At 44.8% G+C, this 230,686-nt stretch carries 212 protein-coding genes, 3 tRNA genes and 2 other RNA genes (1 of these 217 running past the window's edge); 122 read left to right on the forward strand and 95 right to left on the reverse strand.

What is annotated here, in order from left to right; translation table 11 throughout:
* Together EWM62_RS01435 and EWM62_RS01440 are read right to left on the reverse strand one after the other, a co-directional pair.
* Nucleotides 1–1,111, reverse strand: the beginning of a protein-coding gene (locus EWM62_RS01435) for a glycoside hydrolase family 95 protein (protein WP_129874862.1). Its footprint begins 1,367 nt before the window's first position; only the first 1,111 of its 2,478 coding nucleotides appear in the window; it begins with the start codon at nucleotides 1,109–1,111; the stop codon falls past the left edge of the window.
* A gap of 1 nt (nucleotide 1,112) precedes the next feature.
* Nucleotides 1,113–2,324, reverse strand: coding sequence for a glycoside hydrolase family 172 protein (locus EWM62_RS01440; protein ID WP_129874863.1), 1,212 nt, complete (start codon nucleotides 2,322–2,324; stop codon nucleotides 1,113–1,115).
* Nucleotides 2,325–2,530: 206 nt separating this feature from the next.
* On the opposite strand from EWM62_RS01440, the gene EWM62_RS01445 reads away from it, so the two are divergent.
* Entirely contained in the window at nucleotides 2,531–3,730 is a 1,200-nt protein-coding gene (locus tag EWM62_RS01445; RefSeq protein ID WP_238989253.1) for a hypothetical protein, read from the forward strand.
* A gap of 158 nt (nucleotides 3,731–3,888) precedes the next feature.
* Here the strand turns inward: EWM62_RS01445 and EWM62_RS01450 are convergent, their stop codons facing one another.
* Both EWM62_RS01450 and EWM62_RS01455 read right to left on the reverse strand, forming a co-directional pair.
* On the reverse strand, nucleotides 3,889–4,821 hold the full coding sequence (locus EWM62_RS01450) for a hydroxypyruvate isomerase family protein (protein WP_129874864.1): 933 nt from the start codon (nucleotides 4,819–4,821) through the stop codon (nucleotides 3,889–3,891).
* Between the two features lie 105 nt (nucleotides 4,822–4,926).
* Entirely contained in the window at nucleotides 4,927–6,468 is a 1,542-nt protein-coding gene (locus tag EWM62_RS01455; RefSeq protein ID WP_129874865.1) for an MFS transporter, read from the reverse strand.
* 170 nt (nucleotides 6,469–6,638) lie between these two features.
* Between EWM62_RS01455 and EWM62_RS01460 the strand changes: the two genes are divergently transcribed.
* The 11 genes from EWM62_RS01460 to EWM62_RS01510 all read left to right on the forward strand — a co-directional run bounded on the left by EWM62_RS01460 (nucleotide 6,639) and on the right by EWM62_RS01510 (nucleotide 21,759).
* Nucleotides 6,639–7,229: an RNA polymerase sigma-70 factor gene (locus EWM62_RS01460; protein WP_129874866.1), complete on the forward strand. Its 591-nt coding sequence runs from the start codon at nucleotides 6,639–6,641 to the stop codon at nucleotides 7,227–7,229.
* A 176-nt stretch (nucleotides 7,230–7,405) separates the two neighbouring features.
* Nucleotides 7,406–8,356 carry a FecR family protein gene (locus tag EWM62_RS01465; protein WP_129874867.1) on the forward strand — a complete coding sequence of 317 codons (951 nt, stop codon included), beginning with the start codon at nucleotides 7,406–7,408 and terminating at the stop codon, nucleotides 8,354–8,356.
* 263 nt (nucleotides 8,357–8,619) lie between these two features.
* Nucleotides 8,620–11,967 (forward strand): TonB-dependent receptor, encoded by a 3,348-nt coding sequence (locus tag EWM62_RS01470; protein ID WP_162499762.1) that lies wholly within the window; start codon nucleotides 8,620–8,622, stop codon nucleotides 11,965–11,967.
* A 12-nt stretch (nucleotides 11,968–11,979) separates the two neighbouring features.
* Nucleotides 11,980–13,623, forward strand: coding sequence for a RagB/SusD family nutrient uptake outer membrane protein (locus tag EWM62_RS01475; protein ID WP_129874869.1), 1,644 nt, complete (start codon nucleotides 11,980–11,982; stop codon nucleotides 13,621–13,623).
* Nucleotides 13,624–13,663: 40 nt separating this feature from the next.
* Entirely contained in the window at nucleotides 13,664–14,803 is a 1,140-nt protein-coding gene (locus EWM62_RS01480) for a SusE domain-containing protein (protein ID WP_129874870.1), read from the forward strand.
* Nucleotides 14,804–14,870: 67 nt separating this feature from the next.
* A complete protein-coding gene (locus EWM62_RS01485; protein WP_129874871.1) occupies nucleotides 14,871–16,031 on the forward strand; it encodes a glycoside hydrolase family 76 protein in 1,161 nt (386 codons plus the stop codon).
* Between the two features lie 67 nt (nucleotides 16,032–16,098).
* On the forward strand, nucleotides 16,099–17,514 hold the full coding sequence (locus EWM62_RS01490; RefSeq protein WP_129874872.1) for a glycoside hydrolase family 125 protein: 1,416 nt from the start codon (nucleotides 16,099–16,101) through the stop codon (nucleotides 17,512–17,514).
* Between the two features lie 57 nt (nucleotides 17,515–17,571).
* The gene (locus tag EWM62_RS01495) at nucleotides 17,572–20,046 is read left to right on the forward strand and encodes a glutaminase family protein (protein ID WP_129874873.1); all 2,475 of its coding nucleotides are present in this window, start codon (nucleotides 17,572–17,574) and stop codon (nucleotides 20,044–20,046) included.
* A gap of 209 nt (nucleotides 20,047–20,255) precedes the next feature.
* A complete protein-coding gene (locus tag EWM62_RS01500; protein WP_129874874.1) occupies nucleotides 20,256–21,035 on the forward strand; it encodes a phosphatase PAP2 family protein in 780 nt (259 codons plus the stop codon).
* Between the two features lie 177 nt (nucleotides 21,036–21,212).
* Nucleotides 21,213–21,470, forward strand: a complete 258-nt coding sequence (locus tag EWM62_RS01505) for a type II toxin-antitoxin system ParD family antitoxin (RefSeq protein ID WP_129874875.1) — start codon at nucleotides 21,213–21,215, stop codon at nucleotides 21,468–21,470.
* The gene (locus tag EWM62_RS01510; RefSeq protein WP_129874876.1) at nucleotides 21,460–21,759 is read left to right on the forward strand and encodes a type II toxin-antitoxin system RelE/ParE family toxin; all 300 of its coding nucleotides are present in this window, start codon (nucleotides 21,460–21,462) and stop codon (nucleotides 21,757–21,759) included. Before EWM62_RS01505 ends, EWM62_RS01510 begins: the two co-directional genes overlap by 11 nt.
* Nucleotides 21,760–21,868: 109 nt before the next feature.
* On the opposite strand, the gene EWM62_RS01515 is transcribed toward EWM62_RS01510, so the two are convergent.
* Nucleotides 21,869–21,948, reverse strand: a tRNA-Leu gene (locus EWM62_RS01515).
* Between the two features lie 79 nt (nucleotides 21,949–22,027).
* Nucleotides 22,028–22,552, reverse strand: a complete 525-nt coding sequence (gene hscB / locus EWM62_RS01520) for a Fe-S protein assembly co-chaperone HscB (protein WP_129874877.1) — start codon at nucleotides 22,550–22,552, stop codon at nucleotides 22,028–22,030.
* Between the two features lie 72 nt (nucleotides 22,553–22,624).
* Here hscB and EWM62_RS01525 point away from each other — a divergent pair, with 72 nt between their 5' ends.
* From EWM62_RS01525 to katG, 3 genes are all read left to right on the forward strand, one after another.
* On the forward strand, nucleotides 22,625–23,413 hold the full coding sequence (locus EWM62_RS01525) for a helical backbone metal receptor (protein ID WP_129874878.1): 789 nt from the start codon (nucleotides 22,625–22,627) through the stop codon (nucleotides 23,411–23,413).
* Nucleotides 23,414–23,494: 81 nt separating this feature from the next.
* Nucleotides 23,495–23,576 (forward strand) — tRNA-Leu (locus EWM62_RS01530).
* Nucleotides 23,577–23,772: 196 nt separating this feature from the next.
* On the forward strand, nucleotides 23,773–26,052 hold the full coding sequence (gene katG / locus EWM62_RS01535) for a catalase/peroxidase HPI (RefSeq protein ID WP_129874879.1): 2,280 nt from the start codon (nucleotides 23,773–23,775) through the stop codon (nucleotides 26,050–26,052).
* Nucleotides 26,053–26,098: 46 nt separating this feature from the next.
* On the opposite strand, the gene EWM62_RS01540 is transcribed toward katG, so the two are convergent.
* The gene (locus EWM62_RS01540; protein ID WP_129874880.1) at nucleotides 26,099–26,785 is read right to left on the reverse strand and encodes a hypothetical protein; all 687 of its coding nucleotides are present in this window, start codon (nucleotides 26,783–26,785) and stop codon (nucleotides 26,099–26,101) included.
* A gap of 58 nt (nucleotides 26,786–26,843) precedes the next feature.
* Here EWM62_RS01540 and EWM62_RS01545 point away from each other — a divergent pair, with 58 nt between their 5' ends.
* On the forward strand, nucleotides 26,844–28,091 hold the full coding sequence (locus EWM62_RS01545) for a Na+/H+ antiporter (RefSeq protein WP_129874881.1): 1,248 nt from the start codon (nucleotides 26,844–26,846) through the stop codon (nucleotides 28,089–28,091).
* A 50-nt stretch (nucleotides 28,092–28,141) separates the two neighbouring features.
* On the opposite strand, the gene EWM62_RS01550 is transcribed toward EWM62_RS01545, so the two are convergent.
* From EWM62_RS01550 to pbpC, 7 genes are all read right to left on the reverse strand, one after another.
* Nucleotides 28,142–29,062, reverse strand: a complete 921-nt coding sequence (locus tag EWM62_RS01550) for a DUF4397 domain-containing protein (RefSeq protein ID WP_129874882.1) — start codon at nucleotides 29,060–29,062, stop codon at nucleotides 28,142–28,144.
* Between the two features lie 12 nt (nucleotides 29,063–29,074).
* On the reverse strand, nucleotides 29,075–30,649 hold the full coding sequence (locus EWM62_RS01555) for a SusD/RagB family nutrient-binding outer membrane lipoprotein (RefSeq protein WP_129874883.1): 1,575 nt from the start codon (nucleotides 30,647–30,649) through the stop codon (nucleotides 29,075–29,077).
* An 11-nt stretch (nucleotides 30,650–30,660) separates the two neighbouring features.
* Nucleotides 30,661–33,786 carry a SusC/RagA family TonB-linked outer membrane protein gene (locus EWM62_RS01560; protein ID WP_129874884.1) on the reverse strand — a complete coding sequence of 1,042 codons (3,126 nt, stop codon included), beginning with the start codon at nucleotides 33,784–33,786 and terminating at the stop codon, nucleotides 30,661–30,663.
* A 474-nt stretch (nucleotides 33,787–34,260) separates the two neighbouring features.
* Complete coding sequence (locus EWM62_RS01565) at nucleotides 34,261–34,626, reverse strand: VOC family protein (protein ID WP_129874885.1); 366 nt, start codon at nucleotides 34,624–34,626, stop codon at nucleotides 34,261–34,263.
* A 1-nt stretch (nucleotide 34,627) separates the two neighbouring features.
* On the reverse strand, nucleotides 34,628–35,074 hold the full coding sequence (locus EWM62_RS01570) for a hypothetical protein (protein ID WP_129874886.1): 447 nt from the start codon (nucleotides 35,072–35,074) through the stop codon (nucleotides 34,628–34,630).
* 51 nt (nucleotides 35,075–35,125) lie between these two features.
* Complete coding sequence (locus EWM62_RS01575; RefSeq protein WP_129874887.1) at nucleotides 35,126–35,830, reverse strand: 3'-5' exonuclease; 705 nt, start codon at nucleotides 35,828–35,830, stop codon at nucleotides 35,126–35,128.
* Nucleotides 35,831–35,839: 9 nt separating this feature from the next.
* Complete coding sequence (pbpC, locus tag EWM62_RS01580) at nucleotides 35,840–38,236, reverse strand: penicillin-binding protein 1C (RefSeq protein ID WP_238989254.1); 2,397 nt, start codon at nucleotides 38,234–38,236, stop codon at nucleotides 35,840–35,842.
* Nucleotides 38,237–38,247: 11 nt separating this feature from the next.
* Here pbpC and EWM62_RS01585 point away from each other — a divergent pair, with 11 nt between their 5' ends.
* The 4 genes from EWM62_RS01585 to fbp are packed head-to-tail and all read left to right on the forward strand — an operon-like array spanning nucleotide 38,248 to nucleotide 41,285.
* Nucleotides 38,248–38,976, forward strand: a complete 729-nt coding sequence (locus EWM62_RS01585) for a glycosyltransferase family 2 protein (protein ID WP_238989255.1) — start codon at nucleotides 38,248–38,250, stop codon at nucleotides 38,974–38,976.
* Nucleotides 38,976–39,680 carry a tRNA1(Val) (adenine(37)-N6)-methyltransferase gene (locus EWM62_RS01590; protein WP_129874888.1) on the forward strand — a complete coding sequence of 235 codons (705 nt, stop codon included), beginning with the start codon at nucleotides 38,976–38,978 and terminating at the stop codon, nucleotides 39,678–39,680. The genes EWM62_RS01585 and EWM62_RS01590 overlap by 1 nt, the downstream gene beginning before the upstream one ends.
* A gap of 39 nt (nucleotides 39,681–39,719) precedes the next feature.
* On the forward strand, nucleotides 39,720–40,211 hold the full coding sequence (locus tag EWM62_RS01595) for a metallophosphoesterase family protein (protein ID WP_129874889.1): 492 nt from the start codon (nucleotides 39,720–39,722) through the stop codon (nucleotides 40,209–40,211).
* Nucleotides 40,212–40,235: 24 nt separating this feature from the next.
* Entirely contained in the window at nucleotides 40,236–41,285 is a 1,050-nt protein-coding gene (gene fbp, locus EWM62_RS01600; protein WP_129874890.1) for a class 1 fructose-bisphosphatase, read from the forward strand.
* Nucleotides 41,286–41,352: 67 nt separating this feature from the next.
* On the opposite strand, the gene rnhA is transcribed toward fbp, so the two are convergent.
* Entirely contained in the window at nucleotides 41,353–41,826 is a 474-nt protein-coding gene (gene rnhA / locus EWM62_RS01605; protein ID WP_129874891.1) for a ribonuclease HI, read from the reverse strand.
* A gap of 82 nt (nucleotides 41,827–41,908) precedes the next feature.
* On the reverse strand, nucleotides 41,909–44,002 hold the full coding sequence (locus EWM62_RS01610) for a heavy metal translocating P-type ATPase (protein WP_238989256.1): 2,094 nt from the start codon (nucleotides 44,000–44,002) through the stop codon (nucleotides 41,909–41,911).
* Nucleotides 44,003–44,109: 107 nt separating this feature from the next.
* Here EWM62_RS01610 and EWM62_RS01615 point away from each other — a divergent pair.
* A tRNA-His gene (locus EWM62_RS01615) sits at nucleotides 44,110–44,183 on the forward strand.
* Between the two features lie 239 nt (nucleotides 44,184–44,422).
* On the opposite strand, the gene EWM62_RS01620 is transcribed toward EWM62_RS01615, so the two are convergent.
* Nucleotides 44,423–44,806, reverse strand: a complete 384-nt coding sequence (locus EWM62_RS01620) for a winged helix-turn-helix transcriptional regulator (protein WP_129874892.1) — start codon at nucleotides 44,804–44,806, stop codon at nucleotides 44,423–44,425.
* A gap of 152 nt (nucleotides 44,807–44,958) precedes the next feature.
* Here EWM62_RS01620 and EWM62_RS01625 point away from each other — a divergent pair, with 152 nt between their 5' ends.
* From EWM62_RS01625 to EWM62_RS01670, 10 genes are all read left to right on the forward strand, one after another.
* Nucleotides 44,959–45,486, forward strand: coding sequence for a dihydrofolate reductase family protein (locus EWM62_RS01625; protein ID WP_129874893.1), 528 nt, complete (start codon nucleotides 44,959–44,961; stop codon nucleotides 45,484–45,486).
* Nucleotides 45,487–45,491: 5 nt separating this feature from the next.
* Nucleotides 45,492–45,812 (forward strand): putative quinol monooxygenase, encoded by a 321-nt coding sequence (locus EWM62_RS01630; RefSeq protein ID WP_129874894.1) that lies wholly within the window; start codon nucleotides 45,492–45,494, stop codon nucleotides 45,810–45,812.
* A gap of 273 nt (nucleotides 45,813–46,085) precedes the next feature.
* On the forward strand, nucleotides 46,086–46,682 hold the full coding sequence (locus EWM62_RS01635; protein WP_129874895.1) for an RNA polymerase sigma factor: 597 nt from the start codon (nucleotides 46,086–46,088) through the stop codon (nucleotides 46,680–46,682).
* 75 nt (nucleotides 46,683–46,757) lie between these two features.
* Complete coding sequence (locus EWM62_RS01640) at nucleotides 46,758–47,879, forward strand: FecR family protein (RefSeq protein WP_129874896.1); 1,122 nt, start codon at nucleotides 46,758–46,760, stop codon at nucleotides 47,877–47,879.
* 311 nt (nucleotides 47,880–48,190) lie between these two features.
* Complete coding sequence (locus EWM62_RS01645; protein WP_238989257.1) at nucleotides 48,191–51,379, forward strand: TonB-dependent receptor; 3,189 nt, start codon at nucleotides 48,191–48,193, stop codon at nucleotides 51,377–51,379.
* 19 nt (nucleotides 51,380–51,398) lie between these two features.
* A complete protein-coding gene (locus tag EWM62_RS01650; RefSeq protein WP_238989258.1) occupies nucleotides 51,399–52,892 on the forward strand; it encodes a RagB/SusD family nutrient uptake outer membrane protein in 1,494 nt (497 codons plus the stop codon).
* Nucleotides 52,893–52,934: 42 nt separating this feature from the next.
* A complete protein-coding gene (locus tag EWM62_RS01655; RefSeq protein ID WP_203234956.1) occupies nucleotides 52,935–53,939 on the forward strand; it encodes a TolB family protein in 1,005 nt (334 codons plus the stop codon).
* Nucleotides 53,940–54,051: 112 nt separating this feature from the next.
* Nucleotides 54,052–55,056 carry a TolB family protein gene (locus EWM62_RS01660; RefSeq protein ID WP_129874898.1) on the forward strand — a complete coding sequence of 335 codons (1,005 nt, stop codon included), beginning with the start codon at nucleotides 54,052–54,054 and terminating at the stop codon, nucleotides 55,054–55,056.
* Nucleotides 55,057–55,331: 275 nt separating this feature from the next.
* Nucleotides 55,332–56,444, forward strand: coding sequence for a DUF2911 domain-containing protein (locus EWM62_RS01665; RefSeq protein ID WP_129874899.1), 1,113 nt, complete (start codon nucleotides 55,332–55,334; stop codon nucleotides 56,442–56,444).
* A 158-nt stretch (nucleotides 56,445–56,602) separates the two neighbouring features.
* Nucleotides 56,603–57,832, forward strand: coding sequence for an MFS transporter (locus EWM62_RS01670; protein ID WP_129874900.1), 1,230 nt, complete (start codon nucleotides 56,603–56,605; stop codon nucleotides 57,830–57,832).
* 51 nt (nucleotides 57,833–57,883) lie between these two features.
* Here EWM62_RS01670 and EWM62_RS01675 read toward each other — a convergent pair whose 3' ends face one another.
* From EWM62_RS01675 to EWM62_RS01695, 5 genes are all read right to left on the reverse strand, one after another.
* A complete protein-coding gene (locus EWM62_RS01675; RefSeq protein WP_129874901.1) occupies nucleotides 57,884–59,533 on the reverse strand; it encodes a serine hydrolase domain-containing protein in 1,650 nt (549 codons plus the stop codon).
* A 140-nt stretch (nucleotides 59,534–59,673) separates the two neighbouring features.
* Nucleotides 59,674–60,033 (reverse strand): DUF2200 domain-containing protein, encoded by a 360-nt coding sequence (locus tag EWM62_RS01680; protein ID WP_129874902.1) that lies wholly within the window; start codon nucleotides 60,031–60,033, stop codon nucleotides 59,674–59,676.
* Between the two features lie 79 nt (nucleotides 60,034–60,112).
* Nucleotides 60,113–60,499 carry a hypothetical protein gene (locus EWM62_RS01685; RefSeq protein WP_129874903.1) on the reverse strand — a complete coding sequence of 129 codons (387 nt, stop codon included), beginning with the start codon at nucleotides 60,497–60,499 and terminating at the stop codon, nucleotides 60,113–60,115.
* A gap of 57 nt (nucleotides 60,500–60,556) precedes the next feature.
* On the reverse strand, nucleotides 60,557–61,165 hold the full coding sequence (locus tag EWM62_RS01690) for a hypothetical protein (protein WP_129874904.1): 609 nt from the start codon (nucleotides 61,163–61,165) through the stop codon (nucleotides 60,557–60,559).
* Between the two features lie 52 nt (nucleotides 61,166–61,217).
* The gene (locus tag EWM62_RS01695; RefSeq protein WP_129874905.1) at nucleotides 61,218–62,069 is read right to left on the reverse strand and encodes a methylated-DNA--[protein]-cysteine S-methyltransferase; all 852 of its coding nucleotides are present in this window, start codon (nucleotides 62,067–62,069) and stop codon (nucleotides 61,218–61,220) included.
* A 219-nt stretch (nucleotides 62,070–62,288) separates the two neighbouring features.
* Here EWM62_RS01695 and EWM62_RS01700 point away from each other — a divergent pair, with 219 nt between their 5' ends.
* The 4 genes from EWM62_RS01700 (at nucleotide 62,289) to EWM62_RS01715 (ending at nucleotide 63,804) form a co-directional block, all read left to right on the forward strand.
* Entirely contained in the window at nucleotides 62,289–62,726 is a 438-nt protein-coding gene (locus EWM62_RS01700) for an RrF2 family transcriptional regulator (RefSeq protein WP_203234957.1), read from the forward strand.
* Nucleotides 62,727–62,808: 82 nt separating this feature from the next.
* Nucleotides 62,809–63,189, forward strand: coding sequence for a group III truncated hemoglobin (locus tag EWM62_RS01705; protein ID WP_129874906.1), 381 nt, complete (start codon nucleotides 62,809–62,811; stop codon nucleotides 63,187–63,189).
* A gap of 10 nt (nucleotides 63,190–63,199) precedes the next feature.
* Nucleotides 63,200–63,490, forward strand: coding sequence for a cupin domain-containing protein (locus EWM62_RS01710; protein ID WP_129874907.1), 291 nt, complete (start codon nucleotides 63,200–63,202; stop codon nucleotides 63,488–63,490).
* 17 nt (nucleotides 63,491–63,507) lie between these two features.
* Nucleotides 63,508–63,804 carry a cupin domain-containing protein gene (locus EWM62_RS01715; protein WP_129874908.1) on the forward strand — a complete coding sequence of 99 codons (297 nt, stop codon included), beginning with the start codon at nucleotides 63,508–63,510 and terminating at the stop codon, nucleotides 63,802–63,804.
* 22 nt (nucleotides 63,805–63,826) lie between these two features.
* On the opposite strand, the gene treY is transcribed toward EWM62_RS01715, so the two are convergent.
* From treY to glgX, 3 genes are read right to left on the reverse strand one after another with little or no spacing between them, the layout of a single operon-like run.
* Nucleotides 63,827–67,894: a malto-oligosyltrehalose synthase gene (treY, locus tag EWM62_RS01720; RefSeq protein ID WP_129874909.1), complete on the reverse strand. Its 4,068-nt coding sequence runs from the start codon at nucleotides 67,892–67,894 to the stop codon at nucleotides 63,827–63,829.
* Between the two features lies 1 nt (nucleotide 67,895).
* Entirely contained in the window at nucleotides 67,896–69,719 is a 1,824-nt protein-coding gene (gene treZ / locus EWM62_RS01725) for a malto-oligosyltrehalose trehalohydrolase (protein WP_238989259.1), read from the reverse strand.
* A gap of 1 nt (nucleotide 69,720) precedes the next feature.
* A complete protein-coding gene (glgX, locus tag EWM62_RS01730; protein WP_129874910.1) occupies nucleotides 69,721–71,841 on the reverse strand; it encodes a glycogen debranching protein GlgX in 2,121 nt (706 codons plus the stop codon).
* Nucleotides 71,842–72,060: 219 nt separating this feature from the next.
* Between glgX and EWM62_RS01735 the strand changes: the two genes are divergently transcribed.
* The 4 genes from EWM62_RS01735 (at nucleotide 72,061) to EWM62_RS01750 (ending at nucleotide 77,136) form a co-directional block, all read left to right on the forward strand.
* Nucleotides 72,061–73,848: a glycoside hydrolase family 15 protein gene (locus tag EWM62_RS01735; protein WP_129874911.1), complete on the forward strand. Its 1,788-nt coding sequence runs from the start codon at nucleotides 72,061–72,063 to the stop codon at nucleotides 73,846–73,848.
* 2 nt (nucleotides 73,849–73,850) lie between these two features.
* Nucleotides 73,851–74,951, forward strand: a complete 1,101-nt coding sequence (locus tag EWM62_RS01740; RefSeq protein ID WP_129874912.1) for a mechanosensitive ion channel family protein — start codon at nucleotides 73,851–73,853, stop codon at nucleotides 74,949–74,951.
* Nucleotides 74,952–75,088: 137 nt separating this feature from the next.
* Entirely contained in the window at nucleotides 75,089–76,078 is a 990-nt protein-coding gene (locus EWM62_RS01745) for an SH3 domain-containing protein (protein ID WP_129874913.1), read from the forward strand.
* A gap of 11 nt (nucleotides 76,079–76,089) precedes the next feature.
* The gene (locus EWM62_RS01750) at nucleotides 76,090–77,136 is read left to right on the forward strand and encodes a DUF2235 domain-containing protein (RefSeq protein ID WP_129874914.1); all 1,047 of its coding nucleotides are present in this window, start codon (nucleotides 76,090–76,092) and stop codon (nucleotides 77,134–77,136) included.
* Here the strand turns inward: EWM62_RS01750 and EWM62_RS01755 are convergent.
* Entirely contained in the window at nucleotides 77,133–77,606 is a 474-nt protein-coding gene (locus tag EWM62_RS01755; protein ID WP_129874915.1) for a DUF4112 domain-containing protein, read from the reverse strand. The two genes, EWM62_RS01750 and EWM62_RS01755, sit on opposite strands and share 4 nt — an antisense overlap.
* 206 nt (nucleotides 77,607–77,812) lie before the next feature.
* Here EWM62_RS01755 and EWM62_RS19430 point away from each other — a divergent pair, with 206 nt between their 5' ends.
* Nucleotides 77,813–77,989, forward strand: a complete 177-nt coding sequence (locus tag EWM62_RS19430; RefSeq protein ID WP_203234958.1) for a hypothetical protein — start codon at nucleotides 77,813–77,815, stop codon at nucleotides 77,987–77,989.
* Nucleotides 77,990–78,242: 253 nt separating this feature from the next.
* Nucleotides 78,243–78,950: a DUF92 domain-containing protein gene (locus EWM62_RS01760; protein WP_129874916.1), complete on the forward strand. Its 708-nt coding sequence runs from the start codon at nucleotides 78,243–78,245 to the stop codon at nucleotides 78,948–78,950.
* Nucleotides 78,951–79,100: 150 nt separating this feature from the next.
* On the opposite strand, the gene EWM62_RS01765 is transcribed toward EWM62_RS01760, so the two are convergent.
* The 4 genes from EWM62_RS01765 to EWM62_RS01780 are packed head-to-tail and all read right to left on the reverse strand — an operon-like array spanning nucleotide 79,101 to nucleotide 82,428.
* Entirely contained in the window at nucleotides 79,101–80,357 is a 1,257-nt protein-coding gene (locus tag EWM62_RS01765; protein WP_129874917.1) for an aspartate kinase, read from the reverse strand.
* Nucleotides 80,344–81,165: a DUF3298 and DUF4163 domain-containing protein gene (locus EWM62_RS01770; protein ID WP_129874918.1), complete on the reverse strand. Its 822-nt coding sequence runs from the start codon at nucleotides 81,163–81,165 to the stop codon at nucleotides 80,344–80,346. The genes EWM62_RS01765 and EWM62_RS01770 overlap by 14 nt, the downstream gene beginning before the upstream one ends.
* 3 nt (nucleotides 81,166–81,168) lie before the next feature.
* Nucleotides 81,169–81,693 (reverse strand): GNAT family N-acetyltransferase, encoded by a 525-nt coding sequence (locus tag EWM62_RS01775; protein ID WP_129874919.1) that lies wholly within the window; start codon nucleotides 81,691–81,693, stop codon nucleotides 81,169–81,171.
* A 45-nt stretch (nucleotides 81,694–81,738) separates the two neighbouring features.
* Nucleotides 81,739–82,428, reverse strand: coding sequence for a YggS family pyridoxal phosphate-dependent enzyme (locus EWM62_RS01780; RefSeq protein ID WP_129874920.1), 690 nt, complete (start codon nucleotides 82,426–82,428; stop codon nucleotides 81,739–81,741).
* Nucleotides 82,429–82,469: 41 nt separating this feature from the next.
* Here EWM62_RS01780 and EWM62_RS01785 point away from each other — a divergent pair, with 41 nt between their 5' ends.
* The 3 genes from EWM62_RS01785 to EWM62_RS01795 all read left to right on the forward strand — a co-directional run bounded on the left by EWM62_RS01785 (nucleotide 82,470) and on the right by EWM62_RS01795 (nucleotide 86,524).
* On the forward strand, nucleotides 82,470–82,928 hold the full coding sequence (locus tag EWM62_RS01785) for a DUF4296 domain-containing protein (protein WP_129874921.1): 459 nt from the start codon (nucleotides 82,470–82,472) through the stop codon (nucleotides 82,926–82,928).
* Nucleotides 82,928–85,291: an endonuclease MutS2 gene (locus EWM62_RS01790; RefSeq protein ID WP_129874922.1), complete on the forward strand. Its 2,364-nt coding sequence runs from the start codon at nucleotides 82,928–82,930 to the stop codon at nucleotides 85,289–85,291. The genes EWM62_RS01785 and EWM62_RS01790 overlap by 1 nt, the downstream gene beginning before the upstream one ends.
* 171 nt (nucleotides 85,292–85,462) lie before the next feature.
* Nucleotides 85,463–86,524, forward strand: coding sequence for an SGNH/GDSL hydrolase family protein (locus tag EWM62_RS01795; protein ID WP_129874923.1), 1,062 nt, complete (start codon nucleotides 85,463–85,465; stop codon nucleotides 86,522–86,524).
* A gap of 342 nt (nucleotides 86,525–86,866) precedes the next feature.
* Here the strand turns inward: EWM62_RS01795 and EWM62_RS01800 are convergent, their stop codons facing one another.
* On the reverse strand, nucleotides 86,867–87,406 hold the full coding sequence (locus EWM62_RS01800; RefSeq protein ID WP_129874924.1) for a hypothetical protein: 540 nt from the start codon (nucleotides 87,404–87,406) through the stop codon (nucleotides 86,867–86,869).
* 442 nt (nucleotides 87,407–87,848) lie between these two features.
* Between EWM62_RS01800 and EWM62_RS01805 the strand changes: the two genes are divergently transcribed.
* The 10 genes from EWM62_RS01805 (at nucleotide 87,849) to rplT (ending at nucleotide 96,853) form a co-directional block, all read left to right on the forward strand.
* Nucleotides 87,849–88,553, forward strand: coding sequence for a CoA transferase subunit A (locus tag EWM62_RS01805; protein WP_129874925.1), 705 nt, complete (start codon nucleotides 87,849–87,851; stop codon nucleotides 88,551–88,553).
* Between the two features lie 107 nt (nucleotides 88,554–88,660).
* Nucleotides 88,661–89,317 (forward strand): 3-oxoacid CoA-transferase subunit B, encoded by a 657-nt coding sequence (locus EWM62_RS01810; RefSeq protein WP_129874926.1) that lies wholly within the window; start codon nucleotides 88,661–88,663, stop codon nucleotides 89,315–89,317.
* Between the two features lie 161 nt (nucleotides 89,318–89,478).
* Nucleotides 89,479–90,129, forward strand: coding sequence for a ribulose-phosphate 3-epimerase (gene rpe / locus EWM62_RS01815; RefSeq protein ID WP_129874927.1), 651 nt, complete (start codon nucleotides 89,479–89,481; stop codon nucleotides 90,127–90,129).
* A gap of 198 nt (nucleotides 90,130–90,327) precedes the next feature.
* Nucleotides 90,328–91,395, forward strand: a complete 1,068-nt coding sequence (gene serC / locus EWM62_RS01820; RefSeq protein WP_129874928.1) for a 3-phosphoserine/phosphohydroxythreonine transaminase — start codon at nucleotides 90,328–90,330, stop codon at nucleotides 91,393–91,395.
* Between the two features lie 92 nt (nucleotides 91,396–91,487).
* A complete protein-coding gene (locus tag EWM62_RS01825) occupies nucleotides 91,488–92,441 on the forward strand; it encodes a D-2-hydroxyacid dehydrogenase (protein WP_203234959.1) in 954 nt (317 codons plus the stop codon).
* Nucleotides 92,442–92,825: 384 nt separating this feature from the next.
* The gene (locus EWM62_RS01830; RefSeq protein ID WP_129874929.1) at nucleotides 92,826–93,359 is read left to right on the forward strand and encodes a DinB family protein; all 534 of its coding nucleotides are present in this window, start codon (nucleotides 92,826–92,828) and stop codon (nucleotides 93,357–93,359) included.
* A 284-nt stretch (nucleotides 93,360–93,643) separates the two neighbouring features.
* Nucleotides 93,644–95,569 (forward strand): threonine--tRNA ligase, encoded by a 1,926-nt coding sequence (gene thrS, locus EWM62_RS01835; RefSeq protein ID WP_129874930.1) that lies wholly within the window; start codon nucleotides 93,644–93,646, stop codon nucleotides 95,567–95,569.
* A 1-nt stretch (nucleotide 95,570) separates the two neighbouring features.
* Complete coding sequence (gene infC / locus EWM62_RS01840) at nucleotides 95,571–96,137, forward strand: translation initiation factor IF-3 (protein WP_067059793.1); 567 nt, start codon at nucleotides 95,571–95,573, stop codon at nucleotides 96,135–96,137.
* Between the two features lie 94 nt (nucleotides 96,138–96,231).
* Nucleotides 96,232–96,432 (forward strand): 50S ribosomal protein L35, encoded by a 201-nt coding sequence (rpmI, locus tag EWM62_RS01845; protein WP_067193247.1) that lies wholly within the window; start codon nucleotides 96,232–96,234, stop codon nucleotides 96,430–96,432.
* 76 nt (nucleotides 96,433–96,508) lie between these two features.
* On the forward strand, nucleotides 96,509–96,853 hold the full coding sequence (gene rplT, locus EWM62_RS01850) for a 50S ribosomal protein L20 (protein ID WP_067059791.1): 345 nt from the start codon (nucleotides 96,509–96,511) through the stop codon (nucleotides 96,851–96,853).
* Nucleotides 96,854–96,942: 89 nt separating this feature from the next.
* Here rplT and EWM62_RS01855 read toward each other — a convergent pair whose 3' ends face one another.
* Together EWM62_RS01855 and EWM62_RS01860 are read right to left on the reverse strand one after the other, a co-directional pair.
* A complete protein-coding gene (locus EWM62_RS01855; protein WP_129874931.1) occupies nucleotides 96,943–98,847 on the reverse strand; it encodes an OmpA family protein in 1,905 nt (634 codons plus the stop codon).
* A 39-nt stretch (nucleotides 98,848–98,886) separates the two neighbouring features.
* On the reverse strand, nucleotides 98,887–99,510 hold the full coding sequence (locus EWM62_RS01860) for a 7-carboxy-7-deazaguanine synthase QueE (RefSeq protein WP_129874932.1): 624 nt from the start codon (nucleotides 99,508–99,510) through the stop codon (nucleotides 98,887–98,889).
* Nucleotides 99,511–99,700: 190 nt separating this feature from the next.
* Between EWM62_RS01860 and EWM62_RS01865 the strand changes: the two genes are divergently transcribed.
* The gene (locus tag EWM62_RS01865; RefSeq protein ID WP_129874933.1) at nucleotides 99,701–100,462 is read left to right on the forward strand and encodes a Rho GTPase-activating protein; all 762 of its coding nucleotides are present in this window, start codon (nucleotides 99,701–99,703) and stop codon (nucleotides 100,460–100,462) included.
* 6 nt (nucleotides 100,463–100,468) lie between these two features.
* On the forward strand, nucleotides 100,469–100,804 hold the full coding sequence (locus EWM62_RS01870; RefSeq protein ID WP_129874934.1) for a Rieske (2Fe-2S) protein: 336 nt from the start codon (nucleotides 100,469–100,471) through the stop codon (nucleotides 100,802–100,804).
* 129 nt (nucleotides 100,805–100,933) lie between these two features.
* On the opposite strand, the gene EWM62_RS01875 is transcribed toward EWM62_RS01870, so the two are convergent.
* Together EWM62_RS01875 and lepA are read right to left on the reverse strand one after the other, a co-directional pair.
* Nucleotides 100,934–101,815 (reverse strand): bifunctional 5,10-methylenetetrahydrofolate dehydrogenase/5,10-methenyltetrahydrofolate cyclohydrolase, encoded by an 882-nt coding sequence (locus tag EWM62_RS01875; protein WP_129874935.1) that lies wholly within the window; start codon nucleotides 101,813–101,815, stop codon nucleotides 100,934–100,936.
* Nucleotides 101,816–101,926: 111 nt separating this feature from the next.
* Nucleotides 101,927–103,714 (reverse strand): translation elongation factor 4, encoded by a 1,788-nt coding sequence (gene lepA, locus EWM62_RS01880; RefSeq protein WP_129874936.1) that lies wholly within the window; start codon nucleotides 103,712–103,714, stop codon nucleotides 101,927–101,929.
* 525 nt (nucleotides 103,715–104,239) lie between these two features.
* On the opposite strand from lepA, the gene EWM62_RS01885 reads away from it, so the two are divergent.
* Nucleotides 104,240–105,646, forward strand: coding sequence for a hypothetical protein (locus EWM62_RS01885; RefSeq protein WP_129874937.1), 1,407 nt, complete (start codon nucleotides 104,240–104,242; stop codon nucleotides 105,644–105,646).
* Nucleotides 105,647–105,660: 14 nt separating this feature from the next.
* Here the strand turns inward: EWM62_RS01885 and EWM62_RS01890 are convergent, their stop codons facing one another.
* On the reverse strand, nucleotides 105,661–107,310 hold the full coding sequence (locus EWM62_RS01890) for a hypothetical protein (protein ID WP_129874938.1): 1,650 nt from the start codon (nucleotides 107,308–107,310) through the stop codon (nucleotides 105,661–105,663).
* A gap of 137 nt (nucleotides 107,311–107,447) precedes the next feature.
* On the opposite strand from EWM62_RS01890, the gene EWM62_RS01895 reads away from it, so the two are divergent.
* The gene (locus EWM62_RS01895) at nucleotides 107,448–107,972 is read left to right on the forward strand and encodes a DinB family protein (protein ID WP_129874939.1); all 525 of its coding nucleotides are present in this window, start codon (nucleotides 107,448–107,450) and stop codon (nucleotides 107,970–107,972) included.
* 132 nt (nucleotides 107,973–108,104) lie between these two features.
* The gene (locus EWM62_RS01900; protein ID WP_203234960.1) at nucleotides 108,105–109,385 is read left to right on the forward strand and encodes a DNA polymerase Y family protein; all 1,281 of its coding nucleotides are present in this window, start codon (nucleotides 108,105–108,107) and stop codon (nucleotides 109,383–109,385) included.
* A 153-nt stretch (nucleotides 109,386–109,538) separates the two neighbouring features.
* Here EWM62_RS01900 and EWM62_RS01905 read toward each other — a convergent pair whose 3' ends face one another.
* The 5 genes from EWM62_RS01905 to EWM62_RS01925 are packed head-to-tail and all read right to left on the reverse strand — an operon-like array spanning nucleotide 109,539 to nucleotide 113,907.
* The gene (locus EWM62_RS01905) at nucleotides 109,539–110,840 is read right to left on the reverse strand and encodes a DEAD/DEAH box helicase (RefSeq protein WP_129874940.1); all 1,302 of its coding nucleotides are present in this window, start codon (nucleotides 110,838–110,840) and stop codon (nucleotides 109,539–109,541) included.
* 59 nt (nucleotides 110,841–110,899) lie between these two features.
* Complete coding sequence (locus tag EWM62_RS01910; protein ID WP_129874941.1) at nucleotides 110,900–111,379, reverse strand: nucleotidyltransferase; 480 nt, start codon at nucleotides 111,377–111,379, stop codon at nucleotides 110,900–110,902.
* 54 nt (nucleotides 111,380–111,433) lie between these two features.
* Nucleotides 111,434–111,853 carry an L-rhamnose mutarotase gene (locus EWM62_RS01915; protein ID WP_129874942.1) on the reverse strand — a complete coding sequence of 140 codons (420 nt, stop codon included), beginning with the start codon at nucleotides 111,851–111,853 and terminating at the stop codon, nucleotides 111,434–111,436.
* 15 nt (nucleotides 111,854–111,868) lie between these two features.
* A complete protein-coding gene (locus tag EWM62_RS01920) occupies nucleotides 111,869–112,591 on the reverse strand; it encodes an EcsC family protein (RefSeq protein WP_129874943.1) in 723 nt (240 codons plus the stop codon).
* A gap of 47 nt (nucleotides 112,592–112,638) precedes the next feature.
* Complete coding sequence (locus EWM62_RS01925; RefSeq protein WP_129874944.1) at nucleotides 112,639–113,907, reverse strand: DUF5690 family protein; 1,269 nt, start codon at nucleotides 113,905–113,907, stop codon at nucleotides 112,639–112,641.
* Nucleotides 113,908–114,055: 148 nt separating this feature from the next.
* Here EWM62_RS01925 and EWM62_RS01930 point away from each other — a divergent pair, with 148 nt between their 5' ends.
* From EWM62_RS01930 to EWM62_RS01940, 3 genes are all read left to right on the forward strand, one after another.
* A complete protein-coding gene (locus tag EWM62_RS01930) occupies nucleotides 114,056–114,865 on the forward strand; it encodes a hypothetical protein (RefSeq protein WP_129874945.1) in 810 nt (269 codons plus the stop codon).
* 141 nt (nucleotides 114,866–115,006) lie between these two features.
* Nucleotides 115,007–115,426 (forward strand): BLUF domain-containing protein, encoded by a 420-nt coding sequence (locus EWM62_RS01935; protein WP_129874946.1) that lies wholly within the window; start codon nucleotides 115,007–115,009, stop codon nucleotides 115,424–115,426.
* Between the two features lie 42 nt (nucleotides 115,427–115,468).
* On the forward strand, nucleotides 115,469–116,614 hold the full coding sequence (locus EWM62_RS01940) for a DUF3095 family protein (RefSeq protein ID WP_129874947.1): 1,146 nt from the start codon (nucleotides 115,469–115,471) through the stop codon (nucleotides 116,612–116,614).
* 160 nt (nucleotides 116,615–116,774) lie between these two features.
* Here EWM62_RS01940 and EWM62_RS01945 read toward each other — a convergent pair whose 3' ends face one another.
* The 6 genes from EWM62_RS01945 to EWM62_RS01970 all read right to left on the reverse strand — a co-directional run bounded on the left by EWM62_RS01945 (nucleotide 116,775) and on the right by EWM62_RS01970 (nucleotide 120,963).
* On the reverse strand, nucleotides 116,775–118,151 hold the full coding sequence (locus EWM62_RS01945; RefSeq protein ID WP_129874948.1) for a sigma-54-dependent transcriptional regulator: 1,377 nt from the start codon (nucleotides 118,149–118,151) through the stop codon (nucleotides 116,775–116,777).
* A gap of 226 nt (nucleotides 118,152–118,377) precedes the next feature.
* Nucleotides 118,378–118,774, reverse strand: an RNA gene (gene rnpB / locus EWM62_RS01950) — RNase P RNA component class A.
* Nucleotides 118,775–118,991: 217 nt separating this feature from the next.
* On the reverse strand, nucleotides 118,992–119,414 hold the full coding sequence (locus tag EWM62_RS01955) for a c-type cytochrome (protein ID WP_129874949.1): 423 nt from the start codon (nucleotides 119,412–119,414) through the stop codon (nucleotides 118,992–118,994).
* Nucleotides 119,414–120,067, reverse strand: a complete 654-nt coding sequence (locus EWM62_RS01960) for an SCO family protein (RefSeq protein ID WP_129874950.1) — start codon at nucleotides 120,065–120,067, stop codon at nucleotides 119,414–119,416. Before EWM62_RS01960 ends, EWM62_RS01955 begins: the two co-directional genes overlap by 1 nt.
* Nucleotides 120,064–120,474 carry a hypothetical protein gene (locus EWM62_RS01965; RefSeq protein ID WP_129874951.1) on the reverse strand — a complete coding sequence of 137 codons (411 nt, stop codon included), beginning with the start codon at nucleotides 120,472–120,474 and terminating at the stop codon, nucleotides 120,064–120,066. The genes EWM62_RS01960 and EWM62_RS01965 overlap by 4 nt, the downstream gene beginning before the upstream one ends.
* 18 nt (nucleotides 120,475–120,492) lie before the next feature.
* On the reverse strand, nucleotides 120,493–120,963 hold the full coding sequence (locus EWM62_RS01970; RefSeq protein ID WP_129874952.1) for a DinB family protein: 471 nt from the start codon (nucleotides 120,961–120,963) through the stop codon (nucleotides 120,493–120,495).
* Nucleotides 120,964–121,322: 359 nt separating this feature from the next.
* Between EWM62_RS01970 and EWM62_RS01975 the strand changes: the two genes are divergently transcribed.
* Nucleotides 121,323–122,678, forward strand: coding sequence for a GH1 family beta-glucosidase (locus EWM62_RS01975; protein WP_129874953.1), 1,356 nt, complete (start codon nucleotides 121,323–121,325; stop codon nucleotides 122,676–122,678).
* Here EWM62_RS01975 and EWM62_RS01980 read toward each other — a convergent pair.
* Nucleotides 122,646–124,778: a tetratricopeptide repeat-containing sensor histidine kinase gene (locus EWM62_RS01980; protein ID WP_129874954.1), complete on the reverse strand. Its 2,133-nt coding sequence runs from the start codon at nucleotides 124,776–124,778 to the stop codon at nucleotides 122,646–122,648. The genes EWM62_RS01975 and EWM62_RS01980 overlap by 33 nt on opposite strands.
* Before the next feature lie 85 nt (nucleotides 124,779–124,863).
* Entirely contained in the window at nucleotides 124,864–126,045 is a 1,182-nt protein-coding gene (locus EWM62_RS01985) for an acyl-CoA dehydrogenase family protein (RefSeq protein ID WP_129874955.1), read from the reverse strand.
* A 264-nt stretch (nucleotides 126,046–126,309) separates the two neighbouring features.
* Here EWM62_RS01985 and folB point away from each other — a divergent pair, with 264 nt between their 5' ends.
* Both folB and EWM62_RS01995 read left to right on the forward strand, forming a co-directional pair.
* The gene (gene folB / locus EWM62_RS01990; protein WP_129874956.1) at nucleotides 126,310–126,666 is read left to right on the forward strand and encodes a dihydroneopterin aldolase; all 357 of its coding nucleotides are present in this window, start codon (nucleotides 126,310–126,312) and stop codon (nucleotides 126,664–126,666) included.
* A gap of 8 nt (nucleotides 126,667–126,674) precedes the next feature.
* Nucleotides 126,675–128,072: an FAD-binding oxidoreductase gene (locus EWM62_RS01995; protein ID WP_129874957.1), complete on the forward strand. Its 1,398-nt coding sequence runs from the start codon at nucleotides 126,675–126,677 to the stop codon at nucleotides 128,070–128,072.
* 224 nt (nucleotides 128,073–128,296) lie between these two features.
* Here the strand turns inward: EWM62_RS01995 and EWM62_RS02000 are convergent, their stop codons facing one another.
* A complete protein-coding gene (locus tag EWM62_RS02000) occupies nucleotides 128,297–128,653 on the reverse strand; it encodes an acyl-CoA thioesterase (protein ID WP_238989260.1) in 357 nt (118 codons plus the stop codon).
* 225 nt (nucleotides 128,654–128,878) lie between these two features.
* Between EWM62_RS02000 and EWM62_RS02005 the strand changes: the two genes are divergently transcribed.
* Nucleotides 128,879–129,316: an Hsp20/alpha crystallin family protein gene (locus EWM62_RS02005; protein ID WP_129874959.1), complete on the forward strand. Its 438-nt coding sequence runs from the start codon at nucleotides 128,879–128,881 to the stop codon at nucleotides 129,314–129,316.
* A 223-nt stretch (nucleotides 129,317–129,539) separates the two neighbouring features.
* On the opposite strand, the gene EWM62_RS02010 is transcribed toward EWM62_RS02005, so the two are convergent.
* Nucleotides 129,540–130,031: a YajQ family cyclic di-GMP-binding protein gene (locus EWM62_RS02010; protein WP_129874960.1), complete on the reverse strand. Its 492-nt coding sequence runs from the start codon at nucleotides 130,029–130,031 to the stop codon at nucleotides 129,540–129,542.
* Nucleotides 130,032–130,186: 155 nt separating this feature from the next.
* On the opposite strand from EWM62_RS02010, the gene ppk1 reads away from it, so the two are divergent.
* The 4 genes from ppk1 (at nucleotide 130,187) to EWM62_RS02030 (ending at nucleotide 134,809) form a co-directional block, all read left to right on the forward strand.
* Nucleotides 130,187–132,238, forward strand: coding sequence for a polyphosphate kinase 1 (ppk1, locus tag EWM62_RS02015; RefSeq protein WP_129874961.1), 2,052 nt, complete (start codon nucleotides 130,187–130,189; stop codon nucleotides 132,236–132,238).
* Nucleotides 132,235–133,122, forward strand: coding sequence for a Ppx/GppA phosphatase family protein (locus EWM62_RS02020; protein WP_129874962.1), 888 nt, complete (start codon nucleotides 132,235–132,237; stop codon nucleotides 133,120–133,122). The genes ppk1 and EWM62_RS02020 overlap by 4 nt, the downstream gene beginning before the upstream one ends.
* Nucleotides 133,123–133,283: 161 nt before the next feature.
* Nucleotides 133,284–133,850: a UbiX family flavin prenyltransferase gene (locus EWM62_RS02025; RefSeq protein WP_129874963.1), complete on the forward strand. Its 567-nt coding sequence runs from the start codon at nucleotides 133,284–133,286 to the stop codon at nucleotides 133,848–133,850.
* 644 nt (nucleotides 133,851–134,494) lie between these two features.
* Nucleotides 134,495–134,809: a hypothetical protein gene (locus EWM62_RS02030; protein ID WP_129874964.1), complete on the forward strand. Its 315-nt coding sequence runs from the start codon at nucleotides 134,495–134,497 to the stop codon at nucleotides 134,807–134,809.
* Here the strand turns inward: EWM62_RS02030 and EWM62_RS02035 are convergent.
* From EWM62_RS02035 to EWM62_RS02045, 3 genes are read right to left on the reverse strand one after another with little or no spacing between them, the layout of a single operon-like run.
* Nucleotides 134,774–135,061 (reverse strand): hypothetical protein, encoded by a 288-nt coding sequence (locus EWM62_RS02035; protein ID WP_129874965.1) that lies wholly within the window; start codon nucleotides 135,059–135,061, stop codon nucleotides 134,774–134,776. The two genes, EWM62_RS02030 and EWM62_RS02035, sit on opposite strands and share 36 nt — an antisense overlap.
* Before the next feature lie 4 nt (nucleotides 135,062–135,065).
* Entirely contained in the window at nucleotides 135,066–135,269 is a 204-nt protein-coding gene (locus tag EWM62_RS02040) for a hypothetical protein (RefSeq protein ID WP_129874966.1), read from the reverse strand.
* Entirely contained in the window at nucleotides 135,266–136,198 is a 933-nt protein-coding gene (locus tag EWM62_RS02045; protein ID WP_129874967.1) for an IS1595 family transposase, read from the reverse strand. Before EWM62_RS02045 ends, EWM62_RS02040 begins: the two co-directional genes overlap by 4 nt.
* 160 nt (nucleotides 136,199–136,358) lie before the next feature.
* On the opposite strand from EWM62_RS02045, the gene EWM62_RS02050 reads away from it, so the two are divergent.
* From EWM62_RS02050 to EWM62_RS02070, 5 genes are all read left to right on the forward strand, one after another.
* Entirely contained in the window at nucleotides 136,359–136,850 is a 492-nt protein-coding gene (locus EWM62_RS02050; protein WP_129874968.1) for a DUF6265 family protein, read from the forward strand.
* Between the two features lie 136 nt (nucleotides 136,851–136,986).
* On the forward strand, nucleotides 136,987–138,306 hold the full coding sequence (mtaB, locus tag EWM62_RS02055) for a tRNA (N(6)-L-threonylcarbamoyladenosine(37)-C(2))-methylthiotransferase MtaB (RefSeq protein WP_129874969.1): 1,320 nt from the start codon (nucleotides 136,987–136,989) through the stop codon (nucleotides 138,304–138,306).
* A 143-nt stretch (nucleotides 138,307–138,449) separates the two neighbouring features.
* Entirely contained in the window at nucleotides 138,450–139,628 is a 1,179-nt protein-coding gene (locus tag EWM62_RS02060) for a prolipoprotein diacylglyceryl transferase (protein WP_129874970.1), read from the forward strand.
* A 115-nt stretch (nucleotides 139,629–139,743) separates the two neighbouring features.
* On the forward strand, nucleotides 139,744–140,550 hold the full coding sequence (locus EWM62_RS02065) for an inositol monophosphatase family protein (protein ID WP_129874971.1): 807 nt from the start codon (nucleotides 139,744–139,746) through the stop codon (nucleotides 140,548–140,550).
* A gap of 129 nt (nucleotides 140,551–140,679) precedes the next feature.
* On the forward strand, nucleotides 140,680–141,216 hold the full coding sequence (locus tag EWM62_RS02070; RefSeq protein WP_203234961.1) for a hypothetical protein: 537 nt from the start codon (nucleotides 140,680–140,682) through the stop codon (nucleotides 141,214–141,216).
* Nucleotides 141,217–141,283: 67 nt separating this feature from the next.
* On the opposite strand, the gene EWM62_RS02075 is transcribed toward EWM62_RS02070, so the two are convergent.
* The 4 genes from EWM62_RS02075 to EWM62_RS02090 all read right to left on the reverse strand — a co-directional run bounded on the left by EWM62_RS02075 (nucleotide 141,284) and on the right by EWM62_RS02090 (nucleotide 147,956).
* Nucleotides 141,284–144,718: an efflux RND transporter permease subunit gene (locus EWM62_RS02075; protein ID WP_129874972.1), complete on the reverse strand. Its 3,435-nt coding sequence runs from the start codon at nucleotides 144,716–144,718 to the stop codon at nucleotides 141,284–141,286.
* Between the two features lie 37 nt (nucleotides 144,719–144,755).
* Nucleotides 144,756–145,847, reverse strand: a complete 1,092-nt coding sequence (locus tag EWM62_RS02080; RefSeq protein ID WP_129874973.1) for an efflux RND transporter periplasmic adaptor subunit — start codon at nucleotides 145,845–145,847, stop codon at nucleotides 144,756–144,758.
* A gap of 31 nt (nucleotides 145,848–145,878) precedes the next feature.
* Nucleotides 145,879–147,225, reverse strand: a complete 1,347-nt coding sequence (locus tag EWM62_RS02085) for a TolC family protein (protein WP_129874974.1) — start codon at nucleotides 147,223–147,225, stop codon at nucleotides 145,879–145,881.
* A 104-nt stretch (nucleotides 147,226–147,329) separates the two neighbouring features.
* Entirely contained in the window at nucleotides 147,330–147,956 is a 627-nt protein-coding gene (locus EWM62_RS02090; RefSeq protein ID WP_129874975.1) for a TetR/AcrR family transcriptional regulator, read from the reverse strand.
* 106 nt (nucleotides 147,957–148,062) lie between these two features.
* On the opposite strand from EWM62_RS02090, the gene purB reads away from it, so the two are divergent.
* The 4 genes from purB to EWM62_RS02110 all read left to right on the forward strand — a co-directional run bounded on the left by purB (nucleotide 148,063) and on the right by EWM62_RS02110 (nucleotide 151,767).
* On the forward strand, nucleotides 148,063–149,406 hold the full coding sequence (purB, locus tag EWM62_RS02095; RefSeq protein WP_129874976.1) for an adenylosuccinate lyase: 1,344 nt from the start codon (nucleotides 148,063–148,065) through the stop codon (nucleotides 149,404–149,406).
* Between the two features lie 118 nt (nucleotides 149,407–149,524).
* Nucleotides 149,525–150,076, forward strand: a complete 552-nt coding sequence (locus tag EWM62_RS02100) for a NifU family protein (protein ID WP_129874977.1) — start codon at nucleotides 149,525–149,527, stop codon at nucleotides 150,074–150,076.
* 483 nt (nucleotides 150,077–150,559) lie between these two features.
* Entirely contained in the window at nucleotides 150,560–151,045 is a 486-nt protein-coding gene (locus EWM62_RS02105; protein WP_129874978.1) for a DUF4126 family protein, read from the forward strand.
* A gap of 104 nt (nucleotides 151,046–151,149) precedes the next feature.
* The gene (locus EWM62_RS02110; protein ID WP_129874979.1) at nucleotides 151,150–151,767 is read left to right on the forward strand and encodes a TetR/AcrR family transcriptional regulator; all 618 of its coding nucleotides are present in this window, start codon (nucleotides 151,150–151,152) and stop codon (nucleotides 151,765–151,767) included.
* Between the two features lie 3 nt (nucleotides 151,768–151,770).
* Here EWM62_RS02110 and EWM62_RS02115 read toward each other — a convergent pair whose 3' ends face one another.
* From EWM62_RS02115 to EWM62_RS02135, 5 genes are all read right to left on the reverse strand, one after another.
* The gene (locus EWM62_RS02115) at nucleotides 151,771–152,184 is read right to left on the reverse strand and encodes an OsmC family protein (RefSeq protein ID WP_129874980.1); all 414 of its coding nucleotides are present in this window, start codon (nucleotides 152,182–152,184) and stop codon (nucleotides 151,771–151,773) included.
* Between the two features lie 21 nt (nucleotides 152,185–152,205).
* Nucleotides 152,206–152,613: a hypothetical protein gene (locus EWM62_RS02120; RefSeq protein WP_129874981.1), complete on the reverse strand. Its 408-nt coding sequence runs from the start codon at nucleotides 152,611–152,613 to the stop codon at nucleotides 152,206–152,208.
* A gap of 33 nt (nucleotides 152,614–152,646) precedes the next feature.
* Nucleotides 152,647–153,681 carry a PorP/SprF family type IX secretion system membrane protein gene (locus EWM62_RS02125; RefSeq protein ID WP_129874982.1) on the reverse strand — a complete coding sequence of 345 codons (1,035 nt, stop codon included), beginning with the start codon at nucleotides 153,679–153,681 and terminating at the stop codon, nucleotides 152,647–152,649.
* 4 nt (nucleotides 153,682–153,685) lie between these two features.
* Entirely contained in the window at nucleotides 153,686–157,825 is a 4,140-nt protein-coding gene (locus EWM62_RS02130) for a PKD domain-containing protein (RefSeq protein ID WP_129874983.1), read from the reverse strand.
* A gap of 177 nt (nucleotides 157,826–158,002) precedes the next feature.
* Nucleotides 158,003–159,241, reverse strand: a complete 1,239-nt coding sequence (locus EWM62_RS02135; protein WP_129874984.1) for a nucleoside recognition domain-containing protein — start codon at nucleotides 159,239–159,241, stop codon at nucleotides 158,003–158,005.
* 85 nt (nucleotides 159,242–159,326) lie between these two features.
* Here EWM62_RS02135 and EWM62_RS02140 point away from each other — a divergent pair, with 85 nt between their 5' ends.
* On the forward strand, nucleotides 159,327–159,770 hold the full coding sequence (locus tag EWM62_RS02140) for a DinB family protein (RefSeq protein ID WP_129874985.1): 444 nt from the start codon (nucleotides 159,327–159,329) through the stop codon (nucleotides 159,768–159,770).
* Here EWM62_RS02140 and EWM62_RS02145 read toward each other — a convergent pair.
* A complete protein-coding gene (locus EWM62_RS02145) occupies nucleotides 159,754–160,230 on the reverse strand; it encodes a hypothetical protein (RefSeq protein ID WP_129874986.1) in 477 nt (158 codons plus the stop codon). The two genes, EWM62_RS02140 and EWM62_RS02145, sit on opposite strands and share 17 nt — an antisense overlap.
* Nucleotides 160,231–160,336: 106 nt before the next feature.
* On the opposite strand from EWM62_RS02145, the gene EWM62_RS02150 reads away from it, so the two are divergent.
* Both EWM62_RS02150 and EWM62_RS02155 read left to right on the forward strand, forming a co-directional pair.
* A complete protein-coding gene (locus tag EWM62_RS02150; RefSeq protein ID WP_129874987.1) occupies nucleotides 160,337–160,765 on the forward strand; it encodes an OsmC family protein in 429 nt (142 codons plus the stop codon).
* Nucleotides 160,766–161,072: 307 nt separating this feature from the next.
* Complete coding sequence (locus tag EWM62_RS02155) at nucleotides 161,073–162,434, forward strand: OmpA family protein (RefSeq protein ID WP_129874988.1); 1,362 nt, start codon at nucleotides 161,073–161,075, stop codon at nucleotides 162,432–162,434.
* 149 nt (nucleotides 162,435–162,583) lie between these two features.
* Here EWM62_RS02155 and EWM62_RS02160 read toward each other — a convergent pair whose 3' ends face one another.
* Together EWM62_RS02160 and EWM62_RS02165 are read right to left on the reverse strand one after the other, a co-directional pair.
* Nucleotides 162,584–162,967, reverse strand: a complete 384-nt coding sequence (locus EWM62_RS02160; protein ID WP_129874989.1) for an SRPBCC domain-containing protein — start codon at nucleotides 162,965–162,967, stop codon at nucleotides 162,584–162,586.
* 162 nt (nucleotides 162,968–163,129) lie between these two features.
* Nucleotides 163,130–163,723 (reverse strand): acetate uptake transporter, encoded by a 594-nt coding sequence (locus EWM62_RS02165; protein ID WP_129874990.1) that lies wholly within the window; start codon nucleotides 163,721–163,723, stop codon nucleotides 163,130–163,132.
* Nucleotides 163,724–163,825: 102 nt separating this feature from the next.
* Between EWM62_RS02165 and gpmA the strand changes: the two genes are divergently transcribed.
* Entirely contained in the window at nucleotides 163,826–164,515 is a 690-nt protein-coding gene (gene gpmA, locus EWM62_RS02170; RefSeq protein ID WP_129874991.1) for a 2,3-diphosphoglycerate-dependent phosphoglycerate mutase, read from the forward strand.
* A 98-nt stretch (nucleotides 164,516–164,613) separates the two neighbouring features.
* Here the strand turns inward: gpmA and EWM62_RS02175 are convergent, their stop codons facing one another.
* The 3 genes from EWM62_RS02175 to lepB all read right to left on the reverse strand — a co-directional run bounded on the left by EWM62_RS02175 (nucleotide 164,614) and on the right by lepB (nucleotide 169,091).
* Entirely contained in the window at nucleotides 164,614–167,427 is a 2,814-nt protein-coding gene (locus tag EWM62_RS02175; protein WP_129874992.1) for a S9 family peptidase, read from the reverse strand.
* Nucleotides 167,428–167,509: 82 nt separating this feature from the next.
* On the reverse strand, nucleotides 167,510–167,839 hold the full coding sequence (locus EWM62_RS02180) for a hypothetical protein (protein ID WP_129874993.1): 330 nt from the start codon (nucleotides 167,837–167,839) through the stop codon (nucleotides 167,510–167,512).
* Between the two features lie 151 nt (nucleotides 167,840–167,990).
* Complete coding sequence (lepB, locus tag EWM62_RS02185; protein ID WP_129874994.1) at nucleotides 167,991–169,091, reverse strand: signal peptidase I; 1,101 nt, start codon at nucleotides 169,089–169,091, stop codon at nucleotides 167,991–167,993.
* A 233-nt stretch (nucleotides 169,092–169,324) separates the two neighbouring features.
* Between lepB and EWM62_RS02190 the strand changes: the two genes are divergently transcribed.
* The 8 genes from EWM62_RS02190 (at nucleotide 169,325) to EWM62_RS02225 (ending at nucleotide 178,874) form a co-directional block, all read left to right on the forward strand.
* Complete coding sequence (locus EWM62_RS02190) at nucleotides 169,325–170,572, forward strand: efflux RND transporter periplasmic adaptor subunit (RefSeq protein WP_129874995.1); 1,248 nt, start codon at nucleotides 169,325–169,327, stop codon at nucleotides 170,570–170,572.
* Nucleotides 170,573–170,576: 4 nt separating this feature from the next.
* On the forward strand, nucleotides 170,577–172,034 hold the full coding sequence (locus EWM62_RS02195; RefSeq protein WP_129874996.1) for a TolC family protein: 1,458 nt from the start codon (nucleotides 170,577–170,579) through the stop codon (nucleotides 172,032–172,034).
* A gap of 117 nt (nucleotides 172,035–172,151) precedes the next feature.
* The gene (locus EWM62_RS02200; RefSeq protein WP_129874997.1) at nucleotides 172,152–172,817 is read left to right on the forward strand and encodes an ABC transporter ATP-binding protein; all 666 of its coding nucleotides are present in this window, start codon (nucleotides 172,152–172,154) and stop codon (nucleotides 172,815–172,817) included.
* 25 nt (nucleotides 172,818–172,842) lie between these two features.
* Nucleotides 172,843–174,072 carry an ABC transporter permease gene (locus EWM62_RS02205; protein WP_129874998.1) on the forward strand — a complete coding sequence of 410 codons (1,230 nt, stop codon included), beginning with the start codon at nucleotides 172,843–172,845 and terminating at the stop codon, nucleotides 174,070–174,072.
* A 27-nt stretch (nucleotides 174,073–174,099) separates the two neighbouring features.
* Nucleotides 174,100–175,284 carry an ABC transporter permease gene (locus EWM62_RS02210; RefSeq protein ID WP_129874999.1) on the forward strand — a complete coding sequence of 395 codons (1,185 nt, stop codon included), beginning with the start codon at nucleotides 174,100–174,102 and terminating at the stop codon, nucleotides 175,282–175,284.
* A gap of 17 nt (nucleotides 175,285–175,301) precedes the next feature.
* Nucleotides 175,302–176,675: a sigma-54-dependent transcriptional regulator gene (locus EWM62_RS02215; protein ID WP_129875000.1), complete on the forward strand. Its 1,374-nt coding sequence runs from the start codon at nucleotides 175,302–175,304 to the stop codon at nucleotides 176,673–176,675.
* Nucleotides 176,659–177,957, forward strand: coding sequence for a sensor histidine kinase (locus EWM62_RS02220; RefSeq protein WP_129875001.1), 1,299 nt, complete (start codon nucleotides 176,659–176,661; stop codon nucleotides 177,955–177,957). Before EWM62_RS02215 ends, EWM62_RS02220 begins: the two co-directional genes overlap by 17 nt.
* A gap of 74 nt (nucleotides 177,958–178,031) precedes the next feature.
* Nucleotides 178,032–178,874: a phytanoyl-CoA dioxygenase family protein gene (locus EWM62_RS02225; protein WP_129875002.1), complete on the forward strand. Its 843-nt coding sequence runs from the start codon at nucleotides 178,032–178,034 to the stop codon at nucleotides 178,872–178,874.
* A gap of 177 nt (nucleotides 178,875–179,051) precedes the next feature.
* On the opposite strand, the gene EWM62_RS02230 is transcribed toward EWM62_RS02225, so the two are convergent.
* The 4 genes from EWM62_RS02230 to EWM62_RS02245 form a co-directional block, all read right to left on the reverse strand.
* On the reverse strand, nucleotides 179,052–179,396 hold the full coding sequence (locus EWM62_RS02230) for a TfoX/Sxy family protein (RefSeq protein ID WP_129875003.1): 345 nt from the start codon (nucleotides 179,394–179,396) through the stop codon (nucleotides 179,052–179,054).
* A gap of 2 nt (nucleotides 179,397–179,398) precedes the next feature.
* On the reverse strand, nucleotides 179,399–182,434 hold the full coding sequence (locus EWM62_RS02235; protein WP_129875004.1) for a GH92 family glycosyl hydrolase: 3,036 nt from the start codon (nucleotides 182,432–182,434) through the stop codon (nucleotides 179,399–179,401).
* Nucleotides 182,435–182,621: 187 nt separating this feature from the next.
* A complete protein-coding gene (locus tag EWM62_RS02240; RefSeq protein WP_129875005.1) occupies nucleotides 182,622–183,401 on the reverse strand; it encodes an amidohydrolase in 780 nt (259 codons plus the stop codon).
* A gap of 60 nt (nucleotides 183,402–183,461) precedes the next feature.
* Nucleotides 183,462–184,607: a methionine aminotransferase gene (locus EWM62_RS02245; RefSeq protein WP_129875006.1), complete on the reverse strand. Its 1,146-nt coding sequence runs from the start codon at nucleotides 184,605–184,607 to the stop codon at nucleotides 183,462–183,464.
* A 161-nt stretch (nucleotides 184,608–184,768) separates the two neighbouring features.
* On the opposite strand from EWM62_RS02245, the gene EWM62_RS02250 reads away from it, so the two are divergent.
* From EWM62_RS02250 to EWM62_RS02270, 5 genes are all read left to right on the forward strand, one after another.
* Nucleotides 184,769–185,740, forward strand: a complete 972-nt coding sequence (locus tag EWM62_RS02250) for an ABC transporter substrate-binding protein (RefSeq protein WP_129875007.1) — start codon at nucleotides 184,769–184,771, stop codon at nucleotides 185,738–185,740.
* A complete protein-coding gene (locus EWM62_RS02255) occupies nucleotides 185,740–186,606 on the forward strand; it encodes an ABC transporter permease (RefSeq protein WP_129875008.1) in 867 nt (288 codons plus the stop codon). Before EWM62_RS02250 ends, EWM62_RS02255 begins: the two co-directional genes overlap by 1 nt.
* A complete protein-coding gene (locus tag EWM62_RS02260; RefSeq protein ID WP_129875009.1) occupies nucleotides 186,603–187,352 on the forward strand; it encodes an ABC transporter ATP-binding protein in 750 nt (249 codons plus the stop codon). Before EWM62_RS02255 ends, EWM62_RS02260 begins: the two co-directional genes overlap by 4 nt.
* Nucleotides 187,353–187,386: 34 nt before the next feature.
* Nucleotides 187,387–187,635, forward strand: coding sequence for a hypothetical protein (locus EWM62_RS02265; RefSeq protein WP_129875010.1), 249 nt, complete (start codon nucleotides 187,387–187,389; stop codon nucleotides 187,633–187,635).
* A gap of 379 nt (nucleotides 187,636–188,014) precedes the next feature.
* Nucleotides 188,015–188,536: a tetratricopeptide repeat protein gene (locus tag EWM62_RS02270; RefSeq protein ID WP_129875011.1), complete on the forward strand. Its 522-nt coding sequence runs from the start codon at nucleotides 188,015–188,017 to the stop codon at nucleotides 188,534–188,536.
* A 52-nt stretch (nucleotides 188,537–188,588) separates the two neighbouring features.
* Here the strand turns inward: EWM62_RS02270 and EWM62_RS02275 are convergent, their stop codons facing one another.
* Entirely contained in the window at nucleotides 188,589–189,902 is a 1,314-nt protein-coding gene (locus EWM62_RS02275) for a PQQ-dependent sugar dehydrogenase (protein ID WP_129875012.1), read from the reverse strand.
* A 200-nt stretch (nucleotides 189,903–190,102) separates the two neighbouring features.
* On the opposite strand from EWM62_RS02275, the gene EWM62_RS02280 reads away from it, so the two are divergent.
* On the forward strand, nucleotides 190,103–190,882 hold the full coding sequence (locus EWM62_RS02280; RefSeq protein ID WP_129875013.1) for a hypothetical protein: 780 nt from the start codon (nucleotides 190,103–190,105) through the stop codon (nucleotides 190,880–190,882).
* A gap of 77 nt (nucleotides 190,883–190,959) precedes the next feature.
* On the opposite strand, the gene EWM62_RS02285 is transcribed toward EWM62_RS02280, so the two are convergent.
* Together EWM62_RS02285 and EWM62_RS02290 are read right to left on the reverse strand one after the other, a co-directional pair.
* Nucleotides 190,960–191,910: an aldo/keto reductase gene (locus EWM62_RS02285; RefSeq protein WP_129875014.1), complete on the reverse strand. Its 951-nt coding sequence runs from the start codon at nucleotides 191,908–191,910 to the stop codon at nucleotides 190,960–190,962.
* Between the two features lie 11 nt (nucleotides 191,911–191,921).
* A complete protein-coding gene (locus EWM62_RS02290; protein ID WP_129875015.1) occupies nucleotides 191,922–192,146 on the reverse strand; it encodes a hypothetical protein in 225 nt (74 codons plus the stop codon).
* A gap of 272 nt (nucleotides 192,147–192,418) precedes the next feature.
* On the opposite strand from EWM62_RS02290, the gene EWM62_RS02295 reads away from it, so the two are divergent.
* From EWM62_RS02295 to EWM62_RS02310, 4 genes are all read left to right on the forward strand, one after another.
* Nucleotides 192,419–193,351: an MBL fold metallo-hydrolase gene (locus tag EWM62_RS02295; RefSeq protein WP_129875016.1), complete on the forward strand. Its 933-nt coding sequence runs from the start codon at nucleotides 192,419–192,421 to the stop codon at nucleotides 193,349–193,351.
* A gap of 24 nt (nucleotides 193,352–193,375) precedes the next feature.
* Complete coding sequence (locus tag EWM62_RS02300; protein WP_238989261.1) at nucleotides 193,376–193,618, forward strand: DUF3820 family protein; 243 nt, start codon at nucleotides 193,376–193,378, stop codon at nucleotides 193,616–193,618.
* A 140-nt stretch (nucleotides 193,619–193,758) separates the two neighbouring features.
* Nucleotides 193,759–194,415, forward strand: a complete 657-nt coding sequence (gene msrA, locus EWM62_RS02305; protein WP_129875017.1) for a peptide-methionine (S)-S-oxide reductase MsrA — start codon at nucleotides 193,759–193,761, stop codon at nucleotides 194,413–194,415.
* Nucleotides 194,416–194,814: 399 nt separating this feature from the next.
* A complete protein-coding gene (locus EWM62_RS02310) occupies nucleotides 194,815–195,912 on the forward strand; it encodes an AAA family ATPase (RefSeq protein WP_129875018.1) in 1,098 nt (365 codons plus the stop codon).
* Nucleotides 195,913–196,156: 244 nt separating this feature from the next.
* On the opposite strand, the gene EWM62_RS02315 is transcribed toward EWM62_RS02310, so the two are convergent.
* Nucleotides 196,157–197,941 carry a tetratricopeptide repeat protein gene (locus tag EWM62_RS02315; RefSeq protein WP_129875019.1) on the reverse strand — a complete coding sequence of 595 codons (1,785 nt, stop codon included), beginning with the start codon at nucleotides 197,939–197,941 and terminating at the stop codon, nucleotides 196,157–196,159.
* A 40-nt stretch (nucleotides 197,942–197,981) separates the two neighbouring features.
* Here EWM62_RS02315 and EWM62_RS02320 point away from each other — a divergent pair, with 40 nt between their 5' ends.
* Both EWM62_RS02320 and EWM62_RS02325 read left to right on the forward strand, forming a co-directional pair.
* Nucleotides 197,982–198,194 carry a hypothetical protein gene (locus EWM62_RS02320; RefSeq protein WP_129875020.1) on the forward strand — a complete coding sequence of 71 codons (213 nt, stop codon included), beginning with the start codon at nucleotides 197,982–197,984 and terminating at the stop codon, nucleotides 198,192–198,194.
* A gap of 493 nt (nucleotides 198,195–198,687) precedes the next feature.
* Entirely contained in the window at nucleotides 198,688–199,119 is a 432-nt protein-coding gene (locus EWM62_RS02325) for a DUF1801 domain-containing protein (protein ID WP_129875021.1), read from the forward strand.
* Nucleotides 199,120–199,195: 76 nt separating this feature from the next.
* Here EWM62_RS02325 and EWM62_RS02330 read toward each other — a convergent pair whose 3' ends face one another.
* The 3 genes from EWM62_RS02330 to prmC all read right to left on the reverse strand — a co-directional run bounded on the left by EWM62_RS02330 (nucleotide 199,196) and on the right by prmC (nucleotide 201,390).
* Nucleotides 199,196–200,152 carry a YpdA family putative bacillithiol disulfide reductase gene (locus EWM62_RS02330; protein WP_129875022.1) on the reverse strand — a complete coding sequence of 319 codons (957 nt, stop codon included), beginning with the start codon at nucleotides 200,150–200,152 and terminating at the stop codon, nucleotides 199,196–199,198.
* Between the two features lie 104 nt (nucleotides 200,153–200,256).
* Nucleotides 200,257–200,355, reverse strand: an RNA gene (gene ffs / locus EWM62_RS02335) — signal recognition particle sRNA small type.
* Between the two features lie 168 nt (nucleotides 200,356–200,523).
* Nucleotides 200,524–201,390, reverse strand: a complete 867-nt coding sequence (gene prmC, locus EWM62_RS02340) for a peptide chain release factor N(5)-glutamine methyltransferase (protein ID WP_129875023.1) — start codon at nucleotides 201,388–201,390, stop codon at nucleotides 200,524–200,526.
* A 33-nt stretch (nucleotides 201,391–201,423) separates the two neighbouring features.
* On the opposite strand from prmC, the gene ribD reads away from it, so the two are divergent.
* The 10 genes from ribD (at nucleotide 201,424) to EWM62_RS02390 (ending at nucleotide 209,544) form a co-directional block, all read left to right on the forward strand.
* A complete protein-coding gene (gene ribD / locus EWM62_RS02345) occupies nucleotides 201,424–202,476 on the forward strand; it encodes a bifunctional diaminohydroxyphosphoribosylaminopyrimidine deaminase/5-amino-6-(5-phosphoribosylamino)uracil reductase RibD (RefSeq protein ID WP_129875024.1) in 1,053 nt (350 codons plus the stop codon).
* An 11-nt stretch (nucleotides 202,477–202,487) separates the two neighbouring features.
* A complete protein-coding gene (locus EWM62_RS02350; RefSeq protein WP_129875025.1) occupies nucleotides 202,488–203,351 on the forward strand; it encodes an EamA/RhaT family transporter in 864 nt (287 codons plus the stop codon).
* A gap of 7 nt (nucleotides 203,352–203,358) precedes the next feature.
* On the forward strand, nucleotides 203,359–203,973 hold the full coding sequence (locus EWM62_RS02355; RefSeq protein ID WP_203234962.1) for an IMPACT family protein: 615 nt from the start codon (nucleotides 203,359–203,361) through the stop codon (nucleotides 203,971–203,973).
* Between the two features lie 238 nt (nucleotides 203,974–204,211).
* Nucleotides 204,212–205,561 carry a magnesium transporter gene (mgtE, locus tag EWM62_RS02360; RefSeq protein WP_129875027.1) on the forward strand — a complete coding sequence of 450 codons (1,350 nt, stop codon included), beginning with the start codon at nucleotides 204,212–204,214 and terminating at the stop codon, nucleotides 205,559–205,561.
* A 22-nt stretch (nucleotides 205,562–205,583) separates the two neighbouring features.
* The gene (locus tag EWM62_RS02365; RefSeq protein ID WP_129875028.1) at nucleotides 205,584–205,895 is read left to right on the forward strand and encodes a nucleotidyltransferase family protein; all 312 of its coding nucleotides are present in this window, start codon (nucleotides 205,584–205,586) and stop codon (nucleotides 205,893–205,895) included.
* Nucleotides 205,885–206,217 (forward strand): HepT-like ribonuclease domain-containing protein, encoded by a 333-nt coding sequence (locus EWM62_RS02370; protein WP_129875029.1) that lies wholly within the window; start codon nucleotides 205,885–205,887, stop codon nucleotides 206,215–206,217. Before EWM62_RS02365 ends, EWM62_RS02370 begins: the two co-directional genes overlap by 11 nt.
* 81 nt (nucleotides 206,218–206,298) lie before the next feature.
* Nucleotides 206,299–207,315, forward strand: coding sequence for a biotin synthase BioB (gene bioB / locus EWM62_RS02375; protein ID WP_129875030.1), 1,017 nt, complete (start codon nucleotides 206,299–206,301; stop codon nucleotides 207,313–207,315).
* Nucleotides 207,316–207,322: 7 nt separating this feature from the next.
* A complete protein-coding gene (locus tag EWM62_RS02380; protein WP_129875031.1) occupies nucleotides 207,323–208,213 on the forward strand; it encodes a restriction endonuclease in 891 nt (296 codons plus the stop codon).
* A gap of 54 nt (nucleotides 208,214–208,267) precedes the next feature.
* On the forward strand, nucleotides 208,268–208,582 hold the full coding sequence (locus EWM62_RS02385) for a ferritin family protein (RefSeq protein ID WP_129875032.1): 315 nt from the start codon (nucleotides 208,268–208,270) through the stop codon (nucleotides 208,580–208,582).
* 53 nt (nucleotides 208,583–208,635) lie between these two features.
* Nucleotides 208,636–209,544: an SAM hydrolase/SAM-dependent halogenase family protein gene (locus tag EWM62_RS02390; protein WP_203234963.1), complete on the forward strand. Its 909-nt coding sequence runs from the start codon at nucleotides 208,636–208,638 to the stop codon at nucleotides 209,542–209,544.
* A 307-nt stretch (nucleotides 209,545–209,851) separates the two neighbouring features.
* Here the strand turns inward: EWM62_RS02390 and EWM62_RS02395 are convergent, their stop codons facing one another.
* Both EWM62_RS02395 and EWM62_RS02400 read right to left on the reverse strand, forming a co-directional pair.
* A complete protein-coding gene (locus EWM62_RS02395) occupies nucleotides 209,852–210,100 on the reverse strand; it encodes a hypothetical protein (RefSeq protein ID WP_129875034.1) in 249 nt (82 codons plus the stop codon).
* Entirely contained in the window at nucleotides 210,097–210,810 is a 714-nt protein-coding gene (locus EWM62_RS02400) for a DUF3291 domain-containing protein (protein WP_129875035.1), read from the reverse strand. Before EWM62_RS02400 ends, EWM62_RS02395 begins: the two co-directional genes overlap by 4 nt.
* A gap of 74 nt (nucleotides 210,811–210,884) precedes the next feature.
* On the opposite strand from EWM62_RS02400, the gene EWM62_RS02405 reads away from it, so the two are divergent.
* Genes EWM62_RS02405 through EWM62_RS02435 form a run of 7 tightly spaced genes read left to right on the forward strand, consistent with a single transcriptional unit; the run spans nucleotide 210,885 to nucleotide 216,253 of the window.
* On the forward strand, nucleotides 210,885–211,367 hold the full coding sequence (locus tag EWM62_RS02405) for a GAF domain-containing protein (RefSeq protein ID WP_129875036.1): 483 nt from the start codon (nucleotides 210,885–210,887) through the stop codon (nucleotides 211,365–211,367).
* Nucleotides 211,360–212,010 (forward strand): alpha/beta hydrolase, encoded by a 651-nt coding sequence (locus tag EWM62_RS02410; protein ID WP_129875037.1) that lies wholly within the window; start codon nucleotides 211,360–211,362, stop codon nucleotides 212,008–212,010. The genes EWM62_RS02405 and EWM62_RS02410 overlap by 8 nt, the downstream gene beginning before the upstream one ends.
* Nucleotides 212,011–212,613 carry a DNA-3-methyladenine glycosylase gene (locus EWM62_RS02415; protein WP_129875038.1) on the forward strand — a complete coding sequence of 201 codons (603 nt, stop codon included), beginning with the start codon at nucleotides 212,011–212,013 and terminating at the stop codon, nucleotides 212,611–212,613.
* 42 nt (nucleotides 212,614–212,655) lie between these two features.
* Entirely contained in the window at nucleotides 212,656–213,153 is a 498-nt protein-coding gene (locus EWM62_RS02420; RefSeq protein ID WP_129875039.1) for a pyridoxamine 5'-phosphate oxidase family protein, read from the forward strand.
* Nucleotides 213,154–213,197: 44 nt separating this feature from the next.
* Nucleotides 213,198–214,484, forward strand: coding sequence for a kynureninase (gene kynU / locus EWM62_RS02425; protein ID WP_129875040.1), 1,287 nt, complete (start codon nucleotides 213,198–213,200; stop codon nucleotides 214,482–214,484).
* Nucleotides 214,485–214,489: 5 nt separating this feature from the next.
* Entirely contained in the window at nucleotides 214,490–215,347 is an 858-nt protein-coding gene (locus EWM62_RS02430) for a bestrophin family protein (protein ID WP_129875041.1), read from the forward strand.
* A gap of 3 nt (nucleotides 215,348–215,350) precedes the next feature.
* On the forward strand, nucleotides 215,351–216,253 hold the full coding sequence (locus EWM62_RS02435) for a histone deacetylase family protein (RefSeq protein ID WP_129875042.1): 903 nt from the start codon (nucleotides 215,351–215,353) through the stop codon (nucleotides 216,251–216,253).
* 144 nt (nucleotides 216,254–216,397) lie between these two features.
* Here the strand turns inward: EWM62_RS02435 and EWM62_RS02440 are convergent, their stop codons facing one another.
* The 4 genes from EWM62_RS02440 to EWM62_RS02455 are packed head-to-tail and all read right to left on the reverse strand — an operon-like array spanning nucleotide 216,398 to nucleotide 219,381.
* On the reverse strand, nucleotides 216,398–217,771 hold the full coding sequence (locus EWM62_RS02440) for an MATE family efflux transporter (protein WP_129875043.1): 1,374 nt from the start codon (nucleotides 217,769–217,771) through the stop codon (nucleotides 216,398–216,400).
* 37 nt (nucleotides 217,772–217,808) lie between these two features.
* The gene (locus EWM62_RS02445; protein WP_129875044.1) at nucleotides 217,809–218,432 is read right to left on the reverse strand and encodes an AlbA family DNA-binding domain-containing protein; all 624 of its coding nucleotides are present in this window, start codon (nucleotides 218,430–218,432) and stop codon (nucleotides 217,809–217,811) included.
* Nucleotides 218,433–218,444: 12 nt separating this feature from the next.
* Nucleotides 218,445–218,900, reverse strand: a complete 456-nt coding sequence (locus tag EWM62_RS02450) for a GNAT family N-acetyltransferase (RefSeq protein WP_203234964.1) — start codon at nucleotides 218,898–218,900, stop codon at nucleotides 218,445–218,447.
* 4 nt (nucleotides 218,901–218,904) lie between these two features.
* Entirely contained in the window at nucleotides 218,905–219,381 is a 477-nt protein-coding gene (locus EWM62_RS02455; protein WP_129875045.1) for a DUF4442 domain-containing protein, read from the reverse strand.
* A 128-nt stretch (nucleotides 219,382–219,509) separates the two neighbouring features.
* On the opposite strand from EWM62_RS02455, the gene EWM62_RS02460 reads away from it, so the two are divergent.
* The gene (locus EWM62_RS02460) at nucleotides 219,510–219,722 is read left to right on the forward strand and encodes a hypothetical protein (RefSeq protein WP_129875046.1); all 213 of its coding nucleotides are present in this window, start codon (nucleotides 219,510–219,512) and stop codon (nucleotides 219,720–219,722) included.
* 40 nt (nucleotides 219,723–219,762) lie between these two features.
* On the opposite strand, the gene EWM62_RS02465 is transcribed toward EWM62_RS02460, so the two are convergent.
* Nucleotides 219,763–220,557, reverse strand: coding sequence for an SDR family NAD(P)-dependent oxidoreductase (locus EWM62_RS02465; protein WP_129875047.1), 795 nt, complete (start codon nucleotides 220,555–220,557; stop codon nucleotides 219,763–219,765).
* A gap of 178 nt (nucleotides 220,558–220,735) precedes the next feature.
* Between EWM62_RS02465 and EWM62_RS02470 the strand changes: the two genes are divergently transcribed.
* Nucleotides 220,736–221,518, forward strand: a complete 783-nt coding sequence (locus tag EWM62_RS02470; RefSeq protein WP_129875048.1) for an NIPSNAP family protein — start codon at nucleotides 220,736–220,738, stop codon at nucleotides 221,516–221,518.
* Between the two features lie 139 nt (nucleotides 221,519–221,657).
* Here the strand turns inward: EWM62_RS02470 and EWM62_RS02475 are convergent, their stop codons facing one another.
* From EWM62_RS02475 to EWM62_RS02510, 8 genes are all read right to left on the reverse strand, one after another.
* Entirely contained in the window at nucleotides 221,658–222,902 is a 1,245-nt protein-coding gene (locus EWM62_RS02475) for a tetratricopeptide repeat protein (RefSeq protein ID WP_129875049.1), read from the reverse strand.
* A 66-nt stretch (nucleotides 222,903–222,968) separates the two neighbouring features.
* Entirely contained in the window at nucleotides 222,969–224,039 is a 1,071-nt protein-coding gene (locus EWM62_RS02480; protein WP_162499763.1) for a tetratricopeptide repeat protein, read from the reverse strand.
* A gap of 42 nt (nucleotides 224,040–224,081) precedes the next feature.
* A complete protein-coding gene (gene gyrA, locus EWM62_RS02485) occupies nucleotides 224,082–226,682 on the reverse strand; it encodes a DNA gyrase subunit A (protein WP_129875051.1) in 2,601 nt (866 codons plus the stop codon).
* Between the two features lie 178 nt (nucleotides 226,683–226,860).
* A complete protein-coding gene (locus tag EWM62_RS02490) occupies nucleotides 226,861–227,256 on the reverse strand; it encodes a hypothetical protein (protein ID WP_129875052.1) in 396 nt (131 codons plus the stop codon).
* A 5-nt stretch (nucleotides 227,257–227,261) separates the two neighbouring features.
* Nucleotides 227,262–228,176 carry an oxygen-dependent coproporphyrinogen oxidase gene (gene hemF, locus EWM62_RS02495; RefSeq protein ID WP_129875053.1) on the reverse strand — a complete coding sequence of 305 codons (915 nt, stop codon included), beginning with the start codon at nucleotides 228,174–228,176 and terminating at the stop codon, nucleotides 227,262–227,264.
* Nucleotides 228,177–228,303: 127 nt separating this feature from the next.
* A complete protein-coding gene (locus EWM62_RS02500) occupies nucleotides 228,304–229,551 on the reverse strand; it encodes an MFS transporter (RefSeq protein ID WP_129875054.1) in 1,248 nt (415 codons plus the stop codon).
* 118 nt (nucleotides 229,552–229,669) lie between these two features.
* The gene (locus EWM62_RS02505; protein WP_067061679.1) at nucleotides 229,670–229,867 is read right to left on the reverse strand and encodes a cold-shock protein; all 198 of its coding nucleotides are present in this window, start codon (nucleotides 229,865–229,867) and stop codon (nucleotides 229,670–229,672) included.
* 231 nt (nucleotides 229,868–230,098) lie between these two features.
* Nucleotides 230,099–230,572 carry a hypothetical protein gene (locus tag EWM62_RS02510; RefSeq protein ID WP_129875055.1) on the reverse strand — a complete coding sequence of 158 codons (474 nt, stop codon included), beginning with the start codon at nucleotides 230,570–230,572 and terminating at the stop codon, nucleotides 230,099–230,101.
* Nucleotides 230,573–230,686 lie beyond the last annotated feature (114 nt).

Raw genomic sequence — 230,686 nt, forward strand, 5'->3', positions numbered from 1 at the left:
GCACATAGCGCCCAAATTGAGCTATAGAAGCTACTATCTCGGGATCGGTGTATTCTTTCATCAACTTCAGCCGTTCAACGGTTGGACGCTGCTTATTCCTGCTTTCGCCGAGGTTTAAACTGATGCGGCGATAAATGGGCTGATAATCGTTGATATGCCTTTGCTTTAATTGGGCATAAGTTAGCTTGTTTGCCGCGGCTAAATACCTGCCTGCATCAATAGCCGGATCTTTCCCCTGCAGGCCCGGCGATTTATCAAAGCCGTTATAGCTGGTAGCCGCCGACAGGATGAAGGTAACCGCATCGGCGTTTTCTACAGTAACGCCATTTTCATCGATCTTAATTGTACCGCCTTCGTTTTTGATCAATAGGTCAAGCTGAAAATTCATGCCTTCGCCTTTTTCATCTTTGGCGTATTGTATGGCCTCTTTATCCTTTATTTTCCACAGGTAAACCGGCTCCACGTGCTGCGGGCATTTCCCTATAAGCATAATATGGTTGCTGCTGATAACCTTGATCTTAAAATGAAGCTTGCTGCTTAAACCGGCGGCAAATGATATGGAACCCGGTTTGTTTGCAGCGTGCCGCATTACCATAACCCTGTCGGGGAAGCTGGCGAAGGCTGTGCGGGTGTAGGTAATGTTATTGCTGGTGTATTGTACCTTACTTAACGCGCTATCCAAATCCAAACTGCGGGTATAATTAGCCGAGTCTTTTATGTTTTTGTAGCTGATGAACAGGTCGGCCATGGGGAGGTAAGATTCCGTGTAAGGCCCCTGCATTTTGCGGGCAATGCTATCGGCTTGCTTGTACCGGCCACTCAGCGCGGCTTTGCGGATTTGCGGCAGGTATTTTTTTGCATCGGGATTATTCCAGTTGCGCGGCGCACCCGACCATAGCGTTTGCTCGTTCAACTGGATATGTTCTATTTGTACCCTGCCATAAACCATGGCACCCATGCGGCCGTTACCAATTGGCAACGCCTCGTTCCAGTTTATGGCGGGCTGCCTGTACCACATCACGCTGGCGTAACGGTGATCTACCGCTACGTTTTGCGCGAAGCTGCCAATGGATAACACAATCCCCCAAAACAACAAAACAAGCCTTTTCATATTACTTTGCAGCTTTTAAGTTAGAAGTACGTATAGCCAAAGGTTGCAGTGCGGGCAGGTTATTTGAAGGCTTGTCCAGGTAAAAATAAGCTGTAGACGACCAATCATCACTGCGGTAATATAGTGCGAAGTTTTCGGTTACGCTTTTGTCATCGAACCCAACACCGGTTTTATAAAGGTTGCGTGTTTGCCCCCGGCCGCTGTCAACAGATGTAGGTATCATGGGCGCGCCGTTCTTTTGCAGATCCATCACCTCCTTGCGGAACGAAGAGCCCATTTGCTGGATGGTCATGCGGCAATCGGTAGTAAAGTAAATAGGGTCGGGCACGTGGTAACGGTAAAAGCTCCATTGCTTGTTCTTGTCGTCGGCAATAAGGCATCCCGTAAAATTGTTCACAAACGTACTTTGCGACCAGGCATCACCAATGTAATCTTCAGTACCCGTGCCGGCAAGGGTAGGGTATTGTTTGTCGCCATCCAGGTACACTTTCACCTCGCCTTCGCCCCACCAGGTGGTGCCATATTTGGGGTTGGCGTTAATACCCGCGTTAACACCAAGCAAGCGCCCTTTGCCGGCAACCTTGGGCAGTAGCTCGTAATCTTTAGCTAAAACTGTAGCCGTATCGCGATGCCAGTAGGCATGGAAGTACAGGTTGTTTGGGTTCCAAACTTTGGTCAGTTGGTAATTTACATCGAAGAAGATGTTGCTCAATTCGCGCGTGCCATCATTCTTTATCCTGATGTGCGCGCCTTTTCTGAAAGGCATTGGTATTACACAATTAAAAGAACGCCCTTCGGGACTGGCAAAAAAGGTATTTTGAAATGTAGACATTTTGCCCAGGCCCATCCCAAAAAAATCGGCGAGAGGAACTGAAACGGCGGGTTTTGCCGCATTATCCCAATACATCTCTATCACCAGCGAGCGCAGCATTTGCGGCGAGCGGTCGTTGATGGTGATCCAAATGCGGTTGATGATGCCTTGTCCTTTGATATTTAGCAGGTCGACAGATTTACCTGCCGGCAGGTTAAGGTAAGGGCGGCCTTTGGCACCAAAGTTTTCCTTTGCGCCTCCGCCTTTTACGCCGTTGATATTTTCGGGGCTGCTCCAGCGCGAAACACTGTTGCTGTCAAACTCAAATAAGGCTTTGTTGCTTACCTGCGCCCGGCAGGTATTGCCTGCGGCTATAAGCAGTATGAGGTATAAAAAACGCATGGCAGTAAATTATTATTGGTAGGGCAAACTATGCAAGTTAAACACTATGTGTATACTGCACCGTGCTGACCAATTGTATTAAAAACGAGAAATAACAAATGCCGCATAAGGTAATGCCGCTTTCAATTATAGCGTAAATAATATATTTTTTATGTTAATTGAACGTTAATAATACGTACATTTAATGTAACCAAATTGTTAAGCCCATGCGCGCGCTTTCCTGCTTTTTGCTTACACTGTGTTTTGCAGTGTTTTTTACTGCCGTAAAAGGGCAGGGGCAACAGGTACGCGTTGATTTTTATAAAGACCCGTTTATAGTTACAGCCGATAGATCTGTTTCGGTAGATATTCCGCAGCAGTTTACCGCTGCCGATTTAAAAAAAGGGTACGCGGCTATCAATGCCTCTAATTACCAGCCCATCATCGATTCGCTTTTGGGTTATAAACAGGAACACCAACTGAACGATTGGCTGTATTATCAGCTTATCCGCAGGGTGGCGCAGCAACTAAGCCCAAAAGAAACCAACTACGCCAGGTACACTTTTTATAAGTGGTTTATGCTGAACAAATCGGGGTACGACGCGCGACTGGCGCTTACCAACAATAAGGTGATATTTTATGTTTACAACAACGAGGATATAAGGGATATACCTTATTTTATGATTGATGGCAAACAGTTTGTTTGCCTGAATATCCACGATTATGCCAATACCAACCTTAACGATGACCCGCCAATACCGGTAAATATCCCCATCGCGGCAGCCACAAAAGCATTTTCGTATAAGGTTACCCTGATGCCCGATTTTATGCCCGGGCACGATATAGAAAAGCAAATGTCGTTTGAGTACGACCATAAAACATATTCCTTTAAGGTAAAGCTGAACACCGACCAGCAGCAGGCGTTTAACAATTACCCCGGTGTTAGTTTTGAAACGTATTTTAATATCCCGCTAAGCAAGGAAACTTACGGTTCGCTTATCCCGCTGTTAAAAAAGAACATGAAAGGGATGGATGAAAAAAAAGGAGTGGATTACCTGATGCGCTTTACCCGCTATGCCTTCCTGTACGAGAATGATAATGACAATTTCGGCAAGGAGAAACGCCTTTCACCGGGCGAAACATTAGCCTCAAACTACAGCGATTGCGATGACCGTGCCGCCCTTTTCTTTTATCTTGTTAAAGAGATCTATAACCTGCCCATGATAGCCATGCTATATCCAACTCACATTACCATGGCAGTTGAGTTTAGCAAGCCAGTGGGCGACCCTATTGTGTATAAAGGGAAAACCTATTCGGTATGCGAGCCAACCCCGCAGCTGGAAAACTTGCCTATCGGGCAAATGTCGGCCAAACTAAAAAGTACGCCTTACCATGTGGTGTATGCATATGAGCCGATGAGTAAATAACTCCATATCGAACAAGAATCATTGCCGTTGACTTTAGTCAACGGTAGAAGTAGCAAGAAGAATGGCTTTAGCCTAAATATAAACTTTAGCTTTGGCTAAAGCCCTTGAGTTTTTATTATTAATCCGTTGACTAAAGTCAACGGCAATGAGTAAGTGATCTACATAAAATTATCACTTTCCCTGTAAGCCTCAATAACACGTAACTCGCCTTCTTTGCCGGGGCGCGAATTACCATGCTCCATACCTAAAACGCCTTTGTAGCCCTTCTCGTGCAAAAATTTGAAGATGTTTTTATAGTTTACTTCGCCGGTTGTAGGCTCGTTACGGCCGGGGTTATCACCTATCTGGAAGTAAGCGATCTCGTCCCAGGTAAGTTTAATGTTGTTGATCATGTTGCCTTCGTTTTTCTGCATATGATACATATCGTACAGGATCTTACAGCTTGGGCTGTTTACACCCTTACATATCAAATACGTTTGTGCCGATGTGCGCAGGTATAGGTCGGGTGTGTCGCTAAGGGGCTCCAGCACCATTACAATGCCATGCGGCTCAAGTATCTCGGCACCCTTGCGCAGGGCGGTTATTACATTAGCGTTTTGAATATCCAGCGGAAGGTTTCGTGCAAAATCGCCGGGCACTACAGTGGCCAGCTTACCGCCGCAGCGTTTTGAAACCTCGACCGCCTGGCGGCAGCCTTTTAAAAATATATCAATGTATTCCTGTTTTCCTGCTGCCAGGGTATTGGCCCCATTACCGCCCTTATCAAGCACAAACACGCCCATAGCCATACCCAGCTTAGCCAGCAGGTTGCCAATTTTTTCCTGCTCGGCAGGGCTGCGGCTGCTCATACCATTATCTTCAATACTGCGAAAGCCCTGATCGTACATAAACCTGATCTGGTCCAGAAAATCAGCCCCTGCCGAATTTTTGAACATGCCATCGTGCGGGGCGTAGTTCATGGTAAAAGGTTTGCCGGGGGCAACTGCCGTGTTGGTATTACAGCTTGTGGTTGCGCTTGCTAAAACCGCGTTACCGGCTAAAATTGAACCCGCCGCTAAGGCGCTGTTTTTTAAAAAATTGCTTCTGTTCATGGTAAAGGGCTTACAATTGATAATTGGGTAATGCGCCTGTAATATCACATTTTTTATGATAATTACTATGCCGTACTGTTATTTATTGAAAGAGAATGTTATTCGTCAACCCTTTTTCACGGCGCTGTTCCTGATAAACATTACAGACATTATTGCACCTAAAAAGGCCAAACCTGCCGATATACGCATGATATTGGCATAGGCAGCTATAAAGCTTTCCTTATATGCTTTTGCTATCGTGGCCTTATCCTGTTCATTAAATACTTCCGGCGCTTTCGCGTTACCTAAATTAACAGCTTGTTTAATTACCAGCTGTTTTTGTTTATCATTCAGTTTCACGTTTTTGATCTCGCCCTGTAGCGCACCCGAAAAGAACAATACCGCTAAAGCGCCTAATATCGCGTTAGCAAAAACATTGGCTATACGGGTAAGCGCATTGTTTACGCCCGATGCCGTGCCCGAAAAGTGGTCGCTTACTGAACTCATCACCGCCGCCGTAAGCGGGGCAACCGTAAACGACATACCCAAACCAAACACCAGTATCCCCGGGAAAAAGGTTGTCCAGTACGCCGCAGGCCCGGCGGTTTGTTTTACAAAGGATAATATCAGCAGGCCTGCGCCAGCACAAGCCGGCCCGACTATGAGGAATAGCCTCGGCCCGTGTTTATCGGCCAATGCGCCTGCAAAACGCGCGATAACGATCATCAAAACCGTAAATGGCAAAAATGTTAAACCCGATTGCAGCTGGCTATAACCCTGTACCTGTACCATGTTTAACCCTAAGAACAGCATGCCCGCACCTAAGCCGGCATACAGGAAAAAGGTAAGCAGGTTAGCCCCGCTAAAGGTTATGTTTGTAAAAAGCTGCAAGGGCATCATAGGGTGCCTGCCCTTTTTTTCGATAATTATAAACGCCAGCAGTAATAATAACCCACCGCCCAGCGATGCATACACCTGCCAGTTATTTAAACCAACGGCAGGGATGCGCAAAAAGCCGAAAGTAACAGCCGCTAAGCCAAGGGCAATGGCAACTGCGCCCGCAATATCAAGCCCTTGCTTGCTATTTTCATCACGAATTTCTTTTACCTGTTTGGCAAGTATGATAAGGGCCACAATACCGATGGGGATATTGATAAAAAAGATATACCTCCAAAGCCCCGCATCACCAAAAGCGCCACCCAACACAGGGCCACCCATGGTAACTACCGTGGTAAATGCGCTCCAGGTGCCAATAGCCTTGCCGCGTTCGTTTGGGTTGATAGACGAGGAGATAAGCGATAAACTACCCGGTATCATCAAGGCACCGCCAATGCCCTGCAACATCCGGAATACAATAAGCAGGGTAACACCCGGCGCAAAACCACAAGCTGCCGAACCCAGGATGAAAAGAAAAATACCGGCCATAAAAACCTTTTTACGGCCAAGCTTATCGCCAAGCGAGCCGCCGATAAGTATCAGCGCGGTCAGCATCAGCAGATAAGCGTTTAATATCCAAAAAAGATCTGTGCCGCTGGCGTTAAGGCTTTTCTGCAGCGATGGTAGTACAACATTTAGGGCTGTGGCATCGATAAAAGCCATAGCCGATGCCATGATGGTTGATACCATAATCCATTTGCCGGCTTTACTGCCCAATGCAACTGTTGCCATAATAAAGGGTTTTAAGTAAACCTACTAAAAACGACCGTCTAAAACTATTGTTGGCACGCTGCATGATAAATTTTACCACTTAGTGTATCGAAATTTAAGCAGCTATTTGTTATTTGAAAAATACTTTGTAATTATGCCTTACCAATACACAATTATCTACCGTCCATTTTATGCTTCCAGAAAAGGAATATCAAATGTGGCCCGATGCAGAGCTTTTAGCAATGTTACGGGGTGACGACCGTAAGGCGTTTGAGATGTTGTATCAAAAATATTCGGCCAGGGTTTACCAGGCAGCCTATAACCTGTTTAGGGATAAAGTTATTTGTGAAGACCTTGTGCAGGAGTTATTTATAGACCTGTGGACTAAGCGTAATAAGCTTAACATATCATCACTGGAGTGGTACCTTAAAGTTGCCATTAAAAATCGTGTGCTGATGTACCTGCGCACCCAGCGGGCCACGCTCGATCTTTCGGCCATTGCCACACTTACCGAAAAGTATACAACCGATAGCAGGCTGATTCAAAATGATATTAGTACTATACTGGAAAATAATGTAGAGCGCCTGCCCGAAAAATGCCGCCAGATCTTCACACTTAGCCGTAAAGAGTATCTTTCCAACAAAGAGATCGCCTCGCGTTTAAATATCTCCACAAAAACGGTAGAGAACCAAATTACCATTGCATTGCGCCACCTGCGCACCGGCCTTACCGATTACCTGCCTGTGGTTGTTGCCGCTTTAGTTATTTTGACTGAAAGCTAATTAAAGCTGAAAGCAGAAAAACCAAAGAAGTAGGCAGTAGATCAACCAGGCAGTAGTTATAAAAGCAATCATAATAAAAGCTTTTCGCTTTGGCCTTTCAGCTTTCAGCTTCTAAAAAAATATTTTCATTCTTCTTAGGGGGTAGGTATGCAAACTGCATCTTACATATATAAACCATGAGAAAGTTTACTTTTCTGAGAAAAAAAATCCAGGCCAAAGACCGCTCTTTGCAGGAAAACCTTGTGACCAAATATTTTGACGACCTGCAGCTGAATAACCAGCCTGTAGTTGATAGCAACGCAAGTTTTGACAGTGACAGCGTTTATAACCGCATTACCGAAAGTATTGACGCAATGCCGGGCAAATCTGCCGGTGCGGGTAAAAAATGGATGGTTGCAGCATCGTTGATCGCGGTGGCATCATTGTCGGTATTATTATATCAATACCGTTTGCAGGTGCTTGATGTGGTATCGCCAATAGCGCAAAAACAAATTGTGGCCATTAACGGGCAGGTTGCAAACTTAACCCTTGCCGATGGTACCAAAATATGGCTTAATGGTGGTAGTAAATTAAGCTACCCCGAAGCTTTTCGTGGAGATAAAAGAGAGATAACCTTAACAGGAGAGGCTTTTCTGGAGGTGGCGCACGATACCCGGAAAGCATTTATCGTACACACAGGCAACATCAAAACCCAGGTATTAGGTACCAGTTTCAATGTAAAAGCTTATCCCGAAGACAAGTTTGTTAAGGTTGACGTGGCTACCGGTAAGGTTGGCGTGGTTGCACCATTAGCCAAAACGGTTTTCCTGTTACCGGCCGAAGAAGTTTTGGTGAACAGGAAAGATAACAGCGCCACAACCAGCAAAGGTGTTGATGTAAGCGCCCTTACCGGTTGGAAGAACGGCGATTTTATTGTTAAGAACATGCCGCTGCCAGACGTGTTGAACGCGATATACCACCGATTCAATATCGAAGTAAAGGCCGATCCTAACCTGGTAAAATGCTCTATATCTGCCAATTTCACAAATGTGTCCCTTCAAAACATCATCAGGATAATTTCAAAGCTGGTGAGGGGTAAGGCTGTAGCAGATGGCGCGGGATACCATTTAAAGGGCAAAGGCTGCTAATAAAACAAGAAGAACCAATTATAATAGATAGATAACCAATTATCAATTAACCTAAATTAAAACAGATGATGACATAAATACATAAAAAAACCCTGTTCAATGGGATTTGAAACAGGGTGATTAAAATGCCGGGTTATTATTAAGTGTACGTTTCAGAGGTCGAATTCAGAACGCCGCACTTGAATTTCAAACACTTTAATTTATTCAAATCTATGAATATATCTCTATTTTCAAATGGAGTAGTTCGTTATGTATTAATATTAATGAAATTTACCTCGCTTGCCTGCTTTGTTGTTTGCCTGATGTGCTTTACAGCTGTCGCAAACAATTCGTACGGCCAGAAATTTTTAGAGCAACAGGTAACGCTTAAGTTTAAAAAACAAAAGCTAACCGATGCGCTCGACAAAATATCGGCCAATAATCAAGTAAAATTTGCTTACGCGGATAATTTACTAAAGCCGTCATTCAGGGTCGACTTAAATGTAACTAACAAAAGCATCAAAGAGGTGCTTGACGAGGTTTTAACCCCATTTAACCTTGGTTATAAAATTATCGACGATGTTATAGTAATAGGCGAAAGGCCTTCAGATGCAACATCCCTAAACGGTACCCGCGAAGATGTAAAAGCGGTAAAAGTATCGGGTAAGGTGATAGACGATACCAATTTACCCTTACCGGGTGTAAGCGTAAAGCTTAAAGGCACTACATTGGGCACGGTTACCGATGTTAACGGTAATTTTGTTTTAGACCTGCCCACTGCCGATGGTACACTGGTATTCAGTTTTATTGGCTTCGCAACAAAAGAAGTACCGCTTAACGGGCAAACTACAGGTGTAAACGTGCAGTTGATACCCGAGCAAAACGCCCTTAGCGAAGTAGTGGTAGTAGGCTACGGCACGCAAAGGCGTGTAAACCTGATTGGCGCTGTAGACCAGGTTACTTCAAAATCAATTGAAGGCAAACCTGCTGTAAACCTTACACAAGCCTTGCAGGGTACATCTCCAAACTTAATTATCCAGCAAAGCAGCAACGAACCGGGCGCTTACCAAACCATAAATATCCGTGGTGTTGGTACTTTTAACGAGACCAAGCCGCTGTTGGTAATTGACGGTATCACAAGCGACGATGTTGGCGCCTTAAATCTCCTTAACCCTAACGATATTGAAAGCGTTTCGATATTAAAGGATGCAGGCAGCGCCGCTATTTATGGTTCGCGTTCATCAAACGGGGTAATATTGGTTACCACAAAAAAGGGGAGCAAAAACTCGGCAGCAACGTTAAGCTATAATGGCCAGGCGGGCATACAAGTGCCCCATGTTGGTTACAAGCCCGTACACTCGTACGAGAATGCCATTTTGCGTAACGAAGCGGTTGTAAATGCAGGTTTAACACCAATTTATTCTCCTGCGCAGATCCGTCAGTTTCAGCAGGAAGGCGACCATAAATGGTTCCTTGACGAAATACTGCAAAACGCCGTACAGCAAAACCACAACCTAAGTTTATCTGGTGGCAACGCTACATCATCATACCTGGTTTCGGCAGGTGTACTCGATCAGCGGAACAACCTGGTTGGCCCCAATTATGGCTTGCGCAGGTATAATTACCGCATGAACCTTAGCTCCGAGTTCGGGAAGGTGAAAGTGAACAGCATCCTGGCGTATTCGCGTACCGAAATTAAAGAGCACTCTTTTAACACCGGTACGTTGATAGTTGATGCCGGGCGTACGCCTACTTATTACCCTATTAAGGATGACCAGGGCAACTATCTTACAAACGATGTGTTAGCAGAGTTTAACCCCCTTGGTATCCTTGAAAAAGGTGGATACCGCAAACGCGACAACGATAATGTGTTTGGTAATTTAAATGCCGAGTTGAATATTACCAAAGACTTTAAGATTAAAGGTGTGTTTGGCGGAACCTTAACCGCGAACCATCTGTTTGGAAGGGTAATGCAGGTAAATTATCTCCCTAAAGGAAGTTACGGTTCAGACCGCAACACTACTGACGACAATGAGAAAACCCTGTTCACCAATACGCAGTTCTTGGCTCAATACACCAAGACAATTGCAAAAAAACACAATGTAGATATATTGGTGGGTGTTGCAAACGAATCTACAACTTTCCAGGGTAACTACTTAAGGTTGAAATTTACCGACCCTGAGTTAGGTACGCCTATTACCGGCACTGTGATAGAAACGTCATCAACCGGCACAAACAGCCATACTATTGAAAGGAGCTTAAACTCTGTGTTTGGAAGGGCATCTTACAATTACAAAAATAAATACTACGGCGAGGCCGATTTCAGGATCGATGCATCATCAAAATTCGCCAAAAACAACCGCAACGCATTCTTCCCATCGTTAACTGCAGGTTACCGCCTAACCGAAGAAAGCTTTATGCAGAGCTACCGCGATAAATTTGGCGATGTTAAGCTGCGTGCCTCTTATGGTATATTGGGTAACCAAAGCGTACCCGAGTACCAGTTCTTAGACAATTACCGCGTTTCGGGCGATTATTATTCCTTCAACGGGCAGCAGGTTAGTATCATCGATATCAAGTTTGCCAACCCCGATATCAGGTGGGAGCGTGCTTCTACGTTTAATATTGGTGCCGACCTGTCATTCTTTAAAAACAGCTTGACCGTAAGCGCAGATTACTTTAACAAAATAACACGCGACATTTTGCTGCCACCGGTAGTACCGGGCGTGTGGGGTGCAACAGCAAGCGATTACAACGCGGGCGAGGTGCAAAACCGTGGTTGGGAAGTTAATATCAATTATCGCTTAACAACCGGTGCCTTTAACCACAGCTTTGCATTTAACGTAGGCGATAACAACAACAAAGTGTTAAAGCTTGAAGGTGGCGACCAATTAAGGTCGTACGACGAAATGCAGCTTTTAAATAAAGTCGGCTTACCTATAGGTTCGTACGTTGCCTTAAAGCGCGATGGCTATTTCCAAAACCTTGATGATATTACCAATGGCGCTAAACCGGCCGGCCTGAACGTTCAGCCCGGCGATAACCGCTATGTGGATGTAAACGGCGATGGTATCATTGATGAGAACGACAAATTTGTTTTCAGTAACGGTTTCCCTCGTTTAACATTTGGTTTTACCTATACCCTGAACGTTAAAAACTTTGATTTTAACTTGTTTTTACAAGGTGTTGGTAAACGTAACATGTTTGTAAGGGGCGAGCAGGTGGAGCCTTTTCACGTAAACTACTCGCAGGTTATTTATCAGCACCAGTTAGATTACTGGACACCGCAAAACCCCGATGCGCGCTTTCCGCGCCTGGCAGCAAGCGGCAGCCAGTCGAACGAAAATAACTTCCGCCGAGGGTCTGACATGTACCTTTTTGATGGTAAATACCTGAGGGTTAAAAACGTACAGGTAGGTTACACATTGCCGGTAAGCGTATCTAAAAAGGTAGGCATGCGTAAAGCCCGGGTTTATGTTACAGGGCAAAACGTGCTCACCTTCTCGCCAATGAAGTTTATCGATCCCGAATCGACCGAATTGGCCGGTAACGTCAGGGCTAACGGCGCTAACAGCGCCCGGTCTTACCCGCTCCCGGTTTATTATGGTTTTGGTATCGATTTAACCCTTTAATCCGCAACTGAAATGAAAAAATATATTATCTATAAAATAGGATTTGCAGTAATGCTGTTACTTTCAGTTTCGGCATGTAAAAAGTTGGATCTTTCGCCAACCGATGCATTCACAAATGAAACCTACTGGACAACTCCCGAGAAAGCCAGCGTAGTACTAAGCCGGGCGTACCAGCAAATATCAAGCAGCGGATACTTCTTCTCGCAGGAAGCCTTATCGGATAACGCTTATATGGGGCGTGGTGATGCCTTTAATGCGGCATCGCTGGCAGCAGGTACTTACGATCAATCTTTAGGCCGGTTTAAAAGCGAGTGGTTCGATCATTACGCGGGTATAAAAACCTGTAATATTTTCCTGGAAAACGTTGATAAGGTAACCTCGATGGATGCCAACCTTAAAGCCCGCATGAAAGCCGAGGCAAGGTTTATCCGCGCCTGGCATTATTTCCTGCTCGAAACATGGTGGGGCGATGTGCCTTTGGTTGAAAAAGACCTTACAATAAATGAAGCTAAGGTTGTAACCCGCACACCAAAAGCGCAGATCATTGATTTTGTATTAAAGGAACTTGATGCCGCCGCTACCGACCTGCCAGTAAATACGGGTTTAGCCGAAGCCGATCGTGGCAGGGTCACTAAAGGTACCGCTGTAGCGCTTAAAGCCAGGGTACTGCTTTACGATAGCCGTTGGGCTGATGTAGTTACCGAGTGCGAGAAGCTGATCGGTAAGACAGATTTTGGTACTTATGGGTTGTTTTCATCCTATGAGGGCTTATTCCTGCCGCAAAACGAGTATAACAACGAGGTGATGTTTGACCTTGAATTTGTACCGCCGACTGTGGGCACAAGAAGTTATACCGAATTCAGGGACCTGGCACCGTTATCAGTAGGCGGAAGGCTTAATGCCGTTGCCCCAACGCAGGAACTGGTTGACAGCTACCTGATGCTCAATGGTAAAAAACCGGGCGAATCTGGTTCTGGGTACGACGAGAATAATCCGTATGTTGGCCGCGACCCGCGCCTTACAAATACGGTTGTTTATCACCAGTACCAGTGGAAAAAGCCTGATAACAGCATACAAACCATTTATACCAAACCAGGATCAGACCCTGATCAGGAACATCATTTTGATGAGTATGCACCGGGGGCAATTACATCGCCAACAGGTTACTATACCCGTAAATATTACGACCCAACATCAACCCCGGCCGATTTTGGCTCGGGCCTTAACCTCATCCTGATCCGTTATGCCGATGTGCTGCTGATGTATGCCGAGGCTAAAATGGAACTTGGCCAGTTGGATGCAAGCGTTTGGGACAAAACTATAAAACCTATACGTGCACGTGCCGGATTCAGCGATGCCGCCGCGCTTAACTTCCCCGCTTCCGGCGCAGCCGAGTTGAAAGAGATAGTACGTAACGAACGCCGTACCGAGTTTGCAATGGAAGGCCTGCGCATATTTGATATCCGCCGCTGGAAAATTGCAGAAGATGTTTTGAACGGCTGGGCACACGGAGCCAAGTTTGGCGCCGCCGGGATAGACGATGGGTACATCCGCGCTAACCTGCGCACTTTTGACCCGGGCAAAAACTATTTATGGCCGGTACCGCGGGACGAAAGGGCCATAAACCCTAACCTTACACAAAACCCGGGTTGGTAATTCATTAATATTTATAAAAAAAATATAAAAAATTAAGATCATGAAAAATATTTATTACTGCTTTTTGGCAGGTATAGTAGCACTGATTTTTGTATCGGGCTGCAAAAAGGATAAAACAATTGGTAGCACAAAGGTATCGGCGGTTAGCAACTTGTTTTTACCTGAAGAAGGAAAGTATATTAAGATAGCATCAGGTGCATCAGGCTCTGTTTCGTTTGAATGGGAGCAGGCACGCGCAGAAGATAATGGGTTGGTTTTATATGAAGTGGTATTTGATAAAGAGGGCGGCGATTTTTCAAAGCCTCTTTATTCGGTACCGTCGGACGGTAACGGTTTGTATAATAAATACACCGCGTCGTTCAGCGACCTTAATAAAATTGCCACACTTGCCGGTGTAAAACCACAGGAATCGGGCAAGGTTATCTGGACAGTGTCATCATCTAAAGGTATCAATGTGGTAGCTTCGGCGCAAAAACGTGTGGTAGAGATCGAGCGCCCTGCGGGCTTTACCGAGATCCCAACCGAGTTGTTTGTAACGGGTACAGCTACCGAAGGTGGCGATGACCTAACCAAAGCAATTAAAATGAAACAAACCGCGCCAGGCAAGTTCGAGGCCTTTACATCATTAAAAGCTGGTAGCTTCCATTTTGCTGATCGTATTACCGGCACACCTTCAACCTTCTCGTATGATGGCGCTAAATTAACCGAAGGTGGCAACACCGATGTTACCGGCGCTGCCAAAGTGCAAAGGATAGAGGTTGATATGAACGTAGCATCGTACAAAACTACCGAGGTTACCAACGTTGGCTTATGGTTCTCTGCCGATAACAAGATCTGGTTTGATCTTAACTACGCAGGTAATGGTACCTGGGAAGCTAATGATAAATCTATCGTATTTCACCAGGAAAGCTGGGGCCGCGATGAGCGCTACAAATTCAGGTTTACCTTTAAAAATGCAGATAATTCAACTACCACCCAGTATTATGGCAGTGCCAATGCCGATAACAGCGCGGCAAATGCCGGTACCCCGGCAACTTATTATTACATGTTACCGGTAAACAATTCGCAGTACGATTATACTTTTAAGTTCAACCACGATTTTGACAACAAAACCGCCGACATTAAAGTAATGTTTAATGCAACTGTACCTGCCTATACCCATACCGTAACAGGTAACTAATTACATAACTGAATTTGTTTGCAGGGCCTTTTCGGTCCTGCAAACTTAAATCGTCAAACTTTAGTTTATGAACATCATAACTCAACATATAAAAAAAGTGGTACTGGCGGGGCTTATCCCTGTCATACTCACTTCCTGCTTAAAGGATAAACCCTTTCCGCTTTATGGTAACAAGCCAACAACCCCGGTAGATTATACGTTTGCTGCCACAGCCGATTCGCTGCAGGAAAAAACGTACACCACATTCCTGTCTGCCAATGGTAATTACTTTGTGCAGAACAATGCCGGTAATACCAACTATAATTACTGGCCGCAGGCGCATACGCTTGATGTGTTTACCGATGCTTACCTGCGCACCAAAAATGATATATACAAGCAGCGGATGAAATCGTTACTGGATGGTACACGCATTACCAATGGCAACAAATATCAGAACGAGTACTACGATGATATGGAATGGCTGGCACTTGCAAGCCTGCGCGCATTTGAAGCAACCGGCGATAACGATTACATGAATGCCGCCAATATTTTATGGACAGATATTAAAACAGGTAAAAACGATAGCCAGGGTGGTGGTATTGCCTGGCGCAAATCGCAGCTCGATTATAAGAACACACCGGCCAACGCGCCTGCTATTATTTTTGCCGCGCGCCTTTACCGCTTAGAGCATAACGCGGATGACCTTGCCATTGCTAAAGAACTGTACACCTGGTTAAAAGCCACACTGGTTGACCCGGGTACCGGCATTATTTACGACGGTATAAACGGTGATCACGACGGGCAGGTAAGCAAAAATAAATTCACGTATAACCAGGGTACGTTTATTGGCGCCGCACTGGAGCTGTATAACGTTACCGGCGAGGCAGGTTATTTAGCCGATGCCGTGCGTAATGCAACTGCAACTACAAAAGACCTGGATATATCGCCGGGCGGCTTGCTTAAAAGCGAAGGCCAGGGCGATGGGGGTTTGTTTAAAGGTATTTTGGTAAGGTATTTAACCCTGCTTACATTGAAGGATGATGTACCGGCTGCCAACCGCGACGCATACGCCAAATTTTTAAAATATAATGCCGAAACCTTGTTTACAAAAGGGATAAGCAGGCCCGATTTGATGGTTAGCCCCGATTGGAAGGCGAAACCATCGGGTACAACAGACTTAACCACGCAAATAAGCGGGGTTACGATGATGGAAGCCGCAGCCACGTTAAAAGCAGCCGGCAAATTTTAAACAGAGAGAGTTGGATCTTCCGGGTTATATTTGCCCGGAAGATTTTTTTATTTACCTATTTTAGATCATGAAGAGAAGGCAATTTATTGGGAGTACCACTTTATTGGGTGCCGGGGTTTTAATGAACAAATTTTTGCTTGCGGCTAAGCCCGCTTTTCCGGTTGTAAGGGTACCTGTAGCCCAGCGTAAATTTAAAAGCGTATCGGTTGAAAAAGCTATAACCGAATTTAAATCGAAAGTAAAGAACCCCGAACTGGGGTGGCTTTTCGAAAATTGTTTCCCCAACACGCTGGATACTACCGTAACCTATAAACTAACCAATAATAAGCCCGACACCTACGTAATTACCGGCGATATTGATGCCATGTGGCTGCGCGATAGCAGCGCACAGGTTTGGCCGTACATTGCCTTCATAAATAAAGACGCCGACTTGAAAAAACTGGTGGCCGGTGTAATAAACCGCCAGGTAACCTGTATCCTGCGTGACCCATATGCCAACGCTTTTTATGATGACCCAAACAAAGTTGGCGAGTGGAAAGACGACGTTACCGACATGAAACCCGGCCTTCACGAGCGTAAATGGGAGATAGATTCGCTTTGTTACCCTATACGCCTGGCCCATAAATACTGGAAACTTACCGGCGATACATCTCCGTTTGACGCCCAATGGAAAACCGCTGTACAAAGCATCCTGAAAACCTTTAAAGAGCAGCAGCGCAAGGATAACGACGGGCCTTACTCGTTTCAGCGTAAAACCGCCTGGGCTACAGATGGTGTACCCATGAACGGGTACGGTTACCCGGTTAAAGCCAATGGGCTCATCTGCTCTGCCTTTCGCCCAAGCGATGATGCAACCATATACTCGTATCTTATACCTTCAAACTTCTTCGCGGTAACCAGCTTAAAACAAGCTGCCGAAATGGTAAAAAGCATTTCAAAGGACGATACTTTAGCTGCCGAATTGCTTGCACTGGCAACCGAGGTTGATGCGGCTTTGCAAAAAAACGCGGTGATAGACCATCCCGAATACGGGAAGATCTACGCTTACGAGGTAAATGGCTTTGGCAGTTACAACTTAATGGACGACGCCAATGTGCCAAGCCTGTTGGGTATGCCATACCTTGATGCCGTTAAAAATACCGACCCGGTTTATATCAATACCCGCAAAATGTTACTATCGCTAAACAACCCTTTCTTTTTTAAAGGCACAGCCGGCGAGGGTATCGGCGGCCCACATGTGGGTAAAGATATGATCTGGCCGATAAGCATTATCATCCGTGCCATAACCAGTAACGATGATGCCGAGATAAAAGAATGTATCGAAATGTTACGCAAAACACATGGCGGCACAGGCTTTATGCACGAGTCGTTTCATAAAAACGATCCTGCAAAGTTCACCCGTAAATGGTTTGCCTGGGCCAACACGCTGTTTGGCGAATTGCTTTGGGAAACATATACGCAAAAGCCACAATTGTTAGGCTAAATTGGTTTAGTTTGTATATTTACCAAAAGTTTATAACTGTACCTATAACATCTATTCATGAAAAACATTTTAACAGCAGTTTGCCTGATGGCGGGGGTGTTTGCCAATAGTTATGCCAGTGCACAGGCTACCAAGGCACCCGCTTACCCGTTAATTACGCATAACACATACTTCAGCGTATGGTCGTTTACAGATGAGCTGAACGAATCTACCACCCGGCACTGGACGGGCAAGAACCAATCGTTGTTGGGTTTGATAAAGGTTGATGGTATAACATACCGTTTTATGGGCCAGAAACCTGTAAGCTACAGAACTATACTGGCCGATGGTGACACCAAACCGTATGCCGTAAAATATACCGAAAATAAGCCCGGCGACGGCTGGGAGAACCCTGGCTTTAATGATAAAAATTGGAAAGCCGGCACCGCGCCGTTCAGCGACGACCCCAAGATGGCCAAAACCCTTTGGAAAACCCGCGACCTTTGGGTTCGCCGCACTTTCATATATAAAAAATCAATGCCGGTAAATAAACTGATATTAAAGCTTCATCACGATGATGATGCCGAAGTTTACCTTAACGGCGAGAAAATAAATGTTAGCCCCGGTGCCAACGGCGATTTGTTACCCGTTAAAGTAAAAGGCGATCTTGCGGATAAGCTGAAAGACGGCGAGAACGTACTGGCCATGCATTGTGTAAATACAGGCGGCGGCGCGTGGCTTGATGCAGGAATAGCCGATGAGGTGAAACCACCGGCAGATGATAACCTTAAAACCGCCAGGCAAACCGGCGTGTTGATCAATGCCACCCAAACCATTTATACGTTTACCTGCGGTGATGCCGATCTGAAGTTAACCTTTACATCGCCATTGCTTATGGATAATCTTAATCTACTATCAAGGCCGGTTACCTATGTTACCTACAGCGTAAAATCAAACGATGGCAAAACGCATGATATAAAAGTTTACTTTGGTGCATCGGCCGATCTGGCCCGCAACAAACCCAACCAGCCGGTAATAGCCCAGCGGTTTATCCAAAACCAGCTATCTGTACTTAAAGCCGGTACTAAAGAACAGCCCGTATTACAAAAGAAAGGTGACGACCTGCGCATAGATTGGGGTTACCTGTATATTGCTGCGCCTGTATCTGCAAAAGCAACACAGTTTATTAGTAATACCAGCCAGGCAATGGGTTCGTTTACCGGCGCTCCAACAACATCAACTACCGCCGGCGGCGAAGCCGCATTTTTGAATACGGTAATACCTTTTGGCAAAGTAGGTAGTGCCGCAGTCGAAAAATATATTGAAATAGGTTACGATGATCTGTACCCGGTGCAATATTTCGGCAAAAACCTTAGGCCGTGGTGGAACAAGGACGGTAATAAAACGATGATCGGCGAACTAAAGCAAGCGGCTATCGATTATAAAACCGTTATGGCTAAATGTAAAGCGTTTGACGATGCCATGAATGTAAGGACGTCGGCAGCCGGTGGTTTGGAGTATGCTAAGCTTTGTGCCATTGCTTATCGCCAGGCCATAGCGGCGCATATGCTTGCACGCAGCCCTAAAGGCGAGATCCTGTGGTTATCGAAAGAGAATTTTAGCGGCGGTTTCATCAATACGGTTGATGTTACTTATCCATCGGCCCCGTTGTTTTTAATATACAACCCAAAACTGGCCGAAGGGATGCTGAACGGGATCTTCGAATTTAGCGAAACAGGCAAGTTTAAACACCCGTTTGCAGCGCATGACCTGGGTACATATCCGTTTGCCAATGGCCAAACTTATGGCGAAGGCATGCCGGTAGAAGAATCGGGCAATATGCTGTTGCTTACCGCGGCTATTGCCAAAGCGGAGGGTAACGCGCTGTTTGCCAAAAAACACTGGGCCACTTTAACCACCTGGACAAATTACCTGATAAAAGAAGGGCTTGACCCCGCAAACCAGCTTTGTACCGATGACTTTGCCGGCCACCTGGCGCGTAATGCCAATTTATCGTTAAAAGCCATAAACGGAATAGGCGCATATGCAATGCTGGCAGATATGCTGGGCGATAAAGCCACTGCGGCTAAATACCACACCATCGCAAAAGATTTTGTTGCCAAATGGATGAAAATGGCCGATGCGGGCGACCACTACTCGTTGGTATTTGAAAAGCCCGATACCTGGAGCCAGAAATATAACCTGGTTTGGGATAAGCTGTTAGGCCTTAACCTGTTCCCAAAATCGGTTTACGAGAAGGAGATAAAATACTACCTCACCAAACAAAACGAATTTGGCCTACCGCTTGATAGCCGAAAAACGTACACAAAATCCGACTGGATAGTATGGACAGCAACGTTAGCAGATAATGCGAATGATTTTAAAGCCCTTACAGATCCTATTTATAAGTATGCCACCGAAACGTCCTCGCGTGTGCCTATCAGCGACTGGCACGAAACCACCAATGGTAAACAGGTGGGTTTCCAGGCACGCAGCGTGGTAGGCGGATACTTTATGAAGGTGCTTGAGCAGCAATGGTTAAAAAATAAATAAGCCAAAAACTCACAACAAACAATAACAAGCCCGGCGCACATAACCTGCGACCGGGCTTTGTGCTTTATGCGCAAATCCCGGTTTGCAAAAACCAGGCACAATAAAGTTTGTTGAATTTACCAAAAGCGAAAATTTACTATTCACTTACGGCCTTACAATCGAAAAATGGTTTTAAATTTGATGTCCTGCATAAAATTATCAAACATTAATTGAAGAAAATAATCGTCCTGTTACTAAGCATTACCTGGTTTAATGTTTATGCGCAAACCACCGATACCGCTAAAATCGACTCGGCCAATATATTAGCCCTGCCCGATACTGTTCGGCACCTGGAAAGCAAGGCAGCATCCTATATCGCCCCGGCTGTATTTATAACCTATGGTGTATTATCTTTGCATGTAAAACCCATCAGGGATGTTGATATCAGCGTATATAACGACCTGATAGAAGACCATCCCAATTTCCATTATCATATCGAAAATTATTTTCAGTACGCCCCGGCGGTTTTGGTTTATGGCTTAAACCTGGCTGGTGTGCAGGGTAAAAACACTTTTATCGACAGGACGATATTGTACGGCATGTCTGAGGGGATAATGGCATTAACGACATTTACACTCAAAAACGTAACACATCGCATGCGCCCCAATGGTTCCAATAACTTTTCTTTCCCATCAGGGCATACGGGTAATGCCTTTGCCGCCGCCGAATTTATGGCGCAGGAGTATGGCGAAAAATCGCCCTGGTATGGCATTGTAGGATACTCGTTTGCTACGGCAACAGCCATACTGCGCGTATACAACCGCGACCATTGGTTCAGCGATATTGTAGCGGGGGCAGGTTTCGGCATCCTGTCGACAAAGGCTGCCTATTTGATCTACCCATTATTCCGAAACAAACTGTTTTACGACAAAAAATCAGCTAAATCAAGCCTAATCATGCCCACATACTCAAATGGTGTAGCAGGGTTTGCTTTTGTGAAGCAGTTGTAGGCGGATAATGGCTTTTAATAAACAAGACTTACACCTCCCACTAACCAATTTAAACATTTAACCTATCTCGTATACTCCTATTTGCTAATAATAAGTTGGGAATAGACACAGAAGTAATAGTTTGCAACTTGTATAAAATACCAATAATTGGTATATTTGTGATAAAGTTAAAAGGTTATGGCTAAAAATACATCAATATTATTAGGAGATTATTTTGATAGCTTTATAAATAAACAAATCAAAACTGGAAAATTTTCGTCTGCAAGTGAGGTGGTTCGAACCGCGTTGAGAATGCTTGAACACTCAGAAATTAAAAAAACAGAACTTATAAACGAATTGAAAAAAGGTGAAAAATCTGGTTTTACAGAGCATTTTGACAGACAAGGTTTTTTAGACAAGTTGCATAAGCAACATGCAGCTAATAATGAAGTATAAAATCAGTAAAGAGGCGCTTAAAGACCTTGAAAATATTTGGATTTATACTTTTGAGAATTGGTCTGTTGAACAGGCAGATAGATATTATGGGTTGCTTATCGACGAAATTGAATATGTTTCTGAGAATCCACAATCAGGAAAAGATTATGGACATATTCGAGAGGGATATTTCCGAACTCGTGTAAAATCGCATTTTATATTCTATAGAGCGAACCTTAAAGCTAATGTAATTGAAATCATTCGGGTTTTACATCAACAGATGGATATTGACGAAAGACTTAACGACTAAAGTTAGCGTGTTATGCTGGTGTCTATTGTTCGTCATCATAAAATTGCAAGTAACAGAAGCCATTATCAAAAATAAAAAAAGCTCCGATATTTCTATCGAAGCTTTTAAGTACCCAGCGCCGGAGTCGAACCGGCACGGTTTCCCACAGGTGTTTGAGACCAGCGCGTCTACCAATTCCGCCAGCTGGGCATACTTCAAATTTAGCGCGTCTACCACCCCGATAGCTATCGGGGCCACAAGCCGGCATACTTATTAAGCAGTGTTTTGCTTAGAAGCGGGCTGCAAATGTATCTAAACTCTCTTTAATTCGCAACAGGTATTTTTGCCTGTAGTAAATATTTGCAATGTCGTTCAGTCTGTCTTCTTTAGCGGTACCGTTCAGGGTTTCGTAATCGTTTGTCAGGCTGTTTAACTCTTCGGTAATATCTCCCTCAATGGCAGCCACTTCCGCGCTGATATCGCCAAACTGCGCGGCGGTTTCAATTTCCATCAAGCGTTCGTTAATATCCATCATCTCCATCAAAAAATCTCCGGGCAGTTGCGGTTTAGCGCCTTCGTTAACCAGTCCGTGCTCCTTTAAAATATATTCCAGCAGCTTATTGGGGTCGCCAAGGGTTTGGTAAGCTTTATTGTTTAGGGTTGATAACTCTAAAATTTCCTGCTGTTTGGCATCGTCCTCGTTAGCAAAAAAATCGGGATGGTACTGCTTGCTTAATGTGTAGAACTGCTTTTTCAGCTGTGCGGTATCGGGCTTAAAGCTTTCTGGTATGCCGTAAAATTCAAAATAGTTCATCGGTACAAAACTACAAATTTTTGATGGCTGAAAATTAAATTACCTTAGCACAAACGAATGTAACTTAACAACATGCCGGTATTTTACGATCAGATGAACAAGGCTGTTCATATACAGCAGGTACCAAAGCGGATAATTTCCATTGTACCTTCGCAAACCGAGCTTTTGTTCGATCTGGGGTTGGATGAACGCATTGCAGGTATAACCAAATTCTGCATCCACCCTGCAAATAAAGTGGGCGGTGTTGCCAAAATAGGGGGCACCAAGCAATTAAATATGCAGGCCATACATAGCCTTCGGCCCGATCTGATCATCGCCAACAAGGAAGAGAACGAGCAAGCCCAGGTAGAGGAGCTAATGAAGCATTATCCCGTGTGGATAAGTGATATAACCAACCTGCACAGCGCGCTTAACATGATCACTAAAGTAGGGGAGATCACCGGCGCACAAACCGGGGCGGTTAAAATAGCTAACGATATATTCCTGCAGTTTCAAAATCTAAAACCACAGGGCAAAAAGCTTCGCGTAGCGTACCTGATATGGCGCAAACCATACATGGCGGCAGGCAACGGTACTTTTATAGATAGCATGATGCAACTGTGCGGGTTTGAGAATGCGATTAACACGGGCAGGTACCCCGGGGTTAAAACAGACGAACTCATTGCAGCAAAGCCTGATATGCTGCTGTTGTCATCCGAGCCATATCCATTTGCTCAAAAACATATAGATGAGTTTCAGAATACACTCCCCAATGCTAAAATATTATTGGTTGATGGCGAAATGTTTTCGTGGTACGGCAGCCGTTTATTGCAGGCCCCCGCTTACTTTAATAGCCTTATTGGTAAATTAACAGCAATGTAATGAGGCAGATAAAGAAAAATATGAAATTCAGTTTTAAAGTATAGCATTTTACGCTATCTTTGCCAACTCTAAAACCAAAACGCGGAAGTGGCGTAATTGGTAGCCGCACCAGACTTAGGATCTGGCGCCGCGAGGCGTGGGGGTTCGAGTCCCTTCTTCCGCACTAAGTTTAAAAGCCGTTAACTGTATAAGTTAGCGGCTTTTTTTGTTTACGCTATTCACGCGCCTTTTACTCACTAATATAGCTTTTACCTATTTATCCATAGAAATTATTGATTATGATTATAAATATCAATACCATATTTTTATGTTCTTCTGAAACATCAGTTATAAACAGGACTATACAAAAACCTATATCAATGGAAAACGACTCAAACGACATTAGTAAATGCCCTTTTCACAATGGCAGCATGAGCATGAAAAATAACGTTGGCGGCGGCGGCACACGCAACCGCGACTGGTGGCCAAACCAGTTAAAGCTCAACATCCTGCGCCAAAATTCATCATTATCAAACCCAATGGGCGATGATTTTAATTACGCGGAAGCCTTTAACAGCCTTGACCTTGAAGCTGTAAAAACAGACCTGCATGTGCTGATGACCGACTCGCAGGACTGGTGGCCTGCAGATTTTGGCCACTATGGCGGTCTGTTCATCCGTATGGCATGGCACAGTGCGGGCACTTATCGTGTAACCGATGGCCGTGGTGGCGGCGGTGCAGGTTTACAGCGTTTTGCCCCGCTAAACAGCTGGCCCGATAATGTGAGCCTTGATAAAGCCCGCAGGCTTTTATGGCCTGTTAAACAAAAATACGGGCGCAATATTTCATGGGCGGACCTGATGATCCTTGCCGGTAACATCGCGCTGGAATCGATGGGTTTTAAAACCTTTGGCTTTGCAGGTGGCCGCCAGGATGTATGGGAAGCAGATGAATCGGTTTACTGGGGATCCGAAACCACCTGGCTTGGTAACGATAAGCGTTACCCCGATGGTTCGCCGGGTGTAGTTGAGGGGCATGGCGTACTGGTATCTGATGAGGATGCCGACGGCGATACCCATTCACGCAACCTCGAAAAACCGCTTGCTGCCGCGCATATGGGCTTAATATATGTTAACCCCGAAGGGCCTGACGGTAACCCCGACCCCATAGCCGCTGCTAAAGATATCCGTGAAACTTTTGGCCGCATGGCCATGAATGACGAGGAAACCGTTGCGCTGATAGCCGGCGGGCATAGTTTTGGCAAAACCCACGGCGCGGCATCGTCAGACCACGTAGGGAAAGAACCCGAGGCTGTTGATGTAGAATTACAGGGCTTTGGCTGGGCCAATCAATACAGAACGGGTAAAGGCCCGGATACCATAACCAGCGGGCTGGAAGTAACGTGGTCGGCAACACCTACGCAGTGGAGCAATAGCTTTTTCGAAAACCTGTTTGGCTTTGAGTGGGAATTGACCAAAAGCCCCGGTGGCGCGCACCAATGGGTAGCAAAAAACGCGGAAGAAATTATCCCCGACGCTTATGACAGCGCCAAAAAGCATAAGCCAACCATGCTTACCACCGATCTGGCTTTAAGGTTCGATCCGGCTTATGAAAAGGTATCAAGGCGGTTCCTGGAAAACGTAGATGCTTTTGCTGATGCTTTTGCGCGTGCATGGTACAAATTAACCCATCGTGATATGGGCCCTAAGGAACGCTACCTTGGGCCTGATGTGCCGCAGGAAGAATTGCTTTGGCAAGACCCCATCCCGGCAGTAGATCATCAACTGATCGATGTAAATGATGTTGCAGCGCTTAAAGCAAAAGTATTGGATTCTGGTTTAAGCGTATCGCAACTGGTTTCTACAGCCTGGGCTTCGGCCTCAACCTTCCGCGGGTCTGATAAGCGCGGCGGCGCTAATGGCGCCCGTATCCGTTTGGCCCCGCAAAGATACTGGCAGGTAAATAACCCTGCAAAGCTGCAAGAGGTGTTAAGCGTATTAGAAAACATTCAATATGAATTTAACGGCGCGCAGGCAGGGAAAAAAGTTTCGCTGGCAGACCTCATCGTACTGGCCGGTAACGTAGGCATCGAGGAAGCAGCTAAGGATGCCGGGCATGGTATTACTGTTCCGTTTACACCGGGCCGTATGGATGCCTCTCAGGAGCAAACCGATGTAGAATCATTTGGTTACCTGGAGCCGGCTGCCGATGGTTTCCGTAATTACCGCAAAGCAAGGGTGCCGGTATCTACCGAAGAACTGCTGATAGATAAGGCCCAGCTGCTTACACTTACAGCGCCCGAATTAACCGTGTTAATGGGAGGCTTAAAAGTAGTAAATATTAACTTTGATGGTGCTAACCACGGGGTTCTTACATCAAGCCCCGGCAAGTTAACTAATGACTTTTTTGTAAACCTGCTGGATATGGGTACCGCATGGAAAGCGGCATCAGGCAGCAGGGAAGTTTACGAAGGCCGCGACCGTGCCACCGGCGAGATTAAGTGGACAGCCACCCGTGCCGACCTGGTGTTTGGTTCTAATTCCGAATTGCGGGCTGTTGCCGAAGTGTACGCCAGCACGGATGCCGGTAGCAAATTTGTAAACGATTTTGTAGCTACATGGACTAAAGTAATGAACCTGGACAGGTTTGATCTGAAATAGTCATATGATCTCCAGTCAAAAAAAAGGCACCATTACGGTGCCTTTTTTATTGATCCGCAGAAGCCTTTTCTATTAAATATTTCATCAGCTCTGCGGCCGATGATAAGGCAGGGCCTGCCATTGGGTCGGCAAACAAAACGTCTATAGGCCCTTCGCCAAAGTACAGTCCGTCCGAAACAAGAAAGGTTATCCTCACCATGTTCTTTTTTGGAGGTAGTAACCTTGGCTTATCCCACGGGCCTATCTGGTTTACAATAGCTAAACTATCATTAAATAATCTGTTTGTTAATTCATTTGAAGCAGTATCACTTGTTTCCCAAATGATCATTTTACCGGTTTGATTAATGTACCGTGCCGTGCCATCCCTAAAAGAAGCCAGTACATCAAGTCCACCATCCAGCCCTATCTCCAAAATTACACCAAGTAGCTCCTTTTTATTACTTGCTTGCCCGTTGTTTGTTAATTTATTATAAGCCAATATTTTGACCCTTGATGGCGTGATGATATCGGCGATGATCTTTTCAAGGTCAGCTTTGTTAGCAGTTTCCGCATATAATATATCCCAAGGATAGATGTCGGCCTGCTGGTTGTTGTTTCTGTAAAGATCGGGGTTGTCGCCGAATAGTAATTCGTATACTAAATTGGTGGAGGGGTCTTTATAAGGTTTGGTTTGTGTTTTAAAAATGTCAAATATTCCCATATCAGCTTTATTGTTATGTTTAGTAACGTTCATAAAACTATTTAAAAAAAACTAACAATTATAAGCGCAATGATAACTTTGTGAAACCCTGATGGAAAATTACACCATTATATTAGTGATCATGGCCCTGATGATAGGGGTATGCGGTATTGCCGATAAATTGAAGGTACCGATACCTGTATTATTATTATTGGCGGGGATAGGTGTCGGCTTTATGCCGGCGATGCCGGGAATATTGTTGAACCCCGAGATCATCATGCTGCTTTTTTTGCCCCCTTTATTATATGATGCCGCGTTCAATATCTCGTTTAAGGATTTTAAAACCAACAGTAACACAATAGGCGCGCTGGCTATTGGGCTGGTATTTATGACAACGGCCGGTATTGCGGTTATCGCCCATTACCTTATAGCCGGGATGACGTGGCCGCTGGCTTTTGTATTAGGCGCTATACTTTCTGCTACCGATGCTGTGGCCGCAGTGGGTATTACCAAAGGCCTGGGCTTGCCACATAAAACAGTAACTATACTGGAAGGCGAAAGCCTGGTTAATGATGCATCTGCATTGGTAGCGTATCGTTTTGCGGTAGCCGCGGTTACGGGCGTTGTATTTGTATTCTGGCAGGCATCGTTACAGTTCGCAGCAGTTTTAGGCGGAGGTTTCCTGGTTGGGCTTATAATGTCTGCACTACTGGCTTATACGCTTCGGTATTTCCGTACTAACCCTATGGTTGTGGCCAGCCTGTTGCTGTTGATGCCTTTTGTAACTTATCTTATCGCCGAAAATTACCATGTATCGGGGGTGATAGCAGTTGTTGTATTGGGCCTGGGGATGTCGCGCTTAAGCCGCGAGAAATTTCCTGAAAAATTCAAAGAACGATCGCGGCATTTTTGGGAGGTGATCACTTTTTTGATAAACGGATTAATATTTCTGTTGATAGGCCTGCAGTTCCCTTTAGTATTAAAACGTATGGCTACCACACAGATCTGGCCTTTTATAGGTTATGCGGCTGTTATTACTATTGTAACGATAGCTATCCGGATGGTAAGGGTGTACCTGCAACAGTTTAATCTGCAAAAAGCCTTCCGGGGAAAGCGTAAGGTTAGTGAAGAGGCTTTGTTTGATTCGAGGACGAGTTTTATCATCAGTTGGTCGGGTATGCGGGGCATAGTTTCTTTGGCAATTGCCATTGGCTTACCGGTTACCATGGAGAACGGAACGCCTTTCCCGATGCGTAACGAGATCGTTTTCCTTTCCATAGCTGTAGTGCTGCTATCATTACTGGGGCAGGGCCTGACACTGCCATGGATAGTTAAAAAACTGGGACGTGAAACCGCCTGACAAGCAAAAAGCCACCCCTAAGGGTGGCTTTGAAAATTATTAACCGCTGTTTACTTATTGGTATAAAAGGTAATACCCGGTGCATTAAAATATATTTCGGGCAGGCGGGTGGCAGGGTCGGTAGTAGGCAGTTTTGGCCTGGCCGATGCCTTTAACAGGATGGAAGTGCCGGGTACCGCATAGTCAGCAGCAAGGCCCCTGCCTACAATGGTATAATATCTGCCGGGGGCCAATGGTATATCCGGAGTAATGGTTCCAAAAGTAATAGCAGTGCCGTTTAAGGTCATCTGGAATTTATAATTTGTTGTGCTGGTAGGGTTAACATCTACCGGTACAAAATCTGTTACCGTGCCATAATTAGTATTGGTGATAACGGTTTGCTGTGTAACCACGGTACCGTTGGCTAAGGTGTAAGTAGCAGTAAGGTCTACCGCGCCGCCGTTGGGCACCATATGCGCAAAGCGTACAAAGGCCTTATTGGCTATAGGGGCCGGAAACTTATCTTCAACAACCTTAACGGTTAAGCCATCGGCTGCATTGCCGCCCGGCAGGCCCATTAAAAATGCCGAATAAGCCGAGCCATCTGCAGTGCTCTGTGTTGCTTCGCCAATAACGGTTTCGGGTGCAACAGTTTGCGGGCTTTTTAATACCGGTGCCGATGTTGCTGCCGTAAATTTAATGGCGGTACTACCGGCCGGTACAGATAGATAATTAAGCCCCGGGAAAACCGATAAATAGCTAAAACCGGTTGTTATAGCGGTTACGATTTCGTTATCGGTTACAGAATACACCGTTGTTGCCGATACCTTGGTGCCGTTAATAAAGCCGTTAACCGCGGGCACACCCGGTGCCGCATGTATCAGTTTAATTTTTGCGCCGTTTACGATATCGCCCTGTTGGGTGATATTGGTTTTTGTACAGCCCGCCATAATTAAAAGCAGGCCGCATGCCGTATATATAATTTTTTTCATGTCTGTTTTTGCTTATGGTAATACAAACCATGGTTTTTTAGTATGATAATCAGGGTCGAGCGCGCCAATGAGCTTAAGCGCCGGGATATTCCAGATATATTCTGAATTATATCGTGGCCTTAACAGGTACACTTGTTTGCCCCCGTTATCAGGGTAAATAGTAGTTGGCTTAACATACCCCTGAAATATATTCTGATCGTATTCGTATCTCCGCATATCTGACCATGCCTCGGGCGCGCCCCATACAAACAGGGAGATGTATTTTTGCTGTAAAATATCGCTCAACTGTAACGAAGCGGCATCCTGGCGCACGGCAGGGCCTGTTAAGTACGCAGTTTTGGCACTTTCTGAAATGTAGTTTTGTGTGCCCGTTAACGAACTGCCGATAGGCGGGTTACTTGCAAAATCAAGCGCGCCTTTGATACCGTTCAGGTAAGCAGTGTGTGCACCATCCTTATCGCCTTTTTTAAACAAGGCCTCGGCTACAAAAAACTGCACTTCCGGATAGGTCATTAATACACCTCTGGAGTTATCGTTAAAAATATATTTTGCTGATGGCGTGCCCGAGTTGGCTGTGGTAGCGCCTGCCATGGCAGGGATAGCCGTATTGGCATCGGCGGTGTTAGGGTCGCCCAGCGGAGCAACAACGCCGCGATAGGTGCCATCTTTACTTGCTGTAAGCAACAGGGGCAGGCGCGGATCAAGTGTTTTGTCCTGCGTTGGCGAGCCTGCCAGTATGCGACCATCAAGCAAACGTACGATATAATCAGACTGCCGGAAACTTGGGATGTTGGCACGTGTTGGCCCCCAGAAGTTAGCGTCGCCAGATTGCGAACCGGTGCATTGCACGCTGGCGTTATCAGCATTGCTTACAAAAGAACTGTCGGCATATTTCTTAACCAGGTCGGCATCAAAGGTGGTTTTGTTGCTTTGGTGCAGCATGTTCTGGGCCAGTATAGCATAAACAAATTTCACCCATTTGGTCCTGTCGCCATAATACATATAATCGCCTTTGGCCAGGTCGGCAGAGGTGTTGCCATCTGTTTTAATGGCCAGGTTAAGATAATTTAACGCCAATTGGCAATCTTTAACTACTTCGGCGTAAACATATTCGGGGCTATCATAATTAAAAGTAAGCTTTGTAGGGTCAAAAGCTTCTTTAACTATCATGTTATTGTATTCGTCGCCGCCGTTTTGCCAGCCCCAGGCACGTAATGCCCAGACTACTCCAATGTAATCGTATTTACTTTTGGCCTTAGCGTCCTCCCACATCAGCGTAACGTTTTGGCCAAGGCTGAAATAAACCGTGCGCCACATTTCGCCGCCCGAGTCGCTGCCGGGTACATAGCCTTCCTGGTCCCAAACGTTGTTGGCGCTGGCCGATCCCCATATCTGCGCGTACTGGCCTATGTAGCGGCTATCGTACCAGTTACCGCGGGCCATGCCGGCCAGCATTGGAGGTAGCAGCGTGCTGGCTTCTACACTGGTTGGCGCATTGGGGTTATCATTTATATCGATAAATTTTTTGCAACTGCTTGCTATACTAATGGTAAGTAAAGCAGTAAGCGTGTATATAATTTTTTTCATGGGTTATCTGCTTATAATTTTACTCTTAAACCTAAAGAAATGGTGCGCGGGGTAGCCACCGTTCCATAATCAAAACCGGCTGACCCGGAACCCCTTGTTGATGAGTTGTTACCGTTAACATCCGGATCGGCACCCGAATAGTTGGTGAGCATGAACACATCTGTAGCAGTAACAAATATGCTTGCGGTTTTAAATACCTTTGATCGCGCCAGCAAACTTTGCGGCAATGCATAATTCAGTGTAACATCGCGTAACCGCAGCCAGTTGATATCATGCTCCACAAAGTCGGACTCTACAGCGCCCGAATAGTAGGTGTTTTGATAGTAGGGCGTAACCTGTATGGTATTTACCGTTGGGTTGTCCGAGTTTTCGTTACCATCTTTCAACACACCCTGTATAACGCGGGGCTGCATCCTGTCCAGCGTGCGGGTACTTAAACCATAACGGGTGAGGAATAATTCGTTGGTGTTGAATACGTCGCCGCCCTTACGTATATCAAACAGGAACGAAAGGTTTAACGATTTGTAAGTAAACGTATTGCCAAAACCAATTGTAAAATCGGGCTGCCTGTCGCCAACGGTGATAAAGGTATTGTTTGATACCGGCAACCCGCTCGATGGATCGACCAGTAACTGGCCTTTATTATTGCGTGCGTAGCTGTAGGCTGCAATATTGGTTAAGCTGCTGCCGGGGAATATGCTGGCACGCGCGTTGGCATAAACCCAGGTATCGGAGTTGTAGTATTCGGGCAAATCGCCAAGGTTAATAACCTTGCCCCGGTTTAGGGTAAAGTTTACAAAAGTGTTCCAGGTAAAGTTTGGCGTTCTGACGGGTACCCCGGTAAGCTGTGCCTCGATACCACGGTTCCTTATTTCCCCGCCGTTAACAAACTCCAGGATATACCCCGAGCCGTAGCTTATGCGCGGGTCAAAGATCTGGTCGGTAGCGCGGTACTGGTAAAAGCTGATATCGGCGCCTAAACGGCCTTCAAAAAATTGAAGTTCGGCACCAAAATCAAGCTGGTAGTCTTTCTCAGGCCTCAGGTTGGGGTTATTACCGGTAACATCGTAAGCAAAACCGCCGCCTGTGGTAGCCTGTTGTATAACGCTCGATTTAATTTTATAAGGCGCAAAAGGATCCTTGCCCACCCCCGCATACGAGAACCTTAGTTTACCATAGGATAACACCTTGCTGCCTTTTAGCCCCGGCAATTCGGTAAAGATAAAACCTGCTCCAAAAGAAGGATAAAAGAAGCTGTTGTTTTGTGTTCCTGATAAACGTGACGAATAATCCTGCCTGCCGGTAGCGTTTATGGTAAGCATTTCCTTGTAAACAATACCTAACCGGGCAATTTCGCCAATACGGCGGGTCTCAAAAAAATTGCTTGAGTTACGTTGTGTAGTTGGTGTGGTGTTGTTGATGGTGTTAAAATCGGGCTGTAAAAACTTTTCACCATAAAAACCATTGATCTGGTCGCGGTTATCGTAGATCTCGGCACCAACAGCCAGCGTAGAACGGAAATCGCCAAAGGTTTTTTTAAACGTAGCGAATAACGACCCGTTGGTGAGCAGGTTGTTATCATTATAGTTATCAATAATACCGCCTGTAGCAATACCATTTGTGGCGGCAAAGCTGTTTAAAGGTGAGTTTTGGTATGATGAACTGTACTGGCTTAACAGGTTATTGCCGTTGGTAGTATAAAAATCGACACCAACCAGGGCGCGTAAGTTTAACCAGCTTGCTGCATCAAAGGACAGGTCTACGTTACCTATCATACGGTTGGTTTTATCGCGGCTGATATTTTTGTGGGCATCCCACAAAGGGTTGTCATAATCGATAGAGCCTTCTGCCGTAACATTTTTTATGCTTGGCGGCAGCAGGGTGCGGCGGCTTCCATCGGGGTTAAGGTAGTTGCGCACATCATCGTTTGTTGGCCATGCCAGCGCGTTGATGTATGTGCCCGAGTTACCTTTGTTAAGCTTACGGTTATCAATATTAAAATAATTGAAGCTTGCACTGCTGCTGAGTTTTGAACTAAGCTTAGCCGACCCTGCGAGGCGCAGCGAGATCTTATCATTATAAGCTACAGGCAGCACGCCGCCGGTATGCCGGTACTCGGTCGAGATACGATAGGTAGCAGTTTCGCTGCCGCCCTCAAGCGCCAGATCGTGCTGTTGTGTAAAGCCAGTTTGAAATATATTCTTCAGGTTATCATACGTTTGCGTACCGGGGGCATAAGCCGGGCCAAAGGCAGTCCTTACCAATGGGTCGAGGTTGCCCGACGAGCCCGGGCCAAAAGTGTTTTGCACCTGGGGGAAACGGTAAGCCGTAGCAAAGCTGAAGTTGTTATCGTAGGTTAGGGCACCCGCACCGCTTTTACCTTTTTTAGTGGTTATTATAATAGCGCCGCCTGCTGCGTCTGACCCGTAAACCGCGGCCGCGTCGGCACCTTTCAGCACGGTAATGTTTTCTATGTCGTCGGGGTTTATGTCGGCAATACGGTTGGTGAAATCCTGCCGGCGGTTATCGCCGTTTGATGCCAGCGAGCTTTGGCTCAAAGCTTCGTTATTCACCCTGATGCCATCAACCACAAACAGTGGCTGATTGCTGGCGCCTATAGAGGTGATACCACGCAGCACAATAGATGCCGAAGCGCCCGGCTGACCGCTTGTGCTGGTAATGTTGGCCCCAGCCACGCGGCCTGCCAACGCAGTTACAAAGTTTTCGCGCTGGGTAGATTGCACTGCCGAGCCTTTTATTACCTGCACGGATGAGGTAAGGTCGCGTTTTTCCTGCCGCACACCAAAGCCTGTGGTAATGGTAACCTCCTGCAGGCTTTTTGTATCAGGCTGCAGTTGTACGTTCATAATACTTTCGGCGCCTATGGTACGCTCAACTGCTGTACTGCCTACAAAAGTATAAACCAGTACCTGGCCGGTGGCGGCATTGATAGAATAATGGCCGTTTATATCGGTACTTACTGCAGTGGTAGTACCTTTAATTTTTACTGTTACACCCGGCATCGATAGGTTATCTGCGCTTGAGGTGACTGTTCCGGTTATTGTTTTGGTTTGTGCTATTACCTGCAAGGCACAACAATTAACCAACAGAAGAAAGAGGAGTAGATGTTTCTTCATAAAAGGAGTATTTAAGGTAAATTGGATGAAAAAATGAATGTCAGGAAATATTTATTAATTAACAAATAAAATAACTCTCAAATATTTCTACAAAGCGGTATTTAACCCTATTTTGAATTAATTGTATCTGCTTTGTTACTTTATAGTAAACTGATAGACTATATGGAGAAAATGGTGGGTTGTAGATAACGAGGGGATTCGAAAATTCCTTTGGAAAACTATACGGTTGTATAGAAGCATCGCAGGGTTTGGGACATAAATCCGGGCAGTGTACCTTCGGCATTTAATGGAGTGATATGCCCTCGCAGGATCCACAATGTGAGACTCTGCGAGGATAAGAGGAGATTTTAATGTGCTGCGCAGTCGCCCGGCTCCTGCCGGGTGACTATTATTATAAGGCCTCTGGCCGCACAGTTTGAGTTAAGATGGCAAGATAGATGCCGCCGATAGCCGTCACCCGGCAGGGCAAGGGCCCTATTTATTAAACTCCCCAAAGTGCCAAAGGATGCCCGATGGGTCGTGCACAAAGCATTCTTTACCCCATGATTCGGCCCTTACGGGAGTAAGGCGCGCATATTTGTATTTGTCGGTAATATTTAGCGCTACAAGTTCACGCCAAAACCTTTCTACGTCGTCAACTTCCATAAAAAGCATGGTATTATCTATCCAGTCTTTTACGTAAGCATCCTGCAGGTAAAAACTTAGCGCACCGCTTTTAAATACGCACATATCGTGTGATAATACGGTTTCTTCAAAACCCAGGTCACGGTAAAAACTGCGCGATAAGTTGTAATCTTTTGCGCCTATAAACGGGCGAAGGGATATGCCTTTGTGTTCCATGCTATTTGTTATTTTTCTTTGCCTCGGCAAATTTTCTATTAAGTATCGCCTTTAACTGCCTGGTTTTATCAGATAATTGGCTCCAATCGCAAACCGAAGAATACCGGCCGGATAATTCGTATTGCCCGTAATTGATCTTCAAGTTTAACGAACCGACAAAATCTGTACAGAATTTTTCTGTTTTAACAGGATGTACTATAAGGTCTTTCATTATGTACGCAAGCGTGTCATTTTCAGCGTTGGTGAAATTTACACGCAAAGTATCTTGTTTAAACGTTTTCTTTTGCGGGGCGAAAAAAGAGCCCCGGTGATACACAATTACATAGCCCGGATCTGTGTTGTTTTGAATGAAATATCCAACGTCCTTTTCGTCTACAATAGTTAATCTTTGCCATGGTACACTGTCCTTTAAATCAATGGTTGTTGGTTTTGATTTGCATCCAAACATACAGCATAAAATTAAAGGAAGTATAAAAGGGCTCTTTTTCATAATGGTGAATTACACTATTGTCACACAATCATCCTCGATTAACGCCTCGCCGCGGTATCGCCTAATGAGCTGCGCGGTGGCTACCACATCCTTTTGGCAATAGGTGCAAATACGTTCCAGGGCGTTATCAACCCAGTAAACGTGGCCAACCTGGCTGCCGTCGATATCATCTTTTGATGTCGGGATATCAAATATGGCGGTAAGCAGGCTTAAGGATGTGTAATTTTTGTAATCGCCGAAGCGCCAAAGCTCCATCGTGTCCAGGTGGGGGATCTCCCAGGGCTTTTTACCCTGGATCTGTAAATGCGGCGGGAAGGTTACACCATTAACCAGCATGCGGCGGCAAATATAAGGCAGGTCAAATTCCTTGCCGTTATGCGCGCATAGGATGACGCTCAGGGGCTGGCTGCTCAGCATGCGGCTAAAATCACTCAGCAGCTCTTTTTCATCGTGCCCGGCAAATGATTTTACCCGCAGGCCCGCGCGTTTGCCGTTGGTAAATATCCCAACCGAGATGCAAACTATCTTGCCAAACTCGGCCCAGATACCGGCGCGTTCATAAAAATCTTCGGGCGTTTCGTCCTTTCGCTGGTATTGGGTTTTGCTTGCCCAAAGTTCCTGCATATGTTCGGGCAACTGGTTGTGGCTGCTGTATTGGGGTACGGTTTCAATATCCAGTACCATCAGGTTGCTCAGGTCATATTGTTCAAGCATAGCACTAAGTTATTTATTCTTATCCAGCACCTCAAAATTTATTTGCATGGTGTTTCCATTCGCATCAACCAGGGTAAGCTTATGCCTGCCCGGCGATGGGTTTAGCGCCATTTGGTGGTAGGCGCTGCTTTCGCCCACGTATTTATCATCCAGATGCCAGTAGATCTTGATGCCGCTTTGCCGGTGCGCCGCATTGCAAATAAACCGCCCGCGTTTGCCGTCGGCTTCCAAAGGCACGTAAACCTTTGCGCCGTCTTTGGGGTATATCAATTCCATGGGGCTGGCTTCCGCCTGTTCACAACCAGGCGCAAAGGGCGGCAGGGTGTGGTACTGGTAATTTTTGGTCTTGTAATAATACTCCATAGATGGCGGCAGCACAAACCAGCTTTTGTTAATAATGTTATCCGGTGATGTACAATTTCCCGTCACCTGGAATTTTTGATCTGCCGACAGGTGCACAAGCTTATGCCACATACAAACAGGCGCTTTCAGTCCGCTCCTGGGTACCAACTGCTCAACAGCATGCTCGCAGTTTGGCCCGGCACGGTATCCACTTTCTTTACATACGTTTATCTTCACCATTTCGCCGGTAGGTACGTTAAACCAATCGCGCGCGGCGGGCAGTAGCCGGAATATATCAAACAAAACAGGTGCAGCCGTATAGATACCCGTTAAGCCGGGCCTGCCTTCACCATCGGTATTGCCCACCCAAACGCCTACCACATATTTGGGGGTTATGCCAATAGCCCAGCCATCCCTAAAGCCAAAGCTGGTGCCCGTTTTCCAGGCAATGCGCTGGGTGGAACTAAACTGCTGCCAAAGCATCTCCTCGCCGGGGCGCATCACTTCTTCCATGGCCTGCAGTGTGTAATATATCGAACCGGCATCTAAAAGTCCGTTTTTTTCTAAGGATGGCTTTTGCGGGGGAGATAAAGCATACACCGGTGCATGATAATCATCGGGGTTGTATTTGCCGCCGTTACTGTTGTAATGGTTAAGTACCCTGGCCATATCCGCGTAAGCGCCGGTAAGTTCCCAAAGGGTGTTTTCGCCACCACCCAGTATCAGCGACAGGCCGTAATGGTCGGCAGGCTGTTTAAGGGTGGTAATGCCGGTTTTTTTGAGCATATCATAAAAACGTTCGTACTTGTATTGCTGCAGCATTTTTACCGCGGGTATGTTCAGCGACCTTGAAAGAGCATTTGATGCAGGTACAGCCCCATCATACCCCAGGTCGAAGTTTTCGGGATGGTAGCCTGCTATCTGCGTGGGCACATCTGCTATCAGGCTGTTGGGCAGTATCAGGCCATCGTGCAGCATGCTGGCATAAAGCAGGGGCTTCAGTGTACTCCCGGGGCTACGCGGCGCGTTCACTACATCTACATCGCTTTCCATTTCGGGGTCTTCGCGGTGGGCTATGTTGCCGGCATAGGCAAGAGTTGCCCCGGTCTCTACATCAAGCACAATGGCGGCTATGTTGTTGATATCATTGGCCTTTAAAACCTGGTGGTGCTTTTCCAATATATCGGTAACCTGCTGCTGTAAATTGCTTTTAATGGTAGTGGTAATGCGGGTTAAAGATTGCCTGTTACCTTTAAAATCGGCCTTAAAGCGCTGCAGCAGGTGAGGGGCTGTTTGCGGCAGTGGCACGGGCTTATCAGGTACGGGTTCAAATTTGGCAAGCGCTGCTGTAGTACTGTCAATTGTTCCCTGTTTGTAAAGCTTATCCAGTAATAAATTCCGTTTTTTTAACAATATCAGCCGGTTTTTGCCGGGATGAACTAAGGATGGGGAATTGGGCAATACGGCCAGCGCAGCCATTTCTCCCCACGATAGTTTATCCGGCGCGCGGCCAAAGTACCGCCACGCTGCAGCATCAAGGCCAATAACGTTGCTGCCAAAAGGGGCGTTACTGGCGTACAGTGCCATTATTTCTTTTTTGCTGTAACTCATTTCCAGCCGCAGCGCCATAAATATCTCGCCAAGCTTGGTCCATACGGTACGTTTATGGAGGGTAGCCAGGCGTATTACCTGCATAGTTAAGGTGCTGCCGCCGCTGGTTATCCTTTTGGCTTTGATATTTTGCCTGATGGCGCGGCCAAAGGCCAACGGATCGAACCCCGGGTGGTGCTCAAAACGCTTATCTTCAAAGGCGATGATGCATTTTGCAAACTTTTGGGGCGCTTCGGTATTGTATGGAAAGCGCCATTGCCCGTCGGTGGCTATAGATGCGCCTAACAGTTGGCCCGAATCATCGTCAATTACAAACGAGGTAGGGCTGCTGAATAATGGCCGGGGCAAGCAAAGGGCAAACCACAGGCTTAAAGCAAATAAAATAGCCAGTAATATCATTACTTTTGGCTTTTTCAGGTTTTGCTTTATTCGCGGCAGCATTAATGTGGGCATTTTTATAATCCATGATGAAAATAGGTAAATTATCAATAATTATCCCGGCTTATAACGAGGGCGGCACCATTCACCTCATTTTGAACAAGATAAAAGCTGTGGAACTGATGGATAATATTCAAAAGGAAATTATTATTGTTGATGATTGCTCAGACGATGGTACCGAACAGGCTGTTGCTGCCTATCGTGCGCAGCACCCTCAACTGGATATCAAATACTTTAAACACCTGCGTAATATTGGCAAAGGGGCATCGCTGCATACCGGGATAGCGCAGGCCACGGGCGAATACCTGATCATCCAGGATGCCGACCTGGAATATGACCCCGCCGAATATAACGACCTGCTGAAACCCGTTTGCAACGGCTTTGCCGATGTGGTTTATGGTTCGCGGTTTATGGGCAGCAACCCACATCGCATCCTTTTCTTTTGGCATACCATAGGTAACCGCTGGCTTACTTTTTTGAGTAATATGCTGAGCAACCTAAACCTTACCGATATGGAAACCTGTTATAAATTATTTGATACCAAACTGCTGCAGTCTATCAAATTAAAAGAAAAACGCTTTGGGTTTGAACCCGAAGTGACCATGAAGGTTGCCCGTATCCCGCGCATCCGTATTTATGAAGTGGGGATCTCTTATTATGGCCGTACTTACGAGGATGGTAAGAAAATAGGGTGGAAGGATGGTGTACGCGCTATTTACTGCATCCTTAAGTACGGTTTGTTTAGCGGTAAATAATGGCTGATATATTTAAATTTAAACAGTTTGAGGTTGACCAAACCGGTTGCGCCATGAAGGTGAATACCGATGGGGTTTTACTTGGTGCGCTGGCTGCGGCAAACAACCCGCAAAGTATTGTAGATATTGGTACGGGCACCGGTGTAATTGCCCTGATGCTGGCCCAAAGGTTTGCAGGGGCAAACATTGATGCTGTAGAAATTGATGAACACACCGCCGAAACCGCCGGAAAAAATTTTAAGGGTTCTGTTTTTGCGGATAGATTAAATATGATTTACGGCGATTTTGCTGAGGTTAATTCTGCCAGAAAATACGACCTGATCGTTTCAAATCCACCTTTCTTCCTGGATTCGCTTGCATCTGCCAACGAAAAAAAGAACCTGGCAAGGCATACAGATGGTTTGTTTTTTTTGCGATTGGTTAAATATGCTGCCGAACATCTGACCAATGAAGGTACTTGCCAGTTGATAGTGCCCTTACCGACATCAATGCTGATAAAGCAATTGATGCCAAAAAATGAATTGTATGTGCAGCATTTTATATCTATAAAGTCCTTTGGCAATGACGAACCGCACCGCGAGATATTAACCTTTGGCAAGGAACAAAAAGAGATTATTGAAGAAGAGTTTGTAATTTATGATGCCCCGAAGGTTTACTCGAAAGAGTACCGGGCGGCATTGCACAATTTTTTAACGATATTTTAAAATGAATCCGAAATTGAACATCCGAAATCCGAAATAAAAATGGTTCGTATAGGCCTCATATCAGATACTCACGGCTATCTTGACGATGCTGTTTTTAAACATTTTGAGAACTGCGACGAGATCTGGCATGCCGGCGATTTTGGAAATATAGAGCTTGCCGACAAATTAGCCGCTTTTAAACCGCTTAAAGGCGTATATGGAAATATCGACGGCCAGGATGTACGAAAAGTTTACCCCGAGCACCTGCGTTTTATGTGCGAAAATGTGGACGTTTGGATGACGCATATCGGCGGTTATCCCGACAGGTACGCGCCAAATGTAAAGCGTGAAATATACACTAAGCCACCCGGTTTATTTATCAGCGGGCACTCGCATATCCTGAAAGTAATTTACGATAAAAAAATAAATTGCTTGCATTTAAACCCCGGTGCAGCCGGGAAACAGGGTTGGCACAAGGTGCAAACTTTATTAAGATTTTCTATAACTGACGAAAAAATTCATACCTTAGACGTTATTGAACTGCATAAATAATATGTAGTTTTTACACTAAGCCACATGAAAGCAGTTAAAACTTTAGGACAATTTATTATAGAAAAACAGGCCGATTTTCCGTACGCCAAAGGGGAGTTATCGAGGCTGTTGCGCGACATAGGCATCGCGGCAAAAATTGTGAACCGTGAAGTGAACAAAGCGGGGCTTGCCGATATTTTGGGCGATGCCGGCACCATGAATATCCAGGGCGAGGGGCAAAAGAAACTGGATGTATATGCCAACGAGCAATTTATATCCGCCCTGCAATGTGGCGGCGAATGCTGCATGGTGGCATCCGAAGAGAACGACGAGTGCATTCACATCGAATCGGAGATCTCCAAAAACGCTAAATATGTTGTCGCTATCGACCCACTGGATGGTTCCTCAAATATTGATGTTAATGTTGGCGTGGGTACTATATTTTCCATCTACCGCCGTATTTCTCCTGATGGCAAAGCCGGACTGCCCGACGTATTGCAACGGGGTACCGAGCAGGTGGCCGCGGGTTATGTAATTTACGGCTCGTCCACCATGATGGTTTATACCACCGGGAAGGGTGTTAATGGCTTTACGCTCGATCCTTCTATAGGCGAATTTTGCCTTTCACACCCCAATATGTCCATCCCCGATGATGGGGTTATCTATTCCATCAACGAGGGTTATTACTCGCATTTCCCGGATGGGGTGAAAAAATATATAAAATATTGCCAGGTGGAAGACACCAAAACCAACAGGCCTTACACATCGCGCTACATCGGCTCGATGGTGGCCGATCTGCACCGTAATTTGATAAAAGGCGGTATATTTATTTACCCACTAACGGCTGCCGCGCCTAATGGCAAGCTGCGTTTGGTATACGAATGTAACCCGATGGCCTTTATCATTGAACAGGCGGGGGGCAAGGCCAGTAATGGTCATAATCGCATCCTGGAACTGGACGTGACTGAACTGCACCAGCGCTCGGCCATATTCATCGGCTCCAAAAACATGGTAGCCAAAGCCGAAGAAATGATGGCCTGCTTTTCGCCGCAGCGTATTAAAAAGAATTTTGAAGGAGAAGTGTGTTTGCAGTGAATTAGTTCATAGTTGATGGTTCATAGTTCATGGTTGATGGTAGCTACTATGAACTATTAACCATTATCTATAAGCCGGGCAAAGCCTTAGCAGATTCCGCTTCAAAAACAGCATCTATCAGCAGGTCTTTTTGTTTACCGGCGGCTACTGCAAGCTGGTCGCAACGTTCGTTCTCGGGGTGGCCGTTGTGGCCGCGCACCCATACAAATTTAATGTTGTGCACCTTAGCGATACTTAGATAGCGCAGCCATAGGTCTTTGTTTTTTTTATCCTTAAACCCCTTGGCAACCCAGCCATGTACCCAGCGTTTTTCAATAGCATCGATAACGTACTTTGAATCGGAGAAGATGGTGACAGATTGATTTGGGGATTTGATAGCTTCCAGCCCGGTGATTACGGCCAGCAGTTCCATACGGTTATTGGTAGTTTTACGGAACCCGGCACTCAGCTCTTTATAATGCTGCCCCGACCGCAATATCACCCCGTAACCGCCCGGCCCCGGGTTCCCGCTTGATGAACCGTCTGTGTAAATTTCTATCATTTGCCCCCCAGCCCCCTAAAGGGGGAGCTGAAACCGACCAAAAATAACGATAATACCAATTAGTTGTTCCCCCTTCAGGGGGTTAGGGGGCTATCCGCTTGCTTTTCAATCTGATTGAGTTTCCAATTACAATAACATCAGAAAATGCCATCGCGAATGCGCCAACCATGGGGTTCAGAAAACCTAATGCGGCTACAGGGATAGCCACAATATTGTAGGCAAACGCCCAAAACAGGTTTTGCTTAATGGTAAGCAGCGTGTGCCTGCTTATCTGCAAAAATTTTACTACCGATTTCAGGTCGGTGTTTAGCAATATCACTTTGGCCGATTGTATGGCTATATGGCTGGCATCGTTCATGGATACGCCTACATCTGCCTGGGTGAGGGCCGGGGCATCGTTTATGCCGTCGCCTATCATAATGGTTTTGCCTTTTTTACGGTACATATCAACAACCTTCAGCTTATCGTCGGGCAGCATTTCGGCATGTACTTCTTTAATACCTAAGGTGGCGGCCAGCACCTTGCAGCGCAGCGCTTTATCACCGCTTACCAAAACAGGCGTAATACCGGTTTTTTTCAGTTGTGCTATCAGGCTTGCAGCATCCGGTTTAATGGTATCATCAACCGCTATTTGTGCCATGCGCACCTGGTTTCGGTATAGGGTAAGGTTAAAATGGTCGGGGGTTTTATGCTTGGCCATCCCCAAAAAGTAGTTATTGCCATCTACATCTTCGGCGCGCATACCAAGGCCTTTTTCTTCGGTAGCGGTGCGTAATATTATTTTTTGCTGCGGATATGCCTGCAACCCGCCCACAAGCGATCTGGCAATAGGGTGGTTAGAGCGTTCTTCAACAGCGGTTATCACCCCGCGGATCTGCTCCATCGTAAAACCTTCTTCGGGCTTTATCTCTATAATGCCGAATTTACCTGTAGTAAGTGTGCCTGTTTTATCAAATAACACATATTTGGTGTTGGCAACAGCTTCGATGGTATCGCCACCTTTTATTAAAATGCCATTTTTTGCGGCGCGACCCAAACCAACCATAACCGCGGTAGGCGTAGCCAAGCCCATAGCGCAGGGACAGGAGATCACCATAACGGCAATCGCGTTCATCATAGAACGTTGCAGGCCGGCATCGGTTGCGAAATAAGTTATTACAAAGGTCAGCAGCGCTATCAGTATCACCACGGGTACAAATATCGCCGCTACTTTATCGCCGAGCTTTTGAACAGGTGGTTTGGCAGCCTGTGCTTTTTTCATCAGATCGATAATTTGCGAAAGCGTACTGTTAGAGCCTACTTTGGTAGCCATAATGCGGATATTGCCCTGCTGTACTATAGTGCCGCCAATAACTTTATCGTACTTTGTTTTACTAACCGGGATGCCTTCGCCGGTTATCATAGCTTCATTTATCAATGAATCGCCCGATAGCACATCACCATCAACCGGTACCTGGTCGCCCTCGTTAACCAGCAGGATATCGCCTGATAGTATTTCTTTGGCGCTAACCACTTCCACTCCATCTTTGATAACCCGGTTAGCTGTTACCTGTTGAAATTTCATCAGGTCTTTAACCGCCGATGTGGTTTGATTTACAGAACGTTTTTCTAACACATTACCCAGCAATACCAGGGTAATAATGGTGGCGCAGGTTTCATAAAAAAGGTAATGCTCTCCCAAATTCTGAACTGTGCCTACGAGGCTGTATATAAATGCCGATGTAGAGCCGATAAAGATCAGCACATCCATATTAGGTACGCCATTTTTTAACGAGCTAAAGGCGCTTTTGCCAAAATGCAGGCAGCCCATCAAAAATACAGGCAAGCATAATATCAGCTGAACAATTTGATTATGCAAAAAATGCCATGGCAAAACCATGTGCAGCAACAGGGGGGCGGTAAACAGGGCGCAGAAGATAAATTTGTTCTCTACCTTATCGTAAAACGGTGTGGGCTGCAGATTTGCTTCGTCTACCACTTTAAAGCCAAGGCTTTCGATATCCTTTATAATTTGCGGCAAAGTTTGCCGATCGCCGGTGCTGAATTTTACCTCTTCGGATGCAAAACTTACCAGTACATCCTGCAAGCCTTTCTTCTCCAATAACTTATGGATACTCATTGCGCAGTTGTTGCAATGCATACCGGTAACATTCAACTCCACTAATTGCTCTGCCATAATTACAAATTTAATCAGCATAAGAACTAAACAGGTAAGCTTAGTGTAATTTTAAAAAATGCTTTGCATATTGGGTTAAGATTTCTATTTTTGCAACCTCCAATACGGTAGATGTAGCTCAGTTGGTTAGAGCATCGGTTTGTGGTACCGAGGGTCGTGGGTTCGAGCCCCATCATTTACCCTTTAAAGGGGCAAGGTCTTAAAATGAGATTTCTGCCCCTTTTTTTTGCCCGGAACTATTTGTTTCCAAGGCATACAACAAACGTAGCCTCGTACATTTTTTTGTTTCGATTTCTTCCTCAGGATTGTTACTTTTTACTTGTCTGAGTTGTTATTACGCAGTTAATAAACAAAAAGTGGTAGATTAATGATACTGCAATTAGTTTAGCGGACAAAATCACTTTCGTTGCTACCCGCTGCCTAAAATTGCTGATCCGCAGCCAAAGTGATCTTTTTTCCATCTGCGTACATTTTCCCCCAGTTACATAAGCTGTCCAAAATTGGAACCAAATCAATACCCTTATTGGTTAAAATGTACTTTATACCTGTTGGAACAGTATTCGGTATTTCCCTTTTTATCAAAATTGCGTGGCTTTCCAATTCTTTTAGTTGTCTTGCTAATACCGTTTCAGAGATATTGGGCAATTTTTGTTGCAAGAGATGAAAACGATCATAGCCCTGGGAGATATAGTAAACAATTTGTCCTTTCCAACGCCCGCTAATCATACTTATAGCTGAATTGCGCTCACAAAGTTGGAACAAAGATTGTTCATTGGCATAGTCGGTCGATTCTTTTTTTCTCATCATTGCAAATTTTCTACTAACAATTTTGTCAGGTATTGTGCACCGGGCAAAACGTTCACAATTTTACCACAGATTTAATTGCGTTTTAATTAGTATTTGTTTTAATACGCATTAACAAACACCAATTTACTAAACTATTAATAATAGAAGCAATGAAAATTAGCATTTACATAGCAACCGCTGCAAACGGACTTATTTCAAATTCAAGAAATGTACCTGATTGGCTTTCTCCTGAGTATGGCCAGGGCATGTATGCTATAAGTCAGAAATTTAAAGCGGTGATTATGGGTAAAACTACCTATAATATTATTGCACCCGATTATTTACCGCTTAAAGATGAAGGGACAACAGTTGTATTAACTACAGACGAAACTGCAAAGTCTGATAATCCAACTATAACATTTACAAATGACAGCCCAGCTGAAATTAAGCAAATATTAGAATATAAAGGTCATACCGAAGCGGTAATAATTGGAGGAACAATGACCATCAGTCAATTCATGAATGCCGGATTAGTTGATGAAATTTACTTTATTGTAGAGCCTGTATTGTTTGATAATGGATTGCCACTATTAAAAGATGTAGTTGGCGAATTCAAACTTAAGTTGTTAGACGTATCGAAATTAAACAACAATACCGTTCAGCTTCATTACCTGATACAAAAAACAAATAACCTTTAGCTTGCATGTGTGCCAATTTAAAACCGGTAACAGTTGTTATAACATGCGCAATAAGGCCTGGTAAGATGGCATTTGCGAAAAAAGCACTTAATGCGGTAATTAAAACGGTAATTAAAAAAGAAAAGGATTGCCGGGGAATTCAGGTTTACGATGATCCCAAAAACACCCTTCGCCTTTTAATTATCGAAAAATGGGCCTCTGAAGAAATTTTCCTCGGCCCACACATGCAAACGCCGCACATGATAGCATTTATGAAGGTGGCCGAGTCATTTGTGGATGGTAAGGCGGAGTTTACTTTCTGGAATGAAATTGGAAATAAGGCCTAACGTTGCCCTGTTTAATCACCGGTGAGCCTAAGATCATCTGTGTGGGTAACAATCCGCGGAAGCTGCAAATTATGGTGCGTTTTTATCCCTCTCTATATACACTGCATGGTTAAGCTTGTCAACCTCAAAGGGCAACAAAATGCAGCTTGGCATTCAAGACAAAATTATTAAAAGCCAATGTTGACGTAACTGGTGAAATTAAATAATATCTCACATGCTATGATGTTTGATAATTAACTTAACATTCTTTTATTATTTGCATAACTTTATCCAATGGCTTACCCCGGTTTAAGTGTGTACCAAAAATATACCGACCAGGAGTTGTTCGATTTATTACAGTCGGGCGACCAGGTAGCCTATACCACAATTTACGAACGGTATATTTTTACGCTGCTTAATCATGCGTTCAATAAAACCCGTAACCGTGAAGAAGCAAGGGACATAGTACAGGAAGTTTTTACCCGGCTTTGGGCCAGGCGCCAGCAAATTCAAATCACTACAAATCTCGCGGGCTTTTTATATACATCTGTTCACCATATTATTATAGACCAGTTTGTGCACAGTAAGGTAAAAGATAAATACTTTGCTTCTATTTTAGCATTTGCCGCTCAATCTCATGAAGCTACCGACCACCGCACCCGCGAAAATCAGCTTGCCGCTATTATTGAAAAAGAGATTGCTGGTTTACCGCCCAAAATGCGCGAGATATTTGAATTAAGCCGTAAACATCACCTTAGCCATAAAGAAATAGCCGAACGGCTGAATATAGCCGAACAAACTGTTAGTAAACAGGTAAGTAACGCGTTAAAAATATTGCGTTTTAAGCTTGGCATTATAGCCTACCTGTACTTCATTATATGGCATAAATAAATTTAACTTTTATCTACCTGTTAACGCTTAGGTGCTCGTCTTACTATTATAAAAGGATAACATCCACGCTACAGTATGACCGAGACTAAACTTAAGGAACTTTTAAAACGCATTGAAGACGGTACAGCAACCGATGAAGAAAAAGCCTTTATAGAAGGCTGGCTGCTTCAGTATTCCGACGGGAGCGACAAGGCTTACCAACCCGCAGAGATACTGGCCGATGCCGGTATAGTTTGGGATAATATCACCCCTCGCAAGCTTACGCCCGCTACTAAATCCATGTGGCCCCGCATTGCTGCCGCCGCTTCAATTATCCTGGTACTGGCAACAGGCGGTTATATAGTGCTTCAAAAGCAAGCCGCTCAAAAACAAATGGTTACGAATATCGAACGCCTGGTACCCAGGCAGTCGGGTTTGGTACTCACCTTAAACACGGGCAAAAAAATAGCATTGGATCCGGCAGCGCATGGCAATACCCGCGTAGCGGATGGCACACAGCTGCACCAAAAAAATGGTGAAATAAGTTACGATGCCGGTAAAGCTAATAGCAATGAATTGTTTACACATACACTCACCAACAATAGCGGCAATAAATACAGCTTAATTTTGGCCGATGGTACCGAGGCTTACCTGGATGCACAATCAAGCATTACCTATCCCACCAGTTTTAAAGGCAAGCAGCGCGAGGTAAGTGTAACCGGGCAGGCTTATTTTAAAGTGAAGCATAGCGCGGCTCATCCATTTTTAGTACACGTAAAAAATCAAACTATTGAAGATATAGGCACCGAATTTAATATACGTGCTTACGAAGGCGAGGCGGCAACAACTTTGGTAGAAGGATCAGCGCGTGTACTATTAAACCCAACGGGTAAAGATGTTTTATTAATACCCGGCCAACAAACAGTTGTAAGCGGTAATAAGCTTGTTGTAAAAGAGGCTGATCTGGAAGAAACGGTTGATTGGCTGCAAGGTAAATTGATTTTTAGCCATCGACAGTTAGGAGATATCCTGGCAGATGTGTCGCGTATTTACGGAGTGCAGTTTTCCTGGCAAAATGATGGGCTTAAAGACATCAAATTTAACGGCGCAGTGAGCCGTACGCGTAAACTTGCCGCCATATTGGCTTTTTTCCGCAACACGGGTAAAGTTAACTTTTTAATTCAGGACAACCATGTGCAGGTAATTGAGGCCCAATAGGGTTGCTTTATCATTCAACTAACTAAATTTTAATATCCTAAAAATTAAAAACTATGAAAAAAATTTTACGCTGGTAGGTGTTACCCTTAAAGGTGCCTGAAATAAAAAACGCATCCCGACTTGGACCTCGGGATACGCTGCATGTTCAGGTCACCTTTCTTTTTGCGGCTTGGCCTCAATAAGGAAAATAATATCCGTGTGTTGAAAACAAATTTATTTAACCTGAACAATTCAAATTTATGAATTTAAATGCAGTATGCATAACTACGCACCGTTTATATCTGCGGCGCATAATAATTTTAGTCGTGAAAATGACCACCCTTATGCTGTTGATGACTGTGATGACTGTCAGCGCATCAACTTTCGCCCAAAAGATCACCATTAAGGAAAAAAACGCGAGCCTTGACAAAGTTTTGAAAAAAATACGTCAGCAAAGCGGATACGATTTTGTTTATAGCGACGATATCCTGGAATTAACTACCCCGGTTACAGTAGATCTAAAAGATGCGTCTATTGATGAGGCTTTAAAACAATCATTAAAAAACCAACCTCTGAACTATCTTATCGAAGATAAGTCGGTAACATTTAAATTGAAGGATGGTGCCATTTTACCGGCTACTGCAGGGCAAACTGTTGCAGATGTGCATGGTAAGGTTGTTGACGAAACCGGCCGCCCCTTACCGGGGGCAACCATTACAGTGGTAGGCAATACTAACAAAACCGTAACAACTGACGCGCAGGGCGAATTTACACTTACAGGTATTGACCAAAACGCCAAAATTACTATTTCCTATGTAGGGATGGCCCCACAATCGTTTAATTACACCGGGCAGCAAAACATAACTATAGCGCTTCATCCCGATGCTAAGGAGCTTAACGCTGTTGTAGTAGTAGGTTATGGCACGCAACGCAAAAAAGACCTTACGGGAGCTGTGAGCATTGTGACCTCAAAAGACCTGGAAGACAGGCCGGCCACTAATTTTGGTTATTCGCTGGAGGGAAAAGCAGCAGGCGTTGAAGTTATCCGGCCATCGGGCAAACCGCAGGCAGGGATCTCTATCAGGGTACGTGGTACAACTTCTATAACGGCCGATAGCGAACCATTATATATTGTTGATGGCGTGCAAAGCGCTACAACGTTTGATCTAAATCCGGCTGATATAGAATCTATTACTATACTTAAAGATGCCTCTTCCGCTGCAATTTATGGTGCATCCGGTGCCAATGGTGTGGTTTTGATCACTTCTAAAAGAGGAAAAAATCAAAAGCCGGTATTAACGCTTTCAACATATGGTGGAGTATCAACTGTTGTCAAAAAATTGAATGTTCTGGACAGGAGCCAATATATCGATCTGATGACTGAATTGAACGAGGTGGCAGATTGGACAAAGTATAAGGCCAATACCAACTGGCAGGATGTGATCTTCAGGGATGCTTACGCCCAAAACTACCAACTGGCATTAAACGGGGGGAACGACAATACGCAGTATTATATGTCAGGCGGATGGATCAAAGAAGATGGTGTGGTACGAAACAACTCTGTTAACCGCTACAACTTTAAAGTGAATTTAGACCAGAAAGTCGGTAAGATAGTTAAGGTAGGTACGAGCATACTTTTCTCAAGATGGTTTGACAGAAATGTTGACGACAACAGAGGTTCCGGTAAGGGCGGTGTGATCATGAACCTTTTAACATCTTCACCAGTCATAGATATATTTAATCCTGATGGTTCATTTACCGCCAACCCTTTACGTTTATCATTTAACAATCCGGCGGCTTATACCGATGGAGCCATTAATGGCTATAACAACTCAAGGTTTTTTGGCAATGTGTATGCAGAAGTCAATATCCTGAGCTCCCTTAAGGCAAAATCACTTTTCGGTTATGATTATTCTACCGACCGATATAACTATTTCCTTGATCCGTTTAAAACAGATTACGGCAGGGTAAACAACGGGCTGGCGGTTTTAAGAATGAATCAAAATGCGTATTGGCTCAACGAAAATACGTTGACCTATAAAAAATCAATTGGCAAGCATTCAGTTGAGGCTTTTGGTGGTTTTTCCATGTCCCGGTCTGCTTATGAAGTTTCGGAAATAGAAACTAAAAACTTCTCATCGTCAACAGTAACAACAGTTAACGGTGGATCAGTTATTAATTCTGCAACCGGTTCAAGAAGCGCGAGAACAAACCAGGCCATCATTAGCCGCGTAAATTACGCTTTTGATGACAAATACCTGGTAACCGGAAATTTCAGGGCAGATGCATCATCCGTATTCGGGCCGGATAACCGGTGGGGATACTTCCCTTCTTTCTCTGTTGGATGGAGGCTTTCACAAGAGAACTTCCTTAAAGATGTATCATTTTTAAGTGACCTTAAGATCAGGTACGGCTGGGGTAAAGTAGGTAACGACCGTATTGATGCTTATTCCTATTTTGGGAAAGTTCGCGTTGGCTTTAATTACGTTTTAGGGGGTGTACTTAACTCAGGAACCGGGCCGGATACTCCTGAAAACAGAGACCTGAAATGGGAAACAACGATCCAAAACAACCTGGGTATCGACATTTCGCTATTCAACTCAAGGGTAAACCTGTCTGTTGACGCTTATAAAAAGCAAACCCGCGACCTGTTGTTTGATAAGCCGGTTGCGTTATCAAGCGGCTTTAACGGCGCTTTGCAAAATGTGGGTAACCTCCAAAATAAGGGCATCGAGTTTGCATTGAACACAAAAAACCTGGTCAATGATCTTAAATGGGAAACCAACTTAAATTTATCTGTTAACCGTAACAAGGTGGGTTATATAGCCGACCAGGTGTTACCTGTTGGCGCAATTGAACAACGGGAAGAAGCCGCCATTATCAAAGAAGGCTATCCATTAGGAACTTTCTTCGGATATGTTGCAAAAGGTGTTGACCCACAAACAGGTATGGAGCAATATGAAGATTTTGATAACAACGGCATATTAAACAACGATGATAAACGGGTGATAGGGAATGCCAATCCGAAATTCACTTATGGTGTTACAAATTACCTTAGTTATAAAAACTTCAACATCAACATATTTTTCCAGGGCGTACAAGGCAACCAGATATTTAATGCAACCCGGATAGAAACAGAGGGTTTGAACGATTTCAGAAACCAATCTGTAACGGTTCTAAACCGCTGGACTACCCCCGGCCAGGTTACCAATATCCCAAAAGCCGTTGCTGATGATGTGAGTAATACCCGGATTTCATCCAGATTTATTGAGAACGGCTCATACCTGCGCCTTAAGTCAGCTACGATCGGATATTCTTTTTCACCGGCTATCGTCCAAAAACTGGGTATTCAAAAGCTGGGTTTATATGTCACCGGTGAAAACATCTTTACATCTTCCAAATACAGCGGATTTGACCCTGAAGTAAGTGCTTTTGCCAGTCAAAACGGCGTATCCGGAATTGATTACGGAACATACCCTCAGGTAAGAACATTTATCATTGGCTTAAACGTCTCGTTATAACATTATTAAATTTCAAGAAATGAAAAGGATCAGACAATACTTAATATGGATGATGTGTATCGCAGTATTCGCATCATGCAAGAAATTTCTGGACGTTACTCCGGAATCCAGCGCTACTACGGGAAATGCTTACCAAACTGCAAAAGATATGGAGGCGGCGCTTACAGGCGTTTACAATACTTTGTATCAGGAATATTTTATCTGGGATAGGGTTTTACTGGGCGATGCACGATCAGACAACGCCTACTCCGGTGGAGACGATCAGGAGATCAATCAATATGATGCCCTAAACATATCTTCTTCAAACAGCCGCGCTACGTTTGATTACCGGCAGCTTTTTAATGGGGTAGCCCGCGCAAATTTGGTTATCGATAAGATACAGGGGGTGAACGATCCTCAGCTAACAGATGCCAGGAAAGCCCAAATTACCGGCGAAGCTAAATTTTTAAGAGCTTATTATTACTTTGAACTACTCAAGCTATATGGAAATATACCATTGGTAACCGACTTTGGATCTGTCGACGCATCAGTAGTGAATGTCCCGGCAGCAACTCCCGACGCGGTATACAAACAAATTATAGCCGATTTAAATGACGCGCTTGTTTTGCCTGATGATTATGGTCAGGGCGCTTCGGTAAATAAATCCAGGGCAACTAAAGGCGCTGTAAATTCTCTTTTAGCCCAGGTATACGCGCAAATGCCCAACCCTGATTATAACAAAGTTGTAACGTATTGCAATGCCGTTATTAACAGCCCGGCCGGTTATGATTTGCATCCTATTTATAACCAGTTGTTTGATGGTTCTCATTACATCAATTCCGAGGCTATTTTCGAGGTTCAATTCATTGCCAATACCGCTCAGGCTAACTGGGGGCCGCAATTGTTTTTGCCTCCATCGCTAACCGGAGACGACTGGAGAAAATATTGCACCCCATCGGTAGATTTAGTTAAAGCATACGATAACGAAGGCGATAATGAGCGCAAGAACACAAATATTTTGATGGCCAATGCAGAGTGGGCGGATGAGTACTGGAAGCCATGTGCATCCGGAGGGCAAATACCGTTCGTTTTTAAGTGGGAACATGCTAATGCCTACGCAAGCGGCGATTATACCTACCTGATCCGCCTGGCTGATATTATATTATTGAAAGCCGAAGCCCAAAACGAATTAGGCAATATATCAGGAGCCGATGGCGCGATTGCACTCTTAAATAAAGTACGCAGCCGTGCGCACTTGGCAGGCAAAGCCGTCAGCGATAAAGAAACCGTTAAAACCTACATCCTGAATGAGCGCCGTTTAGAACTTGCGTTTGAGGGATCCAGGTTTAACGACCTGGTAAGGGCAGGGAAATTTACCAGTACAATGAACGCCTTGAAGGAGTACAAACTAAACTGTGGAAACGCCGACCGCGAACTGGTTAATTACGCGGCCAACAACGATAAGACGTTACTTCCTATCCCGGCAAGCGAACTTAACAGGAATAATAAATTAAAGCAGAACCCCGGTTATTAAGTGATCGTTCATAATCTGCAAACATTTTTAAACTTAAATAAAATGAAAAGAATTTTAATATTATCACTGGTTTTAATAACCGGGATGTTGGGCGCTTGCCAAAAAGAATTAAAGAACAGCATACCGTTCGATCCTGAAGATTTGAAACCGGTTATTGATACGCCATTAAACAGTACAGACCCAAAACCTGCTATTACCGGTAAACTTGTGTACCACAGCTACTCTTGCTACGCTTGCGAGGGCACAAAAATGTACATATATAATTTTAACACTAATACCGTAACCTGGATAAGCCAAAACTGGAATATTGACTACCCTATGAATGCCCATTTTAACCCGGATGGCACTAAGATCGTATTTATGGGCCAGCCGGCCGGCTCTGGCGACTGGGACATTTACCTATGGAGAGTAGGGGATACAGATGCCCCAACAAACCTTACGGCAGGGAATGGTTTAAAGGATGAAGACCCTAAATTTTCACCAAACGGTTACAGAATAGCGTTTAAACAAGACGGCGACCTTAAATTGTTAGACCTTGATGCTAATATAACAGATGTTATCACCAACACGCCTTCAATTGAAGAAGGCATGCCTTACTATAACGATGATGCCACAGGCTTGCTTTTTGCACAGGGGGCGGGCAGCAATTCTGATATTTTTCATATCAATCTCGATGGCTCAAATAAAACTGCTTTAGCAAATGTTGCTGATGTGCAGGAGTATTACCCGATAAAGCGCGACCAAAACACCTTCTTATACAGCAGGTGGTATAGCGCCGACGATCATCACGACCAGGTTTATATGGGATACTTTGCAAACAGCACCCGTACCCGTCTTCCATTCAACAACAACAATGCAGAATATGCCGATGCTTACCCCTGCGGAACCAGTTACGTGATCCTTTCCAGTACGCGGGCCGGTACCTCCGGTGGGTACGATCTGTACATAGCAGATATCACCAGTAAAAACATATGGTCGTTGGGAAGCTATAATGCGGGTATCAATTCGTCTGTAAACGAATTGGGTGCGGCTTATACGCCTAATTAACATGATCTGAATTGTAAACCGAGTTACTTTTTTAAAATAGTCATAACTTAAAATCAAAGAGCTATACATCCAAGATATGATTTCCATTTAACCATATTAAAACTTAAATAACATGAAAAGAATTGTAATTTTAACGCTCGTTTCCTTAACAGGAATGCTTGGCTCTTGCCAAAAAGATTTCAAAAACAAAGCAGTTGTTGAGGCAGTACAAAGTCCAACAGGTACTCACCCCAAAACAAATGCTATACAGGCAAAACCCAGTATTACAGGCAAACTTGTTTACCATAGTTATTCTTGTTATGCATGTGCAGGTACTAAAATGTACATATACAACTTTAACACAAATACCTTAACCTGGGTAAGCCAGAACTGGAATATTGACTACCCTATGAATGCGCATTTTAGCCCGGACGGAACAAAGATTGTATTTATGGGCCAGCCTGCCGGTTCTGGAGACTGGGACATTTATTTATGGACGATTGGATCCGCAAGCGCCCCAACAAATCTTACTGCGGGCGATAATTTAAGAGATGAGGATCCTAAGTTTTCTCCAAACGGATATAGGATAGCTTTTAAGCAGGCCGGTGACTTAAAGTTGATGGAGCTTACGGGCAATATAACCAATGTTGTGACAAATACGCCGGCTATCGAAGAAGGAATGCCATATTACAATGATGATGCTACGGCCCTGCTATACGCACAAGGAGCGGGAAGTTCGTCTGATATCTACAAGATCAATCTTGATGGAACCAATAAAACCGCCCTGGCCAATGTAAGCGGCGTGCAGGAGTATTACCCTATAAAACGCGACGCAAGTACTTTCTTGTACAGCAGGTGGTACAGCAGCACAGATCATCACGACCAGGTTTACATGGGCTACTTTGCCAATAGCACCCGTACACGCTTACCATTTAATAATAACAATGCTGAGTATGCCGATGCCTATCCTTGCGGTACAAATTATGTTATATTATCCAGTACCCGTTCAGGAACAGCAGGCGGATACGATTTATATATAGCCAATATTACAAGTGGCGCTATATGGTCGCTATCGGGTTACAATGCAGGCATAAATTCATCGGTAGATGAACTGGGATCATCTTACACACCCAATTAGTTTTAAAACAACTGATAAAATAATAAAAGCGCATCAACAAAATTGATGCGCTTTTATTATTTCGGCGAATTGAAGATCAACAATATCACAGAAAAGTTATTCGGACGGGGATATTGGTTCGAAGGTTACCCAACTGGATTTATTTACATCCTAAAATGTTTTGATAAGCTGAAAAATTAATTAATCTTTAGAAATAAATGAATATGCCAGTCACTAAAAATTTTTAGTTAATAAGGGATCATAAGCTATAATAATTTAAAATATCATAAATAAACATGAAGAACTATTTGTTTGCCACCATGATGATGCTTGCCTGCTCTTTATCGGCTCAGGTTCCATATAATTCCAGCCTTCCAAACGGGTACACCAAAAAGGCGGTCGTTTCTGAACAGGTTGGACTTACTATGGTTTCCCTTAGCTACCATCGCCCAGCAGTTAACGGGCGCGAGGGGAAAATTTGGGGTCAAATTGTACCTGTAGGCTTTGTAAACCAAGGATTTGGAAACGGAAAACCCACCCCATGGAGGGCCGGAGCGAATGAAAACACAGTAATAGAGTTTAGTGATGATGTAAAAGTTGAAGGGCAACCACTGCCTAAGGGTAAATACGGCCTGTTTATAGCGTACGGCCCGGTGGAGAGCACTGTCATCTTCTCAAAAAAAATTGATGCGTGGGGGTCTTTTTTTTACGATGATAAAGATGATGCCTTACGCGTAAAAGTTAAGCCCCGGCCTGTTGTAAACAACGTTGAGAATTTAAAATATGAGTTTATTGATCAAACACCTAATTCCGCTGTCATTGGGTTGTTTTGGGAGAAACTATCCATACCTTTCAAAGTTGAAGTGGATCTTTTAAAACAACAATATGAGGCTTTACTGGAGGAAACTCAGAACCCCCGGGGCTTTACGTGGCAGGGTTTAAATATTGCGGCAAACTGGAGTTTGCAGAATAATTATAAACTCGAAAAAGGACTTGAATGGGCAACATTAGCCTCTGGGCCAAATTTCCCCGGTGACCCAACATCATTTGCGGCACTTTCAACAAGGGCATCAATTCTTCTGAAACTTGGTAAACCTGATGAAGCGATGGACGTCATAAAAAAGGCGTTGCCCTACGGGAATCCCGGTCAGCTGTTTCAACTTGGCAGACAACTTATTGCTGCAAAGAGTATAACAGGAGCCATGGAAGTCTTCCGGTTTAATTATGATAAATATCCAGATCAGTTTATTGTTTTGGTAGGCATGGCAAGGGCGTATTCTGCCAAAGGTGAATATGCAAAGGCTGCTGAATTTGCCACTAAGGCTTTGCCATTGGCACCTAATGATGCAAACAGACAAGCAGTTCAGGCGATGCTTGACAAGCTTAAAAATAACAGCGATATAAACTGATAATGTATTGATCGTAGAAAGCGGAACATCCATTTAAATCACCAAAAACGATACTCCTGGTATCTATAATTGTTGCCACTATGTAAAAATCCTAAACAAATCAAAAAACAAACCGTTCGGTCTATTAACTTTGCCCGCTATCGAAATTGAAAGCTACCATGACCACACAAAACGATTTACTTGCCGATACCGGTACGCATACTTCGCAGATAAACGATAGCAACCGTAAGCGGGCAACCATACTGGCTTTCGCGCTGGTACCGTTATCGGGTTTGGCTACAGATATTTACATCCCGTCGTTCCCCAGTATGGCCAATGCCTTTAACACCAATTCGGCCGGGATACAATATACCATCATCTGTTTTTTGTTGAGTTACGGCATCTCTCAGCTGTTTGTGGGCTCTATTGTAGATAGTTTTGGGCGTTACCGTATCAACCTTGCCGCATTACTGGTGTTGGCTTTAAGCAATGTTGTGATCATATTTACTACCGATATCCACATGGTTTATTTGATGCGGGTATTGCAAGGCACGGCAACGGCGTTTATTATTGTAGGTAAACGAGCCTTTTTTGTTGATGTGTACACCGGCGAAAAGCAGCGGCATTACACCAGCATGTTATCTATAGTTTGGGCTACAGCGCCCATATTAGCGCCCTTTTTTGGCGGCTATATTCAAAAAAGCTTTGGCTGGCAGTATAACTTTGTTGTTTTGGGCGTGTACGCCCTGGTTATGTTTTTGCTGGAGTTTTTTTACAGCGGCGAATCGATAAAGGTAAAGCAGCCGTTTCATTTGCGGTCGATATTTAAAGTTTACCGCAAGCTTGTTTTGTCGGTAGATTTTAGCCTGGGGATAGTGATATTGGGCATCTGCTTCGCTATGGTTTTGATATTTACCATGTCGGCACCATTTATTGTCGAGCATAAGTTTCACCTGTCGTCTGTCACCACCGGGTATTGCGCGCTGCTTTCGGGCCTGTCGTTATTTGTAGGCGGCATATTAGGCAAAACCATTAAGGCGGGCACGCTATTTAAACGGCTGATATTAGCCAATGTTATCCAACTGGCGTTAGTAGCACTAATGTACAGCTTGGGTACCCATAAGGCTGGCTTGTTAGTATTGCTGATGTTTGTAATACCTATAACTACTATCGGCGGCTGTGTTTATAATATATTTTTTACCTATTGTTTAACGCGTTTCCCGCTAAACGCCGGTGTGGCCAGCGGCTTAACCAGTGGTGGGGCATACCTGGTAACATCGGTTGTGGTATCGGCTCTGCTGGGTGTTATTACAATTGCAGATCAATCGTCGCTTGCATCAGGCTATATTATATTGGGGCTGGGCATAACAATGTTCTTGCTTTTGATACGGAAGAAACTGGCATACTAATAAGTAACCCAAAATGCCCCCAGTTTCCTGAGGGGGTATTTTGTTAACAGATCAACGCGTAAACTTAATATGGGTTACTACCGGGTTACTGTAATCAAGCGTTGTTACCTTACCCGCCTTATCGCGGATAAAGCGCAGGAACACCCCGCGGATCTGAAATGTATCCGGGTAAACGGGTTTGCATTCAAACTCATGGTCGGGCGCGTCGTTTAGGCGTGCTATTATGCCATCCTTCCCCGGTTTAATATCCATAACAGCGTTAAGCTCGTCGCTTTTGTACCGCCCGGTAAACACCTGCATATCGGCTTCGGTTGGTTTAAAAGGCTGTGCGCGGCGATATCTTGTAATTTTTCCCTCCATCGACTTCATTTCCAATTTATCGGGCGACAGAAAGTTAAGCTCAAACTTATCCTGCGACATAAAAAACACCGATGCTGCCCAGCGCCTATAATGCCCTTTAGATACGGGGGCAAGGCCGGGCCCGCCCGCTACACGGAACCTGTCGCGGTCAACGCTAAAAGATATGGGGTCGCCGGTTTTTTCGTTAAAGAACAACCCGGTTAACTTGTTTGCTTCGGCAAGGTCGTCGCCGGTAAGGGTGGGTGGGGGGCCATCTTCGGGCACCGGCGCTGCCGATGAGTTTACATATAAAGCCAGCAACCGGTGCCCCAGGGATGTAGCTGTTTGCGTATTAGAGTTGCATGCCACCACAATTGAAAGTCCCTGCGATGGTATACGGCCCATCCAGGTATGGTAGCCCGCCGCGCCGCCCGAATGCCACACCAGTTTAGTATCGCGGTAAGGGTCTATCAGCAAACCACGTGCATAGCCAAGTACCCTGCCGTTATTAAGCCTGGAAGGCTCCTGCAGCTTTTCGGTCACAAAGTTGCCAAGTTTGCCGCTTGTAAGCACATCGTTCCAGGTGATCAGATCGCCCGAGGTGCTGAAAATTGCGCCGCCGCCCCGGTCGTTACCCAAATACATGCTTGCCTTCCATCCGTTACCATTCTTTGCATAACCAAGCGCGCGGTTCGGGATAACCTGCTGCATATCCGACACGTAAATAGTCTTTTTCATGCCAAGCGGCTCGAAGATCCGTTTACGCATGTAGTCGGCGAAGGGCATTTTGGCAACACGGGCGGCTATCTCGGTAAGCAATACAAACCCACTGTTAGAGTAGCTCCACTCATCGCCCGGTACAAAATTAAGGCCGCGCTGGCGCATGATCAGGCTTAAGGCAGTCGGGTCGCCCTGTGCCAATGGCAGCATCCCTGTCCAGTCGCGGATGCCGCTGGTATGGGTAAGCAACTGGTCTACGGTTATCTTATGACCATAGTTGGGCAAGCCGGGTAAGTACTTATGGATATCATCTGTAAGGGCAAGCTTTTTATCCTGAACCAAAAGCAGCACCGCCGCGGCGATGAACTGCTTACGGGTTGAGCCAATATCAAAAGCTGTTTCGGGGCTGATAGGGGTGCCCCGCTCCAGGTCGGCAGCGCCGTAGGCACCACTGGCAACCAGCTTGCCGTTTTGCGATATGGCGCATGTGCAGCCGGGTGTTGCAAGGGTGGCCCAGCTGAAGAGTTTATCAACCTCGGCTGCTTTATCCTGCGCAAAGGCTGGCAGGCTTAAGAATAAAATAACCGCCAGCAAAGGCAGCCGGAAAATAATTTTTGATGAGTTGATGTTGTTGAGTTTCATGCTTGCAGGAATAAAATGTTTTATATATAAAGTACTTTGAAATTCAAAGTTATTAGATATGCTTTGTATTTCAAAGTGAAATCTTGTTTTTTTATTATTTGAAAATTTAAGGCTGTTTTTTTAGTGAACAAAGGGGGGGGCTACCGCAATATCTTCTCCATCTTCCTGCCGTTGGCCAATTCGTCCACGATCTTATCTAAATACCTAACCTGCTGCGTTAAGGGGTTTGTTATTTCTTCAACCCGGTAACCGCATATCAATCCTGTAATAAGGCCCGCATTGGGATTTAGCGATGCTGTTTGAAAGAAGGTTTCAAAAGTTGCCTTTTGTTCGATCAACTCTTGTATCTTTTGGTCATCAAAGCCGGTTAGCCACGTTATTACCTGGTGCAGTTCTTCTTTTGTACGGCCCTTCCTTTCCACCTTTGCCACATAATGGGGGTATACGGATGAAAAAGTCATTTTTGCAAAGCGCTCGTCGTGTTTGGAGGTGTCGTTCATGTTATCAGGTCTTTGTTATACCAAAATAACATAAAAATTTAATAAGCTAAAATTTACCGGCAGGCAACCCCCGAGTTTATTAGCTAATGGGGTAAGCGCCCCTTAGCCGTATATCGTCGGCCACAATGCGTTCTATCATCTGGCTGTGCGATGGGCTATCGTCTGATGCATTTACATCTATAGCCCCATAATTATTCAGCGCGTCGGCGGCTTCCTGGGCTTCGCGTGTCGAGTTGGCATGAACAGTTACAATAGATCCGCTGCGCCCTAACGATGCAAAATGCCGGGCCTGCTTTTCATCGTCTATCAGGTTAGTGAAAAAAGCACCTATGCGGTCATGCTCATCTGTTTGATCTCCGTGCGTGTGGATGTCAATATTCTCGCTGGTGAACCCGTTGCCTAACAGGTACGAACTCACTTCCTCTGCCAGGTTAACATCGTCAAAAATTCCAATTACTGTTATCATTATCAGATAATGAAAATACAGCGTAATTGTTTTAGCTGTAAAAGTATCATGTTCAACCTATGCCATTTGTGGTATAAAACCAGCATCAAACATATTGACTATAGAGCGTGGGGTAAGAACAGGCAGCGTATCTGTTTCGGGAATATTTATAGTGTTATCATAACCTCCCGGCAACCACAGGTGCAATTGCTTATTTTTTAACAAATAAGAATGATTATTTAAAGATATGAAAACGCCATCCCGAAGCATACGCGGGTCTGCATTATAGGTTACTTTTGAACCGTCGGCAGCTATCCGTTCGGCATGGATGATCTCGTCTATGCGTGCCAGTGGTGTTTTCATATCAAAACCGTATTGCGGGTTGCCTTTTATCCAATAAGCTTTAAAGCGCCTGTTATCGGCGTAGCGGCATTCGGCGCAGGGGCGGTGCCCTGCCGAAAAGGCGGTAGCCTCGTCCAAAAAGAATAGTTCCGTCCAGCGGTTGGGCTGCATTATCTTTCGGTGCCTGCCTTTAAATTGCAATGCGCAGGTTATCCATGCCTTTAATTTATAAGGCCGCACTATTTGCTGGTGTGCATTATGTATTACACCGCGATTGCCCAGCCAGGCACCCCGCTCGGGTGTTTTAATGATGCATCCGTATGGATCTACCCTGTTTTGAAACATGTATCTGATTTAGCTTGAATTAATTGTTTCGGCCATTGATTTACGAGGCCCGCTAAGCGGCGCTTTCTTTTAAGGCCGCTTCCCAGCCTATCATAGCGTTTTTACGCGCCGGCCCCCAGTGGTACTGGCCAACCTCGCCGGTAGACCTTATAACCCGGTGGCAGGGTATCAAAAATGCTACAGGATTACTCGCCACGGCCGATCCCACGGCCCTTGAGGCTTTGGCGCTACCCGCGTTATTTGCCAGCGCGGCGTAACTGGTAAGCCCCCCGGCAGGTACCTTTAATAAGGTTTCCCATACTTTTATCTGAAAATCCGTACCCTTCAGGTGTAATTTTATCTCGTCGAGGTGCTGCCAATCCTGGTTAAAAATGTATAACGCGTTTTGCTGTATCAGGTCTACCACCTGGCTGTACCGCGCATTGGGGAAGTTTTGTTTTAGCAAGCCGAAGGCATTTTCTTCTCCATCATCTGTAAAAGCCATATGGCAAATACCCTTGTGGGTTGATGCTACTATCACTTTTCCAAAAGGTGTATCGGCAAACGAGTAATTAATATTAAGGGCCGCTCCGCCGTTTTTATATTCACCGGGTGTCATGCCTTCTACCTTAACAAACAAATCGTAAAGCCTGCTTGTACCAGACAGGCCTGTTTCGTACGCGGTATCAAGCAGATTAGCGCCGGTATGTTTCAATATCCCTTTGGCATGCTCAATACTCAGGTACTGTAAAAATTGCTTTGGTGTTACACCGGCCCAATCCTTAAACATCCGCTGAAAATGAAAGGGGCTAAGGCTAACGTGTTCGGCAACCTCGTCCAGGCTGGGCTGGTTTTTATAGTTTTCTTTAAAGTAGCTTATGGCCCGGGCTATCCTGTTATAATCTAATTCCTGTTGAGTTTTCATAAAATCCTTATTTATTATACAACAAAAGTACCCTGCCCGGCCACGGTACACAACCCGTTTATTGCTGTGTTTGATACTCTACTAACTGTATATCTTTAATGGTAAAGAAAGCCCTGCAATTTAAATTATTACAACTTAAGGTTTAAAGGCAATGATGAAATAAATAAAGATAAAAATATCTTTTATTATCCACATAACTATTATATTTGCATCTGCGTTATGGGAATGTTTTCAAAAACCTGCGAGTATGCATTAAGGGCGGTTTTCCTGATCGCCCACCGTACGGCTGATGGCGGTAGGGTAGGGATAAAGGATATTGCGGCAAGCATCGATTCGCCGGAGTATTTCCTCGCGAAGATATTACAGGACCTGAGCAAAAGAGAGATAGTGCAATCTGTTAAAGGCCCCAACGGCGGCTTTTATATGGATAGCAAAAACCTTAGCCGCCCACTGGCCGATGTTGTGGAAGCTGTTGACGGTAACAGCATATTTACCGGTTGCGCCCTTGGGATGCCCGAATGCTCATCAAATAAACCATGCCCGCTTCATAACAACTTTATGAATGTACGAAACCAGCTTCAGCAAATGCTTACTTCGGTAAGTATAGGGCAGTTTAACGAAGAACTTAACCTGGGCATCACACATCTTAAAAGATAATTGATCATATAAATTAAAAACTGAAAAAGTAAATAATAATTTAGGATAAAAAGGTATTAATATATTATAATAATTATCAATCATGACAGATATTGAAGATATAAACTCCATTAAAGTAATTGTAGATGCTTTTTACATCAGGGTGCGCGAAGATGAAGTGCTGGCGCCAATTTTTATGAACGCAATACCCGGCGATTGGGGGCCGCATCTGAATAAGATGTACGGCTTTTGGAATGCCGCGATGTTTGGTGTACAGGGTTACAAAGGCAACCCCTTTGCCCGGCATGTGCCCTTACCTATAAGCAGGGAACATTTTGAGCGATGGCTGATGCTTTTTGGCCAAACTGTAAACCAATATTTTAACGGCCCTGTTGCCGAAGATATTAAAAAACGTGCGGGGCTGATGTCTGAAATGTTCCAGGCAAAACTGGCGGTTGTGGACCGGACAAAGGTTATATTTTAAACATACCAATATGGCTGAGGTGGATAAGGAAAATATGAAGGTAGTGTATTTGGAACTGGCTGCAGGAACCAGCATGCCCAGGCATATTGCCACCGGAGATGCCTGCCTGGTGGTAGAAAAAGGCATGGCCTTACTCATTTACCGGGACGAAACCCGCGAGTTAACAAAAGGCATTGTTACCGTTATCCCTGCCAACCAACAGCATATGCTAAAGATAATTAAAGATTTTAAGGCTTATATAGTGCTTACGGCTAATGCGGATATTGAGTATCCTGTTTTTGGAAGCGATTGTATAAGTTAAAATAAAATAATAATAACATGATCATAAAAGACATATTAGACCAATTAACATTATCTGATAGACCGGTAGCACGGGTTATCAGATCCAGCCCCCAGTTTAAAACGCTAATAATTGCGTTAAAGGCTGGTATGGTGTGGCCCAACCATAAAGCCACGCTGCCAACCATACTTATTGTAACCGAAGGCAGTGTTGTTTACAAAAAAGGCGACCGGCAGGTGCAATTAAATAAGCACGATGACTACCAGATCCCGGTAGATATCATTCACTCGCTCAAAGCAGAGGAGGATAGCATTTGTATTTTGATACAGGGTTAAAGCACAGGCAATTTTGGTAATGTTAATCCCTGTTGTACGATCGTAACCATTTGCTTATCCTTTTTTCGGGCAGGGTTGCCAATTGCAGGCTGGTTAAGCGCCACGTCCAGTTATCGCCTTCGCCGGCCGGCATATTCATGCGGGCGCTTTCATCCAGGTTCAGCCAGTCTTGCATGGGGATGATAGCCGTTTTACAGGTAGATGCCAGCGCGGTTTTGATCAATATTTTGCTGATGTTTTTGTCTGTGACCTTAACGCCCAGGTATTTTTTTAAGTTTTTGCGAACGGTGGCATCAGTATCCCCGCGGAACCAGCCCAGCGTGGTATTGTTATCGTGCGTGCCGGTATAAACCAAATAGTTTTCGGCATGGTGATGGGGGATATACGCCGACTGCGGCATGTCGTCGCCGAAGGCAAATTGCAGCACCTTCATGCCGGGTAGCTCAAATTCATTCCTTAGGGCATGTACGGCTTCATCAATATCTCCCAGGTCTTCGGCCACAAAGGGGATTTTGCCAAATTCGGTTTTTAAAGCGTTGAACAGGTCAGCACCCGGGCCGGCAACCCATTTGCCATTAATAGCGGTTTCTTCTTCGGCAGCGATCTCCCAATAAGCCGCGAAAGCACGAAAGTGGTCTAAACGGAGCATGTCGTACCATTCTAAATTCTTCCTGATCCTTTCTATCCACCAGTGGTAGCCCGTTGCTTTAAGCTTATCCCAGTTAAATATCGGCATGCCCCAACGCTGCCCGTTCTCGTTAAAATAATCGGGCGGTACACCCGCAATGCTTTTGACCGCAAGGTTTTCGTCAAGGCTGAAAATCTCAGAGTTCGTCCACACATCAGCAGAATCATAGCTGATATAAAAGGGGAGGTCGCCAAATAATTTTATACCGAGTTGGTTGCAATGGGCTTTTAAAGCCAGCCATTGTTTGTTGAAAATATATTGCAGCCATTTAACTTTTTCAAGCTCATGTTGGTTTTCGTTGCTAAAATCAGCCAGGGCTTTTTGGTCTCTTAACTTATACTCATCGGGCCAGTTATGCCAGGGCAGATTATAATGCTCCTTTAAAAGCATGTACATGGCGGAATCATTTAACCAATCGCTCTCACCGGCACAAAAATCTTCGAATTCCTTTTGCAACGTAGGGTGCCGGCCCGAGTTATAATTTTCCCATGCCAGGTCAAGCAATTTATTTTTTGCCTGTTCGGCAGTTGCATAATCTACGCGGTCGGTCTCGGTTACGTAGGCGGGTTTCATGTCTTCCAGGGTAAGCAGGCCTTCTTCGGCTAATAACTCCGGACTTATCAGCAACACATTCCCCGCCCGGCTGGAGCACGAGCTATACGGTGAATAAGCATCGGCAGCGCTGATAGTATTTAACGGCAGCAGTTGCCAGTATTTTTGCGATGTGCGGTGTAATACCTCAGCAAAGCCGATGGCTTGCGGCCCCAGGTCGCCAATGCCAAAAAGCGATGGGAGCGATGTGATATGTAATAAAGTGCCTGCACTGCGGCTGCTTGCCGGTTTTTCAAGCTTCAGTATGGCCAGCGGCAATTCCTGTAAAATATCGTTCAACGCTATTTGCCGTTTAACGGTGCTGCCCTCACCGGTTAAAACGTTTATACAGTTTGAAGGCGCGTTTTTTGGAAGTATGACACGGGTATTGGCCCAGTCAACGATGGCTGGTTGCCCGTCCTCACATATTGATGCGATATCTACAGGTATCACCACCACAATCCACCTGTTATTTTTAACACGGGCAAAAGCCATAACCTGCCCGCTGTATTTGCCTTTTACCGCTAATGAAAGATATTCGCCTTTACTAAACAAGCCCGGGTGTTTAGCACGCAACTTTAATAATTTATTTATCAGCCAGGCTTTTATTTGTCCGCTGGTGCGGTTATCCCAAAGCTCTTTTAATGTCATGTCATCAGCAGAAGCTAATAATTTCCCACGCAAACTATAATCAACCGGGCGGCGGTTATCAGGGTCTACAAGGCTCAGGTCCCAATGCTCGCAGCCCTGGTAAATATCGGGCACGCCTGGGCAGGTTAGTTTCAGCGTTGCCTGCGCCAGCGAGTTGATGATACCAAGGTCGCTAACCTTCTGATGCATCGCGGTAAAGCTTTTCCAGAACGGGCGGTTTTTATCCAGCAGGGCAGCGGCAAACTGCTTTACACCATTTTCATAATCCTCATTTGGCTCGGCCCAATTGGAGTGCCTTTTTGCTTCGCGAAGCATTTTTTCGAGGTATTCGGCCAACCTGTTATCAAAATCGTCCTCGTCTTCACCGGGCATGGGGTAGGCGCCAACAAGGGTTTGATAGATAAAATATTCGTCGTTATCATCGGGCGCGTTGTTGCTTTTCAGGTCGTGGTTTAAAACCTGCCATTCGCTTACCGTTTTCAGCCATTCATCGGGGAGGCCCGTTAATACATTCAGCCGGGCGCGTACACCTTCGCCGCGTTTGGTATCGTGCGTGGCGGTGGCGTTCATGGCCAGCGGCCATTCCTGATGCCGCTTTTGCATAGCCGCGTGAAATTCATCTATGGATAACCCAAACGCTTCGGGCGAATCGCCCACCTCGTTGTGGTCGATAAAACGATTGTAGGTGTACATCAGTGTGTCTTCCACACCTTTGGCCATCAGCGGGCCGGTAAACTGCATGCATCGCCGGTAAAAATGCAGCGCTTTTTTATTGTATGCCTCATCGCCGGTAAGCGGTTTTTCTAAAAGCGCTTGCTCCAGCAGCTCCACAGCCGCAAAAAATTCGGGCGCGTGCTTTTTCACCTTCTTAAATACCTGTGCCAATAAGCCGCTTTCCTGTTCATCCAGCGGAAAAGCATTCCCGTAAAAACGGTACACCGGGAACTCGATCAACAGCCTTGCAATGGCCTGTTTAAACCCTTCCTGTTTATTTTCAGCTACATTTTCATCAACCAGTCGAGATGTTAAAAATAAACGGGTAAGGTTTTCCAGTTCGCCATTCATGTGGCCTGACAGGATGAGATCCTTCATTGACCGGATCTGCCGGGTGACTGACTTACCCGATGAGGTAAGCTTATCATAAAACTGCGTAAAAGCCTTTTCGCTTTTTTGATTGGTGAACAGGTTATTCACCGTAGCCAAAAAATCGTAACCGGTGGTGCCCTGTACGGGCCATGCTTTTGGCAGTTCCTCGCCGGGTTCCAGTATCTTTTCGGCTACGATGTAGGTTTCGTCGCCCACTAATGCCCTTAGGTGCTGCAGGTATTGGGCGGGGTCGTACAATCCGTCTATATGATCTATCCGTAGGCCCTGGATAATACCTTCGTTTACAAGTTGACTGGTAAGCTGGTGCACGTGGTCAAAAACTTCCTGGTGCTGCACGTTCAGGCATATCAGTCCGTTCACGGTAAAAAAGCGACGGTAATTTATCTGTTGGTCGGTTTCCTGCCAGTTGCACAGGCGGTAGTGTTGAGCGTTTGCCAGGCTGTGCAACTGTTGTTTATCCGTATTTATGTTTTGCAGTAATTTTTTAATTGTGCCGGTTTTAGCGTGTCCTGCCTGTAATATTTTGCTGTACGAAGCTGAATTTAACGGCCAGCTTTGCCCACCATAGGTAAATACCAATTTATCCTGCTGCAATTCAACTTTCAATTCACCTGCCTCGATTACCGCGTCCAGGTCGTTACCTAAAAATGGAACCATGATAGGCCCATCAAATAAGGCCTTATCAGCAAGGCTTTGGTCGAAATAATTGCGGTATTTGGATAGCGGCCCTTTTTCTAACACATTCATCAACCATACGTTATCCGGGTGAAAGGCCATATGGTTGGGCACAATATCCTGCAGCCAGCTTATTTTATTGTCTTTTAATTTTTTGCTGATCTTCCTTAACTGCTCAAGTGTGCCAATTTCGGGGTTGATGGTTAGCGGGTCTACACAATCGTAACCATGCGTGCTGCCCGATACAGCCTTAAATACGGGCGAAGCATAAATGGTTTTGATACCCAGGTTGATTAGATAGGGTATAATATTTTCAAGGTCACTAAAAGTAAAACCCTTATGAAACTGGATACGATAGGTAGATACCGGGTTAAACATATCAATTCACATATATAATGACAGATTCGGGTTGAATAACTGAAGCCTGGTAAGGTTGGGCTGGCTCATCAACCCTAAATTTAGCAGACGAAGAATCGAGCACCATCTTTAAATCTTTGTCGGGCGTTGTAAAATACTGTGGCTGCTTTGAAAAATTCATAAAGCAATGAACGTGCTGCCCACCCTGCCAGCGATGCAAATGCAGGGTTTGTTCCTGCTCGTTAAATTTAACGGCCAATTGTTGCCGGTTTAGGGTATATAAGGCAGGTAGTTTTTTTCGCAAAGCGATAAGCGCTCTGTAATAATGCAGCATGGTTTTATGGTGGCCGCGTTCAAGGCTTTCCCAGTTTAATTTCGACCGATTGAAGGTATCCTCGGCTTGCGCGTCTGCTGCTTCGCCGTTGGCGTGGAATTCCTTAAACTCTTCCTGCCGGCCTTTGCGGACAGCATTGATCAGTTTCTCATCGCTATGGCTTACAAAATATAAGAAAGGGTTTTGCTCGCCCCATTCCTCGCCCATAAACAGCAGGGGCAGGTAAGGGCTAACCATTACCGCGGCGGCCATTAGCTTCTGCATTTCGAAGCTATACAAGGTGCTGCTGCGTTCGCCAAGCATGCGGTTGCCAACATGGTCGTGGTTTTGCGAAAACACAACAAACTGCTGGCCGGGGTTATTGGTTTTAGTGCCAAAGGTTTTCAAGCGCTGCGGCGAGTAAATGCCGTCGTACACGTAAGCATCCCGGTATGATTTTGCCAGGTGCGCTATACCGTTGAAATCGCCATAATAACCTGTTTTGGGTTCGCCGGCTGCAACGCGCAGGGCATGGTGAAATTCATCTATCCACTGTGCATCCATGCCATAGCCATGCTCGTCTATTGGGTTTATAAAACGGTTATCGTTCAGGTCAAATTCAATGATGAGGCGATGGGTACGGCCCGTTTTGGCCATCAGGCCATCAACAGCTTCCTTTATCTCCTGTAAAATATGTTTGGGGCTAAAATCCTTTATAGCATGCACAGCATCCAAACGCAAACCATCGATATGAAAATCCCTGAACCACATCAGCACGTTCTGCACAAAGTAGTTGCGTACTTCATCGCACCAGGCATCGTCAAAATTGATGGCCTGCCCCCATGGCGTGTGGTATTTATCGGTAAAGTATGGGCCAAAATTGCCGAAGTAGTTACCCTCGGGCCCAATGTGGTTGTAAACTACATCTAATATTACAGCAAGGCCATTTTTATGGCAGGCATCTACCAGCTTCATCAACTCTTTAGCGCCGCCATAACTATTTTGCACCGCGTAGGGATAAACCCCATCGTAACCCCAGTTACGGTTACCGGGGAACTGCGCCACGGGCATAATTTCAATAGCGGTTATCCCCAACTCTTTTAAATATGCCAGTTTGCTTTCAATCGATGCGAAGGTGCCTTGGGGTGTAAAGGTACCGGTATGCAGTTCATATATCAGGTAATTGGCAATTGCAGGGTTGGTCCATGACTGGTCACTCCAAACAAAATTGTTAACATCTATGGCTTGCGATGCGCCGTGTACGCCATCGGGCTGCGCCTTTGATGCGGGGTCGGGCAATTCTTTTGTTCCGTCAAGCTTAAATTTATATTTATCGTTAGGCTTTATTTGGTCAGTGACGAGTTCCCAATAGCCTTTTTCCTTTTTTTCGAGTGCAAGGGTTAACTTTTCATCAGGCAAAACAAGCGCTGCTTTGGACGCATAAGGCGCCCAAAGGGCAACTTTGGCCCTGCCATCTGCTAAGAAATTTATACCGGGGCGTTTTACCGCCCCATCATCATCTTCACTCATCATACTAAAGCTTGTTTTGCAGCAAAACAACCGACCTGCCTTGTATTAAAATACAGTCCTCGTTGGTTAAAGTTTGCTCAACCCATTCCTCCTGTGCCGTATCCAGCACCTTCATCCAGTCCTTGTGGCTTAGCTTTTCGGGAATCTTATACTCAAGCGGTTCGTGGTGGCCGTTAAATATCACGTAAAAATTATCGTCGGTAATCTTTTCGCCTTTGGGGCCAAGGTGGTGCAGGCCGTGCCCGTTCAGGAACACACCCAGCGAGCGGGCATAATCGTGGTTCCAGTTCTCATCCTCCATTTCGGTGCCTTCAGGTAAAAACCAGGCAATGTCTTCCAGCCCCTTGCCCTTAACCGGCTGCCCCTGGAACCATTTACGGCGGCGAAAAACCGGGTGGTCCTTACGTAGCTTAATTAATTTTTGTGTAAAGTTAAGCAGGTTAGCGTCCGCTTCGGCCCAGTTGAGCCACGAGATCTCGTTATCCTGGCAATAAGCATTATTATTGCCATGCTGTGTACGGCCAAATTCATCACCGGCAACCAGCATAGGCACACCCTGCGATAAAAACATAGTAGCCAGCAGGTTGCGCTTTTGTTTATTGCGCAGGCTGATAACCTCCGGGTCATCCGTTGGGCCTTCAACGCCGCAATTCCACGACCGGTTATGGTTCTCGCCATCGTTGTTATCCTCACCATTGGCTTCGTTATGTTTTTCGTTGTACGATACCAGGTCGTTAAGGGTAAAGCCATCGTGGGCGGTAATAAAGTTAATGCTGGCGGTAGGTTTGCGGTAATCGCCCTGGTAAAGATCGGGGCTGCCGGTAAAGCGCTGCCCAAATTCGCCCAGCATACTTTCGGCGCCGATCCAGTAATCGCGGATGCAATCGCGGTATTTGCCGTTCCACTCGGCCCAGCCCGGCGGGAAATTGCCCACTTGGTAACCGTCCTCGCCAATATCCCAGGGCTCAGCTATCAGTTTCACCTGCGAAATAATGGGGTCCTGGTATATGATATCGAAAAAGCCGCTTAGCCGGTTCACCTCGTGCAGTTCGCGGGCAAGGGTAGCGGCCAGGTCAAACCTAAAGCCATCAACATGCATTTCGGTTATCCAATAGCGCAGGCTATCCATAATGTAGCGCAGCACATTGGGCAGCATGGCGTTTAAAGTATTCCCTGTACCGGTATAATCGTTGTAGTAGCGTTTATTGTCTTCAACCAGGCGATAGTATGATGCATTGTCTATCCCTTTAAGCGATAGGGTTGGCCCCAGGTGGTTGCCCTCGCCGGTGTGATTATACACCACATCCAGTATCACTTCTATCCCTGCTTTGTGCAGTTCCTTTACCATTTGTTTGAATTCCTGTACCTGTTTACCTGCTTCAACCTTGCCGGCGTAACGTATATCGGGGGCAAAAAAGCCTATGGTGTTATAACCCCAGTAATTGGTAAGCCCTTTATCTACCAGGTGCCTGTCGGCTACAAAATGGTGAACAGGCATTAGCTCGATGGCGGTAATACCAAGGTCTTTCAAATATTTGATGCTGGCGGGGTGGCCTATGGCCTCGTATGTACCCCTTATGTCTTCGGGGATGTCGGGGTGCATTTGGGTAAAGCCTTTAACATGGGCCTCGTATATTATCGATTTATGGTAAGACGTTTTTGGGTTCTGGTCATCTTCCCAGTCAAAAGTACTGTCAATCACTACCGATTTTGGTATAAAGGCGGCGCTGTCGGTATCGCTGAAACTCAGATCTTCGTCCGGGTTGCCCAGCTCGTAGCCAAACAACGAGTCGTGCCAGTCTATCGTGCCGGATATCGCTTTCGCGTATGGGTCTATCAGTAACTTATTTGGGTTAAAACGTTGGCCGTTATCGGGTTGGTAGGGGCCGTATACACGGTAGCCATATAATTGGCCGGGCGTTACAGCCGGTAAATAGCAGTGCCATACCTGGTGGGTACGTTCGGTAAGCTTTATTTTTTCTTCTATGTTTTCTTTGTCGGTGGTATTAAACAGGCATAGCTCTACGCCTGTGGCGTTATCTGCATACAGCGCAAAATTTACGCCCTTGCCATCCCATGAAGCGCCCAGCGGGTAAGGTTTTCCAGGGTATATATCTTTTATCATACCTCATAAATATAAAATCGGGGTAAATGTTTTGTAAAATCAAATTTCTCTTATAACGATAAATATTAAATAATAAGCATTGTTGCTGATTGAATTGAGATGCATAACACTACAACAATCATTGAAAACCGCATAATTTTTGCCTGTTTTTATGAAATAGTGCCCTATTGGTAACAATTATAAAAAATTGTTGTTGCTATTGGTATTTGGAGCTACTTAATGGAAAAACACATATATCAAACAGGCCTGATAGGCAATTGCGCCTTTTTGGCACATGTTAATAAAAATACAAATATAGAGTGGATGTGCTGGCCGCGATTTGATAGTCCGTTTGTTTTTGGCGGATTTTTGGACAAGGACAAAGGCGGCGAATTTTCGATATTGCCTGTAGGCGATTTTGAATCGCACCAGTATTACGCCGAGAACACCAACGTGCTGCGAACCGAAATTACCTGCGCCACCGGCAAGTATAAGGTAACCGATTTTGCACCCCGGTTTTTTAAAAACAGCAGGTATTACAAACCGCTGATCCTGATCCGTAAGATCGAGCCAATCGAGGGCAGCCCGCGGATTCGGGTAAAGTGTAACCCCGTTTGCGATTATGGTAAAAAAAAGCAGGACAAACTACAAGGCAGCGATTCGATAGAGTTTACCGGCTGCGGCGAAAAAATGACCCTAACATCAAACATTCCGCTTACTTACCTAATAGACGAAGAATACTTCTCGCTTAACGAGACCAAGTATCTGCTTTTAAATTATGGTACCGAGTTGGAAGGCTCGCTCAGCAGTACCTGCGAGGAATACCTGCGCGAAACCATAGAGTACTGGCGCTTGTGGATAAAACACTCGTCGATAGCTTCGTATTTTCAGCCTTATGTTATCCGTTCGGCCCTGGTGCTTAAAATTCACCAGTACGAAGATACCGGGGCTATTATTGCGGCAAGCACCAGCAGCCTGCCCGAACACCCCGGCAGCGTGCGTAACTGGGATTACCGCTACTGCTGGCTAAGGGATACCTTTTATGTGCTTACCTCGCTCAACCACATTGGTCACTTCGAGGAAATGGAACGGTATTTTAGTTACGTAACCGATATTTCGGTTTCGCAGGGCGATAGTTTCAGGTATCAGCCCCTTTACGGCATCACCGGGAAAAAAGACCTTGTTGAAACCATTATGGAACACCTGGACGGTTATATGGGCAACAAGCCGGTGCGCATTGGCAACCAGGCATCAGAGCATATCCAGAACGATATATACGGGCAGGTGCTGATATCATTATTACCCTTGTACACCGACCATCGCTTTGTTTTTAGCGAACGCAAAGATTCTGACAAGTGGATAGCATCCCTGTTAAGTAAAATAGAACGCACCATTGACGAGAAGGATGCCGGCATCTGGGAGTTCAGGAATATAGCGCACATCCATTGTTACAGCAACCTGTTCCAGTGGGCCGGCTGTAACGCCGCCGAAAAGATTGCAATCACAATAGGTAACGACGAATTACTGGCCAAGGCGCAAAGCTTAAAGGCAAGGGCTGCAAAGCATATCGAAGATTGTTACGACCCTGAACGCAAGGTTTACACTCATGCCGTTGGCAGTCCCCATTTGGATGCCAGTACGCTGCAGCTTATTATGATGAACTACATCGACCCTGCATCGCAAAAGGCGAAAGATCATTTAATCGCTTTAGAGAACGAGCTTAAAACCGAAGGCGGGCTGTTTTACCGCTACATACACAGCGATGATTTTGGGAAGCCCAAAACAACCTTCCTGATCTGCGCTTTCTGGTATGTAGAGGCGCTGGCCTGTGTGGGCAGACTGGAAGATGCCATGCGCGAGTTTGAAAAGCTGCTTAAATACTGCAACCACTTATTATTATTCAGCGAGGATGTGGACGAAAAAACCGGCAGCCAGTGGGGCAATTTCCCACAGGCCTACAGCCACGTGGGTTTAATGAACGCCGCTTACCGGATAGCCATTAAGCTTGACAGGCCAACATTTTTATAAGGATGAGAGAGGGGATCAATACACTATCAAAACAATTGCCGCCATGGTTGTGGAACATGGCTGTTATTGCCTTTGTATTGCTTATTGGCTTTATATTTAAGCTGATAATAACCGCGCTGCTTAACTATTATAAAAACAAAAAAGAGGCCGGTTATTCCTTCTTCAGGTCGCTGGTTACGCATTTGAGCAGGCCGCTCAATCATTTTATCCCGCTGCTAACGCTGAATATTATTTTGCCATCGCTGGCGCTGAAAGAAGTTTACGAAGGCAACGCAAAAAGATGGGCCGGTATATTGCTGTTAATATCTTTTGCAAGCCTGATCATGAACGGGATACGCATCCTGGAAGATTACGTTTATCATAAATATGATTTTAATAAGGCCGACAATTTAAAAGAGCGGAAGATCCGCACGCAGCTGCAGTTTATCAGGAAGCTGGCTACGGTATTAATTATCCTGATTACCATATCCCTCATTCTGCTGAGCTTTGATAGTGTGCGCAGGCTTGGCGCCGGGCTGTTAACAGGCGTGGGTATCGGCGGGATCATCATCGGCTTTGCCGCGCAAAAATCGCTGGGTAATTTACTGGCAGGTTTCCAAATAGCTTTTACGCAACCCATCAGGATAGATGATGTGCTGGTTGTAGAAGGCGAATGGGGAAGGGTGGAGGATATTACGTTAACCTATGTGGTGTTAAATATCTGGGATCAGCGCAGGCTGATATTGCCTATCAATTACTTTATCGAAAAGCCTTTCCAAAACTGGACGCGCACTACATCCGAGATCCTGGGCACCGTATTTTTATATGTGGATTACACCGTACCGGTAGATATTTTAAGAACGGAACTGACCCGTCTGCTTAATGAATCGCCCCTGTGGGATAAACGCGTGGGGATTTTGCAGGTAACCGATGTTAAACAAAATACCATCGAACTGCGCGCGCTGGTAAGCGCCGCAAATTCCTCGCAGGCATTTGACCTGCGGTGCTATATCCGCGAAAACCTGGTTAAATACTTGGGCGCAAACTATCCGGATAGCCTGCCAAAAAACAGGTACACTATCGATGCTTTTACAGATAAGCCAATGGATAACCCCGCAGTATAACTTACCGCAATAGATATTATTATAAATTATAATAATATGATATAATACTCCCGAAAGTTGCCGATATTAGATTATTGAACTTATAATGATGTTTAATTAACTGATTGTAAGTTTAGTATAACCTAAAACACATTATCATGACAACAAAATCAGGGTTCACCTTAATGACAATCCAGGAATTTGAGACCTGGATAGATGCACAGCAGCTGGCACGTACCATTCTATTTATACAGGAACACCACACCTACAGCCCGGCCTACGCCCAATTTAGCGGTACCAACCACTTTAGTATGCAGCAGGGGATGAAAGATTATCACGTTAATGCCAACGGCTGGAGCGACATCGGCCAGCATTTCAGCACTTTCCCGGATGGTACCATCATGACGGGCCGTTCGCTTGAAAAATCCCCGGCATGTATAACGGGGAATAATGCTAACGCTATCTGTATCGAGAATATAGGAAATTTCGACGCCGGTAAAGATGCCATGAAACCCGCCCACCGCGAAACCATCATCCGCATGGCGGCAAAACTTTGTAAACGCTTCCATTTGGCTGTAAATACCAACAGCATTGTGTACCACCACTGGTTTGACCTGAGCACCGGCCAGCGCAACAACGGCACAAAAAATAACAAAACCTGCCCCGGTACAGGCTTTTTTGGTGGCAATAAGGTTGCCGATTGTACCGCTAACTTTTTACCCCTTGTGGTACAGGCCGGCGGGTCTGTAGCGCCGGTTGCAAGCAGTGCTGCCATATTAAAATATGTAAGCGTAACGGCATCATCGTTAAACATACGCACCAAACCCGATGCCGCAAGCGCCAAAGCTACAGACAGGGACGCCGCTGCATTAGGCGCTATACTTAGGGTTTATAAAGAAACCAACGGCTGGTACAAGATCTCGGGCAGCCAGGAACATTGGGTGTTGGGTAAATACACTACAGATGTAAAAAGGGCTACCGTAACGGCCGATACCCTTAACGCAAGGAGCGGCCCCGGCAAGGACTTTGAAAAACTGGGTTCGTACACAAAAGGGCAGGAGTTGTTTATTGTAAAGGAAGAGAACGGCTGGTGCAAGGTAAACATGGACGACCGCTGGGTAAGCAAAGATTATTTAACGTTTGCATAATCAGCCCAGCCATGAAACGAATAATAGTTTGCAGCGACGGTACCTGGAATAAACCCGGCGACGTTTGCGAAGGCGAGATCGTACGCACAAACGTGCAAAAGATCTTCGAGGCTATTTGTAATGAAGATGATAAGCATGTTAAACAGATAAAATTTTACGACCAGGGGGTAGGCTCGAGCGGCACCTGGCTAAGCCGCAAAATTGATGGCGCTACCGGCCGCGGGCTGGACGATAATATCCTGGATGCCTACAAATTCATCATCTGGAATTACGAGATCGGCGACGAGATCTACCTGTTTGGGTTTAGTCGCGGGGCGTATACGGTGCGCAGTTTGGCCGGGCTGATCAGGACCGCGGGACTGGTAAAAAATAATAACCTGCGTTTGATACAAGAAGCTTACGATATGTACCGCGACCGCAGCACCCGATCCAAACACCCCGATGGTGAGGATGCGGAAACATTCAGGAAAAAGCACAGCCAGCCCGAGGTGCGCATCAAGTTTATTGGCGTTTGGGATACTGTTGGCGCGTTGGGCGTACCGGTAAAAGGTTTTTATAACAAAAAAAGGTACGAGTTTCATGATACTACATTAAGCAGCTATGTAGATTATGCTTACCATGCGCTTGCTATTGATGAGCGCCGGAAGAGTTTTGTGCCTACTTTATGGCAGCAAAGCAAAAATGTACAGGAAAACGATATTAAACAGGTTTTTGAACAACGATGGTTTGTTGGGGTGCATTCTAACATTGGCGGGGGTTATCCCGACGAAGGTTTAAGTGATATTACCCTGGAGTGGATGATAGCAAAAGCCAAAGGGGCTGGACTAAGCTTTGAAGAGGGCTATATTGCTGAAGAAGTAAGGCCAAATATCAGGGGGCGTTTGTACAAGTCCAATACTTTGCCGTTTTCGCTGTTAGGCCAATTTATACGCAAACTTCTTAGAAAGCCCAGGGCTAATGATAGTGTGCATCCAACTGTTTTTCATCGTATTGATGCAAATATTGGTTATCAACCGGTGAATGTAAAAGATAACATGCGCGAAAATATCAAAAATTAAAACTGCATAAACAGCCACCGTATCGAGATATAGCTTACATACAGCACCGCGCTTATCACTACCAGTAGTACGACAAGTAAGATAGCGATGATGCCATTGCCGCTGCCGGTGTGTTTGCCTTCGCTGTAATGCTCTTTTAGAAGCTTAATATTTCGTGTGTTTGCCTTGATGTAAAAATCGGAGATCTGCCCCAGCAGGGGTATAGCGCCCACCACGGCATCTACACTGATATTGATAGCCATGAGGATAAGCACCTTACGGCTTACGCCATTTTTGGCCATTACATATAGCAACGCCGCCGAAACGATGAAACCCGATACATCGCCCGCGAAGGGGATGAGGTTAAGGATAGGATCAAGGCCAAAGCGGAAGTTGGTGCCGGGTATTTTAAACTTATCATCCATAACGGATGCTATCCGCTCTACCCATTTAAGCTGCCCGCTTAATACTACCTGTTTCGATTTGTCCATATGCTACTTAAGAAATAATCGAGCGCTGTATTTGTTTTAAGCCTGCATTTTATTTACCTGGCCTGTAATTATGGATACTATGTGGGCACACCAGGTATCCAATCAGCTAACTGCTAATTGCCAACCGCCATCTGCTAACTGGTATGGTTGTTGCAAGGATATATCAAAGGCCGTAAAGCCATATTTATAAACTTAACACATCTGTTATGAAAACCCAGGAAACAAAGAACAACGTATCCGGACAAGGATCATCAACCGCAGATCGCGCGCATATTGATGCTAAGGAAACACAAAAACAGAAAGGCATAAGCAATGGCGGCGGTCAGCGCTCCGACCAAACATCAAACAGGGATAATACCCGCAAACACGAGAATAAACATTAATATATTTTAATCTAATACCCTTAAACGCCCTTGGTGAAAACTAAAGGGCTTTTTTTATGAATATAGATCGTTATGGTGAGCCTGTCGAACCATTAGCGAACTATGCCTTACCACCCTGTCATTCCGAACGAGCGATAGCGAGGAGGAATCTTATACACCATACATCCAGCCCCGATACTCTTTCAAAATGACATTTTTGTTTGTTATCCCGAACAATTAAAGGATGACAAAAAAGCCTTATGTTTGATACCAAATGCCCCTGATACACATCATCTTCGCCATCATACTGCTTGCAGCAAGTTTTGCCAGTTATAAAACGGGCAAACTTACAGCCGGTGGCGCAGTGATGGGCGGCGCAGTTGCAGGGCTTATTTACCTGGGCACTGGCTTTACGGGCATTGCTATGCTGGCGGCGTTTTTTGTACTGGCCACCACCGCCACATCCCACAAAAAGAGCCAAAAAAGAAGGCTTGACAAAAACGACCACCAGGAAAAGCGCGATGCCCGGCAGGTGTTGGCCAACGGCGGCTTACCGGCTTTGTTGGGTCTGCTTGCCTATATATTTCCTGTTAATGCTTTATTGGCTACTATACTAATGGCAGCAGCATTTGCTGCGGCAACGGCGGATACTTTGTCGTCAGAACTGGGGACGGTTTACGGCAGGCGGTTTTATAATATCATCACCTTTAAACCAGAGGAAAAGGGCAGGGACGGTGCGGTGAGTTTAGAGGGGTTGCTGATAGGCATAGCCGGATCGGCTATTATGGCTGCTATTTATGCTGTAAGTTCTCATTGGGACAGCATTTTAATTTATATTATTATCGCCGGTACCATCGGCAATCTCGCCGACTCCGTTTTAGGCGCCGCGCTTGAACGCAAAGGCCTTATGAACAACAACGAAGTAAACTTCCTGAATACATTTATAGCGGTTGCAACCTGCTGTTTATTAATGTATTTGTAAACAGCCGAAGCTTCATAAGAGCATCCTGTTTACAGAATTATCTGCTTTTAAATATAACGCTCCGTAGGTGCGCCCTCAAAAAGGGTGCACCTACGGAGCAAAAAAGATTGCAGGATGGGACTATAAACAGGGGGCTCTTACAGAGCCGGTTTACTTCAACACAACTTGCGCGGTATTCCTGCTGGTTTGTTTCATTAAGATGGTTTTTCCGGCGGTAACTTCATCAACTGCTTCATTGGTATAATGTCTAAGCGTTATCAGCGTAAGCTCGTTATTGTATTTTACTTTGAAGGATGCTTTCAGCGTTTGCAACAGCTTCTCAAACTTATCCGCAGCGTAATCGATACAGGCCGTGAAACTTAATGCCGAGGTCTGCATCATGTTAACTTTTACATTGTGCTTCGCGAACAACCCGAAGATATCACTCAGATGGCTTTCGGAAATAAACGAATAATCATTAGCCGATATAGACAGCAACACCTGGTTTTGCTTAACGATGATAACCGGTTTCTCAAACTTGTTTACCGCACCTTCTTTAATCTGCGTACCGGGTGCAGTTGGGTCGGTAAACGGTTTTACTAATAGCGGTATCCTCGCGTTTTGCAAAGGTTTTATGGTTTTTGGGTGGATAACACTCGCGCCGTAGTAGGTCATTTCTATGGCCTCCTGGTAACTTAATTCATCAAACTTAATGGTATCGGCAAAATGCTTCGGGTCGGCGTTTAAAATGCCGGGCACATCCTTCCAGGTAGTAACCGATTCCGCACCCAAACAAGCGGCGAATATCGATGCGGTATAATCAGAGCCTTCGCGACCCAATGTGGTGGTAAAGTTCTCAGATGTACCTCCTAAAAATCCCTGTGTTACCACAATGCCGTTATTTAACAGCGCGGGGATGCTTTTGCTGATGCTGGCGCGTGTTTTATCCCAATCTACAACACCTTCGCGATAGGTGTTATCGGTATGGATATAGCCGCGCACATCAAGCCACTTGCTGGTGATGCCGGTATGGTTGAACCAGGCGTTAACGATGCGGGTAGATACCATCTCGCCGATGGATACGATCTGGTCATAAATAAAGTCGTGATCGTCCTGCGGTTCGTCCTCTATCATCCAGTCAATCTCCACAAACGTATTGGCTATCTCGTCAAACACCGGGTGGCCTTCGCCGAACAGTTCATGCGCGATGTGGTAATGGTATTCCTTGATCTCCTCGAAGATCGGGTGCATATCATCAGTGCCGTTAAAGTAGGCGTTGGTCAACCGTTCCAGCGCGTTGGTGGTTTTGCCCATAGCCGATACCACCACCAGGATTTGGTTGCCGTTATAAGCGCTAACCACCTTGCCCAAATTAATAACACCCTGTGCATCCTTAACCGATGCACCACCAAACTTAAATACCAGCATTTTTATGTATGTATTGTGAAGCGGCCGATTGCGGCCGCATTAAGGTTTTTATTTGTGCCCAGGGCAGCAGCAACTCGGTTTGGCCCGCCGCGTAAGGCTTAATTTCGTACTGGTTATAAACAAAACGGATGCCCGCCGGGGTTATGGAGTAATTATCGTTCAGCGCGAATTTATTATCCTTAAAAAAGTAATCGCGCGCCAGCGATGAGGTGTCAGTTAGTTTTTCATCCTTGCGGAAGATCTTTTCGGCGATCTTGCTTAGCTGGGGTTGATAACCATTTGTAAAAATATCATCCAGTGTCACATTCTTATTGGTTTTGCCATCCCAGTTTATAAAGCCGGTAAAGCTTGCGCCATGTGCGCCACCCTGAAACGTATAACCGCCATATTCCAGCGCGATCAAAGCCGAATCCTGGCCTATCACCTTAGCGTAAGTATCAAGTGTAAAAAACATTTCGGTCCGTGGGTCGTCCTCCTTAAAATCGGTGTACGACTTAAGGAAGTCTGCTGCCATATTTTTCAGGCTGGTATCGGGCTTGCTATCGTCCATAATAAACATCCTGATCAGCTTATTTTTTACAGTGTCATTCAATACCGCCTTATCCTTAAACTGCGGATAGGTTATTTTAACTATGGTGCATGCGCTATCGGCCTTGTTGCCGCAATCGGCAGCACGCTCGTAAATTTTTTGGTAGGTGTAAGCCACCGTATCTGTAAAAACAGCGTTTGGCTCTTTTTTGGCCGGGGCGCCCCACTCGCATGAACTTAATGCCAGCACGGCTAACAGCAGGATGGAAGTAATTTTCATAAGCTATAAATTTGCTATCTGCTCTTTCGATAGCGATGCGTTTAACCAACCTGCTTCAATGTTCGCGCCATATTTTTGGTAAAACTTAATGGCGGGCTCGTTCCAGTCAAGCACCTGCCAAACCATACCGCTGAAGCCAAGCTCGCGTACTTCCTCAAACAGCCTGTCGAACAGCATCTTACCAATGCCTTTGCCACGATATTCTTCGGTCACGATCAGGTCCTCCAGGTACAAACGACTGCCTTTCCAGGTAGAGTAGCGGATATAGTACAATGCAAAAGCAACAATTTTACCATCGGCTTCGGTTACAAAAGCCTTCCAAACGGGTTTGTCGCCAAAGCCTGTATCTTCAAATTCTTTAAGCGTTACGGTTACCTCTTGGGGCGCGCGTTCAAATAAAGCCAGTTCGTGCACCAGTTCCAGCAAGCGCGGGCAATCGGCCTTAACGGCTACGCGGATATTTAGCCCCAGCCCCCCAGCCCTCTGACGGGGGAGTTCTTGATTAGCAGACTTTGTATTATCACTCATATATTCTGTTAATTCTTTAATTCTAAAAATTCGGGTTCAACACAATTAATTATTTTTCCAGTGCTTAACCACACGGCCACCAAAAATGGTACTGCCCAGGCGTACCATATTGCTGCCCTGTTCAATGGCTACTTTATAATCGGCAGACATGCCCATCGATAGCGTATCAAAAGATTCCTGCTTGCGGAAAAAGCTAACTTTTATGCCGTCGAAAAAGGTTTTAAGCTCGTAATATTCTTCTTTTATTTGCTTTTCTGCATCGGTATTGGTGGCAATACCCATCAATCCGCGGATGCGTACATTTTTTAAAGCAGCATATTCTTCACTTCGCAGCAGTTCGATCGCTTCGTCGAAACCCAGGCCGAATTTGGTTTCTTCATCGGCAATGTAGATTTGCAGCAGGCAATCAATAACCCGGTTGTTTTTTGCGGCGTGCTTATTTATTTCCTGCAAAAGCTTAATGCTGTCAACAGATTGTATCATGCTGATAAAAGGGGCAATATATTTAACCTTATTGGTTTGCAGGTGGCCTATCAGGTGCCACTCAATATCTTTTGGTAATTGTTCCTGTTTTTCAACCAGTTCCTGCACAGTGTTTTCGCCAAATAAACGCTGCCCGGCATCGTATGCTTGCTGCAGGTCGGCCGCCGGTTTTGTTTTAGATACAGCCAGCAGGGCAACATTTATTTCCCCGGTTTCCTTTTTTAAACTTTTAATATTATCGGCTATGCTCATTTATCGTAATTTTGCGTTATATAACGCCGCTAAATTACAGAATGCAAAAATATATAAGCTTGTTTTTTTCAGTATTGCTTTGCTTAACCGCCTGCCAAAGCAATAACGATATACCCGAAGGAGTAATAAAGGAGAAGGAAATGATAAGCCTGCTTACCGATATACACCTTACCGATGGCGAGTTATACGTTATACCGCAAATACCGGATAGCATGTACAAATATGGCAGCGCCAGGTACCAAAAGCTATTTAAAAGGCATAATACTACCGATGCCATATATAAAAAAAGCCTTAAATATTACACCACAAAGCCCCAGCAGTTGCAGGATATGTACACTAAAATTGATGCGATAATAAAAGCCAAATTAGATTCGACAACCAAAGCTGCACGAAACGAAAAACCGGTTACCGCGCCTGTCAACGACTCCGTACCTGCCAGCCGGGTAAGCCCGTCGCCACGGGGTAAGCTTGGTAACCGGCCTTTAAAAAATATCAGATAATGCTATATCCCCTAAATAGCGCCGATAAGCTTGGATTTACCGAAGTAAAGCAACTGATAAAAGCCCACTGCCTTAGTGTTATGGGCCAGGAGATGGTTGATAAGATCCAGGTGATGAGCAATTACGATCTGATAGCCAAATTCCTGAACCAGGCCAACGAGTTTAAGAACATTCTTCAAAATGATGCCGCGCTGCCCATCAATAACTTTTACGATATTAAATCGCTGGCCAATAAGGCCCGTATCGAGGGTTCGTTTTTGTCGGAAGAGGAGTTTTTCCAGGTGCAGGCATCGTTAACCACCGTATTTGCAGTAATAGCTTATTTTAACGAGCGTACCGGTGTTTACCCAAACCTGGAGGCCCTGTTTGAACATTTGCCGATAGAGAAGGCCATCCTGAAAAAGATAGATATGGTTATCGACCCGAAAGGAAAGATCCGCCACAATGCATCGCGCGAGCTGATGGAAATTACATCGGGCATAGCCAAAGCCGAGCAGGAAGCCCGCAAAAAGATAGACCAGATATTTAAAACCGCCACCGGCAATGGCTGGACGGCCGATGGTTCGCTTACCGTGCGCGATGGCCGCATTTGTATCCCACTGCTTGCCGAAAATAAACGAAAGCTTAAAGGTTTTATCCATGACGAATCGGCATCGGGCCAAACCGTTTATATGGAGCCGGAAGAAGTTTTTTCGCTCAATAACCGCATCCGCGACCTGGAGTTTGACCGCCGCCGCGAGATCATTAAGATTTTAACCGCCTTAACCGACGAACTAAGGCCCTATGTGCCGCTTTTACTCTCGTATCACGGCTTGCTTACCAAGCTTGATTTTGTGCGTGCCAAGGCCCTGTTTGCTATGGATATCGATGCCGAAATGCCGAAGGTGGTTAACGAGGCACGGTTAAGGCTGCTGAACGCACGCCACCCCTTGCTGTTCCTCAGTTTTAAAAAGGACCATAAAACCGTGGTGCCGCTTAATGTGGCAATTGATGAAGGCACACGCGTAATTGTGGTATCGGGCCCCAACGCGGGTGGTAAATCGGTTTGTATGAAAACCGTTGGGCTGCTGCAAATGATGGTGCAGGCAGGCTTGTTGATACCCGCCAGCGCCGATAGCGTGGTAGGGGTGTTCAGGCAGGTTTTTGTTGATATAGGCGATGACCAGTCGATAGAAAGTGACCTGAGCACCTATAGCGCGCACCTGTCAAAAATGAAGAAGTTTGTGGAAGATGCCAACGGCAAAACCCTGATCCTGATAGATGAGTTTGGTACCGGTACCGACCCTCAGTTTGGCGGCCCCATTGCCGAAGCCGTACTGGAAGCCCTGAACCATAAAAAGGTGCGAGGCATGGTTACCACGCACTACTCTAACCTGAAAATATTTGCCAGCCATACAGAGGGGATCGAAAATGCTTCGATGTTGTTTAACAATACCGAAATGCTGCCCATGTATCGGCTGGAAGTTGGCAAGCCGGGCAGTTCGTACGCTTTTGAGATAGCCCAAAAGATAGGCCTGCCGCAAAATGTGCTAAACCTGGCCAAAAACAAAATAAGCAGTGGCCAGAAAAAGGTAGACAGCCTGCTGGTTGACCTGGAGCGCGAGAAGAAGGAAATATTTGATACCAGGCTAAAGCTGGATCAGCAACAGCGCCGTGTAAACACCCTGCTGGCCGAGAACGAGGAACTGAAAAGCTTTTTAGACGAGAACCGCAAAGCCCTGCTTAAAGAGGCCAAACAGGAAGCTAAAAACATTATCCTGAACGCCAACAAGCTGGTAGAAAACACCATTGCCGAAATTAAAAGCAGCAATGCCGATAAGGAGATCACTAAAACACTGCGCGATAACCTGAGCGCCGAGGTGCAGCGCAATACTGTTAAGCCCGATGTGGCAAAGCAAAAGCTCGCTGTTGACGAAGAGTTAAAACCCGGCGACTGGGTAAAGCTGATAGATGGCGATACCACGGGGCAGATCATCGAACTGATAAAGGATAACGTGGTAATTGCCATGGGCGAATTGCGCACCGTGGTAAAGAAGAAGAGGGTGGAGAAAGTTGCCAAATCCACCATACCAAAAGAGGTGAGGCGCAGCGGCATTAGCCATACCGGCGATATAGCAAACTTTAGTCCGGAGATTGATGTGCGAGGCATGCGTACCGAAGATGCTTTATTCGCGATAGAAAAATTGTTCGACCGCGCGTTGATGATGGGCTTCGGCACCCTGAAGGTATTACACGGTAAGGGCGATGGTATATTGCGAAAGATGATACGCCAGTACCTGAAGAAATATGACCAGGTAGACCGCATGGAAGACGAACACCCCGACAGAGGCGGACAGGGCATTACGTATGTTTATTTAAAATAGGCAGCGATAAAAAGCAGGGGCAAGTGCGATCCGATAGCTATCGGATCCCTCCCAACGGGAGGGTGTAGGGAGGGGTTTAACGAAGCGATATGCAGCGCTTACCCCCTCCCTTGCACCGCAAAGCCCCGCACCCTTAAGAGAGGGAATTGAGACTTTTAACACAAAATTACAATGAAACGCATACTATTATCCCTGTTTTTAGCTTTTGCCGTTGCGGGTTGCCGGGCCCAAACTCTTGTAAACTTTAACAACCCCAGGATCCATTACATGGGGCGTATACCTATGCGGGATAGTACCGCCGAACTTTCATGGACGGCAGCATCGGTCATCATCAACTTTAACGGAACGGCTGTAAAAGCTACCATGAACGACGAAAATGGCCAAAATTATTATAACGTTGTGGTTGATGGTAAAGTAACTAAGGTGCTGCGTTTGGATAAGGGCAAAAAAGAATACGAACTGATAGCCGGCCTGCCCAAAGGCAACCACAGGCTGCAGCTGTTTAAGCGCAGCGAATACGATTGGGGCCGCACCTGGTTTTACGGGCTAAATATCAACGGCAGCTTGCTTGCCCCGCCAACTTTTAAGCATAAAATAGAATACTACGGCAACTCTATTACCTGCGGCATGGCTAATGAGGATACAACCGGCCAGGACAGGGGCGATAGCGATTACGAAAACGGCTATGCCAGTTATGCCAACCTAACCGCAAGGCATTTTGATGCGGATTTTAGTTCCATCTCAAAAAGCGGGATAGGGATAGTGATCAGTTGGTTTGATTATGTGATGCCCGATATTTACGACCAGGCTTACGCCCATGATAAAGCAAAATGGGATTTCTCGAAATTTTCGCCGGAACTGGTTATAGTTAACCTTTTTCAAAACGACTCGTGGCTAACAAAAAACAAGGACTATCCAGAGTTTAAAAGGCTTTTTGGTACTACCCCGCCAACGCCCGAATATATTATCAGCCACTACCGCGATTTTATAAAAAACATCAGGGCCAAATATCCAAAGGCTAAGATACTTTGCGCTTTAGGTTCGATGGATGCCACCAGGGAAGGCTCAGAATGGCCGGGGTATATTCAAAAGGCCGTTGCCGGCTTACATGATAAAGAGATCTATACGCACTTTTTCCCGTATAAAAATACGCCGGGCCACCCCAGCGTTAAAGAACACCAGGATATGGCCGACGACCTGATAGCGTATATTACCAAGACGTTTAAGTGGTAACCCCACCTTGTCATCCTGTCCAAAGGACTCCCTCGGAGAGCGATAGCGAAGGATCTATTAACGAGCTTTGCATATCGAACATGCGTGTCGGCGAATAGATGCTTCACCATGTTCAGCATGACAAAGTGGAAAATTAATCGTCCCCGCAGGGTCTTCGGAACGAGACCCTGCGCCCGCATGCAAAACAACGCAGGGTCCACGATGTGAGACCCTGCGACGACATGAATTCTTAACCTTGTCATCCTGAGCGATAGCGAAGGATCTATTAGCGAACAGTGTCTATCGAATTTGCATGTCGGCGAATAGATGCTTCACTACGTTCAGCATGACAAAGTTGAAAATTTACTCCCCAACTTTCTGCTGATCCGGCGTTTCATTTGGGCCGGGGATATTCACATCATCATTGCCATCGGCAGTGCCTTCCTGGTAACTTTGCTGCGATTGGTTGCGGTTGTCCTCCGTATCGTTATTGCTTTCATTAGTTCCATATTTGGCAGGCGCGGCGTTCTCACTATCCGATTGCCCTGTTGGTGCGGCACCTGTCGATTCCGTATAGTTCGACTGCCCTAACTGGTTAGGGTCTTTAAAATTATTGTTTTCGGGGTGTTCTTCAGATGGTTCGGTACGGCTAAAATATCCATTATTATCACCCGCGTTTTGCGATGGATTGTTTTTGTCGTCGCCCGATGGTGTATTGCTGTTTTCGCCAAAGCTTTGCCCGCCTTCGCCGTTACCTTCCATGCCGGGCTCGTTTCCACTTTTCTCTTCACTGCCAAACATAAATGCAGTACGTCGCAGGTCTTTTTCCTCTAAATTATCGTCGTCTTTTACTTCGTAAGCGGTTGGTTTGTTTTGCTCTTCGTTGTCGTTATATGTTGCCATGATGTTTGTAGATTGATATATATTGATAAAGGATCGGGTTATGTATTTGTTTGCTTTTTTTAATTGGAAGTTAAATGACTTGTAAACTTTATTCAGGACGGATTGGGCCTTAAAGTGCTCTGTAAATCCGAAATCGTAATTCTAAAATCTAAAATCAGGGGGTGTCCCATTCTGTCCCATTCAGAAACAAGTGGGACACCTTGGTAAAAAATCATAAAATATTAATTTACAGATATTTAATATTAATATAGTGAAGTTTTAGTTGAGGTAAAATTCAATTTATAAAAATTGCAATTAATTGATTATTAACGAATTATATAAGTGTCCCGTATAGTGTAATATTTAGTGGGACACCCCGAAAATCCTATGGGTGAAATATTATGCGTGCATAGTATCAGGCTTCGATCAAAATGCCTAATTTTACCGCAACCAATTATACAACATGAACAAAGTAGTAAGCGGGGCCGACGAGGCCATACGCGATATAGAAGACGGCATGACCCTGATGGTAGGCGGGTTTGGCATGTGCGGCCTGCCCGAAAAAAGCATACTGGCCCTTGTAAAAAAAGGTGTAAAAAACCTTACTTGTATCTCAAACAACGCGGGGGTGGATGATTTTGGCATTGGTTTACTGCTGCACCAGCACCAGGTAAAAAAAATGATCTCCTCATATGTAGGCGAAAATGCGGTATTCGAGCGCCAGCTGCTGAGCGGCGAGTTGGAAGTGGAACTGATACCGCAAGGCACGCTTGCTACCCGCTGCATGGCAGCCGGTTATGGTATGCCGGCCATATTTACTCCCGCAGGTATAGGTACCGAAGTTGCCATAGGCAAAGAGGTACGAAATTTTAACGGTAAGGATTACCTGATGGAAATGGCGTTTGATGCCGATTTTGCCATCGTAAAAGCCTGGAAGGGCGACAGGCTGGGCAACCTGGTGTACCGTTCAACAGCCCGTAATTTTAACCCGGTAATGGCCATGGCGGGCAGGATAACCATCGCCGAAGTAGAAGAACTGGTAGAACCCGGCGAACTGGACCCGGATAATATCCATACCCCCGGCATTTACGTGCACCGTATTTTCCAGGGAGAGGATTACGAAAAAAGAATAGAGCAGAGGACGGTAAGGAAACGCGAAGAAATATAAACACCATGTCATTGCGAGCGATAGCGCGGCAATCTCAGCATATCTGTATGTCCTATGAGGTTTCCACGTCACTACGTTCCTCGCAATGACATATAGTAGAAAAAAACATGTTAGATAAAACAGGCATCGCAAAGCGAATAGCAAAAGAAATAAAGGACGGTTATTACGTTAACCTGGGTATAGGCATCCCGACACTGGTAGCCAATTACATACCTGATGGGGTAGATGTGATATTGCAGTCGGAAAACGGCTTACTGGGCATGGGGCCATTCCCTTTCGAAGGCGAAGAAGACCCGGATACCATTAACGCGGGCAAACAAACCATTACTAAGCTGGCGGGCTCGGCGGTATTTGATTCGGCGCTGAGCTTCGGGATGATCCGCGCAAAAAAGGTGAATCTAACCATCCTGGGCGCTATGGAGGTATCCGAGAAAGGCGATATTGCCAACTGGAAGATCCCTGGTAAAATGGTAAAAGGAATGGGCGGCGCTATGGACCTGGTGGCATCCGCAGAAAACATTATTGTAGCCATGCAGCATGTAAACAAAGCCGGCGAATCCAAACTGTTACCAAATTGCACGTTGCCGTTAACAGGTATCAATTGCGTTAAAAAAATTGTGACCGAACTGGCTGTGCTTGATGTACTGCCCGAAGGTGGTTTCAGGCTATTGGAGCGTGCCCCCGGTGTTACAGTTGAAGAAATTAAAGCCGCCACGGCGGGTAAGTTGATTATTGAAGGCGAGATCCCGGAGATGGTGATATAAAAAACAGGAAAGGAATAATGAATCTCGAATGTTGAATATCGAATTTCAACTTCATCACGCTATATTTAACATTCGGTGTTCGATATTATTGCAGTTCCTAATAATTTCAAACCTTTTCAACAACTATAACCTTTACAACCATTCTTCCTATATTTACCGCTATGAACCACCTGATAGCACCTTCTATATTATCTGCCGATTTTGCAAACCTGCAGCGCGATGTTGAAATGATCAATAACAGCCAGGCCGACTGGTTTCATGTGGATATTATGGATGGGATGTTTGTGCCCAACATCTCGTTTGGTTTCCCGGTGGTAAAGGCTGCCAAACAGTACGCTACCAAGCCGCTGGATGTGCACCTGATGATAGTAAACCCCGATCGGTACCTCAAGGATTTTGCTGAAGCCGGTGCTGATAGCATTACAGTACATTACGAAGCCTGCCCGCATTTGCACCGCACTATACAAGCCATTAAACAGCTGGGCTGCAGGGCAGGGGTGGCCATAAACCCTGCTACGCCCACAGCCCTATTAAAAGATATTATTGCCGATGTAGACCTGGTGCTGGTAATGTCGGTAAACCCCGGGTTTGGCGGGCAAAAGTTTATAGAGCATACCTATACCAAGGTTGCCGAGGTTAAAGCCATGAGCGCCAATACCAACCCAAACCTTTACATTGAGGTTGACGGCGGGGTGGGCAGCCAAAACATCGCGAAGCTGATAGAAGTTGGTGCCAACGTTTTTGTAGCGGGTAATTCGGTGTTTTCGGCGGCAGACCAACCCGCTGCTATCGCCGAATTAAAGCGATCGTAAATTATCAGGCTGATAATTTTAAGCCCCTCTAAGGCCCTTGTAATATCATAATTGCAATCAAAGGGCTTTTTCCAACAAAAATCTGCTTTTTTATAAAATCTGAAAAAATACTCTATAAAATTTGTCGAATTTATTAACTTCGGCCTTTCTTAATACAAAGTTGATAATTAGTCATTAGTCAATATATAGTTCAACATTATGAAACATAATTTCGGTGCCGGCCCCGGCATACTACCACACGAAGTTTTAAAACAGGCTGCTGCTGCAGTAATTGATTTTAACGGAACGGGTCTTTCCCTGTTGGAGATCTCGCACCGTTCATCAGAGTTTGAAGCAGTATTGGATGAAGCCGTAAGCCTCGTGAAAGAACTTTTCAGCGTCCCTGAAGGTTATTCTGTTTTGTTTTTACAAGGTGGTGCAAGCACACAGTTTGCTTTAGCGCCTTACAACCTTCTACCTGATGGTGGCAAAGCCGCTTACCTGGAAACCGGTGTTTGGGCAAACAAAGCCATTAAAGAGGCCAAATTTTTTGGCGATGTAGAAATTGTTGCCACTTCAAAAGAAAGCAACTTTACCTATATCCCTACAAATTACACCATCCCAACCGATGCGGCTTATTTCCACATCACATCAAATAACACTATTTACGGTACACAGTTGCAGCATTTCCCAAAATCGCCTGTGCCGGTGGTTTGCGATATGTCATCTGATATTTTCAGCCGTACGGTAAACGTTGCAGATTTTGGCCTGATCTACGCCGGCGCTCAGAAAAACATGGGCCCGGCCGGTGTTACCCTGGTAATTGTTAAAGATGACCTGCTTGGTAAAACCGGCCGTAAAATACCGGCTATGTTTAACTACCAGGTGCAAATAGAAGGCGGATCGATGTATAACACGCCTCCTTGTTTCGCCATCTACGTATCTATGCTTACCCTTAAGTGGTTAAAGGCAAAAGGCGGAGTTCCTGCTATCGAGGCAGAGAACAACGAGAAGGCAAAAGTGCTTTATGAGGAAATTGACCGTAACCCTTTATTTAAAGCGGTTGCCGCGGTTGAAGACCGTTCGCGTATGAACGTTTGCTTTGTATCTGAAAACCCGGAGCACGAAAAGCCATTCCTGAAACTATGCGACGAAAAAGGCATAGTAGGCTTAAAAGGCCACAGGAGCGTAGGCGGTTTCCGCGCTTCTATATACAACGCGTTGCCAATAACCAGCGTTTACGTGCTGATTGACGCCATGCGCGAGTTTGCTGAGAAAAATAAATAAGTTAGTTCATTGGTTCACTGGTTCATTTGTTCATTAGTAGCAAAGCGCACCAATGAACTAATGAGCAAATGAACTAATGAACATAAAAAATCATGATCAAAATATTAGCTAACGATGGTATCGACCCAATAGGTAAAAAAATGTTGGAAGATGCCGGGTTTTTTGTAGAAACCAATAACATCCCGCAGGATGAATTGCCTATACGTTTAAAGGAGTTTGATGCCATTACCGTACGCAGCGCTACCAAGGTGCGTAAAGCCCTTATCGATGCATGCCCGAACCTAAAGCTTATTGGCCGCGGTGGGGTAGGTGTTGATAATATTGATGTAGAATATGCCAAATCAAAAGGCATTGGCGTGTACAACACACCGGCTTCGTCTTCATTATCAGTTGCCGAACTGGTTTTCGCGCAGCTATTTACAGGTGTGCGTTTCCTGCACGATAGCAACCGCAAAATGCCTGTTGATGGCGGCACCAAATTTAACGACCTGAAAAAGGCTTATGCCAAAGGTGTCGAGCTGCGTGGCAAAACATTGGGTATTGTAGGTTTTGGCCGCATCGGTCGCGAGGTTGCCAAAATTGCCATTGGTGTTGGTATGAATGTTATCGCTTACGATCTGTTCCCATTTAATCCCGAAGTGGAGGTTGTGTTAGGCACAGGTGGCACCAAGGTAAACGTAACCGTTAAAACCTCAACGCTTGATGAGATCATAAAAACCGCTGATTTTATTACCCTGCACACACCATTTATAGACAAAGCCCTTATTGGTGCCCAGGAACTGGCGCAAATGAAAAAAGGCGTCCAACTGATCAATATCTCCCGTGGTGGTTTAATAGACGAGCTTGCATTGATAGAAGCCCTTGACAGCGGCCAGGTATCATACGCAGCGTTAGATGTGTTTGATAACGAACCAACCCCGCGCCAGGAGATATTATCTCATCCAAGAATTTCGCTTACCCCGCACATCGGCGCCGCCACAAACGAGGCCCAGGAGCGGATAGGTGTTGAACTGGCCAGCTTGATTATCGGCCATTTTAATAAATAATATTGTTGTCCTGAGCTTGTCGAAGGATTGATAAATTGAAAGCCCTTTGCGAATAGCATAGGGCTTTTTGTATAAAAAAGAGCCTGACGAACGGAAGGTCACTTTAAAATGCAGCATTGGCCTGTTCGGGTAGCACAGCAACTGGTAAAGCACTGACTTTCACAGAGCAGGGCGCAGCTGCGACTTTTCTTTTTGGTTCTTTTTCTTTTGAGAGAAAAGAAAAAGAACATCCACTGACGGCTCGTATAGCACACTACCAACCCTAACGGAGCATTAACTAACACTTTACTATCGGGATATTGCTTCATACCCCGCAACCACGCTCCTTAAGATGCATTTACTGCATTTAATCCGTATTTTTACCAATAATAAACGTCTGTAAATATGCGAATAATCCATCCACCCAAACCCGGCGACTACCCCGAATATGCCGTTATGTATATGAAGCTTTTGCCTACCGACGGCCTGATATTAAAGTACCTGCAAAATAACTTCTACCGGGTAAAGGAACTCATTTATTCATTACCGGAGACCACCTTGCTACGCCGCTACGCGCCGGGCAAATGGAGTATAAAGGAAGTGCTGGTGCATATTATTGATGATGAACGCATTTTTGCGTACCGTGCCCTGCGTTTTGCCCGTAACGAAAAGCAAAACCTGATAGGCTTCGATCAGGACAGCTACGCCAAATACTCGGGCGGCGATGCCCGCGACCTGGATAACATATTTGAAGAGTATGAAGCCGTAAGACGGTCGACCATCGCCCTGTTCAACGGCCTGCCCGAAGAAGCCTTCGACAGGATGGGGCATGGCACAGGCACGGCTAACGATGCAACGGTACGCGCGCTGGCCTACCACATTGCCGGGCACGAAATGCACCATTATAATTTAATAAGGGCTAAGTATTTGACGATGTAATATAGAGGTTTCACGCAAAGGCGCAAAGACGCCGTATCTTACTGAAATTGTCATGGTGAGCTTGTCGAACCATTAGCGAGATGTATAGGTCTTCGACAAGCTCAGACTGACAAACCTTATTTGCGTCTTAGGGTCTTTGCGTGACAAAACCCACCTTCTATCAAAAAGCATAATTTACTTTCCCCGTATAAATAAAATCCTATTTTTGCGATAAGTTCAAATCGCGTTAGTATGCGATTGGTTTTATAATTCATTATTTATTAAAATTTAAATCATAGTTGTAGATGATTAGTATTACACTTCCTGATGGTTCCGTTCGTGAATACGATAAAGGGATTACTTCCATGCAGATAGCGCTGTCTATCTCCGAAGGTTTAGCACGTAACGTATTAGCTGCCGAAGTAAACGGCGAGGTTTGGGATGCCAGCCGCTCAATTGAAGAAGATTCGAGCGTCAAATTATTAACCTGGAACGATGCAAAGGGTAAAGCAACCTATTGGCACTCGTCCGCCCACTTACTGGCCGAAGCATTAGAGGCTTTGTACCCCGGTACCAAATTTGGTATTGGCCCGGCTATCGAAACCGGATTTTATTACGATGTTGACTTTGGTGATAAGCCTTTCTCGTCAGATGATTTCAAGAAGATCGAAGACAAGGTTATCGAACTGGCCAAAGCCAAAAACGAATACATCCGCAAGCCGGTTAGCAAAGCCGATGCGATAGCATATTTTACCGAGAAAGGGGACGAGTACAAGCTCGACCTGATCAAGGACCTGCCTGATGGCAGCATCACTTTTTACACACAAGGTAACTTTACCGATCTGTGCCGCGGCCCGCATATCCCCAATACAGGCGCTATAAAGGCTGTAAAGCTGATGAGCGTTGCCGGTGCATACTGGCGTGGCGACGAAAGCCGCAAGCAGCTTACACGCATCTACGGGGTTACTTACCCCAAGGCGAGCGAACTTACCGATTACCTGCACCTGATTGAGGAAGCCAAAAAACGCGACCACCGTAAACTGGGCAAGGAATTGGAACTGTTTGCGTTTAGCGAAAAAGTTGGCATGGGCCTGCCGTTGTGGCTGCCTAAGGGTACCGCTTTGCGCGAGCGCCTGACTAACTTTTTGCAGAAAGCACAGGTGAAATCCGGTTACGAGCAGGTTATTACACCACATATCGGGCATAAAAACCTGTATGTAACATCGGGCCATTACGAAAAATATGGTGCCGATGCATTCCAGCCGATAAAAACCCCGCAGGAGGGAGAGGAGTTCTTCTTAAAACCGATGAACTGCCCGCACCACTGCGAGATCTATAAAACAAAACCACGCTCTTACAAGGACCTTCCGGTGCGTTTGGCAGAGTTTGGTACTGTTTACCGTTACGAGCAAAGCGGCGAGCTGCACGGTTTAACCCGTGTTCGTGGCTTTACACAGGACGACGCGCACTTATTTTGCCGCCCCGACCAGGTAAAAGAAGAGTTTAAAAAAGTTATAGACCTGGTGCTTTATGTGTTTGCAGCTTTAGGTTTCGACAGTTATACCGCACAAGTATCGCTGCGCGACCCGAATAATAAGACCAAATACATCGGCACCGACGAGAACTGGGCCCTGGCAGAAAGTGCAATCATAGAGGCTGCTGCCGAAAAGAACCTGACCACTGTAGTTGAATACGGCGAGGCGGCTTTTTACGGCCCTAAGCTTGATTTTATGGTGAAGGATGCGCTTGGTCGTAAATGGCAATTGGGAACTATCCAGGTAGATTATAATTTACCCGAGCGTTTCGAACTGGAATATACAGGTGCTGATAATCAGAAACACCGCCCGGTAATGATCCACAGGGCGCCATTTGGTTCGCTGGAACGTTTTGTTGCCGTATTGATAGAGCATTGCGCGGGTAATTTCCCGCTTTGGTTATCACCAGAGCAATTTATTATCCTGCCGATATCCGAAAAGTATGAAGATTATGCAAAAAAACTTTCAGATGAGTTAAAAGATTCCGATATTTGCGGGCTGATTGACTTTAGAGACGAAAAAATAGGTCGTAAAATACGCGACGCTGAAGTTAAAAAGATCCCATATATGCTGATTGTAGGCGAAAAAGAGGCAACCGAAGGGTTGGTTTCGGTGCGCAGGCATGGTACAGGCGATTTGGGAAGCATGAGCATTGAGGATTTTAAAAAACAAATAATTAAAGAAATAACAGTATAACTTGGCTTTAAACAAACCTTTCAACAGAGGACCCAGGCTTCCATTTAAGAAAAAAGAAGCCGAACATAACATCAATCAATTCATACGTGCACAAGAAGTGCGCCTTGTAGGTGATAACGTTGAGCAGGGCATATTCTCATTAAGAGATGCCTTGGCCATCGCACAGGAACAAGAACTTGACCTGGTTGAGATCTCTCCAAACGCTGTACCTCCCGTTTGTAAAGTAACCGATTATAACAAATTCGTTTACGAGCAAAAGAAGAAGCTTAAAGAGATAAAAAGCAATGCCAAGCAAACCGTAATTAAAGAGATCCGTTTCGGGCCGAACACTGATGACCATGACTTTGAATTTAAATTAAAGCATGCGCAAAAGTTTTTGGAAGCCGGCGAAAAGGTAAGGGCTTACGTACACTTTAAAGGCCGTGCAATTGTTTACAAAGAACAAGGCGAGATATTATTGCTGCGTTTTGCACAGGCGCTTGAAGAATTAGGTAAGGTAGAGCAATTACCAAAGCTGGAAGGTAAACGTATGTTTTTAACGGTTGCTTCAAAAGCTCAGAAGAAATAAATATTAGATGTGCAAATGTGCGGATGTGCAGATGTGCAGATTAAAATAAAACGTTGAGATAACGTAAATCATCTAAAAACAAATAAATAGAGTTATGCCAAAAATGAAAACCAATTCCAGTGCAAAAAAGCGTTTTAAGCTTACTGGAACCGGTAAAATTGCCAGAAAGAATGCTTTCAAAAGCCACATCTTAACCAAGATGTCGACAAAACGCAAGCGTAACCTTAGTCACACCAGCTTAGTATCAAAAGCTGACTTAGGTAATGTTAAACGTATGCTTTGCATAGGCAAGTAATCAAACAAATTTTTTAACCAGGTATTAGAGTACAGAAGATCCCGAGAGGGGCACTCACTACCAAAAACAACACAACATGCCACGTTCAGTTAACGCAGTTGCGTCGAGAAGACGCCGGAAAAGGATCATGAACCTCGCCAAAGGTTATTGGGGTTCAAGAAGCAAGGTTTACACCGTTGCTAAAAACACAGTAGAAAAAGGTTTACAATACGCGTATCGTGACCGTAAGACCAAAAAACGCGAGTTTAGGGCTTTATGGATCCAACGTATCAACGCAGGTGCTCGTCAGCACGGTATCTCTTACTCTCAATTGATAGGTAAGTTAGCCGCTAAAGAAATTGGTTTAAACCGTAAGGTATTAGCTGATTTGGCGATGAACCATCCTGATGCTTTCAAAGCGATCATTGACGCTGTAAAGTAATCAGCAGATAATATAAAATCCGGAAACGGACTTATAATAATCCCGATAGCTGTAAAGTTATCGGGATTTTGTTTTAGGTTTAGCCGAAACTATTTGGCGATGATCATAAACTCGGTGCGCCTGTTTAAAGCGCGGTTATCCTCAGATGTGTTTGGCGCTATAGGCTGCGCTTCGCCATATCCTTTATAAACCAGGCGGCTTGCCAAAATACCATTAGCCGATAGATATTGATATACCGAATTAGCCCTTTTTTCGGAAAGGGCTACATTTGCTGCTGTATTGCCAACATCATCCGTAAAGCCGGATATTTCGATCTTTACTGTAGGGTTAAGTCGTAGAAATTCTATTAATTTCAGCAGTTCGGCCTTTGATTCGGCCTTCAGTTCAAATTTGTTGGTGTCAAAAAAGATATTCTTTAAGATCACCTTATTACCAACTTCGATAGGTGATAACAATACCGACAGGTTAAACGCCTTTTTATCTTTAAGCCCCATCAGCGAAAAATTATCCGAATAGAATAAATAGCCTTCTCTTGAAATATTTAAGCCATAGTTTTTGCCGGCAGATAGCGTAGCCAGGAACGCGCCCGCATCTTCCGAACTGTAATCCTGGTAAACGGCGATATTTTTTTGCAGGTCGATGATCTCAACAGCGGCTTCTAAGGGAGCTTTTGTGTTTTTATCGGCCACAGTACCCTTTACATACGTTACGATGTTAGGCCGAAGGTTAGGGGGCAGCTCGAAGGTATAGATGTCATATCCGCCAAAACCTTTTAAATTATTTGAGGAAAAGAAAGCGTACGAGCCGTTTGCAGTAAGCGTTAACCCATTTTCATCTCCGCTGGAGTTGATAGGCGAACCCAGGTTTTCGGGTTTACCCCATTTACCATCTTTGCCTAACCGGCTCACAAAAAGATCTTTATTACCCATACCCGGCCAGCCGTTACTGCAAAAATAGAAAGTATTGTCGTCCGGGTGGATAAATGGCGATTGCTCGTCGTAAGCGGTATTGATCTCGGGGCCCATGTTTTCCGGCACTCCCCAGCCTTGCTCGCTAAGGGTCGATTTCCAGATGTCGTAGCCCCCGTATCCGCCTTTGCGGTTACTTACAAAATAAAGGGTACGGCCATCGGCGCTGATGGATGGCTGCGCCTCCCAGCCCGAGGTGTTTACCGGCGAACTTAAACTGAATGGTTTTGCCCAGTCGTCGCCTCTTTTTTGGGCGATATAAATATCACATCTGCCCAAACCATCGGGCCGGTTACAGCCTGTAAAAAACAGGTATTTGCCATCTTGCGAGATAGACTGTGCCCCCTCGTTAAAGGTTGGTGTGTTTATGATATTACTCAGATAATCAGCTTTTTGCCAGTTATTATTTAACTTAATGCTTTTATAAAAATCCTCGTTGTTACCTATCTTACGGGTGAAGATCAGTGTACCTTCATCGGCTGTTGCAACAGGCAGGTACTCATCAGCGTCGGTGTTAATTTCAGGCCCCATATTTATTGGCATAAAAGCTACAGGGTGGGTTAAAGCCTGGATACTGAACTTACAATCGGCAATTAGTTTTTGAGCATAAGCCTGGTTTTGCGCGGTAATGTTTGGGTAGGTTAAATATTTTTCCAGGTGGCGCTGGGCAGCCTCGTACATGGCACTGGTGATCTCAATTTCGCCAATTTTTAAATATACAGAGCGGTTATACTCGGGGTTAAGTTCAATAACTTTCAGGAAGTGGGTAATAGCAGGTTTGTAAATATGCCTCATACGCAAAACATCGGCTAACTGGGCGTGGGCCTCCACAAATTTTGAATCTATTTTAATGGCTTGTTCTAACTGGCTAATGGCATCGTCATACAAATGCTCATCAAGGCTTTGGTTTGCCAGCGCAAAGTATTTAATAGCCTCTTTATCCGTAGTAGAATATTGCCTTTGCTGGGCAAATACACGTACAGATAACAAAGCCATGGAAATAAGCAGTAGACAGGTTTTACGCATTAGTAACTGATACGATAATCAATACACTAAGTTACACTATTAAGGGATATTTAAGTATTTGTGCGTTTGCAGGGATATTTCCCACCGGGGGTTGGCCATTACATAGTCCACAATCAGCGGCGTCATTTCGGTATGTTTAGACCACTCAGGCTGTAGATACAGCTTACAATTTGGGCCAACCAGTTTGGCATTGTGCTCGGCAAAGACAAAGTCCGATTTGTTGAATACGATCACCTTTAACTCATCGGCCTTATCGGCTACAACCTGCATGGGCGCTTTAAATTTCTTTGGTGACAGGCAGATCCAGTCCCAGTTACCCGAAAGAGGGTAAGCGCCAGATGTTTCGATAAAAGTTTTAATGCCTTTTTGCTGCAGGTTTTGGGTGAGATAATCGAGGTTATATATCAAGGGTTCGCCGCCGGTAACCACAACAGCTTTAGATGGGAACCTCGAAGCATTTTCTACAATAACATCTGCAGCGGTAAGCGGGTGCAGTTCGGCATCCCAGCTTTCCTTAACATCGCACCAGTGGCAGCCCACATCGCAGCCGCCCAGGCGGATAAAATAAGCAGCTTTGCCGGTATTGTATCCCTCGCCCTGTATCGTATAAAACTCTTCCATCAAAGGAAGCAATGTGCCGTCGTCCGGAACCTGGTGTGCCATAATAAGGCGCAAAGGTAAACTTTTTGAGGTTAAAGGTAAAAGGCGAAAGGTAAATGGTTTGGATTGTGAGATTGAACAGATAATATTATACAGGATTATTAAAGTTTTAATACTTGGACTTTTACTGTTCAACTGTTTAAACTCTTTTTGCTTTCGGGTAAATTAACTATTATTACATAAATTTTGTCGCATGAAGAAACTATACATCCCCATTGTATTTTTTGCATTCTTTTGCCTCAGCTCATGCGTGGACATCGAGGAACGTTACGATTTTAAAGCCGATGGCGCCTGCAACGTGGTTTATGGTTTTGATATGAGCAGGGCTGTATCGGTATTGATGAACCTGATGACTGATTCGGTACGCGAAACATCGCAATTTGGCATGGTAAAAGATACTACCCTTAATTTTTACAGCGCCCTGCCCGACAGCATCTCACGAAAAATGAATGCCGAAGAAATGAAAATGGCCCTTAGCAGCGACCTTGCTGTTAAAATGGACCTGAAGAAGAACATTATGAAGGTGAGCATTATGCACGAAGCCAAGAACGCCGCCGACCTGCAATACTACCTGCAGCATTTGAGCAGCATATCCATGAATAGCCAGCTAAACAATGTCACCAAAAATGATAAAGTGAACGCTTTTGACGCGCAGCCGCTGATAACCGGGCAAAGCTATTACACCTATGAAATAACCGACCATAAGTTTTACCGCATTATAGATAAGGATAAGTTTAACGCTTTTTTGAAAAAGGCAGGTTCTAAATTTGCCATGGCCAAGGCTATGCTGATTGATATGCCTTATAAGGTAATATTGAATTTTACCAAACCGGTTAAAAAAGTTGATAATTCGAAAGCCATAGTGTCGGCCGATAGAAAGAGTGTTATGCTTGTAACTACCATGGATGAGGTGATGAAAAATCCAGCCTTAATGAACCTCAAAATAGATTTTTAGCATTTTATGAAATGGTACCCTGTGCCCGGTATCGTGCTTACCGGCGAACCATTTATTAAAAAAGTAAAGGTAAGCGGTAAAGGCATCATCATTATTGGCTATGAAGACAAGCTTTACGCCTTGGGCTCTACCTGTCCGCATGCAGGCGCCGAGTTAAGCGGGGGCTGGTGTAAGGAGGGGAAGTTGATATGTCCAATCCATCGCTATAGTTATGACCTCCAAACAGGCAAAGGCAGCCCCGGCCAAAACGATTATGTAGACAGCTATGCTGTTGAAATAAGAGCAGGAGAGGTGTATGTGGGAATAGAGACGTTTTGGGATAGGGTGTTTACAGGTAAATAAACCCATTCGCAATCGCCCGGCTCTTGCCGGGTGATCACTATTAACCGGCCTCTGGCCGCAGTATGTATAAAATAGGCCGGAGGCCTTATAATAACGGTCACCCAGCATGAGCCGAGCGACTGCGTAAAGCTAAACGTACACCGCTTTATTAGCCGAAGCTAAAGTATTTTTCAACAACCCGATAATCGTCATTAAACCAACACCGCCGGGTACAGGGGTAATCCATGAGGCTTTGGGAGATACGCCTTCAAAGTCAACATCGCCATAAAGCTTGTAACCCGATTTGGTAACGGTTGAGGTTTCGCGATTCATGCCTACGTCTATGACCACAACACCATCTTTAACCATATCGGCGGTAATGAAATTCTTTTTACCGATTGCTACGATCAGGATATCGGCATCAAGCGTAAATTTTTTAATATCAGGGGTGCGACTATGGCAAATAGTTACGGTACAGTTACCGGGGGTAGTGTTGCGTGCCATTAATATACTCATAGGCGAACCTACAATATTGCTGCGGCCTACAACCACGCAATGCTTACCCACAGTATCGATACCATACTCTTTCAGCATTAAGGTGATGCCATAAGGGGTAGCAGGTATAAACGATGGCAGGTTACGTTGCATGCGGCCCAGGTTAACCGGGTGGAAACCGTCAACGTCCTTCCTCGGGTCGATACGCTCAGTTACTTTCTCAGGGTCGATATGTTTTGGCAGGGGAAGCTGTACGATGATACCGTCGATATCAGCATCAGCATTTAGTTCAGCTACTTTAGCAAGCAGTTCATCCTCGCTAACCGTATCCTCGTAACGTACCAGGGTAGATTTAAAACCTACCTTTTCGCAGTTTTTCATTTTGCTGGCAACATAGGTTTCGCTGCCGCCATCGTGGCCAACCAAAACGGCTACTAAATGCGGCTTGCGGCCCGTGCGCGCCAAAATTTCAGCTGCTTCTTCAGCTATTTCAACCTTTAATTTTTCTGATACGTATTTTCCGTCGAGTAATTGCATAAAGCGAAGCCCCCTAACCCCCTAAAGGGGGCACAAAAGTTTGTAATATTTATATAATACCCATACCAGATGCTTTTCAAAAAGCTCCCCCTTCAGGGGGCCGGGGGCGAATTAATCTAATTTCAAAACCGCCATAAACGCGCTTTGTGGTATCTCTACGTTACCAACCTGGCGCATGCGTTTTTTACCTTTTTTCTGTTTTTCCAAAAGTTTACGCTTACGCGAGATATCGCCACCATAACATTTGGCGGTCACATCCTTACGTAAAGCCTTAACCGTTTCGCGGGCGATAATTTTGGCACCTATTGATGCCTGTATAATGATCTCGAATTGCTGGCGCGGCAAAAGTTCCTTCAGCTTTTCGCAGATCTTCTTACCAAAATCGTAAGAGTTGCCACGGAAGATCAATGATGATAACGCATCAACCGGCTCGGCGTTCAGTTTGATATCCAAACGGACAAGATCCGATTGGCGGTAGCCTATCTGGTGATAATCGAAGGAGGCGTAGCCTTTTGAAATGGTTTTCAGCTTATCGTAAAAATCAAATACGATTTCGCCCATTGGCATCTCGAAGGTCAGCTCGACCCTGTCGGATGTCAGGTACGATTGGTTTTTGATGAACCCGCGTTTCTGGATACAAAGCGACATAACCGGGCCAACAAAATCTGATTTGGTGATGATAGTGGCTTTGATATAAGGTTCTTCAACAAAATCTATCTTACTGGGGTCGGGCAGGTCTGATGGATTGTTAACCGTTATGGGTTCGCCCCTGGTGGTGTAAGCGATGTACGACACGTTGGGCACGGTAGTAATAACCGTCATGTCAAACTCGCGCTCCAGGCGTTCCTGGATGATCTCCATGTGCAGCATGCCCAGGAAACCACAACGGAAACCAAAACCTAATGCCGCCGATGACTCCGGCTCAAAAACCAATGATGCATCGTTCAGCTGTAATTTGGCCATCGATTCGCGCAGTTCTTCGTAATCCTCGGTGTCAACCGGGTAGATTCCCGCAAATACCATTGGTTTTACTTCCTCAAACCCCTGGATACCTTGTTCGCATGGGCGGGCAATAGTGGTGATGGTATCGCCAACCTTTACCTCGCGCGATTCTTTGATGCCCGAGATGATATAACCTACGTCACCCGTTTTGATAACGTCTTTTGGCAGTTGTTTCAGTTTAAGCGTTCCAACTTCCTCGGCTATGTATTGCTTTTCGGTAGCAAAGAATTTTACTTTATCGCCCTTGCGGATCTCGCCATTCACCACTTTAAAGTAAGCCACAATGCCACGAAAAGAGTTATAAACCGAATCGAAGATCAATGCCTGCAAAGGCGCTTCCGGGTCGCCGACAGGGGCGGGTACACGCTCAACAATAGCACGCAGTATATCATGTACACCCATACCGGTTTTACCCGATGCGGCCAGGATCTCTTCGCGTTTGCAGCCTATCAGCTCAACTATCTGGTCTTTAACTTCCTCGGGCATAGCACCGGGCAGGTCCATTTTGTTAAGTACCGGGATAATTTCCAGGTCGTTCTCTAACGCTAAATAAAGGTTAGATATGGTTTGCGCCTGTATGCCTTGCGCCGCGTCAACAATAAGCAATGCACCCTCGCAGGCTGCTATAGAGCGGGATACTTCGTATGAAAAATCAACGTGGCCGGGGGTATCTATCAGGTTCAGGACGTACTTCTGCCCATCCAGCTCATAATCCATCTGTATGGCGTGGCTTTTTATGGTAATGCCGCGCTCGCGCTCCAGGTCCATATCATCAAGCAATTGTGCCTGGCTTTCGCGCTGGGTAATGGTGCCGGTATATTCTAATAACCTATCGGCAAGGGTACTTTTGCCGTGGTCAATATGTGCTATTATACAAAAATTACGTATGTGCTTCATTCAAGCGCAAAAATAACTTTTTAAGCGGATAATTTGGTATCAATAATCAATGATCATTAATTATAGTTATCAAATTTGGGGTTTCATAGAATTAAGAAGTATTCGATTTATATTTCGTTAAATCATATATTAAATATTGTCAATATTTAATATATTTGAATTGGGCATAGGACCCATAAATCTAAATGACTTTTTGATCTCTGATGCTGTACATAAATGTACCAGCATATTAATCGAGTTATTAACAGTTTAATTTATTTAATTTTAATAATTATGAATGAGCAACTTAAAGATTGTAAAATCCAAAATAGATTTTACGTGTTGCAGCTAAACGAATAGTATAGGACTATATGTTTAATGTATAATTAACAAATTCGAATATGCAATCACTAACAGTAGTAAATAACACCAATTTCATGAAAGGTGGATAGTAAGTGATTAATTGAACAGAAAATTCATTTTAATGCCTTAATAGGAAAGAGTTAAAGTCAGCCTTAAAGTGTTAGCCACTTTAAGGTTTTTTATATGGTAATATTTTTACAGTTCTCTTTAGTTGATTTTAGAAGCTTAGCCGGATTAAGTGAAAATCTTCTAACATCTCCATCTTGGCCCTCTCCATTTCCACACAAAGAATTTGTACGTGGATCTGGGCCAATTATTCCAAGAAATAAAAGGGGAATCAATAACTGGATTGGAGAAAATTTTATATGTAATATAAAAAAAGGCGTGCGAATGTCTTATCCCATCATTTTACCAGAAACAGGAATTAAATTAAAAAATGTTTCTAAACATCAGTTTTCTTCGGAAAACTATATTTTAACTAAATATGAGTTTGTGTTTGTCTCTAACTTAAAAAACATAGAACTAAATTATATTAAATTACAAAAAGTTATAAGTTGCATTTTACTTTCGAAAATTGACGTGAGAAACGAAAACTACAAGTACACGAATACAACTTTTGAAAGAATCTCAAAATCGCTTAAAACGTTATATTTAATGACATCGTCGAAAACGAGTAAGTTAGATATTCAAAATCAAACAAAGTATATTAAAGAATGCTCTCCACAGTTATTTTTTTACTTAAATAGTTCAGAAATATTAAAAACCAATGGCAAATTTATAAAACCATTATGCAGAGAAAACCTCTATCAATTTAACCTTTATGGTTTTTGGCATAATCACAATAACAAATCTTTAAGAATTTGGATACATCAACAAAGAAGTAAGAACAATAACAATTCTTTTGATAGAGAGTTGAGAATTAGTTTTCTTAGATTTCACTCAGAATATGAAAGTTTGAAAATAATTTTCAAAGGAATTAGTGACAATAATATTAAGATTTCTTCGTCGACGCAGTCTGACATTTTGCAAAAATATCTTAACAAAGCAATCACGACAATTTTAAAAAGCGAACAAAATATTTCTTATCAAGATCACGAAGGCATATATGATTATTTAAAAAATTTATTCTTGCAATTCCAACCTGGTGAACTTGACTTATTAAAAGATAAAATTAATAATTTAAATTTCAGGCCTCAGATTGAGCAAAAAACAATTAATTTCATAAACAATTTTATAGAAAAAAGCGATATGAATATAACTCAGAATATCAGCGGTTCTCAAGTTATCAACCAAGAGAATAGCGGCGCCGGCACAAATACTTTTAACTTCCAAGGTATTATTAATGATAAAGAACTTAATTTAAAAGAATTAAATGATGAATTGATGTTGCTTCTATCTATTAATAAAAGTGAAAATAACGACAGCATAGTAACACATAATGTGGAAGAGATGAAAAAGGCTACTGATAACAATGACCCAAAAACTTTCTTAAAACACTTAGAAAATTGTGGGAAATGGATTCTCGACGTTGGAACTAAGATAAGCGTTCCACTTATAGTAGAAATTATCAAAAAGCATTCTATCCAATAATTAGAATACTAAGATTATCTAATGTTATATTGTTTCTCTAATATCTTCACAAAAACCGGCGTTTCCGTAGCCACAATTTTTAATTCTCCGTTTACAGGGCTTACTTCACTGCTAACCATAGCACCGGCACCGGGTTTCAAACTATAAATAACAGCCTTTGCCCCTGCATCCAAATGGAGTGTATAATCAGCCGTTCGGCCAACCTGATCGGGAATAGTAAGCACGTATATTGTATTTTTGCCTGATTGGTACCTGTCCACTAACGGGTCGGCATTGATGGTGCCTGTGTAGGTATAATTGCCCATCAGCTTATTTACCTGCAATATATAATCGGCAGCGGGGCGGCGTTTGGTGCCTTCGGCCAGGCCCGATGTTGAATACTGTTCGGGGTTATTGGGCGTTGCATCAAATAACTGGTAAAAAAACAGGCGCTTTATCCCATGCCGGGCATACATTAACGACGAGCGCAATATCCAGTCGGCCTGTGTTATTAATGCGGATTTGTTACCTATTGGCGGCGCATGCTGGTAGCTTTGCTGGTTTATATCGTAGCCGGTTTCGGTTACCCAAACCCCAGGTTTGTTCTTTAGCCCATTTGCCAGTTTCACAAACCCATCGGCCACACTGCCGGATATGGTCAGCTCGGGCGCTACACCGGTTGAGGCGCGCTGATGTGTAAATATATTACCATCGTTTGCGTACAGGTGATAGTTGATCACATCAAAGCAAAGGTTTATGCTGCCATCGGCTTTAAGGCCACGGTTGGTTTTGCACCAGTCTATCATCCGCTGCACATATTTTACATCGGCAGTAGCCAGGCCGCCCATAACCACAACCATGCTTGGGTCGGCGGTTTTTACGCCGGCATTGCTGCCCAGCGTACCTTTGTGCCCATCATAAAACGCCGACATATTCGCGGCGTATTCCTCGGGTGTTTGCGTGGCTTTATCGCCTTTCCACCAGCGGTCGGGCTCGTTGCCGCATTCTATGTATTTTATAAGGCCAAGTCCAAATTTAACAGTGTTCACCGCATCGTTATTCCAGCGGGGGCGGCTATCCACTTTTACCATATCGGGGCTTATATGCGTGTTATAACCATATCGCGCGGCAAACTGGAAAGCCGTGCGCGCCTGTATTATATATGATGCAGGCAACAAACGGTTAGCGCCGTAGGCCGCCGGTACATTCTCGTCGTCGCGTTCGCCGGCAGGGTAGGTGTCCATCATCCAAACGGGCAGGTTTTTGATATCGGCCAAAACCATGATCCCATCCTGTTTGCAGCGGCTGTAAATGATATCGTAATACCAACTACCGTTATTGGTGGGGTTGTAAGTGTAATTACCTTGGGTATTTTCCAGCTTGTTCCAGTTTAAATAATGCCTAACCGCGCTAAAGCTTTTAATAAGCGCCATATTGGCTTCGTAGATGTGGTCGCGGTTGTTTGGCGCGGCGGGGTTTTCTAAAAAGTTCCACTCGTAGCTGTTAATGCCAAACATGTTTTTAAGCGGTGTTTGGTTGCTGTCGGTAGTGTTTGCCTGGGCGGGGCTTATCACTTTAACGGTATCCTTAACAGAGGGGGGTACAGGTTTGACACCGCAGCGCGAAAACCCCAGTACGGCTACCAGTACTGTGCATATCCAACGCTGACCGAACAGTATATCCATCCTTTTTTTGCTATCAGGTATTAAAGCTATTGCTCAAATATATATGCTTTTGTACTCAATAAGTATATTAATGGTTTTTAAGATGTTTAATTTAAAGCAAAGCACTATCTTTATTCTTCTTAAAAAACAACCTTATTATGAAAAAACTAACATTTGTATTTGCCTTATTGATCCTGGCGGGAAGTTCGGCTTTTGCACAGATCACCAAAGATCAAACCGTTGCCGAGTGGACACGCGCCAAAGCTTACACCAAAGCTTACCTTGATGCTATGCCTGCTGATGGTTTTGCCTTTAAAGCTACACCAGAAGTACGCACATTTGCACAACAGTTTTTGCACTTAGCCGATGCTAACTACTTTTTTATTGTTACGGCAAGTGGCAAGGAGAGCCCTTTGGGTAAAGGTGTATCGGTAGAAAAAACCGTAGCGCAAACCAAAGAAGCAACCACAAAAGCAGTGATGGACAGCTACGATTTTGCTATCAGCACTATCCAGGGCATGACTGATGCGCAGTTCCAGGAAGAAGTTGCCATGGGTGCCAGGAAAGCAACCAGGGGGTTGTTATTAGCCAAAGCTTTTGAGCACCAAACCCACCACCGCGGGCAAACAACCATTTACCTGCGCTTAAAAGGTGTAACCCCACCACCCGAAATGCTTTTTTAAGCAGTTTTTAAAATTTAACAGGGATGCCATGCCGGGTTTCGGGATGGCATTTTTGTTGGAGCTTATTTTAGATGAATATTTTATTTATCAATAAAAGCTTGCATTTGCTAAAATAATTAGCAATTTTGTTGGGTGAACCAAAACAAGATAGAGATAAAAGCCGAAGCGCGGGTACTGTTTGTTGATATGAACAGTTATTTTGCCCGTTGCGAGCAGCAGGCAAATTACTGGCTGCGCGGCCGCCCGGTTGGTGTTTGTGTTTACACAGGTAAATACGGCTGCGTGATATCCCTGTCTACCGAGGCTAAAGAGCGGGGCCTTAAGGCGGGTATGCGTTTAAATGATGCCATGGCCCAGTGCCCCGATCTTGTACCCGTTGAAAGCAACCCTGCGCGTTACCGCGAGTACCACACCAAAATAATAAACATTATGCGCACGTATTGCAACGATGTGGTGCCCAAAAGTATCGACGAGGCCATTATCAACTTTAGCAATTACGAAAATGTAGACCCTATGCAAATGGCCATGAATATCAAAAGCGATATCCTGACAAAGGTGGGCGACTGGCTTACCTGCTCGGTGGGGATAGCGCCAAATGCTTTTTTGGCCAAACTGGCATCGGTGCGCGGGAAAAAAAAGAACGGGCTGATGATGATAACCCCGCAGAACATCGATTCGGTTTTAAGCGAGCTTAAATTGGGCGACCTGCCGGGTATAGGGGCCAACATGTCGTACCGGCTGGAGCGGGCAGGGGTAAAAACCCCGCTGGAAATGCGCTACACCCCGCCCGAACGTTTACGGGCCATTTTTAAAAGCATTGACGGCGTTTACTGGCACTACCGGCTTAATTTTATTGAAACCAATATTGTAGCGCACGAATACAAAGGTATGCAGGCCATGCGGCAGATCTCGGCCGAAAAGCGCAAACATATCAATTACATCGACCAGTTGTTTATGACCCTGTGCCTAACGCTGGAAAAACGCATGGTACACCATAAGTTCTATTGTAAATCTGTTGGGTTTACCGCCCGCTATGCCGACGATACCCGCTGGGACGATGCCTTTACCATAAGTACGCCCGTGCAGGATGCCATCAGCCTGATGCGGATGATCCGCATCCGCATAGCCAAATTTGAAGAAAAAACCGGCAACGTGCCTGTAATGAATACCCAAATAACGCAAATGCGTGTGGCGGTTACCAATTTTGTGAACAACGGCAATATGCTTTATAGCTTGTTTGAAGACATGGACCGAAAAGAAACCGCACTGAAGACCATGCACCAGATAAAGGACAGGTTTGGTTCTGATAAGCTGATCCGCGCTGTTGAGATGACGGATGGTAAGGTGATAAAGGATGTAATAGGCTTTGGCTCGGTAAAGGATCTGACCGACCTTGATTATAAAACGGTGTAAATTTATCCTTTAATTGCCCGCTCCCGCGAGTTTAGCGTAGCGTAACTCGTGGTGGCCACTATGCAAAAGCTTTCAGCTTGCGTCAGCTGAAAGCTGACTGTGTGCCACACCACGAGCTAAAAGCTCGCGGCAGCATAATATAATTTAGCTTGCCTACCTCGATACATCTATCTTGATCTTCCTGCCCTTTATCTTCTCGTTTTTTACCAAAGCTACGGTACGTTCTATCAGGTTACGCTTTACGGCGACGTATGAAGAATGATCGAGCACTTCTATCAAACCCAGGTCTTCTTTGGCCAGCTCGCCCTTTTTCAGCAGCAGGCCTACAATATCAACCTTGTTAATTTTATCTTTTTTGCCTGCGGCGATGTAAACCGTAGCCCATGGCGATAGCGGCGGGATAACCGTTTTTTGGGGTAGTATTTCTTCCTCAGGGATATCAGTCAGGTAATCGGGTTTCTCACCCGGCGCTAACAGCAGGTACGAGGTTCCTGTGGCATGCATCCTTGCCGTGCGGCCATTGCGGTGAATAAATGCCTCCTGGTTATGGGGCAGCTGGTAATGCACCACATGCTCTATCTCGGGGATATCCAGCCCGCGGGAGGCCAGATCAGTAGTAATCAATATATGGTGGCTGCCGTTCCTGAATTTGAGCAGGGCACGTTCGCGGTCGTCCTGCTCCATACCGCCGTGAAAAATATCGTGGGGCAGGCCCATGTCATACAACAGGTCGCTTATGCGGTCAACCGCTTCGCGATGGTTGCAAAACACCAGGGTTGGCTTATCGCTTATCTTGCAAATAAGCGCGAACAGGGCGTCGAGCCTGTCGGCAGGCTCGCATATCACTACTTTTTGTTTAAGGTCGGGGGTGGAGGCCGCGTGGGTAAGGTAATCCAGCCTTGCAGGGCGGTTAATGCCAGTGAAGGATGGGATCTGGTCCATTTGCGTGGCCGATGTACGGATCCGTTTTTTAAGATTAGGCAACTGCCTGATGATGTAGGCCATATCTACCTGGAAACCAAACTCCAGCGACTTGTCAAATTCATCCAGTATCAGCGTAGTAACCGTGCTTGTGTCAAAGGTTTCGCGGCGCATGTGGTGCGTAATACGGCCGGGGGTACCCACAATAACGGCCGGCGGCTGCGATAAACTATTCAGCTCTATCTTTAGCGGGTGCCCGCCGTAAAAGCAATTCACCTTAAAGCCGCTGCCCATACCGCGAAACACCTGCTCTATCTGTAAAGCCAGCTCGCGCGATGGCACCAGTATCATTACCTGTACGGTTGGTATTTTGGCATCCAGCAAATCCAATAATGGCAGCAAAAACCCCAGTGTTTTACCCGACCCGGTAGGCGAAAGCAGTATCACGTCGCCTTTTTTGGCGGCGGCAATGGCAGCCTCCTGCATGGGATTTAAGGCATGGATCTTTAAGTTTTGTAGGGCTTGCTGTATCATAAGCCGCAAAGATAAGCTAAACCCGCTACTTAATTATCCAACATCAATTGATGGATGTATTAGCCCTCCTCTCTTAATTTTTTGATCTTTTCAAGTGCATCAACATCAATTTGGTCTTTGGGGCGATTGATGACCTTTTTATTTTGGATGAGTTGATCAATGTGCAAGAACGGAACGCTTATACCTTCGATATCTGCAAAGGAAGCCATGGATAAGCACTCGTCAAAGGTGTAATTTTCAAGGCATGTCAAGTTGGTAAGCGCATCTAACCGGAGACCGTTATGTAAAATAAATTCCGTACAATTTGGCGAAAATTGCATTTGTTCTATCATTGGATAATCGCCCATAGCGCAATCCACAAGGGCATTTCTGAAGGCTTTTCTATTTTCTACAGTATCATTTAGCCATATGTCTAAATCGTCTGAAAAATGCTGAAACCCATGAAGGTTTACAGCAAAACCACCAACCACAATATATTGCACGTTATTTTCCCGAAGGGCTTTCCAGAAACTTAAAATGTCTTTATCAAAGATGTCCACAGGTTATTTACTAATAGCTGCTTCAAATTTAAATAAAAAGGTGAAATCAGCAATTTACTTCGTATGAAACACCTCTTCCATCTCACTCCAGATCTTGCCTTTGGCGGCGGCATCGGGCAAGGGGATTTGGGTTGGGTCGGTACGTCTCCACCATTTTTGGGTGTTGGGGTCGGCGGCCATTTTTTTCATATCGGCGTTAAAATCAGTGCCTGAATATTCAAAATAGCTGAACAGGTAGGGCTTACCGTCTATCTGTTTAATGTAAATGGAATAATTGCGGATGTTGCATTCCTTTATCTTTTTTAACACCGCCGGCCATGCGTGGGCGTGTAAATCCTTATAAACCTGCACGCTATCCGGGTTTAAACCAGTAATACTTGCGTAGCGCTGTACACGCTGCGGACCGGAAGCGTTTGGATTTGTGCAGCCTGCCGCAAATAAGCAAACTGCTATTGCTATAAAAAAGACTTTCATAAGCTTATGATTTTATCACGGGGATAGCTTCCGCATCCTGAAACAGTTCATGGCGGTATCGCCCAGTTGGGCAACCAATTTATAATTGGCAATGGCGCCTACTGCTGCACCTATAACGGGAAGCAACTGGGCCATTTTTGCCAGATCGATATAATCGCGGTACTCCTGCTGGAATATGCGCCAGTCAAAATCTTCTGCATTTTCGGGTAAGTTACCGCTGTAGGTTTCCCAATTTTGCAGCAGCAGGTATATTTCGTTCCGCCTTTGCTGGCTGGAATAGGCCAGTTGAAATATGTACAGCAGGTACAGCCTTTCTTTATAATCCTTAACATTATAACCATAAAGCGATGCTATATTAAAAAGCAACTTCATTTTTATACCGATAAGGATGGGGAAATCGGCAAAGCCCATTAATATGCCACCCGCGCCTGTTATTGCGCCCTCAACGCTGGCAGTTTTTTGATAGATGCCGACCTGCCGTTTAATATGGCTTTCCCTTAACAGCAGGGATGCATCCGGTGGTAATGTGATATCTGTAGTGTACTTGATGCCGAAAATAGCCGCCTTTATCATCTTTTCGATAGTGACGGTAATTACCTTGTGCACCTTTTCGGGTATCAGCCTGTTGATTTTATCCTGCAGGCTTTTTGCTATTCGGTTTGACCACGAAGCGCCTTTCTGCATTTTTTGCTGCCATACTTCCAGTTCTGCCCGGGCCTGATCTTCGTAAGTTGTCATGGGGTAAAAGTGATTATTTTAGCATGTATGATAACTGTGTAATTACGCTACCTGGCCTGCTTGTATTTACGTGCAAAGTACAGTGCCGAAAAAACAGTTAGCAAAATACCGATAACCGATAAGCCCATCACACTGTTGGAAAAAAAAGTGACCCAGTTAAGTTTCACCTTAAAGATCTCTTTAGAAAATAATACGCCCACGCTGCCTATGTAGCCAAACGAATCGGCAAGGTATATTAGGAAACCAACATTACCCGCATACCTGAATGTAGCGATAAGCCTCTCAAAGAAAACAGCGTTAAATGGGATGTATACCATATACAGGCCAAGGCCTACGGTGGTCATCCACCATATGGGGGCCAGGCTGCCGGTGATGAATATGAAGGTTGATACCCCGGCTATTAAAAATCCAAGGCCGACGAACACATGCGCCGTCATCAACGCCTTGTAGCTGTTACGGATCATCACCATACTGCCTATAAGCACCAGGATGACGAGTGTAATTGGGGTTTCGGTTTTAGAGAATATAGCGGGCTGGTTAAAAAAGCCCATTTCTTTCCACATTTCGGCGCTAAAGTTATCGCGGATATCCCTGAATATGGTTGCGAAGACATAAATGAGGATGCACGCTGCAAGCCCCGGTAAAAACGCGCGTATAAAGGTTTTGCGCTGTTCGCCGGTCATAGGTGTGCGCTCCATACGGTCGGCAACATCGGCGTCATCCGGCATCGGGATCTTTTCCATCAGGTAAATAAACAGCAGCAGGGGCAACGCGAATACCAGACCGGTAAAAAAAGGCACCCAAAACTCGGTAACACCAAACTCCAGCATCAGCCAGCCGCCAACCGACCGTACAAACCCCGATGCGAAAATAAAACTAACTGCCAGCGTAGCGCCAATAAAATCGGTACCGCGCCTGCCTTCTACATAGGAAAACACCACGCCCCAAAGCATCCCCAGCGGGAAACCATTTATAAACAAAAATACGATGTTGTAAGGCACAGGCACCAGCGCGAAACACAACCAGCTAAACCAGGCAATGCCGGTGAGTACAATAATGATCTTGCCACGGCCGCTGCGCTTTAGTTCGGCAATGTACTTTACACCGTAAAATTTGGCCAGCATGTAACCCAAAAGCTGGCTTATTACCAAAAGGGTTTTATAACTATACCCGGCTACCGTAATACCATCAAAGGTTGCAACAGTAAACGATTTACGGAAACCGAAGATCATGGTGTACGCCAGAAACACGGCTATGGCCGCGTAAATATTTACCTGCAAGCGGTTAGCGCTTAATTTGGTTGGTTTATTTAACATATGCAGGGGTAAGATAGATAAAAGTAATGACAGCCGGGTGTTTCCCGGATTGCTCTAAATTATTTTCCGGCTACTTTATGGAAAGTGCGGCACACCTGCATCTTTTAATAGATTATATAATAAATTAGCTTCACTTAAACCGCTTGTTATGCTCAAAAGAATACTCTTACTAAATATTTTGTTACTTGTTGTAATTGCTAATGCATTTTGCCAAAATCCGCCCCAGGAATTTTTTAAAGGATTGGATATGATGGAGGTTGATAAGCCCGCGGCAAAAGCATACTTTTTAGAAGCTGCCAACAAGGATCCGGCTTTTTTTGGTACTTACCATTTTCTTGGGGTTATAGCCACAAATATGCACCAGCCCGATTCGGCAATTTTTTATTACAAAAAGGCTATCGAACTTAATAAAGGTAATGCCAAACTCGCTGCTATGACATACCTACGCCTGATAAACGAATATGTTTACAGCAAAGATTTTAAAAATGCCTTTGATACAGGTTGGAATGCTTACAAACTTTACCCGGAGGATAGGATGATAGCAACTGCATTAAAAGATGCCTGCCTATGGTCGGTTTATATAAAATACGATAACCTGGACCCTAACTACTTATCAGCCGATATAAAAGATGAATATGTTGTTACATCTATAGACCAGGAATACCTGATATTACGTAAACTACGTGTTAATGATAACACACTCTCCGTATCTGCACAAAGCCTGGCAAACAAAAAAGGCGCGAGCTACGATATTTTAAAATGCTTTGTACAGGGTACAAAAGACCAAAAAGAGATCATGTTTAAGATAAACTGGGACATGGCTAAGTATTTTGGCGGTAAACCGGCCGACACTCAAAAAATTGACGCATCAAAACCAATTTATGAAAGGATAGGGGCAATCATGCTAAAAGATGATAAGGCCGACTTGAAAACAGAAATTGAAAAGCTGATGAATTGAACAACATATTTAAACCAACATTCCGTTAACTATATATTCAATTTGCTTAATATTTGATTTGTACGCAATTTTGTCAAATAATATCACACAATGTACTATTACCCATAACCAAACGGTACATTGCGGCAATCTACCCAATTGATGAAAAATATAGTTTACGTAAGTACCGCTGTGAAATTGATGCACGAAAATCAATTGCTCGATATCCTGCATAATTCGAGGCAGCATAACGCGGCGCTTAGTATTTCGGGCGTTTTATTGTATTCCGAAGGGACCTTTATACAGGTTTTAGAAGGCAGGGACTCTGTAATTGATGCCCTGTACGCAAGGATCCAGGCCGACCAGCGCCATAAAAATATCATCAAACTGATTGATGAGCCTATTACCGAAAAAAGCTTTGCGCAGTGGCTGATGGGCTTTGCTGTAACTGATGCTGCTAAAACAGAGAAACTGCTTGGCTATCTACGGTCGGTAAACGAGCTTGACCTGAACAGCAGCAACAGCGGCACCATTAACGCCATTAAAACTTTTATTGAGAGTAACGGGCTTGATGTGAAATAAAGTTATTTAAAACCCGCAAGGCCTTTTTACGTATGTAAGTATATGCAAGTAGCTAACGATCAGTTTTATGCGGACTTACCTGCAAACAGGGTGCATCTTGGAGAGCTATTATTAGAAGAAAAGTTTTTTGTAAAGTTTCCTGATAACTGGCATGTTATAATAACCGATATAAAAGGTTCTACAAGAGCAGTATTTAGCGGCCGGCACGAGGATGTGAACCTTATTGCTACCGGCAGTATCGTTACTGTGTTAAACATTGCCTTTAACCTAAATGTTACCATCCCGTTCTTTTTTGGCGGTGACGGCGCTACTTTTATTGTACCACCCAATATTATTGAAAAGGTTATGCAGGCGCTGGCTTTGTATAAGATAAACACACTTAATATTTTTAACCTCGAAATACGTATAGGCACAATACCCGTTGAATATATATACGCGAAAGGCCACCACATACATATATCAAAATTCAGCAGTTCCAGGTCGTTCTCTATCCCGGTAGTGTTGGGCAATGGACTCAACTACGCCGAAGAGTTGATAAAAGGGGACGACGCGATCTTATCCGGGCATGCTGCCCAAACCGATGAACTTAACCTGAGCGGGATGCAATGCCGTTGGGACAGGATAGCCAAGCCCGAAGATAAGGAGGAGGTAGTTACGCTGCTGGTTGTTGCCAGTGACGGTGCAAGGCAATCGGGCGCATTTAGTAAGGTAATGAACAAGATAGACGAACTTTATGGCCCTCCACCTAAACGGCAACCTATATCAATTGCCCAATTAAAACTAAAATCAACCTTTAGCAGTATTCGCGAAGAAATGCATTTCAGGCTGGGCCATATCAAATGGTTAGAACTGGTGAAAACCTGGTTAACCACTCTTTACGGCTACATTTATTTCCGCACGCAAAAGGGTAAAAAATATCTGAAGAACTTGGTAGAAATGTCGGACACGTTGGTTATCGATGGTAAAATAAACACTGTTATATCGGGTACCGTTAAACAACGAAAAAAATTACAGCAGGCTTTAGACGAATTAGAACAGGAGGGAGCAATTAAGTACGGCTTGCATGTAAGCAGCGCCTCTATCATGTCGTGTTACGTGCGAGACCTGGAAGATGGGCATATCCACTTTGTAGATGGTTCGGAAGGTGGCTATACGCAGGCTGCTAAAATACTTAAAGCGAAGTTATAGAGGATGTCCACAGGTTTTTTAAACGGCATGCTAAGTTCAAAATGCTAATAGAATAGAACCAAGGGTTGTAAAACAAAAAACGCCTTCCTGAATTTAAGAAAGGCATTTTCTATTGCATGTTGGAAACGAGAAATATCCCGTCTCTACGATTTATTAAATTTTATTCCCCTCGCTTCAAACCAAATTTCTCTATCTTACTGTATAGGTGGCTGCGTTGGATATCGATATCGTCGGCAGTTTTTGATACGTTCCAGTTGTTTTTTTCCAGTTTAAATTTAATGTACTCGCGTTCGGCGTAGTCCTTATACTCCTGGAAGTTGGTAAACTGGTCGAAATCTGTTTGCGGCGCTGCGGCAACGGCTGTGGCAGCTACCGGTGCAGATGGGTTGGCAAAAGCCTTTACATCGGTATCGGTTATGGTTTTATCGCTCAGGATGATCAGGCGCTCTACCATGTTGCGCAGCTCGCGGATGTTACCCGTCCACGGCAGGGCTTTTAAAGCATCTAAAGCGGCGTCCGAGATCTTTTTAACCGGCATGCCGTACTCGTTGCAGATCTCTTCTAAAAAGCTTTGGGTAAGCAGGCCGATATCGTCGCGGCGCTCGGTAAGCGGCGGTACGTGAATAAGGATAACGCTAAGGCGGTGGTACAAGTCCATACGGAAGTTACCGGCCTCAATTTCTTTCAACAGGTCTTTATTGGTTGCCGCAACTACGCGTACATCCACATCAATTTCTTTTTCGCCACCTACACGGGTAATTTTGCTTTCCTGTAAAGCGCGCAGCACTTTGGCTTGTGCCGACTGGCTCATGTCGCCGATCTCGTCAAGGAAAAGGGTACCGCCATTGGCACTTTCAAATTTACCGATGCGCTGCTTAATGGCCGATGTAAATGATCCCTTTTCGTGGCCGAACAATTCGCTTTCGATCAACTCGGAAGGGATGGCCGCGCAATTCACTTCGATAATGGGGCCGTTGCTGCGGTTCGATTTTTCGTGCAGCCAGCGTGCTACCAGCTCTTTACCGCTACCGTTTGCACCGGTAACCAGTACGCGGGCATCGGTAGGGCCAACACGGTCTATAGTTTCTTTTATTTTTATGATCGCCTGCGATTCGCCCAGGATAGGGCGCACTTTAGATACTTTACGTTTTAATACTTTGGCTTCAACAACCAAGCTCCCCCTGTCCAGGGCGTTGCGTACGGTGATGAGCAGGCGGTTAAGATCAGGTGGTTTTGATATAAAATCGAACGCGCCTTTTTTGCTGGCCTCAACAGCGGTTTCAACTGTGCCGTGGCCCGATATCATGATAAAAGGAAGATCGGGACGCAGGGCGAGGCCCTCGGTAAGCACTTCCATACCATCCATGCGGTTCATTTTTATATCGCATAATACCAGGTCGTAATCGTTCTTCCCAATAAGCTCAAGGCCGTCTACACCGTTATCTACGTCTTCAACAACGTAATCCTCGTACTCTAATATCTCGCGCAGGGTACTGCGGATTGACCGCTCATCATCAATTATTAAAATTTTTGCCATGTGTTCTTAACCGAAAATAGGTAGTAATGTTTCGGCGGCTAATATATAAAATTGTATAGTATTTTGTGCACTTTGTGTGAGTGATTTGTGATTAGTAAATTAGAGATTAGTTAATTAGAGATTAGTTCATAGTTAACTAAGAAAAGCCATTCACCAACCAGCACTCGTTTACCATGAACTATTAACCATGAGCCATCAACAAAAAAGCCCCCTTGCGGGGGCTTTCAATAGCAGCAAATCTGTAAGCCGGGTTTTGTACTCCAGAAAAGGAGCTTCTATCATTAATCTGGCCCTGCCGTTGCCGACAGGATCTATCAACCTACCCATTCTGACATTCCGTTGCCGGACATGGATGCGAGCAGCACCGCTTTCAGAACCTATTTGGTTTTTCAACTCCTGAGGTTTACCGCGATCCCGGTCGCCCGGAAAAGCCGTGAGCTCTTACCTCACGTTTTCACCCTTACCCCACGTGCCAAAGGGCAAATGCGGCGGTATATTCTCTGTGGCACTTGCTGTCGTCCGTTAGCTAACGGACGCCTTCCCGTTAGGAAGCAGGATGCTCTGTGTTGCCCGGACTTTCCTCTCACCAACTACGTTGGCACAGCGATAGAACGTTTTGCAGGTGTAAAGATAGGGATTTAGTTGATGGTTCATGGTTCATAGTTTATGGTTCATAGTCGAAAAGTCAATTGCATAGTTACCATGAACTATATGCTATAAACTACTTCAGCTACTATGAACCATCGCTATGAACTGTTGCAGCTACCATGAACTATGAACTATGAACGATGAACTGTTGCAGCTACCATGAACTTTGAACTATGAACCAAAAGCTATGAACTACTTGCACTTCGCCAAATCGGCATCAGCCTCTTCAAAAGCGATGGTGCCCATTTTATTGCCGAAGGAGTTACCCATGTAAGTAAGCAGCTTGGCTATTTCAATAGAAGTAAGATCGACATTGGCAGGCATGGAGCCTTCGTAGGCTTTACCGTTTATGGTGATGATAGTTTCTTTAATGCCATATTTGATAAAGCAAGCCAGCCGGGCTTTGTTCTTTTTCAGATACGCCGTATCGGTAAGCGGTGGTATCAGGGCCGACAGGCCTTCGCCATTTGCGCCATGGCAGTTCTGGCATTTTTCTTTATAAATTACGGCACCGCCGGTATAGTAACGCTTAAAATCCTGTTCGGCCTCGCTCTGGCATGATATAACTATCGCGCAAAGCAACACAGCTATAAAAGCAATTACCTTTAACTTCATTATTGGGCTATTTCGGTATCAACCTCGGTGCGCAGCGTTTTAATATCTTCAATCATCGCGCTTACCTCTTTTTCTTCGGTGCCATCATACATCCCGCGGATGCGTTTTTGCTTATCTACCAGCACAAAATAACCATCGTGCATAAATATTTCCTTAGCATCGGGGCCCGGGCGTTTAACAAGGTAATCTTGCGATATATTATACGTTGCCTCTTTATCGCCTTGCAGCAGCCACCAGCTATTGCCGCTGATACCCAGTTTATCAGCATACTTTTTCATCACGGCGGCGCTGTCGTGTTTTGGGTCGATAGTGTGCGATATGATCTTAAAATCGGGCAGGTTCTTAAACTCGTTATATACCTTTAGCATGTTGCGGTGCATAATAGGGCATATCGACGGGCAGGTGGTAAAAAAGAAATCGGCCACATAAATATCACCTTTAAGGCTGTTTTGGGTAATGGTATCGCCATACTGGTTCACAAATTTAAAATCGGGTATGGTGTGGTAAATGGTATCGGTAACCTGTTTGCCATCAACTACTTTAGTAACCGCATCGCGGTTGCCCATAATAGGCAGCTTTGGTTTAGCGGCATCGTTAAACTTACAGGCTGCAAAGGCTAATGTTACAAGGAGTAATGCTGCGAGTTTTCTCATTTGGCTTTATTTTGTTTAATAAACTTTGCCGCCTTGGCTACAACAACATTAAAGCTGCTGTCAATAGCATCTATTTTCTTTTTTTCGGCGGCAAGGTAAGTCATGATCTCGTCGTGGCTTTTACCTTTGTTTTCCGCGTCGAAGCTGTGCATCCAGTTTTCCATACGGGTGTCGGCGCTATCTAAGGCGGCGGTGTGCTGCGCAGCAACAGCTGTTACTTCTGGCGATTGGTTTGCCTTTATCAAGGTATCCAGCTGCATTTTATTTATCATGATCAGGTTTTCCTTTTCCATCACCCGGTCGTGCACTTTTATTACTTCAGTAAAAAGGTCGGTCTCCTGTTTCTTTTTATCGGTACAGCTAAATAGTACAACGCTTAAACACAGGGCGGCAATAATTTTTTTCATTGTATCTTTTGTAATGGTTTACGGTGCGGGGTTTATTTGTCTTAAGTAGTAAACATAATCTGTTATGGGCAGCTTGTCATCACCGGTCAGCTTTAAATGCTGGCCTGCCTGCGCGCGGGTGTGTGTGCCATGGTTAATAACATGCGCCAGTATATCGCAAAGCGCGGTTTCAAACAACTGGCCCTGCAAATTCCGGTAGGTAATTATCTTGTCGAAACCGGCTTCGTTTAAGCTGTTCAGAAAAGTTATCCAGCCGTGGTGTAATTTATCAATAATGGCCCCGTAGCTTGCGGCATCCCAATCCGGCCATAACTCTGTAACTTTTGTATGCTGCCCCATACAGCGCGATAGCCACACCTCTTCGGCAACCAGCAGGTGGGTCATCAGCTTAACAGGCTTACCGTTTATCCCGGTTTTTACTATCAGATCAGCTATCTGCCGGTTAGCAAACTGGTCGTAATTAAACAGGCGGATAAAGTAGCTTTTCATTGGCGGTAAAAGTACGCATAGTGCGCCAAATTCATAAAATATTTTGGGCGATTGATACTTAAAACCAAGCCATTATTAAAATTTTACATTATGCAGGCCAAAACTTATAAGCACCTGGTGCTGTTAACAATAACATCATCTAACATATACCATAACTTCACACAGCCATCCTACATTTGAATAAACATTAACTAAACACCATGAAGATGATTGAAAAATTGGCCGCCATAGTAAGCGACCTGCGCGAATGGATGTTTTTAAAAAGCATGCGTTCGTCTTTTATGCACTAAGTTTTTTAACGTAATGCTTTATTTATACAATAAAAATGTACATTTTGGGCTTTGCACCAGCTCAAATTAATGGCTACAGATAACCCCGATACATCTTTTTCTAAACAACTTTTTGGCGATGATTTTGCCTGGGGCGTGTCTACCGCCGCCCTGCAGATAGAAGGCTCTTGCGATGCCGACGGAAAAGGCGCTTCCATCTGGGATACATTTACCGCAAAAAAAGGCAAGGTTTTAAACGGGGACAAACCCGGTATCGCCTGCGATTTTTATAACCGCTATGAACAGGATATAGACCTTGTCAAAGAACTTAACATTCCTAATTTTCGTTTCTCGATAAGCTGGAGCCGCATTTTACCTGTTGGCGAAGGCAATATTAACCAGGCGGGGATAGACCATTACAATAAAGTTATTGATTACTGCCTTAAACAAGGCGTAGAGCCCTGGGTAACCCTTTATCACTGGGACTTGCCGCAGGCGCTTGAAGATAAAGGCGGCTGGACAAACCGCGATATAGTTGGCTGGTTTAGCAACTTCGCTGAGATCTGCGCCCAAAACTTTGGCGACCGTGTAAAAAACTGGATGGTGATGAACGAGCCGGCCGTGTTTACCGGCGCGGGTTATTTCCTGGGGATCCACGCGCCGGGCAGGCGGGGGCTGCGTAACTTTTTGCCGGCAATACACCATGTGGTTTTAAGTATAGTGGCAGGGGCAAGGGTGCTGCGGAAATTATGCCCTGCCGCGCAGATAGGCAATACGTTTTCCTGCTCGTATATAGAGCCTTATGCCGATAAACCCAAACATATTAATGCCGCCAAACGCGCCGATGTTTTAATAAACCGGCTTTATATCGAGCCACTACTCGGCTTGGGATATCCCACAGACGAGATCACTGCGCTAAAAGGCATCAGCAAATACATACAGCCCGGCGATGAAGCAAACATGAGTTTCGATTTTGATTTTATCGGTATTCAAAATTATACCCGCGAAATTGTTAAATATTCGTTTTTTACCCCCTACATAGGCGCCAGCCTGGTTAAAGCCGAAAAACGTAATGTAAAGTTAACCGATATGAAGTGGGAGGTGTACCCGCCTGCTATTTACCATATGCTTAAAAAGTTTAGCGCGTACCCGCAGATAAAAAAACTTATTGTAACCGAAAACGGGGCTGCTTTCCCGGACAGCGTTGCGGATGGCCGGGTTGACGACCCCAAACGCGTTAAGTACCTGCAAACGCATTTGCAACAGGTATTAAAAGCAAAGCAGGAGGGATGCAATGTACAGGGTTATTTTGTGTGGACCTTAACCGATAACTTTGAATGGGCCGAAGGCTATCATCCAAGGTTTGGGCTGGTTTATGTTGATTTTGAAACGCAGCAGCGCATTATCAAATCATCAGGCCGTTGGTTCGCTCAGTTGCTGGGGTAGGTCTGTACGGACGTGATGATTGGCCAGCCTAAGGCTGATAAAAAAGGTAGTGCCAATGTTGGCGTTGCTCTCGAACCAGATCCTGCCGTTATGCTTTTCCATGATCTGCCGGCAGATGGACAGGCCTAAGCCGAACGATTTTTCGCCCGATGTGCCCGGCCTTTGCGCACTGGTAAACATATTAAAAACCTGGTCTTTTAACTTCTCAGGTATCCCAATGCCATTATCTTTTACCGCCACAATAATTTTCCCGCTGTGTTCGGCAACCTTTACCTGTATGGTGCCCCCGCTTGGGCTAAATTTAATGGCGTTGCTTATCAGGTTACTAATAACCCGCCAGATCTTTTCCCTGCTAATGTAAAGTTCCTGCTGTTTATCCATGGTTTCCAGCAGTATGGTCTGACCTTTTTCAGCGGCTTTAAACCTCAATAATTCGACACTGTTGCTCACCAGCGAATTGATCTCCACATTCTCTAAATTTAACTCTATCGAGGCCATGTTGGTGGCTTCCAGTATCTCGTTGATCAGTTCGAGCGAGTTTATGGAGGTTTCTTTCACCAGGTTTATCAGTTCTTTTTGTTCTTCGGTATATTCATCATCGGCCATCATTGATGTTAACGATGCTATACCGCCTATAGGGTTTCGCAGGTCGTGCGCTACGGTACGCAATATGCGGTCTTTCTCCTGGCTGCCGTTATTCAACTCGCTTAGGGTGTTTTCTAAAATGGCGTTTTGCTGGTTTATTTGCTGGTTAAGCAGGTTTACCGTTTGCACATCCTGTTTTGAACGTTTCCAGTTGCGGTACACCAAAAAAATGATGATAAGCGCCATCGCGCCAAAAAACAAGGTAACATACAGGTAAATTCCCTGCAGCTTATTATCGTTGCTAAGGGCGTCAATTTCGTGCTGCTTTTCGTAATTGGCCAGTTGCTGGTTCACATCTGTTTCCATCAGCAGGCTGGCCCGTTGCGTAAGCGAATCCTTTAGTACATTATACCGCTGGATATGGGTAATAGCCTGTTTCAGCTCATCCTTTTTAACATAGTAGTTGCCTAATAAGCGATGGTAGTCGGCCTCGGCATCAGGGTTTTTAACGGTATCTAACTGATTGCGAAGATTGCCCAATAAAGCGTATAGTAAATCGTTTTGATTAGTATTAAGGTATAATTGGCCCAACTTTACTTCAGATAACTCGGCATCGTGGTTATCGTAGCCTTTTTGCAGGTTTATGGCAATACTCTTTTTCAGCAACTCAATGGCCTGGTTGTTTAACCCTTTCTGCACGTAAGTTTCGGCCTTGTTGCCATACACCACACCGCGTGCCATATCAAGGTGCAGCTTGCGGTCGGGAAAATGCTTCGCGTTATCGTTTATCAGCTTAAGGGCCTTATCAAAATAAACAATGGCGCTATCGTTATCATTGTTGTGTTTATAGCTTAAGCCTATGTTATCAAGCAGCTCCTGCCTGCGGTAAAAGCTTACAAAATCGGCTTTGCCTGCAACTTCGGTAACATTAGTTTTATAACTATCCTTAAAATAATTGGCGGCGAGTTTATAATGCCCTTTTTTATACATGATCATCCCCATACGGTAGGTATAATCGGCAAGGGCGCGCAGGTTCACATAATTTTTACCGGTAAGGTAGCCCTGGTAGTACGATTGGTAGGCATCTGTAAATTGTTTCAGTTCAAAAAAAGCATCGCCGCGGGCAAAGTTGGCTTCAGCAAAATTCATAGAGTATTGCTTTGGGTTAACGCTTTGGTTAGCCATGGCAAGCATACTATCGGCGTATATCAGGCCTTTATTATAATCGTTTTTTAGCTTTTGATAATGGATGTAATTGAACGCGTAATAGCGGAACCTATCGTTAATGGTGGGGTTTTGCAGCCGGTGAAATGCCGAGTCCATAAAATGAAGGGCGCGGTCCGCATCGTTCTTCGCCCAAATTTTATCTGCCTCGGTTTGTATCGCCAGGTACTCGTCAGAATAATTGCCCTTATCGGCGCTTTTTTTGGCACACGACGATAAAAGGATCAGAAAAGCATAAAGCCAAACATGCCTTGTTGAGATCTGGGCAAAATGGTCTTTAAAACAAATCAAAGCAGTAAGTATTAGCAGGTACAACAAATATAATATTCGCGAAGTACTTCTTACTACTTACAGCTATATTTTTTTACTGCAAATTTTATTTAAAAGCATTTTCGCCCGTAACATCCATCCCCGTAATTAGCAGATGAATGTCGTGTGTACCTTCATACGTAATTACCGACTCAAGGTTCATCATATGCCGCATTATTGGGTATTCACCTGTAATACCCATCCCGCCAAGCATCTGGCGTGCTTCGCGGGCTATGTTTATGGCAATTTCAACACTGTTACGTTTAGCCATGGAAATCTGTGCAGCAGTTGCCCTGCCCTCATTTTTTAGCGTAGCCAAACGCCAAACTAACAGTTGACCTTTAGTTATCTCGGTTATCATTTCGGCCAGCTTTTTCTGCTGCAGCTGGAAACCGCCTATCGGCCTGCCAAATTGCACACGCTCTTTTGAATAGCGCAGGGCTGTATCGTAACAATCCATCGCCGCGCCCAAAGCGCCCCACGCAATACCGTAACGTGCCTGGTTTAGGCAGCCCAGCGGGCCTTTTAAACCCGATACGTTTGGCAATATATTTTCCTTAGGTATTTTCACGTTGTCAAACACCAACTCGCCGGTAGCCGATGCACGCAACGACCATTTATTATGCGTTTCGGGCGTGGTAAAGCCTTCCATGCCACGTTCTGCGATCAATCCGCGGATCTTTCCTTCTTCATCCTTGGCCCAAACAATGGCAATATCTGCAAAAGGGGAGTTGGAGATCCACATTTTAGCGCCGTTCAAAACGTAGTGCTCGCCCGCATCTTTTATATTGGTAACCATGCCGCTCGGGTTCGATCCGTGGTCCGGTTCGGTTAAGCCAAAGCAGCCCATCAGCTCGCCGCTGGCCAGTTTGGGCAGGTATTTATGTTTTTGTTCTTCGCTGCCATAGGCAAAAATAGGATACATCACCAGCGAGCCCTGCACCGAAGCGGTAGACCGGATACCCGAATCGCCACGCTCAATTTCCTGCATGATGATGCCGTAAGCCATATAATCCAACCCCGCACCGCCATATTCTACCGGGATGGTTGGGCCAAAAGCGCCTATCTCGGCCAAACCTTTTAACAGGTGTTTAGGAAACTCGGCCTTTTGCGCGTAATCCTCAATAACGGGGCTCACTTCCTTCTTCACCCAGTCGCGCACACTGGCGCGGATCAGCTTATGTTCTTCGCTTAAAAGTTCGTCTAAAAGGTAATAGTCCGGTGCTTCGTACAGGTCGGTTTTAGCCATGGCTCTTGTAATTGGTTGGCCAAATATAGGGCATTAAATACCAGTTAAACAAAGCATAAATCGTTGTTTTTGAATACCGCAAGGCACTTTATGCCAAAAAGCAGGTTTAAACGGTTTAAACATATTTTTTAGGTGTGATTTTTTTTTGAGAAAGCCTCACCCCAGCACTCTCCAAAAGAGAGGAGGTAAGATTTTAAAGTCCTCTCCTTTGGAGAGGATTTAGGTGAGGCTATTAAACCTCCAAATAATCCCTTACTTTTGAACATGATAAAAGTAGCTTTACAAGGCGCCGAGTTTTATGCTTATCACGGTTTTTACCACGAAGAGCAATTGATAGGCACACACTTTTTGGTTGATGTGCAGGTTGGTTTTTATGCCGATATTGATTTAGACAAGGACAACTTAAGCAACACCGTAAACTACGAAATGCTGTACGCTATTATTGAGCAGGAGATGAAACATACCCGCAAAGTGATAGAAACAGTTGCCCAGGCCATACTTAACCGGGTGAAAACAGAGTTTACTTTTATAGAGATGGCCGAGGTAACCATTAAAAAGCAGCGCCCCCCTTTTAGCGGCCCTATAAAACAATCGGTTATTACGCTTAGTTACCAAAAATAACAGTCCACATGACCTATAATAAAATTACCGGCGATATACTTGCACAGTTCACCAATATAGTTGGCAATGATGCCATATTAACTTCGCCTGCGGAAATAGCAGATTACAGCCACGATGAAACCGAAGACCTGGTTTATTACCCCGAAGTAGTGGTAAAGCCGCAAACGGTAGAGCAGGTTTCGCAATTGATGAAGATTTGTAATGAGCAGCTTATACCTGTTACCCCGCGCGGCGCAGGCACAGGTTTAGCGGGCGGGGCATTGGCCGTAAACGGTGGTTTAATGATCTCTATGGAGCGTTTTAACCATATCCTGGATATCGACGAGCAAAACCTCCAGGCTACCGTTGAGCCGGGTGTTATTACCGAGTTATTCATGAACGCCGTTGCCGAAAAAGGACTGCTATACCCGGTTGACCCTGCAAGTAAAGGCAGTTGCTTTATTGGTGGCAATGTAGCCAATTGCAGCGGCGGGCCGCGTGTGGTAAAATACGGAACCATCCGCGAGTATGTGTTAAACCTGGAGGTTGTTTTACCTACGGGCGAGGTGATATGGACGGGGGCTAATACGCTTAAATACGCATCGGGCTATAATTTAACGCAGTTATTGATAGGATCGGAGGGCACGTTAGGCATTGTTACCAAGATAGTGACCAAATTGATACCGCGGCCAACGCTGGACGCGTTGATGCTGGCGTCGTTTCCATCAAACGAGGATGCCTGCGCGGCGGTATCGGCTATTTTTAGGGCGGGGGTAGTGCCATCGGGTTTAGAGTTTATGGAGCGCAGGGGTATTGAATGGGTAATAGAGCACGACGGTATCACCTTCGACCTGAAGGATGGGATAGAGGCCTTTTTGCTGATAGAAGCCGACGGCACCAACCAGGAAGTAATATTTGCAGACTGCGAAAAGATCAACGAGGTTTTAGAGCAGCATAACTGCCAGGATGTGCTGTTTGCAGATACATCGGCACAAAAGGAAGAACTTTGGCGCATCAGGCGTACCATGGCGGTATCAGTAAAATCAAACTCCATTTATAAGGAAGAAGATACCGTAGTGCCCCGCGCCGCATTACCAAAACTGATCAAAGGGATCAAGGAGATAGGCGCCAAATATGGCTTTGAATCAGTTTGTTACGGCCATGCCGGCGACGGCAACCTGCACGTAAATATCATTAAAGCGGGCATGAGCGACGACGACTGGAATAACAAATTAAAAGACGGCATCACCGAGGTATTTGAGCTAACCGTCGCCTTAGGCGGCACCCTATCGGGCGAGCATGGCATCGGGCTGGTACAAAAAGGCTTTATGCACCTCAAATATACACCTATACATTTCGCTATCTGGAAAGGTATCAAAGCTATTTTTGACCCCAACGGGATCCTGAACCCCGGGAAGATTTTTTAGATTTCAGATATGCGGATTTCAAATGTGCAGATTGCAGAAGGGCAGGCACCCTCGACTTTATCCTGTCGTACTGAACGTAGTGAAGTATCTGTTTGCCAATAAGCATAGCGGATGGCGTAAAGTGGACCCATTCGCTATCGATCAGGGCGACAAAAGAATTTAACCGCGTAGCGTAGATCTGTACACCTGAAATTTGCACACCCGCACACCCGCACATCCGCAGCCTAATTCGTATTCAATATCAACCTTGGCTCGTCGTAATCTATCATATTCTTACGGCCTTCTTTGGGGATAGAGATGGATTTATTGGTGGCGTAATCGTAGCTGATGCAAACCGTTTTGCAGGTAGTGCAGATCTCGTCGCCTTTATCGCTTGTTTTAACCAGAACATGCATAATATCAAAACTGCTATTACCTATGCGGATAACCCGCACATAGCAAACCAGGCTATCATCAACGGTAACCGGTTTTAAATAATTGATCTCTGACCGGCCTACCACAATACCTATCTCTTTAAGGTCCCATTTTACCACATCGCGCCAGTAGTTAAAGCGCGCTACCTCAAAATAGGTAAGATACACCGCGTTGTTAACGTGCCCGCGCGCATCGATATCCGAAAAACGAATGGTGATATCGGTTTGTATTTATAATCGGTTAGTTTTTCAGCCATTTTAAGACATTTTGTCGGTTTAAATTAAGGAGTGTAGACATTTTGTCTTGCTAAATTGGTTTTTTAACCGTTGGTACAACAGTTGAACATACCTCTGCAAATTAACAAAAACAATATTTAAAGGAGATATAAAACCATGACATTAGTAAAATTTAACAACGGATTAAAAAACGGCGCGAACCCATTCTTTAACGATGTATTCGATTCTTTATTGAACGATTCATTTATAGGCGATAAGTTGGTAAGCCGCGTGCCTGCAGTTAACATTGCCGAAAATGATAACGAATTCCATATTGAGCTGGCTGTACCGGGCTTAAAGAAAGAAGACTTTAAGATAAACCTGGATAAAAACGTGTTAACTATATCGGCAGAAAAGAAAGCCGAAGAAAATGTTGAGCCAAAAAAATACAGCAAACGCGAATACAGCTACAGCTCGTTCGTAAGGTCATTTACCTTGCCCGATTCTGTTGATCATTCGAAAATTGAAGCGGATTACACAGACGGCATTTTAAAATTGACCGTAGCAAAAAGAGAAGAAGCTAAATTTCAATCAAGAGAAATAGCAGTTAAATAAATTGATTTCGGATTTGTGATCTTCGATTTCGGATTTACAATGTTCCGAAATCCCACATCCGCAATCCGAAATTTTAAAGAGTGTTTTCATAAGTTGGTTTAGTAAAAAGGCCGCATCCTTAACAGGGGCGGCCTTTTCTTATAGTGGATCTTAGATGTACGATTTTTAGATTTTAAGCGCAGGGCTTCCAATCGTAAATCTAAAATCGGATATCGTAAACTTTTTAATTACGCATATTAATATACTGTAGCGGCTGCCCAAAATCCTCGGTGCGGCACAGGCTTATCACGGCTTGCAGGTCATCTATCTTTTTGGCGGTAACGCGCACCTGATCGTCCATAATGGCGGCCTGCACCTTAAGGTTGCTGTCTTTTATCTTCTTCACTATTTTTTTTGCGGCTTCCTTATCAATACCCTCTTTGATCTTTACCTCCTTGCGGATCATGTTGCCTGATGCGTACTGGTCTTTACCAAAGTCAAGCGCTTTTGGGTCAAGGTTCTGCTTCACCATACGGCTTATTATCGAATCTACTATGGCTTTTAAGCGCATATCATCCTCGGTAACTATGGTTACCTCGTTGGTTTTTTTATCAAGATCGATAGTGCTTTTTGAGCCGTTAAAATCGTAGCGGTTCAAAATTTCCTTTTTAGCGGTATTGATAGCGTTGTCCAGCGTTTGGCCGTCTATCTTGCTTACTATATCAAATGAAGGCATAATATTGGTTTTTGTGATTAACGCAAAGCTAATGTAAGATTTGCATACACCGTACACATCGCCCTATATTAAATTTAATATTTAAAACATCTTAAATTGCAGATAAGTTAATATTAACTTAACAAATAAATAAGCAGCTTTGTGGCTGTAGCTATATGGATACTAAAAACATTCCTTTAATAAACAGGGAGATAAGCTGGTTATACTTTAACGACAGGGTTTTACAGGAAGCTGCCGACCCCACCGTGCCCCTTATTGAAAGAATAAAGTTCCTGGCCATATTTTCATCAAACCTTGATGAGTTTTACCGTGTAAGGGTAGCCACGCTAAGCCGCCTGGCCAACCTTAATGAAAAAGCTAAAGAGATATTAGGCTACAACCCCAAAAAAATCCTCAGCCAGATAAAAACCATCGTAGTTAGGCAGGAGAAGAAGTTTCATAACCTGTACGAGAATATTATAGTAAAACAGCTGGCCGAAGAAAAGATCTTTCTTTTGAACGATAAGCAGCTGAACGTAACCCGCGGCGAGTTTGTTAAAAGCTTTTTCAGGGAGCGGCTGCTATCTACACTGGTACCCATTATGCTGGATGATGACCTGCCGCTGCCCGAACTGCGCGACAGGGCCATCTACTTTTTTGTAAAGCTTACCAAGCATAAAAAATCGCGCTACGCGCTCATCGAATTCCCGGATAACCTGTCGAGGTTTTTGGTACTGCCCGAAACCAACAACCTGAAGTTTATTATCCTGCTGGATGATATCATCAGGTACAGCCTGGAGGATATCTTTTTCATTTTTGACCATGATTCGATAGAAGCGTACTCTTTGCAGCTAACCCGCGATGCCGAGCTTGACCTGGATAAAGAGGTAAGCGTAAAATTTGTGGATGCGCTTGCCAAAAGCCTGCAAAAAAGGCGCAAGGGTAAGCCGATGCGCCTGCTGTACGACAGCGAAATGCTGCCCGAAATGATTGGCTACCTTGTTAAAAAAATGAAGGTTGCACCGGGTAACTTAATACCGGGCAACCGTTACCATAACTTCAAGAATTTTATAGCTTTCCCCAACGTTGGCCGGCCCGACCTGGAGTATAAGAAAAACGTAGCGCTGCCTGTTGAAGGCCTGTCGTTTGGTAAAAGTTTGATGGGGATGATAGCCAAAAAAGATTACCTCATCAGTACGCCATACCAATCGTTTGACTATGTTATCCACTTTTTGCGCGAGGCCGCTATCGACCCAAAGGTTAAAGAGATCAACATAACCGTTTACAGGCTGGCCGAAAATTCAAAGATCATCCACGCGCTGATAAACGCCGCCAAAAATGGCAAAAAAGTAAACTGCCTGGTAGAACTGCGCGCCCGTTTTGATGAGCAGAACAATATTTACTGGAGCAACCGCCTGGAAGAAGAAGGCGTAAACGTGCTTTACGGGATAGACGGCTACAAGGTACACTCCAAAATTTGCATGGTCACGCGTATGGAAAAGGGCAAACCTGCCTATTATTCGTGCCTGTCTACCGGTAACTTTAACGAGAAAACTGCCGGCATATACGCCGACCATACCATCCTTACCGCCAACAAAAAAATATCGACAGACCTGGTAGCAATATTTAAAGCGCTTAACAAAAATATATTGCCAAAAGGATTAAAAACGCTGATCGTATCGCCTATAGATTCGCGACCGGCAATATATAAGCTGATAGATAACGAGATAAAATTTGCCAAAACAGGCAAAAAAGCCTACCTGATATTTAAAATGAACAGCCTTGCCGATGAGCAGATGATAAACAAGCTTTACCAGGCCAGTAATGCAGGGGTTAAGATCAGGCTCATCGTGCGCGGGATGTGCTGCCTGATAGCGGGGCAGAAGGGCTTTAGCGAAAATATTGAGGTTATAAGCATTGTAGATAAATACCTGGAACACGCACGTGTGCATATTTACGGTAATGGCGGCAAAGAGCTTATTTACCTTACCAGCGCCGATTTTATGACCCGTAATATTGATAACCGGGTAGAGGTTGGTTTCCCGGTGCTGGATGATGACCTGCGGCGCGAGATAAGGGATATCATAGAGACCCAGTTGGATGATAATACCAAGGCACGTGACATTACGGGCAACGCTGTTAACCGTTACCACAAAACCACATCAGAAGTGCTTACCCGTGCCCAGATAGATATTTACACCTACCTAAAAAACAAGAACACAAATTGAGATACGCCGCCATAGATGTTGGATCAAACGCAGTAAGGCTGCTGATAGCCGAGATCATCGAGAACAACGAATCGATATCCTTCAAAAAAATTACGCTGATACGTGTACCCGTTAGGCTTGGCGACGACGCCTTTTTGAACAAAAAGATCTCCGACAAAAAAGCCACCGACCTGATCAAATCCATGCAGGCCTTTCGTAACCTGATGGATGTATACAAGGTAACCGATTATATGGCCTGCGCCACATCGGCCATGCGCGAAGCTAAGAACGGGCAGGAAGTTGCCGACAGGATATTGGCCGAAGCAAATATTAACCTGCAGATCGTTCACGGCGAAAACGAAGCCAGGATAATTTACGCCAGCCACGCCGAGATCAATATCGACAAAAGTAAAAACTACCTGTATATTGATGTGGGCGGCGGCAGTACCGAACTATCCCTGTTCAGCGATGGCAATCTGCTGGCCTCGCAATCATTTAACCTGGGCACTATCAGGATCCTGGATAACCAGGATAAGGAAGAAACCTGGAACGAGATGAAGGATTTTATCCGCGAGCACACGCGGGTGTTGAAAAATATTTTCGGTATCGGCACGGGCGGCAACATCAACAAGCTGTATAAGCTGTCGCAGGAAAAAGACAACGTGCCCATGAGCTATGTTAAGCTGCGGGCGTTATACAACTACCTCAATTCTTTTTCGCTTAAGGACCGTATAAACGTACTGGGTTTAAACCACGACAGGGCCGACGTAATTATCCCTGCCTGCGAAATTTATTTAACCGTGCTTAAATGCGCAAATATCAAGAGTATTTATGTGCCAACAGTGGGTATGGTTGACGGAATTATCCAAACTTTGATAGAAAAGAACTATACCACAGCACATTAAATATATTTTAATAAATTGTTTAATAATTAAAAAACTGTTATTATATTTGTATTGCCCGCTCAAAGGGCATGTTTTTCATAGGTAGATGTAGGGTCGAGTACGAGTTATTCGACCCTTTTTTGTGCCCCTAACTTTTTATAGCTTACTTTGTTGCACCAAGGATGATGAAAAAGAAAATTGTTGTAGCCGTTACCGGGGCAAGCGGGGCCATTTATGCCAAATTATTACTTGATAAGTTGCAGCAGCTGCAAGGCCAGGTTGCCGAAGTCGCCGTGGTAATGAGCGACAACGCCAAACAGGTTTGGGAGTTTGAACTCGACGACACCGGCCACGGCAGCTACCCCTTTAAAACCTATGCTAAAAACGATTTTATGGCGCCGTTCGCATCTGGATCGGCCAGATTTGATACCATGGTGATTGTTCCCTGCTCCATGGGCACACTGGGCCGAATCGCATCCGGAGTATCCGACGACCTGATCACCCGCGCCGCCGATGTGATCCTGAAAGAGCGCCGCAAACTTATACTCGTTGCACGGGATACGCCGCTAAACCTTATCCACATCCGCAACATGCAAACCGTTACAGAAGCCGGCGGCATCATTTGCCCGGCCATACCATCGTATTACAGCAAACCCAAAACCATCGAAGAACTGGCCATGACCGTGGTAAACCGCGTGATAGACCTGATAGGGCTGGAGAATGAAAGCTACAGGTGGGAAGGGATTTAGTGAATTAGTGAGAATTTCTTTATTGTTGGATTGTTTTATTGCTTGCTTAAATAACATCTACCGTGTCATTTCGAACGAGGTACGAGGGGAAACCTTGTTAATGATGCAAAGTCTGCGACATATATAGTCTGTTGCTATTGTTGAACAAGATTTCGGCAATTATATACAAAGCTAACCATTAGACATACATTTTTATAGCGGTTGAAACCAAAGCATAAATTATAACCGCGATAAGTAAGCCCAAACCGTATAGCAATGTTCTTTTTACTATAGGTTTCCAACCGTGTGTTTTAGCGCGTTCTTTGTTGTTGTAATAAAATATCACTACACAAATTGTGACGAAAGTAATGAAAGGTACTGCAGGCTGCATGGGATAAGGTTTATGTGCCTTTAGCCCCTGCCTGGCGGTTAAAATAAAGAAGCGTGGGGCCTCATCGGATGCCAGGCACGACCAAGCGCCCATATACGAATGAGATTCCCCACGCTGTTGCGTACGGCAATACTCGACTCGCATATGTTCGGGATTTTAAATTGGTCGTTTTGGCACCCTGAACGAGATCGCTTACAAGAAATATTAACCAAATATAGAAATTTTCGCATGTCAGAGGCGCGCGGTGTTATTCATATTTCATACTTTTATTTTTATGAAATACGGTGAAAACTTTGAACAGTTCGCAGAGGCATTAGAAAGAATAGATTATAAAGAGTCCGGTGCTTTAAGCGAATTACAAAGATTTATAGAAAGCGTAATAGCTTTTATTGAACTCACAGGCAAAAAAGATGACTTATTCTTAAAAAGCGTGGATCACTATAAAAGACAGTTTGAAATAGACTTATCGCTTGTGAAGAATGCTCTTAATCGACAATCAAAAAAGGGAAAAGAAGAAGGTTTTCATGAAGCAAAGAAGCAAACTGACCTTGACTTAGGATATGCTGCCACTCGGTTTATGGGTTGGTAAATAAAAAGTTTGATACAAAATTTTATCTAACTCGCTATCATTTTCCATTTGTAATTTAATAACACGGGCGTGTCGTTCATCTTTGTATTCTTCGTACAGGCTAATCATACCCTCAACAAAATATAAAATCGCACCAAACCCACTTTTAAATTCAGCTTCATATACGCCATCCTGATCGGTTGATACAAAACCATGTTTAGCCAATATAGCAATGTCTGGTTTCTGATAAGTGTTATTAAATATTAAAGGCATAATCTTACTTACCTACGTTATTTTTCTTACTAAAAGCCTTTCTAAAGGCATCGTCAAGTAGTTTATCGCCCGACAATGAATCATAGTTAGCGTTCTGATCGGGTTTATTAGATAAATTATCATAAATGCCCTTTTCGTCAGTAGAGCCACTTTCGATCACACAAGGTTTGAGTGGATCTACTTCTTTCTTTTGATGCTTTACCTTCATGCCGCCTTCAATTCTTTATACTTTAAACGGCAGACCATCCTTTTAATTATTCCGTCAATCTGCTGTTGTGAGTCTAAAGTACGAGAATTGAACCTATAAACAAATTCATTAACATATTTATTTAGATGCTTCGGGGTTACTCTGATATAAGTACCATGTAGGCCGCGCTTTAAGTGGCTCCAGAAATTTTCAATACGGTTGGTAGTTATTTCGCCATCGGCATATATCCATTTACCGTGATCTATAACCCGGCGATTGTATATTTTATCAACGCCTCGGTATCCTATCCAGTCGTCTGTCATTAGCGTTGCGCCCGGTTTAATATTGTAGGTTATTACACGGGCCAGCTCTTTAAGCTGCCTTCGGCTTATCACCATTGCCCGAACCTGGCCGGTACCACGTTCATACATTCCAAATACAGTTGTTTTGTCCGGATAGGTACGGCCAGTAACTTCCTTATAGTTTACACGCCTACAATAGTGTCTGTTCTTATTTTTGCCGCCCACAAAAGTTTCATCGATCTCCACAACACCATCCAGATTTTGTTTGTCAGGCTCGTGGCATAAGGCGTTTCTGATGCGATGTAATAAGAACCAGGCTGTTTTTTGAGTTACACCAATATCCTTCCCGAGTTGAATACTGCTGATACCTTTTTTATGAGTAATAAGATACATGGCCAGTATCCACTTTATTGATGCCAGCTTACTACCTTCCATAAAGGACTTAGTTTTTGCTGTAAACAATCGGTTACACTCTTTACATTTATAGCGGATACCGTCGGTAAAGACGTAATACTGGTCATGTCCGCAATTTTCATGCGGGCAAGTAATTTCACCTGTGTCCCACCGAGTAGCCGCAAGATATTGATGACAGCTCTTTTCATCAGGAAACTTTTTAACTAAATCTAAAATAGTAGAAGTATTAGCCATAGATATAAATTATAAAGTCCCTAAACTATTGGTTTAGGGACTTTATTCCGAATCGGAATCTAAAAAGTTTTCAAGATATTTGGTTGGCTTTGTATATAATTGCCCAAGATTTCTCACTTCGTTCGAAATGACATTTTTATATTTTTGTAATTTAACCATCATGAAAAAAGCATTACTACTCACCCTGTTCATCTCGGCGATAACTTTCTCCGCATACGCGCAGCAAACCAAAGCAGATATAAAAGACCTTACGTTTATGGCCGGGCACTGGACACTTCAGCACAAATGGGGCGATATGGAAGAGATCTGGAGCAAGCCTATGGGCGATAACATCGTAAGCACTTTTAGGTGCGTTAAAAATGGCAAAGTCGTGTTTTATGAGTTTATGGCGATAGAGCAGTCGGACAGCATTCCGGTATTGATACTTCGCCATTTTAACAAGGGCAGCATAGGGTGGGAGGATAAGGATAAGCCTTACCTGATGCCAGCTACAAGCATAAGGCAGAACGAAGTTGTATTTCAATCACTCGATAAGAACGTCATTATCACCTACAAACGCACCAGCGAACAAAATATGGATTGTATTCTGGATGAAAAAGACAAAGATGGCAAATGGACCAAAGAAGTGTTTGCTTATACGTTGAGTAAATAATTCATATATCCCGAACGCACTGAAGGATAACAAATAGGTTAATTACGCCTGCCATATGTTTTTACATTCTCATTAACAACCAATCTCTAACCGTTAATCAACTAATCTCTAAAAATCTTATCTTTGCGCCTTGCAAATGAATAAGAAAGTCGCTTTTTATACACTTGGCTGCAAGCTTAATTACTCGGAGACCTCATCCATTGGTCGCCTGTTTACTAACGCGGGTTTTGATACGGTTGATTTTACCGATACGCCCGACGTGTATGTGGTTAACACCTGCTCGGTAACCGAAAATGCCGACAAAAAGTGCAAAAAGATCGTAAAAGAAGCGCTGAAGATAAACCCGAACGCTTTTGTTACCATTGTGGGCTGTTACGCGCAGCTTAAACCGGCAGAGATAGCCGAGATCCCCGGCGTAGATATGGTTTTAGGCACCGCCGAGAAATTTCAGCTGGTGGATCATATTACCGACCTTACCAAAAAACCCAAAGCTTTAGTTTTAAACCAGCCCATTAGCTACGCTAACGAGTTTGTGCCCTCATATTCCTTTGGCGACCGTACCCGTACCTTCCTGAAGGTGCAGGATGGCTGCGATTACTCCTGTACGTTTTGCACCATCCCGCTTGCCCGTGGCAGCAGCAGGAGCGGCACCATCGAAAATGTTGTTGCGCAGGCAAATGATATCGCCGCATCCGGCGTAAAAGAAATTGTACTGACAGGGGTAAACCTTGGCGATTTTGGCATCCGCGATGGTAAACGCGAAGACCGTTTCCTCGACCTGATACAAGCGCTTGACGAGGTTGAAGGCATCGAACGAATCAGAATATCATCAATAGAACCAAACTTACTTAACGACCAGGTAATAGCCTTTGTGGCTGCCTCAAAAAGGTTTGTCCCGCATTTTCATATCCCGCTGCAATCCGGTTCAGATAAGATACTGGGATTAATGCGCCGCAGGTATAAAAGAGAACTGTATGCCAATCGAGTAGCGAAAATAAAACAGCTGATGCCCAATTGCTGCATTGGTGTGGACGTTATTGTTGGCTTCCCCGGCGAAACCCGCGAGGATTTTGTGGATACCTACAATTTTCTGAATAACCTGGATGTTTCTTACCTGCATGTATTTACCTATTCGGAACGTGAGAATACCCCGGCAGCCGAAATGAGCGGCGTGGTGCCCGGCTCAACCCGTGCCGACAGGAGCAAGATGCTTCACATATTATCTGACAAGAAACGCCGTGCCTTTTACCAAACACAGATAGGCAAAACCGGTGAGGTATTATTTGAGGGTGACGTTAAAGACGGTTACATGCACGGTTTTACCCGTAACTACGTTAAGGTAAAAGCCAAATTTGATCCTATACTGGTTAACGAAATAAAGACCGTTCATTTAACAGTAATTTCGCCGGATGGTGATGTTGAAATAACAGAAAGCGAAGAAATATTAGTGCATTAACCACTATATTCGCAGCAAACACTACGGTTAAGTCAAAAGTCTTTAGTCGTAAGTCTTAAGAGGGATTTTGCACTTTATTGTACCAGGAACTTCAGACTTTCGACTTCAGGCTAAACGTCATTTTATAATTAGTATACGCTTATATGTTTCCAACCCTTTCCTCGCTGATAGAATACCTAACCGGTGCCAATATCCCGTTACCTATACAAACATTTGGTTTTTTTGTAGCTATTGCTTTTATGGCGGCTTATTGGGCCTTTACCCAGGAATTTAAGCGCCGCGAAAAATTAGGGTATATCCACCCATTCGAAAAAACGGTTACCGTTGGCGCGCCTATTAGCACAGGCGAACTGGCAGGTAACGCCATTTTTGGATTTGTGCTGGGCTTTAAGTTAATAAATGCTTTTTTACACTACAGCGAATTGATAGATAACCCGCAGGAATTTCTTTTATCCCTAAAAGGTAGCTGGGTGGGTGGTATTGTAGTAGCGTTCCTGATGGCGTATTGGGCCTACTACGAGAACAAGAAACAGGTATTACCGAAACCCGAGCAGCGCCGTGTAACCGTGCATACGCACGAACTGATGGGCAGTATACTTTTATGGGCGGCAATATGTGGCTTTGCCGGCGCCAAGCTATTTAACGCGCTCGAAAACTGGGGGGAGTTCATGAAAGACCCGGTTGGCATGCTTATAGGTTTTAGCGGCTTAACATTTTATGGCGGGTTAATTTGCGGTGGCGCGGCCGTAATTTATATAGCCGGTAAGCACAATATTAAGCCCTTAACTATGCTGGATATTGGCGGCCCCGGTATGATGCTGGCTTACGGCGTTGGCCGTGTAGGCTGCCAGATGAGCGGCGACGGCGACTGGGGTATACCTAACCTTAACCCTAAACCCGGCTTTTTAAGTTGGGCGCCCAACTGGATGTGGAGCTTTAAGTTTCCGCATAACGTGGATGGTAACCCGTATGACGACAAAATGCAGCATATACCAAACTGCGTTGGCAAGTTTTGTTATGAATTGAAACTCCCGGTTTATCCAACATCGTTTTACGAATCGGTGATATGCGTATTGTTGTTCCTGGTGCTTTGGCAGCTGCGCCACAAGTTTAAGGCCCCCGGCATATTGTTTGGTATTTACATGATCATGGCCGGTGTGGAGCGTTTTTGTATCGAGCTGATCCGCGTGAATACCAAATATGTGGTTGCAGGCATCTCGTTCACCCAGGCCGAAATGATCTCGGTTATTATGGTGCTTGGCGGTGCCGGGCTAATATTTTACAGCGCCAACCGATATAAGAAGACCGGGTTAACGAATTAATATTAAGTCGAAAGCCTTTAGTTGTAAGTCTGAGTCGGATATGCTGTCATTACTTATAACTTGAGACTTCCGATTCCAGACTAATCTCCTTTATTATTAACTCAACAACAAAGTCATGCAGCTAAATCAAATAATAGGGCAGGTAATTGATGTTGCTAAACAAGCCGGGCAGTTTATCCGCCACGAGCGTATAACCTTTGCTGCCGATAAAATAGAGTATAAGGGCTTGAATGACCTGGTATCGTATGTTGACAAAACCGCCGAACAAAAGATAGTTGCCGGGCTGGAACTGATTTTGCCTGAGGCCGGCTTTATTACCGAAGAAAAGACAAGCACTAAAATAGGGGAGCGCTACAACTGGATCATCGACCCGCTGGATGGTACCACTAATTTTATCCATGGCTTACCTGCTTACTCCGTGAGTATCGCCCTGCAGGATAAAGGTGAGTTGGTTTTAGGTGTAGTTTACGAAATAAACCGGGACGAATGCTTTTACGCCCATAAAGATGCGCCTGCATACCTGAATGGCTCGGAAATAAAGGTGAGCAACGCACCAAAGCTGGCCGATAGCCTGGTAGCAACGGGTTTCCCATATTACGATTTCAGCTACCAGGAAGCTTATATCAAGCTATTTACCCAACTGATGCGCAATTGCCACGGCCTGCGCCGTATTGGCTCGGCCGCGGTTGACCTGGCTTATACTGCCGCCGGGCGTTTCGAAGCTTTTTACGAATACAACCTTAACCCATGGGATATAGCTGCCGGCATAGTTATAGTACAGCAGGCCGGTGGCGAAGTGGTGAACTTTAAAGGCGGCCCCGAAGTGCTGAGATCCCGCGAACTGCTGGCGACAAACGGCAAAATAACAGGGGAGATGCTGGAGTACATCGGGAAGTATTTTACGGCTAATGTCAATAAATAGGTAGGATAGCGTGCGCCTCACCACGTGTTTTTGCAAGCCAACGTTCTGTTGGTAATTGTAGTTTGAGTTAAAAAAACAAATCAATACGCAAATTGCTTTGTTAATGCAGTAAATAAAACTAAAACACCTATGAAACTACACGAAGATAATACACTTGGCGCCCTGGGCAGCGCTATTGGTAAAGGGCTGCTGGCGGGAATAGCCGCCACGGCTGCCATGACGCTATCGCAAATGATAGAGATGAAAATAACCAAACGCGAAGCCAGTGATGCGCCTGTGAAAGTTGCAGAAGATACCGCGGGCGTTAAACCGGCCACCAAGCAAGACAAGCAGCAACTCTCGCAGGAACTGCACTGGAGCTATGGCACAGCCTGGGGTGTTGCCCGCGGTTTAATTGGCCTTACGGGCTTAAAAGGCTTGCCCGCAACCCTGGTGCATTTTGGCGCGGTTTGGGGCACAGCCTTAATTATGCTGCCAAAACACGATGCCGCAAAACCGATAACCGAACAAAAGCCGCAGGAAATAGCTATTGATGTATTGCACCACGGCATTTATGCCATTACCGCCGGGCTTGTGTATGATGCCCTTGATGCAGGCAGCAGGCGCGAACGGAAGGTTAAGAAAATATTAGCATCGTTAAAAGGGCTTAAACGCAACTTTAAATAACCGGGATGTTTAAACAAAAGGGCCGCGCAGTTCAACTGCGCGGCCCTTTTTAATATAATTGGGTATGCTAAACCGATGCCTCGGCTTCAGCCACTTCCAGTTTGCGTTTTTCTACACCTGATAGTTCCTTTTTACCAAAGAAATAGTTTTTCATGTTTACACGGATAATGTACATACACGGAACCAGTATAAGGGTAATAACGGTTGCAAAACCAAGGCCGAAGATCATCGTCCACGCTAAAGGCCCCCAAAAGGCTACGTTATCGCCACCAAAGTGAATATGCGGTTCAAAATGGGTAAATAAGCCTACAAAATCGATATTGAAACCAACGGCAAGCGGTATTAGGCCTAATATAGCTGCTGTAGCGGTTAATAATACCGGGGTCATACGGGTATGGCCGGCTTCTACAACTGCATCGTGCAGGTTTACTCCCTGCTCTATCAGCATATCTGTAAACTCTACCAGCAATATACCGTTACGCACAACCACACCCGCAAGGGCAATGATACCTACACCGGTCATTACAATGGCCATGGTCATACCAAAAATACTTACCCCCAGGAATACCCCGATGATACTGAGGAAAATCTCGCTGATGATGATCAATGTTTTCCCTATCGAGTTAAACTGGATCATCAGGATGATCAATATTAAACCAAATGATGTAGCCATTGCACCACCAAGGAAGGTTACAGCCTCCATTTGGTCTTCCTGTCCGCCACCTTGCCTTATCGAAATATTATCATCTTTTTTAAAGTTACCTATAGCCCTTAAAATATTGGCGTTTACATCGTTAGGGTTATAGGGCTTAATAACGCTTGAGCCTAATGTTAATACCCTGCGCTGTTGTTTACGCTTAATATTGCTAAAGGTATTGGTGTACCGGATATCAGTAAAGGCAGATATAGGCACCTGGCGTATGGCACCGCCGGTTGCCAGGTCGCGGTAGGTTATTTTTAAGTTGCGCAATTCATCAATATTACTGCGCTGCTCTTCCATAGCCCTAACCTTTATCTGGTAATCATCCTCTTTGGTGTTCCTGAAATCTGCGGCTTTTGCACCAAATATGGCAGCCCCTAAATTATCATTAATGGTTTTTGTGCTGATGCCTTCGCGGTTTGCACGTTCGCGGTCAATATCAAATACGATATCAGGTTTATCGTTCTGAACATCAGCAACAAGATTTTCGATACCCGCGATGTTCTGTTTATCCAGGTAGGTTTTTAAACGGCTGCCCGTTTTTACCAGCGAATCCAGGTTATCGCCAATTATCTCGATACTGATATCCTTTTGTACCGGCGGGCCGCTGGCTTCTTGCGCCACAGCTATTTTAACACCGGGGAAGCCTTGTACGGCTTTACGTATATTGGCCAAAATAACCTTAGTATCCTTGCCGTTACGTTTACCAAATTCTTCAAACGCAACTGTTACTTTACTCTTGTTCTGGTAATCGCCCTGGTCTTCGTCCTGTGGGTCGGTTACACCTTTGGTAACGTTTGATATAATCGATGAAACGATATCTTTATCGGGTTCCACAACCTTTGCTACACGCTGCTCGATCTTCTTTGTTATTTCGTTGGTGGTAGCTTGGTCGGTACCTATTGGCATGGTAACATATACATAAGCAAAGTTAGGGTCGCCCGAAGGGAAAAACTCCGGCGTTTTGCCTATGGTTACTAAAAGCACGATAGATAAGATGAACAGCCCAAACGTTCCAAACAACATGGTAAGCGGCCTTTGAACAGCTTTTTCGAGCCATCTGGCGTACCAGTTCTGGAATTTTGGCCACGCGTTGTTCTGGAACCTGTCTATCACCTTTAGCAGGAAGAAATGATTAATAAGGTATAACACCATTATCAAAACCACCAGGTTGCCAATGCCGATATTTATCCAATAGCCAATAGCAGCAGCTACAGCCATATAGATCATGGCACGCCTTGTTTTTTTATCAAATTTTTGATTATCGTGCTCGCCAGGGTGGTGCGGCTCCATAAAGTCGACCGCGAAAACCGGGTTCATGATGTAAGCCACAACTAACGATGCCAGTAAGGTAATGATAAGCGTTATAGGTAAAAAGAACATGAACTCGCCTATAATACTATTCCAGAACGCCAACGGCACAAAGGGGGCCAGTGTTGTCATGGTGCCAGAAAATACCGGCAGGAACACTTCGCCCGCGGCCATTTTAGCGGCTTCTTTAATTGGTACTTTACCATTTGCAAAAATACGGTGCGTATTTTCTATAACCACAATAGCATCATCTACCACAATACCCAGGGCAAGCAGGAACGAGAACAGTACGATCATGTTTAAGGTAAACCCTATCCATGGCATCACCATAAATGCGATAAAGCACGATAGCGGTACCGATAATGCCACAAATATGGCATTGGTTGTACCCATAAAAAACATCAGGATAACGGTTACCAGTATAAACCCGATAACTATGGTGTTTATTAAATCGTTAAGTGTTGTACGGGTCTTGTCGCTTTGGTCGCCGGTTACGGTAATATTTAAACCTTTCGGGAAAACCGATTTCTGTTTAACCTTTATCAGTTCGTTTATTTTATCCGATGCCTCTATCAGGTTTTCGCCTGCCCTTTTACTTACGTTTAAGGTAATTACGTTTTTAAACTTGCTGTTTTCGGGTGTTTTTAACCGCGCGTAACTTTCCTGCTCTAAAAACGAATCTTTAATTTCGGCAATATCGCGCAGGTAAACCGCCTGGCCTTTGGGGTTCCTGATAGCCATAGCTGCAACCTCATCGGCATTCTTAAAATCCTGCTTAATATCAATACTACGGCGTACACCATCGGTTTTAATGGTACCTGCCGATGATAGAATGTTTTCCTGGCCAACAGCCTGGATAATATCGGCAAAGCCTATCTGCGCTGCTGCCATTTTATTCATATCAACGTTTATCTGTATCTCGGGCGTTAAAGCGCCAACCTCATCAACCTTTGATATTTCTTTGTAACTCTCTATCTCGTCTTTTAAAAGATCGGCATATTCTTTTAAACGCTTCAGGTCGTAATCGCCCGAAATGTTGATGTAAAGAATAGGCAAATCGGCAATGTTAACGTCTGATACAACCGGCTCCTTAAAGTTATTGTCGTTTTGTGGCAAATCCTGTTTGGCTTTATCAACCGCGTCCTGCACATCTATTTTGGCATCCTTTATCTTCACATTCGCCTGAAATTCAGCGGTGATTATGGATACGTTTTGCACCGAGTTTGATGTTACCTTTTTTAAACCTTTAAGAGATTTTAATTTTTTCTCTATCTGGCGGGTAACCAAATTCTCTACGTTTTGCGGCGACTGGCCCAAAAAAGTAGTGGAAACAAATATTTTTGGTATCTCAATGTCCGGGAAATTCTCCTTGGGCAAATTGTTATAGCTTACCAGGCCTAATACGGTGATCATGAATATGAGCACGTAAATGGCAGTTTTATTATCAATGGCCCAGCTTGAAGGGCCAAATTCTTTCTTAAGATCTTTCATATATATAGATCAAGGTTGTTAATAATTAATTAGCAGACTATAACACTATTACCTTATCGCCATCCTCAATATCGGCAGCGCCTTCGGTAACTAACTGTTCGCCGGCTTTTACGCCCGATAATATTTCGGTGCGGCCACCATAGGTTATGCCAACTTTAACAGGTTTACGTTTTGCAATACCATTTTGGTTTATAAATACGTAATCGCCTTCTTCTGATTTTTGGATGGCTTTAACAGGTATTACCAATGCATTAGCCTTTGAGTAATCGGCAATTTTGATGATAGCTGTCATATTAGGGCGAAGCGATTTGCGTGCAGGTAATTTGATCTCGATAGCGAAACTGCGCGAGGTAGGGTCTATGGCCTTAGCCGCAAAAGTTATATTGGTGGTTAACGAGTCTTTAGCATCGGGTACTAAAATTTGCACCTCGTTACCCGTACCAACGCTGCCCGCGTAACTTTCAGGTACATCTGCCTTTACTTTTAAAACATCGGCATTTACAATACGTATGCCTGTTGTACCTGGCTGTGCAACCTGGCCCAATTTTAGGTCCATTTGGTCGATAGTACCGCTTATGGGCGATACGATACGGAACATAGCGGCTTGTTCGCGTAATGCTGCTAAAGCTTTTTTACTCGCGTCAAGGGTTGCTTTTTTCTCAAGGTATTGCACTTCGGTACCAATTTTTTGGTCCCAAAGGTTTTTCTGGCGGTTGTACAGGGTTTGGTTAAGAGCAACCGTTGCTTCGTTTTGTGCAATTGTTTGCCTTTGCGCACTGTTATCTAATTGTACAAGCACCTGGCCTTTTGATACGTGCTGGCCAGGTTTTACGTATATGGCCGTAATAGTACCTATCGATTGCGGGTAAGCCGTTACGTTATCCTGTGCATCAATTTTACCCTGTATCTGCACATAATTGGTAAACGAGCCGGATTTAACCTCGGCAACGCCAACTTCAATTGCTTTAGCAGAATCGGCAGAACCTACTTCGCTTTGCAGTTTGGTGATCTTGGCGTTTAGCTCCTGCTGCTGTTTCTGCAGATCGGCAAGTTCGGCTTTTTTGTCTTTTGGTTTGTTAGAGCATGCTGCCAGTAACAGTAATGCAGGTATGTATATTAATTTTTTCATTTTTATATGAGTGTATGTGAGTTTAGTTTGATTATTGGATCTTTCCGAAAGCCCTGTCAAGATCAACCCTGCTTACAAGGGCATCGTACAGGCTTTGTATGTATAAATTGTCGGCAGCTTCGAGGGCGGTTTGTGCCTGTGTAACTTCAATACTCGAACCTACACCTTGCTGATATTTGATCTTGGATACCCTTAATACTTCGCGGGCCAGCTCCTGGTTACGTTTTTGGTTGTTTAATGATTGCAGGCTGTTCTGATAAATTATTTTTGACTGCTCGGCTTGCAGGTTTAAACCATTACGCATTCCCATTAAGTTATTTTTACCTTTTTGCAGGGCAATTTCTGACTGCCTGACCCGGTTGGTACGCTGGCCGCCGCTAAAAATAGGAACGTTTAAAGTAAGCCCGATATAGCTTGAGGGGAAACTGGCGCTATATAGGTCTTTAAAACTATTATTTTGATATGAAAAGGTATAGGCCGCATTTGCTTTTAAAGTTGGTAAAAACTGTGCTTTTATACGCTTCAAATCAAATTCGCTCAACTTCAAATTAGTTTCAAAAAACTTGTATTCTATGCGGTTTTTATATGATGCGGTATCGGCAACGGTTTCTATAATATTCTCATCAATCTTAATATTATCTAAACCGTCCTTAAGCGTTAAATTATCTTCAATTGGCATCCCTATCTGAAACTTCAGTAATTGATAATTAAGGGCCAGTAAACGCAGTGTATTCTCGCGGCTGGTAACCAAATTGTTGTATTGAACAGCTATCCGGTCTACATCAATTTTTTCGACAATACCTTGTTTGTTTTGCGCTGTTGTTTGATCTACCTGCTGCTTTAACTGGGCTATATTAGCATCCAATAATTTAATTTGCTCGTTACTAACCACTACCTGGTAGTAAGCTTTGGTAACCCTGGCAGTAACATCAATTTTAGTGCTGGTATAGGCACGGCTGTAAAGTTCTTTATAAGTTTTACGCCCCTGCAAACCAATTATATAACTTGGATCAAACAGTAGTTGGCTGGCGTTAACACCCAGGTTAGATTGATACTTAACCCCAAACTTTACAGGGATGAATGTTCCGGCGGGGGCGCCAAAAAACTCACCCGGTAATAAGGTGGTAGGTATTTTTAAATAATCCTGAAAGGAGGCGGTACCATCTATCTGCGGGAACCCCTGGCCAATGATCTCCTTAACACGGTAATCGGCGCTTTTAACATCCAGCCCGGCATTCACAACCGAATCTTTGTGTGTAATAGCGTAATCTACAGCTTCCTGTACAGTGAAGCTATAGGTTTGCGGTGCAGGCTGCGTTTGTGAATAGCCTTGAAGGGCGGCAGCCAGTAATAGTAGTAGGGTGAGTATTCGTTTCATTTATTGCGTATTATATGATAGGTGTTGATGTTTTTTGTGTTACCGGTTACAAAGCAATTTGTTTGATTGACAACCGTATGTCAGCAGTACCTGTGTATTATTAATTAATTTATTTGTTCGGCATGTACATTTTTGTATTGATCTAATAGTTCGTGCCCTTTAATGGTACAAATACCATAGTTAAAATGCTCCAACAACTGGTACTGTACCCGCCATGTACTAAACTGCGATACCGGGAATATAGAAGCATTAAAGCCCATTTCTACCTGGTTAACGCGCATTTTAGCTAATATCCTTACGTCGATATCGGGCCGTATAAACCCCTGTTGTATCCCTTTGCTCAATAATTCCTCCAAAGTTTTTACCAGTACATCGGCCTTAAACTTTTGAAACTCGGCCCATGCCTCGGGGTGGTACTTTTGCAGGTCGTGTATCACAATGGGGTTGATGCGCGAAAAAATATCCTCCGAGCATTTCATCATGTTTATCATTTCCTCGATTACGTTGGCCGAGCTTTGGATGATACTGTTGATCTGACACTCGTCATCAACAAGTTTTTTCTTCACCAGCGCCATTACCAGATCGTTTTTATCATTAAAAAAATGATAGATCGTTTTTTTTGACATACCCAAATGTTTGGCTATATCATCCATGGTTACACTTTTTATACCTGCCTGTAAAAACAAGTCTTCGCCACCCTGAATTATTCTATCTATTTGACCGTTTGACATTATGGGTCAAAACTAAGGAAACATTTTTAGATTTCAAAGTTTCCATTTCAAATTACTTTACATTGACATTTATAGTTTATGTTATCTTTGCGAAAATTTGATCTACATGGAATTAACTTCCCTTTCTGCTATCTCCCCAATCGACGGTCGTTACCGTAACACCACAGCAGCCTTAGCTGCTTATTTTTCTGAATACGCCCTGATCAGGTACAGGGTATTCATCGAGGTGGAATATTTTATAGCCCTTTGCGGGCATCCTTTAAAGCAACTGCAAGGTTTTGATAAAAATATAACAGAAAAGTTACGCGATATTTTTAAAAACTTCAGCGAACAGGATGCTGCCGAGATAAAGGAAATTGAAAAAACAACCAACCACGACGTTAAAGCGGTTGAATATTTTTTGAAGAAAAAGTTTGACGGTTTGGGCCTGCAGCAGCATAAAGAGTTCATTCACTTTGGGTTAACTTCGCAGGATATCAATAACACAGCCATACCTTATTCATTTAAGCTTGCTATTGATGAGGTTTACCTGCCGGAGTTTACCAACCTGGTCGATCTGCTTAAAGTTTTTGCAAAGGAATGGGATGCTGTACCTATGCTGGCACATACCCATGGCCAACCGGCATCGCCTACACGCCTGGGTAAAGAGATAAACGTATTTGTAGAGCGCCTGGAAAACCAGTTAACCTTGTTAAAAGCTGTGCCATATTCTGCTAAATTCGGTGGCGCTACGGGCAACTTTAACGCCCATCATGTGGCCTACCCCGAAATTGACTGGAAAGCCTTTGGGAACCATTTTATAAACGACATTTTGGGTTTGCACCGCTCGCAGTTTACTACGCAGATAGAGCATTACGATAATTTCGCGGCACAATGCGATGCTTTAAAGCGGATAAATAACATCCTTATCGACCTTGACCGCGATATGTGGACTTACATATCCATGAACTTTTTTAAGCAAAAGATAAAGGCCGGCGAGATAGGTTCATCGGCTATGCCGCATAAGGTTAACCCGATAGATTTTGAGAACAGCGAGGGTAACCTGGGTATAGCCAACGCGCTATTTGAACACCTGGCTGCCAAACTGCCCATATCACGTCTTCAGCGTGATTTAACCGACTCTACCGTATTGCGTAATATTGGCGTGCCGGTAGCGCATACGCTCATCGCCATAAAATCTACCGTAAAGGGGTTGAACAAGTTATTGCTGAACGAGGCCGCCATAAACGCCAGCCTGGAAGCCAACTGGCCCGTGGTTGCCGAGGCGATACAAACCATCCTTCGCCGCGAGGCATATCCGAACCCGTATGAAGCATTAAAGGAGCTTACACGCACCAATACACAGGTTAATGCCCAAACAATCGCCGGGTTTGTGGATGGCTTACAGGTAAGCGATGCTGTTAAGAATGAGATAAAGGCGATAACGCCGCAGAACTATACGGGAGTTTAAGCCCCCTAACCCCCTGAAGAGGGAATAGAATCTGTCAGTATCAAGTAAAACTAAATGCAATAGGCCCTAACAACCAAAAACCTGAGTACATTTGTTATCATATAAATTTTGACATCCAATGAATATCAGCGTATATACCGAAGCAACACCTAACCCGGCAACTACCAAGTTTATTGTAAACAAGCTGCTTATAAACGGCAGCGTGGATTATGCCACCAGGGAAAGTGCCGAAAATTCGCCTTTTGCGAAGGAATTGTACAAATTCTCGTTTGTTAACGGGGTGTTTTTCGCGAGTAACTTTGTTACGGTTACCAAAACCGAAGGCAGCGAATGGGAAGACATTTTGCCGATACTGAAAGAATTTGTGAAAGGCGCTGTGGAAAGCGAACTGAAGGTGCAAACCGTTGAGCAGGAAACCGATGTTGCCTTTGAAGGCACCGAAACCGAGATAAAGATCCAGCAGATATTGAACGACTACGTACGCCCGGCTGTTGAGCAGGATGGCGGCGCTATTACTTACCGCTCGTTTGATGCGGGTGTGGTTACTGTAGAGCTTCGCGGTTCGTGCAGTGGTTGCCCGTCATCAACGGTTACCCTTAAATCGGGTATCGAGAACCTGCTAAAACGCATGGTTCCGGAAGTTACCGAGGTAGTTTCGGAAGCATTATAACAGGATTTTACCGATAGATATTAAACCGGCCGGAGCGATCCAGGCCGGTTTTTTTATGCCGTGAACAGGGGTGTCCCACTAAATATTATACACCGCGGGACACTTGCATAAATTATTGGCAATCAATTATTTATAATTTACAAAAAATGCATTTTACCTCAACTAATACTTCATAATTTTAATGTTAAATGCCTGTAAATAAATATTTTATGATTTTTTCGCGGGGTGTCCCACTTGTTTCTGAATGGGACGGAATGGGACACCCTCTGATTTCGGATTTACGATGTACGATTTCGGATTTGCTTTGTTGGTGGGTGTGCCGTTTAAGATTGACGATTAGGGATTTACCGGGCTAATCAAATCCTGATCCGTCCTGGAATAGGTTTACTTTTGGTTGTTAATACCGGATATGGTTTACACTTTAGGCATGGCCGGATTTTAGGAATGGTTATTGTACTTACAGCACAGTAAATCATACGCGTTATGGAACTTAAATTAACACACGCCTTCAGGCAGGCAGCAGGGCTCGGTATTATTGCCGGGATGCGCACGTTTTCGGCGCCCGCGGTTATCAGCCATGTTTACAGCAGGCATCCGGAAAGGAGCTTAAAAAAATCTCCCTTTCAGTTTATCCAAACCATTGGCACCTCAAAAGTATTTAAAGTATTAGCCGCCGGCGAACTAGTTGGCGATAAGCTGCCTTTCGCGCCAAAGCGCACCAATGCGGGCGGGTTAATAGGCCGCTTTGCAGCAGGTGCATTATGTGGTGCAACCGTTTATAAAGCCGATAACAAGAAACCAATTATAGGCGGATTAATAGGAGGGACGGCTGCTATCGCTTCGGCGTTTGGCTGTATGTTTTTGCGGATTGGCCTTGGCAAAAAAACAGGGATACCCGACCCGGTAATTGGCGCTATAGAAGACGTAATTGTTATAAGCGCGGCCACAGCATTGGCTAAAGACCTGTAGTTTTTACATTTTAAAATCATCTTTTAGGCTGACTATAAATTATTGACTGGAAATTTGATAGTTTTGTTAAAAAAGTCAGGACTAACAATCCGTTACTTATAATAATGAACGCAACGAACGATCAGCAGGATATTAAACGCGAGAAAATTTTAGAGGCATCGCACCAACGCTTTCTTCATTACGGTTACTCAAAAACCACCATGAACGAAATAGCAGGCGACCTATCTATGTCGAAAGCCCTGCTATATTATTACTTTCCTGATAAAAGCGAACTGTATATGGCCGTAATGCGTAAGCTGGCCAGCGATTACCTTAAACAACTGGAAGATAAGTTTGGCCACTTTACCAACCTGCGCGAAGCGTTCCTGTTCCAGGTGAATACCCACCACGATTTTATTGTAAATAATTACAACTTTTTTGATTTTTTCAGGCTGAACGAGCAAAACCTGCCCGATACCATATGGGAAACCGTAGGCCACATTCGCAATGCCGAGATCAAGTTGTTAGCCAATGCCATCCAGTCGGAAGTTGATAAAGGCAGTATACAGGCCGTTACCAACCCGGTAGAAATTGTAGAGGTGTTTTTAGATGCACTTCATGGCATAAAGGTAGGTGGCTCGGTTCCTCATAAAAAACTCAATTTTCCGCATAAAGAGCACCTCGACGAGATCCATAACAAGCGCCTGCTGCTTATTGATATATTTGTTAAAGGGCTTAAATAACAGTTAAATTTCCTGCAAACTTGTATTAATAACAATGTTGCCTACCAGTATTTTGTGAATAGGGCAGGCATCGGCAATGGTTATTAACCGTTTGCGCTGTTCGGCAGTTACCTCGCCTTTAAACGCAAGCTTACTTTCAATTAATATGCCGTTCTGGTTTTTAAACAGTTGCAGGTTTACGCTTATTTCGTCAACTATCCACATCTTGCGGTTGATGTACATGCGCAGGGTAATGGCTGTACAGCTTGCCAAACTTGCCAGCAACAGGTTATAGGGCGACATGCCGGTATCGGTGCCGCCAATATCGGCAGGTTCGTCGGCTATCAGGGTGTGGTTATCGCTGGTTACAATGGTTTGGTATTGGGTATGCGCAATACGCGCGGACGCGCTAACAACAAATTCGTTTTCGGTTTCCATAAACAGTTAATAAGGATAGGATCAGTTATCCTGGTCTAAGTTGATCAGCGTCCAGTTTGATGTTTTTGCACCGGCACCACCATTGTATTTTAAAGTAATGGTAAATTGAGTTGTTGAAGTTTCGCCAACATCATCTTTAGCGGTATAAAACGATTTGATCACATATACCGAATCTGATTTTTTGGCGAATTTATACTCCGAATCTGAAAACTTGATGTTTTTTGAAAGCGTGGTTGGTATAATAAACTGTTTGGCAACGGTGTATGCCGCGTCGCTATCGGGCAGCCCGGTAAACATATTTACCGAACCCGATAAAGCGAATTTCCCCAGCAGTATGGCAAATATCAAACCTAAAATTACCAGCAGCCAGCCGGCCGTAGATGCGGATTTTTTTTTAACTACTTTCTCCTTTAAGTAATCTTTAGCCATATAAATATATCAGAATTTGTAAAAGTAGGTAAATTAATAAAAATCATAACAACGGCTCGCGCCAAAAAATTTATGCTCGCCGCCAGATCGCGACGGCAGGGTGGTTTCGTAACCAATGCTGCCTTCGGTAGTGCCGCTGGTGTTGCTGTAATTTAAACCACCGGCGGGTACATCGTGGCTTACGCCGAGCCGTATTTTTTCACCGCCTTCTTTGTTTATAAACAGGTCGAAAATTAGCGACACTACTAAGGCGCCCGGCCCGCCGGACCCGCTGCTGCGGTACCATACGCCTGCATTAATACTGCGCCTTTTATATTGCATGCCCGCGCTTACAGATTGCGCCTGCGCCTGTTTATAAAACACTACCGATGGGATGATGTACGATCTGTCCTCATCATCTATATTATCATCGCGGGTAAGGTTGTACCTGAAACTGGCGTGTACTGTTGCCCTTATGGGTAATATGGCCGGCGCGCCGGTAAACGACTCGTTGGGGCGGTTTAAATGTTGCGCGGCGCCGCCAATATTAAAGTTTTTAAGCGTAAGGTTAATACCCGCGCCCGAATCAAAAAAGAACTTGTTGTTAAAGTCGGGCTTATCTGCACCGGTTACCGAACCGGGGATATAACCTAAACGCGGATCTAACTGATCGCCGAAGGTGAGTTTACTATAATCAACCGAGCGGTTAGTTACCCCGGCCTGCAGGCCAAACGATAGCACGTAATCTTCGGACCCAACGCTGTACGAATATATACCCGCTATGTTGTTTTTATTTAAATATCCAACACCCTCGGCGCTGCGGGTAAATATCATACCAATGCCGCCGCCAAACTGCGGTACATTATAATCGATAGACGCGGTAATGTATGATAGGCCGCCGGGTATGGAGGTGTACTGGTTACGGTAGATCAGGTTCATCCGCAGGTCGCCTTTAAATTGCCCGTTCAATGCGGGGTTTAGGTAAACCGGCGAATTAAAAAATTGCGAGTACATATGGTCCTGTGCCGAGGCGCTTGATAAGCCGAGCGCAGCAAGTAGTAATATGTAATATTTTGCCAATCCCCTCATCTGCCTATCTTATCAAATGTATATACCCGCTGCGTTTGGGCAGCGAGCCATTGTACGACATCCCTTTCCACTCCGAGCCATTAATAAACACTGCCGATGCCTGCCAGATATAGGTGCCCTGCGGCGCGGCAACACCTTTGAAGGTGCCATCCCAGCCTTCCGTTGGTTCGCCTTTGCTGCTTAGCGCGGTAGTTTGCCAAAGCAGCTGGCCCCAGTTGTTATAAACCTGTAAGCGCCACCTGGCAATGCCCGATCCTTTTGCTATAAAAGTTTTCAGTTCGGTAGTTTTACCTTGTGGCTGAAACGCGTTGGGTACAAAAAGCTGACCGGGAGTGCCTGTAATTTTTACCTTTTGTTTAAAGGTACTGTCGCAGCCCCTTACATCCGTTACTTTTAAGGTAACCACGTATTCCCCGGTATCGGCATAGGTATGGTTTGTGTTTTGGCTGCCCGATGTAATGCCATCGCCAAAATTCCATTCCCAGGTATTGGGGTTGCCCGTTGTTTGGTCGATAAATTCGAAATGATAGTTGGGCAGGTTTACTATAGTATCGGGCCTTACGGTAAAATAAGTACCGGGTGGCGGGGTAACCGTTATGATATCTGTTTTAACTGCAGTGTTTGTACAGCCCGTAGCGGGGATAGTTGCGGTTAACGTAACTGTGTAAGGAGTTAAGCGCCCTGCGTATTTGTGCGGTGGCGGTGTGTAACCTGAAAAAGTTGGACTGCCGTCACCAAAATCCCAAACGTAAGCCATATTCGAGGCCTGGGTGGTAGCATCCGGCGGGGTGGTATTAGTGAATGTAACCGTACTTTCGCGGCATAAGGCAGCCCCACCTGCCACAGTAAAGTTTGGTGCCGGTTTACCATGAACGATATATTGTAACGTATCGGATGTTACTTTACCGCACGCATTAGTAACATCAAGTGTAATATAATAGATACCCGGTTCCGGGAAAGTATAACTAAATGCACCTGGCTGGCCAATTTTTGTATCTGGTTGATTATTGCTTGTATTTTTTATAGTGTAGAAATACCTGTACCCAGGCCCCTGGCTCGAGTTATTAAATATTTTCGCTTCAAATGATCCATCACAACCTTCTGTGGGCCCGGTTGGAAATATAGATGCATTAAAAAAACGCTCATCTATCTGTATGGGGATATGTACAGATTCGGCATCGTTACAGTAGCCCTTTAAACGCATAAAAGTAGTGTAATTACCAGCTTCAGATATCGGATCGAAGTTTACAGGGTCTTTAGAAGTAACCGTAATGCTTTGTACCGGCAAGCTATCTGTTTTGGATATATTGGTATACTTATATAAAAAGAATGTATAGCTAATGTGTGTCCCCGGGGAAGTGTTCTTAACTGTAAGAGTAACCGGTGTACATCCTGTAAGGGTCGGAGGATCAATATTGGCAATAGGCACAACCGGCCTTATAATTATAGTTTGCGGTAAAGATATTGCTGTACCGCAGGAACTTGTAAGTGTAAGTATAACATTGTATATAGCATCGCTGCCATCGGCGTTGGGCATAAATAAGTGTAAGGGATTTGCATCAACTCCTTTAGGCCCTCCATCCCCAAAATCCCATGAGTATGTACTGCCTTCGGTTGGTGCCGATATATTGGTGAACTGTATGTTGGTATTACCGCATCCTTCGGCAGCGCTTTTTGTAAAGTTAGCAACCGGCTGTGTTGGCGAAACGCTTACGGTAAGCACAAAAACATCGCTAACGCAGGTGCCGTTTGTAGCGGTTATATTATAGGTGATGATGGCGCTGTTATTAGGGTCGTTGTTTACCAGCTGGTCGCCAATGGTGGCGCCGCTGCCGGTAGGCTGGTAACCCGTTATAGATGGCGATGTGTTTGCCGGGTCAACCGTCCAGTTAAAGGTACTGCCGGGCTGTAAAGCGGTTATATTATATCCCAATGCCGCGCCCGAGCAGGTAAAGGCCTTGTCGGCGCTGGTAACCGCGTTAGGCGGTTGAAAAGTAATGGTAATATTATCAGGGATCTGGTTACATGGCGGGCCAAGGCTGGTATAGCCTGTAAGTGTTAACGTAACCGAACCTGCCGCATATTCTGCAGCGGTAGGGGTATAGGTTGTGGTAAGGCTGGTTGCATTGCTAAATGTACCGCCGCCGCCGCTCCACAGCACATTATCAACGGTGCCGTTAGTAACGGTGCCTTGTAAGTTCACCGTGCTGCCCTGGCATATTGGCGGGCTTGTACCTGCATCAACAACCGGCGCGTTCTGGAAGGTTATCACCTGCGAATCTGATGCAGGCGCCCCGCAGGCGCTTGTAGTTACAACATTTATGGTATAAGCAGCCGCATCTGTAAATAATATTTGCGGATACCTTGAATTGGCAGTTGTGCCGCCGGTAAATTGAAAAGCGCCGCCGGTAACTGTCCAGGTATAATTTCCGGGTAGTTCGCGCGCGCTGCCGCTTACGGTGGATTGGGTAGGGCCCGGATCGCCGTTAAATGTAAAAGTTTGGTTTATGCCGCAAATCTGCCTGTCGGGCGATAGTACAGCAACCGGCGGGCCATCAACAACAATGGTTTCAACCCTGGCTGCAGTATCGGTACCGCAGCTTGCTGTTCTAACGGCGAGTTTAATGGTATATACACCCGGCTGGTCAAATAAAAACTGCGGGGTTTCGCTGGCGGCGTTTGTGCCCCCCTGGTATTTTACAGGCGAAGGGCCGGTAACCACCCACCTAAACGAGTTGGTGTTATTGCAATCATTATCAATTACCGATGTATTGTTGGGGGTAACGCTTAAGGGTACACAACCGGCGGTCACCGGCACGTTGTAGTCGGGGCGTGGTGGTTCCTGTATACATATTGGGTATTCCCTTTCCAGCACACCGCAGCTGCCATTACCGTTTTGCAGCACTAATTTAACGATATGCGTGCCGGTACTGGTAAAGGTGTACCTGAAGGGCTGCGAAACGGTCCGTCCGGGTATAATTGGTACGCCGTCAACAAACCAGGTGTAACGGGCATCAAGGTTTCTACAGTCGGCAGCGGTATTGTCGGGGTCCTGGCCGGGGTCAGATACGTTGGTGAATACTACCTCGCTGTTTAAACAGGCGGCTACAGGGTGTGTAAAATCTGTGCGTGCTGGCGTAACCACCCTGATGTACACCACACCGGGGAGCACCGAACTATTGCAATAATCGTTCACCGGTGTAAGCTCTACCCTGAACACATTTTTATTGGCACCTACGTTGTTACCGCATGATGACCTGGTAAAAGCATGGCTGATGGAGTTTGCCTGGGTTATAAAATCGCAGTACCTGTAAGTATTTGAAGTGCCGTCGCCCCAGGTAACCCTGTAGGTAAGGCCGGGGTAGTTAAATTTAAAGCCATTGTTATCAGCATCCTGAATAGTGAGGGGGAAAACGGCCGGGTCGCCATTGGCGCAGGGGGTATTGTTGCTGGCGTTGTTTATAGTTGCAAATACTTTGTTATTTATCAGCGTATAAGCCTTTGTGCCAACAACACCTCCTGCTACAGCCCTTACGGTAATGGTATAATTGGCGGGGTTAGCGCTAAAGCTTCCGGGTACCGCGCGTGGTGCCCCTTCGGTGGCCTGCGCTATTTCGTTAAAAAAACTGGCTGTTGTGCTTGCGCCTGTTGTAGATGTAGCTGAAAATGAATATGCCGAACTGCTGGGGCCACCGCACGAACCAAAAACATCCGGGTTTGCCGGGCTGATAGATTGTGAAGCTACACCAGCTATTACCCCCGAACCGCTGCCAATAGTAAACGGAGCAGAAATATTACTGGTTACCGACGGTGATGTAGATACGATTTTAACCCGGTAACCCGTACCGGCAGGTGTGCCCGATGGGATGGTGCCGTTAACAAATGTGCCGTAAAACCCGTTATAGGTGGCCAGCGGCGTTGTACCAAAGTTGCCGGATGCATCTGATAAAAACAGCCTGAATGTATTATTGGTGTTTATACAGCCAGCAGTAATGTTTACATTAAAAGGCACGGCAATAGTAGACCCCTGCCCGTATGGCCCGGGGTCGATAGCGCCGAGTGTAATAGTTTGCGCCGAAGCTGTTGCTATTACAAATAATGAGAAAAGCGCAAGAAATAAACCCTTAGTAAAAGTTTTACCCATCAATCACTGTTCAATATCAGTTTCATAAAGCAGAGCGAAAATAACAAAAATGTTACACACCAAATAAACCCGTACACATAAACCATGGGTTTATATTTTCTTTATACGGAATAAAACCTGCCTTGTTACAGCAGATATTATAAATACCCGGAGAAAAGGGGGGCCTCCGGGATGTTGCTAACCAAAAAATAAATACGATATCAAAATGGCCGTTATTACGCCTGCAAAATCGGCAAGCAGCCCGGCCGGAATAGCATACCTTGATTTTTTTATCCCAACCGAGCCAAAATACAGGGCCACTATGTAAAACGTGGTGTCGGCAGAACCATTAAATACCGATCCAAGCCTGCCCGCGAAACTATCAGGGCCATAGGTTGTCATGGTGCTTATCATCATCGCCTTTGATCCCGATCCGCTCAATGGTTTCATATAGGCAACCGGCATGGCATCAACAAAACGGTTATCCATGTGTAGCTGCGTGGCCGCCCAGCGCACGCCGCCGTTAAGGTAATCTAAAGCCCCGCTGGTACGGAAAACGCTTATGGCTACCAGCATGGCCACCAGGTAGGGTATTATTTTTACAGATACCTCAAAGCCGCTTTTAGCGCCATCGATAAAACTCTCAAAAACGTTTACCTTTTTGTATAAAGCGCCTAAAATAAATACCGTGGGTATCAAAAAGATGAGCATGTTGCTTGCTACTTTAGATACGATGGTTATTTGTTCTTTATCCAGGTATTGCGTAAAATACCAAACCAGGGCCAGTATAAATGCCGTCATCCCGCCAAGCCAGGTGAGTATCACCCTATCAAAAAGGTTGATTTTTTGTTTAATGGCCACCGCTATCATCCCTACAACCGTTGCTACATAGGTAGCTATGATACAGGGTATTAAAACGTCGGCAGGGTCTTTGGCATGTAATATAAAACGCTGTGCTATAATGGTTACCGGTAACAGTTGCAAACCCGATGTATGCAGTACCAAAAACATGATCTGCGCGTTCGAGGCGGTTTCTTTATTGGGGTTTAATTGTTGCAGGCTGTCCATAGCTTTTAAGCCCAGTGGGGTAGCGGCGTTATCCAGGCCTAATAAATTGGCCGAAAAGTTCATCATCATTTGCCCGGTAGCCGGGTGTTTTTTTGGTACTTCGGGGAAAAGGCGGCTAAGGAATGGCCCCACTATACGCGACAGAACGTTCATAGCGCCGGCACGTTCGCCAATGTTTAATATACCCAGCCATAATACCATATTACCCGCCAAAGGCAGCGCGATATCCATTACCGATGAGGTGGAACTCGCGAACATGCCATCTACCAACAGCTTAAAAGCATCTACATCGCCTAAAAATACCAGCTTGCAAAATGCTATTACAAACGCGATGAGGAAAAATGCTATCCAGATGTAGTTTAAGGCCATAATTATGATTCAGGCCATGAAGATAATTTTTTTTGAATAATTTACCACGATTAAGCATATTTAAAAATCAATTACTTGCTTCGCGATGAAAGAAACCGCTTATAACTTACAGGCCGCTATAGATAGTTTTTTAAGGGAGCAGGCACCTGCCGTTAACTGGGATAACCAGGTTGCACCGGGTAAGTGGACAAACAGGGAGATCATAGGCCACTTAATTGACAGCGCGCATATTAACCTGCAGCGTTTTGTGCGCTGCACTTACGAGGAAGGGTTTAAGCTGATCTATTACCAGGAGGAGTGGGTGCAGGCGCAGCATTACCGCGATACGGATGTTACAGCATTAGTAAAGCTTTGGGAACTGGTTAACCGGCAAATTGTACGTGTACTGGCAAATTACCCGGCCAACCGCGCACAGGTAAAATGCGATAATGGCCGCGATGAGCCATCCTTTAATACCGTTGAGTTTTTAGCTGAAGATTATATAACGCACATGCAGCACCATTTAAGGCAGCTTAGTTATAAGCCGTAATGCCTTTATTGGCCACTATGCGTATAGTATATTCCCTGCGGATGGGGTTATAGGGCACGGCATCGTTCACCATAACATATATTACGCCAAGGTCTTTAACGGTAAAGGTTTGCACATCGGGCGTGGCGCTTTCCTTATCTAAGTATTGCGATATGGAGTTATATATCATGTTATACTGGGCCAGTTCGTTTGTTTCCATCTCCACATACATGCGCCTGCCGTCAACACGCACATTGGTATTTACATAAGTGCCGCCCGGTATTTTCAAACTGTAATTTCTTAAATTCTTTTTTTCATCCTTTTTAACAAGCGTGTGCCCTTTGGCAGTAAAAAAGGTATCGGCTTTATTAATGTTATTATGCAGCAAATAGCTCAGGTCATCGTACGATATTAAATTTGTTTGCGCAAAACCTGTTGATGCAAAACAGAAAAGGAGGGCGGTTAATAATAAATGTTTCATAGCTGTCGGCCATAAGCGGGCCATCTGTTTAATTACGGTCAATATATGGTTTTGGTATCTTATTATTATGGCAAAATCATAACTTAGCATAATAATTACATTTACTATGGCTACTATAAAATTATCAAGAGTTAGCGGCGACTACGGCTTTGAAGCCACCGACGAGTTTGGCCACACCGTACGTATGGACAGCAGCACCGAAAGCGGCGGCCACAACTTTGGCGTACGCCCTATGCAAATGCTTTTAATGGGTTTGGGCGGATGCTCGGCCATTGATGTTATAGCGATACTAAAAAAACAACGCCAGGATGTAGTTGATTATAAAATGGTGATAGCGGGCGAGCGCGAAGCCGGTAAGGAACCATCGTTATGGAAAGACATCACGCTGGAGTTTCATTTATATGGCACAGTTGACGAGGATAAAGCCAAAAAAGCCGTTGAATTATCATTAAGTAAATACTGTTCTGTAGCAGCTACGCTCTATAAAGCCGATGCTGATATACAATGGAAAGTGATCATTCATCCTGCCGGATAAAATTTTCTCCATTTCTTACCCGAATACAGCGCTTATCATTATGGCTTAAATAAACCTGTATTGTACTTTTTTGGGGTCACAGTGATAAATCCTATTCATTCAGTAGTCAATATAATTGACTAATTTATTTATCAGGTCAGCAATTCAGGCTAATCTGCTATAGCATAGTGTATTATCTGCGCGTTACAAAATCACCCCGTGTTTTAGGCTACTAACCAATTGTGTAAATACCGTTACTGGCATTAATGTTGCCTTGTGGGGGTAGTCGCGCTATCCAGTTTAGCAGACAGTCAAAATTTAACACAATATGAAAACAAATTTAAAACGCACTACATTACTGCTTGCCGGTTTATTAGCAGGCAGCACATTATTTGCCCAAACCACCGACTCAGTAAGTACACAAAATTATGTACAGCCATTTTCTGGCGGTCCATTCCGCACATGGTCAATAGGCTTGCACGGCGGGCTACTAACACCTTACACTATTTTTGGCGCTAACGGTCGCCAGGATTTCCGCAAACCACAATCAGAAGTTGGTTACGGCGGTTACATTAAAAAGCAATTTTCACCAACATTTGGTATCCAGGCCGATTTCCTTCGCGGCGAAGTAAGCGGCGGTAACTCGCGCCCTAATGATGCAGGTGTAACTACCAATAACAGCTTTAATGCAAAGCTGAACTGGTCTGGAGCGTTAAGCGCTAACATCACACTTGGCAACATCAGCTGGTTAAACAAAAAAAGCGCTATACAGCCTTACTTAACAGCAGGTGCCGGTTATATGGCTTATAAAACAACTGTAACCGATCTTTCGGGTACTACCTCTAATTATAGCAATAACGATATAAAAGAGTGGTTTATCCCGGTTGGTTTAGGCTTTAAAATCAACCTTGGTTCGAGCGTTAATTTAGACTTGGGTTACCAGGTTAACTTTGTACAATCAGATAACTTTGATGGCTTTAACGTAGGTTCTGGAAATGACAGGTTCTCTTACGCTCACGCTGGTTTAGAGTTTATCCTGGGTAGTTCAAAAACTGCGCAATTAGCTACTTATAACCCGGTAAACTCAATGCGTACCGAGTATGTATGGCAAAACGCGCAAACTAAAGCTATGTTGCAGGCACAAATTGATGCCGAAAAAGCTAAGAACGACCAATTAAGGACAGACCTTAACACTACCAACGCTAACTTAGCTAAGCTAACTGTTGACAGCGATGGCGACGGTGTATTGGATATTAACGATAAATGCCCTAATACACCTGCCGGTACTAAGGTAGATGGATCGGGTTGCCCATTGGCTAAACCGGTTGTATATATAACCGAAGAAGACAAACGTGTTGTTAAAGACGCGATAAATAACCTGGAATTTGATTTGGGTAAAGCAACTATCCGCGAAAGATCATTCCCAAGTTTAGATAGGGTAGCTAACTTATTAACTGAGAAAAACTTCAGCTTAAAATTAGCAGGCCATACAGATAATACCGGTTCTGATGCTTTAAACTTAAGGTTATCTAAAGACCGTGCAGAATCTATCAAATCTTACCTGGTTAGCAAAGGTGCAAATGCTTCACGTATAGAAGCTACAGGTTACGGTGAAAGCCAGCCGATAGCTACTAACAAAACAGCAGCAGGACGCCAGCAAAACCGCCGTGTAGAGTTTACTTTATACTAAGGAGGAGAAGATTCAGGATTTTTAGAATCAAGAATCAAGACCTAAAATAAAAAGAGCCGCCCCAGATTGGGGCGGCTCTTTTGTTGTAAAATATTTTAACTGAATTCTTTTATCTTGATTCTTGACTCTTATAGTCTTGCTTCTCTTAATTATCCTACTGCGAAAAAATCCGCGAGGTTGCCAAAATAGCTATCGTTCCAGCCTTCGGTAATGTCGTTAAAATCATCATCCGGGATATTCACATGCCTCAACTCAACAGACGAGCCATGGGCATCCGGGTGTATTTTGATGGTTACTATAGATTCGTCCGTCTGCCCGTCAAAGTACCATTGCTGTACAATTTTCTTCCCATCTACAAACTCCAGGTTTTTACCAACAATGCTGCCTTCCCAAAGGGAAAACTCAGAACCCGGCTCAGTAGACATCTCGGCCTTTTCACCGGTCCATAATTCCAGGGTTAGCGGGTTAGTGAGCGCTATATAAACTTCTTCGGGCGTAGCCGGCAATAAGTAATATTTTTTATAATCTTTCACACGGGCAATTTAGCAGAAATATTTGAGAGCAGGGGCGTAGATTTACTCACCCCGAAATAGATACGTTGGTCGACCTTATCTGCTTCGCAAAGAGGGTGAAAAACAAAACCCTCTTTCCGCTTGCGCAAAGCGGGTGGTCGAGCGTAGCGATGACCGGATGAGTTATTTTACCGCCCCGATAGGCAAAACTTCTCTCCCGTAAACCTCGTTCAACACACCTGCTATGCCTGTATATATTGCCGATAAGCCGCAAATGATGCCTTCGTATCCTGCAAGGTGTTTAATGCTTTCGTTACCGGTGGCATCGCCCCAAACCAATAAAGCGAATAATATGGTTAACGACCCGAAAACAAACTGCAGCGCGCGGTTAAGTTTTAAGGTGCCAAAGAAAAGGCAAAAGGTAAAAAATCCCCATATACCTAAGTAAGCGCACATGGCGCCTTCACTTGCCTTTGGTGCCCAACCCAGTTTTGGCATTACAATAAGCGCCACTAACGATAGCCAGAAGAAACCATAAGATGTGAAGGCAGTTAGCCCGAATGTGTTGTTCTTTTTTGCTTCGATGATGCCCGCTATAACTTGCGCCAGTCCGCCATAAAAAATGCCCATGGCCAGTATCATGGCGTTTAATTCAAAAAAGCCGGCGTTATGAATATTCAGTAACACGGTGGTCATGCCGAAGGCGCAAAGGCCAAGTGGTGCAGGGTTGGCAATGCCATCCTTTACAACCACCGGAGCAGGAGTGGTAGGGATCATAATAAAGTTTAATTTTGGTTTATATAATGCAATCTAATTAATTTCAATTAATTAACAATACTTTTCTAAACCGTATAGTTACTTGGCTGTTACTTTAACAACATGCAAAAATTAGTATTGATACGCCACGGCGAAAGTGTTTGGAACCAGGAGAACCGCTTTACCGGGTGGACGGACGTCGACCTATCTGACGGAGGCCTGCAGCAGGCTATTAGTGCCGGTAAACTGCTTGCCAAAAACGGTTACACCTTTGATGTGGGTTTTACCTCGGTATTAAAACGTAGTATAAAAACCATGCATTTTGTGCTCGAACAATTAGATCATCTTTGGATCCCCATACATAAATCGTGGCGGTTGAACGAACGTTTCTATGGTGCCCTGCAAGGCCTTAATAAAGACGAAACGATAGAAAAGTACGGCGAAGAACAGGTGCAAAAATGGCGGCGCGACCCACACGAACACCCGCCCGCCATTACCGAGCAGGACGACCGCTTTCCCGGCCATTACCTGCGTTATAACGACCTTACTTACCGCGAACTGCCCCTTACCGAAAACCTGAGCGAAACCATGGACAGGGCATTACCTTTTTGGCACGAAAGCATTGTGCCCGCCATCCGCGAAAATAAAAAAGTGATCATCTGCGCTCATGGCAACAGCCTCCGCGCACTTATCCAATATATCGAAAACCTAAGCGACGAAGACGTAGCCAAACTGGATATCCCTACCGCAACCCCATGGGTGTATGAACTGGATGACAGGTTGAATTGTGTGAAGCATTATTATTTAAAATAATATATTGTCATTGCGAGGAACGTAGTGACGTGGCAACCTCAGAGGATAGTCGGATATGCTGAGATTGCCGCGCTATCGCTCGCAATGACATGGTGTGTTTATCGCTCACTAACCTCCAGCCCCCAATCCTTCCCTTTATCAACCGCGGGCACACCCTTATCCAGCCATGCAGGCATGGGCGCGCCTTTCAGGAAGTGGTCAAAAAATTGCGCCTCGCGGATGCTGATATCCTTTCGGTTCTGGCGTTTTACCAGGTTGTGGGCCTCGTCGTTATATTGCAGCAGCCAAACCGGCTTGCCAAGCCTGCGCAGGGCGGTAAACATCTCAATCCCCTGGTACCATGGCACTGCACCATCGGCATCGTTACTCATAATAACCACCGGCGTTTTAACTTTGGGCAGCTGAAACAGCGGAGAATTATCGATATACAAATTCGGTTTATCCCATAGGCTGGCACCAATGCGGCTTTGTGTTTTTTCGTACTGCGATTGCCGGTTAATGCCGCTTTCCCAACGTATACCGCCATAAGCCGAGGTCATGTTAACCACTGGGGCGCCGGCCCAGGCTGCAGCGTACATATCGGTTTGGGTAATAAGGTAAGCCACCTGGTAACCGCCCCAGCTTTGGCCCTGTATGCCAATATGTTCAGCATCAACCCAGGGGTTTTTCTTCAATGCTTCCACACCCGAGTTAACAAACTCAACAGCCGATGCACCGGGATGGCCGGCCTCGTAACTGATATCCGGCGCGAACACCAGGTAGCCATTGCTCACAAACCACGAGATTGGCAACCGCGATGGTGTAGGGGCTGCAGGGATATAATTGTATAAGCCATCTGAAAGCTTTTCATAAAAGTAAGCGATCATGGGGTACTTTTTGGCCGGGTCAAAATCCTCCGGTTTGTATAAAATGCCTTTAGAGTGGTAACCTTTTGGCGTTGTCCACTCAAAAAGCTCGGCAGTGCCCCAATTGTATTGTGCCTGCTGCGGATTGATAGCGCTTAATTTGGTTTCTTTCAACAGATCAGCAGAGGCATACAAGTCCGGCGGGTGGGTGTAGCTGTATTTGGTGTAGATAAATATATTGGCATCTTTAGCCTTTTGCAGCCCGCTAATGCCCATAGGTGCCATCGTTATCTTTTTAGGCGCGTAATCACTCGACAGTTCCTTTTTATAATAACCCCATTGTTTATTCCGGTCGTTTTGAGCGATCAACCATAAGGTTTTTTTAGATGGGATAAATTTTTCTTCCGGGTCATCGGCATTATAACGAAACCTGAGCCTGTATCGCCGACCCATGCCATTTGTAAAGTTGGTAGCCTTGCCGGTTGCAGGCTCAACCGCCCAGATATCGTAACGGTCGTATATCAAAACCCGCTTATCATTCGCCTCCCATGCCGATATCCCGTAAGGCGATGGGTCATCGGGCACATCGTTTTCTTCGTTGCCCATTTTAACATGTGTATTTACGCTGATATTTAGTTTTTTGCCTGTAGCTATACTGTAACTATGCCAGTTTTGGTCTTTCGAATCAAACCAAACTACGTAATTACCTTCGGGCGAAATGCTGTAGCGGGCTTTTAGCCGGTCGTTAATGCGTAAACGCAGGCCTGTACGGGTATCTATCAGGTAAGCTGCCTGTTGTGTGCCGCCTTCCCACTGTGCCTGTACGCGCGCACCGGTATCTGTTAAGCCTAAAACAAACCGGGCATCGGCATTATTATCCGGTATTAATATCTCGCGGATGCCTTTGTCCCCGAGTTGTATCAGTTTTTTTGTGCCGTCGGCAGGGCGGATGACCGCCTGGTAGCTGCGTTTTAGCTCTCGCTGCAGGTTTTTTAGTTGCTGGGGCTGCAGGTAATCGTCCTTATAGTTCCATATATCGAGGCGGGCGTGCTCAAACTCTACCAACGTAGTATCGGCAGGCTTGGGTACAGGCGCTGTACCAAAGTACAGGTTGCCGCCGCTTTTGCTAAAAAATACCTTGCCATCGCCGCTTACCGCCCAATTTGCAGGCATACCGTTTGATCCCGGCCCGGCCATAACCGTCGCGCTATCTTTTGATGTGGTATAGTAATAAAGTTTAAAGGGTTTTACCAGCGCCTTTTCCGCGTTCTTTTCGGCAGTGAAGGCAAGTTGCTTGCCGGCATCGTCAAAAGTTAAATTCTTGTAGTTACCACTGCCTGTGCTTACTTTTTTTAGCGTGTCTTTTTCTATATCGTACACAAATAAGCCCGATACTACTATTTTATTTTTTTTGGGCGCGGTTACAGCAAACGCAAGCCACTTGCCATTTTTACTGAGCTGGTAATCGGTTACATAACTAAAACTGCGTGTTTTGCCCTTGAGTAGTTGGTTTACGGTAAGTTCGGCGCCCTCTTTAGCCGGCGGGGCTATGGTGGTGGCAATGGCTTTTTTCGAGGTATCAGATGCTTCAGGTTTTTTCAATGTGTCGGCAGGAGAGAGGTAGGCTATAACCGGCGCTTTGTCGGCAATTTTAAACGAGCGGATAGCCGGCACTTTTTGAATGGTATGCTTACCTAATGCAATAATGCCCAAAGTATCTTTAGGGAACTCGGATTGCTTTTTCTTTTTGATCTTTGCCCGGCGGATATCCTTGTAAAAAGGCCTGATCAAGAATACAGCGTATTTGGAGTCGGGCGTGAAGTGCACCGTGTCTGCCCGGGGAATTGTCTGCTTATTTTTGCCGGCCGGACCGGTAATAACCATATTCGCATCGCCTTCCTGTGGCTTCACTACATAAACTATCCACTTACCATCGTTGCTAACGCGTTCGTTGGTTATGCTTTGCCAGCCATCGTAAACAGACTGATCGAGCGGTTTTTTGGATGTTTTTTGAGCAACCGCGCATATACTGAATAGCAATAAAGCAGGGAGTAAGGTTCTTTTCATAAGGGCAATGATGTAATTAGCCCTAATATCTTAAAATTTTAACGCTTTGGGTATGAGTGAATGAAAAAGTTACAAGGCTGTATTAGCAATTAGCGGCCGGTAGTACGCCGGTTGTACTAAAGCTATCAAACAAATGATTAAAAAATGCCTTTATCTTATCGGCAATGCCATGGTGTTGATTTACAGGCTGTTGTTGCATCAGGTTTGGCCGGCCGGTATTATCAATAGTTGTTTTATCACTTTCCATTTCCTGCAGTACAAACTGGCGTACCGATGGGTCGCGGTTAATAATTTCATCCATTTCGGTGAGGTCCCTTAAGGTTGCCTCCCCGTTCCTGCGTTTTTTCCATAACACTTCAAAACGCTCCTGCGAGATGGTACGCCGTATAATATACTTATTGTCTTTACTCATGACATTGTTATTGGCTTTGTGTACCTCAAACTAAATGCCATGGTTTTAATTAATTGGTTATCAGTTTATTAATAACTTTAATTACTTTATTACGGTCGGTTTTATTACAGTAAGTGTTCGGTTGCGTGCAGTTGATAAGCTATTATGCGGTTTAATGTATCGCCCTTAATACCCTGTTCCACCTAACCATGTTTAAGGCGCTTTGGGTACTGTCAATACTCATCCAGGTGATCATGGCTTTACCAACAATATGGTCTTCGGGCACAAAACCCCAAAAGCGCGAATCTTCGGAGTTGTGACGGTTATCGCCCATCATCCAGTAGTAGTTCATTTTAAAGGTGTAGGTATCGGCCTTTTTACCGTTTATCAACACATCGGCACCGTTACGGGTAACTTTATTATGCTCGTAAACTTCTATAGACCGGCCATACAAAGCCATTGTCGAATCGTTAAGCTGTATAGTTGTACCACGTTTTGGTATCAGCAGGGGGCCAAAATTATCTTCGTTCCATTTAAATCTCTCGTTATGCGGGAAGATCTGCGGGCTGTATTCCCCTTTGAGTTCTATCACTTCCTTTATCGATACGATATTTGAGTAACCCTTAAACTCGTTATAACTATCCGGCGGGATGATCATCTCGTAAGTGGTGGGGTTATATTGATACCTTACGTCTATCTTAAGATTACGGATCATTTCGGGGTTCAGATCGCCGCCCGTTGTGGTTACCATGTACGATTTTTGGCCTTTAGGTGCGTTGGCAACCAATTTGCCGTTGGCATATACTTTTGTATCCACAATGGAAATAATGTCGCCAGGGGTGCCCACGCAGCGTTTAATAAAGTGCACGCGCATATCAACCGGGCGGGCAACACTCTCGTTAGGGTAGTTAAACACAACCGCATCCCCTTTTTTTACCTCGCCTAAGCCCGGCAGCCTGAAATAGGGCAGCTGCACACCTTCAAAATAAGTTTTTACCGTACCGCCCCAAATGGTCGACTCCAGGAACGGAATTGAGATAGGCGTCATGGGCATGCGGGCGCCGTACGAAAGTTTACTTACAAATAAGTAGTCGCCTGTAAGCAGGCTGCCCTCCATTGATGCCGACGGTATAGCATACGCTGAAAACAGCAGGCCGCGGATTATGGTAGAAGCTATCAGCGCGAAAAGTATGGCATCCAGCCACTCGCGTACTGCGCTTTTTTTGGGTTTGTTACTTTCTTTCTTGCTGCGTGTAAAAAACTTCCAATTCATGGTTGGCCGTGGTTTAAAGTTAAAGATGCGTTGATGTTAGACCGCGAAAGGCACTATTTGTTACAAGTGGCTTTAACCAAAATTTAATGCCTGTACAGCCTGCCCGTAATTGAAAACCTTTGTCCGATATCGGACAAAAATACATTAGATAATTTTTATAATTATCTGAATATCAATTAATTAAGTTTGGTACACCTCTTGCAAACCCTGATGCAAACATTATCATCATAAAAATGGATACCGTAATTGAAGAAGAAGTAACCGCACGCAAAAAAAAGAAGGGCATTATTATAATAACCATTGTAATTACCGCGCTTGTTGCAAGTGTATGGCTTTTGCGCACATCGCTTAAATCAACCATAAAAAAATCGGAGATAAACACGGCTGTGGTAGAAAAAGGGAGCGTAGAAAATACGCTGAATGCCACCGGCGAGGTATTGCCCGAATTTGAAGAGATCCTAACCAGCCCTATCAACGCATCTATAAAAAAAGTACTGATGGATGCCGGTAATAAGGTAAAGGCGGGCCAATCTATACTCGTGCTTGATAAATCGGCATCGCAAACCGAGTTTGAAAAACTAAACTTTCAGCTGCAAAGCAAGCGGAACGAGATAAGCAAACTGAAGCTTGACCTTAACAAAAGCTTCTACGATATCCGCTCTAATAACGATATCAAGCAATTACGCATCAGCAACCTGGCCGACGCGGTAGAGAATGCCAAGCGCCTTTTTAAAGCCGGCGGCGGTACCCGCGAAGGAATTGAGCAAGCCGAGCTAAACCTGAAGGTTGCTCAACTGGAAAAGAAACAGCTGGAGAACGAGATAAAAAGTAAGCAGCAAACCATGCAGATAGAAATAAAGGAGGCAGAGATTGCCCTGGCTATACAGCAAAACGACCTGAGCGAACTGCAGCGCAAGTTAAACCTGGCCAACATTATTGCAACACGCAGCGGGGTGGTTACCTGGGTAAACAAAAACATAGGCGCCACCATATCACAGGGCGAATCGCTGGCGCGCATTGCCGACCTGGGCAGCTTTAAGGTAAACGGAAGTATATCTGATAGCTATATGGACCAACTGCGTAATGGTATGCCGGTAGTGATCCGCTTTAACGAAACGCAGATGAAGGGCCATGTGGCTAATGTGTACCCATCGGTACAAAACAGCATTGTAAGCTTTGATGTACAGCTGGACGAGCGCAACAATAAGCAGCTGCGGCCAAATATGAAGGTTGACGTGTTTTTGGTTACCGACCTGCATAACAACACCATGCGCGTAGCCAACGGCCCGGCATTTAAAGGCCCCGCGGTGCAGGACATATTTGTGATAAACGGCAACAAGGCCGAAAAGAGAAGGGTACACATCGGGCTTACCAATTTTGATTTTGTAGAGATAAAAGAGGGCGTAAAACCCGGTGATGTGGTGATAACAACCGATATGAGCGAGTTTAAAAACTCAAGCGTGCTCACCATTAACAACTAATACCATGAAATACTTATACCTTATCATACTGATATCCTTTAGCACTACTGCCTTTTGCAGCACTGGTGCCGATACCCTGCGGCTAACCTTGCAGGAGGTTGTTGATCTGGCTAAAAAGAATTCGATAGCGGCAAAGCAGGCCGTTACCGTACGCGAAACCGAATACTGGAAATGGCGCACCTTTAAATCAAATTATCAGCCGCAATTGTCATTATCGGGCATTTTGCCGGGCTACAGCAAAACATATACACAGGTATTGCAGCCAAATGGTACTATCCTGTTTCAGCCGATACACAACGATAATTCATCGTTACAACTGGATTTTAGCCAAACCATTACCGCTACCGGTGGTACGGTTTACGGCACCACGCAAATGCAGCGTTTTTACGATTTCGACAGGGATAATGTATTGTATAACGGTGTGCCTTACGCGCTTGGTTACAGCCAGCCGTTGTTCCAGTACAACTCGTTAAAATGGGATAAGAAAATAGAGCCGCTTAAATTTAACGAGAGCAAGCAGGCGTACATCGAATCGCAGGAACAGATCGCATACACCGTTAGCGGATACTTTTTCGATCTGCTATTAGCGCAGGTTAACTTGCAGATAGCCGAAACCAACTATACCAATACCCAAAAGATCTTAAAAATAGCCAAGCTAAAATTTGACCTGGGCAAGGTATCCAAGAACGAGATATTGCAGCTGCAATTAGAACAGCTGAACGCACAAAAAGCGGTAGGTACCGCTAAACGCGATATGGAGATAGCCACCTTAAACCTGCGCAGCTATACAGGGGTAGAAGGCGATGCTAAGATAGCATTGGCAATACCGGGCTCGTCTATTAACATGAGCGTATCGGCCGACAAGGTGCTGGCCGAAGCTTTCGCCAACCGGTCGGATGCTATCGCTTTTATCCGCCGTTTGGCCGAGGCAAAGCGGGATGTGGCTAAAGCAAAGGGGCAAAGCGGCCTTGTAGCCACCCTTACTGCAAACATTGGTTTTTCTAATAGCTCGCAAAAAATACTCGACGTTTATAAATCCCCGCAAAACCAGCAATTGCTCGAACTTAAGTTTTCGATCCCGGTGATGGATTGGGGCCGCTCAAAATCGCGCGTAAAAACGGCGCAGGCCAATGAGCAGTTTACCGAATATGCCGTTGAGCAGGATAAGCAAACCTTTAAGCAGCAAATTGTAACACAGGTAACGTTGTTTAACATGATGAAAGAGCAGCTTGTATTTACCGCGCAGGCCGATAGCATAGCATCAGAAAAGTACCAGATAGCCCGCGAACGCTATGTTTTGGGCGACCTGAGCATCACCGACCTGAGTATTGCCTTTGAAGAGAACGACCGCGCCAAACGCGATTACGTTGCCGCCCTGCGCGACTTTTGGGGGGCTTACTACCAACTGCGTTACTTATCACTTTACGACTTTGAAAAAAATCAAAAAATAACATATAAATAATGCATCAAGCCTCACCCAAACTCCTCTTGAGAGAAAGGGACTTTAAGAGAAGGCAGGATAAGGTTAACAATTGAAATCAAAAAATAACATATAAATAAAAACTCTAACTTAACTCACATGATAAAACTACAAAACATTCAAAAAGTATATCGTACAGATACTATTGAAACACTGGCACTTAACGGCATAAACCTTGATGTAGCCAAAGGCGAATTTTTATCTATCATGGGCCCGTCGGGCTGCGGCAAAAGCACGCTGCTAAACATTATGGGCCTGCTTGATGAACCCTCTAAAGGCAACATCAGCATTGCTGAACAGCCAACCGGCAAATTTAACGATAAGCAGCTGGCTAAATTCCGCAACCAAAAACTGGGCTTTATCTTCCAGAGTTACCACCTGATAGGCGACCTGCAGGTAATAGATAACGTGGAACTGCCGCTATTATACCGCGATACCACGGCGAAGGAACGCAGGCGCTTAGCTACCGAAGCATTGGAAAAGGTAGGCCTAAGCAACCGCATAAAGCACTTCCCAAAGCAGCTATCGGGCGGGCAGCGCCAGCGTGTGGCCATAGCCCGCGCCATTGTAGGCAACCCCGAGATCATCCTGGCCGATGAACCTACCGGTAACCTTGACAGCGCCATGGGTAACGAGATAATGGAAATACTGCTGCAGCTTAACCGTGTAGATGGTACCACCATAGTAATGGTTACGCACGATGAGAACATGGCGCAAAAAACCCACCGTTTGGTAAGGTTGTTCGACGGATCTCAGGTTCAATAACTCATCAGCTTAAACAGAAAAGATCATGTTAAAAAATTACTTTAAAATAGCCATAGCGGTGCTTAAGCGCAGAAAGTTCTTCACTTTCCTAAGCTTGTTTGGCATCAGCTTTACCATAATCATACTAATGGTGATGACCGCCTTTATAGATAAGGTGGTGAACGATACCTATCCCGATAAAAAGCGCGACCGATCGTTATACATCAATAAAATGGAGCTGCGCGGAAAAGAATCCATGAACGGCGGGGCACCAAGCTACTACTTCCTTAAACACTATGTTGGCAGCATGAAAACACCGGTTAAGTTTGCCATTTCATCGGGCTTTAACTCAACCAATACCTATGTAAATAACCGCAAAATCGTTATCAATTATAAATATACCAATGCCGATTATTGGGAGGTGCTTGATTACAAGTTCAGCGAAGGCAAACCCTTAACCAAACAGCAAATTGATAATGCCGAAAAGGTTGCCGTAATAACCGAGGATATGAAGAAAGAATACTTTGGCGACTCGGGCACGGTGCTTGGCAAATACATCGAGGCTGATAACGTAAAATACCGCATTTGCGGGGTGGTTAAAACACTGCCCATTACATCGTACCTGTTTTATGCGGATGTGTACCTGCCAATAACCGTTACCAAAACCAACCTGATGAGTGATAAGGGATACATGGGCAATTTTACAGCCATTGTTTTAGCGGCCAATACCGGCGATGTACCAAAAATGAAAAAAGAGTTTGACGGCATTATGGCAAAAGTACCTATCCCCGGTAAGGAATGGGATCATGTGTACAGCCACGCAGATTCATACATTCAAGGATACTTACGCACCGGCAACGAAACAAATTCGGGTATGCTGTATGCTATTACTGCCGTAACGCTTTTTGCTTTATTTGTAATGCTGCTGCCAACGCTAAACCTGGTAAATGTTAACATTACCCGCATTATGGAGCGCTCGTCAGAAATTGGGGTACGCAAGGCCTTCGGGGCATCATCGTTTACGCTGGTTTACCAATTTATTGTAGAGAACCTTATCCTTACATTCCTGGGCGGGCTTATCGGTATTGTGCTCTCGCTTGTTGCTATGTACGTAATCAACAGCGCTAACCTTATTGCAAATCTAAACCTCGAATTAAACTTTACGGTTCTTTTTTACACCGTTATAACCTGTATCGTATTTGGTTTACTATCGGGCGTGTACCCGGCCTGGCGCATGTCAAAGCTTAACGTGGTTACGGCTTTAAAGGCCCAATAAAATTATCAACCTTAAATAAACAATATTATGTTCAAGCATTTATTTAAAATGATCTGGAATAAGAAGAAGCAAAACTCACTGCTCATTGTCGAGATCCTGCTGTCGTTCCTGGTTATATTCGCGGTGTTTACCTTCGGCTTAAACTCCTATAATAACTACGCCAAACCCATGGGTATCGATTACCAGAACGTATGGGCCATTAGCTACAATAATACTTTAAAAACAAACAATGGCGATTCGCTTAAGCTGTTCTATGATAATATGGTAGACAATATCAAAGCCATGCCAAAGGTGATAGATGCCGCGCATACCAGCGCTAATATCCCATTTTCGACCAGCCACATGTCAACCGGTTTAACCCACAACGGCGACCATATACAAGACGTAAATAGTTTTATGGTAGATGAGAATTATCCTAAAACACTTAATGTTAAATTATTGGATGGCCGTTGGTATAATAAAACAGACGTAGGCTCGAAGCAAAAAGTAATAGTGATAAATAATAAGCTCAAAGAAAGGATGTTTGGTAAGGCAAGCGCTATAGGCAAGTTATATAATGATGATGACGGAAAGAAAGGGGTAAAGATAATTGGGGTGCTGGATGATATTAAATTCAATGGCGATTACCAATCGCTCGAATACGCCATTTATAACCGCATTGATACCTCATCTTACCGTTGGTTAGGTAAAATACTGGTGAAGGTTTCACCCGATGCCAACGCCGCCTTCGAAAGCCAGCTATATAAGTTTATGGCCAACAACTTAAAAGATTCGAACATAGAGATAGAGCACCTTACCAATAAGCTTACAGCGTACAATAAGTTTACCCTGGTGCCGCTTATTATACTTTCTATTGTGGCAGCGTTCCTCATCATCAACGTTGCACTGGGTATTTTTGGGGTGCTTTGGTACAATATCAACAAACGCCGGGGCGAGATAGGCTTGCGCAGGGCGGTTGGCGCGCCGGGTAGTTCTGTTTCGGCCCAGTTGGTAAGCGAAGCCATGATACTGGCTACATTGTCGCTTATCGTAGGGGCTTTCTTCGCGGTGCAGTTTCCGTTACTCAACGTATTCGACTTACCTGCAAGTGTTTACTTATTGGCGATGCTTTTGGCCGTAATATTTATTTACCTGCTGGTTTTGGTGTGCTCGTTATATCCCGGCAAACAAGCTTCGGCAATTTTACCGGCAGTTGCTTTACATGAAGAATAATAATTTAGCTTTGAAATATGATACTGGTTATTGATGATGATATTGCTGTACGCACCTCGCTGCTTTTGCTGCTGAAAAGCCAGAAGTACGAGGTAACCGGTGCCGAAACACCGGCCGAAGCGTTAAGGGTTATCAAAAGCGATACGCCGCAGCTTGTCATCCTTGATCTTAACTTTTCCATAAGTACATCGGGCGAGGAAGGGATGGCTTTGCTGGCGCAGATAAAGAAGATAGAGCCAACAATACCGATTATACTGATCACCGGCTGGGGCAGCATTGCCCTTGCGGTACAGGGTATGAAAATGGGTGCAAACGACTTTATAAACAAACCATGGGATAACGGCCACCTGCTGCAGTCGGTTAAAACACTGATAGACCTGCAGGAGCAAAGCACGGTAAACCGTACCCGCAAGCAACTGGATAAGGAATATAACTTTCAGCATATTATTGGTGAAGACCCACAAATGCTGCAGATATTGGAAACCATTGGCCGCGTGGCCGGTACCGATGCATCTATCCTGATCATGGGAGAAAGCGGTACGGGTAAAGAACTGATTGCCGAAGCGGTGCACCAGAACAGTTTGCGGGCAAATAAGCCTTTTATCAAAGTAAATCTGGGCGGCATCTCCACCTCGTTGTTCGAGAGTGAGATGTTCGGCCATATCCGCGGGGCGTTTACTGATGCGCGTTTCGACAGGGCGGGCCGCTTTGAACTGGCTAACAAAGGCACCATATTTTTAGATGAAATTGGCGACCTTGATGCCGGCAGCCAGGTAAAACTGTTACGGGTATTACAGGACAGGACTTACGAGGTATTGGGTAGCAGCCGCACCAAAACGGTAGATGTAAGGGTGGTTTGCGCCACCAATAAAAACTTAAACCAAATGGTAAGCAGTAATGGTTTCCGCGAGGATCTGTTGTATCGCATCAACCTCATTACCATCACCCTGCCATCACTGCGCGAACGGCCGGGAGATATCCCGCTGCTGGTAAACTTTTTTATCAATAACCTTAAACAGATCTACAACCGGCCGGCGCTAACAGTATCAAAAAGCGCTATGAAATGGCTGCAGCAATTGCCGCTGCCTGGTAATATCCGCCAGTTAAAAAACCTGGTGGAACGCTCTATCCTGGTAAGCAAAACCAACGAGCTGGGTATCGATGATTTTAAATCGCAGTTGGAGCAATCGCCCATAAAACAAGGTAACGCCAAAGTGCCTGCCGTTGGCAGTATAACGCTGGAGGAAATGGAGATTGAGATGATAAAAAAGGCGATGCTTTATCATAAAAATAAGGTGGCTAAAGCTGCTACGGCATTAGGGCTTACGCGCAGCGCGCTGTACCGCAGGTTAGATAAATTTGAGATCCCCTACGATGAGGCTGAGGACTAAATACATTTTGTTTGTAAGCATTTTGCACCTGCTTACGCTGGGGCTTACCTTTTATATTTTTAACAGCGAACGCGTTTTTTTTATCGGGGCCGAGGTATTTATTATTATATCCCTGATCATCTCCATACAGTTATACGGGCAGCTTATACGCCCTATAAAATTGCTTCTACAAGGTATCGATGCACTAAAAGACCGCGACTTTAATGTAAAATTTTTACCCACCGGCAAGCACGAGGTAGATCAACTGATAAACGTATATAACCAAATGATAGACGAGCTAAGAACGGAACGTACCGCGCAGGAAGAGCAGCACTTTTTCCTGGAGAAGCTTATTTATACCTCGCCAACGGGTATCATTATTTTAGATCACGACGATCGCATCCAGCAGCTAAACCCAAAAGCATTAGCCATATTAGGGCTTGATGATAAGGAATTGACAGGTAATAATATAAACGAATTATCTCACCCTTTATTAAAGCATACCCAAGTGCTTAAAGCCGGCGAAACCATCACTGTTAAGCTTAGCGGGATAACTACTTACAAGCTGCAGAAATCGCATTTTATTGACAGGGGGTTCCATCGTAATTTTATAATGATCGAGGAACTTACCGCCGAAATACTGGCTGCCGAAAAAAACACCTACGGCAAAGTGATCCGCATGATGGCGCACGAAGTAAATAACACCATTGGCCCGGTTAACTCCATTATCCAGTCGGCTTTGAAAACCAGCGATCTATGGCAGCACCAAACTGATAACCAGTTGAATAATGCCCTGCATGTAGCGTTCGACCGCAACCAGAACCTGAACCACTTTATGCGCAACTTTGCCGACCTGGTAAAGCTGCCGCAAGCCAATAAAAAACAAACCGACCTGAACCACCTGCTTAATTCGATAATTGAACTGATGCAGATAAAGGCACAGGAAAACAATATACGGCTCATTTATCAGCCACTGGTGCAGCCGTTTTTAATTATAGCCGATGTGCAGCAAATGGAACAGGCGCTGATAAACATTGTAAAAAATGCTATCGAGTCTATCGAAAACAATGGCGCTGTAACCTTTGCGGTTGATACCCGCGGCCGTAAGCTAACCATTACAGATAACGGCAAAGGCATCAGCAACGAGCAGAGCCTGCAATTGTTCACCCCGTTTTACAGCACCAAAAATAACGGGCAGGGCATAGGCCTTACGCTGGTGCGCGAGATCATGCTTAACCACGGTTTCGAATTTTCGCTTAAAACCATCGCCGAAGGCCAAACGGTATTTACTATTTCGTTTTAAGTTTTGTTTCAGCATACATTGGTATAGTAATTTGATAATACTTGCTTAAATTTACCTAACCAGTTGTAACACCTATGGCAAGTAAAGCATTATCCGCGCAGCAAATAAGCGATTATCATCGCGATGGCTATATAGTAGTGAAGGATTTTTGTTCGGCAGCCGAAATTGACCGGCTATACAGCACCGCGCTTAACGATGATGCCATGCGCAAGAACGCGCTTGACCTTAACGACCAAAGCGGTAAAAAAACGCGCTTATCCTTATGGTTTACGCCCGGTAACGATGTGTTTGGCTACCTAACCCGCAGCAAAAAAATGGTAGCGCCTGTTAACCAGTTACTGGATGGCGATGCGCCGGTGTGTCATTTCCATTCAAAACTGATGCAGAAGGAACCAAAGGTTGGTGGTGCATGGGAGTGGCACCAGGATTATGGTTACTGGTATAAAAACCAGTTTATGTTTCCGGATCAGTTGATGAGCGTAATGGTAGCACTTACAAAAGCCAATAAGGAGAACGGCTGCCTGCAGGTGATAAAAGGTTCGCATAAGTTAGGTCGTGTTAATCACGGTTTTTCGGGCGAGCAGGTAGGGGCCGATATGACGATGGTGAACAACGCCCTGCAAACCATGGAATTAATTTATTGCGAATTGGAACCCGGCGACGCATTGTTATTCCATAGTAACTTGCTGCACCGGTCAGAAGCCAACTTATCCGACGGGCCGCGCTGGTCGGTAATTTCCTGCTACTCGCGGCAATCAAACCTGGCCTATAACGAAACTTCTACCTCGTGGAAAACACCTGTAGAGATAGTGCCCGACGACGCCATCCTGCAATGGGATGCAGGGTCGCTATCCAATAACGATTTCCTGGCTAAAGAGAATGACCCCGCGCTTAAGGAGACAGGCTGGGAGAAGTAAATTTTTCGTACTTAAATTCCCTCACCTGGGAGGGGTGCGCAGGGTTGTGTAGTGGCAGGGAGGGGTTTATCCGCTATGCATATGGTACAAACCCCTCCCTGCACCCTCCCGTTGGGAGGGAATCGCACCGTCCATTACTTTTTTTGCCGTCAGGAAAAACAAAGTGGGAGAAGTAGATTACTTTTTACGCTTTTTAGCAGGTTTGGCAACTTTGTTATAAGCAAGCGAGGCGTTTATCCAGTAATCAAAGCTTTTATTGTTTCGCAAGGCTCCCTCTTCTACGTAGATATAACCTTTCATTGTCCTGCTGCCCATTTTCATGGTGCCGGCACCGGGTTTTTCTAAAGCGGTTTCAAATGCATCGGGGCCAACGCGGCAAAGCAGGTCGGCATTGCGTATGCAGACGCACATTTTATCATCAACCATAAAACATAAACCGCCAAACATAGCTTGTTCGGTAACGGCCCCGGCATCAATCAGCGCTTCGCGTACCCGGTTTGCCTGGTTTTCGTCATAACTCATATTTACTCTACTGTTATCTCATCCGCGAAGATGTACGAGGGGCTGCCTTTGCTTTCGTGCCATTCGGGCAAAGCGCCAAACTGTTTGGCTATCAGCTTAATATATCTCGCTTTTTTGTTTATCGGCACGGTGTACTCCTGCGTTTGCACAGTAAGGTCTTTAACATCCACTTTTGTGTTAACCGTGGCTGCCAGCTTGTAATTTTTTCCATCATCAGATAGCCAGTACTCCACCTTTGGCGGGAAAACTATCCACGACCGGGTATCCTGCAGCATGCCTATACTTACTTGTTTAACAGGTTTTACATGGCCCATATCTATCACCGCTTCCAGGTCCTTATTCTGGTAGCCCTGCCAGTTGCCTAAGCGCCAGTTTGCTGTGCCATGTATGCCGTTTATCAGGGTTTCATCGCCCTGCGCCGAATAATTTGGCAAGTATTTATTGGTGAGTGTAAGCTTTATATCGCCGCGGATCTTCGTAAACACAGCCTCGTCAACAAAGCTGCTTTTACCATTTTTTATGGCTATTGCCTTAACGGTGGTGTTTACCATTATAGCAATAGATTTAGTGTATGGGGTAGAGCTTTCGGTAGGTGTGCTGCCATCCAGCGTATAGTATATTTTTGCAAGGCTATCGGCACAAGCTATTTCAATATTGATAGATTGTTTAAATGTTTTGGTACCCGAGATGATGTACGGGTTAGGTATAATTAGTTCATCCGTAATTTTGGATGTTGGTTTTTCCAGTTCCTGCATAAACAGTTTATTGGCAAGCCTGCCCGTAAACACCTCAAAGTCGCCGCCATTGGCAATATCATTATAATCGATATACAATTTATTGTACGGCTTTTTGTTGAGGTTGAAGCCCTGTACGTAGAAATTGCCGCGCCCAACGGTTGCACCGGGATTATTGATGGTGAATTTTTTGCCATTCTCCAGGTTGATCACCATTTTTTCGAACTGCGGGATGCCTATCTGGTATTGCTGCTGCCCCGGTGCAATGTTGTAGATGCCCAGCGAACTCATAACATACCATGCCGACATCTGCCCGCAATCCTCGTTACCAGACAGGCCATCGGGCTTGGCGCTGTATTGCTCGCGCAGGATCTTGTTTACATAGTACTGCGTTTTATCGGGCGAATCGGTAAAGTTATACAAGTAGGCAATATGGTGGCTTGGCTCGTTGCCATGCGCGTATTGGCCTATTAAACCGGTAACATCATCCTGCTGCCGCCCGCTTAACGGCGCGCTGGTGCTAAACAATTCATCCAGTTTACGTTCAAAATTGGCTTTGCCGCCCAGGCTGTTTATCAGCCCTTCAACATCCTGCGGCACCAAAAAGCTGTATTGCCATCCGTTACCTTCGGTATAGTTGTTGTTGATCTCGGTAGGTTCAAATGGGGTATACCACCCGCCGTTATCCCTGGCCTGCATAAAACCGTTTTGATTGTTATGCACGTTTTTCCAGTATTGGGCGCGTTTAATGTATTCGGCGTAATCTTGCGGTTTGTTCAGCATTTTTGCCATTTGGGCAATGCACCAGTCGTCGTAAGCATAATCCAGCGTTTTAGAAACCGACTCGTGCTCTACATCGGCGTTTACAGCCCCCGTTTTACGATAGTTATCCAAGCCAAACTGGTCGCGGTTTACGGCAGCCTTCATGGCGGTAAAAGCCTCTTCGGCGTTAAAATCGCGGATACCTTTTGCATAGGCATCTACAATAACAGGGATGGAGTGATTACCCACCATGCAATAAGTTTCGGTTGAAGCCAATGGCCATATGGGTAATAAGCCGCCCTGTTCATAAACCGCTAAAAAGGTTTTAATAAAATCCGAGGTGCGCTTACGGTCGATAATATTTAGCAAGGGGTTTTCGGCCCGGTAGGTATCCCATAAAGAAAAGGCTGTATAGTAGTTAAAGCCGGTTGCCGTATGGACCTTTTGGTCCAGGCCCCTATATTGGCCATCTACATCGTTATAAATGCTGGGCGCTACCATACAGTGGTATAGCGCGGTATAAAAGGTTATCTGTTTTAACCTTGCATAGTCGGGGATCTCGAGCTTTTTCTTTTTTGAGATAGGGGCATTGTACCCGTATGGGTTGTAAACAGCATTTGTTTCCCGCTGCACGGAAACAGGAGGCGCCCCGCCCTCAACCTGGATCTTTGAAAGCTCCTCGTTCCAGGCAAACTTGGTGGCTTTTACAACCTTTTTAAAATCAAAGTCGGGCATCTCGGCATCAAGGTTCTTTAACGCACCCTCGGCGCTTACCGATGATATGGCTACTTTTGAGATCACCTCGCCGGGGTTATCAAACGTGATGTACATTTTTACGTTTTTGCCCTGTATTTTGCTTTGGCCCTGCTGCAACTGGTCGTTTAGGGCTATGCCGTAGGTTTTAAAAGGTTTAGAGAATTTGGCATAAAAGTACAGGTGCTGATCGGTAGCCCACGATTTAGAGCGGCGGAAACCACGGATCACGTGGTCGTTAACCACTTCTATCCACGAATCCAACACCTCGTCGCGGTGCTGCAGGTCAATAATAATATTGCCTTGCGCTGCGCCATTATAATCGTATTGATGCACGCCCACGCGGGGGGTGGCTGTAAGTTTTACATCAATATTGTATTTATCTAAATGTGTAGCGTAATAACCCGGAGAGGCGTCTTCGTTCTTCTTTTTAAAAGGAGAGCGGTAATCGGTGTTTTTCAGCTGCGGTTCACCCGTGGTTGGCATAAATAACACATCGCAAAGGTCGGCAATGCCTGTGCCGCTTAGGTGCGTGTGCGAAAAACCGTAAACCAGGCTATCGGTGTAATGATACCCCGAAACACCGTCCCAGCCCTCTAAGCGGGTATCGGGACTTAACTGCACCATGCCAAAAGGGGCAACCGCGCCGGGGTATGTATGCCCGTGGCCGCCGGTGCCTATAAATGGGTCTACAAATTGGGTAACATCCTTTTTTTTCTTTTGTGCCGATACGTTAAAGGCGGCAAACAGGGCAAATACAATTACAGCACCACGAAAAATCGATCTCATCTAAACGGTTTTTATCTTAACGCAAAATAGCAAGATTTATTGATGTTGGAAAGGAGGGGATTTGCAGCATAAAAACTTTGTCATGCTGAACGCAGTGAAGCATCTAATAACCGACATACCTGGCGGCCATGCATAGGTCGCGAATAGATCCTTCGCGATGCTCAGGATGACAATGGGTAATGGGCTTTTAATCCTCTATCCTAAACCTATCCGCATCTTTTAAAAACGGCAGGGCGCGGCGGGCTTTTTTAACCTCATCGCCGATGATGGAGAAGGTGTACACATCCTCTTCATCGCGTTTGTAGTAAACAACGTTACCATTAGGGTCGATACAGGTGGAATCGCCGGAGTGGTAAACCTCGTTGCCATCGTGGCCAACACGGTTTACACCAATTACATAGGCCTGGTTCTCAACCGCGCGGGCAGGGATAAGGGTACGCCAGTGAAGGGCGCGTTTTTCGGGCCAGTTGGCTACTATCATCAGCAGGTCGTAATCCTCGTCAACATTGCGCAGCCATACCGGGAAACGCAGATCGTAACAAATAGCCGGGCAAATCTTCCAGCCGTTTAGTTCAACTATCAATTTTTTAACGCCGGGGGTATAAACCGTATGTTCTTTGCCCAGGGCAAAAAGGTGGCGTTTGTCGTAATGCTCGTAAGTACCGTCGGGGCGCATCCATATCAGCCTGTTAAAAAAATTATCGCTTTCTTTTATAATAAGGCTGCCTGTAACCACGCATTCGTATTTTTGCGCGGTTTTATGCATCCACTGCATGGTTTTGCCGTCCATGGCTTCGCCCAAAGCTTCGGCATTCATGGTGAAGCCGGTGTTAAACATTTCGGGCAGGATGATAAGGTTGGTTTTTTCGCGTATGTTGGATAACCGCAACGAAATGTTCTGCAGGTTTTTATCTGTGTTTTCCCAAAATAAATATCCCTGGTATACCGTAATTTTCAGATTATCCATATAACAATGCTTTTTTAAGGTAGCGGCAAAATAAATTTATACGTAAATATTTCCGTAAGGTTAAACCTTTATCAGTCTATCAACGGCTTTATCCAATGTTTCTTGCCTTTTGGCGAAACAAAATCGCAGAACATGCCTGTCCAGCCCTTTTCTGTAGAACGCCGAAACCGGTATGGCAGCCACACCAATTTCTTTTGTTAAGCGTATGGCAAAATCGGTATCCTTTTCATCTGTAATGGCATCATAGGTTACCGACTGGAAATAAGAACCCGAACATGGCAATAGCTGAAACCGGCTTTGCTCCAGTCCGTTACGGAAATGGTCGCGCTTTTCCTGGAAAAAGGCCGGCAGGCTCAGGTAGGTATTTTCTTCCTTTAAGTATTCGGCTATGGCGTATTGTAAAGGGGTATTTACGCTGAACACCAAAAACTGGTGGATCTTCCTGAACTCCTGCATCAAATAAGCCGGGGCAAGGCAGTAACCCATCTTCCAGCCGGTAGCATGAAAAGTTTTACCGAATGAGGCCACGATGAGGCTGCGCTGCTGCAATTCGGGGTAACGGGCCATGCTGTGGTGTTCCTGCCCGTCGAATACCAGGTGCTCATAAACCTCGTCGCTCAGGATAAAAATATCCTGGTTTTTAACCAGCGCGCTCAACTCGTCGATATCCTCGCGGCTCAGAATAGTAGCGGTAGGGTTATGCGGCGAATTAAGGATGATCATTTTGGTTTTATTGCTCACCAGTCGTTTTACCATGTCCCAGGCAATGCGGTAATCTGGCGGTTCCAGTTCTAAAGATTTTACTACGCCGCCCATTAGCTTAATAGCAGGGGCGTAGCAATCGTAAGCCGGCTCGAACATGATCACCTCATCGTTGGGGTGAATCAGCGCGCTGATGGCCGTAAATACAGCCTGCGTGCCGCCTGCGGTAATGGTTATCTCGGTATCGGGGTTGTACTGCGCGCCGTAAAGTTTTTCGGTTTTAATGGCAACCTGCTCGCGCAGGGCCATTACACCGGCCATTGGGGCATACTGGTTATGGCCATCGTTCATGGCTTTGTGCACCAGTTCTATAAGTTGCGGCGAGCAGGAATAATCGGGGAAACCCTGTGATAAATTTATCGCGCCGTGCTCCGCAGCAAGTGCCGACATGGTAGTAAAGATATTTGTCCCGGTTTGGGGTAATTTAGAAATAACAGGTATCATGCAGGGGCTAAATTAACCAATTTAACTACCGAAACCAGATAATATTTAAAAATGAGGCTGAAATAGAATTAGTCTGAAATTAACCTGTACATGGCGTGCGGTCACCAACTTGTACTTTTTAATCCTTTTCTTTTTTGGGGTTGATTATATACCTTAGTAGCATGAAACCTTTACGCATCCTCCCGCTGCTTGTATCCCTAATTATAATTGCCTCCTGCTCATCATCCAGCAAAAAAAACACAATACCCGTTGTAGGTTTTGTAGATGCCTTTGAAGATGCCACCATATCGCAGGCGAAAACCGGTTTTGTTGACGCTTTAAGGAAAAACGGTTTTACCGACGGCAAAGATGTTAACATAGAATACCGCAACGCGCAAGGCAGCATACCCACGCTTACACAGATAGTAAATTATTACGTAGCCGAAAAGGTGGACCTGCTGGCCACCTCAACTACCTTGTCTACCGTCGCGGCTATACAAAAAACAAAAACCATCCCTATCTTCCAGATGGTATCGCCAACACCCGACAGGATGAAGGTGGCTGATGCTGTAGGTAAAGGCCCTGCAAACCTGTTTGGCACCATGGAGGAATTAAACTACATCGACACATCCTTTACCCTGATAACGCGGTTGTTGAAACCAAAAGGCACACGCTTAACCGTAGGGATGATCTATAACCAGTCTGAACCGCAATCTACCGATGCTTTGCAGCGCATAAAAGGCCTGGCCGACAGGCTGCATGTAACTATCATCGCAATGCCGCTAAACTCATCGGCCGATGCCTTGCTGGTTACACAATCGCTACTAAACAAAAATATCGACGCGTTTTTTGCCAACCCGGATAATACCGTATTCGCGGCCTTTGAAACCATCCTGAAAAGCTGCAACGAACATAACGTGCCCATATTTACCAGCGAAGCAGGATTGGTGCAGCGTGGCGCGGTAGCCGCGTTTGGCGCCGATATTTACCAATGGGGCTATCAATCGGGCGTGCAGGCCGCGCAATATTTAAAAACCCGCAAAACCGATGGCTTAAAGCTGGAAATGGTAAAAATACGCAAGCGCGTGTACAACCCTGCGGCCGCCAAAAAGTACGACATTAATGTGCCCGCCGGCTTTGAACCCGTAAAATAATGGATTTTTACCTAACCGCCTTATTGCAGGGATTGTGTTTCGCGGGGATAGCGTTTGGCATTTACATTTCCATGAAGATCTTTAACATCCCCGATATCACTACCGATGGCAGCTATACCCTGGGTGGCGTGGTAACCGGCATGATGCTTACCCACAGCCAGCCGGGTTATGTGATATTATCGGCGGTGCTTTTAGCCGGGGCTTTGGCCGGGGCGCTAACGGGTATTATCCACACCAAACTAAAAATAAACGCCCTGCTGGCCGGTATTTTAGTGATGACGGCCTTATACTCTGTCAACCTCAGCATACTTGGACGCTCTAACCTGCCATTGCTTAGCATGCCTACCTTGTTTTCGGCTGTCAACTTTTTAACAAACGCCAACCAAAATTCCCTGGTGATATTAGGGTTATTTGTGCTGGCAATTACCCTGTTGATCGGTTACCTGCTTAAAACAGATTTTGGGATAGCCATGCGTGCCACAGGTAACAGCGAACACATGATCCGCGCCCTTGGCGTGAACACCGACCGCATGAAAATAACCGGACTTGCCCTTGCAAACGCGCTTACAGCTTTAAGTGGATACCTGATGGTGCAGCTACAAGGCTTTGCCGATATTAGCATGGGGATAGGCATTGTAATTGTAGGCCTGGGGTCGGTTATTATTGCCGAAACCATTATCAACTGGCTGCAGATAACTTCAGTTTGGCTTAGCCTTATTTTGGTGATGGCCGGCGCAGTGATATTCCAGTTTGTGCTGGCGCTTACGCTGGATATAGGGGTCGACGCTAACCTGCTTAAACTGGTTACGGCTGTATTTGTATTATTGATCGTTGGCTTGCCGCGCTTAACAGGGAGGCAAACATGATACAATTAAGCAACATCTATAAAACTTTTAATACCGGCAAGCCTAACCAGGTAACCGCCGTGAACAACGTGACCCTGAATATTGATACCGGCGATTTTATGGTGGTAGTAGGTTCAAACGGTTCGGGTAAAACTACGTTGCTTAACTTGATTGCGGGAAATATTCTTTCCGATTCCGGTTCGATCACTATCGATAGCCATAACGTTACCCGCCTGCCGGAGTATAAACGAAGCAAATGGATAGCCCGCATCTTCCAAAATCCTTTAACAGGCACAGCTGCCGAACTGAGTATTATAGATAACTTCCGTTTAGCCGCTCTTCGCACGCAAGCTAAAAGTCTCTCTATCGGTAAAAACGATAAGTTTAAAACCCTGGTGCGCGATAAGATAGCCACACTGGGTATGGGGCTGGAAGATAAAATAGAACAGCCCATTGGCACACTATCCGGCGGGCAACGCCAGGCGCTTACTTTGTTAATGAGCGTGATGGATACCTGCAAGATCCTGTTACTGGACGAGCCCACCGCCGCGCTCGACCCCCGATCGGCCGAAAATGTACTGCGCATAGCCAATAACCTGATCAAGGAATATAAGCTAACCGCCATACTGGTTACGCATAATTTAAAGGACGCGGGCAATTATGGTTCGCGCATTATACAAATGGGCGAGGGGGAGATATTGAAGGATATTGCAGGCACCGGCAAGCAAAATTTAAAGCAAAATGAACTGTACGATTGGTTTGGATAAACATTGGCAAAGAAATTGTATTGCTATCCATACTATGAAAAACACAACATTTGAAAACATATTCGACGCTTACCAGTTGGTGAGCGGCGCAAAAATAAAAGCCAAAAATTACGAAGAAGTTTATGAGCTTGGCCCATACGACGGTACCAAACGCGGCTACACGCTTTATGCCTTTGAAGACGGTGTACGCTTCGAAGATTTCAGCGTTATCATCTCCGAGAATGAACTGATGAATAATTACCTGATCGAAAAAGGCAAGGGTAACCAGGCGATAGCGGCGTAACCGGGTTTTATACCTAATATGTCATTGCGAGGAGCGTAGCGACGTGGCAATCTCGTCGTATGTCGTATGCATGACGCTATGGCATTGGCTACGAGATTGCCGCGCTATCGCTCGCAATGACATGCTTTTTGATTTACCTGGTTTCACCCCATTTTGAAATCCTCTTTTCATTCTTTACCTTCGCATCAAAATAATACAACGATGCTATTAAATAACTCTATCTGTAACACCAATAAGCGGCCCGCGGGCACGCTGCAGAAGGGCATTGCATCAAGGATCCAACTCTTCTCTTAGTCGCCTGCTAAACACAGGAAACACAATTTATTTTTTATTGAACATACACCTGAGGCTATTGCCATGGGTTACATTTTAAATTTTTATGGACACATATTATACTATTGAAGAGAAGTATTTACAGGCTGTGGAAGAGCTATCATACGGCGAAACGCCAAAGGCACTGAATTTACTGAACGAGTTGATCGCGAACGATCCGCTGTATGCGCGTGCGCATTTCCAGATCGGCAAAATATATTATTACGATTTGAAGGACTATCAAACCGCAGGCTACCATTTTAAAACCTGTATGGAGATCGATCCTTTATTCCCTGATAACTATTTCGATTACCTAAGCCTGGTGGTTTTCCTGAAAATGGATAAACAGGTTAAAATGGTTGCTACCACAGCGCTGGCTACGCCGGGCGTTAATGCCGCTTCTATTTATGAACTGCTGGGCATATATGCCGAGAAAAACAAAAACTGGAATAAAGCTTTAGCGGCATACCGCAATGCCTACATGGAAACAACCACAAAAGAGCAGCTCGAAAGTACCGAGGAAAGCATCGACCGCGTAAAACTTAAAATGCGGCAGGGTATTGTATATCAATATACGCTTACCGGTTAAACAAGAAAAGGCCTCAAAATATTCGAGGCCTTTTCTTTTGCATTATGAAGCATTATTTTTTGTAGCTGATCTTGTAGATCGTCCCCTTAGAATCATCGGTTACGTAGATAGAACCATCAGGGCCCTGTGCTAAACCGCATGGGCGGCGTTCTGCATTGCCTTTAGCTGTATTCTCGGCCGAGCCCGAAAAGCCATCAGCAAATACTTCCCATTTGCCATCGGGCTTGCCATTTTTAAACGGCTGGAAAACCACGTAATAACCGGCCTGTGGCTCGGGCGCGCGGTTCCACGAGCCATGAAAGGCTATGAAAGCACCGTTCTTATATTTCTCCGGAAACTGGTCGCCGGTGTAAAACAGTAAACCGTTAGGGGCAAGGTGGCCGGGATAAGCGGCGGCGGGGTTAATATATTTATTGCCGGGGTCGCCGTCCTTTTTACCATCGCCGCCGTACTCTGGCGCTAAGATCTTTTTGTTTTGTTGCTGGTCGTAATAAATATAAGGCCAGCCTGCATTGTCGCCTTTATTAATAGCGTAAAGGCATTCGGCAGGTAACTCGGCAGATTGTTTTTCGTTGTACAGGTCCGGGAACAGGTCGTGTAAGGCATCGCGGCCGTGCTGCATTACAAAAAGCTGGTTGTTTTGTTTATTCCAATCCATGCCAACCACGTTGCGCAGGCCCGTAGCATAGCGCACACCATCTTTGTAGGTCTGGTTTAGCTTATCGGCCTTAAACTGCCAGATACCTCCTGCCGAGTCGAGAATAGGGCAGCCCGGCTGGCCCATAGAGCCTTTTTCGCGGTCTTTTACCTGGCAGGAGTTTGAGTAAGCGCCGATATTTACATACAGGTTACCGGCATCATCCAAAACAATAGCTTTGGCTTCGTGCTGATGGCGGTTTATAAGGCCTTTAACAATGGTCTCGGGCTTGGTACTATCCAAAACCTCATTTTTATCGTTCAGTTTATAGCGGTAAACATCCTCATCAGATGAAGCGTACAGGTAACCATTTTTAATGTAGATACCCGTTCCGCCAAAATCACCGAAGCCGGTTTTAACATCGGCTTTGCCATTGTTTTCGTGCAGCACCATAATGCCCTTGCCATCTTTTGGTTTGCCAAGCTTTACAAAAATATCGCCCTGCGGGGATACGGTTATATGGCGTGTGCCACCAAGGTTTTCGGCAAGGATAGCTGCACTAAAGCCTGATTGGAGCGTTAACCCAGCGGATGCTGTTGCCGCGGTATCTGTTGCAGATACTGCGCTATCGGCATTGCCCTTGTTACCATTGCCGGTACAAGCGTTAAATAATATCGATGCCGCAATCGCTACTGTTGCTATTACGGATTTAAATAGTCTGTTTTTCATTTGGTGCAGGTGTTAATTATTGATGTGCGACAGCAGGGAAAACCATTCTTTTATTGGGCTGTCAAATTACTTTATTATACAATACATTATCAAATCTGTTTGTAGAAATATGGTTACAAGGTAAGTACATGGGTATAATTGCTGATACCGGTTAAACTATCGCTTACGGTTACCGTCATAGATGTATAAATTTTAAGGATATGAGAAAGTCAGTTTTACTATCAGCAATATTATTTGGAAGCCTGGTTTACAATAGCGCCCAGGCTCAGATATCTGTACATATAGGTTTTAACATTCCTGCCCGCAGGGTATATGTACCGGCCCCGCCACCGCAACCCGTTATGGTTTATGATAATGACGAGTTTGACGACAGCGACGATTATTATTACCTGCCCGAAGTAGAAGCCTATTACAGCGTACCGCGTAATTGTTATTATTACCAGGATGGCGGCAGGTGGATCTCGGCAGCTTACCTGCCCGGCGCTTACCGCAATTACAACTGGCGTACCGCTCAGCGTTACGAAATAAGGGGCCGTCGCCCATACATGCAGCACGAACAGTACCGCAGCAAATGGGGTGGTAATTATAGCCGTAACAACTGGAACTGGAACCGCAGGAATAATAACTATGCCGGCAGACCAAACTACCATAACGACTGGAACAGGGGTAATAACAACCGCAACGACAGGCCACAGGGCGGCTACAACCAGCCAAACCGCAACGACAGACCGCAAGGTGGCTTTAACCAACCCAACCGTAACGACAGACCGCAAGGTGGCTACAACCAGCCAAACCGCGATAATAATGGCCGCGGGAGAGGCGGCTGGGGCGGCGGTCAGCAACAGCCATCACAGCCAAGCAGGAATGACAACCGTGGTGGTGGCGGTCGCGACAGGGATAACCGCGGCGGTAACGACAATTTTAAATTAGCCCAAAACAAAGGTGGGTTTGGCGGCGCGCATCGCCAGGCAAGGTTTTAATATAACCACCCCGACATATATGCAAAAGCCATCCGTTAGCTAACGGATGGCTTTTTTTGCTTTGTTGAAATATTGGTTTAATAGCTGCTTGCCGAGGTTAACAGTTCAATAGCTTCGCCACTTAGGTTGAGTTGGGCGGCTTTAGTGAGGTCGTTTAATTGCGGTATGCTGGTTGCGCTGGCGATAGGGGCGGTGATGCCCGGCCTTGCCATTACCCATGCTAATGCAACGCTTGCGGGCGTGGTGTTATATTCTTCGGCTACCTTATCTAAAGCGCCTAAAATTTTATAGCCACGTCCGTTAAGGTATTTTTTGATACCCCCGCCGCGTTTGCTCTTGTTAAGATCGGCCTCTGAACGGTATTTACCTGTAAGGAAGCCGCTTGCCAGCGAGTAATAGGTTATTACACCGATATTGCTCTCGCGGCATAACGATTCGTACAGCCGCTCGTAATCCTCGCGGTCGTACAGGTTATATTCGGGCTGCAAAGTTTCGTAGCGGGCGAAGCCATTATCTCTGCTCACCTGTAAAGCCTCCCGAAACCTGTCGGCGCTTAAGTTTGATGCCCCTATGGCGCGTACCTTGCCTTGTTTGATCAGGTCGGTAAAGGTTTCCATTGTTTCGGTTAACGGCGTATTAGGGTCGTCCTCGTGCGATTGGTACAGGTCGATGTAATCGGTTTTTAGTCGCTTAAGCGAATCTTCCACCGCCCGGGTAATGTAATCTTTTGAAAGTCCCTTTTTACCCTCGCCCATAGGCTTGCCGACTTTGGTAGCCAGTATCACTTTATCCCGTTTGCCACCCTGTTTCAGCCAGTTGCCAATAATAGTTTCTGATTCGCCGCCGGTATTGCCGGGCACCCATTTGGAGTAAACATCGGCCGTATCCACAAAATCAAACCCGGCATCTATAAAAGCATCCAGCAGGGCAAAGGAGGCCTTTTGGTCGGCCGTCCAGCCAAATACGTTACCGCCGAAGCAAAAGGGCTGTACCCAAATGCCCGATCTGCCTAATTCGCGCTTTTCCATATGCAATAGTATTATAAAGATACGCCTACCTGCTCTGCCAGTTCATCCACCCATCCCGAAAGATAGGGCTCCGATCCTGCAATGCGTTCCCAACGGCCATGTTCGTTACGGGCTATGGTGAGTTGCAGGCTCCCGTCGAGCGAGTTAAATTCGTAAATTCCGTTGGTTGCTTGCGTAACTATCCCGTTAACTGGGCTGTCAGAACCGGTTAGCACCGCTTCAAGTTGTTGTTCCATAATTAAGTTTGTTTATATTTTTAACACGGCTATAGGGTTTGTGTTTGGATTGGTTTGAATTAAGCCGCTATTATGATTGATGCCGATAAAACGCGTTAAGGATTGAAACGGATACTCCGAAGGAGTCCTTTGGACCGGCCCGCGCCTAAGGCCTGCAGGCGTATGAGTGTAAAGCCTGACCGCAGGGAACGCCCCCAACTAATTAAACAGCCTTAAAACTATTAACAGGGGCTAACTGTTAAGCATACAACCAATTAAATTTTAGTTTTATAATGAAGATGAGATATTTCCAGGTGGCGCAGGGTGTATGGGGGATGCGGATATTTTTTGTAAATGTTTACATGATTGCCAACCGCCGCGGCATTGGTAAGGGATGGGTTTTGGTTGATACCGGCATCAAAGGCTCGGCTGCTAAAATTATTGCCATGGCCGAAGCTATATTTGGCCCGGGTACACGGCCCAGCGCTATTGTGCTTACCCACGGCCATGCCGACCACGCCGGCGCGCTGCCCGAACTATTGAAATACTGGAACGTACCCGTTTACGCCCATAAAATGGAAATGCCGTATTTAACCGGCCGCTCATCGTACCCGCCGGCCGACCCGGAAGCAGGCGGGGGCCTGATGACCCTGATATCGGGGATCTGGCCCACAACGCCCATTAACGTGAGCCGCAACCTGCGGGAAATTGATATGTACGACGGCATCCCCGAACTACCCGAATGGAAGGTGATCCATACACCAGGCCACACACCGGGGCATATTTCGCTGTTTTTACCACTAAATACCACGCTGATAGCCGGCGACGCCTTTACCACCACGCAGTCGGAGTCGGCGTTATCGATATTAACTTACCACAAAAAGCTGAGCGGCCCGCCAAGGTCCATCACATCCGACTGGATAGCGGCGGCAAAATCGGTACGGAAGCTGGCAGCTTTGCAGCCCCGTATAGCAGCTACAGGGCACGGCCCGGTAATGCGGGGGCGAGAGCTTTCTACCGGGCTAAACCTGCTGGCCAACAGGTTCGAGAGCATTGCGGTACCACAAAGCGGGCGGTACGTTGGCCACGGGGCCATATCCGACGAGAACGGCGTGCGCTATATACCGCCATACCGGGGCACCATGAAACGTACCGCTACCATTGCCATTGCAGCAACCGTACTGAGCTTTTTATTGGTAAGGCAGGCCGGTAAAATATGGAGCTAAGCAATATTGTTCTACATTTACAGCGTGGAAAAGATAGTACCCGACCCCCAGGTTTTAATTGATATTGTAAACACCCGAATGCCCTTTGGCAAGTACAAAAATACGCTGCTTTGCGATATGCCTATCAGCTACCTGGAGTGGATGCATAAACAGGGTTTCCCGCCGGGCAAACTGGGGATGATGCTGAGCACCGTGTTCGAGATAAAAAGCAACGGGGTTGACCAGATACTGCGGCAGATAAAGTTTAAGTACGGGGGGCGTTCATAGTCGATAGTCGATAGTCCATAGTCGATGGTCTATAATCCATAGTGAAGGTTATTGCTAACAATTACCTTTTGATGACTGATTTACTTAAACCGCTGTAAGGTTGTTTGCGTAAATACTACTAAACAGATAAAAAAACTATCATGAAAAATTTAGTAATATATTTTGCGGCACTTTTGATGTTTACGGGTTGCGCAAACGGGCAAACTAAACAAAACCGTAACGATTTTGCGGCGGTACCCAGTCCGGCTGCAGGCGAAGCTGTAGCCACCTTTGGCGGCGGCTGTTTCTGGAGCATGAGCGAGGCCATGAGCGAACTGAAAGGCGTAAACAAAGTGGTGTCGGGCTATGCAGGGGGCAATACCAAAAATCCAACTTACGAACAGGTGAGTGACCGCACCACCAACCATGCCGAAGTTACCCAGATCTACTATAACCCAAAAGTGATAAGCTTTGCCACACTGGCCGAGGCCTTCTTCTTCGCGCACGACCCTACTACGCTTAACCGCCAGGGGCCTGATGTAGGTACCGATTACCGCTCTATCGTATTTTATCGCAACGATGCTGAGAAGAACACCCTGCTAAGCGTTATAAAAAAGGTGAACGAAACCAAGCATTATAGCAACCCTATAGTTACCCAGGTTGTACCTTACAAGGCCTTTTACCCGGCCGAGAAATACCACCAGGGTTATTACCGCACTAACGGCGATAACCCCTACATCAGCAGCGTATCTGAACCTAAGGTGATGAAGTTCCGTAAGGCAATGAAAGCGGAGTTGAAGCCGGAGTTTCAGAAATAAGGAGCCTCTTAAATAACAAATTGTCATTTCGAGGGAAGCGTAGCGACGAGAAATCTTATACATATTGCCAATCTACGCCTACTACTCGTATAAGATTTCTCCTCGTACCTCGTTCGAAATGACATAGGTAAATTAAAGGCCCTGTCCCACTAAATATTACACAACGCGAGACAAAAATGTAAATTACTGTAAAACAGCTATTTGCAAATTTAAAAAAATCAGTTTTATTTAAAGTTATACTTTAACCTTTTATGCATAAGTATTTTATAATTAATTATTTATGATTTTTTGCATGGGTGTCCCACTCGTTTCTGAATGGGACGGAATGGGACACCCTGATTTTTATAATTTCTTTGTTAAATAAAGATTATTCTTTATATTTACAGAAATTATAATTTCATGGACGAACCAGATTTTTACCAGATCTCGCCTACGCGCCGCTTGTACCGCCCGGCGGCGATTGAGGCCATTCGTACACAATTGTACGAGAATAAAAAGCGTTTAAAAAAACACGGCCTCGACGAATCCATTTACCTCGACCCGCAAAAAACCAACCTGCTGTTTGTAAAAACCGCCGGCGAATGGATGAAGCAGGAGTACGGCAAACCCATGCCGCGCATGCTGCTGGGCGACCTTTGGCTGGAGGGCGAAATGTGCATCCTGTTTGCCGATACCAACCTGGGCAAATCTATCCTTGCGGTGCAAATTGGCAATAACCTGGCGCAGGGCTGCTGTACCGGCAACTTCAATAACCAACTGGAGGCTCAAACCCCGGTGCTTTATGTTGATTTTGAGATGGGCAGCAAACAGTTTGAGAGCCGCTATTACGATAGCCAGTGGGGCAGCCACCAGTTTGGGCATACCTTTTACCGTGCCGAGTTTAACCCCGAGGCCGAGAACCCCGCCCTGTACGATAGTTATGATGCCTATCTCGAATCGGCCCTCGATAGCGCCATCGACAAAACCAAAGCTAAGGTGCTAATTATCGATAACCTTACCTATATGGCCACCGGTACCGAACGTGCCCGCGAAGCCCTGCCGCTGATGAAGAGGCTGAAAGCGCTGAAGAAAAAGCATAACATAAGCATGCTGGTGCTGGCACATACCCCAAAGCGCATGGCTAATAAACCCATTACCGTTAACGATTTGCAGGGCAGCAAAATGATCATCAACTTTTGCGACAGCGCCTTCGCCATTGGCAAAAGCCATACCCGGCCCGGCAAACTGTACCTTAAACAGGTAAAACAACGCAGCCGCAAAACCATGTACGACGAGCACAACGTTTGCCTTTGCCACATCCAAAAGGAATACACCGACCTGCACTTCGCCTTTGAAGGCTACGCCAAAGAACACGACCACCTGCAAAGCGCCCATGCCCAGGCCCGCCAGCAACTGCAACAACAAGCCCGCGACCTGCACCAAACCGGCCAAAGCTACCGCCAGATAAGCGCCCAGCTAAAAGTGCCTGTAAGTACTTTGGGGAGATGGTTGGGATAGTTTTTCGATTTCGGATGTTAGATTTTAGATCTCGGATTTATAATTTAGGATCGGGAATGCGCGAAAGGTTCCCCTCTCGAGAGGGGCAAGGGGTGTGTTAATGAAGCGATGAGAATAATACTTGCGCTGATTTGCAATCAGCACTTAATGTGGGGTAGCAATTGCGTCGGGCATTGCAAATGACGGGACGTATTTGCACTCGTCATAGACAAGCAAAAGGGGTGGATCGATCGAGTATATTTAATTATTTAAAGGGTAAATGAGAAATCACAATTCCAATGTTTTTTTGTACATACATAGTTCTGTTACATTTTTTAATGTGATAATTGAATGAAGCAGCCCACTCATCAGACTTTTCAACTTTTGGTCCTATTGTAATTTTTTCTAAAACTGGAACAATGTCAATTAAACTTATATAAACTCTAGGAGGAATACTAAGCATGTCAATTGTCTTTTCAAACCCAACACCTTGTACAACTAATCTAACTTCTTGTTCGTATTGATATTCTGCGCTCTTAAAAAGGTAAGTAATATCATTCAAGAGTTGGGCAATACGATCTTTTTGAACAGTTTTTAAATCGCCGACATTTTTTTTCAAGTCAACAAGAAGTTTGTTAAGGCGTCGATTATTTGTTGTACTTATATCTGGCACTACAAACTTATCTTTTGCTTTATAAGCCACTCTATAAAATGTAAATTTTTCATCTATTTGATGAAATTCCTCATCCTCTTCAGGACTTAGCTTATCTTCTAAAAAATTTATAAAATCATTTTTATTAATTGTTATAGCGCAACCTTTGGCCTCAGTATCAATTTCCTTCCCATACATTCTCCAAAGCGTTAAATCGTTATGCTTTTTTGAAGATACAAAACTTCCTATAAAAGGTCTTTCAACAAACTGTTCCTCAATAGTATTTTCAGGCGTAATATTCTTTATTTGAAAATTTATAAAGTTGAGTAACTCAGTCCCCTCGGATGTATCATTTAAATATGCTCCTTCAGATAATCTCAAAGGACTGTTGCCTAATATTATCGCTTTTGCACTTGATAAACTTGTGTAATGAGTTAAATAACCGTCATCAAATAAAAGTATCTTTTTTATGTTAGTAACAATAAGTGATATTTTCTCATACCATTCATTTGATATTTTTTCTTCTAAATCTTTTATTTCTGATAATGCTATTTTTATATAGGAATCACTCGCAAACTCATTAAGTTTAGCGTATGTTTTATAATCGTCTAAGGAATAAATATTTTTGCCTAAATTTTTATACAGTATCGCTCGATTAAAATATACTGAAGCATAATCTTTGTCAATTCTTATTGCTTCTGAATAATCAGATAAGGCTTTATCATATTTTTTAAGTTTATTAAAAATGATAGCTCTATTGTTATATGCCAATTTATATTCTGGATTCAAATCAATTGCTTTGTCTAAATCTTTGATTGCTTTTTCAGACTGTTTTAATTTATATAACAGTATAGCCCTATTATTATAAGCTTGATAATAGTTTTTATCAATTGAAATTGCTTTATTGTAATCTTCTAAGGCTCTTTGATAATTATTAAGAGATTGAAGTAATAATGCACGATTATAAAATATTAATGCATTATTTGGATTGAGGTTTATTGATTTCTCAAAATCTTCAAATGCATTGTCATAATTTTTCAGTAGCGAATTAATAGTCGCGCGATTATAATAGTTTAAGTATTCATTTGGGTTTAAACTTATTGCAATATTGTAATCAGATAATGCTTCTTTAAAAGCTTTATTTAAATGCAGAGCATTTCCTCGCGCTAAATACCCCATAAAATTTAATGGATCCAATTCTATGGCTTTATTAGCGTAGTTTTTAGCCTCTTCACACTTACCTAATTTCATAAAAGCTCGGGCTTTTAAAGCGTAAAGTGTGGCGTTATTATAATTCTCTAATAATTTTTCCGGTAGCAAATCAATTATTTTTTGAAATTGCTTTTGGTCTTTCAGTTTATCAATTTCAAGAATTAATTCGTTTTCGATTTTCTCCATATCCGTTTAAAAACTAAATATCTATTTTTTTTTCGAATTAATGACTTTGATAATTAATTCGTTAGGTGGTGCGTGTCCATGGCTGACATACCGCCAGTGCCTTTCCAATACTCCCACAACCCCAACCCAACTAAACCCGATTGTCGGAAAAGCCTTTGCCTGCGCGGCAGGGCGGCGCATGTGCAGCAAAGCTTGTACAGAAAGCGGGGCTGCTGTAGCCGAAGTATTCCCGGCACTGGTTTACAAAGCATAGCGCTTACTTGTCCTAAAGAGATTGCCGCGCTATCGCTCGCAATGGCAGGGTGGTTATTAGCGATGGGTTTTATACCCATCGCCTGCTGATAAGCCACGCTACCGCAAGCCTCCTCGCTTGTGGTTACAGCTTACATATAACAAGCAGGGCGCATAAACCCCTTCCTGCACCTTCCCGTGGGGAAGGAATCGCACGAGGCCATTGCGCCGCTATTTTCCCCATTGTTTTCACCACTCTGTCATGCAGAACATCGTGAAGCATCTGATCGCCTGCATGCTTAATGGTCATGCACAGTTTGTTAATAGATCCTTCGCTATCGCTCAGGATGACAAGGGAGAAAAGCGCGGAGCACCTTTCACAGCGGGAATGCCGGTTTAGCCTTTTCAGATGTGTGTAGCTGCTCACAACAGCGTTCAAAATATATCTCAAATAAATTTTCGCTACCGGGTGGTTGCTTTATATTTACAGGTAGTAAATTGTAAATAATACCGACATGACCGTACCCGGGCAAATTGAAAATTATATAAACAGCCAGCCCGAAACAAAGCGCGGCGAGATGCAGGCTTTGCACACGCTGATACTTGATACGTTACCCGGCTGTAAATTGTGGTTTGATGATGGTACCAACGATGAAAACAAAACGGTTACCAACCCAACCGTAGGGTATGGGTCGTTCACCATAAAATATGCCAATGGCAAAACAAGGGAGTTTTTCCAGGCAGGCATCAGCGCAAATACCACTGGTATCTCTGTTTATATCCTTGGTGTAGCCGATAAAACTTACCTGGCCCAAACCTACGGTAAGGCAATAGGCAAAGCCAAAGTAACGGGCTACTGCATCAGGTTTAACAAATTGGCAGATATTGACACCAATGTACTGATAACTGCCATACAGGATGGGGTAAAGCTATCGGGTGATAATTGAAAGGTTGCAGGATCATCAACACATCTTGCACCATCGTTACGGGTGCCAAGTGTAAATTGGTGTGGTTACGGCTGTGCTATTTCTTATTCACAATATCCCCAATGATCATATCCGCGTGGATGCGCGAGTTTTCGATGAACCACAGGTGTGTGTCCAGTCCGCCGCAAACAACACCGGCAAGGTACAGGCCGGGTTGGTTGGTTTCCATCGTTTCGGGGTTGTAGGTGGGTATAAACTTATCTTTCGACAGGGTGATGCCCAGCTTGGCCAGGAAATCGAAATTGGGTTTATAGCCCGTCATGGCCATTACAAAATCGTTGGGGATGGTTACCTTGCCATCGGGTGTATCAATATCCACCTCGGTTTGGCGGATGGCGGCCAGGCCGGAGTTAAAATATGCCTTGATGCTGCCTTCCTTTATCCGGTTAAGGATATCGGGCCGTACCCAGTATTTAACGCGTTTGCTTATCTCGTCGCCGCGCACCACCAGCGTAACTTCGGCGCCTTTGCGGTAGGTCTCTAAAGCTACATCAATGGCCGAGTTGCTGCTGCCAACCACCACCACCTTTTGCAGGGTGTAGTAATGCGGGTCCTGGTAGTAGTGTTTTACTTTTGGCAGGTCTTCGCCGGGGATGTCCAGGTTTACGGCAATATCATAAAACCCGGTACTCAGGATCACCTTTTTTGCCCGGTAAGTGCTTTTAGCGGTGGTTATTTCATAACCGCCTTCAACAGGTATAACGCGGGTAACTTCCTCAAATAAATTTAACGGCAGGTTATTGGATAGTGCCACACGGCGGTAATACTCCAACGCGTCGGCACGGGTAGGTTTGTTATGCACGGTTACAAAGGGCACGCCGCCGATCTCCAGTTTTTCGGACGTGGAGAAGAATGTCATGGTAGAGGGGTAATTGTACAGCGAATTTACCAGGCAGCCCTTTTCGACAATAACAAAGCTTAAACCGGCCTTTTGGGCTGCCAGTCCGCATGCCAAACCAATGGGGCCGCCGCCAATAATCAATATATCCAGCATGGTGCTAAGATAGGCAGTTTGCCGGGAAGATAATATGGAATAATGAATGCCGAATGTCAAATTTTGAAGAGATGCCGGGTATAGAAAAATCCGGGACAAAAAAAATGGGATAAGCTACTTTTATCGCGCCGCTCAACTCTCTACCCTTGCTGCGTTCCCACCCTGGGGGAGTTCAAGAGGAGCTGGCCGTAAAAGACTTATCCCGCCGCAAAGATAGAAAAAGGATGCATTTTAGGTTAACAAATTATTAAAAAAGGAAATAGCGTGGCGGATGTGTTGATTATCAGGCTGATAATCTGTTGCAGGTGTTTAGTGCAGCGGTTTAATAAGCAGGTGATGGTATAGCTATTCCCCGCGGGGTTTAACAACTATCATTTTACCGCCTTCACCATCCTGTCCTTGACGCTCATATCCTTACGTAACTCGATACGGGTAAAACCTTTAACGGTTAGCAGGTCAGCCGTTTCTTTACCAAAGCTTTCGTTTATCTCCAGGAATAAAAGGCCGTTTTTGTTGAGGCGCGTTAACGCATAATCCGCGATGGCCTTGTAAAATACCAGTGGATCGTGCGCGGGTACAAACAGTGCGGTGTGGGGTTCAAAATTGGTTACATTTTGGTGCATTCTGAGTTTATCTTCCAGGGTAACATAAGGAGGGTTGGAGATGATGATATCGAATTTCGAATTTCCCATTTCGAATTTTGTGTTGAGGATATCGTCTTGAATAAAACTAACCTCAACATCGTTGATCACAGCGTTTTGCCTGGCAGTATGTAAAGCATCCGCAGAAATATCAATAGCGGTAACCACAGCATCCGGCAGGTTCTTTTTTATGCTGATGGCGATACATCCGCTACCCGTACCGATATCCAATATCGAAACCGACTTTTTACTTTTTACTTTCGACTTTTGACTTTCAAGGACCCATTCCACTAACTCCTCCGTCTCGGGCCGGGGTATCAGCGTGGCGGGGTTCACTAAAAAATTAAGTCCGTAAAACTCCGTACTGCCTAAAATGTATTGAACAGGCTTGCCGGTTTTTAATTCATCAAGGATGCTTTGGATCTTTTCAAGTGCTTCGCCGGGCACATCATCCTCCGGGAAAGCCTTTATTTGGGCGCGGGATGTACCTGTAATTTCTTCCAGCACCAGCAGGGCAATCGATTCTATCTCACGCGTATCATACACCTCAATTAACCCTTGCTGAAAGTTCAGGAATACATCCTTAATAGTTTTCATGCAACAAAGTAACATAAAACCTACTTTTGCACAATGGCAATTCACGAAATATATATGCAGCGCTGCCTGGAATTGGCCGCTTTAGGCGCAGGCAGGGTTAGTCCGAACCCGATGGTTGGCGCCGTGATAGTTCATGAGGGCAAGATAATAGGCGAGGGCTACCACCAAAAATACGGCGAAGCCCATGCCGAGGTAAATGCCGTTAACATGGTGATTGCCAACTACGATAACCACGCCGACCTGCTGCTGCACAGCACCATTTATGTTTCGCTGGAACCCTGCGCGCATTATGGCAAAACACCGCCTTGTGCCGATCTGATTATTAAACACCGCATCCCAAAAGTAGTGGTTGGCTGCCGCGACCCGTTTGCCCGGGTGGATGGTAAAGGGATTGAAAAGCTAAAGGCGGCAGGAGTAGAGGTTACAGTAGGCATGTTGGAAAAAGAATGCCGGTGGCTAAACCGTCGCTTTTTTACCCGTGTGCAAAAGCAAAGGCCGTATATCATATTAAAATGGGCGCAAACCGCCGATGGCTTTTTTGCCCCGGCAGATGGCAGCCAGCACTGGATCACCGGCCCCGAGAGCCGCAAGCTGGTTCACCAATGGCGCGCCGAAGAGGATGCCATACTGGTTGGCAAGAACACCATACTGGCCGATAACCCGCAGTTGAATGTGCGCTACGCCGAAGGCAATTCGCCAAAGCGGGTGGTGATTGATCGAAGACTGGAGTTGAGTAAAACTTTAAATGTTTTTGACCAATCGGTTGAAACATTGATATTTAACGAAGTAAAAACCGATATTGATGGTAAGAATAAATATATTGCCCTGGAAGATTTTGACCGCTTTGTACCGCAGTATATCTTGTTCCAGTTGTACCTGCAGGATCTGCAGTCGGTAATTATTGAGGGTGGGGCGCACACATTAAACTCGTTTATTGATGCGGGTTTGTGGGATGAAGCACGTATTTTTACAGGGCCGTCTGTATTGCAAAACGGGATAAAAGCGCCGGTTGTAATTGGCACCAATGCCGGTGAATATGCCGTTGGCGCCGATAGCTTACAGATAGTAACCAATCTGCCTACATAACCTATTAAACAATGTTGTACGTTTTTTTAAGTATTTGCTGCAGCGTTATTGTTTCTATACTGCTGAAACTTGCCCGGCGCTACCAGATAGACATTTTTCAGGCCATTACCTGGAATTACAGCATGGCTATACTGCTTACCTGGCTGTTTTTTAAACCGCAGGTACAAACATTCAGCTTTAGCCAGGCACCGTTAGGCATTTATATTGCCGTAGGCATTTTGCTCCCGCTGATCTTCTGGATCATGGCAGCATCGGTACGGGTGGCGGGTATTGTACGCACGGATGTGGCCCAAAGGCTGTCGCTGTTTATACCCCTGCTGGCGTCATTTTTATTATTTGGCGACCACCTTAACACGCTAAAAGCAATAGGGATAATTATAGGCTTTGCCGCGATACTGTGTTCTATACCGTGGCAAAAGCAAACGGCAAACCGCAAGGTGCTGTCAAACGCCTGGATCTATCTGCTCATTGTATTTTTTGGTTTTGGTGCTATAGATATCCTGTTTAAAAAAGTAGCGGCCTTTACGGCCATCCCTTATACAACATCCTTGTTTTTTATATATCTGCTGGCGTTCGCGATATCGTTTATCAGCCTGCTTGTAAAAGTATTTACCAAACAAAGCCGCATCAAATGGCCGCACTTAATGTTTGGGTGGATTTTGGGTGTGGCTAATTTTGGCAACATCCTGTTTTACCTTAAAGCGCATACCGCGTTATCCAAAAGCCCTTCAACCGTGTTTTCGGCCATGAATATCGGCGTAATAGCACTGGGCACCCTCGTAGGCTTAGTAGTATTTAACGAACGCCTGAGCATACTTAACAAAATTGGTGTGGCGCTGGCCGTTGTGGCCATTGTAGTAATTACTGTTTCTTAACCGACTGATGCTTTTCGACGATACTTACAAAACCATCGCCCAACCTGCGGAAAGTATCTTTCGCGACCGTGGCAGTAAATTCCTGGGGTATGCTTACCCGGTTACATCGGATAACGATCTCAAAGCCATCGTAGCCAGCCTGAAAGCCGAACACCCCAAAGCCAATCACCATTGCTGGGCAATTCGGCTGGGGATAGATCGCTCCGTTTTTCGCGTAAACGACGATGGAGAACCATCCGGCACCGCGGGCAGGCCGATACTAAACACACTGCTTTCCCGCAATATCACCAATGTGCTGGTAGTAGTGGTACGTTATTTCGGCGGTACGCTGCTTGGTGTGCCCGGCCTGATAAACGCCTATAAAACCGCTACCGAAATGGCCCTTGATGCCGCGCAGGTGATAGAAAAAACGGTGAACGACATTTACACCATCACCTTTGATTATGTGCAGATGAATGATGTAATGCGCATTATAAAAGACGAACAGCTGCAGATCCTGGAGCAACTATCCGAACTGAATTGCACCATCAAGTTCTCAGTACGTAAAACGCAGGTAGAAGGAGTAATGAGCAAGCTGAACAAAGTGAGCGGGGTAAAGACGGTTTATAATTACAGTGGGTAGAAAAATCGTCATGCCGTCCGTTGGATAACGGATCGGCACCTCTCGTGAAAAGTGTACTACTATATTCATCCGCCCGCTCTGACCTTTTACCCCACGCTTTTAAAAATCCTGTAATCGTATAAATCCTAAAAATCCCGGTTCAGACAAATACGGTATGTTCAGACAAAATCCCATCAATCTTAAAAATCCCATAAATCCCGGTTCAGCTTCTCACTAAAATTGCTTATTTTGCCTGCATATGCAATCTTTTGAAATAGATAAAACCGACCTGCTGCGCATTAAAACCGCCCTTGATGGTGATGATGCTGAATTACAGGAGGTTCTGAAGGATTACCATGCTTCGGAGATTGCCATACTGTTTGAAAAGCTTCCGCAGGAAGCAAAAGAGCGCATCATCAACACCCTGTCGACCGAGATAGCTTCTGAAGTGATCTCGGAAATGACCGAGGAATCGCACCCGGAAGACTTGTTGATCAGCCTTCATCCCGAGAAACGATCTGACATTGTTGAGGAGATGGATTATGACGTGGCCACGGATATCATCTCGCAGCTTGACGAACAGGACCAGCAGGAGATATTAGAGGATATCGACCAGGAAGATGCTACCAGTATCCGCGCGCTGTTAAGTTACCACGAAGACACCGCCGGTGGTTTGATGAACTCGGAGGTTATTTGCGTGAACATTAACTTGGATAAAAAAGGCGCGCTGGACGAGATCATCCGCCAGTCGGAAGAAATGGAGGAGTTTTATACCATTTACGTGGTAGATGATCATAAAACCCTGCAGGGCATTGTATCAATAAAAGATATTATTAAGGCCCGCAGCGAGGCTAAAGTGCGCGATCTGGTACAGGCCGATTTTGTATACGTTAAGGCCGAGCTTGACCAGGAAGAGGTAGCCAAACTCATTTCACAATATAACCTTACCACCATCCCCGTGGTAGATGATGATATGAAATTGCTGGGCCGCATTACAGTTGATGATATCATCGACGTTATGGAAGCCGAGAATACAGAGGATATATTGAAAATCTCGGGTGTATCGGAAGATGAGGAACTGAGCGGTAACTGGCAGGATGCCGTGAAAAGCCGTTTGCCCTGGCTGATAGTAAACCTTGGCACCGCTTTTTTAGCGGCATCGGTTATCAGGCAGTTTACACATGTAGAAGAGGAACTGCCCATTATTGTAGCTTATGTAACCATTATAGGCGGTATGGGCGGTAATGCAGCTACACAGGCGCTTGCTGTAACGGTAAGGCGTATATCGTTAAGCGACCTTAGCGACAGGCAAACTTACCGCACCGTTATAAAAGAATTTTTGGTAGGATTGATAAATGGCGGCGCCAACGGGCTTATTGTATTGATATTCGCGATATTTTACGATAAAAACCCCATGCTGGGGCTTGTGCTGTTTTTAGCCATGACCGGCAATTTAGTTGTAGCCGGTTTAACAGGCGCAGGCATCCCGCTGATATTGAAAAGGGTAGGGATTGACCCCGCCGTAGCATCATCCATCATCATTACCACTTTTACCGACTGTATTGGATTTTTACTGCCTTTGTGGCTTGCAAGCCAACTTTTATTATAATTTTGAAAATAAAAATTATTGAATGTTACATCCAACTTTTAAAGCACAATTGCCTGCGGTTTTAGGAATATTAAAAGCTCAAGGGATAAAATCTGCATATGCCTTTGGTTCCGTAGTAAGCGATAATTTTAATGAGAATAGTGATATTGACCTATTAATAGGTTTTGACGATGAATTAGAACCGCTTAAAAAGGGTGAAATTTGCTGGGATATACATGATAAATTAAGAGCATTATTTGAAAGAGAAGTGGATATTTTAGTTGAAGGTTCGCTAAAAAACCCCTTTTTTATTGAAGAGATAAATGAAAAAAAGCAATTGATATATGCAGCGTGAGGTTAAAAAATATCTGTTTGATATATTAAGCTGCGTGGAAAATATTGAGAACTTTATCGGCGGAAAGAAGGTCTATTCGGCTTTTGAAAGTAACTTAATGCTTCAGCAGGCAGTAGAAAGAAATATTGAAATTATTGGGGAAGCTGTAAATAATCTACTTAAAATAAATCCTGAAATAGCTATAACCAGCGCCAGAAGAATGGTTGATGCCAGGAATAAGATCATTCACGGTTATGATGAGATTCAATTAGTTCAGATTTGGAATATAGTAGTTAACCATTTGCCTTTGTTAAAAAACGAAGTTGAAAAACTTTTAAATTAAATATATACACGATACTAAAATTCTATTAATTAACTGAGGCAGTTTATTAATAGCTTATAATTATAACTAAAACTTGAATTAATGACCGAAGTAAGATACGACTGGACGCAAGAAGAGATCTCGAAAATATACCACTCACCACTGCTCGACCTGATATTTAGGGCGGCTACCATACACCGCGAGAACGAGGATTATGCCGAGGTGCAGATAAGTTCGCTTATTTCTATTAAAACCGGCGGCTGCCCCGAAGATTGCGCTTACTGCCCGCAGGCGGCACGTTACAACACCGGCGTTGATGTGCATGCCATTATGCCTAAGGAAGAAGTTATCGCGGTAGCACAAAAAGCTAAGAATGGCGGCGCTTCGCGTTTATGCATGGGCGCGGCATGGCGCGAGGTACGCGACAACCGCGACTTTGACAAGGTTATTGACATGGTAAAAGCCGTAAATGCCATGGATATGGAAGTTTGCTGCACGCTAGGCATGCTTACCGAGAGCCAGGCGCAACGTTTGGCCGATGCAGGCCTGTATGCTTATAACCACAATTTAGATACCTCTGAAGATGATTATAAGCGTATCATTACCACCCGTACTTATGACGACCGCCTACAAACGCTTGACCATGTTCGTAAGGCAAAGATCTCGGTTTGCAGCGGCGGTATTATCGGCCTTGGCGAAACCGCGCAAGACCGTATCTCGATGCTGAAAACATTATCCAATATGCCAAAACACCCCGAATCTGTGCCAATCAACGCGTTAGTGCCGGTACAGGGCACACCGCTGGCCGAGCAGCCACGCGTTTCGGTTTGGGATATGGTAAGGATGATTGCTACCGCCCGTATCATTATGCCAAAAACGGTTGTAAGGCTTTCTGCAGGCCGTACCGAAATGAGCACCGTTGAACAGGCCATGTGCTTTATGGCAGGCGCCAACTCCATCTTCGCCGGCGAAAAATTACTGACCACACCAAACCCATCATTTGATGAGGATATGGCCATGTTCCAGTTGCTGGGCTTAACACCGCGCAAAGCGTTTAAGAACGGTCGCCCCAACGTTTCCAAAGAAATTAAGGAAATGAGCATTAACGAGGTGATATAATAACATAATGGCAAGGAAGAAATATGCTCTTACTGTCCCGTCCTTTGATGAACTATTGGTTCCTACTGTAAAAGCTTTAGTAAAATTAGGGGGATCTGGATCCGTTGAAGAAATTAATAATCTTGTATATGAAATAGCTAAAATTCCTGAAGCGGTTTTGCAAATACCTCATGGTGAAAGTGACACACGAAAAGAAGTTGATTATCGACTCGCATGGAGTAAAACTTATTTAAAGAAATTCGGTCTACTTGAAAATTCTTCTCGCGGAATTTGGGCATTATTAAAAGCTGATATTGATACTGCTAACCTTGATACAAACGAAATCGTAAGATATGTTCGAGAACAATCGACAGTTGACAAACTCGAAAAAGGAAATGAAATCAGTTCGTCTAATGCTAAGGTTCAAAAAGAAGTTGAGGTAGAAGTAGAAAATACAGAGGTTTGGAAGGATAATTTACTTGAAGTTCTATATAAAATTTCTCCTGCTGCTTTTGAAAGATTAGCCCAAAGAATTCTGCGCGAAAGCGGATTTTCACAGGTTGAGGTTACAGGTAAGGTCGGGGACGGCGGCATTGATGGCAAAGGTATTGTGAGGGTAAGCGGCTTATTAAGTTTTCATGTGATTTTTCAATGTAAACGATATAAAGGATCGGTTTCTCCAAGTCAAGTAAGAGATTTTAGAGGCGCGATGCAAGGTCGCGCAGATAAAGGTCTTATAATTACCACCGGAACATTTACGAAAGAGGCTATAAAAGAAGCAACGAGAGATGGTGCACCACCGATTGATTTAATAGATGGTGAACTTCTTTGTGATAAATTAAAAGAGCTTAAACTTGGCGTAGAAACTAAGCTTATTGAAGTTGTAGAAATTAAAAACGATTGGTTTACTAATCTATAGCGAAACCTAAAACAAAAATGCCATAACGTTTCTTTTATACAAAAACTAAACGTTATGGCATTTGACCAATACCACGAACCACCTGAGGAGCTATCCCAGGAAACCCGCACTTTTGTACGCATGATCGTATCCCTGGGCGAAGAAGCCGAGGCCATCAACTGGTACGAGCAGCGCATCTCGGTAGAGAAAGACAAACAGGCAAAAGCAATTATGGAGAACGCCCAGCACGAAGAGTTTAAACACTTTGGCATGGACCTGGAATTTTTGCTGCGCAAAAAACCAAAATGGCGCGAAACCCTGCAGGCTATTTTATTTAAGAAAGGCGATATTGTAGAGCTTGGCGAAAAGGGCGAAGAAGCTTCGGAATAATTTTTTTATTTTCAACCCGCTATCTGTCACTTTTAAGGCGGATGCGAGTTGTTATGAATAAAACCTTAAAAACCTTAACATTTACGCTGATGCTGTCCGGCATTGGTGTATGCTTCGCGCAAAATAAGATCGTCGTTTACCAGTCGGATTTTGGGTTGAAGGATGGCGCTGTATCTGAAATGAAAGGGGTGGCCATCGGCGTATCGCCAGATCTGAAACTGTACGACCTTACGCACGAGATCCCTGCCTACAACATCTGGGAGGCATCGTACCGCCTGTTCCAAACCGTAAGCTACTGGCCAAAGGGAACAGTGTTTGTTTCGGTAGTTGACCCCAGTGTGGGCACGGCGCGTAAATCGGTAGTGCTTAAAACCCAAACCGGCCAGTTTATTGTAACACCCGATAACGGCACCTTAACGCTGGTCGCCGAAACGTACGGAATTGCCGGCCTCCGCGAGATAGACGAAAAAGTTAACCGCCGCCCCACATCAGGCAACTCCTTTACGTTTCACGGTCGCGATGTTTATTCGTACACTGCCGCCCGCCTGGCAGCAGGGGTGATCCCCTTTGAGCAGGTAGGGCCGGAGCTGCCAAAGCAAGTAGTAAGCATTCCTTATCAGAAGTCGGTTTTTGAAGGCGGCAAGCTAAAAGGCACCATTGATATTCACGATGTACAATATGGCAACATCTGGACAGATATCGACCAAAGCCTGGTTAAAAAGCTCGCCCCAAAATACGGTGAAGTGCTGCACCTGAAGATCTTTAACCAAGGCTTACTTGTACACGAAAGCGACGCGCCATACAGCGAAACATTTGGCAGCGTACCGCAGGGTAAGCCGCTTGTATATCTTAACAGCCTGATGCAATTATCATTCGCGCTAAACATGGGCAGCTTCGCCGATACTTATAAAATTGGCAGTGGGAGCGAGTGGAGTGTGGAGGTAAGTAAAACAGTGCAATAGTTATAGCAAGTCAAATAATTCCTGTTATTGTAAAAAAGGATTCATAGGGTTGTGGTGGTATATAATTACCTTAATATCGACCCTTTTTAACACCAAATATAATTCTGTTTACATCTGAATAATGTGTATAAATAATTAATTATCAGTTATTTAAGAAGATCATATCAATTCTTAATTCGTGATGATAATTATTGTATGGCTGCAAAATTATAGGTTTATACTTAGATGGGTACCAAATATAATTTTGTGTACAATTTTGTTAATTCATAACTTATTATTTTACAATAGGTTATGAAGTTTACATCTACTAATAGTTGTACCTGTAATAGCTTTCCCTGAAGTCTTTTCCCATTTCAGCAAAACGGCTGGATACAGTCTTTAAAAACTTCTCGTCAAGCAACTCGAACACGCTGTTCACACCTTCTGTCAAATCCATTTCAGGTATCTTATAACTCTGCTCAAGGGTACCCTTCTCTATCTTCACAATAAACTTTTGGTTCATATTCAGTATAGAGATCTTAAACTCAGGGTGGGGTAGTTCTGCAATTATTCTCATGATGTTGTTTCTGTTTTATCCGGTCCCGCTAAAGGGTCTTTTCCGTTTAATGTTCCGATGCTTTCTATGATCCGGAACCGCGCGAAAAGCTCCTCGCTGTACCAGCCCTCGCTTCGTGTTTTTTTGATCACTTCGGCATGTTGTTTACTACCATAGGCAAAGGCCTTCATATCTTCCAAACTTTCCCATATCGAGAAGGTCGCCTGCCGGTAAACCGGCGCTTCGCCCACACCCAAGGATGTGATGTACCCCGGTGCGCCTGTCATCAGGTTTGCAACTTCATCTACATGGCTCCAAAAATTCTTCAGTCTGCTCATTTTAATGGTAGCGCGGGTAAGTACTGCTATCCGTCCACAAGTAATTGCGTTGTTGGGGTTGCCAAATGGCTCTTTACCGTCCCATTTGCCATGGCTTTGCATAGGTTCGCAGAGTAATGTCCAGCTTTCAGTGCCTAATGCTTTCCACCATTTGCTCACCACAGAAGTTGCAGCGAACTTATCGTAAGCCTCTCTATCGTTCCAAACGGCCAATAAGCCCCATTGTTGCCAGTCGGGTTGCAGGTCAAATGTGCCGTTGCGGCCGCTGCCCAATAATTTCCAAAACGTACAGCCATCCTGTAAACACATTGGTATACGGTGTACGGCCATGGCCAGCAGGGCAAAAGGCACAAATGCTTTACGGTAACGCACTATGGTGAGGCTGACGATCATTCCCTGCGAAAATAAAATATTAAATATGAGATTTAGCTTATTTACTTTCAACACCGCATCGTTACTTTTGCTTTATGGCAGAGGATTTACAAATAACCGCATCAACCGATAAAGAGGAGCAGTACCGATCGCTCATTCCACAAATAGAAGCGCTGCTTTACGGCGAAACCGACCTGGTGGCTAATCTGGCCAATATCGCAGCAGCATTAAAGGAACAGTTTAAATGGTTTTGGGTTGGGTTTTACCTAATAAAACAGGACGAACTGGTGCTTGGACCTTTCCAGGGACCTGTAGCTTGTACGCGTATTGCCAAAGGCCGCGGTGTTTGCGGCACGGCATGGCAGCAGGCCGAAACTTTAATTGTGCCCAATGTTGATGAATTTCCGGGGCATATTGCCTGCAGCTCGTTATCCCGGTCAGAGATTGTGCTGCCTTTGTTTTCGCATGGCGAAGTTATCGGGGTATTGGATGTGGATAGCTCGGAATTAAATGCGTTTGATGAAATAGATGCCAACTATCTTGCGCAGGTAATAAACCTCATCAGGTTTAATGCGTAAGGTTTATTTTATATCGGGCTTGGGTGCTGATAGCAGGATATTCAAGTATATTTTACTGCCGGATGGGTATGAGAAAATACCAACCCACATCATCGTTCCTAATAAAAAAGACACTTTAAGTAATTATGCTGAAAAGATTGTATTACAATATAATATAAGTAATTGTGATATCGTTTGGGGCGATTCCCTTGGGGGTATGATAGCCGTCGAAATTGCCAAACAAGTGCGACTGGATATGGTACTGCTTACCTCTACCATAAAAACTGACAGCGAAGCGCCCTGGTATTTTAAGATCTTCAGGAAGCTGCCTGTATATGAACTTACGCCCGCTAAACTGATCACTAAACTCGGCGCGTTTGTAAAGCCAATTATGCGCGGATTAGCATCTGAAGATGCTGAAACCATTAAAAGCATGCTTAAAAACTCAACGCCCGAATTTTTAAAATGGGGGGCACAGGCCGCGCTAAATTGGCGAAACGACAAAATACCTGATAATTGTTATCACATCATCGGCGATAAGGATCTTGTTTTCCCATATAAAAACATTAAAAACCCCACAGCGGTTATAAAAGGCGGCACACACATTATGGTGTTTGATAAGGCAGCTGAGATAAATTCGTTATTGGCTGACATTCTGAAGTAAATGAAACTCCCCGAAACCTATTATCACAGCCCGGATGTTGTTGCCCTAAGCCGCGATTTGATAGGCAAATACCTGTTCACCAATATTGATGGTGAATTTACCGGTGGATATATTGTTGAAACAGAGGCTTATGCTGGCGTTATTGACAGGGCCGCGCACTCGTATGGCGGGCGGATGACACCACGCACCCAAACCATGTACATGCAGGGTGGGGTAAGTTATGTTTACCTGTGCTATGGCATCCACGAGATGTTTAACGTGGTGGTATCGGAAGAAGGACAACCGCATGCCATTTTAATAAGGGCCATACAACCTGCTGAAGGCTTGGATATGATGATGCTGAGGCGCAACATGGATAAGCTAAAACCCAACATCACCAAAGGCCCCGGCTCTGTAGCCAAAGCGCTGGGCATATCCCGTAAGATAAACGCTATGAGTTTGCAAAGCGATGTGATATGGATAGAGGACAGGGGGCTTACCTTCCCGGACGAAGAAGTTGCCGCCGGCCCGCGTATTGGGGTTGATTATGCAGGTGAGGATGCTTTGCTGCCATACCGCTTTTATGTGCGTGGAAATATTTATGTAAGCAAGCCCAACAAATAATTTGCTTGTTGGTTTATTGGTCAGTTAATTGATAAATACACTATGAGCAATTGGTCGAAAGCGGAAAGCTTAAAATATTTTAAAGATAAAGTGAACGAGGTGAAAACAGCCATGCTCACTACTTATAACGCCGATAAAGGGTTTAACAGCAGGCCTATGGGTACTGCCGATGTGGATAACGAAGGGAACATCTGGTTCTTTACAAATGAGTATTCACCCAAGGTAAGTGAGATCTCGGTAGAGAACACCGTATCGTTAACCTACTCGGATGTAAAAAATCACACCTACTTAAGCATTGTTGCCGAAGCTTCGGTAGTGGATGATAAGGCAAAAATGAAAGAATTATGGAACCCGTTCATACAAGCTTTCTTCCCTGCGGGTTTGGATGATCCTAAACTTACCCTGTTAAAAGTAACACCTACCGATGCCGAGTACTGGGACAGCAGCAGCAGCAATATGGTGGTATTGTTTAACATGCTTAAAGCAACCCTTACCGGTAAGCAGTACGACGAGGGTAAACACGGAAAAATAGATTTATAAGATTCGGGCGGATGTATCATCCGCCTTTTTTGTAATATTGGGTGATGATTTACCAGGATACCTTACAATTCGCGCTTCAGTTGGACGAACAGGACACTTTAAAAAGTTTCCGCAATGAGTTTTTAATGCCGAAGCATAACGGGCACGACGCGGTTTACTTATGCGGCAACTCATTAGGCTTACAGCCACGTTCGGCTAAGAAATACATACAGGATCAGCTTAACGCCTGGGAAGATAACGCGGTTGAGGGCTGGTTTATGGGCGACGAGCCCTGGCTTAAATATCACAAGGCTTTACTTGCGCCATTATCCGGTATTTTAGGCGCTAAACAAACCGAGATAACGGTAATGAACTCACTTACAGTAAACCTTCATTTGCTGATGGTAAGTTTCTACAAACCAACAGCTAAACGTTATAAAATATTGATGGAAGCTGGCGCTTTTCCATCAGATCAATATGCCGTAGAAAGCCAGGCGCATTTCCACGGTTTCGACCCTAAGGATGCCATCGTCGAGGTAGCCCCACGTGCCGGGGAAACCACTTTACGTACCGAAGACATCCTGAAAAGCATAGCCGATAACGCCAATGAACTTGCGCTGGTACTATTCAGCGGGATAAACTATTATACCGGGCAGTTCTTCGATCTGGAGGCCATTGCCAAAGCCGGGCACGCCATAGGCGCGGTTGTTGGGTTCGATCTGGCACATGCCGCCGGGAATGTACCCCTAAAACTCCACGAATGGGATGCTGATTTTGCCTGCTGGTGTTCGTATAAGTACATGAACTCGGGCCCCGGTGGTATCAGCGGCATATTTGTGCACGAAAAGCATTTTGGCGATAAAAGCCTGAACCGCTTTGCGGGCTGGTGGGGCTACCGCAGGGACAAACAATTTTTGATGGCGCCCGGTTTCGAGCCTGAGAACGGGGCGGAGGGGTGGAACGTGAGCACCAGCCCCATCCTTTTAATGGCCTTGCACAAGGCATCGCTGGATATATTCGAAAAGGCCGGCGGTTTACAGGCCCTGCGCGCCAAAAGCGAAACGCTTACCGGCTACCTTGAATATTTAATTGGGGAAGTAAATAAAAAATATGGCGAAGAGGTGTATAGCATTATCACCCCGGCAGATAAAACACAGCGCGGCTGCCAGCTTTCGATAGTGTGCAGGCGCGATGCAAAAGCCATATTCAATTACCTTGCCGCTAACGATGTTGTAGGCGATTGGCGCGAACCTGATGTGATAAGGCTGAGCCCGGTGCCGCTTTATAATTCGTATGCCGACGTTTACCAAGCCGCTGAAAGCCTTTTTAAAGCCCTTGACGCTGTTAAATAATACAAATGATATACTACAACCCCAAGAGCTGGTTCTCGCTCATATTCAGGTTTAACAAGGCCGATACCCTGCGCGAACTGTTCCCGCTGATGATTTGCGTTAGTGTTTACGCGGGTGTGATTACTTTTTTACTGATAGATTACTGGCAAGTATCAGAAACCAGCATGCTGCGCAAGGTTATCTATGTGCATCAAACCATTGGTTTTGTGTTTTCGTTACTGCTGGCATTCCGTATTAACTCGGCCTACGACCGTTGGTGGGAGGGCCGCAAGATCTGGGGCAGCCTTACCAATAACAGCCGCAACCTGGCCATGAAACTAAAGCATTTGGTTGACGCGAAAGAGGCAGGGTTTTTTAATTACGCCATACCGCTTTACGCACGGGCCTTAAAAAACCATTTACGCGGCACTTACGAGCCGGAAGACCAGGCCATTGTAGTTACAGATGGCCATAAGCACGTGCCTAACCAAATAGCGTCGGCCATTATCAAAAACGTTTACCGTTTAAATAAGGAAGGGCAGATAAACCCCGAACAATTGGTGAGTATAACCGCCGAAATTACCTCGTTCACAGATATTTGCGGCGGCTGCGAGCGGATTAAAAACACACCAATACCTTTTTCGTACAGCGTGTTTATCAAAAAGTTCATCTTTACTTACATCATGACCTTGCCCTTTACCTGGGCTTTCGACCTCAAGTATTTCATTATGCCGATAATCGGTTTCATATTGTTTGTGTTCGCCAGTATCGAGCTGATAGCGGAAGAGATAGAAGATCCCTTTGGTAACGACGCAAACGACCTGCCATTGGATAACATTTGCAATAATATCCAAAAACACGTTGCCGAGATCTTTGCCGAGTAAAGGATGCTTAAAATTGCTTACGACCCTATTTATGCGCACCCCTTGCCACCGGGCCACCGTTTCCCGATGCTTAAATACGAGCTGATACCGGCACAGTTACTCCATGAGGGTATCATCACTGCCGGTAATCTTTTCTCGCCCCAACCTGTAGACGAAGTTACTATGCTATTAACGCACGATGCCGGTTACTGGCAACAGCTTCGCGATCTGACCTTGCCGCCCAAAGAACAGCGGCGCATCGGTTTCCCGTTATCAGCACAATTGGTAGAACGCGAGGTACGCATCGCGCAGGGCACTATCGATGGATGCCGGTATGCTTTTGATTATGGTATTGCCTTTAACGTGGCCGGCGGCACCCACCATGCCGGCAGCAACTGGGGCGAAGGTTTTTGCATGCTTAACGACCAGGCGATAGCAGCTAATTATTTGTTAGCTAATAATTTAGCCCATGCTATCTTAATCATTGATTTAGATGTTCACCAAGGCAACGGCACCGCGCAGATCTTTGAGGACGAGCCCCGTGTGTTCACCTTTTCGATGCATGGCGATAAGAATTTCCCGTTCCGGAAGGAGCGGTCGGACCTTGACATACCCTTGCCGGATGGTATAGCCGACGAAGAGTATTTAAGTTTGCTTAAGGATAATTTGCCGGGCATAATTGACAATCACCAGCCCGATTTTATATTTTACCTGGCAGGTGTGGATGTACTGGCATCTGATAAATTGGGCAAGCTGGCCCTCTCTAAAGAGGCCTGCAAAGCCCGCGACAGGTTTGTATTGGAGCAATGCAGATCAAGAAATATCCCGGTGCAGGTAAGCATGGGCGGTGGCTACTCGCCGCAAATTAAGGATATCGTAGAAGCGCATTGCAATACCTATAGGGTAGCTAACGATCTGTATTTTTGATATTATATAAAAGCACTGGGCGGTGCGATTCCCTCCCAACGGGAGGGTGTAGGGAGGGGTTTATGCGCCATGCTTTGCGTATAAACCCCTCCCCGCCACTACACAATCCATCGCGCCCCTCCCAAGGGAGGGAGTTTGATAGGGCTATCCCACATCATCCACAATAATCAAATTATTGCTTTTGCTGATCTTTTGAAAACGCAGGAACAGCATAATGGACGAGGCCATTAACCCCAAAACCAAACCATACCAAACACCCATCACACCTAAATTAAAATAGATGCCCAGCAGGTAAGCAACCGGCAAACCAATTATCCAGTAGGAAATAAAGGTTAGTAACGTAGGCATATTTACATCGCCCATACCGCGCAACACGCCAAGGCCAACAACCTGCGTACCATCAAACAACTGGAAGAAAGCTGCTATGATAAGTAGCTGTTCTGCAATATGTATAACGCTCTTATCTGAAGTATATATCCACGGTAACAGATGGTTGAATAAGGTAAAAATAATGGCCGTACAACTCATAAAAACAATAACAATATGGTAATTAGAGATGGCTGACAACCTCAGTTCGCGGTGATTACCCGATCCAAAATAATTACCCGAGCGTATTGCAGCGGCTGCCGAAATGCCGCTGGCCATCATATACGTCATGGAAGCAAGGCTGATGGCAACCTGGTGGGCTGCTTGTTCAACCATGCCAATACTGCCTATCATAAGTGCTGCGCCGCCAAATGCGCCCACCTCAAATACATACTGCATGGCAACCGGTGTGCCTATTTTTAGTAACTGTAAACCGCGTATACGGTCGATATTCCTGATGGCAAAATCCTTAAGGTATTTTTTAAAGATAGGGGAGCGCAGCACGTATATTGCCATTACAACGGCCATAACGCTGCGATCGATAAGGGTGCTGTAGCCAACACCTTTTATCCCCATGGGGCTAATACCAAAAAGCCCTTTTACAAATATCACCCCTAAAACGATATTGAGTACATTTCCCCAAATGGATATCAGCATAGCTTGTTTGGTAAAGCCCAAGCCCTCGGCAAATTGCTTAAAGGTGTTAAAAATCAGCAAGGGGATAAGCGATAAACTAAGCAGGAACAAATAGGGTTTAGCCTGCACAACTACCTGGGGCGACTGATGCAGTTTATCGATAAACAAGATAGTACCGAAATAAATTCCGCAAAACAGCGCTACGCCGGTAATAACATTCAGGAAAAAGCTGTTGGAAAGCAGCCTGCCGCACTCGTCGTAATTCTGCCGCCCGTTATGCTGGGCTATCAACGGTGTTATGCCATAGCTTATGCCCAGGCCGATAACGAGCGGTACCAAAAAAATACTGTTAACCATTGAAACAGCTGCCAAAGCGGTGGTGCCTGCAAAGTGGCCTACAATAACCGAATCGGAGATCTGCACCAATGTATGGCCTAATTGCGATATCACAACCGGTATGGCCAGTTTCAGGCTATCGCGGTAATAAGGTTGATATTTTTGGTAGAGGGCTTTCATTAAGCGGGGAGGCAAAAGTAACGAATAGCCTGTTAAATCAGGAGGCTGTGTAAAACTCTTCTTTTTCTGTGGTGTGTACCCGCAGGATGCCCGAAAGTACCAGGTCAACCAGTATCCGCTGCGCGCGCCTGCGGCCGATGTTTAATAAAGTACAAAACTCTTTTACAGTGATGCGTTCTTCTTTCTCCAGGTGCTCCAGCAGGGCTTTCTCTTTCGACGAGTACTCTATCAGCACGCCTTTGTCATCAGCCGAGCGTTTAAGCACATCAACCACCACTTTGCTGGCCAGCACGCTTTTATCCTTTATGCGGATGTAAACCCACCATTTGCCATCCTCCGCAAGCGAGTAGTGGGGTTTTTCCCCGCTTTCGGGGATATCTACGATCAGTACCAGCTTATCATCAAAATAAACCTCCTCAAAAACAGGTTCAAGGGCAGGGCGGGTAAAAAAATGCGCCGCTTTGGTTATCATGTAACGCTCCTCGTCTTCGGCTTTTACGCCTTTTATGGTGCCATCATCCAGCACACCGATCAGTAGCCTTCCACCAACGTTATTAGCGAACGATACCATGGTTTTGGCTATCTTTTCGCAGCTGGTAATGGTTTTCTTAAAATCAAGTGATACGCCTTCGCCCTCAAAAATCTGTCGCTTTAAATTCATTTCAAATCCTTGTTATTCCGCTTTGTAGGGCGTAAAAATTTGCATCCATTGCTCGGGATTAGTTAACGGTGTAAACCCAAATTGTTTGTATAAACCCTGTGCATCCAGCGTTGCTAACGACCATCGCCGCAAGCCTTGCAACCCCGGATATGCCATAATGGTTTGCATCATCCATTTAGACAGGCCGGCACCCTGGTAAGCCGGTAATATAAACACATCGCATAAATAAGCAAACGTAGCCATATCCGATATTATGCGTGCAAACCCAACCTGATTCCCATCTTTATACACACCAAAGCATAACGAGCCTTCAATGGCGGTTTGTAACCGCTGTGGTGCAATGTTCTTTGCCCAGTACGATTCCCGGTCAAGATAATTAAATATCACATCAAAATCGAGCAAAGCTTTATCGGTAGAGATCAGGAAGCCCTTTTTTGTAAAGGCTTCATCGTTCATAAATACTGCCATTGTGTTAGATAGTTGCAGGTATAAAATTAAGGTCGCGTATATACACTTCGTTCATCAGGGATACGCATACCTCGTTGTTATTATTATATATATCTATCGGGAAGCTGTTTTCGTACTTGCCGGTAGTGTTTAATGTTTGTATAACCAGGTCGATATCAGCGTCGCTCAGAATAATTTTGAACGACAGGCTTGATAGGGCGGGCTTCAAAAAATCGATCCTGGATGATTTTGACCAAATACGTAATTTCCTTTCGGGAGAACTCAATATCCTGTCGAACAGTACGGGGTAAAACGGATCGGCAGCGGCAAATATCGTCCCCCCAAATATCGACCCGTTATAGTTTTTATTGAGCACACTTTTAAAGATCTTCACTTTTACGCCCCTAAAGCCCTTGTCGAACCCTGCCACCCAGATCCGCTGAAACAAAAGGGGAGGGTAGAGGCGCATTATCCATTTTAAGGTACTCTCTGATACTACCATTACCGCTAAATATCAGCATTTTTTGGAATAAACTTTGCTCATTAAAGTAAACTTTAAGAAACAAATTAAGTATTAGGCCGTTGTAAAGTACTAATAACTAATAACACAAATTCAAACTTATATCTATTATGAAAAAGCAATTTTTAAGTTTCGCGTTAGTCGCGACGATGATCGGTTCAATAGCAGCAAGTTGTAGTTCCGAGAAAAAAACAGGTGGTTCTGATAGCACAATGACTGATTCGACAGCTACTATGGCTACGCCGGCCGCAACTGACAGTACCAAAACTGATTCGATGGCGAGAGATACCACAACAAAAGATACCACTAAAAAACCAATGTAATTGGTTAAAAAAGCCCAAACTAAAAAGTTTGGGCTTTTTGTTAAAACGCGGTTTTAATAACCCCGCCATCGGTACGTAAAACAGCGCCATTTGTAGCCGATGATAACGGGCTGGCTATGTAAGTAACCATGCTGGCAATTTCTGCCGGATCAATAAAGCGTTTAATTAACGATGTACCGCGCATATTGGTGAAGAATTCCTTCTCCATCTCCGCGTCGGTTTTTCCCTGGTCGGCGGCTAAAGCCTTCATAAAGTCACCAACACCTTCTGAAAACGTAGGGCCGGGCAATACAGAGTTAACCGTAACACTGGTGCCCACCGTAAGCTCGGCCAAACCACGGGCTATGGCAATCTGCGCGGTTTTGGTCATGCCGTAATGGATCATTTCGGCAGGGATCTGTACAGCCGATTCGCTTGAAATGAAGATTATGCGGCCCCAGTTTTTAGCCAGCATTTTATCAAAATAAACACGGGCCAGGCGCACGCCGCTTAAAACGTTCACCTCAAAAAACTTCAGCCAGTCTTCGTCTGTAATAGTTTTAAATTCCTTTGGCTCAAATATACCAACGTTATTCACCAGTATATCAACCTCCGGTAATTTATTTAATAGCGCGTCTACCTGCTGCTTATCAGAAAAATCTGCAGCAATGCCGTTAATGTTTGTATTGCCGGTTTCAGCTATTAGTTTTTCAACCACCTGGTTAACCTTGGTTTGATCGCGGCCATTAATATATACTACAGCACCTTCGGCGGCTAATGACCGGGCAATTGCATTGCCAATGCCGGCTGTTGAACTGGTTACCAAAGCTGTTTTATCTTTTAATTTTAAATCCATTTTGGTGTAATTAAATTTAAGGTAAGTTTAGCTAAATATGCAATAATAATTACCGGCGTAAACCCAAAGATGTTTCAATACTGACAATGATACACGTATATGGCTTGTATCAGACAATTTAGAAGAATGACATATAATATGTAACTTTATTTGGTACAACCCTTAAAACCTAATTAGTATGCAACGCAGGAAATTCCTCCAATCTTCGCTCGCGGTTACTGCCGGTATTGCTGTAGCCAATACCCCCGCAATAGCGGGCGCTCAATATTCAATACAAAAAGAAATATATGAATTGCGCGAATATGAAATGAACTTTGGTATTGACCAGGCACAGCTTGAAAACTATTTTAAAATGGCGCTTATCCCTGCATTAAATAAGTATGGCGTAAAAACCGTTGGTGTTTTCAAAGAATGGAACCCAACCGATCCGGCTAAATTTTATTTACTCACGCCATATTCGTCTCTTGACAATTATCTTTCGGTAAATACCAAAGTAAAAGCCGATGCAGATTATATTAAAAACAGCGTAGCGTATAACAGCATACCGGCAGATAAAGCTATCTACAGCCGTTTTGCATCTACGTTAATGCTTGCTTTTGATGGTTTTCCTGCAATGGTTGTCCCGGCAAACGAAGCCCGGATGTTTGAATTAAGAACATACGAAGGCTACAGCGAAGATGCGGTACGCAGAAAAATTAAAATGTTCCATGATGGGGAGTTTCCGATATTTAACAGGGCTAAATTGAACCCCGTGTTTTGTGGTGAAGTAATTGCAGGTGATAAACAGCCGCGTTTAACCTACATGATAACTTGCCCAAATATGGACGAACGTAAAAAAGGATGGGCAGCTTTTGTTACCGACCCCGAATGGAAAAAATTAGTAGCTAATCCCGAGTATGCAAATACCATTTCGAAGATCAGGAACACATTTTTAGTTCCTACAGCATATTCGCAAGTATAATTTTTCAGGACACCATTATGGCGCATATCGTCATAATTAGCTTTATTGATTAATCTCATAATTAACATTATGTTAAGTAATGGTTTTATATTAAAGCCCGCCGATAAGCGGGCTTTAATATTTTACGCCCCTATCGGGATTAGTTTTTAGGTAACGCGTTTATTTGTGCATTTAGCTTGGTGATGTTTGCTGTATCCTTTTTGCCTTTGTAATAAGTAAGCAGGTTATTCAGCGCGTCGTACGATTTTGGGTTAAGTTCTACCGCTTTTAATAAATATGGTTTTGCCAGGTCGAACTGTGCGTTGGCTTTGGCCATCGCTGCTTCGTAAGCTTTCTGCTGGTTTGCGGGCAATTTATTAGCCGCGTTGTAAGCATCAATTGCAGGCGAAATTATTACGTAACCTAAGTTTAAGTTAGCCTCGAAATAATTGGCGTCAATTTCAATCGCTTTTTTATACATTTCGGCCGCTTTTTGAAAATTCTGATCCTTCTCTGCTTGCAAGGCTGCTTTTGATGCTGCGGTAGCTTTAGCTATTTTTTGTGCAGCGGCATCACCCACTTGCGAGTAAACTAAACCAGCGTAATAATATAGATCTTTGTTCTTAGGATCGTTTGCAATGGCGCTTAAAATTTTATCAAGTACTTCTTTTTGTTTACCCTGTTGCAGGCTTATCTCAATTTCGGTCCTTCTTAGGTCAACATTGTTCGGGTATTTTACAAGGCCATCGGTAACTGTTTTTAATGCCCCGGTTGTATCTTTATTAGCTAAATACACGGTAGCCAGCTCGCCGTACACGCTCTCTACTTTTGAATATTTTGTTGTAAGCAGTTTGTTGTAATTTGTAATGGTTGCCGGATAGTTTTTTGAATTTAATGCAGCTAAACCTGTGTAAAGTATGGCGTTGGTATCTTCGGGCATTACAGTGCGGTAAGAATCAAACGATTTATACGCCAGATCGTATTTACCTGCCTGGTATTCCTTTACACCTTTATTTAGCTGGTACCTGCCCACAGAAATATTGGCATTATCAATAAGCGCTTTGTTTTCGCCTTTGGTATCTAATTCTTTTGCTTTTTTTAAAGCTTCTTCGGCTGCAGTGAATAAAGGTAACGATGTTGTTGCTACAGTGTCAAGCTCGGCAAGCGAACCGTATATATTAGCTTTTACAGCATATGTTTTAGGTAAATTTGCTGTTTTTGCGTTTGCCACAGCTTTATCAATAGCCTCTTTAGCTTTGTTTAGGCTTGGTATGGCTAAGGCGGGCTGTGTTCTTAAGCCTTCGTATTTTTCGAATTCTGTCTGCGCGGTGTTTACATCTTTTTGTGCAAAAGTTGTTGCAGATATGAGGCTTAAAATGCCCACCATTAAGAATTTAATTTTCATCAGATACTGTTTTAAATTGGTAATGAATAATTACGGCAGTAGATGCCTTTACTGTTTTATAATTTATTAATTTATTTGTTCTAACCGGTTGTTAACCCTATCCAGTTGGTTTTGGTTGCCGGTTTTTGTATAAGCTATCTGTAAAAGCTCAAGGCATTTTTTATCCTTAGGTGCCATTTCATTCGCTTTTTCGAGCCACAATATAGCACTTGTTATATTTTTATCGTCATTATTATTTTTTAAAGTACTTTTTTTGAAGTACAATAAACCCAGGTTAAACACCGGCTCGTAAGCCGCTCCGTTTAGCTCGATGGCACGCAGGTATAACGACTCCGCTTTATCGTATTGGTTTAAATTGTCGTAACAATTTGCAGCTACAAAAGTGATATCCGGGTTATTAACGTTACTCTCTATAAGCGGTATCAACAGCGGTTCTAACGCTTTATAATCCTTTTTGTTATTGTAAATGTTCGCCTCGTCGTGTAAAAGCTGCTTGTTTTGCGGCAACAGGCGCCTCCCCTTTTTTACTATTTGCAGCGCCTTTGCTGTATCGCCAAGCGATTTATAAATGGTTGAGGCTGTTTCCAGGTACGCTACGCTGGTGCTATCAGTATTAATAAGGTTGGTGTAATATTTGGCCGCATCCTGCAGGTTGCCCAGTTTATTGCTGGCATATGCGATATAAGCGTTTATTTGTTTTTGGCCCGGCGCGTACTTTTTTGCTTTTTGAAAAGCATCAACGGCGTTTTTAAAGTCGTTGTTTTTTGTTAATGCAAACCCTTTACGGATGTAAACATTTGCTATACAACGCTTTGCATAGTCCATTTCGGGCTGGTACTTGTATATCCGGCCTTTTTGTGCAAACAGGTCAAATAAAGCGGCTGTTTGGTCAAGAAACGTATCGGGCTGGCCCAGGGTGTTCAGTGAATCGGTATATAAAATGCTGGAATTTACGATTATCCGGTAAACATTTTTCTCCAGGTCGGATGAGTCTTTTTTGGTAACCACTAAACTATCGGCAGATTTTTTGGCGTTTGCCAAAAACTTAAGATCGCCCTTTTGCTTATAAAAAGCAAGGTTGTTTACCACAACCTTTAACGCTTCGGACTGGCCGAAGGCAAAAGATGTAGTAAACAACGCTAAGATCAATAACTTGATTCTTCGCCTTTGCTGCATTATTTATTCAGTTTTGTCGTCGTCGGCAGCGGGCTCCTCCCCTTTGCTTTCGTCGGTGTCAGTAATAGTACCTGTTGCTTCAGCGGCCGGCCCGGTGCCTTCTGCTAATTCAGCACCTTCAACCACTTCTTCATCTTCCTCGTGCTCAACTTTTGCTACCGATGCAATCTCATCGTTACCTTTAAGGGTAATTAACCTTACCCCTTGTGTAGCGCGGCCCATTGTACGCAATTCTGCTATGGCCATGCGGATAATGATGCCCGATTTGTTGATGATCATCAGGTCTTCTTTATCAGTAACACCTTTTATGGCAACAAGGTTTCCGGTTTTTTCAGTTATGTTAAGGGTTTTTACACCTTTACCACCACGGTTGGTAACGCGGTAATCCTCAATATCGGTACGTTTACCATATCCTTTTTCTGATACAACCAGTACAGTAGTTTCTTTATCATCAATGGCTATCATACCAATAACTTCATCGTTGCCGCTGTCTAAGCTAATACCACGTACACCTGTAGCAGTACGCCCCATTGGCCTAACTGTGCTTTCGTTGAAACGGATAGCACGGCCGCTTTGCAGCGCCATAACAATTTCGCTGCTGCCTGTTGTTAATGTTGCTTCCAGTAACGAATCGCCCTCATTAATGTTTATGGCGTTGATACCATTAGCACGCGGGCGAGAGTATGCCTCTAAAGATGTTTTTTTGATAACACCTTTGCGGGTACACATAATAATAAAGTTGTTCTCCAGGTATTCTTTATCCTTAAGCGATTTTAGCTTGATGTAAGCCTTAATGTTCTCTTCTTTAGGGATATTGATGATATTTTGGATGGCACGGCCTTTAGAGGTACGTGTCCCTTCAGGTATCTCGAACACACGTAGCCAGAAACACTGCCCGCTTTCGGTGAAGAAGAGCATGTAGTTGTGGTTACTTGCTATCAGCAGGTGCTCAATAAAGTCGGCATCGCGGCTGTTGCTGCCTAACGATCCTTTACCACCCCTGCCCTGTCTGCGATATTCTGTAAGCGAAGTACGTTTGATATAACCCTCGCGCGAGATGGTAATTACTACATCCTCATCCTCAATAAAGTCTTCGGTTTGCATTTCTGCAGATGAGTGTACCATTTCGGTTTTGCGCTCATCGCCGTATTTTTCGCGTATTTCTGTCAACTCGTCCTTGATGATCTGCATGCGCAGGCCTTCATCAGCAAGTATCGATTTTAAGTAATCGATAGTTTTCATTAAAGCATCAAACTCATCACGGATCTTATCGCGCTCCAGTCCGGTTAAGCGCCTTAAGGTCATGTCCAATATGGCACGTGCCTGTATATCGCTTAAGCCAAACTGGCTCATCAAACCTTCCCTTGCTTCATCAGGTGTAGACGATGCGCGGATCAGCTTGATAACTTCCTCGATATGATCGAGCGCTATCAGTAAACCTTCCAGGATATGCGCGCGTTTTTCTGCTTCGGCAAGTTCAAACTTGGTACGGCGGATAACCACTTCGTGCCTGTGCTCAACAAAATGATGGATAAGGTCCCTTAAGTTAAGCAGCATTGGGCGGCCATGGACAAGCGCAATGTTATTTACACTGAACGATGTTTGCAGCGCGGTGTATTTATACAGGTTGTTTAATACGATAGCCGCGTTAGAATCGCGTTTTATCTCGTAAACAACACGGATCCCCTCGCGGTTACTTTCATCTCGGATAGCGGTGATGCCTTCAATCTTCTTTTCGTTTACCAGTTCGGCAGTACGCTCAATCATCAGCGCTTTGTTTACCTGGTAAGGTATTTCGCTTACAATGATGCGTTCGCGTTCGCTGCCGTATGTCTCAATTTCGGCACGTGCACGTATCACGATACGCCCGCGGCCTGTTTCCAGCGCCTGGCGGGGGCCTTCGTAACCATATATAATACCGCCTGTAGGGAAATCCGGGCCTTTAACGTAGGTCATCAGCTCGGCTATATCTATCTGGCGGTTATCTATCAGGGCTATTGTAGCGTTAATAATTTCGGTAAGGTTATGCGGCGCCATATTGGTTGCCATACCCACCGCGATACCCGATGCACCGTTAACCAAAAGGTTAGGGAATTTTGCAGGCAGTACGGTTGGCTCCTGCAGCGAATCATCAAAGTTCAGCTGGAAATCAATAGTATCCTTGTTGATATCGGCCAGCATCTCTTCGGCTATCTTCTGCAGTTTAGCCTCGGTATAACGCATCGCAGCCGGTTGGTCACCATCTATCGAGCCGTAGTTTCCCTGTCCTTCAACAAAGGGATAGCGTAAGCTCCAGTCCTGCGCCATACGTACCATGGCATCGTATACAGATGTATCGCCATGCGGGTGATACTTACCCAAAACCTCACCCACAATACGGGCCGATTTTTTGTAGGGCTTGTTATTTGCGAGGCCCAGATCAAGCATGCCGTATAATACCCGCCTGTGTACGGGTTTTAAACCGTCGCGTACATCGGGCAGCGCCCTTGATACGATAACCGACATTGAATAATCAATGTAAGCTGCCCGCATTTCTTCATCAATATTTATCGAAATTATCCTGTCTTCTTTGTGCGAATTTTCGTCTTCGGTTTCTTCAGCCATTGGTTTTTCTTAGTGGAAAATCTTAACAGTAAATGCGTATAAAAAAAGTGTTTTTATATGACCTGCGAAGTTAAGAAATTATATGGTTTTTGAGGCATGTTTTTGCTAACATTTATACTTGTTTTCCACGTTTTTTGCGCTAAAACTATAGTAATGTTACAATATCAAAAATGGGTGGTTATTTTAACCTTTTCCAATACTCCTGCACGGTGGTTCCGTTAGGTAAAACGCCGTTAAATGTCAGCGTGTCGTTTTTTATCTGGTAGCGATACTTTAGTGTAACATTGAGCAGTTTAGATGGCTCGGCACTAAAGGTTTGTGTTTCAAAACAGGTATCCTGCTTTAAAGTATAGTTTCCTTTTTCGTAGGGGATCGGCTCCGCTCCTTTTTCGATGAACAGGGCGTTATAGTGTGCATCATCATACTGCCGTTGCAAGGTGTAGTCTTTAGAGGCAGGCTCGGCTTTGCCGTTGTAAATGCCGCCGCTGTACTGCCAGGTGCCGGTAAGTGTATCAGCGGTACCAAAAGCACATAATATAATAACCAGTAAAATAGCCGATAATATCCTTTTCATCATTATTAAACCCAATTGATCCCCTTTTTTAACAAGGATAAAGTTTTCTCTTCCTCGCTGCCCGGTTGCGCATGGTAGTTATAAACCCATTTTGCAGTTGGCGGCAGGCTCATTAGTATTGATTCGATGCGGCCGTTGGTTTCCAGCCCGAATTTTGTGCCTGCGTCATACACTAGGTTAAACTCGGTGTAACGGCTGCGGCGCTGGTATTGCCATTGCTGCTGCTCATCAGTAAATTGCTTATCGCGGCTGCGGTTCACCAGTTCGGTATAAGTTGGGATGAATGACCGCCCCAGGGCTTTGGAGAACTCAAAAACGGTTTCCCAACTCATATCATCTGTCGCGGTTAAGCGGTCATAAAAAATGCCGCCAATACCCCGTGTTTCGTCGCGGTGTTTAATGTAGAAGTAATTATCGGCCCAAGTTTTAAAGCGCTCGTAAAAATCGGCGTTAAATCGGTCGCAAACATTTTTTAATTGCTGGTGGAAATACCGGGCATCGTCCTCCACCACGTAATGCGGTGTAAGGTCTATCCCACCCCCAAACCAGCGTACAGGCGGGGTATCGGTACCGAATGATGACGGCATTTCGAAGTACCGGATGTTCATGTGGATAATAGGCACCAGCGGGTGGTTTGGGTGGATAACGATAGATACGCCTGTAGCGAAAAAGTCGTCTTGCTCTACATTAAGGGCTTTTTTGATGGTATGCGGCAAATGGCCGTGTACCGCAGAAAAGTTTACACCGCCTTTTTCAAATATATTACCGTTCTGGATGATGCGGGTACGCCCGCCCCCACCGCCTTCGCGCTCCCAAACCTCCTCTTCAAAAGTAGATTTGCCGTCTGTGGCTTCAAGCGCGGCACATATCTCGTCCTGTATCTGTTTGTAATCCGCCGCTATTTGTTCCTTGCCTATCATTAACTAATTATTGAATTAGTGATTTATTGGATTAGTGATTAAGGAGCAACAAAACTAAACAATCTATCGAATTGACTTGGATTTTTAATCACTAATTCACTAACTCGTTAAATCACTAATTGAAATTTTAACAAACTCCCGCTTCTTCTTCAATGTAATTCAAATCTTTTCCAAAGGTTTCTTTCAACTGGCTGAGCGAGAACAGCGAAATAAGGGTTAATATCACCATCATGATGTATCCGCTGGTTATCATGCCGTAATGCGCCACCAGCATATTAAAGCCAATATTGATGGGTATTAACGACCCGCGCACAAAGTTTGGTACCGTGGTGGTTACCGTTGAGCGGATGTTAGTGCCAAATTGCTCGGCCGCAATGGTTACAAAGGTTGCCCAATAGCCAACCGTACAGCCCAGGAAGAAACAGATCCAGATAAATTTATCGTGCGTGATACCTTTTGAGCCTAAATAAATAAACGAACTTACTACCGATAACAGTAAAAATACCACCATGGTAAGCTTACGCGATTTGGTGACCTGCGCGAACAAACTGGCAAAAATATCGCCTATGGCGATACCAATGTAGGAATACAATACGCCCTCGCCCGCGCTTAGCGGAACAACTGCGCCTAAAGCTTTACCAAACTCGGGCGACAGGGTTACCAGCACGCCAACTACATACCAAAGCGGCGCGCCTATCAATATGCAGTACAGGTATTTTTTAAAACGCGCGGCATTGGTGAACAGCATAAAAAAGTTACCTTTAGATACGCCGCTTTCCTTCACACTATTAAACATACCCGATTCAAATGTGCCCACCCGCAGCAGCAGCAAAACAAGCCCCAACACCCCACCCACTTTATAAGCAGTTTGCCAGCCATATTTAGCAGCCTCGTACGCAGCAGCGGCGCCAAACAGGCCAATAACGGCAACTATCATGGTGCCGTAGCCGCGTTTTTCTTTGCTCAGTGTTTCGGTAACCAGCGTGATGCCGGCACCCAGTTCGCCGGCAAGGCCTATGCCTGCAATAAAGCGGATAATGGCATAGGTATTAACATCGGTTACGTAAGCATTGGCAAAGTTGGCTACCGAGTATAATAATATCGACCCGAATAATACTTTGATACGGCCCAGCTTATCACCTATCATACCCCAAAGCAGCCCGCCTAACAGCAAGCCAAACATCTGCACGTTGATTATAAACTGGCCTTTAGGCAGTATATCCGCGTCGGCTATGCCAATATCGTGCAGACTGGCTTTACGTACTATCGAAAAAACTAAAAGATCGTAGATGTCAACAAAATAGCCCAGGGAGGCTACCAGTACCAGGAATACAGCATTACGGGTAAGCTTTGCTGAAGGAGCAGTGTCAGTCATAAATCAGGGTTGTAATAATGGTTAGGCTAAGGTATAAAATGCGGGCGCAATTCGAATTATTATTGTATAAAAAAGCCTCCCGATAATTCGGGAGGCTTATATATCTAAAGGCAGCTTATTAAACTTTTTTTACGTTTACCGCCTGCAGGCCTTTTCTTCCTTCTTCTTCTTCGTATTCAACGTTATCGTTGTCTTTAATGGCATTTACGCCGCCTTGTACATCTTTAAAGTGTACAAACAGGTCTTTACCATCATCAGTAATAATAAATCCGTAACCTTTTTGTGTGTTAAACCATTTTACTTTTCCAGTTTTCATAATAATATAATAATCGTATTAAAAATTGTGTTAAGATCAGTACTTATTCAACTGAGTATAAAAATGGTTTAATAATCAATATAGAACGTACAACTATCTGTATCAAATATATAAAATTATTGTATATCCAAATAAAATTATTATTAAGTTAAAATAAATTAAAAATAATACCAAATAAAAAAAGTCATCAGCGTAAACTGATGACTTCCAAACGGATATATGTTGTGTTAATTATTTTACCTGCTGAAAGAAATAAACACCGGCAGATGGGGTAACCCTTACCAAAACTTCTTCTTTGCTGTTCTTAAGGTCAACAAAATAAGCAACAGAATCTAAGGTATCGTCGCCGTTATCAAGTTTGATCACTTCGTTTGCAAAGTAGCCTTCGTATTTAACAGCAATTTCTTTCCTGGCTTTTTCCGGAAGCGCCCTGAACTGTACATTTTCGGTAACGCCTATCAGTTCGCCCCTAAGGTTATAAAAAGCTGATTTTTTTACACCGTCGATTGTGAAGGTAGCTTTCTGGAATTTTGAATTTACTTTCCAGGTTACGCCTTCGGCCCTTGAGAAATCGTTATTGAATTTTGATGATACAACGTTTGATACGTTTTCGGTACCTTCTTCTGATTTAGATACGGTATTTGCAGCAAAAACATTTACTGTGAATAATGCTGCGATAGCGGTTGATATAAATAATTTTTTCATGATCTATTTTATTTTAATTTATGCAACAAATGTAGTGTAGTGTTGACAATAATCATAATTTGACTTAATTTTTATGAATATTTGATAATGCAACACGATTTTTGATGATAATCT

The organism is Mucilaginibacter terrigena (genome assembly GCF_004168255.1).
Lineage (GTDB): Bacteria > Bacteroidota > Bacteroidia > Sphingobacteriales > Sphingobacteriaceae > Mucilaginibacter > Mucilaginibacter terrigena.

Excerpts from the sequence above, each read along its gene's own strand:
- EWM62_RS02145 (WP_129874986.1), bottom strand. The coding sequence starts at position 160,230 with ATGAAACATTTATTATTAACCGCCCTCCTTTTCTGTTTTGCATCAACA.
- msrA (WP_129875017.1), top strand. The coding sequence starts at position 193,759 with ATGAAAAATTTAGTAATATATTTTGCGGCACTTTTGATGTTTACGGGT.
- EWM62_RS01975 (WP_129874953.1), top strand. The coding sequence starts at position 121,323 with ATGGCTACAGATAACCCCGATACATCTTTTTCTAAACAACTTTTTGGC.
- EWM62_RS01670 (WP_129874900.1), top strand. The coding sequence starts at position 56,603 with ATGACCACACAAAACGATTTACTTGCCGATACCGGTACGCATACTTCG.
- EWM62_RS01440 (WP_129874863.1), bottom strand. The coding sequence starts at position 2,324 with ATGCGTTTTTTATACCTCATACTGCTTATAGCCGCAGGCAATACCTGC.
- EWM62_RS01630 (WP_129874894.1), top strand. The coding sequence starts at position 45,492 with ATGTGTGCCAATTTAAAACCGGTAACAGTTGTTATAACATGCGCAATA.
- EWM62_RS01455 (WP_129874865.1), bottom strand. The coding sequence starts at position 6,468 with ATGGCAACAGTTGCATTGGGCAGTAAAGCCGGCAAATGGATTATGGTA.
- EWM62_RS01970 (WP_129874952.1), bottom strand. The coding sequence starts at position 120,963 with ATGAAAAGCTACTTTATCCGCCTGTTTAATTACGACCAGTTTGCTAAC.
- EWM62_RS02250 (WP_129875007.1), top strand. The coding sequence starts at position 184,769 with ATGAAACCTTTACGCATCCTCCCGCTGCTTGTATCCCTAATTATAATT.
- EWM62_RS01505 (WP_129874875.1), top strand. The coding sequence starts at position 21,213 with ATGGCTAAAAATACATCAATATTATTAGGAGATTATTTTGATAGCTTT.
- ppk1 (WP_129874961.1), top strand. The coding sequence starts at position 130,187 with ATGGATACTAAAAACATTCCTTTAATAAACAGGGAGATAAGCTGGTTA.
- EWM62_RS02430 (WP_129875041.1), top strand. The coding sequence starts at position 214,490 with ATGATATACTACAACCCCAAGAGCTGGTTCTCGCTCATATTCAGGTTT.
- EWM62_RS01915 (WP_129874942.1), bottom strand. The coding sequence starts at position 111,853 with ATGAAAGTCTTTTTTATAGCAATAGCAGTTTGCTTATTTGCGGCAGGC.
- EWM62_RS02005 (WP_129874959.1), top strand. The coding sequence starts at position 128,879 with ATGACATTAGTAAAATTTAACAACGGATTAAAAAACGGCGCGAACCCA.
- rplT (WP_067059791.1), top strand. The coding sequence starts at position 96,509 with ATGCCACGTTCAGTTAACGCAGTTGCGTCGAGAAGACGCCGGAAAAGG.
- EWM62_RS01625 (WP_129874893.1), top strand. The coding sequence starts at position 44,959 with ATGAAAATTAGCATTTACATAGCAACCGCTGCAAACGGACTTATTTCA.
- EWM62_RS02110 (WP_129874979.1), top strand. The coding sequence starts at position 151,150 with ATGAACGCAACGAACGATCAGCAGGATATTAAACGCGAGAAAATTTTA.
- EWM62_RS02155 (WP_129874988.1), top strand. The coding sequence starts at position 161,073 with ATGAAAACAAATTTAAAACGCACTACATTACTGCTTGCCGGTTTATTA.
- EWM62_RS02115 (WP_129874980.1), bottom strand. The coding sequence starts at position 152,184 with ATGGAAACCGAAAACGAATTTGTTGTTAGCGCGTCCGCGCGTATTGCG.
- EWM62_RS02410 (WP_129875037.1), top strand. The coding sequence starts at position 211,360 with ATGCGTAAGGTTTATTTTATATCGGGCTTGGGTGCTGATAGCAGGATA.
- EWM62_RS02365 (WP_129875028.1), top strand. The coding sequence starts at position 205,584 with ATGTTACATCCAACTTTTAAAGCACAATTGCCTGCGGTTTTAGGAATA.
- EWM62_RS01640 (WP_129874896.1), top strand. The coding sequence starts at position 46,758 with ATGACCGAGACTAAACTTAAGGAACTTTTAAAACGCATTGAAGACGGT.
- EWM62_RS01715 (WP_129874908.1), top strand. The coding sequence starts at position 63,508 with ATGATCATAAAAGACATATTAGACCAATTAACATTATCTGATAGACCG.
- EWM62_RS02045 (WP_129874967.1), bottom strand. The coding sequence starts at position 136,198 with ATGGCTAATACTTCTACTATTTTAGATTTAGTTAAAAAGTTTCCTGAT.
- EWM62_RS02470 (WP_129875048.1), top strand. The coding sequence starts at position 220,736 with ATGCAACGCAGGAAATTCCTCCAATCTTCGCTCGCGGTTACTGCCGGT.
- glgX (WP_129874910.1), bottom strand. The coding sequence starts at position 71,841 with ATGATAAAAGATATATACCCTGGAAAACCTTACCCGCTGGGCGCTTCA.
- EWM62_RS02355 (WP_203234962.1), top strand. The coding sequence starts at position 203,359 with ATGCTTTTCGACGATACTTACAAAACCATCGCCCAACCTGCGGAAAGT.
- treY (WP_129874909.1), bottom strand. The coding sequence starts at position 67,894 with ATGTTTAACCCGGTATCTACCTATCGTATCCAGTTTCATAAGGGTTTT.
- EWM62_RS02400 (WP_129875035.1), bottom strand. The coding sequence starts at position 210,810 with ATGATCGTCAGCCTCACCATAGTGCGTTACCGTAAAGCATTTGTGCCT.
- EWM62_RS01890 (WP_129874938.1), bottom strand. The coding sequence starts at position 107,310 with ATGGATATACTGTTCGGTCAGCGTTGGATATGCACAGTACTGGTAGCC.
- EWM62_RS01785 (WP_129874921.1), top strand. The coding sequence starts at position 82,470 with ATGCAAAAATATATAAGCTTGTTTTTTTCAGTATTGCTTTGCTTAACC.
- EWM62_RS01930 (WP_129874945.1), top strand. The coding sequence starts at position 114,056 with ATGCTCAAAAGAATACTCTTACTAAATATTTTGTTACTTGTTGTAATT.
- EWM62_RS01985 (WP_129874955.1), bottom strand. The coding sequence starts at position 126,045 with ATGGCTAAAACCGACCTGTACGAAGCACCGGACTATTACCTTTTAGAC.
- EWM62_RS01680 (WP_129874902.1), bottom strand. The coding sequence starts at position 60,033 with ATGAACGACACCTCCAAACACGACGAGCGCTTTGCAAAAATGACTTTT.
- EWM62_RS01555 (WP_129874883.1), bottom strand. The coding sequence starts at position 30,649 with ATGAAAAAAATTATATACACGCTTACTGCTTTACTTACCATTAGTATA.
- serC (WP_129874928.1), top strand. The coding sequence starts at position 90,328 with ATGAAACATAATTTCGGTGCCGGCCCCGGCATACTACCACACGAAGTT.
- EWM62_RS01895 (WP_129874939.1), top strand. The coding sequence starts at position 107,448 with ATGAAAAAACTAACATTTGTATTTGCCTTATTGATCCTGGCGGGAAGT.
- EWM62_RS01875 (WP_129874935.1), bottom strand. The coding sequence starts at position 101,815 with ATGCAATTACTCGACGGAAAATACGTATCAGAAAAATTAAAGGTTGAA.
- EWM62_RS02150 (WP_129874987.1), top strand. The coding sequence starts at position 160,337 with ATGGCTACTATAAAATTATCAAGAGTTAGCGGCGACTACGGCTTTGAA.
- pbpC (WP_238989254.1), bottom strand. The coding sequence starts at position 38,236 with ATGCCCACATTAATGCTGCCGCGAATAAAGCAAAACCTGAAAAAGCCA.
- EWM62_RS02075 (WP_129874972.1), bottom strand. The coding sequence starts at position 144,718 with ATGAAAGATCTTAAGAAAGAATTTGGCCCTTCAAGCTGGGCCATTGAT.
- EWM62_RS01585 (WP_238989255.1), top strand. The coding sequence starts at position 38,248 with ATGATGAAAATAGGTAAATTATCAATAATTATCCCGGCTTATAACGAG.
- EWM62_RS02230 (WP_129875003.1), bottom strand. The coding sequence starts at position 179,396 with ATGAGTTATGACGAAAACCAGGCAAACCGGGTACGCGAAGCGCTGATT.
- EWM62_RS01790 (WP_129874922.1), top strand. The coding sequence starts at position 82,928 with ATGCTATATCCCCTAAATAGCGCCGATAAGCTTGGATTTACCGAAGTA.
- EWM62_RS01655 (WP_203234956.1), top strand. The coding sequence starts at position 52,935 with ATGAAAAGAATTTTAATATTATCACTGGTTTTAATAACCGGGATGTTG.
- EWM62_RS02505 (WP_067061679.1), bottom strand. The coding sequence starts at position 229,867 with ATGAAAACTGGAAAAGTAAAATGGTTTAACACACAAAAAGGTTACGGA.
- EWM62_RS02175 (WP_129874992.1), bottom strand. The coding sequence starts at position 167,427 with ATGAAAAGAACCTTACTCCCTGCTTTATTGCTATTCAGTATATGCGCG.
- EWM62_RS01870 (WP_129874934.1), top strand. The coding sequence starts at position 100,469 with ATGAAATGGTACCCTGTGCCCGGTATCGTGCTTACCGGCGAACCATTT.
- EWM62_RS02370 (WP_129875029.1), top strand. The coding sequence starts at position 205,885 with ATGCAGCGTGAGGTTAAAAAATATCTGTTTGATATATTAAGCTGCGTG.
- EWM62_RS02220 (WP_129875001.1), top strand. The coding sequence starts at position 176,659 with ATGAGGCTGAGGACTAAATACATTTTGTTTGTAAGCATTTTGCACCTG.
- EWM62_RS01920 (WP_129874943.1), bottom strand. The coding sequence starts at position 112,591 with ATGACAACTTACGAAGATCAGGCCCGGGCAGAACTGGAAGTATGGCAG.
- EWM62_RS02080 (WP_129874973.1), bottom strand. The coding sequence starts at position 145,847 with ATGAAAAAATTAATATACATACCTGCATTACTGTTACTGGCAGCATGC.
- EWM62_RS01760 (WP_129874916.1), top strand. The coding sequence starts at position 78,243 with ATGCCCCTGATACACATCATCTTCGCCATCATACTGCTTGCAGCAAGT.
- EWM62_RS01665 (WP_129874899.1), top strand. The coding sequence starts at position 55,332 with ATGAAGAACTATTTGTTTGCCACCATGATGATGCTTGCCTGCTCTTTA.
- EWM62_RS01450 (WP_129874864.1), bottom strand. The coding sequence starts at position 4,821 with ATGAACAGAAGCAATTTTTTAAAAAACAGCGCCTTAGCGGCGGGTTCA.
- folB (WP_129874956.1), top strand. The coding sequence starts at position 126,310 with ATGATAAAAGTAGCTTTACAAGGCGCCGAGTTTTATGCTTATCACGGT.
- EWM62_RS02210 (WP_129874999.1), top strand. The coding sequence starts at position 174,100 with ATGTTCAAGCATTTATTTAAAATGATCTGGAATAAGAAGAAGCAAAAC.
- rnhA (WP_129874891.1), bottom strand. The coding sequence starts at position 41,826 with ATGATAGAAATTTACACAGACGGTTCATCAAGCGGGAACCCGGGGCCG.
- EWM62_RS02050 (WP_129874968.1), top strand. The coding sequence starts at position 136,359 with ATGAAAAAAGCATTACTACTCACCCTGTTCATCTCGGCGATAACTTTC.
- EWM62_RS01800 (WP_129874924.1), bottom strand. The coding sequence starts at position 87,406 with ATGGCAACATATAACGACAACGAAGAGCAAAACAAACCAACCGCTTAC.
- EWM62_RS01660 (WP_129874898.1), top strand. The coding sequence starts at position 54,052 with ATGAAAAGAATTGTAATTTTAACGCTCGTTTCCTTAACAGGAATGCTT.
- EWM62_RS01710 (WP_129874907.1), top strand. The coding sequence starts at position 63,200 with ATGGCTGAGGTGGATAAGGAAAATATGAAGGTAGTGTATTTGGAACTG.
- EWM62_RS02325 (WP_129875021.1), top strand. The coding sequence starts at position 198,688 with ATGACCGTACCCGGGCAAATTGAAAATTATATAAACAGCCAGCCCGAA.
- EWM62_RS01595 (WP_129874889.1), top strand. The coding sequence starts at position 39,720 with ATGGTTCGTATAGGCCTCATATCAGATACTCACGGCTATCTTGACGAT.
- EWM62_RS02295 (WP_129875016.1), top strand. The coding sequence starts at position 192,419 with ATGAAGATGAGATATTTCCAGGTGGCGCAGGGTGTATGGGGGATGCGG.
- EWM62_RS01700 (WP_203234957.1), top strand. The coding sequence starts at position 62,289 with ATGGGAATGTTTTCAAAAACCTGCGAGTATGCATTAAGGGCGGTTTTC.
- EWM62_RS01885 (WP_129874937.1), top strand. The coding sequence starts at position 104,240 with ATGGTAATATTTTTACAGTTCTCTTTAGTTGATTTTAGAAGCTTAGCC.
- EWM62_RS02450 (WP_203234964.1), bottom strand. The coding sequence starts at position 218,900 with ATGGCAGTATTTATGAACGATGAAGCCTTTACAAAAAAGGGCTTCCTG.
- EWM62_RS02415 (WP_129875038.1), top strand. The coding sequence starts at position 212,011 with ATGAAACTCCCCGAAACCTATTATCACAGCCCGGATGTTGTTGCCCTA.
- EWM62_RS01545 (WP_129874881.1), top strand. The coding sequence starts at position 26,844 with ATGGAAAATTACACCATTATATTAGTGATCATGGCCCTGATGATAGGG.
- EWM62_RS02510 (WP_129875055.1), bottom strand. The coding sequence starts at position 230,572 with ATGAAAAAATTATTTATATCAACCGCTATCGCAGCATTATTCACAGTA.
- EWM62_RS02260 (WP_129875009.1), top strand. The coding sequence starts at position 186,603 with ATGATACAATTAAGCAACATCTATAAAACTTTTAATACCGGCAAGCCT.
- mtaB (WP_129874969.1), top strand. The coding sequence starts at position 136,987 with ATGAATAAGAAAGTCGCTTTTTATACACTTGGCTGCAAGCTTAATTAC.
- prmC (WP_129875023.1), bottom strand. The coding sequence starts at position 201,390 with ATGAAAACTATTAAGGATGTATTCCTGAACTTTCAGCAAGGGTTAATT.
- EWM62_RS01830 (WP_129874929.1), top strand. The coding sequence starts at position 92,826 with ATGCGAATAATCCATCCACCCAAACCCGGCGACTACCCCGAATATGCC.
- EWM62_RS02395 (WP_129875034.1), bottom strand. The coding sequence starts at position 210,100 with ATGAGAATAATTGCAGAACTACCCCACCCTGAGTTTAAGATCTCTATA.
- EWM62_RS02275 (WP_129875012.1), bottom strand. The coding sequence starts at position 189,902 with ATGAAAAACAGACTATTTAAATCCGTAATAGCAACAGTAGCGATTGCG.
- EWM62_RS01460 (WP_129874866.1), top strand. The coding sequence starts at position 6,639 with ATGCTTCCAGAAAAGGAATATCAAATGTGGCCCGATGCAGAGCTTTTA.
- EWM62_RS01770 (WP_129874918.1), bottom strand. The coding sequence starts at position 81,165 with ATGAAAATTACTTCCATCCTGCTGTTAGCCGTGCTGGCATTAAGTTCA.
- EWM62_RS02100 (WP_129874977.1), top strand. The coding sequence starts at position 149,525 with ATGAATATCAGCGTATATACCGAAGCAACACCTAACCCGGCAACTACC.
- EWM62_RS02030 (WP_129874964.1), top strand. The coding sequence starts at position 134,495 with ATGAAATACGGTGAAAACTTTGAACAGTTCGCAGAGGCATTAGAAAGA.
- EWM62_RS02460 (WP_129875046.1), top strand. The coding sequence starts at position 219,510 with ATGAAAAAGCAATTTTTAAGTTTCGCGTTAGTCGCGACGATGATCGGT.
- EWM62_RS02085 (WP_129874974.1), bottom strand. The coding sequence starts at position 147,225 with ATGAAACGAATACTCACCCTACTACTATTACTGGCTGCCGCCCTTCAA.
- EWM62_RS01645 (WP_238989257.1), top strand. The coding sequence starts at position 48,191 with ATGACCACCCTTATGCTGTTGATGACTGTGATGACTGTCAGCGCATCA.
- EWM62_RS02455 (WP_129875045.1), bottom strand. The coding sequence starts at position 219,381 with ATGGTAGTATCAGAGAGTACCTTAAAATGGATAATGCGCCTCTACCCT.
- EWM62_RS02130 (WP_129874983.1), bottom strand. The coding sequence starts at position 157,825 with ATGGGTAAAACTTTTACTAAGGGTTTATTTCTTGCGCTTTTCTCATTA.
- EWM62_RS01825 (WP_203234959.1), top strand. The coding sequence starts at position 91,488 with ATGATCAAAATATTAGCTAACGATGGTATCGACCCAATAGGTAAAAAA.
- EWM62_RS01540 (WP_129874880.1), bottom strand. The coding sequence starts at position 26,785 with ATGAACGTTACTAAACATAACAATAAAGCTGATATGGGAATATTTGAC.
- EWM62_RS02060 (WP_129874970.1), top strand. The coding sequence starts at position 138,450 with ATGTTTCCAACCCTTTCCTCGCTGATAGAATACCTAACCGGTGCCAAT.
- EWM62_RS01690 (WP_129874904.1), bottom strand. The coding sequence starts at position 61,165 with ATGTTTCAAAACAGGGTAGATCCATACGGATGCATCATTAAAACACCC.
- rpmI (WP_067193247.1), top strand. The coding sequence starts at position 96,232 with ATGCCAAAAATGAAAACCAATTCCAGTGCAAAAAAGCGTTTTAAGCTT.
- EWM62_RS01490 (WP_129874872.1), top strand. The coding sequence starts at position 16,099 with ATGAAGAGAAGGCAATTTATTGGGAGTACCACTTTATTGGGTGCCGGG.
- EWM62_RS02310 (WP_129875018.1), top strand. The coding sequence starts at position 194,815 with ATGGACGAACCAGATTTTTACCAGATCTCGCCTACGCGCCGCTTGTAC.
- EWM62_RS01940 (WP_129874947.1), top strand. The coding sequence starts at position 115,469 with ATGCAAGTAGCTAACGATCAGTTTTATGCGGACTTACCTGCAAACAGG.
- EWM62_RS01755 (WP_129874915.1), bottom strand. The coding sequence starts at position 77,606 with ATGGACAAATCGAAACAGGTAGTATTAAGCGGGCAGCTTAAATGGGTA.
- EWM62_RS02120 (WP_129874981.1), bottom strand. The coding sequence starts at position 152,613 with ATGGCTAAAGATTACTTAAAGGAGAAAGTAGTTAAAAAAAAATCCGCA.
- EWM62_RS01475 (WP_129874869.1), top strand. The coding sequence starts at position 11,980 with ATGAAAAAATATATTATCTATAAAATAGGATTTGCAGTAATGCTGTTA.
- EWM62_RS02265 (WP_129875010.1), top strand. The coding sequence starts at position 187,387 with ATGAAAAACACAACATTTGAAAACATATTCGACGCTTACCAGTTGGTG.
- EWM62_RS02190 (WP_129874995.1), top strand. The coding sequence starts at position 169,325 with ATGGATACCGTAATTGAAGAAGAAGTAACCGCACGCAAAAAAAAGAAG.
- EWM62_RS02435 (WP_129875042.1), top strand. The coding sequence starts at position 215,351 with ATGCTTAAAATTGCTTACGACCCTATTTATGCGCACCCCTTGCCACCG.
- EWM62_RS01575 (WP_129874887.1), bottom strand. The coding sequence starts at position 35,830 with ATGCTTGAACAATATGACCTGAGCAACCTGATGGTACTGGATATTGAA.
- EWM62_RS01925 (WP_129874944.1), bottom strand. The coding sequence starts at position 113,907 with ATGTTAAATAAACCAACCAAATTAAGCGCTAACCGCTTGCAGGTAAAT.
- EWM62_RS02315 (WP_129875019.1), bottom strand. The coding sequence starts at position 197,941 with ATGGAGAAAATCGAAAACGAATTAATTCTTGAAATTGATAAACTGAAA.
- EWM62_RS01945 (WP_129874948.1), bottom strand. The coding sequence starts at position 118,151 with ATGGCAAAAATTTTAATAATTGATGATGAGCGGTCAATCCGCAGTACC.
- EWM62_RS01495 (WP_129874873.1), top strand. The coding sequence starts at position 17,572 with ATGAAAAACATTTTAACAGCAGTTTGCCTGATGGCGGGGGTGTTTGCC.
- EWM62_RS01570 (WP_129874886.1), bottom strand. The coding sequence starts at position 35,074 with ATGTTTGGATGCAAATCAAAACCAACAACCATTGATTTAAAGGACAGT.
- EWM62_RS02165 (WP_129874990.1), bottom strand. The coding sequence starts at position 163,723 with ATGATCCCTACCACTCCTGCTCCGGTGGTTGTAAAGGATGGCATTGCC.
- EWM62_RS02420 (WP_129875039.1), top strand. The coding sequence starts at position 212,656 with ATGAGCAATTGGTCGAAAGCGGAAAGCTTAAAATATTTTAAAGATAAA.
- lepA (WP_129874936.1), bottom strand. The coding sequence starts at position 103,714 with ATGAAGCACATACGTAATTTTTGTATAATAGCACATATTGACCACGGC.
- EWM62_RS02070 (WP_203234961.1), top strand. The coding sequence starts at position 140,680 with ATGAAACTACACGAAGATAATACACTTGGCGCCCTGGGCAGCGCTATT.
- EWM62_RS01650 (WP_238989258.1), top strand. The coding sequence starts at position 51,399 with ATGAAAAGGATCAGACAATACTTAATATGGATGATGTGTATCGCAGTA.
- EWM62_RS01610 (WP_238989256.1), bottom strand. The coding sequence starts at position 44,002 with ATGGCAGAGCAATTAGTGGAGTTGAATGTTACCGGTATGCATTGCAAC.
- EWM62_RS01795 (WP_129874923.1), top strand. The coding sequence starts at position 85,463 with ATGAAACGCATACTATTATCCCTGTTTTTAGCTTTTGCCGTTGCGGGT.
- EWM62_RS02200 (WP_129874997.1), top strand. The coding sequence starts at position 172,152 with ATGATAAAACTACAAAACATTCAAAAAGTATATCGTACAGATACTATT.
- EWM62_RS02225 (WP_129875002.1), top strand. The coding sequence starts at position 178,032 with ATGGCAAGTAAAGCATTATCCGCGCAGCAAATAAGCGATTATCATCGC.
- EWM62_RS01960 (WP_129874950.1), bottom strand. The coding sequence starts at position 120,067 with ATGAGAAAACTCGCAGCATTACTCCTTGTAACATTAGCCTTTGCAGCC.
- EWM62_RS02105 (WP_129874978.1), top strand. The coding sequence starts at position 150,560 with ATGGAACTTAAATTAACACACGCCTTCAGGCAGGCAGCAGGGCTCGGT.
- EWM62_RS02035 (WP_129874965.1), bottom strand. The coding sequence starts at position 135,061 with ATGCCTTTAATATTTAATAACACTTATCAGAAACCAGACATTGCTATA.
- EWM62_RS02280 (WP_129875013.1), top strand. The coding sequence starts at position 190,103 with ATGAGAAAGTCAGTTTTACTATCAGCAATATTATTTGGAAGCCTGGTT.
- treZ (WP_238989259.1), bottom strand. The coding sequence starts at position 69,719 with ATGATGAGTGAAGATGATGATGGGGCGGTAAAACGCCCCGGTATAAAT.
- EWM62_RS02320 (WP_129875020.1), top strand. The coding sequence starts at position 197,982 with ATGACTTTGATAATTAATTCGTTAGGTGGTGCGTGTCCATGGCTGACA.
- purB (WP_129874976.1), top strand. The coding sequence starts at position 148,063 with ATGGAATTAACTTCCCTTTCTGCTATCTCCCCAATCGACGGTCGTTAC.
- EWM62_RS01705 (WP_129874906.1), top strand. The coding sequence starts at position 62,809 with ATGACAGATATTGAAGATATAAACTCCATTAAAGTAATTGTAGATGCT.
- ribD (WP_129875024.1), top strand. The coding sequence starts at position 201,424 with ATGGCAATTCACGAAATATATATGCAGCGCTGCCTGGAATTGGCCGCT.
- EWM62_RS01860 (WP_129874932.1), bottom strand. The coding sequence starts at position 99,510 with ATGGCACACCAGGTTCCGGACGACGGCACATTGCTTCCTTTGATGGAA.
- EWM62_RS02235 (WP_129875004.1), bottom strand. The coding sequence starts at position 182,434 with ATGAGATCGATTTTTCGTGGTGCTGTAATTGTATTTGCCCTGTTTGCC.
- EWM62_RS01735 (WP_129874911.1), top strand. The coding sequence starts at position 72,061 with ATGGAAAAACACATATATCAAACAGGCCTGATAGGCAATTGCGCCTTT.
- EWM62_RS01685 (WP_129874903.1), bottom strand. The coding sequence starts at position 60,499 with ATGATAACAGTAATTGGAATTTTTGACGATGTTAACCTGGCAGAGGAA.
- EWM62_RS01765 (WP_129874917.1), bottom strand. The coding sequence starts at position 80,357 with ATGCTGGTATTTAAGTTTGGTGGTGCATCGGTTAAGGATGCACAGGGT.
- EWM62_RS02090 (WP_129874975.1), bottom strand. The coding sequence starts at position 147,956 with ATGTCAAACGGTCAAATAGATAGAATAATTCAGGGTGGCGAAGACTTG.
- EWM62_RS02240 (WP_129875005.1), bottom strand. The coding sequence starts at position 183,401 with ATGGATAATCTGAAAATTACGGTATACCAGGGATATTTATTTTGGGAA.
- thrS (WP_129874930.1), top strand. The coding sequence starts at position 93,644 with ATGATTAGTATTACACTTCCTGATGGTTCCGTTCGTGAATACGATAAA.
- EWM62_RS02380 (WP_129875031.1), top strand. The coding sequence starts at position 207,323 with ATGGCAAGGAAGAAATATGCTCTTACTGTCCCGTCCTTTGATGAACTA.
- gpmA (WP_129874991.1), top strand. The coding sequence starts at position 163,826 with ATGCAAAAATTAGTATTGATACGCCACGGCGAAAGTGTTTGGAACCAG.
- EWM62_RS01935 (WP_129874946.1), top strand. The coding sequence starts at position 115,007 with ATGAAAAATATAGTTTACGTAAGTACCGCTGTGAAATTGATGCACGAA.
- EWM62_RS02445 (WP_129875044.1), bottom strand. The coding sequence starts at position 218,432 with ATGAATTTAAAGCGACAGATTTTTGAGGGCGAAGGCGTATCACTTGAT.
- EWM62_RS01565 (WP_129874885.1), bottom strand. The coding sequence starts at position 34,626 with ATGGAACACAAAGGCATATCCCTTCGCCCGTTTATAGGCGCAAAAGAT.
- EWM62_RS01805 (WP_129874925.1), top strand. The coding sequence starts at position 87,849 with ATGAACAAAGTAGTAAGCGGGGCCGACGAGGCCATACGCGATATAGAA.
- lepB (WP_129874994.1), bottom strand. The coding sequence starts at position 169,091 with ATGAATTGGAAGTTTTTTACACGCAGCAAGAAAGAAAGTAACAAACCC.
- EWM62_RS02390 (WP_203234963.1), top strand. The coding sequence starts at position 208,636 with ATGAATAAAACCTTAAAAACCTTAACATTTACGCTGATGCTGTCCGGC.
- EWM62_RS01775 (WP_129874919.1), bottom strand. The coding sequence starts at position 81,693 with ATGAGTGATAATACAAAGTCTGCTAATCAAGAACTCCCCCGTCAGAGG.
- EWM62_RS02500 (WP_129875054.1), bottom strand. The coding sequence starts at position 229,551 with ATGACTGACACTGCTCCTTCAGCAAAGCTTACCCGTAATGCTGTATTC.
- EWM62_RS02245 (WP_129875006.1), bottom strand. The coding sequence starts at position 184,607 with ATGATACCTGTTATTTCTAAATTACCCCAAACCGGGACAAATATCTTT.
- EWM62_RS01965 (WP_129874951.1), bottom strand. The coding sequence starts at position 120,474 with ATGAAAAAAATTATTGCCGCCCTGTGTTTAAGCGTTGTACTATTTAGC.
- EWM62_RS02440 (WP_129875043.1), bottom strand. The coding sequence starts at position 217,771 with ATGAAAGCCCTCTACCAAAAATATCAACCTTATTACCGCGATAGCCTG.
- EWM62_RS01510 (WP_129874876.1), top strand. The coding sequence starts at position 21,460 with ATGAAGTATAAAATCAGTAAAGAGGCGCTTAAAGACCTTGAAAATATT.
- EWM62_RS01675 (WP_129874901.1), bottom strand. The coding sequence starts at position 59,533 with ATGAAACTCAACAACATCAACTCATCAAAAATTATTTTCCGGCTGCCT.
- EWM62_RS01750 (WP_129874914.1), top strand. The coding sequence starts at position 76,090 with ATGAAACGAATAATAGTTTGCAGCGACGGTACCTGGAATAAACCCGGC.
- EWM62_RS01470 (WP_162499762.1), top strand. The coding sequence starts at position 8,620 with ATGAAATTTACCTCGCTTGCCTGCTTTGTTGTTTGCCTGATGTGCTTT.
- EWM62_RS01740 (WP_129874912.1), top strand. The coding sequence starts at position 73,851 with ATGAGAGAGGGGATCAATACACTATCAAAACAATTGCCGCCATGGTTG.
- EWM62_RS01635 (WP_129874895.1), top strand. The coding sequence starts at position 46,086 with ATGGCTTACCCCGGTTTAAGTGTGTACCAAAAATATACCGACCAGGAG.
- EWM62_RS01590 (WP_129874888.1), top strand. The coding sequence starts at position 38,976 with ATGGCTGATATATTTAAATTTAAACAGTTTGAGGTTGACCAAACCGGT.
- EWM62_RS02475 (WP_129875049.1), bottom strand. The coding sequence starts at position 222,902 with ATGAAAATTAAATTCTTAATGGTGGGCATTTTAAGCCTCATATCTGCA.
- EWM62_RS01550 (WP_129874882.1), bottom strand. The coding sequence starts at position 29,062 with ATGAAAAAAATTATATATACGGCATGCGGCCTGCTTTTAATTATGGCG.
- EWM62_RS01855 (WP_129874931.1), bottom strand. The coding sequence starts at position 98,847 with ATGCGTAAAACCTGTCTACTGCTTATTTCCATGGCTTTGTTATCTGTA.
- EWM62_RS01955 (WP_129874949.1), bottom strand. The coding sequence starts at position 119,414 with ATGAAGTTAAAGGTAATTGCTTTTATAGCTGTGTTGCTTTGCGCGATA.
- EWM62_RS01445 (WP_238989253.1), top strand. The coding sequence starts at position 2,531 with ATGCGCGCGCTTTCCTGCTTTTTGCTTACACTGTGTTTTGCAGTGTTT.
- EWM62_RS01485 (WP_129874871.1), top strand. The coding sequence starts at position 14,871 with ATGAACATCATAACTCAACATATAAAAAAAGTGGTACTGGCGGGGCTT.
- EWM62_RS02065 (WP_129874971.1), top strand. The coding sequence starts at position 139,744 with ATGCAGCTAAATCAAATAATAGGGCAGGTAATTGATGTTGCTAAACAA.
- EWM62_RS01695 (WP_129874905.1), bottom strand. The coding sequence starts at position 62,069 with ATGAAAACTCAACAGGAATTAGATTATAACAGGATAGCCCGGGCCATA.
- EWM62_RS02010 (WP_129874960.1), bottom strand. The coding sequence starts at position 130,031 with ATGCCTTCATTTGATATAGTAAGCAAGATAGACGGCCAAACGCTGGAC.
- EWM62_RS02350 (WP_129875025.1), top strand. The coding sequence starts at position 202,488 with ATGTTGTACGTTTTTTTAAGTATTTGCTGCAGCGTTATTGTTTCTATA.
- fbp (WP_129874890.1), top strand. The coding sequence starts at position 40,236 with ATGAAAGCAGTTAAAACTTTAGGACAATTTATTATAGAAAAACAGGCC.
- EWM62_RS02330 (WP_129875022.1), bottom strand. The coding sequence starts at position 200,152 with ATGCTGGATATATTGATTATTGGCGGCGGCCCCATTGGTTTGGCATGC.
- EWM62_RS02255 (WP_129875008.1), top strand. The coding sequence starts at position 185,740 with ATGGATTTTTACCTAACCGCCTTATTGCAGGGATTGTGTTTCGCGGGG.
- EWM62_RS02215 (WP_129875000.1), top strand. The coding sequence starts at position 175,302 with ATGATACTGGTTATTGATGATGATATTGCTGTACGCACCTCGCTGCTT.
- EWM62_RS19430 (WP_203234958.1), top strand. The coding sequence starts at position 77,813 with ATGAAAACCCAGGAAACAAAGAACAACGTATCCGGACAAGGATCATCA.
- kynU (WP_129875040.1), top strand. The coding sequence starts at position 213,198 with ATGATTTACCAGGATACCTTACAATTCGCGCTTCAGTTGGACGAACAG.
- hscB (WP_129874877.1), bottom strand. The coding sequence starts at position 22,552 with ATGAACTATTTTGAATTTTACGGCATACCAGAAAGCTTTAAGCCCGAT.
- EWM62_RS02290 (WP_129875015.1), bottom strand. The coding sequence starts at position 192,146 with ATGGAACAACAACTTGAAGCGGTGCTAACCGGTTCTGACAGCCCAGTT.
- EWM62_RS01865 (WP_129874933.1), top strand. The coding sequence starts at position 99,701 with ATGAAGAAACTATACATCCCCATTGTATTTTTTGCATTCTTTTGCCTC.
- EWM62_RS01905 (WP_129874940.1), bottom strand. The coding sequence starts at position 110,840 with ATGATACAGCAAGCCCTACAAAACTTAAAGATCCATGCCTTAAATCCC.
- bioB (WP_129875030.1), top strand. The coding sequence starts at position 206,299 with ATGACCGAAGTAAGATACGACTGGACGCAAGAAGAGATCTCGAAAATA.
- EWM62_RS02180 (WP_129874993.1), bottom strand. The coding sequence starts at position 167,839 with ATGAGTAAAGACAATAAGTATATTATACGGCGTACCATCTCGCAGGAG.
- EWM62_RS02490 (WP_129875052.1), bottom strand. The coding sequence starts at position 227,256 with ATGAAAAGGATATTATCGGCTATTTTACTGGTTATTATATTATGTGCT.
- EWM62_RS02205 (WP_129874998.1), top strand. The coding sequence starts at position 172,843 with ATGTTAAAAAATTACTTTAAAATAGCCATAGCGGTGCTTAAGCGCAGA.
- gyrA (WP_129875051.1), bottom strand. The coding sequence starts at position 226,682 with ATGGCTGAAGAAACCGAAGACGAAAATTCGCACAAAGAAGACAGGATA.
- EWM62_RS01525 (WP_129874878.1), top strand. The coding sequence starts at position 22,625 with ATGCCGGTATTTTACGATCAGATGAACAAGGCTGTTCATATACAGCAG.
- EWM62_RS01620 (WP_129874892.1), bottom strand. The coding sequence starts at position 44,806 with ATGAGAAAAAAAGAATCGACCGACTATGCCAATGAACAATCTTTGTTC.
- EWM62_RS01780 (WP_129874920.1), bottom strand. The coding sequence starts at position 82,428 with ATGAGCATAGCCGATAATATTAAAAGTTTAAAAAAGGAAACCGGGGAA.
- mgtE (WP_129875027.1), top strand. The coding sequence starts at position 204,212 with ATGCAATCTTTTGAAATAGATAAAACCGACCTGCTGCGCATTAAAACC.
- EWM62_RS02465 (WP_129875047.1), bottom strand. The coding sequence starts at position 220,557 with ATGGATTTAAAATTAAAAGATAAAACAGCTTTGGTAACCAGTTCAACA.
- EWM62_RS02285 (WP_129875014.1), bottom strand. The coding sequence starts at position 191,910 with ATGGAAAAGCGCGAATTAGGCAGATCGGGCATTTGGGTACAGCCCTTT.
- EWM62_RS01995 (WP_129874957.1), top strand. The coding sequence starts at position 126,675 with ATGACCTATAATAAAATTACCGGCGATATACTTGCACAGTTCACCAAT.
- EWM62_RS01560 (WP_129874884.1), bottom strand. The coding sequence starts at position 33,786 with ATGAAGAAACATCTACTCCTCTTTCTTCTGTTGGTTAATTGTTGTGCC.
- EWM62_RS02025 (WP_129874963.1), top strand. The coding sequence starts at position 133,284 with ATGATGAAAAAGAAAATTGTTGTAGCCGTTACCGGGGCAAGCGGGGCC.
- EWM62_RS02405 (WP_129875036.1), top strand. The coding sequence starts at position 210,885 with ATGGCAGAGGATTTACAAATAACCGCATCAACCGATAAAGAGGAGCAG.
- katG (WP_129874879.1), top strand. The coding sequence starts at position 23,773 with ATGGAAAACGACTCAAACGACATTAGTAAATGCCCTTTTCACAATGGC.
- EWM62_RS02125 (WP_129874982.1), bottom strand. The coding sequence starts at position 153,681 with ATGAGGGGATTGGCAAAATATTACATATTACTACTTGCTGCGCTCGGC.
- EWM62_RS01810 (WP_129874926.1), top strand. The coding sequence starts at position 88,661 with ATGTTAGATAAAACAGGCATCGCAAAGCGAATAGCAAAAGAAATAAAG.
- EWM62_RS01465 (WP_129874867.1), top strand. The coding sequence starts at position 7,406 with ATGAGAAAGTTTACTTTTCTGAGAAAAAAAATCCAGGCCAAAGACCGC.
- hemF (WP_129875053.1), bottom strand. The coding sequence starts at position 228,176 with ATGATAGGCAAGGAACAAATAGCGGCGGATTACAAACAGATACAGGAC.
- EWM62_RS02040 (WP_129874966.1), bottom strand. The coding sequence starts at position 135,269 with ATGAAGGTAAAGCATCAAAAGAAAGAAGTAGATCCACTCAAACCTTGT.
- EWM62_RS02195 (WP_129874996.1), top strand. The coding sequence starts at position 170,577 with ATGAAATACTTATACCTTATCATACTGATATCCTTTAGCACTACTGCC.
- EWM62_RS02270 (WP_129875011.1), top strand. The coding sequence starts at position 188,015 with ATGGACACATATTATACTATTGAAGAGAAGTATTTACAGGCTGTGGAA.
- EWM62_RS02135 (WP_129874984.1), bottom strand. The coding sequence starts at position 159,241 with ATGGCCTTAAACTACATCTGGATAGCATTTTTCCTCATCGCGTTTGTA.
- rpe (WP_129874927.1), top strand. The coding sequence starts at position 89,479 with ATGAACCACCTGATAGCACCTTCTATATTATCTGCCGATTTTGCAAAC.
- EWM62_RS01745 (WP_129874913.1), top strand. The coding sequence starts at position 75,089 with ATGACAACAAAATCAGGGTTCACCTTAATGACAATCCAGGAATTTGAG.
- EWM62_RS01480 (WP_129874870.1), top strand. The coding sequence starts at position 13,664 with ATGAAAAATATTTATTACTGCTTTTTGGCAGGTATAGTAGCACTGATT.
- EWM62_RS02140 (WP_129874985.1), top strand. The coding sequence starts at position 159,327 with ATGAAAGAAACCGCTTATAACTTACAGGCCGCTATAGATAGTTTTTTA.
- EWM62_RS02385 (WP_129875032.1), top strand. The coding sequence starts at position 208,268 with ATGGCATTTGACCAATACCACGAACCACCTGAGGAGCTATCCCAGGAA.